At 72.9% G+C, this 230,686-nt stretch carries 182 protein-coding genes, 1 tRNA gene, 2 pseudogenes and 2 riboswitches (1 of these 187 running past the window's edge); of the genes and pseudogenes, 118 read left to right on the forward strand and 67 right to left on the reverse strand.

The window, feature by feature from the left end:
• Positions 1-217, forward strand: the 3' portion of a protein-coding gene (locus tag ACIQLL_RS04955; protein WP_402463944.1) for a LuxR C-terminal-related transcriptional regulator. It extends 17 nt beyond the left edge of the window; the window shows 217 of its 234 coding nt (coding positions 18-234); its start codon lies beyond the left edge, outside the window; it ends in the stop codon at positions 215-217.
• A 117-nt stretch (positions 218-334) separates the two neighbouring features.
• Positions 335-751 carry a (deoxy)nucleoside triphosphate pyrophosphohydrolase gene (locus ACIQLL_RS04960; protein WP_402463946.1) on the forward strand — a complete coding sequence of 139 codons (417 nt, stop codon included), beginning with the start codon at positions 335-337 and terminating at the stop codon, positions 749-751.
• Here ACIQLL_RS04960 and ACIQLL_RS04965 read toward each other — a convergent pair.
• Entirely contained in the window at positions 740-1,291 is a 552-nt protein-coding gene (locus ACIQLL_RS04965) for a P-loop NTPase family protein (protein ID WP_402463948.1), read from the reverse strand. The two genes, ACIQLL_RS04960 and ACIQLL_RS04965, sit on opposite strands and share 12 nt — an antisense overlap.
• A gap of 43 nt (positions 1,292-1,334) precedes the next feature.
• On the opposite strand from ACIQLL_RS04965, the gene ACIQLL_RS04970 reads away from it, so the two are divergent.
• From ACIQLL_RS04970 to ACIQLL_RS04980, 3 genes are all read left to right on the forward strand, one after another.
• The gene (locus ACIQLL_RS04970; protein ID WP_402463950.1) at positions 1,335-1,901 is read left to right on the forward strand and encodes an MOSC domain-containing protein; all 567 of its coding nucleotides are present in this window, start codon (positions 1,335-1,337) and stop codon (positions 1,899-1,901) included.
• A gap of 65 nt (positions 1,902-1,966) precedes the next feature.
• The gene (locus ACIQLL_RS04975; RefSeq protein WP_402463952.1) at positions 1,967-2,368 is read left to right on the forward strand and encodes a hypothetical protein; all 402 of its coding nucleotides are present in this window, start codon (positions 1,967-1,969) and stop codon (positions 2,366-2,368) included.
• A gap of 38 nt (positions 2,369-2,406) precedes the next feature.
• Positions 2,407-2,625, forward strand: coding sequence for a hypothetical protein (locus ACIQLL_RS04980; protein WP_402463953.1), 219 nt, complete (start codon positions 2,407-2,409; stop codon positions 2,623-2,625).
• 240 nt (positions 2,626-2,865) lie between these two features.
• On the opposite strand, the gene ACIQLL_RS04985 is transcribed toward ACIQLL_RS04980, so the two are convergent.
• The 6 genes from ACIQLL_RS04985 to ACIQLL_RS05010 all read right to left on the reverse strand — a co-directional run bounded on the left by ACIQLL_RS04985 (position 2,866) and on the right by ACIQLL_RS05010 (position 8,717).
• Entirely contained in the window at positions 2,866-3,285 is a 420-nt protein-coding gene (locus ACIQLL_RS04985) for an Hsp20/alpha crystallin family protein (protein ID WP_402463955.1), read from the reverse strand.
• A gap of 151 nt (positions 3,286-3,436) precedes the next feature.
• Positions 3,437-3,937 (reverse strand): FBP domain-containing protein, encoded by a 501-nt coding sequence (locus tag ACIQLL_RS04990; RefSeq protein ID WP_402463957.1) that lies wholly within the window; start codon positions 3,935-3,937, stop codon positions 3,437-3,439.
• Between the two features lie 405 nt (positions 3,938-4,342).
• Positions 4,343-6,799: a 5-methyltetrahydropteroyltriglutamate--homocysteine S-methyltransferase gene (gene metE / locus ACIQLL_RS04995; protein ID WP_402463959.1), complete on the reverse strand. Its 2,457-nt coding sequence runs from the start codon at positions 6,797-6,799 to the stop codon at positions 4,343-4,345.
• Positions 6,800-6,899: 100 nt separating this feature from the next.
• Positions 6,900-7,928, reverse strand: a complete 1,029-nt coding sequence (locus tag ACIQLL_RS05000) for a methylenetetrahydrofolate reductase (protein WP_402463961.1) — start codon at positions 7,926-7,928, stop codon at positions 6,900-6,902.
• A gap of 5 nt (positions 7,929-7,933) precedes the next feature.
• Positions 7,934-8,041: riboswitch (SAM riboswitch) on the reverse strand.
• Positions 8,042-8,183: 142 nt separating this feature from the next.
• A complete protein-coding gene (locus tag ACIQLL_RS05005; RefSeq protein ID WP_402463962.1) occupies positions 8,184-8,549 on the reverse strand; it encodes a hypothetical protein in 366 nt (121 codons plus the stop codon).
• A gap of 6 nt (positions 8,550-8,555) precedes the next feature.
• Positions 8,556-8,717, reverse strand: a complete 162-nt coding sequence (locus ACIQLL_RS05010; RefSeq protein ID WP_402463964.1) for a hypothetical protein — start codon at positions 8,715-8,717, stop codon at positions 8,556-8,558.
• A gap of 351 nt (positions 8,718-9,068) precedes the next feature.
• Here ACIQLL_RS05010 and ACIQLL_RS05015 point away from each other — a divergent pair, with 351 nt between their 5' ends.
• The 4 genes from ACIQLL_RS05015 to ACIQLL_RS05030 all read left to right on the forward strand — a co-directional run bounded on the left by ACIQLL_RS05015 (position 9,069) and on the right by ACIQLL_RS05030 (position 13,331).
• Complete coding sequence (locus ACIQLL_RS05015; protein WP_402463966.1) at positions 9,069-10,289, forward strand: NYN domain-containing protein; 1,221 nt, start codon at positions 9,069-9,071, stop codon at positions 10,287-10,289.
• 15 nt (positions 10,290-10,304) lie between these two features.
• Complete coding sequence (locus tag ACIQLL_RS05020; RefSeq protein ID WP_402463968.1) at positions 10,305-10,952, forward strand: lysophospholipid acyltransferase family protein; 648 nt, start codon at positions 10,305-10,307, stop codon at positions 10,950-10,952.
• Between the two features lie 81 nt (positions 10,953-11,033).
• Positions 11,034-12,161, forward strand: a complete 1,128-nt coding sequence (locus ACIQLL_RS05025) for a class I SAM-dependent methyltransferase (RefSeq protein ID WP_402463970.1) — start codon at positions 11,034-11,036, stop codon at positions 12,159-12,161.
• A gap of 114 nt (positions 12,162-12,275) precedes the next feature.
• Entirely contained in the window at positions 12,276-13,331 is a 1,056-nt protein-coding gene (locus ACIQLL_RS05030) for a magnesium and cobalt transport protein CorA (RefSeq protein ID WP_402463972.1), read from the forward strand.
• Between the two features lie 7 nt (positions 13,332-13,338).
• On the opposite strand, the gene ACIQLL_RS05035 is transcribed toward ACIQLL_RS05030, so the two are convergent.
• Both ACIQLL_RS05035 and ACIQLL_RS05040 read right to left on the reverse strand, forming a co-directional pair.
• Complete coding sequence (locus ACIQLL_RS05035; protein ID WP_402463974.1) at positions 13,339-14,472, reverse strand: App1 family protein; 1,134 nt, start codon at positions 14,470-14,472, stop codon at positions 13,339-13,341.
• A gap of 4 nt (positions 14,473-14,476) precedes the next feature.
• Positions 14,477-15,205, reverse strand: a complete 729-nt coding sequence (locus ACIQLL_RS05040; RefSeq protein ID WP_402463976.1) for a ZIP family metal transporter — start codon at positions 15,203-15,205, stop codon at positions 14,477-14,479.
• Positions 15,206-15,258: 53 nt separating this feature from the next.
• Here ACIQLL_RS05040 and ACIQLL_RS05045 point away from each other — a divergent pair, with 53 nt between their 5' ends.
• Entirely contained in the window at positions 15,259-15,702 is a 444-nt protein-coding gene (locus ACIQLL_RS05045) for a DoxX family protein (RefSeq protein ID WP_402463978.1), read from the forward strand.
• Between the two features lie 10 nt (positions 15,703-15,712).
• On the opposite strand, the gene ACIQLL_RS05050 is transcribed toward ACIQLL_RS05045, so the two are convergent.
• Positions 15,713-16,318 carry a DNA-3-methyladenine glycosylase I gene (locus ACIQLL_RS05050; protein WP_402463980.1) on the reverse strand — a complete coding sequence of 202 codons (606 nt, stop codon included), beginning with the start codon at positions 16,316-16,318 and terminating at the stop codon, positions 15,713-15,715.
• Between the two features lie 270 nt (positions 16,319-16,588).
• On the opposite strand from ACIQLL_RS05050, the gene ACIQLL_RS05055 reads away from it, so the two are divergent.
• From ACIQLL_RS05055 to ACIQLL_RS05085, 7 genes are all read left to right on the forward strand, one after another.
• Positions 16,589-17,611 (forward strand): LacI family DNA-binding transcriptional regulator, encoded by a 1,023-nt coding sequence (locus ACIQLL_RS05055; RefSeq protein WP_402463982.1) that lies wholly within the window; start codon positions 16,589-16,591, stop codon positions 17,609-17,611.
• A gap of 128 nt (positions 17,612-17,739) precedes the next feature.
• Positions 17,740-19,017 (forward strand): sugar ABC transporter substrate-binding protein, encoded by a 1,278-nt coding sequence (locus ACIQLL_RS05060; protein ID WP_402463984.1) that lies wholly within the window; start codon positions 17,740-17,742, stop codon positions 19,015-19,017.
• Positions 19,018-19,077: 60 nt separating this feature from the next.
• Entirely contained in the window at positions 19,078-20,061 is a 984-nt protein-coding gene (locus ACIQLL_RS05065) for a carbohydrate ABC transporter permease (RefSeq protein ID WP_402463986.1), read from the forward strand.
• Positions 20,058-20,876 carry a carbohydrate ABC transporter permease gene (locus tag ACIQLL_RS05070; protein ID WP_402463988.1) on the forward strand — a complete coding sequence of 273 codons (819 nt, stop codon included), beginning with the start codon at positions 20,058-20,060 and terminating at the stop codon, positions 20,874-20,876. The genes ACIQLL_RS05065 and ACIQLL_RS05070 overlap by 4 nt, the downstream gene beginning before the upstream one ends.
• 12 nt (positions 20,877-20,888) lie before the next feature.
• Positions 20,889-22,883 carry a glycoside hydrolase family 127 protein gene (locus ACIQLL_RS05075; protein WP_402463990.1) on the forward strand — a complete coding sequence of 665 codons (1,995 nt, stop codon included), beginning with the start codon at positions 20,889-20,891 and terminating at the stop codon, positions 22,881-22,883.
• 66 nt (positions 22,884-22,949) lie between these two features.
• On the forward strand, positions 22,950-25,025 hold the full coding sequence (locus tag ACIQLL_RS05080) for a glycoside hydrolase family 31 protein (RefSeq protein WP_402463992.1): 2,076 nt from the start codon (positions 22,950-22,952) through the stop codon (positions 25,023-25,025).
• A 179-nt stretch (positions 25,026-25,204) separates the two neighbouring features.
• Positions 25,205-29,362: a LamG-like jellyroll fold domain-containing protein gene (locus tag ACIQLL_RS05085; protein WP_402463994.1), complete on the forward strand. Its 4,158-nt coding sequence runs from the start codon at positions 25,205-25,207 to the stop codon at positions 29,360-29,362.
• 130 nt (positions 29,363-29,492) lie between these two features.
• Here the strand turns inward: ACIQLL_RS05085 and ACIQLL_RS05090 are convergent, their stop codons facing one another.
• Positions 29,493-30,698, reverse strand: a complete 1,206-nt coding sequence (locus tag ACIQLL_RS05090) for a beta-ketoacyl-[acyl-carrier-protein] synthase family protein (protein WP_402463996.1) — start codon at positions 30,696-30,698, stop codon at positions 29,493-29,495.
• A 215-nt stretch (positions 30,699-30,913) separates the two neighbouring features.
• On the opposite strand from ACIQLL_RS05090, the gene ACIQLL_RS05095 reads away from it, so the two are divergent.
• Positions 30,914-32,407 carry an APC family permease gene (locus ACIQLL_RS05095; protein ID WP_402463998.1) on the forward strand — a complete coding sequence of 498 codons (1,494 nt, stop codon included), beginning with the start codon at positions 30,914-30,916 and terminating at the stop codon, positions 32,405-32,407.
• 180 nt (positions 32,408-32,587) lie between these two features.
• On the opposite strand, the gene ACIQLL_RS05100 is transcribed toward ACIQLL_RS05095, so the two are convergent.
• Both ACIQLL_RS05100 and ACIQLL_RS05105 read right to left on the reverse strand, forming a co-directional pair.
• A complete protein-coding gene (locus ACIQLL_RS05100; RefSeq protein ID WP_402464000.1) occupies positions 32,588-33,109 on the reverse strand; it encodes an O-acetyl-ADP-ribose deacetylase in 522 nt (173 codons plus the stop codon).
• Positions 33,110-33,169: 60 nt separating this feature from the next.
• Complete coding sequence (locus ACIQLL_RS05105; RefSeq protein ID WP_402464002.1) at positions 33,170-34,312, reverse strand: substrate-binding domain-containing protein; 1,143 nt, start codon at positions 34,310-34,312, stop codon at positions 33,170-33,172.
• A 311-nt stretch (positions 34,313-34,623) separates the two neighbouring features.
• On the opposite strand from ACIQLL_RS05105, the gene ACIQLL_RS05110 reads away from it, so the two are divergent.
• A complete protein-coding gene (locus ACIQLL_RS05110) occupies positions 34,624-39,726 on the forward strand; it encodes a carbohydrate-binding protein (protein ID WP_402464004.1) in 5,103 nt (1,700 codons plus the stop codon).
• A gap of 129 nt (positions 39,727-39,855) precedes the next feature.
• Here ACIQLL_RS05110 and ACIQLL_RS05115 read toward each other — a convergent pair whose 3' ends face one another.
• The gene (locus ACIQLL_RS05115; protein ID WP_402464006.1) at positions 39,856-41,307 is read right to left on the reverse strand and encodes a carboxylesterase family protein; all 1,452 of its coding nucleotides are present in this window, start codon (positions 41,305-41,307) and stop codon (positions 39,856-39,858) included.
• Between the two features lie 136 nt (positions 41,308-41,443).
• A complete protein-coding gene (locus ACIQLL_RS05120; RefSeq protein ID WP_402464007.1) occupies positions 41,444-43,570 on the reverse strand; it encodes a glycosyl hydrolase family 28-related protein in 2,127 nt (708 codons plus the stop codon).
• A gap of 256 nt (positions 43,571-43,826) precedes the next feature.
• Between ACIQLL_RS05120 and ACIQLL_RS05125 the strand changes: the two genes are divergently transcribed.
• The 8 genes from ACIQLL_RS05125 (at position 43,827) to ACIQLL_RS05160 (ending at position 53,752) form a co-directional block, all read left to right on the forward strand.
• On the forward strand, positions 43,827-44,843 hold the full coding sequence (locus tag ACIQLL_RS05125) for a LacI family DNA-binding transcriptional regulator (protein ID WP_402464009.1): 1,017 nt from the start codon (positions 43,827-43,829) through the stop codon (positions 44,841-44,843).
• Positions 44,844-44,890: 47 nt separating this feature from the next.
• Positions 44,891-45,037: a hypothetical protein gene (locus tag ACIQLL_RS05130; protein ID WP_402464011.1), complete on the forward strand. Its 147-nt coding sequence runs from the start codon at positions 44,891-44,893 to the stop codon at positions 45,035-45,037.
• The gene (locus ACIQLL_RS05135; RefSeq protein ID WP_402464626.1) at positions 45,037-46,863 is read left to right on the forward strand and encodes a glycoside hydrolase family 13 protein; all 1,827 of its coding nucleotides are present in this window, start codon (positions 45,037-45,039) and stop codon (positions 46,861-46,863) included. Before ACIQLL_RS05130 ends, ACIQLL_RS05135 begins: the two co-directional genes overlap by 1 nt.
• A 95-nt stretch (positions 46,864-46,958) precedes the next feature.
• Positions 46,959-48,359 (forward strand): ABC transporter substrate-binding protein, encoded by a 1,401-nt coding sequence (locus ACIQLL_RS05140; RefSeq protein WP_402464013.1) that lies wholly within the window; start codon positions 46,959-46,961, stop codon positions 48,357-48,359.
• A 6-nt stretch (positions 48,360-48,365) separates the two neighbouring features.
• Positions 48,366-49,379, forward strand: a complete 1,014-nt coding sequence (locus ACIQLL_RS05145) for a carbohydrate ABC transporter permease (protein WP_402464015.1) — start codon at positions 48,366-48,368, stop codon at positions 49,377-49,379.
• A 1-nt stretch (position 49,380) separates the two neighbouring features.
• A complete protein-coding gene (locus ACIQLL_RS05150; protein WP_402464017.1) occupies positions 49,381-50,301 on the forward strand; it encodes a carbohydrate ABC transporter permease in 921 nt (306 codons plus the stop codon).
• A 100-nt stretch (positions 50,302-50,401) separates the two neighbouring features.
• Complete coding sequence (locus tag ACIQLL_RS05155; RefSeq protein WP_402464018.1) at positions 50,402-51,946, forward strand: helix-turn-helix domain-containing protein; 1,545 nt, start codon at positions 50,402-50,404, stop codon at positions 51,944-51,946.
• 147 nt (positions 51,947-52,093) lie between these two features.
• Entirely contained in the window at positions 52,094-53,752 is a 1,659-nt protein-coding gene (locus ACIQLL_RS05160) for a glycoside hydrolase family 13 protein (RefSeq protein ID WP_402464020.1), read from the forward strand.
• A gap of 11 nt (positions 53,753-53,763) precedes the next feature.
• On the opposite strand, the gene ACIQLL_RS05165 is transcribed toward ACIQLL_RS05160, so the two are convergent.
• Genes ACIQLL_RS05165 through ACIQLL_RS05175 form a run of 3 tightly spaced genes read right to left on the reverse strand, consistent with a single transcriptional unit; the run spans position 53,764 to position 56,104 of the window.
• Positions 53,764-54,102, reverse strand: coding sequence for a DUF202 domain-containing protein (locus tag ACIQLL_RS05165; protein ID WP_402464022.1), 339 nt, complete (start codon positions 54,100-54,102; stop codon positions 53,764-53,766).
• On the reverse strand, positions 54,099-54,461 hold the full coding sequence (locus tag ACIQLL_RS05170) for a YidH family protein (protein WP_402464023.1): 363 nt from the start codon (positions 54,459-54,461) through the stop codon (positions 54,099-54,101). The genes ACIQLL_RS05165 and ACIQLL_RS05170 overlap by 4 nt, the downstream gene beginning before the upstream one ends.
• On the reverse strand, positions 54,458-56,104 hold the full coding sequence (locus ACIQLL_RS05175) for a fucose isomerase (protein ID WP_402464025.1): 1,647 nt from the start codon (positions 56,102-56,104) through the stop codon (positions 54,458-54,460). The genes ACIQLL_RS05170 and ACIQLL_RS05175 overlap by 4 nt, the downstream gene beginning before the upstream one ends.
• Positions 56,105-56,318: 214 nt before the next feature.
• Between ACIQLL_RS05175 and ACIQLL_RS05180 the strand changes: the two genes are divergently transcribed.
• Positions 56,319-57,152 (forward strand): formylglycine-generating enzyme family protein, encoded by an 834-nt coding sequence (locus ACIQLL_RS05180; protein WP_402464628.1) that lies wholly within the window; start codon positions 56,319-56,321, stop codon positions 57,150-57,152.
• 22 nt (positions 57,153-57,174) lie between these two features.
• Here ACIQLL_RS05180 and ACIQLL_RS05185 read toward each other — a convergent pair whose 3' ends face one another.
• Positions 57,175-58,632 (reverse strand): sulfatase family protein, encoded by a 1,458-nt coding sequence (locus ACIQLL_RS05185; RefSeq protein ID WP_402464027.1) that lies wholly within the window; start codon positions 58,630-58,632, stop codon positions 57,175-57,177.
• Positions 58,629-59,726 (reverse strand): hypothetical protein, encoded by a 1,098-nt coding sequence (locus ACIQLL_RS05190; protein WP_402464029.1) that lies wholly within the window; start codon positions 59,724-59,726, stop codon positions 58,629-58,631. Before ACIQLL_RS05190 ends, ACIQLL_RS05185 begins: the two co-directional genes overlap by 4 nt.
• Positions 59,727-59,860: 134 nt before the next feature.
• On the opposite strand from ACIQLL_RS05190, the gene ACIQLL_RS05195 reads away from it, so the two are divergent.
• Positions 59,861-60,790: a dihydrodipicolinate synthase family protein gene (locus ACIQLL_RS05195; protein ID WP_402464031.1), complete on the forward strand. Its 930-nt coding sequence runs from the start codon at positions 59,861-59,863 to the stop codon at positions 60,788-60,790.
• A gap of 81 nt (positions 60,791-60,871) precedes the next feature.
• On the opposite strand, the gene ACIQLL_RS05200 is transcribed toward ACIQLL_RS05195, so the two are convergent.
• Both ACIQLL_RS05200 and ACIQLL_RS05205 read right to left on the reverse strand, forming a co-directional pair.
• Entirely contained in the window at positions 60,872-61,579 is a 708-nt protein-coding gene (locus tag ACIQLL_RS05200; protein ID WP_402464032.1) for a GntR family transcriptional regulator, read from the reverse strand.
• A gap of 38 nt (positions 61,580-61,617) precedes the next feature.
• Positions 61,618-63,081, reverse strand: a complete 1,464-nt coding sequence (locus tag ACIQLL_RS05205; RefSeq protein WP_402464034.1) for a sulfatase family protein — start codon at positions 63,079-63,081, stop codon at positions 61,618-61,620.
• Positions 63,082-63,281: 200 nt separating this feature from the next.
• Here ACIQLL_RS05205 and ACIQLL_RS05210 point away from each other — a divergent pair, with 200 nt between their 5' ends.
• Genes ACIQLL_RS05210 through ACIQLL_RS05220 form a run of 3 tightly spaced genes read left to right on the forward strand, consistent with a single transcriptional unit; the run spans position 63,282 to position 66,540 of the window.
• Positions 63,282-64,646, forward strand: a complete 1,365-nt coding sequence (locus ACIQLL_RS05210) for an ABC transporter substrate-binding protein (RefSeq protein ID WP_402464036.1) — start codon at positions 63,282-63,284, stop codon at positions 64,644-64,646.
• Positions 64,643-65,599, forward strand: coding sequence for a carbohydrate ABC transporter permease (locus ACIQLL_RS05215; RefSeq protein WP_402464038.1), 957 nt, complete (start codon positions 64,643-64,645; stop codon positions 65,597-65,599). The genes ACIQLL_RS05210 and ACIQLL_RS05215 overlap by 4 nt, the downstream gene beginning before the upstream one ends.
• Positions 65,596-66,540 (forward strand): carbohydrate ABC transporter permease, encoded by a 945-nt coding sequence (locus ACIQLL_RS05220; RefSeq protein WP_402464040.1) that lies wholly within the window; start codon positions 65,596-65,598, stop codon positions 66,538-66,540. Before ACIQLL_RS05215 ends, ACIQLL_RS05220 begins: the two co-directional genes overlap by 4 nt.
• Positions 66,541-66,579: 39 nt before the next feature.
• Here the strand turns inward: ACIQLL_RS05220 and ACIQLL_RS05225 are convergent, their stop codons facing one another.
• The gene (locus ACIQLL_RS05225; protein WP_402464042.1) at positions 66,580-67,569 is read right to left on the reverse strand and encodes an acetylxylan esterase; all 990 of its coding nucleotides are present in this window, start codon (positions 67,567-67,569) and stop codon (positions 66,580-66,582) included.
• On the reverse strand, positions 67,566-69,068 hold the full coding sequence (locus tag ACIQLL_RS05230) for a sulfatase family protein (RefSeq protein WP_402464044.1): 1,503 nt from the start codon (positions 69,066-69,068) through the stop codon (positions 67,566-67,568). Before ACIQLL_RS05230 ends, ACIQLL_RS05225 begins: the two co-directional genes overlap by 4 nt.
• 155 nt (positions 69,069-69,223) lie before the next feature.
• Here ACIQLL_RS05230 and ACIQLL_RS05235 point away from each other — a divergent pair, with 155 nt between their 5' ends.
• Positions 69,224-71,122, forward strand: coding sequence for a right-handed parallel beta-helix repeat-containing protein (locus ACIQLL_RS05235; protein WP_402464045.1), 1,899 nt, complete (start codon positions 69,224-69,226; stop codon positions 71,120-71,122).
• Positions 71,123-71,210: 88 nt separating this feature from the next.
• A complete protein-coding gene (locus ACIQLL_RS05240; protein WP_402464047.1) occupies positions 71,211-72,533 on the forward strand; it encodes a sulfatase family protein in 1,323 nt (440 codons plus the stop codon).
• Between the two features lie 70 nt (positions 72,534-72,603).
• On the opposite strand, the gene arfA (ACIQLL_RS05245) is transcribed toward ACIQLL_RS05240, so the two are convergent.
• The gene (gene arfA, locus ACIQLL_RS05245) at positions 72,604-74,133 is read right to left on the reverse strand and encodes an arabinosylfuranosidase ArfA (protein ID WP_402464049.1); all 1,530 of its coding nucleotides are present in this window, start codon (positions 74,131-74,133) and stop codon (positions 72,604-72,606) included.
• 140 nt (positions 74,134-74,273) lie between these two features.
• Here arfA (ACIQLL_RS05245) and ACIQLL_RS05250 point away from each other — a divergent pair, with 140 nt between their 5' ends.
• The 10 genes from ACIQLL_RS05250 (at position 74,274) to ACIQLL_RS05295 (ending at position 86,701) form a co-directional block, all read left to right on the forward strand.
• Positions 74,274-75,290: a LacI family DNA-binding transcriptional regulator gene (locus tag ACIQLL_RS05250; RefSeq protein WP_402464051.1), complete on the forward strand. Its 1,017-nt coding sequence runs from the start codon at positions 74,274-74,276 to the stop codon at positions 75,288-75,290.
• 178 nt (positions 75,291-75,468) lie between these two features.
• Positions 75,469-76,845, forward strand: coding sequence for an ABC transporter substrate-binding protein (locus ACIQLL_RS05255; RefSeq protein ID WP_402464053.1), 1,377 nt, complete (start codon positions 75,469-75,471; stop codon positions 76,843-76,845).
• A 74-nt stretch (positions 76,846-76,919) separates the two neighbouring features.
• Complete coding sequence (locus ACIQLL_RS05260) at positions 76,920-77,897, forward strand: carbohydrate ABC transporter permease (RefSeq protein WP_402464055.1); 978 nt, start codon at positions 76,920-76,922, stop codon at positions 77,895-77,897.
• Entirely contained in the window at positions 77,894-78,805 is a 912-nt protein-coding gene (locus ACIQLL_RS05265) for a carbohydrate ABC transporter permease (protein ID WP_402464057.1), read from the forward strand. Before ACIQLL_RS05260 ends, ACIQLL_RS05265 begins: the two co-directional genes overlap by 4 nt.
• A gap of 80 nt (positions 78,806-78,885) precedes the next feature.
• Positions 78,886-80,400, forward strand: a complete 1,515-nt coding sequence (gene arfA / locus ACIQLL_RS05270; protein WP_402464059.1) for an arabinosylfuranosidase ArfA — start codon at positions 78,886-78,888, stop codon at positions 80,398-80,400.
• The gene (locus ACIQLL_RS05275) at positions 80,397-81,443 is read left to right on the forward strand and encodes an arabinan endo-1,5-alpha-L-arabinosidase (RefSeq protein ID WP_402464061.1); all 1,047 of its coding nucleotides are present in this window, start codon (positions 80,397-80,399) and stop codon (positions 81,441-81,443) included. The genes arfA (ACIQLL_RS05270) and ACIQLL_RS05275 overlap by 4 nt, the downstream gene beginning before the upstream one ends.
• Positions 81,444-81,692: 249 nt before the next feature.
• Entirely contained in the window at positions 81,693-83,774 is a 2,082-nt protein-coding gene (locus ACIQLL_RS05280; protein ID WP_402464063.1) for a carbohydrate-binding module family 20 domain-containing protein, read from the forward strand.
• 87 nt (positions 83,775-83,861) lie between these two features.
• A riboswitch (ZMP/ZTP riboswitch) is annotated at positions 83,862-83,949 on the forward strand.
• A gap of 43 nt (positions 83,950-83,992) precedes the next feature.
• A complete protein-coding gene (glyA, locus tag ACIQLL_RS05285) occupies positions 83,993-85,276 on the forward strand; it encodes a serine hydroxymethyltransferase (RefSeq protein ID WP_402464065.1) in 1,284 nt (427 codons plus the stop codon).
• Entirely contained in the window at positions 85,273-86,130 is an 858-nt protein-coding gene (locus ACIQLL_RS05290) for a bifunctional 5,10-methylenetetrahydrofolate dehydrogenase/5,10-methenyltetrahydrofolate cyclohydrolase (protein WP_402464067.1), read from the forward strand. The genes glyA and ACIQLL_RS05290 overlap by 4 nt, the downstream gene beginning before the upstream one ends.
• A gap of 88 nt (positions 86,131-86,218) precedes the next feature.
• A complete protein-coding gene (locus ACIQLL_RS05295; protein ID WP_402464069.1) occupies positions 86,219-86,701 on the forward strand; it encodes a VOC family protein in 483 nt (160 codons plus the stop codon).
• 4 nt (positions 86,702-86,705) lie between these two features.
• On the opposite strand, the gene ACIQLL_RS05300 is transcribed toward ACIQLL_RS05295, so the two are convergent.
• On the reverse strand, positions 86,706-87,749 hold the full coding sequence (locus ACIQLL_RS05300; protein WP_402464071.1) for a YdcF family protein: 1,044 nt from the start codon (positions 87,747-87,749) through the stop codon (positions 86,706-86,708).
• 58 nt (positions 87,750-87,807) lie between these two features.
• Here ACIQLL_RS05300 and ACIQLL_RS05305 point away from each other — a divergent pair, with 58 nt between their 5' ends.
• The 3 genes from ACIQLL_RS05305 (at position 87,808) to ACIQLL_RS05315 (ending at position 90,318) form a co-directional block, all read left to right on the forward strand.
• The gene (locus tag ACIQLL_RS05305) at positions 87,808-88,629 is read left to right on the forward strand and encodes an exodeoxyribonuclease III (protein WP_402464073.1); all 822 of its coding nucleotides are present in this window, start codon (positions 87,808-87,810) and stop codon (positions 88,627-88,629) included.
• 160 nt (positions 88,630-88,789) lie between these two features.
• On the forward strand, positions 88,790-90,028 hold the full coding sequence (locus ACIQLL_RS05310) for a Na/Pi symporter (RefSeq protein WP_402464075.1): 1,239 nt from the start codon (positions 88,790-88,792) through the stop codon (positions 90,026-90,028).
• A 26-nt stretch (positions 90,029-90,054) separates the two neighbouring features.
• Positions 90,055-90,318 (forward strand): hypothetical protein, encoded by a 264-nt coding sequence (locus ACIQLL_RS05315; RefSeq protein ID WP_402464077.1) that lies wholly within the window; start codon positions 90,055-90,057, stop codon positions 90,316-90,318.
• A 172-nt stretch (positions 90,319-90,490) separates the two neighbouring features.
• Here the strand turns inward: ACIQLL_RS05315 and galK are convergent, their stop codons facing one another.
• The gene (gene galK, locus ACIQLL_RS05320) at positions 90,491-91,720 is read right to left on the reverse strand and encodes a galactokinase (RefSeq protein ID WP_402464079.1); all 1,230 of its coding nucleotides are present in this window, start codon (positions 91,718-91,720) and stop codon (positions 90,491-90,493) included.
• A 46-nt stretch (positions 91,721-91,766) separates the two neighbouring features.
• The gene (locus tag ACIQLL_RS05325; RefSeq protein ID WP_402464081.1) at positions 91,767-92,924 is read right to left on the reverse strand and encodes a P-loop NTPase; all 1,158 of its coding nucleotides are present in this window, start codon (positions 92,922-92,924) and stop codon (positions 91,767-91,769) included.
• A gap of 61 nt (positions 92,925-92,985) precedes the next feature.
• On the opposite strand from ACIQLL_RS05325, the gene ACIQLL_RS05330 reads away from it, so the two are divergent.
• Together ACIQLL_RS05330 and ACIQLL_RS05335 are read left to right on the forward strand one after the other, a co-directional pair.
• On the forward strand, positions 92,986-93,822 hold the full coding sequence (locus ACIQLL_RS05330; protein WP_402464083.1) for a general stress protein: 837 nt from the start codon (positions 92,986-92,988) through the stop codon (positions 93,820-93,822).
• Between the two features lie 174 nt (positions 93,823-93,996).
• A complete protein-coding gene (locus tag ACIQLL_RS05335; protein WP_402464085.1) occupies positions 93,997-94,941 on the forward strand; it encodes a hypothetical protein in 945 nt (314 codons plus the stop codon).
• Positions 94,942-95,022: 81 nt separating this feature from the next.
• Here ACIQLL_RS05335 and ACIQLL_RS05340 read toward each other — a convergent pair whose 3' ends face one another.
• Entirely contained in the window at positions 95,023-96,549 is a 1,527-nt protein-coding gene (locus ACIQLL_RS05340) for an aminopeptidase P family protein (RefSeq protein WP_402464087.1), read from the reverse strand.
• 45 nt (positions 96,550-96,594) lie between these two features.
• Positions 96,595-97,371 carry an alpha/beta fold hydrolase gene (locus tag ACIQLL_RS05345; RefSeq protein WP_402464089.1) on the reverse strand — a complete coding sequence of 259 codons (777 nt, stop codon included), beginning with the start codon at positions 97,369-97,371 and terminating at the stop codon, positions 96,595-96,597.
• 103 nt (positions 97,372-97,474) lie between these two features.
• On the opposite strand from ACIQLL_RS05345, the gene ACIQLL_RS05350 reads away from it, so the two are divergent.
• Together ACIQLL_RS05350 and ACIQLL_RS05355 are read left to right on the forward strand one after the other, a co-directional pair.
• Positions 97,475-98,326, forward strand: coding sequence for a PHP domain-containing protein (locus tag ACIQLL_RS05350; RefSeq protein ID WP_402464091.1), 852 nt, complete (start codon positions 97,475-97,477; stop codon positions 98,324-98,326).
• The gene (locus tag ACIQLL_RS05355; RefSeq protein ID WP_402464092.1) at positions 98,323-98,958 is read left to right on the forward strand and encodes a MarC family protein; all 636 of its coding nucleotides are present in this window, start codon (positions 98,323-98,325) and stop codon (positions 98,956-98,958) included. Before ACIQLL_RS05350 ends, ACIQLL_RS05355 begins: the two co-directional genes overlap by 4 nt.
• A gap of 7 nt (positions 98,959-98,965) precedes the next feature.
• Here the strand turns inward: ACIQLL_RS05355 and ACIQLL_RS05360 are convergent, their stop codons facing one another.
• Together ACIQLL_RS05360 and ACIQLL_RS05365 are read right to left on the reverse strand one after the other, a co-directional pair.
• Complete coding sequence (locus ACIQLL_RS05360) at positions 98,966-99,265, reverse strand: DUF1905 domain-containing protein (protein ID WP_402464094.1); 300 nt, start codon at positions 99,263-99,265, stop codon at positions 98,966-98,968.
• Positions 99,266-99,355: 90 nt separating this feature from the next.
• Entirely contained in the window at positions 99,356-101,047 is a 1,692-nt protein-coding gene (locus ACIQLL_RS05365) for a DEAD/DEAH box helicase (RefSeq protein WP_402464096.1), read from the reverse strand.
• Between the two features lie 227 nt (positions 101,048-101,274).
• On the opposite strand from ACIQLL_RS05365, the gene ACIQLL_RS05370 reads away from it, so the two are divergent.
• Positions 101,275-102,012 carry a ferritin-like fold-containing protein gene (locus ACIQLL_RS05370; protein WP_402464098.1) on the forward strand — a complete coding sequence of 246 codons (738 nt, stop codon included), beginning with the start codon at positions 101,275-101,277 and terminating at the stop codon, positions 102,010-102,012.
• A gap of 36 nt (positions 102,013-102,048) precedes the next feature.
• Here the strand turns inward: ACIQLL_RS05370 and ACIQLL_RS05375 are convergent, their stop codons facing one another.
• A complete protein-coding gene (locus tag ACIQLL_RS05375; RefSeq protein ID WP_402464099.1) occupies positions 102,049-102,273 on the reverse strand; it encodes a DUF3107 domain-containing protein in 225 nt (74 codons plus the stop codon).
• Positions 102,274-102,433: 160 nt separating this feature from the next.
• Here ACIQLL_RS05375 and ACIQLL_RS05380 point away from each other — a divergent pair, with 160 nt between their 5' ends.
• Together ACIQLL_RS05380 and ACIQLL_RS05385 are read left to right on the forward strand one after the other, a co-directional pair.
• Entirely contained in the window at positions 102,434-105,820 is a 3,387-nt protein-coding gene (locus tag ACIQLL_RS05380) for an ATP-dependent helicase (RefSeq protein WP_402464101.1), read from the forward strand.
• Positions 105,817-109,404, forward strand: coding sequence for a UvrD-helicase domain-containing protein (locus tag ACIQLL_RS05385; protein ID WP_402464103.1), 3,588 nt, complete (start codon positions 105,817-105,819; stop codon positions 109,402-109,404). Before ACIQLL_RS05380 ends, ACIQLL_RS05385 begins: the two co-directional genes overlap by 4 nt.
• A 50-nt stretch (positions 109,405-109,454) precedes the next feature.
• On the opposite strand, the gene ACIQLL_RS05390 is transcribed toward ACIQLL_RS05385, so the two are convergent.
• On the reverse strand, positions 109,455-110,378 hold the full coding sequence (locus ACIQLL_RS05390; RefSeq protein ID WP_402464105.1) for a phosphotransferase: 924 nt from the start codon (positions 110,376-110,378) through the stop codon (positions 109,455-109,457).
• Between the two features lie 115 nt (positions 110,379-110,493).
• Between ACIQLL_RS05390 and nudC the strand changes: the two genes are divergently transcribed.
• Positions 110,494-111,459: an NAD(+) diphosphatase gene (gene nudC, locus ACIQLL_RS05395; RefSeq protein WP_402464107.1), complete on the forward strand. Its 966-nt coding sequence runs from the start codon at positions 110,494-110,496 to the stop codon at positions 111,457-111,459.
• A 29-nt stretch (positions 111,460-111,488) separates the two neighbouring features.
• Here the strand turns inward: nudC and ACIQLL_RS05400 are convergent, their stop codons facing one another.
• The gene (locus ACIQLL_RS05400) at positions 111,489-111,752 is read right to left on the reverse strand and encodes a mycoredoxin (protein WP_402464109.1); all 264 of its coding nucleotides are present in this window, start codon (positions 111,750-111,752) and stop codon (positions 111,489-111,491) included.
• A 61-nt stretch (positions 111,753-111,813) separates the two neighbouring features.
• Here ACIQLL_RS05400 and ACIQLL_RS05405 point away from each other — a divergent pair, with 61 nt between their 5' ends.
• Positions 111,814-113,862 carry an ATP-dependent helicase gene (locus ACIQLL_RS05405; RefSeq protein WP_402464111.1) on the forward strand — a complete coding sequence of 683 codons (2,049 nt, stop codon included), beginning with the start codon at positions 111,814-111,816 and terminating at the stop codon, positions 113,860-113,862.
• A 475-nt stretch (positions 113,863-114,337) separates the two neighbouring features.
• Positions 114,338-114,709, forward strand: a complete 372-nt coding sequence (locus tag ACIQLL_RS05410) for a WhiB family transcriptional regulator (RefSeq protein WP_402464113.1) — start codon at positions 114,338-114,340, stop codon at positions 114,707-114,709.
• A gap of 89 nt (positions 114,710-114,798) precedes the next feature.
• On the opposite strand, the gene ACIQLL_RS05415 is transcribed toward ACIQLL_RS05410, so the two are convergent.
• Complete coding sequence (locus ACIQLL_RS05415; RefSeq protein WP_402464115.1) at positions 114,799-115,896, reverse strand: ThiF family adenylyltransferase; 1,098 nt, start codon at positions 115,894-115,896, stop codon at positions 114,799-114,801.
• Positions 115,897-116,015: 119 nt separating this feature from the next.
• On the opposite strand from ACIQLL_RS05415, the gene ACIQLL_RS05420 reads away from it, so the two are divergent.
• Positions 116,016-116,564, forward strand: coding sequence for a M48 metallopeptidase family protein (locus ACIQLL_RS05420; protein WP_402464117.1), 549 nt, complete (start codon positions 116,016-116,018; stop codon positions 116,562-116,564).
• A 7-nt stretch (positions 116,565-116,571) separates the two neighbouring features.
• On the opposite strand, the gene ACIQLL_RS05425 is transcribed toward ACIQLL_RS05420, so the two are convergent.
• Complete coding sequence (locus tag ACIQLL_RS05425) at positions 116,572-117,987, reverse strand: zinc-dependent metalloprotease (protein ID WP_402464119.1); 1,416 nt, start codon at positions 117,985-117,987, stop codon at positions 116,572-116,574.
• A 136-nt stretch (positions 117,988-118,123) separates the two neighbouring features.
• On the opposite strand from ACIQLL_RS05425, the gene ACIQLL_RS05430 reads away from it, so the two are divergent.
• From ACIQLL_RS05430 to ACIQLL_RS05440, 3 genes are all read left to right on the forward strand, one after another.
• Complete coding sequence (locus ACIQLL_RS05430; RefSeq protein ID WP_402464121.1) at positions 118,124-119,299, forward strand: YlbL family protein; 1,176 nt, start codon at positions 118,124-118,126, stop codon at positions 119,297-119,299.
• 148 nt (positions 119,300-119,447) lie between these two features.
• Positions 119,448-122,492, forward strand: coding sequence for a UPF0182 family membrane protein (locus ACIQLL_RS05435; RefSeq protein ID WP_402464123.1), 3,045 nt, complete (start codon positions 119,448-119,450; stop codon positions 122,490-122,492).
• Between the two features lie 101 nt (positions 122,493-122,593).
• Positions 122,594-122,667 (forward strand) — tRNA-Met (locus ACIQLL_RS05440).
• A 110-nt stretch (positions 122,668-122,777) separates the two neighbouring features.
• Here ACIQLL_RS05440 and ACIQLL_RS05445 read toward each other — a convergent pair.
• Positions 122,778-123,788 (reverse strand): endonuclease/exonuclease/phosphatase family protein, encoded by a 1,011-nt coding sequence (locus tag ACIQLL_RS05445; RefSeq protein WP_402464125.1) that lies wholly within the window; start codon positions 123,786-123,788, stop codon positions 122,778-122,780.
• 187 nt (positions 123,789-123,975) lie between these two features.
• Between ACIQLL_RS05445 and ACIQLL_RS05450 the strand changes: the two genes are divergently transcribed.
• The 6 genes from ACIQLL_RS05450 (at position 123,976) to ACIQLL_RS05475 (ending at position 128,762) form a co-directional block, all read left to right on the forward strand.
• Positions 123,976-124,245, forward strand: coding sequence for a DUF7218 family protein (locus ACIQLL_RS05450; RefSeq protein WP_402464127.1), 270 nt, complete (start codon positions 123,976-123,978; stop codon positions 124,243-124,245).
• A 149-nt stretch (positions 124,246-124,394) separates the two neighbouring features.
• Positions 124,395-124,892 (forward strand): dsRBD fold-containing protein, encoded by a 498-nt coding sequence (locus tag ACIQLL_RS05455; protein ID WP_402464128.1) that lies wholly within the window; start codon positions 124,395-124,397, stop codon positions 124,890-124,892.
• A gap of 116 nt (positions 124,893-125,008) precedes the next feature.
• Positions 125,009-125,875 carry an ABC transporter substrate-binding protein gene (locus tag ACIQLL_RS05460; protein WP_402464130.1) on the forward strand — a complete coding sequence of 289 codons (867 nt, stop codon included), beginning with the start codon at positions 125,009-125,011 and terminating at the stop codon, positions 125,873-125,875.
• Positions 125,876-125,888: 13 nt separating this feature from the next.
• Positions 125,889-126,770, forward strand: coding sequence for an ABC transporter permease subunit (locus ACIQLL_RS05465; RefSeq protein WP_402464132.1), 882 nt, complete (start codon positions 125,889-125,891; stop codon positions 126,768-126,770).
• Positions 126,767-127,546, forward strand: a complete 780-nt coding sequence (locus ACIQLL_RS05470) for an amino acid ABC transporter ATP-binding protein (RefSeq protein WP_402464134.1) — start codon at positions 126,767-126,769, stop codon at positions 127,544-127,546. Before ACIQLL_RS05465 ends, ACIQLL_RS05470 begins: the two co-directional genes overlap by 4 nt.
• A 61-nt stretch (positions 127,547-127,607) precedes the next feature.
• Complete coding sequence (locus ACIQLL_RS05475; RefSeq protein WP_402464136.1) at positions 127,608-128,762, forward strand: DUF2235 domain-containing protein; 1,155 nt, start codon at positions 127,608-127,610, stop codon at positions 128,760-128,762.
• A gap of 3 nt (positions 128,763-128,765) precedes the next feature.
• Here ACIQLL_RS05475 and ACIQLL_RS05480 read toward each other — a convergent pair whose 3' ends face one another.
• The 4 genes from ACIQLL_RS05480 to ACIQLL_RS05495 all read right to left on the reverse strand — a co-directional run bounded on the left by ACIQLL_RS05480 (position 128,766) and on the right by ACIQLL_RS05495 (position 131,902).
• Positions 128,766-129,179 carry a universal stress protein gene (locus ACIQLL_RS05480; RefSeq protein ID WP_402464138.1) on the reverse strand — a complete coding sequence of 138 codons (414 nt, stop codon included), beginning with the start codon at positions 129,177-129,179 and terminating at the stop codon, positions 128,766-128,768.
• A 13-nt stretch (positions 129,180-129,192) separates the two neighbouring features.
• Complete coding sequence (locus ACIQLL_RS05485; protein WP_402464140.1) at positions 129,193-130,317, reverse strand: calcium/sodium antiporter; 1,125 nt, start codon at positions 130,315-130,317, stop codon at positions 129,193-129,195.
• Between the two features lie 43 nt (positions 130,318-130,360).
• Positions 130,361-130,810, reverse strand: a complete 450-nt coding sequence (locus tag ACIQLL_RS05490) for a SufE family protein (RefSeq protein ID WP_402464141.1) — start codon at positions 130,808-130,810, stop codon at positions 130,361-130,363.
• 186 nt (positions 130,811-130,996) lie between these two features.
• Positions 130,997-131,902 carry a sulfurtransferase gene (locus tag ACIQLL_RS05495; protein WP_402464143.1) on the reverse strand — a complete coding sequence of 302 codons (906 nt, stop codon included), beginning with the start codon at positions 131,900-131,902 and terminating at the stop codon, positions 130,997-130,999.
• Between the two features lie 177 nt (positions 131,903-132,079).
• Here ACIQLL_RS05495 and ACIQLL_RS05500 point away from each other — a divergent pair, with 177 nt between their 5' ends.
• From ACIQLL_RS05500 to ACIQLL_RS05515, 4 genes are all read left to right on the forward strand, one after another.
• Positions 132,080-133,387, forward strand: a complete 1,308-nt coding sequence (locus ACIQLL_RS05500) for a GAF domain-containing protein (RefSeq protein WP_402464145.1) — start codon at positions 132,080-132,082, stop codon at positions 133,385-133,387.
• A gap of 137 nt (positions 133,388-133,524) precedes the next feature.
• Complete coding sequence (gene exaC / locus ACIQLL_RS05505; RefSeq protein ID WP_402464147.1) at positions 133,525-135,048, forward strand: acetaldehyde dehydrogenase ExaC; 1,524 nt, start codon at positions 133,525-133,527, stop codon at positions 135,046-135,048.
• A 12-nt stretch (positions 135,049-135,060) separates the two neighbouring features.
• A complete protein-coding gene (locus ACIQLL_RS05510; protein WP_402464149.1) occupies positions 135,061-135,492 on the forward strand; it encodes a DUF779 domain-containing protein in 432 nt (143 codons plus the stop codon).
• Between the two features lie 124 nt (positions 135,493-135,616).
• Positions 135,617-136,663 (forward strand): hypothetical protein, encoded by a 1,047-nt coding sequence (locus ACIQLL_RS05515; RefSeq protein ID WP_402464151.1) that lies wholly within the window; start codon positions 135,617-135,619, stop codon positions 136,661-136,663.
• Positions 136,664-136,767: 104 nt separating this feature from the next.
• On the opposite strand, the gene ACIQLL_RS05520 is transcribed toward ACIQLL_RS05515, so the two are convergent.
• A complete protein-coding gene (locus ACIQLL_RS05520; RefSeq protein WP_402464153.1) occupies positions 136,768-137,244 on the reverse strand; it encodes an HNH endonuclease in 477 nt (158 codons plus the stop codon).
• 327 nt (positions 137,245-137,571) lie between these two features.
• On the opposite strand from ACIQLL_RS05520, the gene ACIQLL_RS05525 reads away from it, so the two are divergent.
• Entirely contained in the window at positions 137,572-138,660 is a 1,089-nt protein-coding gene (locus ACIQLL_RS05525; RefSeq protein ID WP_402464155.1) for an FUSC family protein, read from the forward strand.
• A 22-nt stretch (positions 138,661-138,682) separates the two neighbouring features.
• Here the strand turns inward: ACIQLL_RS05525 and ACIQLL_RS05530 are convergent, their stop codons facing one another.
• The gene (locus ACIQLL_RS05530; protein ID WP_402464157.1) at positions 138,683-139,594 is read right to left on the reverse strand and encodes a CHAD domain-containing protein; all 912 of its coding nucleotides are present in this window, start codon (positions 139,592-139,594) and stop codon (positions 138,683-138,685) included.
• A gap of 31 nt (positions 139,595-139,625) precedes the next feature.
• Complete coding sequence (locus ACIQLL_RS05535; protein ID WP_402464159.1) at positions 139,626-140,060, reverse strand: hypothetical protein; 435 nt, start codon at positions 140,058-140,060, stop codon at positions 139,626-139,628.
• 181 nt (positions 140,061-140,241) lie between these two features.
• On the opposite strand from ACIQLL_RS05535, the gene ACIQLL_RS05540 reads away from it, so the two are divergent.
• Positions 140,242-141,417: a glycosyltransferase gene (locus ACIQLL_RS05540; RefSeq protein ID WP_402464161.1), complete on the forward strand. Its 1,176-nt coding sequence runs from the start codon at positions 140,242-140,244 to the stop codon at positions 141,415-141,417.
• A gap of 107 nt (positions 141,418-141,524) precedes the next feature.
• Here ACIQLL_RS05540 and ACIQLL_RS05545 read toward each other — a convergent pair whose 3' ends face one another.
• Together ACIQLL_RS05545 and ACIQLL_RS05550 are read right to left on the reverse strand one after the other, a co-directional pair.
• A complete protein-coding gene (locus tag ACIQLL_RS05545) occupies positions 141,525-142,364 on the reverse strand; it encodes a DUF4190 domain-containing protein (protein ID WP_402464163.1) in 840 nt (279 codons plus the stop codon).
• Positions 142,365-142,390: 26 nt separating this feature from the next.
• Positions 142,391-142,999 carry a hypothetical protein gene (locus tag ACIQLL_RS05550; RefSeq protein WP_402464165.1) on the reverse strand — a complete coding sequence of 203 codons (609 nt, stop codon included), beginning with the start codon at positions 142,997-142,999 and terminating at the stop codon, positions 142,391-142,393.
• 293 nt (positions 143,000-143,292) lie between these two features.
• Here ACIQLL_RS05550 and ACIQLL_RS05555 point away from each other — a divergent pair, with 293 nt between their 5' ends.
• The 6 genes and pseudogenes from ACIQLL_RS05555 (at position 143,293) to ACIQLL_RS05580 (ending at position 150,754) form a co-directional block, all read left to right on the forward strand.
• Entirely contained in the window at positions 143,293-145,383 is a 2,091-nt protein-coding gene (locus ACIQLL_RS05555; protein WP_402464167.1) for a hypothetical protein, read from the forward strand.
• A gap of 65 nt (positions 145,384-145,448) precedes the next feature.
• Positions 145,449-147,017 (forward strand): class I SAM-dependent DNA methyltransferase, encoded by a 1,569-nt coding sequence (locus ACIQLL_RS05560; RefSeq protein ID WP_449768904.1) that lies wholly within the window; start codon positions 145,449-145,451, stop codon positions 147,015-147,017.
• A complete protein-coding gene (locus ACIQLL_RS05565) occupies positions 147,010-148,188 on the forward strand; it encodes a restriction endonuclease subunit S (protein ID WP_402464171.1) in 1,179 nt (392 codons plus the stop codon). Before ACIQLL_RS05560 ends, ACIQLL_RS05565 begins: the two co-directional genes overlap by 8 nt.
• Positions 148,189-148,444: 256 nt before the next feature.
• Positions 148,445-148,558 (forward strand): annotated as a pseudogene (locus ACIQLL_RS05570) (Abi family protein); the annotation flags it as partial.
• 58 nt (positions 148,559-148,616) lie between these two features.
• On the forward strand, positions 148,617-149,300 hold the full coding sequence (locus ACIQLL_RS05575) for an Abi family protein (RefSeq protein WP_402464173.1): 684 nt from the start codon (positions 148,617-148,619) through the stop codon (positions 149,298-149,300).
• Between the two features lie 263 nt (positions 149,301-149,563).
• Positions 149,564-150,754 carry a Fic family protein gene (locus ACIQLL_RS05580; RefSeq protein ID WP_402464175.1) on the forward strand — a complete coding sequence of 397 codons (1,191 nt, stop codon included), beginning with the start codon at positions 149,564-149,566 and terminating at the stop codon, positions 150,752-150,754.
• Between the two features lie 4 nt (positions 150,755-150,758).
• On the opposite strand, the gene ACIQLL_RS05585 is transcribed toward ACIQLL_RS05580, so the two are convergent.
• From ACIQLL_RS05585 to ACIQLL_RS05595, 3 genes are all read right to left on the reverse strand, one after another.
• On the reverse strand, positions 150,759-152,375 hold the full coding sequence (locus ACIQLL_RS05585) for an exonuclease domain-containing protein (RefSeq protein ID WP_402464177.1): 1,617 nt from the start codon (positions 152,373-152,375) through the stop codon (positions 150,759-150,761).
• A 193-nt stretch (positions 152,376-152,568) separates the two neighbouring features.
• A complete protein-coding gene (locus ACIQLL_RS05590) occupies positions 152,569-153,969 on the reverse strand; it encodes an HNH endonuclease signature motif containing protein (RefSeq protein WP_402464179.1) in 1,401 nt (466 codons plus the stop codon).
• 94 nt (positions 153,970-154,063) lie between these two features.
• Positions 154,064-154,882 carry an HNH endonuclease gene (locus ACIQLL_RS05595; RefSeq protein ID WP_402464181.1) on the reverse strand — a complete coding sequence of 273 codons (819 nt, stop codon included), beginning with the start codon at positions 154,880-154,882 and terminating at the stop codon, positions 154,064-154,066.
• A 268-nt stretch (positions 154,883-155,150) separates the two neighbouring features.
• Between ACIQLL_RS05595 and ACIQLL_RS05600 the strand changes: the two genes are divergently transcribed.
• Both ACIQLL_RS05600 and ACIQLL_RS05605 read left to right on the forward strand, forming a co-directional pair.
• Positions 155,151-155,885, forward strand: a complete 735-nt coding sequence (locus tag ACIQLL_RS05600; RefSeq protein ID WP_402464183.1) for a DUF4230 domain-containing protein — start codon at positions 155,151-155,153, stop codon at positions 155,883-155,885.
• Positions 155,886-156,012: 127 nt separating this feature from the next.
• Positions 156,013-159,306 (forward strand): type I restriction endonuclease subunit R, encoded by a 3,294-nt coding sequence (locus ACIQLL_RS05605; RefSeq protein ID WP_402464185.1) that lies wholly within the window; start codon positions 156,013-156,015, stop codon positions 159,304-159,306.
• Between the two features lie 106 nt (positions 159,307-159,412).
• Here the strand turns inward: ACIQLL_RS05605 and aceB are convergent, their stop codons facing one another.
• Positions 159,413-161,152, reverse strand: a complete 1,740-nt coding sequence (gene aceB, locus ACIQLL_RS05610) for a malate synthase A (RefSeq protein ID WP_402464187.1) — start codon at positions 161,150-161,152, stop codon at positions 159,413-159,415.
• A gap of 55 nt (positions 161,153-161,207) precedes the next feature.
• Positions 161,208-162,548, reverse strand: a complete 1,341-nt coding sequence (gene aceA / locus ACIQLL_RS05615; RefSeq protein ID WP_402464189.1) for an isocitrate lyase — start codon at positions 162,546-162,548, stop codon at positions 161,208-161,210.
• Between the two features lie 206 nt (positions 162,549-162,754).
• Between aceA and ACIQLL_RS05620 the strand changes: the two genes are divergently transcribed.
• On the forward strand, positions 162,755-164,266 hold the full coding sequence (locus ACIQLL_RS05620; RefSeq protein WP_402464191.1) for a helix-turn-helix domain-containing protein: 1,512 nt from the start codon (positions 162,755-162,757) through the stop codon (positions 164,264-164,266).
• 98 nt (positions 164,267-164,364) lie between these two features.
• Positions 164,365-169,140, forward strand: coding sequence for an NAD-glutamate dehydrogenase (locus ACIQLL_RS05625; protein ID WP_402464193.1), 4,776 nt, complete (start codon positions 164,365-164,367; stop codon positions 169,138-169,140).
• A 98-nt stretch (positions 169,141-169,238) separates the two neighbouring features.
• Here the strand turns inward: ACIQLL_RS05625 and ACIQLL_RS05630 are convergent, their stop codons facing one another.
• The 5 genes and pseudogenes from ACIQLL_RS05630 to ACIQLL_RS05650 form a co-directional block, all read right to left on the reverse strand.
• On the reverse strand, positions 169,239-170,459 hold the full coding sequence (locus tag ACIQLL_RS05630) for an acetyl-CoA C-acetyltransferase (protein ID WP_402464195.1): 1,221 nt from the start codon (positions 170,457-170,459) through the stop codon (positions 169,239-169,241).
• Entirely contained in the window at positions 170,456-171,097 is a 642-nt protein-coding gene (locus ACIQLL_RS05635; protein WP_402464630.1) for a 3-oxoacid CoA-transferase subunit B, read from the reverse strand. Before ACIQLL_RS05635 ends, ACIQLL_RS05630 begins: the two co-directional genes overlap by 4 nt.
• 84 nt (positions 171,098-171,181) lie before the next feature.
• Positions 171,182-171,982 (reverse strand): annotated as a pseudogene (locus ACIQLL_RS05640) (CoA transferase subunit A); the annotation flags it as partial.
• Between the two features lie 137 nt (positions 171,983-172,119).
• Positions 172,120-173,304: a Na+/H+ antiporter NhaA gene (nhaA, locus tag ACIQLL_RS05645; protein WP_402464197.1), complete on the reverse strand. Its 1,185-nt coding sequence runs from the start codon at positions 173,302-173,304 to the stop codon at positions 172,120-172,122.
• 218 nt (positions 173,305-173,522) lie between these two features.
• Positions 173,523-174,080: a DUF1697 domain-containing protein gene (locus ACIQLL_RS05650; RefSeq protein ID WP_402464198.1), complete on the reverse strand. Its 558-nt coding sequence runs from the start codon at positions 174,078-174,080 to the stop codon at positions 173,523-173,525.
• 264 nt (positions 174,081-174,344) lie between these two features.
• Between ACIQLL_RS05650 and ACIQLL_RS05655 the strand changes: the two genes are divergently transcribed.
• On the forward strand, positions 174,345-175,688 hold the full coding sequence (locus ACIQLL_RS05655) for a PhoH family protein (RefSeq protein WP_402464632.1): 1,344 nt from the start codon (positions 174,345-174,347) through the stop codon (positions 175,686-175,688).
• Here the strand turns inward: ACIQLL_RS05655 and ACIQLL_RS05660 are convergent.
• Entirely contained in the window at positions 175,657-177,060 is a 1,404-nt protein-coding gene (locus ACIQLL_RS05660) for an FUSC family protein (protein ID WP_402464200.1), read from the reverse strand. The two genes, ACIQLL_RS05655 and ACIQLL_RS05660, sit on opposite strands and share 32 nt — an antisense overlap.
• Positions 177,061-177,129: 69 nt before the next feature.
• On the opposite strand from ACIQLL_RS05660, the gene ACIQLL_RS05665 reads away from it, so the two are divergent.
• Positions 177,130-177,618, forward strand: a complete 489-nt coding sequence (locus ACIQLL_RS05665; RefSeq protein WP_402464202.1) for a MarR family winged helix-turn-helix transcriptional regulator — start codon at positions 177,130-177,132, stop codon at positions 177,616-177,618.
• Between the two features lie 292 nt (positions 177,619-177,910).
• Here ACIQLL_RS05665 and ACIQLL_RS05670 read toward each other — a convergent pair whose 3' ends face one another.
• From ACIQLL_RS05670 to ACIQLL_RS05685, 4 genes are all read right to left on the reverse strand, one after another.
• Complete coding sequence (locus ACIQLL_RS05670) at positions 177,911-179,344, reverse strand: class II fumarate hydratase (RefSeq protein WP_402464204.1); 1,434 nt, start codon at positions 179,342-179,344, stop codon at positions 177,911-177,913.
• A 103-nt stretch (positions 179,345-179,447) separates the two neighbouring features.
• On the reverse strand, positions 179,448-180,098 hold the full coding sequence (locus tag ACIQLL_RS05675) for a carbonic anhydrase (RefSeq protein ID WP_402464206.1): 651 nt from the start codon (positions 180,096-180,098) through the stop codon (positions 179,448-179,450).
• Positions 180,095-181,018: a carbohydrate kinase family protein gene (locus ACIQLL_RS05680; protein ID WP_402464208.1), complete on the reverse strand. Its 924-nt coding sequence runs from the start codon at positions 181,016-181,018 to the stop codon at positions 180,095-180,097. The genes ACIQLL_RS05675 and ACIQLL_RS05680 overlap by 4 nt, the downstream gene beginning before the upstream one ends.
• Positions 181,018-181,272 (reverse strand): exodeoxyribonuclease VII small subunit, encoded by a 255-nt coding sequence (locus tag ACIQLL_RS05685; RefSeq protein ID WP_402464210.1) that lies wholly within the window; start codon positions 181,270-181,272, stop codon positions 181,018-181,020. The genes ACIQLL_RS05680 and ACIQLL_RS05685 overlap by 1 nt, the downstream gene beginning before the upstream one ends.
• Before the next feature lie 119 nt (positions 181,273-181,391).
• Between ACIQLL_RS05685 and ACIQLL_RS05690 the strand changes: the two genes are divergently transcribed.
• Positions 181,392-183,032 carry an ABC-F family ATP-binding cassette domain-containing protein gene (locus ACIQLL_RS05690; RefSeq protein ID WP_402464212.1) on the forward strand — a complete coding sequence of 547 codons (1,641 nt, stop codon included), beginning with the start codon at positions 181,392-181,394 and terminating at the stop codon, positions 183,030-183,032.
• A gap of 27 nt (positions 183,033-183,059) precedes the next feature.
• On the opposite strand, the gene xseA is transcribed toward ACIQLL_RS05690, so the two are convergent.
• Complete coding sequence (gene xseA, locus ACIQLL_RS05695; RefSeq protein ID WP_402464634.1) at positions 183,060-184,337, reverse strand: exodeoxyribonuclease VII large subunit; 1,278 nt, start codon at positions 184,335-184,337, stop codon at positions 183,060-183,062.
• A 60-nt stretch (positions 184,338-184,397) separates the two neighbouring features.
• Here xseA and ACIQLL_RS05700 point away from each other — a divergent pair, with 60 nt between their 5' ends.
• Complete coding sequence (locus ACIQLL_RS05700; RefSeq protein WP_402464214.1) at positions 184,398-185,399, forward strand: 4-hydroxy-3-methylbut-2-enyl diphosphate reductase; 1,002 nt, start codon at positions 184,398-184,400, stop codon at positions 185,397-185,399.
• A gap of 116 nt (positions 185,400-185,515) precedes the next feature.
• Here ACIQLL_RS05700 and rmuC read toward each other — a convergent pair whose 3' ends face one another.
• Entirely contained in the window at positions 185,516-187,060 is a 1,545-nt protein-coding gene (gene rmuC / locus ACIQLL_RS05705; RefSeq protein ID WP_402464216.1) for a DNA recombination protein RmuC, read from the reverse strand.
• Between the two features lie 83 nt (positions 187,061-187,143).
• Between rmuC and ACIQLL_RS05710 the strand changes: the two genes are divergently transcribed.
• From ACIQLL_RS05710 to ACIQLL_RS05825, 24 genes are all read left to right on the forward strand, one after another.
• Positions 187,144-187,983 carry an ABC transporter ATP-binding protein gene (locus tag ACIQLL_RS05710; RefSeq protein WP_402464218.1) on the forward strand — a complete coding sequence of 280 codons (840 nt, stop codon included), beginning with the start codon at positions 187,144-187,146 and terminating at the stop codon, positions 187,981-187,983.
• Positions 187,953-189,560, forward strand: coding sequence for a hypothetical protein (locus ACIQLL_RS05715; protein WP_402464219.1), 1,608 nt, complete (start codon positions 187,953-187,955; stop codon positions 189,558-189,560). Before ACIQLL_RS05710 ends, ACIQLL_RS05715 begins: the two co-directional genes overlap by 31 nt.
• A gap of 47 nt (positions 189,561-189,607) precedes the next feature.
• The gene (locus ACIQLL_RS05720) at positions 189,608-190,663 is read left to right on the forward strand and encodes a GNAT family N-acetyltransferase (RefSeq protein WP_402464221.1); all 1,056 of its coding nucleotides are present in this window, start codon (positions 189,608-189,610) and stop codon (positions 190,661-190,663) included.
• A gap of 11 nt (positions 190,664-190,674) precedes the next feature.
• Positions 190,675-191,760, forward strand: coding sequence for a redox-regulated ATPase YchF (gene ychF / locus ACIQLL_RS05725; protein WP_402464223.1), 1,086 nt, complete (start codon positions 190,675-190,677; stop codon positions 191,758-191,760).
• Between the two features lie 374 nt (positions 191,761-192,134).
• Complete coding sequence (locus ACIQLL_RS05730) at positions 192,135-193,964, forward strand: ABC transporter substrate-binding protein (RefSeq protein WP_402464225.1); 1,830 nt, start codon at positions 192,135-192,137, stop codon at positions 193,962-193,964.
• Between the two features lie 87 nt (positions 193,965-194,051).
• On the forward strand, positions 194,052-195,572 hold the full coding sequence (locus ACIQLL_RS05735; protein WP_402464227.1) for an ABC transporter permease: 1,521 nt from the start codon (positions 194,052-194,054) through the stop codon (positions 195,570-195,572).
• Positions 195,573-195,620: 48 nt separating this feature from the next.
• Positions 195,621-196,529: an ABC transporter permease gene (locus ACIQLL_RS05740; RefSeq protein ID WP_402464229.1), complete on the forward strand. Its 909-nt coding sequence runs from the start codon at positions 195,621-195,623 to the stop codon at positions 196,527-196,529.
• Complete coding sequence (locus ACIQLL_RS05745) at positions 196,529-198,352, forward strand: ABC transporter ATP-binding protein (RefSeq protein WP_402464231.1); 1,824 nt, start codon at positions 196,529-196,531, stop codon at positions 198,350-198,352. The genes ACIQLL_RS05740 and ACIQLL_RS05745 overlap by 1 nt, the downstream gene beginning before the upstream one ends.
• A 3-nt stretch (positions 198,353-198,355) precedes the next feature.
• The gene (locus ACIQLL_RS05750; RefSeq protein ID WP_402464233.1) at positions 198,356-201,169 is read left to right on the forward strand and encodes an ABC transporter permease family protein; all 2,814 of its coding nucleotides are present in this window, start codon (positions 198,356-198,358) and stop codon (positions 201,167-201,169) included.
• Entirely contained in the window at positions 201,166-203,982 is a 2,817-nt protein-coding gene (locus ACIQLL_RS05755) for an FtsX-like permease family protein (RefSeq protein ID WP_402464235.1), read from the forward strand. Before ACIQLL_RS05750 ends, ACIQLL_RS05755 begins: the two co-directional genes overlap by 4 nt.
• Before the next feature lie 15 nt (positions 203,983-203,997).
• Positions 203,998-204,876, forward strand: coding sequence for an ABC transporter ATP-binding protein (locus ACIQLL_RS05760; protein WP_402464237.1), 879 nt, complete (start codon positions 203,998-204,000; stop codon positions 204,874-204,876).
• Positions 204,876-205,607: an ABC transporter ATP-binding protein gene (locus ACIQLL_RS05765; RefSeq protein WP_402464239.1), complete on the forward strand. Its 732-nt coding sequence runs from the start codon at positions 204,876-204,878 to the stop codon at positions 205,605-205,607. The genes ACIQLL_RS05760 and ACIQLL_RS05765 overlap by 1 nt, the downstream gene beginning before the upstream one ends.
• 229 nt (positions 205,608-205,836) lie before the next feature.
• Complete coding sequence (locus tag ACIQLL_RS05770) at positions 205,837-207,459, forward strand: peptide ABC transporter substrate-binding protein (protein ID WP_402464241.1); 1,623 nt, start codon at positions 205,837-205,839, stop codon at positions 207,457-207,459.
• A gap of 232 nt (positions 207,460-207,691) precedes the next feature.
• A complete protein-coding gene (locus ACIQLL_RS05775; protein ID WP_402464243.1) occupies positions 207,692-208,618 on the forward strand; it encodes an ABC transporter permease in 927 nt (308 codons plus the stop codon).
• A complete protein-coding gene (locus ACIQLL_RS05780) occupies positions 208,611-209,585 on the forward strand; it encodes an ABC transporter permease (RefSeq protein ID WP_402464245.1) in 975 nt (324 codons plus the stop codon). Before ACIQLL_RS05775 ends, ACIQLL_RS05780 begins: the two co-directional genes overlap by 8 nt.
• Positions 209,582-211,333, forward strand: a complete 1,752-nt coding sequence (locus tag ACIQLL_RS05785) for a dipeptide ABC transporter ATP-binding protein (RefSeq protein ID WP_402464247.1) — start codon at positions 209,582-209,584, stop codon at positions 211,331-211,333. Before ACIQLL_RS05780 ends, ACIQLL_RS05785 begins: the two co-directional genes overlap by 4 nt.
• A gap of 111 nt (positions 211,334-211,444) precedes the next feature.
• On the forward strand, positions 211,445-213,121 hold the full coding sequence (locus ACIQLL_RS05790; protein ID WP_402464249.1) for a BCCT family transporter: 1,677 nt from the start codon (positions 211,445-211,447) through the stop codon (positions 213,119-213,121).
• 57 nt (positions 213,122-213,178) lie between these two features.
• Positions 213,179-215,089: a translational GTPase TypA gene (gene typA, locus ACIQLL_RS05795; RefSeq protein WP_402464251.1), complete on the forward strand. Its 1,911-nt coding sequence runs from the start codon at positions 213,179-213,181 to the stop codon at positions 215,087-215,089.
• A 16-nt stretch (positions 215,090-215,105) separates the two neighbouring features.
• Entirely contained in the window at positions 215,106-216,149 is a 1,044-nt protein-coding gene (locus ACIQLL_RS05800) for a PIG-L family deacetylase (RefSeq protein ID WP_402464253.1), read from the forward strand.
• A gap of 10 nt (positions 216,150-216,159) precedes the next feature.
• Positions 216,160-216,585, forward strand: coding sequence for a DUF6113 family protein (locus ACIQLL_RS05805; RefSeq protein ID WP_402464255.1), 426 nt, complete (start codon positions 216,160-216,162; stop codon positions 216,583-216,585).
• A gap of 100 nt (positions 216,586-216,685) precedes the next feature.
• The gene (locus tag ACIQLL_RS05810; RefSeq protein WP_402464257.1) at positions 216,686-218,809 is read left to right on the forward strand and encodes a VanW family protein; all 2,124 of its coding nucleotides are present in this window, start codon (positions 216,686-216,688) and stop codon (positions 218,807-218,809) included.
• A complete protein-coding gene (locus ACIQLL_RS05815) occupies positions 218,809-219,702 on the forward strand; it encodes an ACT domain-containing protein (RefSeq protein ID WP_402464259.1) in 894 nt (297 codons plus the stop codon). The genes ACIQLL_RS05810 and ACIQLL_RS05815 overlap by 1 nt, the downstream gene beginning before the upstream one ends.
• Positions 219,699-220,643, forward strand: a complete 945-nt coding sequence (locus ACIQLL_RS05820; RefSeq protein WP_402464261.1) for a prephenate dehydratase — start codon at positions 219,699-219,701, stop codon at positions 220,641-220,643. The genes ACIQLL_RS05815 and ACIQLL_RS05820 overlap by 4 nt, the downstream gene beginning before the upstream one ends.
• Entirely contained in the window at positions 220,640-221,749 is a 1,110-nt protein-coding gene (locus ACIQLL_RS05825) for a prephenate dehydrogenase (protein WP_402464263.1), read from the forward strand. The genes ACIQLL_RS05820 and ACIQLL_RS05825 overlap by 4 nt, the downstream gene beginning before the upstream one ends.
• Positions 221,750-221,848: 99 nt before the next feature.
• On the opposite strand, the gene ACIQLL_RS05830 is transcribed toward ACIQLL_RS05825, so the two are convergent.
• Positions 221,849-222,133 carry a DUF6725 family protein gene (locus tag ACIQLL_RS05830; protein ID WP_402464265.1) on the reverse strand — a complete coding sequence of 95 codons (285 nt, stop codon included), beginning with the start codon at positions 222,131-222,133 and terminating at the stop codon, positions 221,849-221,851.
• Positions 222,134-222,208: 75 nt separating this feature from the next.
• Between ACIQLL_RS05830 and fdxA the strand changes: the two genes are divergently transcribed.
• The 3 genes from fdxA (at position 222,209) to ACIQLL_RS05845 (ending at position 225,179) form a co-directional block, all read left to right on the forward strand.
• Positions 222,209-222,526, forward strand: a complete 318-nt coding sequence (gene fdxA / locus ACIQLL_RS05835; RefSeq protein WP_402464266.1) for a ferredoxin — start codon at positions 222,209-222,211, stop codon at positions 222,524-222,526.
• Between the two features lie 12 nt (positions 222,527-222,538).
• Entirely contained in the window at positions 222,539-223,708 is a 1,170-nt protein-coding gene (gene dapC / locus ACIQLL_RS05840; protein WP_402464269.1) for a succinyldiaminopimelate transaminase, read from the forward strand.
• Positions 223,709-223,877: 169 nt separating this feature from the next.
• Complete coding sequence (locus ACIQLL_RS05845; protein ID WP_402464271.1) at positions 223,878-225,179, forward strand: citrate synthase; 1,302 nt, start codon at positions 223,878-223,880, stop codon at positions 225,177-225,179.
• A gap of 199 nt (positions 225,180-225,378) precedes the next feature.
• Here the strand turns inward: ACIQLL_RS05845 and ACIQLL_RS05850 are convergent, their stop codons facing one another.
• Positions 225,379-226,296 (reverse strand): hypothetical protein, encoded by a 918-nt coding sequence (locus tag ACIQLL_RS05850; protein ID WP_402464272.1) that lies wholly within the window; start codon positions 226,294-226,296, stop codon positions 225,379-225,381.
• Positions 226,296-227,264 (reverse strand): 2,3,4,5-tetrahydropyridine-2,6-dicarboxylate N-succinyltransferase, encoded by a 969-nt coding sequence (dapD, locus tag ACIQLL_RS05855; RefSeq protein WP_402464274.1) that lies wholly within the window; start codon positions 227,262-227,264, stop codon positions 226,296-226,298. Before dapD ends, ACIQLL_RS05850 begins: the two co-directional genes overlap by 1 nt.
• 47 nt (positions 227,265-227,311) lie before the next feature.
• Between dapD and dapE the strand changes: the two genes are divergently transcribed.
• From dapE to ACIQLL_RS05875, 4 genes are all read left to right on the forward strand, one after another.
• Positions 227,312-228,457, forward strand: a complete 1,146-nt coding sequence (dapE, locus tag ACIQLL_RS05860; protein WP_402464636.1) for a succinyl-diaminopimelate desuccinylase — start codon at positions 227,312-227,314, stop codon at positions 228,455-228,457.
• A gap of 9 nt (positions 228,458-228,466) precedes the next feature.
• Positions 228,467-229,246: an LOG family protein gene (locus ACIQLL_RS05865; RefSeq protein WP_402464275.1), complete on the forward strand. Its 780-nt coding sequence runs from the start codon at positions 228,467-228,469 to the stop codon at positions 229,244-229,246.
• On the forward strand, positions 229,243-230,205 hold the full coding sequence (gene folP, locus ACIQLL_RS05870) for a dihydropteroate synthase (protein ID WP_402464277.1): 963 nt from the start codon (positions 229,243-229,245) through the stop codon (positions 230,203-230,205). The genes ACIQLL_RS05865 and folP overlap by 4 nt, the downstream gene beginning before the upstream one ends.
• Positions 230,206-230,345: 140 nt before the next feature.
• Positions 230,346-230,513 carry a DUF3117 domain-containing protein gene (locus ACIQLL_RS05875; RefSeq protein WP_191827694.1) on the forward strand — a complete coding sequence of 56 codons (168 nt, stop codon included), beginning with the start codon at positions 230,346-230,348 and terminating at the stop codon, positions 230,511-230,513.
• The last annotated feature ends 173 nt before the right edge of the window (positions 230,514-230,686 follow it).

Below are 230,686 nucleotides of genomic sequence, written 5' to 3' on the forward strand. Positions count from 1 at the left end.
GGACCGGCCGATGGTCAGTGCGAGCCTGACGCGTCGTGAGCAGGTGGTGCTGTCGAACCTGACCGAGGAGATCACCCTCGAGCAGATCGCCACCAAGCTGTTCGTCACCCGCAACACGGTCAAGTCGCAGGTGCGCAGCGTCTACCGCAAGCTCGGGGTCTCGACCCGTGCAGACGCGGTGGCGTGGGCGCAGACCGCAGGCCTGCGGAGCAGCTGAGCACGTCCTGACGCCGGCCCTGCCACCTCTCGGGGGATGACGGTGGCAGGGCACAGCGTCAGGGACGAGCCGCAGGGCCCGGATGGGCACGGCTCGGCAGGATGGCAAGATCGCGGCATGACACGTCGCCTCGTCGTCGCCGCAGCGATCGTCGACTCTCTGGAACGACCCGGTCGGCTGCTCGCAGCCCGCCGCTCCCGACCCGCACCGATCGCCGGGCGGTGGGAGTTCCCCGGTGGCAAGGCCGAACCGGGGGAGGCGCCCGCCGAGGCGCTGCACCGGGAGCTCGACGAGGAGCTCGGCGTCGCCGTCACGCTCGGCCACGAGCTGGCCGGACCCGACGACGGGGCCTGGATCATCACCGACCGCCACGTGCTGCGGCTCTGGTTCGCGACGTTGCGCACGGGGGAGCCCCGGCCGCTGGTCGAGCACGACGAGCTGCGCTGGCTCGACGCCGCCACGTTGTGGGACGTCGACTGGTTGGACGGCGACGTCCGGATCGTCGAGGAGCTCGCGCCGCTGCTAGAACGCTGAGACGGACCGCTCCAGACCCGCGACCCAGTCGCGGATCTGCGAACGGCTGCGCAGGCGCACCACCTCGACGTGCGGCGCCTCCTGCGCGAGGTGGCGGTCCAGCCCGTCGAGCTTCCGTCGCGTCCGCCAGGCCCACCGCACGATGTGGTCGCGATCGGTGAGGAACGTGCGCAACGGCGGTTCGACGTTGCCGTTCCACAGCACCGTCCGGCGCAGACGGCGGTCCACGGTGCGGCGCACCACCTGGTTCATCACCACGCCGACCGGCAGGTCGAGCCACACCAGCATCTCCGCGCGCTCCAGCAGGATCGGGCGCGCCCGGCGGTACTGCCACTCGCACACCCAGGTCTCACCCGCGGCGAGGGCGCGGACGTCGTCGAGGAACTCCGGGCGCGGCGTCCAGTGCGGACCGTGGTGCAGGGCGTCCGTCTCGGTGTGGGGGACGCCGAGGGTCGCGCCGATCCGGGCGGCGAGCGTCGTCTTGCCCGCGCCGGAGGTGCCCGCGACGAGGATGCGGCGGGGGAGGGGCGGCGTCGGCACCGGCACATCCTACGGACCGGGTGCTGGGTGCCAGACTCGGCGCATGGCCACCTTCGAGTACCCGGTCCGGATCGAGCACCTGCTCGTCTCGCCCGAGCACGCGTACTTCGGACGTCCGCGCGACGGCGCCGCGGACGTGCCGACGTCGGACCTCGCCGAGGCGCAGGTCGTGGCCGGCAAGGGGATCGTGGGGGACCGGTTCTTCGGCAAGGCCGCGCACCTGGACGCGGCCGTGACGCTGTTCGCCGCCGAGGCGCTCGAGGCGATCGCCGACGAGCTCGGCACCGGGCCGCTGGACCCGCTGCTGACCCGACGCAACGTGGTGCTGCGTGGCGCCGAGCTGGCGCCGCTGGTCGGCTCGGAGTTCACGATCCGTTCCCGGGCGGGGGAGGTGACGTTGCGGGCCGGACGCGCGGCGAACCCGTGCGCGTGGATGGACCGCGTCCTGGCGCCGGGGGTGCATGCGGCGATGCGGGGTGGCCGGGGCGGCGTGCGGTGCGTGCCCGTCACGGACGGCGTGCTGCACCGGGGGCCGGCCGTGCTGGTCAGCCCGGTCGAGCTGGACCCGGCGCGCGCCGGGCTGGCCGTCCGGCGTCCGCGGCTGCCGTAGGTCTGCTGGTCGATGGGACGTCTGGTATCGTCCGGCGGCAACGTGCCCCCCATGGTGGAGAGACGATGCCTGACCGGCTCCGACGATCGACGGCCGCGGCCGCGCTCGTCCTGATCCCGGCGGGACTCGCCGGGTGCACCACGACCGACACCCCGTCGGGGGCAGCGGTCGACCAGCGAAGCGACCTCGTCGGGACGTTCGAGCCGGCCGACGGCGGTTTCCAGGTGGTCCTCGACGCGGAGGAGTTCACCGCCACCGACGTCCCTGCCGAGCTGCTGGGCCACGGCGACCCGCAGGACGTCTCCGGTACGTGGAGCATGCCGGACGGGGTAGGGATCTTCCTCGAGATGAAGGATCCGGGGTCGGACGAGCTGCTGCAGCAGATCCCCGTCGACGTCGTCGACGCCGACGAGCTGGTGATCGACGGCGGTACGGAGGACGCGGTGACGCTGGAGCGCGTGGACTGACGGGGGAGAGCGGCGCGGGACCGGGCTACGCTGGTCCCATGAGCGACTTCCAGGTGAACCGGCCCCCGCAGAACGACGCCCCCGGGGCGATGCTCGGGCGGGTCATCGTCTCGTTCGTGCTCTTCGCGGCCGGGCTCGCCCTCATCGGCATCGGCGCCACGGGCGGCAGCGACCTCTCCCCGTACCTGTTCACCGGCGGCATCCTGGCCGTGTGCCTGGGCTTCGGGCTCCCCATGATCGGCGCCTCCGAGCGCTGACCTGGAGCGAAGCGGAGCGTGAGGGCCGAGGGACGAGGCACTCGCGCGTAGCGCAGTGCAAGGTCGGCGCGACCGATAGCGCTGTGCGAAAGCCCGGAGCGAGCTGGCGAGTGCAGGGGTGTCGCGACCGAGGGTTCTGGCGGTAGCCCGGAGCGAGCCGGCGAGAGCAGGTCCGTGCGCGACCGCGCCGGGGACCGGCCGACGTCGCGGCGGTCCCCGGCGAGGTCGCGCACGCGCCGCTCAGGCCTCGATGGTGGTCGGTTCGCTGCTCGCGCGCGCGACCTCGATCTTGCGCGGCTTGGCGTCCTCGGCCACGGGGATGGTGAGGATCAGCACGCCCTCGGCGTAGGAGGCGCTGATCCGGTCGAGCGCCAGCCCCCGACCGAGGGTGAGCTGCCGTGCGACCGTGCCGGACGGGCGTTCGCGCAGCAGCCACTGGTCCTCGCCGGAGCGGGGTGTGCGTTCGGCGCGGATCGTGAGGGTGCGGTCCTCGCACGAGACGTCGATGCTGCCGGGATCGATCCCCGGCAGGTCGGCGGCGAGGACGTAGTGGTCACCCTCGCGGAACAGGTCCATCGGCATGCCCGGCGCGTTCCTGGACGTGGCGAGCGAGCCGAACAGTCGGTCCATCTCCTGGAACGGGTCCCAGTAGGTAGCCATCGCGCATCACCTCCTCGACGGGGGCCACGATCCGCGGCCCCGACCGCGATCAGCGCGCCGGTCCGTCCGGCGTCGCCTGGCTACACCTCATGATTTAGCACTCTCGACCCGAGAGTGCCAGATCCCGGCTCTTCGCTCACAGCGAACAGCCTCATGCGGTGCTGCGGACCTCCTCGACGAACCGTCGGACCCGCTCCTGGAGCCCGGCGATGCGGCGCTCGACGACGGCGGCACGCGCCTCGTCGTCGTCCGTCCCGGTCTCGGCGAGCGTCGGCCGGCGTCGCACGTGCCGGGAGCAGCGGAAGTCCGAGCAGACGAGCGTGCCGATGGTGTTGCCCTTGCGGCCGACGGCGCCGGCCCGGCGGGCGACGAGCAGGGACGTGTCGCTGCCGTCGCCCACCTCCTCGCACCAGGCGCACATCGCGGCGCGGCGGCTGCTCGTCTCGGGGGCGCGCAGGATGATGCCGACCGGTGCGGCGTCGATCTCGACGACGGCGTAGGCGGCCAGCGGCTGCTTGCGGTCGCGCCAGCCGAGGTACTCGAGGCGGTCCCACCGGATCGCGTCGAGGTCGGGGACGATCATGCGCTGTCGCTCGCTGCGGGTGGTGTTGACGAGGGCGGCGCGGAGCTGTGCTTCGGTGAGGGGGCTCATGGTGCGGCTTTCGTGAGCGGGGGCGCCACGGCGCCCGACGCGCGGCGGTGCGCGGCGTCGTCGGCGGGTGGCTGAGGGCAGGGGAGAACCGGGCCCCTGCTCGCTCCGCGTCGTGGGACGGCGGTCAGCGGCGGGTGCCTCGGGGGCCGGGGGTGCCTGAGCAGGCCTCCACGGCCACCCCGCTCCCCGCGACGACGCCCTGCATCCTTCGCTCCTCGATCCGATCCGGTGGGCCCGCGCCGACGGCGGGGCCGAGACCATGGTGACACACGACGGTTGCCTCGATCGATGACCTGGGTCACCCGCCACCCACCGTCCCGCGAGCACGCCCTCCGGGCGGTCGACGGTGCCGTGGGGCCCGCCCGCGCCTGCGGACGGGCCCCACGGCATGCTCGGCGACGAGGGTCAGAGGGTGGCGCGCACCGTCCGGGCCGCCTCGACGAGGTGCCGCAGCGACGGCTCCACCTCGGCGTACCCGCGGGTCTTGAGCCCGCAGTCAGGGTTGACCCACACCACGGCCGGGTCGATCGACGTCACGGCGAGCTCCAGCAGCTCGGTGACCTCCTGGGCCGAGGGCACCCGCGGCGAGTGGATGTCGTACACGCCCGGCCCGACGCCGCGCGCGTACCCGGCGGCGTGCAGCTCCGGCACGACCTCCATGCGCGAGCGCGCCGCCTCGATCGAGGTCACGTCCGCGTCGAGGCCGTCGATCGCCCCGATGACCTCCCCGAACTCCGAGTAGCACAGGTGCGTGTGCACCTGGGTCGACGCCGCGGCGCCGGCGGTGGCCAGGCGGAAGGACCCGACCGACCACTCCAGGTACGTCTCCTGATCGGCACGCCGCAGCGGCAGCAGCTCCCGCAGCGCCGGCTCGTCCACCTGGACGACGGCGGTGCCGGCGGCCTCCAGGTCGGCCACCTCGTCGCGCAGGGCGAGCGCCACCTGGTTCGCGGTGTCCGCGAGCGGCTGGTCGTCCCGCACGAACGACCACGCCAGGATCGTCACCGGCCCGGTGAGCATCCCCTTGACCGGCTTCTCGGTGAGCGACGCCGCGTACGTGGTCCACCCGACCGTCATCGGGGCCGGCCGCGTCACGTCACCCCACAGGATCGGCGGGCGCACGCAGCGCGACCCGTAGGACTGCACCCAGCCGAGGTCCGTCGTCGCGAACCCGTCCAGCAGCTCCGCGAAGTACTGCACCATGTCGTTGCGCTCGGGCTCGCCGTGCACCAGCACGTCCAGGCCGATCTCCTCCTGGAGGGCGACCACGCGCGCGATCTCCGCCTGCATTGCCGCGGTGTACGCGTCGTCGGGCAGCTCGCCCTTCGCCCAGGCGGACCGGGCCCTGCGGATCTCCGCCGTCTGCGGGAACGACCCGATCGTGGTGGTCGGCAGCGGCGGCAGCCCGAGACCCTCGCGCTGGGCGGCGACGCGCTCCGCGTGCGCCCCGCGCTCGAAGTCGGCGGGCGTCAGGGCCGCGAGGCGCTCGCGGACGGCCGGGTCGACGACGCCCCGTGCGGCCGCACGCTCGGCCAGGGCGGCGCTCGCCTCGTCGAGGGCGGCACGCACCGCGTCCGGCCCGTCGGCGTGGGCCCGGGCCAGCACCGAGACCTCCCGGACCTTCTGGTCGGCGAACGCGAGCCACCGCCGCAGTCCGGGAGTCCGGCCGGCCCGCTCGGCCGCGGGTCCCTCCCACGTCTCGTCGTCGACGTCGTGGGGCACGTGCAGCAGCGACGTCGAGGTGCCGACCGTGATCGAGCCGGCACCCAGCGGGCGCAGCGCGGCGAGCACGTCGAGCCGCGCGGCGAGGTCGGCGCGCCAGACGTTGTGCCCGTCGACGACGCCGGCCACCAGGGTCTTCGTGGCCAGGCCCGGCACGGTCCCGTCGGGACCCGACCCGGTGGGCACGGCGCCCTTGACCAGGTCGATCGCGATCGCGTCCACGTCGGTCGCGGCCAGCAGGGCGAGCCCGTCCCGGGCCGGTGCGGCCTCGGTGCCCGCGGTGGCCAGCCCGCCGAAGGGGGCGGCGACGAGGATCCGCGGTCGCTCCGGGGTGACGTCGAGGGCGTCGTCCGCCGAGGCTGGCGCGAGGTCCGTCGCCAGGGCCAGGTAGGCCGACGTGATCGCGGCGTCGGTCCGCCCGGCGTCCACGTCCATCGTGTCGGAGACCAGGACGGGCTCGTCGAGCTGCACCCACGGCACGCCGACGGCGGCGAACGCGCGCAGCAGCTCGGCGTACGCGGCGACCACGTCGTCGAGCCGGTCGAGCGGGTGGAACCCGTCCGCGGCGTCGTCGGCAGCCTTGGACAGCGCCAGGAACGTCACCGGGCCCACGAGCACCGGGCGGGTGGTGACGCCCGCCTCCTTGGCCTCGGCGTACTCGCGCACGACGCGGTGGTCCGCGAAGGAGATCGGCGTGGTCTCGCTGATCTCCGGCACGAGGTAGTGGTAGTTGGTGTCGAACCACTTGGTCATCTCCAGCGGCGCGTCCTCGCCGCGGCCGCGGGCGACGGTGAAGTAGCCGTCCAGGTCGAGGGAGCCGTCCTCGTCGTCGATCAGGTCGCGGAACCGGGCCGGCACGGCGCCCAGCAGCGCGACGACGTCGAGCACCTGGTCGTAGTAGGAGAACGAACCGGGCACGGACCCGTCGTCGGGGTCGAGGCCGAGCGCGACGAGACGCTGGACGGTCTCGCGTCGCAGCGCGCCGGCCGTGACCTCGAGGTCGACGGCGTCGGTGCGGCCGGCCCAGCGCGACTCGACGGCGCGCTTGAGCTCGCGCCGCCGTCCGATGCGCGGGTAGCCGAGGATCGTGCCGCCCGGGAACGCGGCGGCGGGGTTCGGGTCAGGTGTGGTCATGAGCATTCCTTCGGGTTCGGGCCCCCACGGGGACGACGGCGGCACCCGTGCCGCGTGCGGAGCGGCAGGGCGTGCGGGTCGCGCGCGGGCTCGCCGGGACGAGCGGTCAGGCGACCGTGGGGACGTCGGTCGGGATGCCCGGTACCAGCGGCCTTCTGGCCAGGTCGGGGACGACGGACGCCTCGGAGGGCGACGCCGTCCGACCGCCGAGGTGGACACCCTCGAGCAGGTCCAGAGCGGGACGTGACGTGTTGAACGTGTACACGTGCAGGCCGGGTGCGCCGGCGTCGAGCACGCGCTGGGCGACGTCGACGGCGTACGCGGTCCCGTAGGCGTGCTGCGCCTCGGGGTCCGGCTGGGCGTCCAGCGCGTCCAGCAGGTGCTGGGGCGCGGGCACACCCGTGAGGTCCTCGACACGGCGGAGCCGTCGTGGCTCGGTCGTGGGCATCAGCCCGGCGAGGATCGGGATCGTCACCCCGGCCGCACGGGCCTCGGCGACGAAGTCGGTGTAGCTGTCCGCGGCGTAGAACAGCTGGGTGATGGCGAACGAGGCGCCGGCCTGCTGCTTCTCCAGCAGGCGCCGCACCTCCTGGGTGCGCGTGGTGCCCGCCTGGCGGTTGCCGTCGGGGAACGTGGCCACGGCGACGGTCAGCGGCCGGGCGGCACCGCGCACGGCGGCGGCCGGGTCGGTGGCGCAGCGACGGGCCTCGACCTCGCGCAGCAGGTGCACGAGCTCGACGGAGGAGTGCACGCCGTCGTCCGGGGGCCGCCAGTCGGGCTGGTCCTTCGGGGGGTCGCCGCGCAGGGCGAGGAACGAGCGGACCCCCGCCTCGAGGAACTCGTCGACGACCTGCGACACGTCCTCGCGGGGCGCGCCCACACAGGTCAGGTGCGCGATGGGCAGCACCGGGGTGCCGGCCAGGAGCGTCGAGACGACCTGCCGTGCGGTGGCGCGGTCGCCGCCGCCGGCGCCGTAGGTGACCGAGACGAAGTCGGGCCGGGCCGCCACGAGGTCGCGCGCCGTCGCCCAGAACTTGGGCGCGGCGTCGGGCCGCCGCGGCGGCATGAGCTCGAAGCTCACCGTCGGGCGGGCGGGCACGGCACGTGCCGGGTCAGAAATTGCCTCTGCGACCATGCGTCACTCCATCGAACCTGGTGTTGAGCACCTTCGTCCTCGGGAGGCTTCCGTCGGAGAACGGGTTGCTGCGGCGTCGTCGAGCCAGGACTCTCGGCCGCTCTGGATGGCTTGGACCCCGACTCTAGGCGTGGCCCATCCAGCGGACAACCCTGACCGCATCGTGAGACGTTGCCGTCCGGCCCGCATCGCAAGCGTGGGAGAGTTCCGCACGTGCGGCCGACCGGCAGGGGTACGCGCTGAACTCGAGGGCGGTCATCCGCTCGCGTCGCGCAGGAACTCGGGGCGGAGCAGGTGGGACACCTCGGACCGCACAGAGTTCCGGACCTGGTCGGCCAGCAGCGTGCTCAGGATCTCGACGGCCTGGGGGTCCGGGACCTCGATGCTGCCCAGCCCCCGCACGATGAGCATGCGCGCCAACGTCGAGACCGGGGTACCCATGCGGTCGGCCTGCGCGGACAGGTCGGCGAACACCTCGGCGTCCAGCCGCACCGACAACACCCGCGGCGAGGTGACGCCCGGGGAACGGCGGGTGCCCACCGCGTCGGCCGGCAGCGGGTCATGCCTCGATTCCTCGGAGGCCTCCGCCTCGGCGGCGATCAGGTCTCGTACGTCGGACATCGGTCGTCACTCCTTCCCGTCCTCGTTGGTGTAGCGGCGTTGGTCGCTGGTGCTGGACCTCCACGCGTTGACGCCCCACAGGTGACCGTCGTCCTCCACGGTGATCACCGTGATGAGGAAGCCCGCAGCATCCGACCAGCCGATGGTCCGCACGCTCTTGCCGCTCACACTGGCCAGATCGGGCCGCAGCTCGACCGCATAGGGGTCCGCGTACGCCTCGTCAGCCCACGACGGTTCGATGTTCTGTTCACCTGACCCGTACCGGTCGGTGCGCGTGCGGATGTACTCCCCGCGGTGCTGTCAGTCCGGTCGAGCCATGCACTACAGAATACTACGCGAGGGCTCCTCGACCACTACCGCACCGACGAGGTTCTTGGCAAAGATCCTGCGGGACCGGCGCGCGGTCCAGGAACCACAGGGGTCCCGGGACCGGACTCTCCAGCCTGCTCGGCGTCCCGGGCGTCGGTCTCGGCTGGTCACCGGTCGGTGTCGGGGGTGCGTCAGCCGTAGGGTGACGGCATGGATACCGAAGAGCGCCTCGCCGTCTTTCTCGACTACGAGAACCTGGCGCTCGGCGCGCGGGAGCACCTGGGCGGGATGACGTTCGACTTCCAGCCGATCGCGGACGCCCTCGCGGTGCGGGGCCGGGTGGTCACCCGACGCGCCTACGCGGACTGGTCGTACTTCGACGAGGACCGGCGGATGTTGACGCGCCACCAGGTCGAGCTGATCGAGATGCCGCAGCGCATGGGTGCCTCCCGCAAGAACGCCGCGGACATCAAGATGGTGGTCGACGCCATCGAGATGGCGTTCGAGCGCGAGTACATCTCGACGTTCGTCATGTGTACAGGGGATTCCGACTTCTCCCCCCTGGTCAGCAAGCTGCGCGAGCTGGACAAGCGCGTCATCGGCGTCGGCGTGGAGAAGTCCACCTCCAGGCTGCTGCCCGGCGCCTGTGACGAGTTCCTCTTCTACGACCGCCTCGAGGGCGTCGACGTCCCCGACGAGTCCGAGCGTGCGCCCCAGCGCAAGAAGCCCGCCACCCGGCGCAGCGGCACGAGCTCCCGGTCGTCCGCCGGGTCCGCGAGCAGCACGTCCGGCGGCCGGGCCAAGGCCACCGCCACGGCCGAGGACAAGGCCGCCGCGCCGTCGTCGGGCCCGAAGGGTGGCCGCAAGAAGGCCGGGCTCTCGACACCCGAACCCGTCGACGTGCCCGACACCGCCCCCGAGCCCGACCACGACGAGGACGACGACGCGCCCGCCGGCGAGCCGCCGACCATGGAGGTCAAGGTCGCCCAGACCCTCGCCGGGCTGCAGGCCTCGTCCTCCGGCTCCGTGACGGCGTCGCAGCTCAAGCGCACGCTGGTGCGCAAGGAGCCGACGTTCAGCGAGTCCGACTACGGCTTCCGCACCTTCGGGGAGTTCCTGCGCTACCTCGCCGACCGGGAGGTCATCGTGCTCTCCGACGGGCCGTCGTCGGGCGACCCCGTCCTCGAGCTGCCCGAGCAGCCCGACAGCGCCAAGGCGTTCGACCTGCTGCGCGACGTCGTGCAGGAGGCGGGCGGCACCGCGGCGCTCTCCGGCCTCAAGAACCATGTGCGCAAGCGTCGCCCCGACTTCTCCGAGAAGGCCCTGGGCTACGGCGGTTTCCTGCAGTTCTGCAAGGCGGCCGCGGCCGCCGACGCCGTCCGGCTCGCGTGGGACGAGGAGGCGGACGACTACCTCGTCACCCTGGGCTGAGGGCACAATGGGTCGGTGACGTACCGGATCCTCAAGCTCGTGTGCTCGCTCCTGGTGTACGTGTTCCTGCGTCCCCAGGTGCTCGGGCTGCACCACGTGCCACGGCGGGGACCGGTCATCATCGCCAGCAACCACCTGTCGTTCATCGACTCGATCATCCTGCCGCTCGTGGTCCCGCGGCACGTCACCTTCATCGCGAAGTCGGAGTACTGGACGGGCCGCGGCCTCAAGGGCCGGATCTCGCGATGGTTCTTCACCACCATGGGTCACATCCCGGTGGACCGCGACGACCCGCGGGCCGGGCAGCGTTCCCTGCAGGACGCGCTGGCGGTGCTGCAGGGCGGTGACGCGTTCGGGATCTACCCCGAGGGGACCCGCTCGCGCGACGGGCGGCTGCACAAGGGTCACACCGGCGTCGCATGGCTGGCCCTGGCCGGCACGACGCCGGTGGTCCCGGTGGCGCTGCGCGGCACCGACAAGGTGCAGCCCGTCGGCCGGCGGCTGCCCCGCCCCACCCGCGGCATCCGGGTCGAGTTCGGCGTCCCGATCGACCCGTCGCGACAGATCGCGGCCGGTACCCGCCCCGCGCAGGCGCGCCGTGAGCTGACCGACCAGGTCATGGCCTCGATCCACTCCATGAGCGGCCAGGAGCTCGTGCCCTGAGCGGCGCCGCCGGCCAGAGTTCACCCCCCGTGCCGGCGCCGATCCCGCGACATCCGCGCCGGGTCGTCGCACCCTCGAAGGATGAGCGACCCGAGCACATCGGCGGGTGCCCCTGCCGCCGACGACGAGCAGCCCCGTCCTGACGCCCCGCTCGCGGAGCGCGTCTTCTCCACCGGCGTCGCCATGATGGAGGGGCTGTCGATCTACCTCGGCGACACGCTCGGCTGGTACCGCGCCCTCGCCGACGCCGGCGCGCTGACCCCGGCAGAGCTCGCCGAGCGCACCAGCACCCGGACCCGGTACGCCCGCGAGTGGTGCGAGCAGCAGGCCGCGGCCGGCTACCTGACCGTCGCCGAGGACGCTGCCGACGGTGCTCCCGACGGCTCTGCCGCCGAGCGCCGGTTCGGGCTCGACGCCGAGGCCGTGACCGTGTTCACCGACCCGCACAGCACCGACTTCCTGGCCCCCTACATCCGGCTCGTCGCCGCCACGGCGGTCCAGCTGCCGGCCCTCGCCGAGGCCTACCGCAACGGGGGCGGCGTGTCGTGGGAGCTGCTGGGCGACGACGCGCGCAGCGGCCAGGCGGACATGAACAGGCCCTGGTTCGAGCAGGAGCTGCCGGCCGCGCTCGCCGGCGTCCCGGCGCTGCACGAGGACCTCGCACGGCCCGGGACCACGATCGCCGACGTCGGCTGCGGGTACGGCTGGTCGACCGTGGCCCTGGCCCGCACCTACCCCGAGGCGACCGTCGTCGGCATCGACATCGACGGGCCGTCGATCGAGCGGGCCCGCGCCCACGCCGCCGCGGCCGGCGTCGACGTGACGTTCGTCCACAGCGCGGGGGAGGACTTCGCAGGCGGCGGGTACGACGCCGCGTTCCTCTTCGAGTGCCTGCACGACATGCCCTACCCGGTCGACGTGCTGACCGCCGTCCGGGCCGCCCTGAGGCCCGGGGGCCGGGTCGTCGTCATGGACGAGGCGGCCGAAGACACGTTCGCCGCGCCCGCCGACGAGGTGCAGCGGGCGCTGTACGGGTTCAGCATCCTGTGCTGCCTGCCGGACAGCCTCAGCCACCCGGGCAGCGTCGGCACCGGGACGCTGATCCGCCGCGACACCGTGGCGCGCTACGCGCACGAGGCCGGGTTCACGTCCGTCGCCGACCTGCCGATCGCCGACTTCGGGTTCTGGCGCTTCTACGAGCTGCGCTGACCTGCCCGGACGGGCTCCGCTGCGTATGCTGCCCGCGAGGGAAGGGGCGTGCGGATGGTGGATCGGAACGGCCCGGGAGCGCCGTCGCGACGCCGGGACAGGCTGCGGCGACGGGTGCAGGTCACGACCGTGTCCGAGCCGGCGGAGGTCGCGCACGTCACCCGCTACGTCGAGGACGGCCGTCCGCAGCCCGCGCCGGCGGACGCGAGCGTGGCCGACGGCCTGCGGTTCGCCGAGGCCGCGCCGGGACGCATGACGATGTCCCTCTACCCCCGGCCGTCGGCGCAGGACGTCCGGGAGCTGGCGCAGGCCTGGCAGCTGCACCCGCTGCTCGTCGAGGACCTCCTGCACGCGGGCCAGCGCCCCAAGCTCGAACGCTACGGCGACGTCCTCTTCCTCGTGGTGCGTTCCGCCTGGTACGTCGACGAGGCGGAGGACGTGGTCCTCGCGGAGTTCCACCTGCTGGTGCGTCCGGGCGCGGTGGCCGTGCTGTGCCAGGACGGCCGCTGGATCGACGGCGAGCCGGCCACCGGGCTGGACGAGGAGTCGGACCGGTTCGTCGGCAGGGGCGGCACGCTGCTCTCCGACGAGCACCTGCTCCGTCTCGGCCCCGAGGCGGTCGTCTATCGGCTGCTGGACGCCGTCGTGGACGGGTACGCGCCCGTGCTGCAGGGGCTCGCCGTCGACAAGGAGCAGATCGAGCGGCAGGTCTTCAGCGGGGACGCGGCGGTGGCCGAACGGATCTACCGGCTCAGCCAGGAGGTCATCGACATGCAGCACGCGACGGCGTCGCTGACCGAGGTGCTGGAGGCGTTGCGGGCGGGGTTCGCGAAGTACACCATCGCGACCGAGCTGCAGACCTACCTGCAGGACGTCTCGGACCACCTCAGGCGCGCCGACGCGCGGGTGGCCGAGCTCCGCGAGGCGCTCGGCCAGATCCTCGAGGTGAACTCGACGCTGGTGGCCCAGCGTCAGAACGAGGACATGAAGAAGATCTCCGGCTGGGCGGCGATCCTGTTCGCACCGACCCTGATCGCCGCCGTCTACGGGATGAACTTCGACGTCATGCCCGAGCTGCACTGGGCGTTCGGCTACCCGCTGGCCGTGGCGCTCATGATCGCGTTCGCCGCGATCCTGTACTGGGTGTTCAAGCGCAGCCGGTGGATGTAGCCGGCCGTCACCGGTCCGTCCCGCGGTCCCCGTCGGGTGGTGCGGCCCCCGGCCCCGGCAGCACCCCGGGAAGCTCCCGCAGCCGCCGCGCGAGCTCGAACCCGTCCGCCCCCGTGACCACGGGGACGACCCGGCCGGAGCCCCGCGGACCGGATGCCTCCTGCGCGGCGTCCGCCCCGCCGTCGGGCAGGTTGCCGGCCAGCACCTGCTCGGAGGACGTGAGCCTGCGGATCGCCACGGCCGCCACCTGGCCCGGCCACCGCTCGACGGCGCGCGCGTAGATCTCCGCGTCGTGCTGCCCGTCGTCGCCCACCAGCAGCCAGCGCACGTGCGGGAACCACGTCATGAGCATCTCGAGGCTGGCGTTCTTGTGCGCCTGCCCGCTGCGGAACCAGCCCGTCAGCGTCGGCCCCCAGTCGGTGAGCAGCAGCGGACCGGGCGGGTAGACGTGGCGGGCGAGGAACGCGCGCAGCGTCGCGGCCGTGTTCCAGGCACCCGTGGAGACGTAGAGGAACGGGGCGTCGGGGTGGGCCTGCCGCAGGGTGCGGTACAGCTCGGGCATCCCCGGGACGGCCCGGCGCTTGCTCGAGTGGCGCACGAACGTGTTCCAGGTGGCCAGCAGCGGCCGGGGCACGGAGGTGACCATGGTGGTGTCGTCGATGTCGCTGACCACCCCGAACGTCGTGCCGGCGTCGATCACCAGCAGCGGCGCGTCGACCGAGCTCTCCTCCGGCCCGCCCGGGCCGGTCAGGCGCGCGTGCTGCCACCCGGCCGGCAGCCCGCCGCCGTCGGGCAGCTCCACCTGGACGTCGACGTAGCCCGCGCGGTCGGTGCGCACGACGACGTCCCGCCCGCCGACGTCGACGTGCACCGGGCGCAAGGGCTCGGGCACCGTCAGGTAGTGGCGGAACCCGCGGCGCCCCGAGCGGTGCGGGTCGTCGGCCGCGAGTCGGCCGGGGGGCGCGAGCAGCAGCCGGGCCAGCACCCGTACGCGGCCCGGCGTCCCGTAGCCCGTGTACGCCTCCAGCCGGGGGCGCCAGCCGAGCCGGCGCAGCAGCCGCCCGGCAGCGGCGTAGAACCGGTCCTCGACGACGGCGGCGAGGTGGGGCCGCTGCGACGGGTGCGGTGTCGTGGTGGCCATGCGCTCAGCCCCCGATCGCCGAGAGGCCGAAGGCCGAGGCGAACCCGAGCACGGTGACCAGACCCGTCACCGGACCGCCGAACTCCGTCGCCTCCGGGATCATCGTGTCGATCAGCATCGTCAGCAGGGCGCCGGCGGCGAAGGCCTGCACGACGGCGAGCACACCGGGAGCAGCACCGCCCAGCGCCGCGTAGCCGACCCCCGCCGCGACGGCGGAGACCAGCGTGGTGCTGCCCCACAGCACGAACAGGCGGACCGTCGACGTGCCGGCCTGGCGCAGCCCGACCGTCGCGGCCATCGCCTCGGGCAGGTTGGAGACGAACACGGCGGCGAGCACCGCGACGCTGATCCCGCCGCCACCGACCAGCGTGGACCCGAGCACCACGGACTCCGGGATGCCGTCGAGCACCGTGCCGAGGGCGATCGCCCCACCGGTGCCCTGGGACTGTGCCCCGGTGGAGCGTTTGCGGTCGTCGCCCCCGTACCGGTCGATCAGCAGGTCACCCCCGAAGAACGTCAGCGCACCGGCGGACAGCCCGGCCAACAGCACCCAGCCGCTCGCGTCTTGCGACGCGTCCTCCACCAGGTCGTAGGCCACGGCGCTGATCAGCACACCGGCTCCGAACGCCATGATCAGACCCGTGACGCGTCTGCTGGGGGTGCGCCACAGCACCAGCAGCGCGCCGATGATCAGCGACGAGCTGCCGAGCAGTCCCCACCAGAAGCCTTCCACGGGGACATCAGACCAGGTCGCACCCGTGAGCGCACGGTGCGACGATCGCAGGCATGGATCTGCACGAGCTCACCCGTCCCACCCCCACGTCGCTGCCGCGGACGCTCTCCCGGATCGGTCTGGGCCTGGCGCTCGCGGGTGCCGGCATCACGCACCTGACGGTGGCCCGCGAGGAGTTCCGGGCCCAGGTGCCGGGCTGGTTCCCGGTCGACGAGGACGTGACGGTGCTCGCCTCGGGCGTGGTCGAGATCGCGATCGGGTCCTCGCTGGTCGTGCTGTCCCGGTGGAAGGTCGCGGTCGGCCTCGTCGCCGCGGCGTTCTTCGTGGTGATCTTCCCCGGCAACGTCGGCCAGTGGCTGGAGCACACCGACGGGTTCGGGCTGGACACCGACGCCAAGCGGTTCGGCAGGCTGTTCTTCCAGCCGGTGCTCGTGGCGCTCGCCCTGTGGTCCACGGGTGCGTGGGCGGCCGCGCGCCGCGCGGTGCGGGAGGACTGAGAACTCCTCGTCACCCCGTGACGGCGCGGCAGGTGGCGGGGTGGTCGTCGACGAGCCCGCACGCCTGCATCGCCGCGTAGGCCGTCGTCGGGCCGAAGAACCGGAAACCCTCTGTCTTCAGGGCCTTGGCCAGGGCCCTCGACTCGTCGGTGCTGGCGGGGACGTCCTCCCAGGTGGCGGGGCGTTCGCCGCGAGGCGGGGGAGCGAAGGACCAGAAGAGCTCGTCGAGCGTGCGGCCGGCGTCGTGCAGCGCCAGGACGGCGCGACCGTTGGCGATCGTGGCCTCGATCTTGGCGCGGTTGCGCACGATGCGGGCGTCCGCGAGCAGACGCTCGACGTCGTCGGGCGTCATCGCGGCGACGCGCTCGGGATCGAAGCCGTGGAAGACCTCGCGGAACGCGTCGCGCTTGCGCAGGATCGTCAGCCACGACAGCCCGGACTGGAACCCCTCCAGGGCGATCCGCTCGAGCAGCGCGCCCTCGCCGTGCACCGGGACGCCCCACTCGGTGTCGTGGTACTCGGCGTAGAGCGGGTCGCCGTCGCCGAAGCATCGAGCGGCCGGTGCGGAGGTGTCCGGGAGTGTCGGGGCGTCGGCGGGGTCGGCGGTCGGCGTCATGGACCCAGCGTGCCGCACGGGGCCGACAGCCCGCAGCGTTCTCCACAGGCGCGGGTGCACCCCTCGTCGAGCGTCTCTGTCCCGTGCTCATCCGGCGCCGACTCCACCGGAACGGAGACGCTCGACGCGACCGGGTCGGATGTGAATCGGTTCGATGATTGCCACGGGGAACGGCTAGATCACGGGTCTGTCACGACTCTTGCGTGACCCAGAGCACGTGCGTTACTGTCGAACCGGTTCGCAAGGACGAGAGCAGATCAAGGAGGCACGGTGGCCACCATCGGGGACGTCGCCCGCATCGCGGGTGTGTCGCGCAGCACGGCGTCGTACGCGCTGTCCGGCAAGCGTGCCATCTCCGCCGACGTCCGCCGTCGTGTCGAGGACGCCGTCCGCGAGCTGGGCTACACCCCCAACGCCGGCGCGCGCGCCCTGGCCACGTCGCAGACCCGCGTCATCGGGCTGCTCGCGCAGTTCCTCGAGGACGAGTTCGCGCCCGCCATGCTCCAGTACATGCTCGGCGTGTCGAACACGGCGCGCGAGCTGGGCTACGACATCCTCCTCGCCACGGAGGAGGACGGGCGCAACGCCCTGCGCCGGATGACCGACTCGCGCATGGTCGACGGGATCGTGCTGCTGAACGTCGCCGAGGACGACGACCGCCTGCCGATCCTGCGCGCGGCGACCCAGCCCGGCGCGCTCGTGGGCCTCCCGGCCGACTGCTCCGGCGTCGACGTGTTCGACCTCGACTTCGAGGAGGCCGGCCGGCTCATGGTCGACCACCTCCACCGCCTCGGGCACCGCGAGCTGGTGCTCGTCTCGCAGCCCGAGCACGTCGTCGAACGCGGCGGCGCGTACGTGTGGCGCCTGCAGAACGCGGCGCTCGCCGAGGCCCGGGCGCGCGGCGTCACGCTGCACCCGGTCTTCGGGTCGTCGCACCAGCCCGACGTCGGACGGGACCTGCACGCCCTGCTCGACGCCCACCCGAACGCCACCGGGCTGCTCATCAACAACGAGGCGGCGGCCGCCGCGCTGCCCACCGTCCTGCACGAGCGCGGGCTCTCCGCGCCGTCGGACCTCTCCGTCGTCGGGCGCTACTCGAACGAGTTCGCCCGCACGTTCTCCCTGCCGTACTCCTCGATCGAGAGCGCCCCGGACCGCCTGGGGCGCATGGCCGTGCGCGAGCTCGTGCGGCGGATCGAGGGTCAGGTGGGTCCCGACGAGCCGCACGTCGTGCGGTTCGTCTCGCCCGAGCTGGTCGACCGGGGCAGCACCGCCGCCCCCCGGGGGGACTGATACCGCACCACACCGCGTCGTCGTCTCCGCACCAGCGTCAGCGAACCGGTTCGACGATCCATCCACGCAGCAGAAGAAGCACCAGCAGGCCGCCGGCGCCGTCGTCGGCCGACGTTCAAGGAGGAACCATGCAGCACATCAGGCGCAACCCCCGGACTCTCGCCGCAGCAGCCGCCCTCGCCGTCGCCGGCGTCGGCGTGCTCGGCGCGTGCTCCTCGTCCGACGACGCCGGCACGGACGACGCGTCCGGCGACACCGCGGCGGGCGGGACCTACACGTGGTGGGACCCGTACCCCCAGCACGACGGCTCCTCCGACTGGGAGGCCCGCGTGCAGGCGTGCGGCGAGGACGCCGGCGTCACCATCGAGCGCACCGCCTACGACACCACCGCCCTGACCAACCAGGCGCTGCTGTCGGCTCAGGAGGGCACGTCGCCCGACGTCATCCTCATCGACAACCCGGCCGTGTCCACGCTCGCCGACACCGGCATGCTCACCACGGTCGACGACCTCGGCCTCGACACCTCGGCCCTCGACCAGAACCTGCTCGACGCGGGCGTCGTCGACGGCGCCGCCTACGGCGTCCCGATCGGCGCCAACACGCTCTCGCTCTACTACAACGCGGACGTCCTGTCCGACGCCGGCGTCGACCCGGCGTCGATCACCGACTGGGACTCCCTGACCGCCGCCCTGGAGCAGGTCACCGGGGCCGGGCACAAGGGCATCACGTTCGCCGGGATCGGCACCGAGGAGGGCTCCTTCCAGTTCCTGCCCTGGTTCTGGGGCGCGGGCGCCGACCTGACCGACCTGTCCTCGCCCGAGGCCGTCGAGGCCCTCGAACTGTGGAAGGGCTGGCTGGACGACGGTTACGCCCCCAACACCGTCATCAACAACTCCCAGAACACCGTCTGGGAGGAGTTCCTCACCGGTGACTTCGCGTTCGCCGAGAACGGCACCTGGCAGGTCAACAGCGCCGCCGAGGCGGACTTCGAGACCGGCATCGTCCAGCTCCCCGGCAAGGACGGCGGCGTGGCCCCGGCCCCGACCGGCGGCGAGTTCATCGTGGCTCCCGTCCAGGAGGACACCGCGCGCTACGACGTGACCCGCCAGATCGTCGAGTGCATGACGACGCCGGAGGGCTTCGTCGAGACGGCGAACACCTTCGCGTACTACATCCCGCCGACGGCCGAGGGCCAGGAGCAGCTGGTCGAGGAGAACGCGGACCTCGAGCCGTGGGTCGAGGCCGTGCAGAACGCCAAGGGCCGCACCAGCGACGGCCTGGGCACCGACTACCCGCTGATCTCCGAGGCGCTGTGGACCGCCGTGCAGAACGCGCTGTCCGGTGCGGCCAGCCCGGCCGACGCCCTGGAGACCGCACAGGCCGACGCCGAGGCCGCCACGAGCTGACGCTCGCGGCCCCGGACCGCACCGCGCCCCGCGGGGCGCACCCATCGAGAAGGACCTGTCATGACCAGCACCCCGGCAGCGGTCGGGTCGCGCGGAGGGCCGCGCGGCGCGGCGGGCACCACGCCCGCCGCGCCGCCCGCCCGGCGGCGCCGACGGACGCTGAACCCGAGCCAGTGGGCCGCGATCGGCTTCGCCGCGCCGCTCCTGGTGTACCTCGTGCTCTTCTACGCGTACCCCCTGTGGCGCAACATCGACCTGTCGGTGCACGACTACACGATCCGCGCCTTCGTGCAGGGGGACGCCGAGTTCGTCGGCTTCCAGAACTACCTGGACGTCTTCAGCTCCTCGACGTTCCCGACGGCGCTGTGGAACACGGCCGTGTTCACGTTCGGGTCCATCGCGTTCCAGTTCACGATCGGTCTGGCGCTGGCCGTGTTCTTCCGGTCGAGCTTCCGGCTGTCCGGCACGCTGCGCGCGATGTTCCTCGTGCCGTGGCTGCTGCCGCTGATCGTGTCGGCGTCCACCTGGGCGTGGATGCTCAACAGCGAGAACGGCATCGTCAACTCGGTGATCACGGCGTTCGGCGGCGAGCAGATCAACTGGCTCACCTCGCCGGACACCGCGCTGCTGTCGGTGACGATCGCCAACATCTGGCTGGGCATCCCGTTCAACCTGGTCATCCTCTACTCGGGGCTGCAGAACATCCCCGGCGAGGTCTACGAGGCCGCGTCCCTCGACGGCGCCGGCCCGTGGCGGCAGTTCTGGTCCATCACGTTCCCGCTGCTGCGGCCCGTCTCGGCGATCACCATCCTGCTGGGCCTGATCTACACCCTCAAGGTGGTCGACGTGATCTGGGTGATGACCACCGGTGGCCCGGGCGACGCGTCCACGACGCTCGCCATCTGGTCCTACCGCGAGGCCTTCGGCACCGGGCAGCCCGACTTCTCCCCGGCCGCCGCCGTCGGCAACCTGCTCATCGTCATCGCGCTGGTGTTCGGGTTCCTGCACCTGCGGCTCCAGCACCGACAGGAGGTGACGTCATGACCGGCACCCGGCCCTGGTGGAAGACCGCGCTCGGCGTGCTCTTCACGCTCGTCATGCTGTTCCCCGTCTACTGGATGGTGAACGTCTCGTTCACGCAGACCAAGGACCTGCGGGCCGACCCGCCCCACTGGTTCCCCTGGGACCCCACGTTCGAGGGGTACCAGGCGGTGTTCGACCAGCAGATCGGCGCGCTGGGCACCAGCCTGCTGATCGGCCTCGGGTCGGTGGTGCTGACCGTCGTCATCGCCGCGCCGGCCGGGTACGCCCTGGCGCTGCTGCACCTGCGTGGCGGCCGGACCCTGAACTTCCTGCTGCTCGTGGCGCAGATGATCCCCGCCGTGGTGATGGCGATGGGCTTCTACGCCGTCTACAACAACCTCGGCCTGCTCAACACCGTGGGCGGCCTCATCGTCGCGGACTCGACGATCGCGGTGCCGTTCGGCGTGCTGCTGTTCACCGCCTTCATGGCAGGCATCCCGCGTGAGCTGCTGCAGGCGGCCCGGGTCGACGGCGCCGGCCCGTGGCGCACCTTCTGGGAGATCGTGCTGCCGGTGAGCCGCAACTCGGTGCTGACGGTGTCGCTGTTCGCGTTCCTGTGGGCGTGGTCGGACTTCATCTTCGCCTCCACGCTCAACCGCAACGGCGACCTCATCCCGATCACGCTGAGCATCTACAACTACATCGGCAACAACACCACGCAGTGGAACGCGATCATGGCCACCGCCGTCGTCGCGTCCGTGCCGGCCGCGATCCTGCTCGTGGTGGCCCAGCGCTACGTGGCGGCCGGTGTCACCGCCGGCGCCGTCAAGGACTGAAGGGCTCTCGACGTGACAGACACCATCTCCGGCGCGCTCCGCGCCCGGCCCGTCGTCCCCGCGGGACCCCGGCGCGGGGTCGGTATCGGCGAGGTCCGGCTGGACGGCGGCTTCTGGGGCACGCTCCAGGAGACCAACGCCCGCGCCACGCTGCAGCACTGCCTGGACTGGATGGAGCGGCTCGGCTGGATCGCCAACTTCGACCGGGTCGCGGACGGTACCGTCGGCACCACCGGGGAGCCCCGGCCGGGCTGGCAGTTCTCCGACTCGGAGGTCTACAAGCTGCTCGAGGCCGCGGCCTGGGAGCTCGGGCGCACCGGCGACCCGGCCACCGAGGCCCTGTGGACGAAGGTCGTGGACCGGGTCGCCGCGGCCCAGGACGACGACGGCTACCTCAACACCTGCTACGGCCACGCCGGTCAGCCGGGCCGCTACACCGACCTCTCGGCCGGCCACGAGCTGTACTGCACCGGGCACCTGCTGCAGGCCGCCGTCGCGCGGCTGCGCACCCACGGCCCGGACCTGCTCGTCGAGGTGGCGCGACGGGCCGCGGACCAGGTGTGCCGGGAGTTCGGCCCCGGCGGCCGCGACGGGTTGTGCGGCCACCCGGAGATCGAGCTGGGGCTGGCCGAGCTGGGCCGGGCGCTGGGCGAGCCGCGCTACACCGAGCAGGCACGGGTGTTCGTCGAGCGTCGCGGGCACGGCACCCTGCCCCCGATCGCCCTGCTCGGTCCCGCGTACTTCCAGGACGACGTCCCGGTGCGCGACGCCGACGTGTGGCGCGGGCACGCCGTGCGCGCGCTCTACCTGGCGGCGGGAGCCGTGGACGTCGCGGTCGACACCGACGACGACGACCTGCGGGCCGCCGTCGAGCGGCAGTGGACGCGCTCGGTGGAACGTCGCACGTACCTGACCGGCGGCATGGGCTCGCGCCACCAGGACGAGGGGTTCGGCGAGGACTTCGAGCTGCCGCCGGACCGCGCGTACTGCGAGACCTGTGCCGGGATCGCCTCGGTGATGGTGTCCTGGCGACTGCTGCTCGCCACCGACGACGTCCGGTACGCGGACCTGATCGAGCGCACCCTGTACAACGTGGTCGCCACCTCCCCGCGCACGGACGGGCGGGCGTTCTTCTACGCCAACCCGTTGCAGCAGCGTGAGCAGGGTGCGCCGATGCGGCCGGACGCGGTGAACCCCCGTGCGGAGGGCGGCGCCCGCGCCCCGTGGTTCGACGTCTCCTGCTGCCCCACCAACGTGGCGCGCACGCTGGCCTCGTGGCACACGTACGCCGCGGTCGTCGAGGAGGGCGCCGGTCCGGACGCGACGGCGGTCGTGACGCTGGCCCAGTACGCCTCCGGTGACGTGCGCGTCGCCTTCGGGGACGGTGAGCTCGCCCTGCGCGTGGACACCACCTACCCCGAGTCGGGGACCGTCCGGGTCGAGGTCGTCGCGGCGCCGGTCGCGCCGGTCGCGCTGCGCCTGCGGGTGCCGCACTGGGCCGATGGCGCCACGCTGACGTCGGCCGTGGCCGCCGGCGGGGCGGACGGTGCCGTGAAGGACGCCGCGCCGGGGTGGGTGGAGGTGCCGGGGGCGCTCGCCGCGGGCGACGTCGTCGTGCTCGAGCTGCCCGTGGCGCCCCGCCTGACCTGGCCGGACCCGCGCGTGGACGCCGCGCGCGGAACGGTCGCCGTCGAACGCGGACCGGTCGTGCTGTGCCTGGAGTCCGTCGACCTGCCCGACGGCGTCGCCCTGGAGTCGGTACGCCTCGACGTCGCGGCCGGGGTGGACGCCCACGACGACGGCGCGCTCGTGCGGGTGCGCGCGGTCGGCCTGCCCGACGGCGGCACGGGGCTGCCGCCGTTCGCCTCCGCGCCGCCGGCGTCGTCCGCGCCGCCGGCGTCGGCGCTCGACGTGGCGTCGGGGACGTTCGAGGTCACGCTGGTGCCCTACCACCGGTGGGCCGAGCGCGGTCCGTCCACGATGCGCGTGTTCGTCCCGACCACCTGATCCACCGCCCGGGGCGCACGCCCCGGGCGGTGCACCACCCATCCGCCACTCGTCGAAGGAGACCTGGTGACCGCAGCGAACGACCTGCCCGTCCACGCCGACGGACATCGCCTGATCTGGCGCGGCGCCGGCGAGACGCTCGTCGTCGAGCCGTGGGGACGGGACAGCGTGCGCGTGCGCGCGTCGCTGGGCGACGTCGTCGACGCCGACTGGGCGCTGCTGCCGCCGGACCCGGCGGCGCACGCCGACGTGCGCACCGAGGTGCGCCCCGACGGCGCGACGCTCGTCAACGGCGGGCTCCGCGTCGAGCTGGCGGCGTCGTCGTGGCACCACGACCCGGTGGGCTACGAGGTGTTCCGCTGCGACCTGGCCTTCTACGACGCCGACGGCCGGTTGCTCTTCCGCGAGCTGGACCGGGGCGGGTCGCTGGACCTGCGGGCGCGGCACCTGCGCCCGCGGACCGGCGACGACGGCGTGACCCTGACGGCGTCGTTCGAGGCGGACCCCGACGAGCACCTGGCCGGCATGGGGCAGTACCAGCAGCACGTGCTGGATCTCAAGGGGTCGACGTTCGAGCTCGCGCACCGCAACTCCCAGGCGTCGGTGCCGTTCGTCGTCTCCAGCGCGGGGTACGGGTTCCTCTGGCACGACCCGGCGATCGGGCGGGCCACGTTCGCCCGCAACCGCACCGAGTGGTTCGCGGAGTCGACCCGTCAGCTCGACTACTGGGTGACGGCAGGCCGGACGCCGGCCGCGATCGCGCGGAGCTACGCCGCGGCGACCGGCCACGCCCCGATGATGCCGGAGCGCGGCCTCGGGTTCTGGCAGTGCAAGCTGCGGTACTCCTCGCAGGAGGAGCTGCTGGAGGTCGCCCGCGAGCACCGGCGTCGCGGGCTGCCGCTGGACGTGATCGTCGCGGACTTCTTCCACTGGCCGCACATGGGCGACTACCGGTTCGAGGACGAGTTCTGGCCGGACCCGGCGGCGATGGTCGCCGAGCTGGACGAGCTCGGCGTCGAGCTCATGGTCTCGGTCTGGCCCCAGGTGGCGCTCGCGTCGGAGAACTACGTCCACCTGCGCCGGAACAACCTGCTGGTCCGTGCCGACCGCGGGCTCGATGTGCAGATGTCGTTCGAGGGGCCGAGCGCGTTCCTCGACGTGCTGAACCCTGCGGCCCGGGAGTGGCTGTGGGAGACGTGCCGCCGCAACTACGGCCGCCACGGCATCCGCACGTTCTGGCTCGACGAGGCCGAGCCCGAGCTCGGCGTCTACGACTACGACGCCTACCGCACCCACCTGGGCCCCTACCAGCGGGTCGGCAACCTCTACCCGCAGGCGTTCGCGCGGGCGTTCTTCGAGGGGCAGCGGTCCGACGGCGAGACCGAGGTGGTGAACCTGCTGCGGTGCGCGTGGGCCGGGAGCCAGCGGTACGGCGCGCTGGTGTGGTCGGGGGACATCTCCTCGACGTGGACGGACCTGGCCCGGCAGATCACCGCCGGCATCCACATGGGCGTGGCGGGCATCCCGTGGTTCACCACGGACATCGGCGGCTTCCACGCGGGGGACGTCGGCGACCCCGGGTTCCACGAGCTGCTGGTGCGATGGTTCCAGTTCGGGACGTTCTGCCCGGTGATGCGGCTGCACGGCGACCGGCTGCCGTACGAGGAGATCAGCGCAGCCGACGGTTCGCGGCGGCTGCGCTCGGGCGGGCCGAACGAGCTGTGGAGCTTCGGCGACGAGGTGTACGCCGTGCTGGAGCGCTATGTACATCTCCGGGAGGACCTGCGCGGTTACGTGCGTGACGTGATGCGCGCCGCGCACACCGACGGCCAGCCGGCGATGCGCGGGCTGTTCCACGACTTCCCGGCCGACCCGCGAGCGTGGGAGATCGACGACCAGTTCCTGCTCGGCCCGGACGTGCTCGTGGCGCCGGTCCTGGAGCCGGGCGCTCGCGAGCGCGAGGTGTACCTGCCGGCCGGGGCGCGCTGGACCGATGCGGCGAGCGGCACGGTGCACGACGGCGGGACCTCCGTCGTCGTGCCCGCTCCGCTGGACGTGGTGCCGGTGTTCCTGCGGGACGGCGCGCTGGACGGGCTCGTCGGGCGCACCGCGGGCCGGGACGCGGGGGAGCCGGTGGGCTGACCGGTGCCGGGGCGCGCCGTCGTCGGCCGGTCATCGAACCGGTTCGACGCGGCGGGCCCCGTCGGCACGACGACGTGACGGAGAGGAGGCGCACGACCCCGCAGCGCTGCGGGGAGCTCGTACGACGAGGTTCGAGACGCGCACGACGAGGCGCGCGACGACGAAAGGTACTCATGGTCATGAGGACGACACCACCGCGGCGTTCGCCGCGACGCACGACCGCGGCGTTGACCGCGGCCACGGTGCTCGGTGCCGGCGTGTTCGGCGGGGCCGTCGCGGCCCCCGCGGCCGCCGCCGTACCCGAGCCCGACCTGCACTACTCGATGGACGACGTCGACGGCTCGACCCTGCCGGACTCCTCCGGCAACGGGCTCGACGGGACGATCGCCGGGAACACCGCCGTCATCGACGGCGCCGGCGACACCGCGGCCCTGGACCTCCTGGGTGGCCACGTCGTCATCCCGCGCGGCGCCATCGAGGGCGCCGACGACCTGACGGTGTCCACCCAGGTGCGCTGGGACGGCGACGGCGGCCCCTGGCAGCGGGTCTTCGACCTCGGCACGGACACGAGCCGCTACCTGTTCACCACGCCGTCGAACGGCGGGGACCTGCGCACCGCCGTCACCAGCGGCGGCGCCGGCGGAGAGTCGCAGGTCACCGGCTACGGCCCGCTGGAGGCCGGGGACTGGGTCACGCTGACCGTCACCCTCGACTCCGCTGCCGGCCGGGTCACCACCTACCTCGACGGGGTGGCCGTCGGTGCCGCCGACACGTCCGTGGCGGGGACCGACCTGCTCACCGACGCCGCCGCGCAGGCCGGGTTCATCGGCCGCTCCTTCTACCCCGACCCCGCGCTCGACGGGGCCGTGGACGACTTCCGGATCTACCGCTCGGCCCTCGACGCCGCCCAGGTGGCCGAGCTGACCGAGGAGCTCGGTGGGACCGTCCCGACGCTCGAGGCGCTGCGCACCGACGTCGTCGAGGTCCGCACCTCGGCCGGGTCCGCACCCGACCTGCCGGCCGCCGTCCGGGCGTCCTGGTCCGACGGCTACGATCGGGACGTGCCGGTCACCTGGGACGACGTCGACCCCGCCGACTACGAGACCTCCGGGACCTTCACCGTCGCCGGGGACGCCGCCGGCACCCCGGTGACCGCCGAGGTCACCGTCACCCGCGGCGAGCTCAAGGTCGACCTCGGCACCGACACCGGCGCCTTCCACGGCGGTGCCTCCGGGACGCTCTACGGCCTCTACGGCGACGGGCTGCCGAGCGACAACCTCATCGAGGGCATGGGGGTGCGGACCGTCTCCACCAAGGCGCAGGACGGCCCGCAGCACCCGGGCGCCGACGCGCTGGAAGTGGTGCGACCGCTGGCCGACGCCACCGACGGCGACGTCTACGTGTACATGACCGACATCCATCGCGGGTTCCCGTACCAGTGGCCCGGGGACACCCCCCAGGAGAAGCTCGACACGTTCGTCGAGAAGATCGCCACGCAGGTCGACCAGGTGCTCCGGATGCCGCAGGAGTACCAGGACAACGTCGTCTTCGTGCCCTTCAACGAGCCCGAGGGCAACATGTTCGGCACCGGCGAGTGGAGCTACGACGGAACCTCGTGGCTGGACGACCCGACCGACTACTTCGCCGCCTGGGACCGGGTCAACGCCGTGATCAAGGACCGGATGCCCGACGCGCGCATCGCCGGGCCGAACACGAGCATCCTGTACGACCAGGTCAAGGGTTTCATGGAGCACACGGTGGAGGCCGGCACGGTGCCGGAGGTCGTCACCTGGCACGAGCTGTCGCACCCCCAGGCCATCCGCGAGTCCGTGGCGACGTACCGGGACTGGGAGGCCGACGTCTTCGCCGGCACGGAGCACGAGGGCACCGAGCTCCCGATCAACATCAACGAGTACGCGTTCAACTACCACACCTCGGTCCCCGGGCAGATGATCCAGTGGATCTCCGCCATCGAGGACTCGAAGGTCGACGCCGACATCGCCTACTGGAACATCGACGGAAACCTCTCCGACTCCGCCGTCGAGTCCAACCGGGGCAACGGCCAGTGGTGGCTGTACAACGCCTACAGCCGCATGACCGGCCACACCGTAGAGGTCACCCCGCCCTACCCGGGCCAGAACTACAGCCTGCAGGGGGTGGCCACGCTCGACGAGCAGCAGCGCCAGGCACGCGTCATCCTCGGCGGGCAGGACGGCACCGCCCCGGTCGACCTGGTGAACGTGCCCTCCGACGTCTTCGGGGACCAGGTGCGCGTCACCGCCCGGGAGATCCCCTGGACCGGCCAGCTCGGCGACTCCGCCCAGCCGCGGCACCTGGCCGACCTCGTCGTCCCGGTCGACGACGGCACCGCGACGGTGACCTTCGACGGCTCGCAGCTGCCGGAGCTCGACGAGTCCAGCGCCTACGAGCTGATCATCACGCCCGTCGGTGCGGGGGAGACCACGGCGTCGACCCCGACGCTCTGGCAGGGCAGCTACGAGGCCGAGGACGCCGAGTACTCCGGGGGCGGATACTCGCGCAACGGCCCGGAGGGCTCGCCGCAGGACGTCGGAAAGTTCTACACCTCCGGCGGCTACAACGTCGGGGGTCTGCGGACCGGGTCGGACGGCGTCCTCGACTTCGAGGTCACGGTGCCCGAGGACGGCACCTACGACCTGTCGGTGTTCGCCAGCACGCTCAACACCTTCGACCGGGTGGCCGAGCAGGGCCCGACCAACGTGTTCGTCCGGGTCGACGGCGGGGCCGAGCAGGAGATCTTCCTGCCGCTGGCCTACAAATGGGTCGTGTGGGACCACGCCGACACCACGGTCGAGCTGACCGCCGGCACGCACACCGTCTCGCTGGCCGCGCAGAGCCTCGACGGCTCCGGCGCCACGCAGGGGGACGCGATCATCGACCGCATCACTCTCGCCCTGCCGAACCCGGAGGCCGCGACGTCGGTGTACGAGGCCGAGACCGCCGTGCTCGACGGCGCGACCGCCACCTACGAGGTGTCCGACGCCTCCGGGCCGGGCGCCGTCGAGCTCGCCGAGGGTGACTCCGCGACGTTCTGGGTGTACTCGCCGGTCGACGGCGAGGCGCACCTCGGGGCGGACGTCCTCGGCACGGTCGGCGGCGGGACGCTGAGCGTCAACGACGAGGACGTGCTCGACCTCGCCGACGCTCAGCAGGTCGCGGCGCACCTGGCCGGCGGCGTCAACAAGATCGTCGTCACCGGTGGTGCCGGCGGACTCACCCTGGACCGCCTCGCGGTGGCCCCGGGCGACGGCACGCTAGAGGCCACCGAGTACCAGGCCGAGGACGCCGAGCTCGCCGGCGACGCGTCCGTGGCCGAGTACTCCCTGGCCGAGGGCGGCGCCGCCGTCACCGGCGTCGGGGGAGAGCCCGGCAACGACAACACGCTCACGTTCCACGTGGACGCCGCCGAGACGGGCCAGCACGCCGTCGTCGTGCGGTACTCCAACCCGGAGCAGTCGCCGGCGTCGCACTACAACCCCGACCCGATCGCTCGGTTCGCCGACCTGTCGGTCAACGGCGGCGAGCCGTTCTCCGTCGCGTTCCCCCACTCGTTCCACGCGAACAACTTCTGGGAGAAGACCGTCGTGGTCGACCTCGTCGCCGGGCAGAACGAGCTCACCCTGCGTTCCGAGGAGGCGACGAACTTCGACGGCGAGACCTACGCCTCGGACGACTGGCCGGACTTCCCGCTGCGCTCGCGGTGGGCCCCGATCGTCGACCGGATCACCGTCTCGCGGTTGGCGCAGCCGATCAACAGCGAGCCGGAGCTCATCGAGGTGACGCCGGTGGCGCCGACCTGGACCGACGAGTGTGGTCCGGGGAACGTCACGGGTGCTCCGCTGCCGGTGGTCGAGGGCGTGGAGTATGTCGAGTCCCGCAAGAAGGACGGTGGGGTGAAGGTGGTGGCGACGCCGCTGCCGGGTTATGTCTTGTCGGACAAGCCGTCGGTGACGAAGAACCCGGAGTCGTGGACGTGGACGAAGGGTGACTCGAACGAGGCGTGCTGGCCGGTCTGGGACGCTTCGACGGTGTACACCGCGGGTGACCGGGTGGTCTTCGAGGGGTCGGTGTTCGAGGCGACCTGGTGGACGAAGGACCAGACGCCGGGTGCTTCGCCGTACTCGTCGTGGCAGGAGATCGCCGAGACCGATGGTGTGGCGATCTGGACGGCGTCGCGGATCTTCACCGCGGGTGACGTCGTCTCCCATGACGGGGTGACGTACACGGCCCAGTGGTGGACGCGGAACCAGGAGCCGGGCACCTCGTCGTGGGGTCCGTGGCAGGTGAGCGCCGGCTGACCTCCTGACATCCCACCCCTGACGTTGTGGGTATGAAATTGACGGCCTTCCACCACTGGAGGGCCGTCAATTTCATACCCACAACGTCGGGGGGGACGGCGCGGCGGTCGGGCGCGACGAAGGACGCGGGTCAGGAGCGCGAGACCACCAGGGACGCGCTGTGCCCGCCGAACCCGAAGGCGTCGACCAGCGCGTGCTGCGCCGTCGTCGGCCTCGGGGCGGTGACGACGTCGAGGTCGACCGCCGGGTCCGGCGAGTCCAGGTTGATGGTGGGCGGGACGACGCCGTCACGCAGGGCGAGCAGGGCCGCGAGCGTGCCGAGAGCCCCGGCGGCCCCCATGAGATGACCCGTCGAGGCCTTGGTCGCCGTCACGGGTGGTGGTGTGCCGAAGACCGACCGCAGGGCGTCCGCCTCGTTGACGTCCCCGGCGGGTGTCGAGGTGGCGTGCGCGTGCACGAGGCCCACGTCCGCCGGCTCCAGGCCCGCCGAGCGCAGCGCCAGGCCGATCGTGCGCGCCTGGTTCTCCGGCTCGCCGCCCACGATGTCATGGGCGTCCGAGGTCAGGGCCCCGCCGTCGACGGCGCCCAGCACCGTGGCGCCCCGCGCCCGGGCGTGCTCCTCGGCCTCGAGCACGAGCAGGACCGAACCCTCGCCCATGACGAAGCCGTCACGGTCGACGTCGAAGGGTCGCGACGCCGCCGGCGGGTCGTCGTTGCGCGTGGACATGGCCCGCGCCCGGGCGAACCCGGACAGGCACAGGTCGACCAGGCTGGCCTCGGCGCCCCCGCACACGACGACGTCGGCCTGGTCGTCGCGGATCATCGAGCGGGCCGCGAGGATCGCCTCGACGCCCGCGGCGCAGGCGCTGACCGGTGCCCGCGCGCCCGCCTTGGCACCGAGGTCGATGGACAGCCACGCGGCCGGGCCGTTCGGCATCACCATGGTCACCGCGTGCGGGCTGACGCGACGGTGACCGCCGGCACGGAACTGGTCGGCCTGAGCGACCGTGGTGCCGAACCCGCCGTTGGCGGTGCCGACGGCGACCCCGAGCCGCTCCGGATCGACGGCGGGAGCACCGGCGTCGGCCCAGGCCTGACGCCCGGCCGCGAGAGCGAGCTGCTCGCTGCGGTCGAGCCGCCTCTGCTCCCGCGGTGAGATGCCGTCGGCGAACGCGTCGTCGACGCGTGCGGCGATGCGGACCGGGAGCTCGGCCGCCCAGGCGTCGCGGAGCGCCACGACGCCGGACCTCCCGGCCAGCAGGGCCCGCCAGGTGTCGTCCGCGGTCAGTCCGAGGGGCGTGACCGCCCCGATCCCCGTGACCACCGTCCGTCGCACCGAGCAGACCTCCGACCTCGCCGCGGCGCGCCGGCCGGCGCGCCGTACTGCCTACGATGCCGTATCGAACCAGGTCAGGCGCGATGAACGCGCAGGTGGAAGCGCTTGAACGGCTTCCGGACGAGGGTTCGGCGAGCGCTCCCGGCGCCCCGGGGTTCTCATGGGGTGAGCGCGCCCCCTCGTGGGACACGCCTTGCGACGCGAGGAGGCACGTGGTGAGTCCGACGGAACCCGCCGCCCCGGCCCCGGAGGCCGGCGACCCACCGGGCCTGCGCCGGGTGATGGGACGCAAGCTGCTGCTGTTGTTCATCGTCGGGGACATCCTCGGCACCGGGGTGTACGCCCTGACCGGCGAGGTGGCCGGGGAGGTCGGTGGTGCCGCGTGGGCGCCGTTCCTCCTGGCGTTCGCGGTCGCGACGCTCACCGCGTTCTCCTACCTGGAGCTGGTGACCAAGTACCCGCAGGCGGCCGGCGCGGCGCTCTACACCCACAAGGCGTTCGGCATCCACCTGCTGACCTTCGTCATCGCGTTCATGGTCATGAGCTCGGGCATCACGTCCGCGTCGACCGCCTCCAACGCGTTCGCCGGATTCCTCAACGACGGGTTCGGCCTGGGGCTGCAGGACGGCGGCGGGGGACTGCTCGCGATCGCGCTCGGGTTCATGACGCTGGTGGCCCTGGTGAACTTCCGCGGCGTGTCCGAGAGCGTCCGGGCGAACGTGGTGCTCACGCTCGTCGAGCTGTCGGGCCTGCTGCTGGTCATCTTCGTGGGGCTGTGGGGGATGACCCAGGGCCGTGCCGACTTCTCCCGGGTGGTCGTCTTCGAGTCCGCCGACGACAAGGGCGTGTTCGTCGCGGTCACGGCCGCCACCACCCTGGCCTTCTTCGCGATGGTGGGGTTCGAGGACTCGGTGAACATGGCCGAGGAGTGCCAGGACCCGGTCAAGGACTTCCCCCGCATGATGATCACCGGTCTGTCCCTGACCGGTCTCATCTACGTCCTCGTCGCCGTCACGGCCGTGGCGCTGGTGCCCGTCGGGGACCTGACCGATCCCGAACGGGCGTCGGCGCTGACGCAGGTGGTCGCGGCGGGCGTGCCCGACCTGCCGTTCGACGTCCTCTTCCCGTTCATCGGCATGTTCGCCGTGGCGAACTCGGCCCTCATCAACATGCTCATGGCCTCCCGGCTGCTGTACGGCCTGGCGAACCAGGGCACGCTGCCGCGCGCGTTCGGGCGGGTCCACCCCCGACGGCGCACCCCCTGGGTCGCCATCGTGGTGACCACGGCCATCTCCTACGGGCTCATCGTCTACGTGGTGCGCGCCAGCGGCAGTGCGTCCGGCGCCGACGCCGTCAGCCTGCTGGGTGGCACCACCTCGCTGCTGCTGCTGTGCGTGTTCACCGTCGTCAACGTCGCGCTGCTGGTGCTGCGCCGTCGTCCCGTGGAGCATCGGCACTTCCGGACCTGGTCGCCGCTCGCGGTGCTGGGTGCGCTGACCTGTGCGTTCCTCGCCGGGCCCTGGGCACGCAGCGCGGAGCAGCAGGAGCAGTACGTCATCGCGGCAGGGCTCCTGGTCGTCGGACTCACGCTGTCCTTCCTGACCTGGCTCTACAACCGGCGCGTGCGGCACCGCAGGACGGAGTTCGGCGACGTCACCACCCTCGACGCGGACCGGCCGAGCAGCGCCGCGCCGAGGAAGCGGCGCTGAGCCCGCGCGCACCGATCGTCTCCCGGGTGCATCCGCGGGCCACCTCGTGGCGGAAGGAGGGGCAGGACGCCGAGCAGCCGGACGGCGAGCGCAGCCGCCGGGCGCTCTGCTGGACGTCGCCCCGGTCCCGCTCCCGGGAGCGACGGCGCCCGGCACGCCCTGCTCCGGGCGTGCCGGGCGTCACCCCTCGAGCGCCCGCTCGAACGCCCCCAGCACGCCCGCGCTGAACAGCACGAACCGCACCGCGTCGATCGCGGCGGGGTTCTCGTCGTCCCAGGCGCGGACGGCCTCGAGGGCGATCCGCGCGACGTCGTCGGCGTCCCAGCCGTAGGCCCCCGCGCTGACCGCGGGGAACGCGACCGTGCGCGACTTGGCGTCCGCCGCCACCCCGAGGGACTGTCGGAAGCAGGAGGTCAGCAGGTCGGGGTCGGTCTCGCCCCGGTGCCGGTTCGGCCCGACGGTGTGCACCACCCACGCGGCCGGCAGGTCGAAGCCGGGCGTCACGACGGCGTCGCCCACCCCGAGCCCGTCCGGCAGGGTGGTGCGCCGCAGCTCCTCGCAGGCCTCGAGCAGCCGGGGGCCGGCCGCGGTGTGGATCGCGCCGTCGACCCCGCCACCCCCGAGCAGCGTGGAGTTGGCGGCGTTGACGACGGCGTCGACCTGCGCGGTGGTGATGTCGCCCTGCTCGGCGGTGATCTGCACGGTGCCTCCGGGTCAGCTCGGTCTGGACCGTTCGACGGTACCCCGGGCAACCACCTCGGGTCAGGAGGGTGCCGGACCGGTCGACTCGCGGATCATGAGGCGTGGGCTGATCGCGATGCGGTGCACGGGCCGTGCCGGGTCGTCGAGCCGCTTGACCAGCAGGTCGACGGCGGCCCGGCCGACGGCGTCGCGCGGCGGGCGCACGGCGGTCATGGCGGGGCTGAACAGGCCGGCCACCTCGTCGTCGTAGGCGATGACGGACAGGTCCCCCGGCACGGACAGCCCGCGGTCCATGACACGCTGCGCGACGGCGGACGCCTCGGGGTCGGAGTGCACGAGCAGTGCCGTGGTGCCCGAGGCCAGCGCCGTGGCGACGACCTCGTCGACGAGCCCCGGGAACTCGGGGGTGTGACGGTCGGGAGCGAGCCGCTCGAAGTGCTCGTCCGTGGACAGTCCCAGCTCGGCACAGGCCGCACGCCAGCCGGCGGCGACCTTGCGCGACGTCGGGGACTCGCGGGACAGCACGAGCCCGACCCGGCGGTGGCCCAGGTCGGCGAGGTGGTGGACGGCCATCAGGGCTCCGAGGGCGTGGTCGGAGACCACGGACTCCACCGCCTCGCGGTGCGGGGCCAGGGCCGCCTCGCGCTCCACCAGGACGTGCGGGACGCCGGAGTCCACGAGCCGGCGGGCGAGCTCGCTGCCCTGCCGTCCGTCGACGCGCGGTGCCAGGATCAGGCCGCGCAGGTGCTCGGTCTGGGCGAGCCGCTCGATCGCCGGGCCCTCGTCGTCGGCGTCGTAGGAGGACCCGCGCAGCACCACGCGCAGGCCGTGCCGGCGGGCCTCGTCCTCCATGCCGCGCACGACGCCGGGCCAGTAGTAGTCGAGGGAGGGGACGAGCACGCCGATCGTGCCGGTGACGGGTCGCTCGGGGACTGCTCCGTCGGCCGTGCCGGTAGGGGGCGCCGACGGGCCCCCGACGGCGGGACCTGCCGGGGCGTCGACGGACACGGCCCCGCCGTGCACGCGGCGCAGCAGCCCTTCGCGCTCGAGCTGGACGATGTCGCGGCGCACCGTCACGGCGGTGACCCCGAGGTCCTCGGTCAGCTCGGCGACCCGCAGGACGCCGTCACGTCGCAGCGCCTCGAGCAGGTGGCCGCGGCGCTCCGCCGGCAGGGTGGAGCGGTGGTCGGTCCCGGAACTCACACGTCCTCCTCGATCGGTCGCCCCTGTCCGCGTCAGGGTCCCACGTCCCGGGTGCCGCCGACCACGGCGACGTCCGCCGTGGCACGGCCCGCGCCACGACTTTGTGCTGATCGTTTGTGATCATGCGCGTCGTTTCCATGGACACTCTCTGCGGCGTCCGCCTATCGTCACCGGTGAACGCGCTCGTTCTATCTCAAACGATCATAAACGATCACGGAGTGGGTGCGGGCAGAGCGATGCCGTGCACGGTCGAGGACGACCGTCGCGCCCGGGGCGCCGGCGTCGGCACTTCAACGGGGAAGGAACGACCCATGAGACGACCACGCGCTGCCGTGTCGGGACTGCTCACCGGCAGTCTCCTGGCGGCCTCGCTCGCCGCGACCGGCACGGCCTCGGCGGCCGAGCTGCCGGAGACCATCGCCGCCGCCGCCCACCTCGGCGCCGACTCCCGCGCCGGGACGTCGCTGCCCGCCACCCTGAACGACGGCACCGCGGACCACCCCGTCAGCTGGGACATCGACGCCGACACCTTCGCCGTGCCGTACACGACCGTGCCCGTGACCGGAACCGTCGACGGGGGCACGGTCACCGCCCAGGTCGAGGTGCTCGCGCCCGCGGACAACCCCCTCGTCTACTTCGTGGATGCCGGCCGCAACGGCGACTCGCAGGACCGTCCCTACTCGACCGGCCTCACGCCGTCGAGCGCGTACGACGCCGCGGCGACGCTCGACGACGGCACGCTCGTCAACGACGTCCCCGACCAGGAGTACGTCGACGGCGAGACCGTCTGGGGCTGGACCTCCGACGCCGAGCACAACTACAAGATCTCCGTGCCCGGAGGCGACCCGGACCCGTACGACACCGACACCCTGGCCGCCTACGACAAGGACGAGCTGGGCGCGCGCACCAACGGTGACGCCATCACGTTCCGGCTCGACCTCGACCCGGGCACCTACACGCTGTCCAGCGGCTTCTTCGAGTTCTACAACGGCCAGGACCGGCTGCGCGGCATCACGCCCGTGGTGACCTACACGGTGGACGGCGCGCAGGAGAGCACCACGCTCGACGAGGCCACGCTGAGCACGGTCGGCGGGACCGAGAGCCGCCTGCTGGAGACCGACGCGTTCGACATCCCCGCCGGGGCGAGCGACGTCCGCCTCGCGTACACGCAGACCGCGGGCGAGGCGCCGTCGATCAGCTGGTTCGCGATCGCAGCCGGCGACGCCGAGGAAGCGATCGACGACGCCGCGGCCGCCGTGCCCGCCGACGCCACCGAGATCACGGTGGACGGCGACGACGTCGCCGCGGACAACGTGAACGGCCTGACCTTCAAGGGGTTCGGCGTGCTCAGCGCGAACTCCACGAGTGCCGTGCTCATGGACTACAAGTCCGAGCACCCCGAGGCGTACGCCGAGCTCCTGCAGGTCCTGTTCGGCGGCGACCACCCGATCATGGACCACGTCAAGATCGAGATGGGCGACGACCGCAACAACTCCACGGGCTCCGACGTCGCCACGATGCGGACCGCGGACGAGCCCGCGAACGTGCGCCGCCACCCGGGCTTCCAGCTCGCCGCGGACGCCACGAAGGTCAACCCCGACCTCCAGGTGTCGATCCTGCGCTGGAACGCGGTGCCCTGGGCGGACTCGGACGACGAGATCTACGACTGGTACAAGAACACGATCCTGGCCGCGTACCGCGAGTACGGCTACATGGTCGACTACGTGAACCCCGGCGTGAACGAGCACGCCGCGGATCTGGACTGGACCCAGGAGTACGCCGAGCGGGTCAGCACCGACACCACGGGATACGTCAGCGACGACCCGGCGCTCGCGGGATTCCGCGACGGCGAGGCGGACCTGTTCCACCAGATCAAGGTGGTCATCTCCGACGAGGTCGGCACCGGCACCTTCGGCGACGAGATGGTCGCGGACGCCGACCTGCGCGACGCCGTCGACGCCGCCGGGTTCCACTACAACACCAACGACGACGGTGGCGGGAACTTCACGCGGCTCGCGGACGAGCTCGACACCCAGATCTGGAACTCCGAGGCGCAGGCGACGTTCAGCAACTCCTCGTTCCGGCCGAACAACAACACCGCCGACCCCACCGTCGAGGGCACCGGCATCGGTGGCACCGGCAGCTCCCTGGAGATGGCCAACACCATCGTCAAGGGGTTCGTGAACTCGCGCCGCACGCACTTCATCTACCAGCCGGCGATCGGGTCGTTCTACGAGGGCGGGCAGTACTCCTTCAAGGAGCTCGTCAGCGCTCGCGACCCGTGGTCCGGCTGGATGCACTACGACGCCGGCCTGGCGATCCTGCAGCACTTCACGAGCTTCGCCGAGACCGGGTGGGAGAACGACGACAACACCGCCGGCATCTGGCGGGCCGTGCCGGAGGCCAGCACGACGACGGCGTCCGGCACCAACCCGGTGAGCGGCCGCAACGGTGGTCCGAACTACCTGACGCTCGCCGCGCCGGACCGCTCCGACTTCTCGACGGTGCTGGTCAACGACTCCGAGGAGCCGCACACCTACCGCATCACGCCGCAGCACCTCGACCTCGGCGACGACCCGCAGCTCGCGCTGTGGGAGACCCGCGCGGCCGAGGACGGCGAGGCGTTCGACGCGCAGTACAAGCAGCACGTCGCCGACGTCGCGGCGGACGCCCGCGGCGGGTACACCGTCACGGTGGAGCCGTTCTCCATCGCCACGGTCACCTCGCTGGACGTCTCCGACGACGCGTCGTGGGCCAGCCCGCTGCCGGTCGAGGGCGAGCGCACGGTGCTCGACGCCGGGTCGCAGTCCGACGACGGCGTGCTCTGGTCGGACGATTTCGACTACACCGACAAGACGGTGCCCGTGATCGGCGCCGACGGTGAGCCGACCGGCGCGACCGAGGACTTCACCGAGTCCCGCGGTGGCGACACCGGGGCGATCCCGCTGTACACCTGGGACCGCAACGGAACCTTCGAGGCCTACCTGGCCGACGACGGCGAACGCGTGCTGCGTCAGCAGGTCGACCGCGAGGGGACCGGCGTCGGCGGGGCGTGGAACGGCGGCGACCCGATCACCGCCGTCGGCGACCGCCGATGGACGAACTACCGGGCCACCGTGGACGTCCGGTTCGAGCGGGAGGCCGCCGGTGACAACTACGCCGCGCTCGGTGCCCGCTCGAGCGGTGGCGGCAGCTCGAACAACCTCAACGGCACGCCCTACGCGCTCAAGCTGGTCTCCGACGGCGGCTGGCAGCTCGTGCGGTTCGGGTCCGTCATCGACTCGGGCACCCTCGACGGGCTCGACCCCGCGGCGTGGCACGAGCTGTCCGTGCAGGTCGCGGGTGACGAGGTCACCGGCTGGGTCGACGGCGCCCAGGTGTTCGCCTGGACCGACCCGGAGCCCGTGCAGTCCGGCTGGGTGGACCTCGCCAGCGGGTTCCACTGGACGCAGTTCGACGACCTGACGGTGGAGCGGGTGGCCGACGAGGTGCCGTACTACGGTGCCTACCTCGACGACCTCGAGATGAACGACCTGGCCGACCCGCCGGCCACGCAGCTCGTCTACGACGGTGCGTGGAAGCACGCCAACGGCGGCTCGATGTACGAGTACATGCGGTCCACATCGGTCAGCCAGGCCGACGGCGCGTCGCTGACGTACACGTTCACCGGCTCCGGGCTGGAGATCCTCGGCGCGAACGACGGCTCTGCCCGCCTCGACGTTTCCGTCGACGGCGAGACCCTCGCCGCCAACCAGGCGACCCGCGACTCCGGCCAGTTCCAGCAGGCCTACGAGCTGCGCGGCCTGCCCTGGGGCGAGCACACCGTGACCCTCACGGTGATCTCCGGGACCCTGCTGGTGGACGCCGTCGGCGTGATCTCGACCCCGGCCTCCGTGGCGACGGACACGGCGGCCCTCGCCGCCGCGCTCGCCACCGCCGAGGACGTGGAGCGCACCGACGACTACACCGACGCCGACTGGACGCTGCTGCAGCGCACCATCGACGCCGCAGGTGACGCCGTCGCCGATCCGGAGGCCTACCGGCTCGACGGCGTCGGCGCGGTCCAGCTCGTGGACAGGCTCCGGGCGGCGTCCGCGCCGGTCGCCGGTCGGATCGTCACCCTGGAACCGGTCTCGACGGCGACCTACGTCGGCGAGACGCCCGACCTGCCGGCCACGCTCGAGGCCGAGCTCACCGACGGCACGACCCGCGAGGTCCCCGTCACGTGGGACACCGCGGCCGTGTCGTTCGACGGGGCCTGGGACACGGTCGTGGTGCCGGGCTCGTACGGCACCGCGGCCACGACGGCGCAGGTCGAGGTGGTGCCGGCGGGGACGGAGGCGTTCGCGGACGTCAACGGCACCGCGGGCGGGACGCTGGGCTTCGACTCGCCGGCGTACCTCGCCATCGACGACCTGGTGGGTGGCCTCGTCAACGACGCCCCCGACCAGGTGGCCGAGGACGGGGCGGACTGGGGCCACTGGGCCCAGGACGCCGCGGGCAACCGGTCGATCAGCTACAAGGGGATCGTCGCGGGGGACTACTCCAAGACGACCACCACGGGCATGTACACGGCCAACCAGGTCGGGGCCGAGGTGTCCTACACCTTCACCCTGCCCGCCGGGGAGCACACCGTCGCCGCCGGGAGCTACTCCTGGTGGCCGGGCAACGCCCGCAGCGCGGACGTGCTGCTCGACTACGACGGCGAGACCCACGAGGTCGGGACCGTCACCCTCGACAACGGCAACCCCGGCGAGGTGCTGTCCTACGACGTCGAGCTCGCCGCGGACGGCCCTGTGACGATCCGGCTGCGGGCCACGAACTCACAGTCGCCGATGCTGTCCTGGGCGGCGGCGGTGGACCGTTCGGCGCCGGAGCCGGAGCTCATCGAGGTGACGCCGGTGCGTCCGACGTGGACCGATGAGTGTGGTCCGGCGAACGTCACCGCTGCTCCGCTTCCTGAGGTGGAGGGCGTGGAGTACGTCGAGACCCGCAAGAAGGACGGCGGGGTGAAGGTGGTGGCGACTCCGTTGCCTGGCTACATCCTGAGCGACAAGCCGTCGTCGACGAAGAACCCGGAGTCGTGGACGTGGACGAAGGGTGACTCGAACGAGGCCTGCTTGCCGGTCTGGGATGCGGGCACGGTGTACACCGCGGGTGACCGGGTGACGTTCGAGGGTGCGCTGTTCGAGGCGACCTGGTGGACGAAGAACCAGGCCCCGGGGGAGCCGTACGGTCCGTGGCAGGAGATCGCCGAGACCTCGGACGGGGTCGCGGTCTGGACGCCGTCGCGGATCTTCACCGCGGGTGACGTGGTGGTCCACGACGGGGTGACGTACACGGCCCAGTGGTGGACGCGGAACCAGGAGCCGGGCACCTCGTCGTGGGGTCCGTGGCAGGTGAGCGCCGGCTGACCTCCTGACGTCCCACCCCTGACGTTGTGGGTATGAAATTGACGGCCCTCCACCACTGGAGGGCCGTCAATTTCATACCCACAACGTCGAGGGGGACGGCGCAGCGGGTGGGCACGGCGGCGCGCCGGGTCAGGAGCGGCGGGTCACCCGGAGCCGGCCGGTCCACCCGGGACCGACGTCGGCCCGGTCGGCGGCGAGCCGCCCCGTGCGGGCGAACTCCGCCCAGGCAGCGCGCAGCTCCCGGCCCGCCTCGATGAGCGTGCGGGCGCCGTCGGGCCCGACGACCGGCGCCTCGGCCCACCGGCCGGTGTTCGGGAAGAGCAGGCCGAGCTCGACGGCGTGGGTGGCGCCCAGCGGGTTGCCCACGGGCCGGGTCGTGAGCTCCGCAGCGACCACCGCGGCCCCGGCGTCGGCCATGCCGCGGGCGAAGGCCTTCGATCCGCGGCGGAACAGGGTGTCGGTCACCCGCCGCGACACGAGGGCGAACAGCGCCCGTCCGACGACGCGCTTGTCCCGCAGCGCGCGGCCCTTCGGGTCGAGCTGGACGAACGCCCGGCCCTCCTGGGACGTCCACGTCACCAGCAGCTCGAGCCGCGGTGCCCGACGCCGCCACGCGGCCAGGAAGTCGGCCTCCGGGGGCAGCGGCGCCCGGCCGTACTCCGGGGCGAACGGCATCCCCGCACGATCGTTCATGCCGGCCACCGCCGCGGCCGCACCGAGCTGGGCGGCCAGGACCTCGTCGACCGGGCCGTCGGCCCGGAGCCCGTGCGTCTCGGTCACGAGCCGGTCGTGGATCTCCTCGCGCCCGCCGCGGACCCCGAACGGACCGGACTGCAGGATCATCCGGTGGACCAGGTCCTCGGTGCCGTCAGCGCCCAGGACGTGGGAGAGCAGGTCGGCGCCCGCGGACTGACCGAACGCGGTGATCCGGTCGGGGTCGCCGCCGAAGGCCGCGACGTGCTCGCGGACCCAGCGCAGCGCGCTGATCACGTCGAGCAGCCCGAGGTTGGCCGCGCGCGGTGCGGGACCGGCGTCGTCCGCGTCGGTGCGTCCGGCCGTTCCGCCGCCGGCCGTTCCGCCGTCGTCGGGCGCCCCCGTACCGAGGAACCCGAGCGCACCGAGCCGGTAGGTGACGGTGACGACCACGACGTCCTGCTCGCGGACCAGCGCGGCCGGGTCGTAGCCGCCGAGGTCCCCGGCGCCGGAGACGTAGGCGCCGCCGTGGACCCACACCATGACCGGCAGGGGTGCGGAGACCTCGACGGGCCGCGTGATGCTCAGCCGCAGGCAGTCCTCGGTGAAGGTGACGCCGTCCAGCTGGGGTCCGTAGACCTGGTCGGCCGGGCTGGGCGGCTGCGGGCAGGCATAGCGCACGTGCTGCCGACCGGCGGACTCGGACGCGTCGGGCGGGACCGGCGCCGGGGGAGCGAACCGTGCGGCGCGGGCGTACCTGATGTTGCGAAGGCGGACGAGGCCGTCCTCGACGACGGCGGGGAACGCCCCCAGCCGGGTGTCGAGGGTGTCCTCGGACACCGGGGGTCTCGGCGTGGCGTCCTGCGCGGTCCGTGCGGTGTCGGTCATCGGCGTCCTCCTTGACGGCGTGCGCCGAGCCTAGCAAACCGACCGGGCGGTTTGCGGGTGAGATCTGCGCGTCGCCCGACCCGCCCGGAGGCCGTCTCCCCGGCGGACCGACCCAGGTCCGCCGGGGAGACGCCGGTCACCAGGGGGCCGGTGCCGGGGGCTCGACCACGGGCGGGGCGTCCTGACAGCTGATCGTGTTCGGCGTGTACCGGCTCAGCCAGCTCGCGGGTCCGTCACCCCACGGCGTGACGGTCTCGCCGTCGTTGTCGCCCAGGTCGGTGAGCACGAACTCCGAGCCGTTCGCGAAGTCCCAGGTGAAGGCGCCGCAGTTGTTCACCCCGGCCCACCCGACGTGGCGCACGTCGACGTTCTCGAAGGACGCCGATCCGGCGGTGCGCGCGCTGACCACCGACGTCCCGGCGCCGTCGACCCGCACGTCCCGGAACGACACGCCGTCGATGGCGTACTCGTCCTTCACGCCGTACTCCGTGACCAGCATGATCGCGTTGTAGGTGCTGTCGAGGTAGTGGTCCCCGGACACCTGGACGTCGGCGTCGATGCCGCGGTCCAGCGCGTAGAACCAGATGGCCCCCAGCCCGATGTTCCAGTTCAGGTCGAGCCCACCGGCCCGCACCGTCGTGTTGTCGCGGAACGTCAGCGTCCCCTCGAACGGCAGCGCCCCGAACCGGGCGCCCGCGTGCAGCGCCGAGCCCTCGCGCACCGGGTCGGCGACCAGGTTGCCCACGACGGCGATGTCCCGGCCGCCGTAGATCGCGATGCCGTTGGCGAGCACGGGGGACTGCACGGTGTTGCGGGCGAACGTGTTGCCCACGTTCTGCTCGGCGTCGGCCCACATCGCCAGCGCGTCGTCGCCGGTGTTGCGGAAGAAGCTGTCCGTCACCGACGACCCGGTCACCCCCGTGTGGAAGTTGACGCCGTCGCCGATCTGGTCGGTGATCACGACGTCGGTCACGTGCGTGCCGTCCATGGGGCCGTCGAACCACACCCCCACCTTGGTGTGGTGGATGTACAGGTCGGTGAGCGTCGAGTCGCTCATCGCGCCGCCGACGCCGTTGACCTGGTCGGTGTCGATGCGCTCGCGGACGTCGCCCTCGATCGCGAACCCGGACAGGTGGACGTCGTGCGACCCGCCGTCGGCGGCCCAGCGCCCGTAGAACCCGACGCCGGTGTGCACCGAGCCGTCGTCGGTCGGCCCGTCGAGCGCCACCTCGTGGCCGCGCACGATCGAGTACCAGCTGCCGGCTCCCACGACGGTCACGTCGTCGACGACGACGTGCCGGTTCACCTGGAACGTGCCGCGCGGGATCCACAGGGTGCGGTCGTGGGCGGAGGCCCAGTCGACGGCGCGCTGGAACGCGGCGCCCGAGTCGCGCCGGCCGCTCGGGTCGGCCCCGAAGCGGACCACGCTGACCGATCCGCGGGGTCGCGGTGCGGGGCGGTCGACGAGCTCGGAGTCGAGCAGGTCGATGGTGGTGACGTCGGCCGTGGCCCCCGGCGGGACCTCGAGCCGGACGAGGGACCCCGCCGGGTAGGTGCGCCCGAGCAGCAGCCGCTGCTCGTCGTAGAAGTGGTGCGGGCGGAACGGCGTGGTCAACCACTCCGGGTCCGACTCCCCGGGGACGCAGGCACACTCGGTCAGCCACCAGTCCGGCTGGAGGAGGTCGGCCTGCGGGTCGTTCGTGAAGGGATAGGTGTTGTAGAGCCAGGAGTACTCGGAGGTCAGCTCCATGCGGTGCCGAGGCCCCGCCGGGGTCGTGAACCGGCCGTGGTCCCGCAGGACCCGGACGTCCAGGGGCGAGATGATGCCACCGCCGTCCGCGGCGTCGGGGATCGAGTAGCGCACGGTGACCGCGTTCGCGGCGGCCGGCAGGGTGAGCTGGACGTGCTCCCCGGGCCGGAGCTGGACGGCGGACCGTCCCGAGGCCTCCGAGGCGAGCGTGTACGGGGTCCGGTCGGGTGGGAGCACCGTGCCGGTCGTGGCGGCGTGCTCCGCCTCCTGCTCGACGAAGCCGACGTCGGCTCCCCGTCCGGCGACCAGCCCGGGGTCCAGGGCCGCCCGGGTCACCACGGCCGTGTCGTGGCGGTCCGGCCGGTGGTGGGCGACGGCGGAGGGGGCGCCGGCGAGCGTCGCGGTCAGGGCGAGCGTGGTCGCGAGGGCGACGGCCGCTCGGCGGCGCCCGGCCGTGCGGCGGCCGCCGGGTCCGGGGATCGGGGCGGTGCGTGGAGGTAGCTGGAACGTCATCGTGCAGTCCTCTCGGGCATGCCGGCTGCCGCCGGCAGCGGCGACGGTGCCGCTGACTCGAAACTAGCGGTGTGATGCCAGATTCTCAACACACTGTCATTTTCCGTCGTGACGCTGTTGAGTTCTTGCGCGCACGGACCGGGAAGTTCTGCGGTCCGGCCGAGTCGCGGGAGGTCGGGACGTGCGTTGCGCCGTCGAACGCCTCGGGCGACGCAAGGTGCGCAAGATCCTTGCGGTGCCCGTGTAGCCTCGGAACATGTCGAGGCGACTGGCCGACGTGGCCGCGAAGGTGGGTGTCAGCGAGGCGACCGTGAGCCGCGTGCTCAACGGCAAGCCCGGGGTCTCCCAGGCGACGCGCGACGCCGTGCTCACCGCGCTCGACGTGCTCGGCTACGAACGGCCCACGAAGCTCCGCGGCGACCGCAACCGGCTGGTCGGCCTCGTCCTGCCCGAGCTGGCCAACCCGATCTTCCCGGCGTTCGCCGAGGTCGTCGGCGGTGCGCTGGCGCAGCAGGGGTTCACCCCGGTGCTGTGCACGCGGACGGCGGGCGGTATCAGCGAGGCCGAGTACATCGACCTGCTGCTCGGCCAGCAGGTCTCCGGCGTCATCTTCGCCGGCGGCTTCTACGCCGAGCGGGAGGCGGACCACACCCACTACGAGCGCCTCGACGCGCTCAACCTGCCCGTGGTGCTCATCAACGCCTCGATCGAGACCCTGGACTTCCCGCACGTCTCCTGCGACGACCTCGTGGCCACGCACCAGGCGCTGGAGCACCTGGTGTCCATGGGGCACGAGCGCATCGGGCTGCTGCTCGGGCCGGAGGACCACGTGCCCTCGGAGCGCAAGCTGGCCGCGGCCCGCGGGTTCGCGCAGCGGCACGGCCTCGACCTGCCCGACCCGCTCGTGGTGCACAGCCAGTACTCCCTGGAGAGCGGCCAGGCGGCGACCAACCGCCTGCTCGATGCCGGCGCCACGGCGATCCTGTGCGCCTCGGACCCCCTGGCCCTCGGGGCGATCCGGGCCGTGCGCCGGGCCGGGCTCGAGGTGCCGGGCGACGTCTCCGTCGTCGGCTACGACGACTCCGCCCTGATGAACTCCACCGATCCGGCGCTCACGACGGTCCGCCAGCCCATCGACGCGATGGGACGTGCTGCGGTGGACCTGCTGGCCAGCATGATCGCCGGCGCCGAGGTCTCGCGCGACGAGCTGCTCTTCGAGCCCGAGCTCGTGGTGCGCCGTTCCACGGCCGCCGCGCCGCGCGCCACCGCCTGAGCCCTCCTCGGGGCCCACCGGGGCCCCGAGGCCTTCCGCGGCGCGGCGTGGCCGCCGCCGTCGCCGCCGCCGTCGTCGCCGCCGCCGTCGTCGTCGCCGCCGCCGTCGTCGCCGCCGCCGTCGTCGCCGTGGTCGTGGTCGTGCCCTCGGTGCTCGCGCCCACCGCTCCCGGTCGCGCGCCTCCCGCCCCATGATGCGCCCCCGGCGCCGTCATCACCGAATCGTTTCGGTCCAATGTCGCGGTTCGATAACGGCACTGTCGAGTTCTTGCGTAGAACCTGTCGCATGGTTACTGTCATGCGCAGCGAGAACGGCAGCGACGACGTTTCGACAGAGAGGCTCACCGGTGAGCGACGAGCAAGCACGCCCGTGGTGGCGGGACGCGGTGATCTACCAGGTCTACCCGCGGTCCTTCGCCGACGGCGACGGCGACGGCACGGGCGACCTCGCCGGCGTCCGGGAGCACCTGACCTACCTGCGCGACCTCGGGGTCGACGCCGTCTGGTTCACGCCCTGGTACGCCTCACCTCTCGCGGACGGCGGGTACGACGTCGCCGACTACCGGGCCATCGACCCCGCGTTCGGCACGCTGGCGCAGGCCGAGACGCTCATCGCCGAGGCCCGCGAGCTGGGCATCCGGACGATCATCGACGTCGTCCCCAACCACGTCTCCGACCAGCACGCCTGGTTCCGCGAGGCGCTCGCGGCCGGTCCGGGCTCGCCGGAGCGCGAACGGTTCTGGTTCCGCGAGGGCCGGGGCCCCGACGGCGACCGGATGCCCACCGACTGGGTGTCCAGCTTCCAGGGCACCACGTGGACGCGCACCACGAACCCCGACGGCACACCCGGGCAGTGGTACCTGCACCTCTTCACGCCCGAGCAGCCGGACCTCAACTGGAACCACCCCGACGTGCGCCGCGAGCACACCGAGATCCTGCGCTTCTGGTTCGACCGCGGGGCCGCGGGCATCCGCATCGACTCCGCCGCGATGCCGGTCAAGGACCCGGCGTTCCCCGAGGTCCCGGGCACCTGGGGGGCGGGGGAGCACCCGCACCTGGACCGCGACGAGCTGCACGACATCTACCGTTCGTGGCGCGCGGTCGCGGACTCCTACGGTGACGAGCGCGTGCTGGTCGGCGAGATCTGGCTCCCGGACCCCGCCAGGTTCGCGCTCTACCTGCGCCCCGACGAGATGCACACGGCCTTCAACTTCGACTTCATGACCCGGCCCTGGGACGCCAAGGAGCTGCGCGAGGCGATCCGCACCACGCTCGAGGCCCACGCGCCGGTCGGTGCGCCGCCCACCTGGGTGCTGTCCAACCACGACATCACCCGGCCGGTGACCCGGTACGGCCGCGAGGACACGTCGTTCGACTTCTCGACCAAGCGGTTCGGCACGCCCACGGACCTCACCCTCGGCGCGCGCCGGGCCCGGGCCGCGGCGCTCCTGACGGGGGCGCTGCCCGGGAGCCTGTACGTCTACCAGGGTGACGAGCTCGGGCTGCCGGAGGTCGAGGTCCCGCGCGAGGCCATCCAGGACCCGATGCACTTCCGCTCCGAGGGGGTCGACCCCGGCCGCGACGGGTGCCGGGTCCCGATCCCGTGGACCCGCGCGGGGCGCTCCGCCGGCTTCTCGCCCGAGGACGCCGCGGCCGACCCGTGGCTCCCGCTGCCCGAGGGCTGGGGTGAGCTCTCGGTCGAGGCTCAGGAGGCCGACCCCGGCTCGATGCTCACCCTCTACCGGCGCATGCTCGCCACCCGCCGCGCCGAACCGGCGCTGTCCGGCGACCGGCTGACCTGGGTGAGCCTGCCGGGGGCCGGCGAGGACGTGCTGGCGTTCGCGCGCAGCGCCCCGGATCCGCGTCCGGGCGGCACCGACGACGACGGCTCGCTGGTCTGCGCCGTCAACCTCGGCGCCGCAGCGCTCCCGCTGCCCGCGGGTGCCGACGTCGTGCTCGCCTCCGGACCCCTGCACGACGGCACGCTCCCGCCCGACACCGCCGTCTGGTACCGGCCGTGAGCACCGGACCCGGCACGACCGGCCGGTGCGACCGGACGTCCACCGACCGACCCGAAGACTCCGCACGCCGCGTGCGGACCAACCAAGGAGTGACGATGAAGTCATCGCGACGCAAGACCGCGCTCACCCTCGTGGGTGTGCTGACCCTGGGCGCCACGCTGGCGGCGTGCAGCTCGGACGACGGCGACGCCCCGGCGGACGCCGAACAGACCGCGGAAGAGACGGCCGACGAACCCGTGACGATCCAGGTCGCGATCGACGAGGGCCTCGAGGAGGGGGCTGTCGAGGCGATCAACACCCGCGTCGACGAGTTCAAGACCGAGTACCCGGACATCACCGTGGAGACCCAGGAGTACACCTGGGTGGGCACCACGTTCGCCGCGGACCTCGCCGGCGGCACCCTCCCTGACGTCTTCACCGTGCCGTTCACCGACGGCCGGGGGCTCATCGAGCGCGAGCAGATCGCCGACGTCTCGGGCCTGGTGGCCGAGCTGCCGTACGCCGGTGAGTTCAACGAGAACGTCGCCGCGGCCGGCCAGGCACCGGACGGCGGGATGTGGGCGGTCCCGATCGCCGCCTACGGCCAGGGCCTGCACTACAACCGTGCGCTGTTCACCGAGGCGGGTCTGGACCCGGACGACCCGCCCAGCACCTGGGACGAGGTCCGTGACGCCGCGGCCGCGATCTCCGAGAAGACGGGCGCCACGGGCTACGCCCAGATGACGGCGTCGAACACCGGCGGGTGGATCCTGACCACGATGGTCTACGCCATGGGGGGACGCGGCGAGTCCGTCGACGGGGAGACCGTCTCGGCCACCGTGGACACCCCGGAGTACGCCGAGGCGCTGGAGTACCTGCAGTCGATGCGCTGGGACGACGACTCGATGGGTGACGAGTTCCTCTACGACTGGGGCACCAGCCACGCCGACTTCGGCGCCGGCAAGATCGGCATGTTCATCTCCGGCGGCGGCGACTACGGCAACCTGGTGACGCAGAACGCCATGAACCCCGACGACTACGGCGTCACCGTGCTCCCGCTCGAGGGCGACGACGCCGCGGCGCTCGGTGGCGGTACGCTCGCCGCGGTCAACGCCAAGGCCTCCGACGCCGAGCAGGCCGCGGCGGTGAAGTGGATCGACTTCTTCTACATGTCCAAGCTGACCGACCCGGACGCCGCCGTCGCGGACGCCCAGGCCGTCGCCGACCAGGGGCAGCCCGTCGGCGCGCCGATCCTGCCGGTGTTCGACCAGGCGACGTACGACGAGTCGCAGGAGTGGATCGCCGACTACATCAACGTCCCGCTCGAGCAGTTCGCGCCGTACAGCGACAACATCTACGACCAGCCGCTGGAGCCGGAGCCGCCGGTCGCCACCCAGGACCTGTACGCCGCCCTCGACCCCGTCGTGCAGGCCGTCCTGACCGACGAGGACGCCGACATCGCGGCGCTGCTCGCCGACGCCGAGGCGAACGTCCAGACCCTCATCGACCGAGGCTGATCGACGATGGCCTTCTCCGCCACGAGCACCCCGTCGTCGGGCACCACCACGGTGCCCGACGGCGGGGCGCCCGCCCCGGGCACGTCGGCCGAGGCCGTGGTCCCGCCCTCCGTGCCGCACCGCCGCCGTCGCGCGGGCACCCCGTCGACCTGGGTGCGCGGCGGTGGGCTGAGCACGCTCGTGATCGCCCTGCCGCTGATCGTCGTCTTCGGCTTGTTCTCCTGGTACCCGATCGTGCGCGCGGTCGTCATGAGCTTCCAGCACACCAACCTCGTCCAGCCTGCCGAGTGGGTCGGGCTGGACAACTTCACCTACGTGCTCGGCGACCCGATGCTGGCCACCGCGGTGACCAACACCCTGTACTTCGCCGTCCTGGCGCTGCTGTTCGGGTACCCGGTGCCGCTGGTCGCCGCCGTGCTCATGAGCGAGGTGCGCCGCGCCAAGGGGCTGTACTCCGCGCTGGCCTACCTGCCCGTCGTGGTGCCGCCCGTCGTGGCGGTGCTGCTGTGGAAGACCTTCTACGACGCCTCCGACTCCGGTCTGTTCAACACCATCCTCGGCTGGGTCGGGCTCGGGCCGTTCCCGTGGCTGCAGGACCCGTCCACCGCGATGCCCTCGCTCGTGCTCGTGGCCACCTGGTCCGCCGCCGGTGGGACCGTCATCATCTACCTGGCCGCGCTGACCGGCGTCGCCCCCGAGCTGTACGACGCCGCCGAGGTCGACGGCGCCGGGGTGTGGGGCAAGATCTGGCACGTCACGCTGCCGCAGCTGCGCGGGATCCTGTTCATCACGTTCATCCTGCAGATCATCGGGACCGCCCAGGTGTTCACCGAGCCCTACCTGCTCACCGGCGGGGGACCGGCAAGCTCCACCACCACGATCCTGCTCATGATCTACAACTACGCGTTCGGGGGGCGCGGCGACTACGGGGCCGCCACCGCGCTGAGCCTGATGCTCGCCGTCGTGCTCGCCGTCCTGTCCGCCGTGTACTTCAAGCTGACCGCGAAGTGGAGCGACTGACATGGCCACCACCGCACCTCCGCGCCGCCGGGGGGCCACGCCGCCCACCGACCGCGGCCTCGTGTCCGTCTCGGACCGACGACGCCGCAGCGTCCGCACGACCTGGCGCACCGCGCACGTCGGCCTCCTCGTCGGCCTCGTCGTCGTGGGGCTCGGGCCGATCCTCTGGCTCGCCAAGTCCGCGGTCACCCCCACCCAGGACACGTTGCGCACGCCCATGGCGCTCTTCCCGCACGGCGTCGACTGGGCCAACCTGTCCGAGGCGTGGGTGCGCTTCGAGATCGACCACTACTTCTTCAACACCCTGTGGCTCGCCCTCGGCTCGTGGTTCATGCAGCTCCTCGTGGCCGCCACCGGCGGTTACGTGCTCTCCGTGCTGCGCCCGCGCTACGCCAAGGTGCTCACGGCGCTGGTCCTGTCCACCCTGTTCGTGCCCGCCGTCGTGCTGCTCGTCCCGCTCTACCTGACGGTGCTCGACGTGCCGCTGGCGAACGTGTCGCTGATCAACTCCTTCTGGGCGGTGTGGCTGCCCGCCGGTGCCAACGCCTTCAACGTGCTGCTGGTCAAGCGGTTCTTCGACAACCTGCCCGGCGAGATCTTCGAGGCGGCGCGCGTGGACGGTGCGGGCCCGTTCCGCGTCGGCTGGTCGATCGTGCTGCCCATGTCCCGACCGATCCTGGGCGTGGTGTCGGTGTTCGCGTTCATCCTGGCCTGGAAGGACTTCCTGTGGCCGCTGCTGGTGCTGCGCGACGTCGACAAGCAGCCGCTGTCCGTGCGGCTGCCGGCCCTGGAGAACTACGTCGAGCTCGACGTCTTCCTCGCGGCGCTGGCCATCTCCACGGTGATCCCGATCGTCATCTTCCTGATCTTCCAGAAGGCGTTCCTCTCGGGCGCCGGGATGAGCGGGGCGGTCAAGGGGTGAACGGCGGGTCACGATCGGCTTCCGATGCCGGTCAGGGCGTTGACTTCACGACGCCCGACCTGTTGATATATGGCGTCATCACCATATTTCGGAGGAATACGTGACTCAGCAGGACGCGCCGGCCCCCACCGCGGGCGACGGCCCACCGCGGCCCCGCTACCGAGGCCGGCACCTGCCCATGGTGGCCGTGGTCGTCGCCGCCTTCATCGCCACCGCACTGGCCTACAGCGGCATGGTCCTGTTCGGCCTCGAGGTCGCGAACATGGAGCCGCTGGAGGCGTACGCCCTGGCAGGGTTCCTGGAGGTCAGCCTCGTCGCCGTCGCGCTCATGGCGCGCAACGCGGCGCTCGAGGGCCGCCCCTACGGCGTGCTGCTCACGCTGACCTGGATCCTGTCCGGGACCTCGGGGGTGTTCGCGGCGCTGCACGAGGTCGCGGTGCCGACCGCCAGCACCCCGTACATGGTGGTCTTCCGGTTCGTGCCGCCGCTGGTGGCCGCCCTGATGTGGCACCTGGCGCTGGTGGGGGAGCGGCACCTGGTCACGGGGCACACCCTGGACGAGCGCCGGCGCGAGCACCGTGTGCACCAGTACGTCACCGCCCTGGAGGTGTGGCGTGATGCCCGGCTCGACAGCACCGGCGACCGGCGCGGCACGGGCAAGGTCCGCGCGGCGCACGAGGCGCAGCGCGCCGCCCGGGACCGTGCCCTGAAGCTCCTGACGGTCGAGGACTTCGAGCGGCGCATGCAGGTCTGGGTCGAACGGCTCGAGGCCGCCGAGCGCCACGGCAACCGGCTCGACCTGATCGGCGCCGACTCGGTCAAGCGAGGCACCGCGCGCGGGACCGCCTCGCCGGCCGTGGCGGCGCGGCCGCCCGCGGCCACGGCCGCGGTGACGGCACCCGGGTCGGAGGCCCGCGAACCCCTGCCCGTGCGTCGGCCTGCCCCGCCGCAGGAGCGCGCCGGGACCGAGCCGTTCGGCGAGGCCTTCGGTGCCGCCCTGACCGCCGGCCTCCCGGAGCGGTCCGCGGAGCGCCCCCACCCGGCGGCGACCGCGACGTCGTCCGCCGGGTCGGCGCAGCAGGAAGGGCAGGAGGCCACCGCTCCGGCCGCCGACGCCACTCCCGAGCCGACGGCACCTACCGCACCCGCACCCGCCGCCGCCCCGCCCGCGAGGCCCGCGGTGACGGCGTCGGCCCCCGCGGCCGACTCGCCCGCCGACGCTCCGCGCAAGCCGCTGCTCGAGCCGCTGCCGGAGACGGGGCACACCCGCCGGGTCGAGGTGTTCGACCTGGTCCGCGAGGAGGCGGCGGAGCCCGCCGCCGACCGCCCGGCGTGGCACGCCACGTCGGCGGAGACCGGGACCGCCGTCGAGCAGCAGCAGTCGGACGCGGACGACGCGCAGCACGCCGAGGAGCCGTCCGCCCCGGCGGTCGCCGAGGAGCAGGCGGCGGATCCGGCCGCCTCCGAGATGCCGGCCAACGAGCGCGACCGTCGCATCGTCGAGCTGGCCCGCGAGGGTCTGACGCAGCGTGAGATCGCCGAGCACGTCGAGGCCTCGCGGTCCACGGTGAGCCGCGTGGTGCGCCGCTACGAGGACCAGAAGCCGCAGGCTGCCGACGCCGACCTGGAGCTCGCCCCGGCCTGACGCATCGCCCGACCGTTCCCGGCGTCCCGGCCGCGTGGTGTCCCCGCTGAGACCACGAGGCCGGGACGCCGCGCGCGTCTGGTGAGGACTCGAAGTTCCGCAACACACCCGATAAGGTCGACAGTGCACTGTTAACCAAGGAGCGTCGTGGAGCGTGGTGTTCAGGACCGGGCGTGGTGGCGGGACGCGGTGATCTACCAGGTCTACCCGCGGTCCTTCGCGGACGGGAACGGGGACGGCACGGGTGACCTGGCGGGGGTGCGGGCGCACCTGGGCTATCTGCGGGACCTCGGCGTCGACGCGATCTGGTATACGCCCTGGTACGCCTCGCCGTTGGCCGACGGCGGCTACGACATGGCGGACTACCGCGCGATCGACCCGGCGTTCGGTGACCTCGCGGAGGCCGAGGCGCTCATCGCGGAGGCGCGCGGGCTCGGGATCCGCACCATCGTCGACGTGGTCCCCAACCACGTCTCGGACCAGCACGACTGGTTCCGCCGGGCGCTGGCCGCGGGCCCGGGCTCGCCGGAGCGCGAGCGCTTCTGGTTCCGGGACGGTCGTGGCGAGCGCGGGGACGAGAGTCCGACGCGGTGGACCTCGGAGTTCCAGGGCGGCACGTGGACGCGCACGACGGGCTCGGACGGCTCTCCGGGGCAGTGGTACCTGCACCTGTTCACCCCGCAGCAGCCGGACCTCAACTGGGACCACCCCGACGTGCGGCGCGAGCACGAGGAGGTGCTGCGCTTCTGGTTCGACCGCGGCGCGGCCGGCATCCGGATCGACTCGGCCGCGCTGCCCGTCAAGGACCCGCGGCTCCCCGACATCCCCGAGACGTGGGAGGCAGGGGAGCATCCCTACCTGGACCGCGACGAGCTGCACGGCGTCTACCGGTCCTGGCGGGCCGTCGCCGACTCCTACGGGGACGAGCGGGTGCTCGTCGGCGAGATCTGGCTGCCCGACCCGGCCCGGTTCGCCCTCTACCTGCGACCGGACGAGATGCACACGGCGTTCAACTTCGACTTCATGACCCGTCCGTGGGACGCGAAGCAGCTGCGGGAGTCGATCCGGACGACGCTGGAGGCGCACGCGCCGGTGGGCGCTCCGGCGACGTGGGTGCTGTCGAACCACGACATCACCCGGCCGGTGACGCGTTACGGCCGGGAGGACTCGTCGTTCGACTTCGCGGCCAAGCGGTTCGGCACGCCGAGCGACCTCGCCCTCGGCACCCGCCGCGCCCGCGCGGCCGCGCTGCTCACCGGGGCGCTGCCGGGCAGCCTGTACGTCTACCAGGGCGACGAGCTGGGACTGCCGGAGGTCGAGGTTCCTCGCGAGGCGATCCAGGACCCGATGCACTTCCGCTCCGGCGGCGTCGACCCGGGCCGCGACGGCTGCCGGGTCCCGATCCCGTGGACCCGGTCCGGGCCGACGGCCGGGTTCAGCCCGGAGGACGCCCCGGCCGAGCCCTGGCTCCCGTTGCCGGACGGCTGGGGCGAGCTCTCGGTCGAGGCCCAGCAGGACGACCCCGTCTCGATGCTCAGCCTCTACCGCACGATGCTCGCCACCCGGCGGGCCGAGCCCGCTCTGCGCGGCGACGGCCTGACGTGGGTGACGCTGCCGGGGGCCGGTGAGGACGTCGTGGCCTTCGCCCGCACCGGCGCCCGTCCCGGCGACGGCACGCTCGTGTGCGCGGTCAATCTCGGGGCCGGTGCGGTCGCCCTGCCGTCGAAGGCCGAGGTCGTGCTCTCCTCCGCCCCGCTCGTCGACGGCGTCCTGTCCCCGGACACCGCCGCCTGGTACCGGCCCTAGACCGAGGCCGCTCAGGGCAGCACGACGACGAGGACCAGCGCGGTGACGCCGAGCAAGCTGGTCGCGGCGGCCACGGCGGCGAGCATCCGGCCGTGACGCAGCTCGTGCGCCGTGCGGAACCTGTCGGCGGTCCGACGCGCGTGCCGACGGACCAGCGAGCCCAGCGGCAGCAGGACCAGCAGCACGGCCATGGCGCCCAGGGCCAGCTCGTGATGGTCGGCGAGCATCGGGGCCGTGCGCAGGACGAGCAGGAGCACGGCAGCCAGGGCGAGCATCGTGCGCCGCCACGCCAGGGCTGTCCGCTCGGGCTGGAGGCCAGGGTCGGACGGGCCTGGTCGAGGCTGGCTCATCGGGACAGCAGCCCGAGCAGCACGAGCGCGCCCACGACGCCGACGGTTGCGGCGAGCACGATCCCGGCGGCCCCGCCGGGCAGGGCCGCGCCCCGGCGCATCGCCCGCTCGGTCCGGGCCCAGTCGACCCCGGCGGTGACCGGGAGCAGTGCACCGCCACCCAGCAGGGTCAGCGCCGCGACCAGCCGGAACGTCGGCTCCATCGGGACGTCGAGCGCCTCGAGCGCGGTACCGCCGGCGATCAGGCCCAGCGCCGTCCGCAGCCAGGCGAGCAGGGTGCGCTCGTTGGCCAAGGAGAAACGAGGGTCCGGTTCGATGCCGGGGCCGTAGACCCACCGCGGGAAGCGCGACCGGGTCACGGTGCCGCGACGTCGACGTCCCCGCACAGGTGCACGGTCACTCCGAGGGCGTCGAAGAACGCCGCCTTGGCCACGAGCGCCCGGTCGGCGGTCGCGGCGTCGGGTGCGTAGACGACGTTGAGATGGTTGGCCTTGTGCCGCGCCATGAACTGGTCGCGCGAGACGCCGTGCAGCACGGCGTGCATGATCGGCCACTCGGGGTTCGTGGCCTGCTTGCGCCGCGCGGTCTCGGCCGCGGGGAGCTCGACGGCGGACCCGCGTCCGAGGTCGACCTGCAGGGCGCCGTCGGCGATGTAGACGCGCGACCACACGATCTCGCCGGGGCGGGAGACACCGTTGATCGTCGATCCGCCCGCCGGGAAGAACACGGGGTCCTGGCGCCAGCCCTCGGCGCCGGCGTACCCGTCGACCAGGTGCGAGGCCGGCACCGACCCCGAGATCTCGAAGACCCAGACGAACCGGCCGCCGTGCGCCTCGCCCCAGCGCACGTCGTGCAGGGTCGTGGCCGGGTCGAGCCCGAGGGCGGTCCACAGGCGGTTGGTGACCAGCGCGTCGACGGCGACCCCCTCGTCGGCCTCGTTGAAGTGCGGCAGGGCGCGGTCCTCCCACAGCACGCGGGAACCGTCCCGGGAGGTGACCGGCGGGCGCCGGACGTTGTTGAGCAGCCCCTCGGCCAGGTCCGACGCGGGGGAGAGGTCCTTGAGGCCCTGCTGGTACTGGATGCCGACGGCGTCCAGCCCGAAGTCGTCCGCGATCCGCAGGGCGGCGATGTACATCTTGTGCTGCCAGCGGAGCTGGTCGGGCGTCAGCTCGGTGGCCTCGTCGACCCCGAGCCGGAAGGTCATGCCGGCTGCCTCGAGCCACGCCTGCACGGCGTCGGCCTCGTCGTCCTCGACCGTCTGCATCTCGGCCCACAGGGCCGACTGGGACAGTCGTTCCTTGTAGATCCCGATGCCGTTGAGCAGCTCGTCGTCGAAGATCGCGTTGTACATCCCCATGCAGCCCTCGTCGAAGACGCCGATGATCGCCTTCTCGCCCAGGAGCTGCTCGGCGAGCGCCTGGCCCAGCTCCCGCTCGTCCGAGGGCGGGAGCGCGGGCAGCGGGCGCACGTGCGACGTGTCGTGCTCGATCACCCCGCGCTCGACCCACGCGCGGATGCCGTCGCGGAACCAGTCGTCCGTGCCGTCGACGGTCCAGATCGTCGAGTAGGGCCGGCCCATCTTGGTCATCCCGGCGTTGAGGCCGAGCAGGCCGACCAGCCCTGGCCAGTCACCGGCGAAGTTGGCCACCGTGAGCACGGGTCCCCGATGGGTTCGCAGGCCCGCCAGGACGTGGTGGCTGTACTGCCAGACGGCCTCGGCCACGACCAGCGGCGCGTCGGGCGGGATCGTCCGGAACACGTCGAGGCCCATGCGCTGGCTGGAGACGAATCCGTGGCCGGTGGTCGGGTCGACGTCGTGGGCACGGACGACCTCCCAGCCGACCGCGTCGAGCGCCTCGGTGACGACGCGCTCGAGCTCGACCTGCGTCGGCCACCCGGCGACGTTCGCCGACTCGCGCAGGTCACCGCTGGCGACGAGCCACGCGGTGCGCGGGGGAGCGTCGAGGGTGTCCGGGCGGGGCGGCAGGGCGTAGCGGTTCATGGTTTCTCCTTCGGGCGTCGTCGGCCGTCGACATCAGGTCGGGAAGCCAGGATACCGTCAACCGTCGACATGGATCGGTCGACGGTGTGCGGGACCTATCCTGGTGGGTGCGGGAGGCCGGTGCCACGTGCCCGGCTGCGTCGACGAGGATCGGAGGACAGGCGTGACGACCGACGTCACCGAGACGGTGACCCTGCCCGGAGGGGAGTTCTCGATGGGGTGGGAAGGCTTCTACCCCGAGGAGGGTCCGGTGCACCGCCGCTCCGTCGAGCCGTTCGAGCTCGACGTGCATCCGGTCACCAATGCCCAGTTCGCCGCGTTCGTCGACGACACCGGGTACGTGAGCGTGGCGGAACGCCCGCTCGAGGGGCCTGAGTTCGTGGCGCTCAGCGAGGAGGAGCGCGCACCCGGCGCACTCGTCTTCACCCCGACGTCCGGCCCTGTGGACCTGCGGGACTGGCGGCAGTGGTGGAGCTGGCAGCCAGGGGCGTCCTGGCGCGCTCCCCACGGACCGGGGTCGTCCATCGAGGGGCGGGGCGACCACCCGGTCGTCCAGGTCGCCCTCGAGGACGCCCGCGCCTACGCGACATGGGTCGGCAAGAGGCTCCCGACCGAGGCGGAGCACGAGTACGCCTCCCGCGGCGGGCGGACGGGCACGCCCTACGCCTGGGGCGACGAGGCCCGTCCCGGCGGGCGTCTCATGGCGAACACCTGGCAGGGCGACTTCCCCTACCGGAACACCGGTGCCGCGGGTTGGACCGGGACGTCTCCGGTGGGGACCTTCCCGGCCAACGCCTACGGTCTGGTCGACCTGATCGGCAACGTGTGGGAGTGGACCACGACGCCGTACGGGCCGCGGCACCAGGTGCCGGCATCGTCGTGCTGCGCCCCGTCGCGGCCGTCTCCGTCCGGTGCGGCACAGCTGGTGCTCAAGGGAGGATCGCACCTGTGCGCACCGGAATACTGCCTGCGCTACCGGCCCGCCGCACGTTCGCCGCAGACGCCCGACACGTCCACGACCCATATCGGGTTCCGCTGCGCCCGATGACCCGGGCGCCGGGCGACGCGGCCTACAGGTCCCACGTCGGCACCTCGACGGTGCCGGACGTCGGCCACGGGTAGTCGCGCCGGCCCGCGTCGGGATGGCGCGGCCCGTCCGGCAGCGACGCGGAGTAGGCGGTCACGGAGTCCGTGAGGCGCGCCACGACCTCGGGCTCGCGGTCGGCGTGGTCGGTCAGCTCCCAGGGGTCCCGGGGGACGTCGTAGAGCTCGACGCGCGATCCGTCCGGGTTGCGCAGCAGCTTCCAGTCGCCGTCGCGCACGGCGGTCATCGGGCTGCGGTGGACCTGGTGGCTGCCGTTCGGGAACCGGTGCTCCCACAGCAGCGGGCGATCGCGGCGGTGGGTCGTGCCCTGCCAGGCGTCGCCGACGTCCTCGCCGTCGGTGCCGGGCACGTCGAACCCGGCCACGGCGCCGAGGGTGGCGAACAGGTCGACGCTGGAGAGGACCGAGTCGTCGTCGACGGCGAACGCCGGGGTGCGGCCGGGCCAGCGGACGATCAGCGGCATCCGCACGCCGCCCTCGTAGAGGCTGCGCTTGCGGCCGCGGAACGGGCCGGCGCTCCCGGCGGCGCTGTGGGAGTTGTTGACGACGAACTGCTCCTCGGGGCCGTTGTCCCCGGTGAACACCACGATGGTGTCCTCGGTCAGGCCCAGCCGGTCCAGGGCCTCGAGCACCCGGCCCACCTGCCGGTCGGCCTCGGTGAGCGTCGCGTAGTAGTTGACCAGGGAACCGTGGTCCGAGGTGTGCTCCGGCTCGAGGTGCGCGTAGCGCTCGAGGTGCTCCGGCGCCGGGTCCAGGGTCGAGTGCATGTCGAGGAGCCACAGCTGCAGGAAGAACGGCTCGTCGGGTGCCGTGTCCCGGTGGTGCTCGAGCCAGTCCACCGCCTCGTCGGCGATGGTCTCCGACGAGTACGGGCGGAACGTGGCGAAGGCCTCGTCGGCGTCCTCCGGCACCGGCAGTCCGCGGCGCGCGAAGTACCGGCCCACCAGCGAGGGGTCGGAGCTGAGCGTCGAGTGGTGCTGGTCGAAGCCGTACGCACCCGGTGTCGGCGCGTCGGCCGTGTGGCCGAGGTGCCACTTGCCCAGGTGGCAGGTGCGGTAGCCCGTCGCCTGAAGGTGCCGCGGGAGCATCGGCAGCTCGGTGTCGAGCCAGTCCGGCACCCCTCGCTCGCGGTTGAAGGCGGGGGAGCAGACGTGGTGGAACCCCACACGCCCCGGGAAGAGTCCGGTGAGGAACGACGCCCGGCTGGGCGAGCAGAGCGGGGACGCGACGTAGAACTGGGTGTAGCGCGTGCCCTCCGCGGCCAGGCGGTCGAGGTGCGGGGTCCGCGCCCGCTGGTGGCCGAAGCACCCCAGGTCGCCCCAGCCCCAGTCGTCGCCGAGGACGAAGAGCACGTTGGGGCGGCGCCCTCCGGCGGCCGCCGAGGTGGGGGACGGGTCGGTCACGGTGCTCTCCGGGGTGTTCATCGGGCGTTCTCCCGGAAGCGTGGCACACGGTGGAACGTCAGGTAGTTGGTGTCGTGGAAGCTCTTCGCCCCGCCGTCGTCGTCGTCGAACGCGGTCCGGGAGACGAAGAGGATGTCGTCGCCGTCGACCACCCAGTCGACGTACTGGAAGGCGTGCACCTGGTCGTCGTCGTGGTGCAGCAGCACGGGCCCCAGGTCCCACCGGCGCAGGTCCGGTGACGACACGAGCTGGACCGTGTTGCGCGACCGGAGCCCGACGGAGGTCGTGGCCGGGTCCGGCACATGGTTCACCAGCGACCAGTACCGCTCGCTGGGTGCGTCCCAGCGGACGGTGAACTTCGTGATCGCCCCGGGCATCGGCAGGAACCCGGCGTCGGGGTCGAAGCTGATCGCGGTGCCGTCGGCGCTGACGTGGGCCAGAGCCGCGTAGCAGGGGTCCGGGGTGGGGACGTCGACCCGCAGGAGATCGACCATCTCGCCCTCGCGGGTGACGACGGCGTTGCCCTCGAGCCAGCCGACGACGGTGCCGTCGAGCCACTCCGGATCGCTGGCGACGAATCCGGTGTCGGTCCAGGACGAGGCGTCGAGCAGGTCGGCGTCGACCGGTGCCGAGAGCATCCCGGCGCGGAAGCTGCGGCCCCACTGCCCTTCGCCCGGCAGGCCCTCGTAGTCCTCGAACGCCCGCCAGATCCGGCCGGCGTGCTCGACGACCGGGGTCGGCGCGCCGTGGTACCTGCCTCGCCGCAGGAGCCCGGTGCGCTCGTCGCGGGGCGTGGTCCACGTCCGTCCGTCGTCGTCGGTGCGGCGGATGACGACGTCGCCGTTCTTGCGGGCCGTGCCCAGCAGGTAGACCGCACCGCCGTGAGCGAACAGGGTGCTCCAGAACTGCCCCACCAGCGTGGCGACGTGGTGCCAGGTCGCCCCGTCGTCCTCGGACCGGTGCACGCGCGCGGTGTCGAAATCGGTCCCGGGGCCGAAGAGGTCGTGGACGGCCAGCAGCTCTCGCTCACCGATCCGCAGCAGCGTCGGTGACCCCACGTACTGCTCGCCCGCTGCGGGGACGTGGGCCACGACGGTTCCCGGGACTCGTTCCACGGTGGTGTGCCTCCTTCGGCGTTGCTCGTCCGCCTCGAACGTACTTGGACAACCGGCGACGGAATCCCGTCACCAGTGACGATTGACGGATAACCGTCATCCGTTACAGTAGCAGCACGACCGAAGGAGATCCTGTGAGCGCAACCGCTCGACGACGCCCCGCACTGAGCGGCGTCTTCTGCCCGATGATCACCCCGTTCGACGATGCCGGGGGTCTGGACGAGAGCGGCGCGCGGCGGCTCGTCGACCGGTTGGTGGAGGCCGGTGACCACGTGATGGTCCTGGGGACGAGCGGGGAGCTGCCGATCCTCCCGACGGCGGTGGCCGACCGGATGGTGGACCTGGTCGCCGAGCAGCTCGCGGGGCGGGGCACCTTCGTGTGCGGCGTCGGTGACGTGGGTACCGAGCGGGCGGTGGCGAACGCGGAGCGGGCGGCGCGTGCCGGAGCCGACCTCGTCGCGGTGACGACGCCGTACTACTACCCGGTCGACGAGGCGTCGATCCGGCGGCACTATCTCGAGATCGCCGAGCGGTCCGAGGTCCCGGTCGCCCTCTACAACATCCCGGTCAACACCCACACGCCCCTGACGCGAGACCTGGTCGCCAGGCTGGCGGACCATCCCAACATCGTCGCCATCAAGGACTCCGGCGGTGACCGCGACTTCTTCTCCTGGTTGCTGGAGCAGAAGGACGCACACGGGCTCGCGGTGCTGCAGGGCACCGACGAGGCGAACGCGACCGACTACTGGTCGGCGGGCGCCGACGGCTACGTCTCCGGGCTCGAGAACGTCGTGCCTGGCGCGATGAACGCTCTCGCCGCAGCGGTCCGCACCGGTGACGGCGCCGCCGCGGCGGCCGCGCAGGCGCAGCTCGACGCCGTCGCCGGGCTCACCACGCGGGCGTTCTGGCTCTCGGTGCTCAAGTCGGGGGCCGCGCTGCAGGGCATCGGTTCGGGGCGGGTGTCGGCGCCGCTGCCCCAGCTCCCGGCCGAGCTGGAGTCGGAGCTGCGCAGCGAGCTCGTGGCGATGGGTCGGCTGCCCCGGATGGCCGGCGCGACGGTCTGACCTGGCGGCAGGGCGCCACGCGCAGCACGAGGCCGGGCCGGACGCGACGTCCGGCCCGGCCTCGTGCGTCGGCGCCGGAGGTCAGTCCGCCGTGCCGGCCAGCTCGCGGCGGGCCTCGCGCATCCGGCGGCTGGAGCCGTCGAGGTGGTCGGCGAGCTCGCCCAGCGCCTGCTCGATCTGCCCGGACTCCAGCAGGCGCAGGATCTCGGCGTGCGACTCGGCCGACGGGTGCAGGTCGACGTCGCGCGCCGTCGTGATCTGGACCAGCGAGCGGAACGTCGGCTCGTGGTCCCGCCAGATCGCCATGAGGCGACGGTGCCCGGCGAGCTCGTAGAACTGGGAGTGGAACGCCAGGTCGGCGATCGCGAACTCCGTGGCGTCCCCGGCGTCGGCAGCGGAGCGCATCGTGTCCAGCGCGTCGTGCAGGATCGTCCAGTCGGGGTCCTCCTGATCGGCGCACAGCCGCAGGGCGAAGGACTCGAGCGTCGCGCGCAGCGAGAACAGCTCGCTGATGTCGCTCTCGGTCAGGCCGACCACGTACGTGCCTCGGCTGCGCGTCTCCACGAGCCCCTCGGCCTCGAGGCGTCGCAGGGCGTCGCGGATCGGTCCGCGGCTCACGCCGAAGTCCGAGGAGAGCTGCGCCTCGACCAGGTGGGTGTCCACGGCGAGCTGACCGCGCACGATCAGGCGACGCAGCTCTTGCGCGACGCGCTCACCGAGTGCCGTCTGCTTCAGGGGTGTCACGTCCAGGCTCATCACGCGCTCCGTCCTTGGGGTCAGCATGGTCATCCGTCAACTAAAGACACTGTAGCGAAGTCGAGGGCGTCTCAGGCCATCGACACCGTCGGTCGGCTCTCGCCGCCGCGGGGTCCGGCACGCCACTGGTCGTGCACCGTCCAGTCGAGCAGGGACCGCAGCATCCGGTCCCGGCGGTCGCGGTGCTCCGGATCGTCCCACAGATCGTGTCGTTCGTCGGGATCCTCGGTCAGGTCGAAGAGCTGGCCGGAGTCCGGGTCGGTCACGTCGTGGTACGCGATCAGCTTGTAGCGGTCGTCGCGGAGCATGGTGGCCAGCAGGGGCGGGTCGAAGTACTGGCCTCCGGAGCCGACGGCGAGCCCGCCGTTGCGGTAGGCGCTCACCGCGTACGGACGTGCCGGCGCCCCGCCGCGTGCCAGGTCGACCAGGTCGTACGAGTCGGCGCCCGGGCCGAGCGCCGAGGGCGGAACGCCTGCCGCCGCCAGCGCCGTGGCGGCGACGTCGCTCAGCTGGACGGGAGCGGCGACGCGGCGCCCGGCGGGGACGCGCCCCGGCCAGCGCAGCACCAGGGGGACCCGGGCACACGCCTCGGTGAAGAAGGCGCCCTTGGTCATCAGGCCGCGGTCGCCGAGCTCGTCGCCGTGGTCGGAGGTGAAGACGACGAGGGTGTCGTCGGCGCACCCGAGCCGTTCGAGCTCGGCGAGCACGCGGCCGATCTCGTGGTCGGCGAACGCCACGGCCGCGTGATATCCGCGCCGCGCCGTGTCGAGGTCGGAGCCGGTGTGCGCCGCCACCGTCTTCGAGTCCGTCTCCCGCCGCAGGCCGCGGGGGCCGGACGGCTCCCACGGCGGGAGCGTGGGGGGCAGCGGGCCGACCCGCTCCGCCCAGCCCGGCGGCGCGTTCTCGTAGGGGTTGTGGGGGTCGAACAGGCTCATCACGGCGAAGAAGGGGACCTGGTCCGCGACGGCTCCCGCCATGAGGTCGATCGTGCGCTCGGCGGCCCAGCGGGACATGTGCAGGTGCTCGGGGTAGTGGACGACGCGACGACCCTCGGTGACGAGTCGGTGGTGGAACTCCGGGTCCCGCTCGGCCACCCACCGCGAGTACGCGTGCCAGGGCGAGTCCAGGTCGACGGTCATCTCGTTGCACAGCTCGTAGACGTCGAACCCGTCGTGCGGGTGCCGCCGGCGTGCCTCGTCGACGCGGCTGCTGACGTGCAGCTTGCCGACCAGCCCGGTCCGGTAGCCGTCCTCGCGCAGGTGCTCGGGCACGAGAACCTCGTCCTGGGGCAACGAGTCGTACAGTCGCGAGACGCCGTGCCCCGCGAGGTGCTTGCCGGTCAGGATGCTCGCCCGGCTCGGCGTGCACAGCGGGGAGGTGCAGTATGCGGCGTCGAAGGTGGCGCCCTCGGCGGCGAGCCGGTCCAGGTGCGGCGTCGGTGCCGGCGCGGCGCCGTAGGCGCCGATCGAGTCGGCGCGCTGCTGGTCGGTCATGATGAGCAGCACGTTGGACCGGCTGGTGGACGTGGTGGGCACGGTACCTCTTCCCTCGACCTCGTTGGCGTCACTCGCTGACGGTCAACGATACACCGTCACCAGATATCCGGTGTCCGAGTGTTGACAGTGTGGCTCCAGGTCGCTTTACTGAGTGACGGATAACCAAAAACCGGCGACAGAGAACCGAACTCCATGGCGGAGGCGGCGCCGGCGTGACCATCAACGGTGAAGGGAACGACATGAGTCCATCAGTCAAGGTCGTCGGAGCGATCGGCGCCGTGAGCGTGCTCCTCGCGACGGCCGCCTGCTCGAACGACGACGGTGGCGAGGCCGCGGACGGCAGCGTCACGATCTCCGTGATGGGTCTGCCGCCCGACAGCAAGCCGGAGGAGCGTCAAGCCTTTCTGGACGCGGTCGACGCGTTCGAGGCGCAGAACCCGGGCACGACCGTCGAGCCCTCGGAGTACGAGTTCGACGCCCAGACCTTCTCCGCGCGGCTCGCGGGCGGCGACGTCGACACGGTCCTGCGGGTGCCCTTCACCGAGGCGCAGGCCCTCATCCAGCGTGGGCAGGTGTCCGACATCACCGCGGAGGTCGCCGAGCTGGAGGCTGGTGCGGCACTCGAGCCGCGGATCCTCGACCTGATGTCGGACGCCGACGGCAACGTCTTCGGCCTGCCGGAGCGCGCCTACGCCATCGGGCTGCTGTACAACCGGGACCTGTTCGAGCAGGCCGGCCTCGACCCGGACGCCCCGCCGACCACCTGGGACGAGCTGCAGGAGGACGCCGTCGCGCTGAAGGAGGTGGCCGAGACCCCGTACGCCGAGCTCACGACGGACAACCAGGGCGGGTGGCACGTCACGATGGAGACGTACTCGTACGGGGGGACGATCCAGGAGCAGCAGGGCGACGAGTACGTCGCGACGTTCGACAACCCCCAGACCGTGGCTGCGCTCGAGAACCTGCGCGAGCTGCGCTGGCAGGACGACGCGATGGGAGCCCAGCAGCTGCGTAACCAGGCCGACACCCTGCGGGACTTCGCGGCGGGCAAGGTCGGCATGTGGCTCGGGTCGCCGGACACCTTCAACGGCTACGTCAACAACTTCGACGGTGACCCGGCGACGTACGGGGTCGGTCCGATGCCGCAGGCGGGCGGCGACGGGACGCTCACCGGCGGCTGGGTCACCATGGTCAGCGCCGGTGCCGACGACGCCCAGCGTGCCGCGGCCGTGCAGTGGATGGACTTCAAGAACCTCCGGCAACGCTACGACCCCGAGTCGGCGGCCGCGCAGGCGGAGTCCGACCAGTCGGCCGGCGTCGCCGTCGGCATCCCCGAGGTCCCGCTGTTCGACGAGGCCACGACCGAGGCCGTCGACGCGGCGATCGAGCCGTTCGTGACCTTTCCCCAGGGCAACGCCGACGCCTACGTCGAGGGGACGGCCGCCCTGGACTACGTGCCCGAGCCGGCCGTGGCCGGACAGGAGATCTACTCGGCACTGGACGCCGTGATCCAGAGCGTGCTGGCCGAGGAGGACGCCGACGTCGAGGCGCTCCTCGGGGAGGCCAAGGAGCAGGCGACCGCGGCCATCCGGAGGAAGGGATGACCTCGGTCGTGTCCGAGGACCGCTCGGCGGCGGCGACGGTGTCGGCTCCGGCCGCGCCGCGCCGCCGCCGGCGGCGGTCCGCCAGCCGCGCGGGTCATGCCTGGCAGACCCTGGCGTTCTTCGTGCCCGGCCTGCTGATCTTCGGCTACTTCGCCTGGTGGCCCATGGTCCGCAGCGTCTCGCTGAGCTTCCAGGACACCAACCTGGTGACCGACCCGACGTGGGTCGGGCTGGAGAACTTCCAGAACATCCTCGCCGACCCGCTGCTGTGGCAGGCGGTGGGCAACACGGCGCTCTTCGCGGTCGTCTCGATCGCCATCGGGTTCCCGCTGCCGCTGTTCCTCGCCACCGTGATGAACGAGCTGCGCCGGTACGGCGGGGTGTTCCGGGTGCTCGTCTACGTCCCGGCCGCCGTCCCACCCGTCGTGGCGGTGCTGCTGTGGAAGTGGTTCTACGAGCCCGGCCCGGACGGCGTCTTCAACCGCATCGCCGGCTTCGTCGGACTCGGTCCCTTCCCATGGCTCGAGGACACCACCTGGGCCATCCCGAGCCTGGTGCTGGCCGCGACGTGGAGCGCCGCCGGCGGCACCGTGCTCATCTACCTCGCCTCGCTGACGGCGATCCCCACCGAGCTGTACGACGCCGCGGAGGTGGACGGCGCGTCCATCTGGCGCCGCGTCTGGCACGTCACCCTGCCGCAGATGCGGGGCGTGATGCTGATCCTGCTGCTCGTCCAGATCATCGCCACGATGCAGACGTTCATCGAGCCCTACGTCATGACCGACGGCGGGCCGCAGAACTCGACGGTGACGGTGCTGCTGCTGATCTTCCGCTACGCCTTCGTCTACGGCGACTACGGCGGTGCCGCCGCCCTGAGCGTGATGCTCGCCGCCGTCCTGGCCGTGATCTCGGCGATCTACCTGCGCGTCACCCGGACTTGGAGCCAGTCATGACCCTCGACACCCAGGAGCCGCGGCCCGTGCCCACGGCGGCGCGCGGCCGTCGTCAGGCCGCGCCCGACGACAAGCGCGGTCTGCTCTCCAGCGCCGACCACCAGCGCCCCCTCGTGCGTGGGGTCATGACCCCGCTGCAGATCGTGATGTTCCTGGCCGTGTTCGCGCTGTCCATCCTGCCGCTGCTGTGGCTGGCGAAGTCGGCGATCTCGCCGACCCAGGAGATCCTGCGCGAGCCCTTCCGGCTCTGGCCCAGCGACGCTCAGTGGGGCAACTTCGCCGAGGCGTGGACCGGCCTGGGCGTGGGCCGCTACCTGTGGAACACCGTGGTGCTCACGGGTGGGTCCGTGTTCTTCCAGATGCTCGTGGCGACCACGCTGGGCTTCGGCATCGCCGTGCTGCGCCCCCGCTACGGCAAGGTCGTCTACGCGGGCGTGCTCGGCACGCTCCTGCTGCCGCCCACGGTGCTGCTCATCGGGCTGTACCTGACGATCCTCGACGTCCCGCTGGTCGGGGTGAACCTCCAGAGCACCGTGTGGGCGGTGTGGCTGCCCGCCGGCGTGCACGGGTTCAGCGTGCTGCTCTGCGTGCGGTTCTTCGAGGGGATCCCCCGCGACCTCTTCGAGGCGGCGCAGCTCGACGGGGCCGGCCCCTGGTCGATCTTCCGGCGCATCGTGCTGCCGATGTCCAAGCCGATCCTCACCGTGATCGGTCTGCTGGGGATCATGGCGTCGTGGAAGGACTTCCTGTGGCCGCTCATCGCGATCCCGGACACCGGGGCACAACCCATCAGCGTGGCGCTGGCCCGCATCGCGCCGTTCGTCCAGGAGAACCTGCTGTTCGCGGCCCTCTTCATCGCTGCGCTTCCGCCGGTCGCGCTGTTCGTCGTGTTCCAGAAGCACATTGTCGCCGGTGCAGGGTTCTCCGGCCTGAAGGGATGACCCGGGCCGGGTGAGGCCGACCGTCACCGGCGGACCGCCTCATCCGGCCGTGGCGCGCACGTGGGCCCGTGTCGCGGCCGCGGCAGCGGCCTCGTCCTGGGAGAGCCCGGGGTACCAGGCGTGGCCCGCCGGGTAGATCTCGAGGTCCAGCAGGTGCGCCGGGACGGCGTTGGCGATCGCGAACTGTCCGGGTGGCGGCACGTGCGTGTCCCACAGGACCGTCTCGACCCGTGCCGGTACCCGCAGGTACCGGGCGGCGGCCGACGCGTCGGACCAGCGCAGGGTCCGGCGCGCCTCCGGGTGACGGGCGACGTGGTGCCGCACCGCCTCGCCGCTGCCGAGGCACGGCATCGTCAGGCGCAGGTCGTGGCCGCCGAAGCTCGGGACCACGAGCGTGGTGCCGACCACGCGGTCGTCCCACGGTGCGGCCAGCGCGCCGACGCCGCCGCCGAAGCTCTTGCCGACGACATACAGGGGCAGGGCACCGTCCGGGGCGTCGACGATCTCGCACAGCGCGGAGCCGGCGTGCCACAGGTCGACGGCGGAGCGCGCGACGGCGTACGTCCGGACCGACCCGATGCCGTGCAGCACGTGCTCGACGTTGACGGACGGAGCTCCCCGCCCGCTGCTCAGCGCGGGCAGACCACGCGCGACCGGGAAGATCGCCGCGGCGTCGTCGGGCACCCGCGCGAGGTCGGGGAACTCCCGGCCGCCGTAGCCGTGACTGTGCACCACCCCCGCGCGGGCCGCGCCCCCGAGCGGCAGCGCGACCCAGCCGCCCAGCCGCAGCCCGTCCGCGGCCGTGAACTCCACCCGGGAGATCTCGTGCGCGCCGTCGTCACCCAGGGGGACCAGCACAGGGTCGGCGGGCGTCGCGCGCGCCCGATCGAACTCGTCGCGCCAGAACGCGGCGAAGCCGTCGGGGACGTCGGCAGGCACGACGTCGAGCAGGGCTCGGCGGTCGTACCCGTACGTGCCGTCCACGGGAGCGTCCGGATACCACCGGTCGAACGGTGCAGGAGCGGTCACGCGGCGTCTCCTCGTCGTCCGTCCGCGGCACGGGAGTCCCGGTGCTCCGCCGGCTTCTCCTCGGACCTGCGCCACTCCGCACGGACCTGCCGGTCGAGCAGGGCGGCGGTCAGGCGCTCGCGGACGTCCAGGTGGTCCGGGCTCCGCCACAGGTCCGTCGACTCCTCCGGGTCGACCCGGAGGTCGAAGAGCTGCCCCGCGGGAGCCGTGCCGTCGTGGTAGCGGACGAGCTTGTAACGATCGTCGCGGATCATCGTGGCCAGCACGGGCGGGTCGAAGTAGGTCGTCGGCTCGCCGACGGCGACGCCACCGTTGCGGTAGGACGACACCACGAAGGGGCGGGAGATCGCGGTGCCGGCCGCCACGGCGCGCAGGTCGCGCGGCGCGTCGAGCTCCTCGGCGGCGTCGCCGCCCCGTGGTCGCCCGGCGCCGGCGTCCGCTCCCGCGGCCGCCAGGACGGTGGCGGTGACGTCGGTGAGATCGACCGGCCCGTCGACGCGTGTCCCGGGCGGCACGACGCCGGGCGCTCGCAGGAGCAGGGGGACGCGGACGCAGGGCTCGTAGAAGAAGGCGCCCTTGGTCATCAGGCCGCGGTCGCCGAGCATCTCGCCGTGGTCGCTGGTGAAGACGACGAGCGTCTCGTCGCGCAGCCCGAGCTCGTCGATCCGGTCGAGGACGCGTCCCAGCTCCGCGTCGACCAGCGCGACGGAGGCGTGGTATCCGCGGCGCGCGGACTCGAGGTCGCCGTCGATGTGCGCGTCGACCGTCTTGGACGCGAGCTCGCGTCGCAGGCCCTCGGGGACCTCGCGCGGCTCCGGCCGGACGGGCGGGAGGTCACCGATCAGCTCCGTGAGCTCGAGGGGATGGTCGTCGTAAGGGTTGTGGGGGTCGAAGAACCCGAGGTAGGCGAAGAACGGCACGTCGTCGCGCACTGCCTCGTCGACGAAGGCCACGGCACGCTCGGCGATCCAGTGGGAGAGGTGCAGCTCGCGCGGGTGGTGCTTGACACCGCGGCCCTCGCGCCGCAGCCGGTCCCGGAAATCGGGATCTTGTTCGCCGAGCCATGCGTCGTAGGCCTGCAGCGGCGACTCCATGTCGAGGCTGGCTTCGTTGCACCACTCGTACACGTCGAAGCCGTCGTGCGGATGGCGGCCCGACGCCTCCCGGACGTGGCTGGACACGTGGAGCTTGCCGAACAGGCCGGTCCGGTAGCCGTGCTCGCGGAGCAGCTCGGGGAACAGGCGCTCGTCGTCGTCGAGGTCGTCGTGCAGCCGCTGCACCCCGTGCTCCGTCACCGGCTTGCCGGTGAAAAGGCTCGCGCGGGACGGCGTGCACAACGGGGAGGAGCAGTATGCGGCGTCGAAGACTGCGCCGTCGTCCGCGAGGCGGTCGAGATGCGGTGTGTGGCCGCCGGAGAACCCGTAGGACCGCAGCGTGTCGAAGCGTTGCTGGTCGGTGACGACCAGCAGCACGTTGGGTCGCAGGGGCGGTGCGTCCACGGAGACTCCTTCGTTGACGGTCGACGACGCGTCGAGGATAGCGCAGGGCCGACCGTTGACGAACGACGTAGACGGTTGACAGTCGGCGGTCATCGGGTAGTGTTCTTGGCGCAGGACTCAGTGACGAGCACTCCAACGACGGAGGGAGCACCACCATGTCCACCGACCAGAACGTGCCCATCGACGCGACCCGACGGCGGATCCTCGGCCTCGGGCTGACGGGAGCGGCCGCAGGAGCGTTGGCCCTGACGGGCAGCTCGGCGGCCTCGGCTCTCGAAAGGGAACCGGGCCACGGCTCCGGCCCGGGCCACGGCTCCGACCCGGGCCGGACCGGAGAGATCTTCTCGTCCCCGGTCGTCAGCTGGATCGACATCCATGAGTACTCGGGGCTCGTGCCGAACGCCGACGCCGACGTGGCGGACTGGGACTGGACCGCAGCCGTCCAGGCCGCTATCGACGAGAACCAGGGCCGGGTGATCTACTTCCCGGACACCGCGCCGCGCTACCTGATCAGCGACTACATCGCCCTGCGTGAGCGGACGACGCTCGTGGGGGACGGTGACTCGACCATCTACTTCACCATCCCGATCGAGGACACCGACGACATCCACGTTCGCGGCGGGTTCTTCCGGCTCCGCGAACAGAAGGTGATCGACGATCCGACCGGTGCGTTCTCGTACGACATCACCGTGCGAGGGTTGACGTTCGAGTCGCTCGAGCAGCAGCGCAACGGGGTGTTCAAGCTCGTCAACGCGCGCCGGGTCAGGATCACCGGATGCACGTTCGTCAACTGCGGTGCCGCCTTCGTCTGCCACGAGCTGGAGATGAACGGTGCCTACGACCGCGGCAATCCCGGGACGAGCGGCGACCCTGCTGTCCAGGCGGGTTTCTCCCCGGACACGACCGACGACCTCTGCGAGGACGTCTGGTTCCAGGACAACCGGGTCGACGGGACGACGTACTTCGTGATGGCGCTCCGGCTGAACTTCGTCAAGAGGGCGGTGGTGACCGGCAACATCTGTCGCTTCGCCCAGGTCTCGTGGTGGGGCGGGGGTGCCCGCAAGGGGGAGGGCGGCGAGAAGCACTTCCTGCGGCGCTGCGTGCAGCTCACCATCGCGAACAACTACCTGCACCAGAACAACGGGGCCATCTACGGCAACAACGGTTCCGAGATCGCAGTCACGGGCAACACGTGCGAGTACTCGATCGACACGGCGATCGACATGGAGGGTTGTCAGAACTTCACCGTCGACGGCAACACCGTCAAGTACGCCGGAAACTTCTGCTACAGCGTGTTCTACGGTTGCCGCAACGGTGTCTTCAGCAACAACGTCGCGGTCCAGGGGCCCGCAGCAGCCGACATGGGGCCGGTCGGGCAGCAGCACGGTCGGGAAGTGTTCCGGCAGATCGCCAGCTTCGACGACGATGGCGTGCCCGAGCAGTACGCCCTGCGCGGCAACACGTTCCGGTGGGACGGCGACGAGGGCTTCGGCGTCCTCCGGCTCGACAACTACGGAGACGTGTCCATCACCGACAACTTTTTCGAGAACGTCGTGGTCGACGGTGTGGCCGGCCACAGCAAGAGCAGCCAGAGCCTGGTGGGCAACGAGTTCCGGTTCACCAACTCCACCGCCGCGAACGAGGTCTATGTCGCCGTCGGGCGCCAGAACGGTCGCGGCCGGTCCTGCACGGTGCGGGACAACCGGCTGCAGATCGAGAACGCGGACGCCGCTGCCATCCCGCTCCTGGTCGTCCAGCACCGGGCCGACGCACAGTCGATGTCCACCATCGACCGCAACGTGATCGACGCCGACACCGACGTCGCGATCGCCTACGGAGACCTGCGCCAGGGTAGCCGCGCCACCGGCCAGACCTTCACCGTCCGGGAGAACACCGTCCACTCAGGAGCCCTGGCCAACCTCTCGCGGGGTGGACGCACGGATGTCCTCCAGCGCGAGAACGTCGACTGGGACCTGCAGGAGATGACGTGGACGGAGGAGCCGGACATCGCCCGCTACCCGAACCTCGCCGTCGGTCTCGGTGTGTCGCCGTGATCCGACGGTCCTGACGATGCCGGCGGACCTCGGTAGGGCACCCGCACCGGGGTCCGCCGGCACCGTCCCGACAGACAGGAGACCGAGCGTGCCCGCAGCACGACGCCCGAACATCGTCTACATCCACTCGCACGACACGGGTCGCTACGTCAGCCCGTACGGGTACGAGGCACCCACACCACACCTCCAGCGGCTGGCCGAGGGCGGTGTGGTCTTCCGTGACGCGTACTCGGTGGCTCCGACGTGCTCTCCGTCGCGTGCTGCGCTGACCACGGGACGCTACCCCCACGAGGTGGGCATGCTCGGACTGGCGAACCGCGGCTTCTCGCTGCACGACTACGGCCTGCACCTGGCACCGGTCCTCGGCACGGCTGGGTACACGACGGCGCTCGCCGGCGTGCAGCACGTCACGACGGACTGGGCGGAGATCGGGTACACCGAGGTGCTGCCGATCGCCTCGCGCGACGCTCCGGACGTGAGCGCTGCCGCCGTCGAGTTCCTGGCCCGGCGCGCCGGGTCCGACGACGGGCCGTTCTTCCTCGACGTCGGCTTCCGGGAGACGCACCGACACTTCGACGAGGCCGACGAGCGCGACGACCCCCGGTGGCAGCGCCCGCCGGACCCGCTGCCGGACATTCCCGAGGTCCGCGACGAGATGGCGCAGTTCCGAGCGAGTCTGCGCCGCCTCGACGACGGGATCGGCACCGTCCTCGAGGCGCTCGACGAGCACGGCCTCGCCGAGGACACGCTCGTCGTCTGCACGACGGACCATGGTCTTCCGTTCCCGTCGATGAAGGGGCAGCTCACGACCCACGGCCTCGGAGTGATGCTGCTGGTCCGGGGGCCGGGTTTCACCGGTGGTCGCGTGGTGGATGCGATGGTCTCGCAGCTCGACGTCTATCCGACGATCTGCGTTGCCGCGGGCCTTCCTGCTCCGGACGGTCTGCGCGGGTGCGCGCTGCAGCCGCTGGCGGCGGGAGAAGTCGACCGGTTGCACGACGCGGTGTACGGCGAGACGACCTTCCACGTCGCCTACACGCCGCAGCGCGCGCTCCGCACCGAGCGGTGGGTGTACGTCCGCCGGTTCGAGGAGCGGGGCAGCAGGCCGATCCTCAACGAGGCGGAGTCGCCCACGCTCGACGCGATGGTCGCGCACGGGTGGTCGGACCTGCCGCGGGAGCGTGAGCTGCTCTACGACCGGTTCCTCGACCCGAACGAGTCGGCGAATCTGGCTTCCGACGAGCGTGTACGGACGGTGCTCGAGGACCTGCGAGGTCGGCTGGACGCATGGATGGCCGACACGGACGACCCGTTGTGCCACGGGCCCGTGGCACCGCCCCCCGGCGCCCGGGTCGACGACCCCGGACCGAACCCCGTGGCCCGGCAGGCCAACGTGGTCCCGCGGGGCTGATCGATCCGTCACAGCGCGGGCCGGCCGTCCCACTGTCCCGGGCGGCCGGCCCCACCGCGCGGCGCGTTGCTCAGGACCGGGCGAACGTCCCGGCGAAGGCCGTCCAGGACTCCGGGGCGAGGCGGACCGTCGTCGTGCCGTCGGCCGACCTGACCACGGAACCCGCCACGTCCACCGCCGTCCAGCAGGACTCGGCGACCTTCGCCGCGTGCTCGGGACCGTGCACGGCGACCTCCCGGTCGGCCACCATGCGGTGCCCCTCGGTCAGCGTCAGGGCCGCACCGACGTGTGCCAGGTCCACCTCCACCGTGGCGTCGGAGCGGTTGGTGAGGAACAGGCCGAGCGCGCCGTCGTCGTCCACGGTGGCGGCCGCCGTGACGACGGGTGCCTCGCCGTGGCGCGACGTGGTGTAGGTCGGTGCGTCCACGCGGACGTCGAGGGCGGTCCCGCGGGCGAGCCGCGACGTCGTCGCGAACGGGTGGAACGTCGGCTGGCGCCAGGCCTCTCCGCCCGGCTCGGTCATGATGGGGGCGATGACGTTGACGAGCTGGGCCAGCGCGGCCACCGGCACCCGGTCGGCGTGGTTGAGCAGGGTGACCAGGAGGTCGCCGACGACGACGGCGTCGAGCGCGGAGTAGACGTCCTCGATGATCCGCGGGGCGTCGCGCTGGATCGGCAGGTTGGACTCGCCCGGGAAGCGGGTCTCGAGGTACCAGACGTTCCACTCGTCGAAGCTGATGGTGATCTTCTTGTCGGAACGGCGTTCGGCGCCGACGGCGTCGGCAGAGGCGACGACGCGGTCGATGAACCGGTCCATCGCGGTGCCGGAGGCCAGGAACGAGCCGCGGTCGCCGTCGTGCTCCTCGTAGTAGGCGTGCATCGACACGTGGTCGACCAGGTCGTACGTGTACGACAGGACGGTGCGCTCCCACTCGCCGAACGTGGGCATCTGCATGGACGACGAGCCGCACACGACCAGCTCGATCGAGGGGTCGACGAGCTTCATGGCCTTGCCGGCCTCGGCGGCGAGCTTGCCGTACTCGTGGGCGTCCTTGTGGCCGATCTGCCAGGGGCCGTCCATCTCGTTGCCGAGGCACCAGAGCGTCACGCCGTAGGGCTCGGTGCGGCCGTTCGCGATGCGCAGGTCGGCCCAGCGGGTCCCGGCCTCGCCGTTGCAGTACTCGACCAGGGCTGCCGCGGCCGCGACGCCGCGGGTGCCGAGGTTGACGGCCATCATCGGCTCGATGCCCTCGCGCTCGGCCCACTGCAGGAACTCGTCGGTGCCCACGAGGTTGGGCTCGACGGTGCGCCAGGCGAGGTCGAGGAACGGCTTGCGGTCCTCGACGGGGCCGACGGCGTCCTCCCAGACATAGTTGGACACGAAGTTGCCGCCGGGGTAGCGGACCATCGGCACGCCGAGCTCGGCGACGAGGTCGGCGACGTCGCGGCGGAAGCCGTGGGAGTCCGCCTGCGGGTGGCCCGGCTCGTAGATGCCGGTGTACACGGCCCGGCCGAGGTGTTCGACGAACGACCCGAACAGCCGCCGGTCGACGGTGCCGCGGCGGAAGTCGGGGTGCAGGGTGATGCGGGCGTCAGCCATGGTTCTCGGTGTTCCTCTGTGAACGGAGCGGGGGTGCCGCCGGTGGTTACAACGATGTAGAGTGAATCACGACACACGCTGCGAGCACCAGTCGGGCCGTGTCGCCTACGCTGTGGCGCGTCGACCAGGAGGAGGGTCACATGGCAGTGACCATGCACGACGTGGCCCACCGGGCCGGCGTCTCGATCAAGACCGTCTCGAACGTGGTGAACGGCTACCCGCACATCCGGCCCACCACCCGGCGTCGTGTGCAGGACGCGATCGACGATCTCGGCTACCGGCTGAACACGACGGCGCGCAACCTGCGCCAGGGGCGCACCGGGATGATCGGGCTCGCCCTGCCCGAGCTGTCGTTGCCGTACTTCGCCGAGCTGGCGGACTCCGTGATGCGCGCGGCCGAGGCCCGCGGGGTCGTCGTCCTCCTGGAGCAGACGGGCGCGCAGCGGGAGCGCGAGCTGCAGGCGCTGGACTCGCCGCAGCGCCGGCTCACGGACGGACTGCTGTTCTCCCCGCTGGCCCTCGAGCCCGAGGAGACGGACCAGCTCGAGGTCGACTACCCGATGGTGCTCCTCGGGGAGCGGATGTTCGGGCCGGTCGACCACGTCACGATGGCCAACGTCGAGGCCTCGCGTGCCGCGACGCTGCACCTGGCCGCCCGCGGGTGCCGCCGCATCGCCGTCATCGGGGCGCACCCGGGCGAGACGATGGGCTCGGCGCGGTTGCGGTACGACGGCTACCGTCAGGCACTGACCGAGGCGGACCTGCCGTTCGATCCCGACCTGGTGGCCGACGCCGGGCTGTGGCACCGCTCGACCGGCGCCGAGGCCATGGGGCGGATGCTGGACGCCGGGATCAGGTTCGACGGCGTGTTCGCCATGAACGACGCGCTGGCTCTGGGCGCCCTGCACGTGCTGCACACCCGGGGGATCGACGTCCCGGGCGACGTCGCCGTGATGGGGTTCGACGACATCGACGACGCGCGGTACTCCGAGCCGCTGCTGAGCACGGTGGACCCGGGGCGCGAGCAGATCGCCCGGACCGCCGTCGACATGCTGCTGGAGCGGATCGGGGGGTCCACCGAGGCCCCGCGCCGCGTCGTCGCCGACTTCGAGATCGTCACGCGCGAGTCGTGCCGGCTGGGGTCGTCCACGTCCTGAGCGTCCGGTCCGGTTCGGTGACGATGTGGTCACGACCGCGATGAGGGGTTGCACGGTCCGTCTACAACGGTGTAAAAATGGTTCTACTCCGATCTACAACGTTGGAGAGAGGGCGCCACGGTCGGTGTCTCTCGCTGGAGGCCAAGGCGGCCCCCGCGCACATCAAGGAGGAGTTCGAATGCGCATCTCACAGCGCCGTGGAGCAGCAGCCATCGCGGCCACCATCGCGGCGGGTGCCGTCCTGACCGCCTGCTCCGGCGGGTCCGACGAGGGTCAGTCCGACTCGGGGACCGCGGCGGCCGGCGAGGACGGGACCTGCACCAACGAGATCGTCAACGCCGATGCCACGCAGGTCAGCGTCTGGGCGTGGTACCCCGCCTTCGAGTCGGTCGTCGACCACTTCAACGAGAGCCACGACGACGTGCAGGTCTGCTGGACCAACGCCGGTCAGGGCGCCGACGAGTACAACAAGTTCTCGACGACCATCGAGGCCGGTTCCGGTGCTCCGGACGTCATCATGCTCGAGTCGGAGATCCTGCCGACCTACACGATCCTCAACTCGCTCGCCGACCTCTCGGAGTTCGGCGCCGCCGACCTCGAGGACCAGTTCACCACCGGTGCCTGGTCGGACGTCACCAGCGGCGACTCCGTCTACGCGATCCCCGTCGACGGCGGACCCATGGGCATGCTCTACCGCGCCGACATCTTCGAGAAGTACGACGTCGAGCCGCCGACGACCTGGGACGACTTCGCCCAGGCCGCCCAGGACCTGCGCGACGCCGGGTACGAGGGCTACATCACCAACTACCCGACCAACGGCAACGCGCTGAACTACGCGCTGTTCGCCCAGAACGGCTGGACCCCGTTCGAGTACGACGCCGCGAACCCGCAGGAGATCGGCATCGACGTGGCCACCCCGGAGTCCGAGGAGGTCCTGGACTACTGGAACGACCTCATCGGCAAGGACCTGGTGTCCACCGACGACGCGTTCACCTCGGACTACAACACGAGCCTGGTCGACGGCACCTACGCCGTCTACCTCGCCGCCGCCTGGGGCCCCGGCTACCTCCAGGGGCTGTCCGACGCCGACGCGGACGCCGAGTGGAAGGCCGCACCGCTGCCGCAGTGGGACGCCTCCAGCCCGACGCAGGTCAACTGGGGCGGTTCCACCTTCGCCGTGACCGAGCAGGCCGACGACAAGGAGGCCGCCTACACGGTGGCCAGCGAGCTGTTCGGCGACATGGACGCCTGGAAGCTCGGCATCGACGAGGCCGCCCTGTTCCCGCAGTGGAACGAGGCGCTGGAGTCCGACTTCTTCGTGAACAAGGAGTACGAGTTCTTCGGCGGCCAGCAGATCAACAAGGACGTCTTCCTCGACGCCGCCAACGGCTACGAGGGCTTCACGTTCAGCCCGTTCCAGGTCTACGCCTACGACCAGCAGACGCAGGCGCTGTACGACATGGTGGAGAACGGCGGAGACGCCGCCACCGCGCTGCAGACCATCCAGGACGCCCTGGTGTCCTACGCCCAGCAGCAGGGCTTCACCGTCAAGTGATGGAACGGCCGCCGGCCCGGCACCGCCGGGCCGGCGGCCCTCCTTCCACGCAGGATCGCGCAGGGAGATCAACCATGACAACGACGTCGACGGCAGTCGACCGGGCGAGCGGGCCCCGCACGGGCCGCCGGGACACGAGGTCCCGCCGCCGCTCCTCGACCAGCACCATCGACAGCAAGCGGCAGTGGTGGGGGTGGTTGTTCGTCACCCCGTTCACGGTCGTGTTCCTGCTGTTCCTCATCGTCCCGCTCGCCTACGCGTTCTGGATGAGCCTGCACAACAAGGGGCTCGCCACGGGCGGCGAGTCCGTGTTCGTCGGGATCGACAACTACGTCCGCGCCTTCACCGACCCGGTCTTCCTCGAGGGGCTGCTCCGCGTCGCGAAGTTCGTGATCGTCATGGTGCCGGTCCAGATCGGTCTCGCGCTGCTGTGCGCCCTCGTGCTCGACACGCTCGCCACCCGGCTGTCCAAGGCCTCGCGCCTGCTCATCTTCGTGCCGTACGCCGTCCCCGCCGTGATCGGGGCCCTCATGTGGGGGTTCCTCTACAGCCCGCGGTTCGGCCCGGCGAGCGACATCTTCGGCCTCTTCGGGGCCACGGCGCCGGACTTCCTCAGCTCGTCGATGATCTTCACCTCGCTGGTCAACATCGTGACCTGGCAGTGGGTGGGCTACTACATGATCATCATCTACGCCGCGCTGCGCACGATCGACCCCTCGATCTACGAGGCGGCCCGCATCGACGGCGCGAACGGGGCGCAGACGGCGCTGCGCATCAAGGTGCCGATGGTCTCGTCGTCGATGGTGATGGTCGTCGTCTTCTCGCTGATCGGCACGCTGCAGTTCTTCACCGAGCCCACGGTGCTGCGGTCCGTCGCGCAGGGTGCGATCCCGCCGGACTACACCCCCAACATGTACGCCTACTCCCTGGCGTTCTCGTACAGCCAGTTCAACTACGCGTCCACGATCGCCTTCGCGCTCGGCATCTTCGTGTTCATCGGGTCGTACATCTTCCTCTACGCCACCCGCAAGCAGAGCGGACTCAAGTCATGACTACCGAGACCCAGACCCCGGACACCCCGGCACGCACCCGGCGGACCGGCCACGGTGTGAACGGCGGCCGCCGTATCGGTTCGCACGCCTTCCTGCTGCTCATGGCGCTGTACTTCGTGGTCCCGCTGTGGTTCCTCATCGTGGGGTCCACCAAGTCGAACAGCGGCCTGTTCGTCGGCTCCGGCGGCGCACTGTGGTTCAACGACAACTTCAACCTCGTCGAGAACATCCGCGGGCTCTTCGAGCACCAGGGCGGCATCTACTGGATCTGGCTGCGCAACTCGTTCATCTATGCCTTCGCCGGGGGAGTCGGCGCGACGGTCCTGGCCGTCTTCGCCGGCTACGGCCTGGCGAAGTACCACTTCAGGGGCCGCACCGCCTACTTCACCGTCCTGCTCGGGTCGGTGATGGTCCCGCTGACGGCCCTGACGATCCCGACGTTCGTGCTGCTCAGCGACATCGGGCTCATCAACACGATGTGGGCCGTCATCCTGCCCTCCCTGCTGAGCCCGATCGGCGTGTACCTCATCCGCGTCTACTCCCAGGACGCCATCCCGTCCGAGATGCTCGACGCCGGTCGCGTCGACGGCGCCGGGGAGCTGCGACTGTTCTTCCAGGTGGCTCTGCCGCTGCTGCGGCCGGCCATCGTGACCGTGCTCCTGCTCACGACGGTGTTCAGCTGGAACAACTTCTTCCTGCCGCTCGCCGTGCTGCGCGACACCGACCTGCTGCCGGTGACGGTGGGCCTGAACCAGTGGCAGGCGCTGTCGAACGCCGGAGCCGGCGGTGAGCAGGTCTGGAACCTCATCGTCACCGGCGCCATGGTGTCGATCATCCCGCTGATCGCCGCCTTCCTCGGCCTGCAGAAGTACTGGCAGGGCGGGCTCGCCCTCGGGTCGGTCAAGTAGCCGACCCGCACCCCTCTCCCGGTGGGCACCGCACGCGGTGCCCACCGGGCTCCATCGTCGACCCCACCCGGGGAGGACCCATGCTGCCCGCCTCCGTCTCGATCGACCCGGCCTTCGTGGTCGGGCCGGTGCGCCGCCGCACCTTCGGCTCGTTCGTGGAGCACCTCGGCCGGTGCGTCTACACCGGGATCCACGACCCCGACCATCCCAGCGCCGACGCGGACGGCTTCCGCGGCGACGTCGTGGAGCTCACCCGCGAGCTCGGGATCTCCACCGTGCGCTACCCCGGGGGCAACTTCCTGTCCGGCTACCGCTGGGAGGACGGCATCGGCCCCGCCGCGGACCGTCCCCGCCGGCTCGACCTGGCGTGGCACTCCACGGAGCCGAACCTGGTCGGTGTCGACGAGTTCATGCGGTGGGCGACCCGGGCCGGCGTCGAACCGATGATGGCCGTCAACCTCGGTACCCGCGGCATCGCCGAGGCGCTCGAGCTGCTCGAGTACTGCAACGTGTCCGGCGGCACGGAGTGGAGCGACCGGCGTCGGGCGAACGGGGCCGAGGACCCGTACCGCGTGAAGATGTGGTGCCTGGGCAACGAGATGGACGGCCCCTGGCAGATCGGCCACAAGACGGCGGCCGAGTACGGGCGCCTCGCCACCGAGACGGCGCGTGCCATGCGCATGATCGACCCGGACCTCGAGCTGGTGGTGTGCGGCTCGTCGAACTCCCAGATGCCCACGTTCGGCGCCTGGGAGCACACCGTGCTGACCGAGGCGTACGAGCACGTCGACCACGTCTCGGCCCACGCCTACTACTACGAGGACGACGGCGACCTCGCCTCGTTCCTGGCCTCCGCCGTCGACATGGACCACTTCATCGAGTCGGTGGCCGCCACCGCCGACGCCGTGCGCGCGGCCGGGAAGCACAGCAAGCGCATCAACATCTCCTTCGACGAGTGGAACGTCTGGTACCAGCGGCGTGCCGAGTCGCGACCGCCGTCCGGCGACGACTGGCCGGTGGCGCCCGTGCTGCTGGAGGACCGCTACAACGTGGCCGACGCCGTCGTGGTCGGCAACCTGCTCATCTCGCTGCTGCGGCGCACCGACCGGGTGCACGCGGCGTCGCTCGCCCAGCTCGTCAACGTCATCGCGCCGATCATGACCGATCCGGGCGGGAGGATCTGGAAGCAGACGATCTTCCACCCGTTCGCCCTGACCTCCCGGCACGCCGTGGGGGACGTGCTGCGGCTGGCGATCGACAGCCCGACCTCCGACACGGCGCGGTTCGGCGAGGTGCCGGTGCTCGACGCCGTCGCCACGCACGACGCCGCGACGGGAGAGGTCGCCGTCTTCGTGGTCAACCGGTCCCTCGCCGACGACGTCGCCCTCGACGTCGACCTGCGGGCCCTGCCCGGACTGCGGGTGATCGAGGCGCTGACGTTGGCGAACCCGGACCACACCTGGGCGGCCACCGCCGACGACGACACCTCGGTGGTCCCTCGCCCGAACACCACGGCCCGGGTGGCCGACGGCCGGTTGCGGGCCACGTTGGCGCCCGTGTCCTGGAGCGTCCTGCGGCTCGGCCCGACCGCATGAGCCGTCCGCGCGCCCTGGTCGGGCTGGTCCTCGTCGTCGTGCTGGCGGCCGGGGTCGCGCTGGCGCTGCTGCGGCCGTGGGCGGAGCAGATCGACCCGGAGGCGCTCGCGCTGGACGGCGACCTCGCCACGCACGACCCGGCGCTCGTGGTGGGCGACGAGGGCGAGCCCTGGTTCGTCTACTCCACGGGCTCGCCGGGGAAGTCCCGCGGGGCGCCGCTGGTGCACCGGTCCGACGACGGCGGCCTCACCTGGGAGGCCGTGGGGACGGCCTGGTCCACCGACGAGGACCCGGGCTGGGTCCGTGACCCCGACGACGGAATCGACGGCGTCGAGCACTACTGGGCGCCCGAGCTGGTGCAGCACGACGGCACCTGGTACCTGTACTTCTCGGCCTCGACGTTCGGCTCCAACACCTCGGCGATCGGGCTGGCGACCGGCACCACGCTCGACCCCGACGACCCGGACTACGGCTGGACGCAGCAGGGTGCCGTGTGGCGCTCGCACGCCGGCGACCCGTACAACGCGATCGACCCGGGTGTGGTCACCGACGACGACGGGCAGCCCTGGATGTTCTTCGGGTCGTTCTGGGACGGCATCCACGTGGTCCCGCTCGAGTGGCCCACCGGGATGCCTGCCGCCGACGCCGAGCCGGCGCTGGTCGCGACCCGGCCCGGGGTGCCGCAGAACCCGATCGAGGCGCCCTACGTCGTCGAGCGCGACGGGTGGTACTACCTGTTCGTGTCCTGGGGGAAGTGCTGCTCGGGCGTGAGCTCGACGTACTCGATCCACGTCGGACGCTCGAGGGACGTCACCGGGCCGTACCTCGACGCCGACGGCGTGGACATGGCCGAGGGCGGCGGCACGCTCGTGCTCGGGACCGCGGGGTCGATGATCGGGCCCGGCGGCCAGTCCGTGTCCGAGGGCTACCTCGGCTACCACTTCTACGACGGCGACGCCGCCGGGGCGTTCCGGTTGGCGATCCAGCGGCTCGGGTGGGACGGCGGCTGGCCGGTGGCCACCGCCGAGGTGCCGGAGCCCTGACAGGTCCTGCGCCGGTCGCCGCCCGCCGCAGACACTCCACGCACCGGCCCGCACACCTCTCCACGGTGTGCGGGCCGTTGCTGCGTGTGCGGGCAGCCTGTACGCGTGCTGCAAATTTGCAGTAACGTTGCGCACGGCATCGACCCTGGTGCTGTGCTCGAAGCGGCCCACCGGCCGCAGCACCGCCCGGCAACGTCGCCGGGTCACGCACGGGTCCGACGACGGACCCGCCGACGAAGGAGCAGAGCAATGCCGCTCGCACACCGACACCACGCGACCCGCCGGCCTCGGCGCCGTCGCCCCACGGCCGCCCTCGCGGCGGCAGCCGTGGCCGGAGCCGCCCTCCTGGCCGCACCTGCCCCCGCCCTCGCGGACGTCCCTCCGCCCGAGCCCGTCGTCGACTCGCCGCAGGGGCGGGGCGACGTCATCGTCCAGATGTTCCAGTGGACCTGGGACTCCGTCGCCACCGAGTGCACCTCGACGCTCGGACCCGCCGGCTACGGGTACGTGCAGGTCTCCCCGCCGCAGGAGCACGTCCGAGGGACGCAGTGGTGGTCCTCCTACCAGCCCGTCAGCTACCGCATCGAGTCCAAGCTGGGCACGCGGGCCGAGTTCGCGCACATGGTCGAGACCTGCGCCGACGCCGGCGTGGGGATCGTCGCGGACGCGGTGATCAACCACACCACGGGGGCGGACCAGGGGTCCGGCACGGGCGTCGCCGGCAGCTCGTTCGGCGTCGACTCGTTCCCCGGCATCTACTCCGGTGCCGACTTCAACGACTGCCGCAGCGACATCACCGACTACGGCGACCGCTACCAGGTGCAGCACTGCCGCCTGGTCTCCCTGCAGGACCTCCGTACCGGGTCGGAGCACGTGCGCGACACCCTCGCCGCCTACCTGAACGACCTCATCGACCTCGGCGTCGCCGGGTTCCGCATCGACGCCGCCAAGCACATGCCGGCGGCCGACCTGGAGGCGATCCGCTCCCGGCTCTCGGACCAGGACGTGTTCTGGATCCACGAGGTCATCGGAGCCGCCGGTGAGCCGATCCAGCCCGCGGAGTACCTGGGCAGCGGCGACTCCCACGAGTTCGACTACGCCCGCGAGCTCAAGAGCCGGTTCGACGGCAGCATCGCGGGGCTGCGCTCCATCGGTGACGGCAAGCTGCCGTCCGACCGTGCCGGCGTGTTCGTGGACAACCACGACACCGAGCGCAACGGCGAGACCATGACCGCGCAGTGGGGCGCCAAGTACCTCCTGGCGAACACCTTCATGCTGTCCTGGCCCTACGGGTCGCCGACGGTCTACTCGGGCTACGCCTTCACCGACAAGGACGCAGGGGCGCCCGGTGCCACGCAGACGTCCGTGCCCGACGCCGACTGCGGCTCGGCCGCCTGGACGTGTACCCACCGTGCCACCGAGGTCCGCGGCATGGTGGGCTTCCACAACGCCGTCGACGGCACCCCGGTGACGAACTGGTGGGACGACGGGAACAACCACATCGCCTACGGGCGGGGCTCCGTGGGATATGTGACGCTCAACAACTCGGGCTCCTCGGTGACGCGGACGTACACGACGTCGCTGCCCGCGGGCACCTACTGCGACGTGGTGGCCGCCGACGACTGCTCGGTCACCTACGACGTCTCCGCCTCCGGGACCTTCTCCGCGACGGTGCCGGCCTACGGTGCCCTCGCACTGCTGGCGGGTGAGCCGACCGAGCCGCCCACGGGTGAGGCCACCACGGTCCACTACGCGACCCACGCCGGCTGGTTGGCGCACCGCATCCACTACCGCGTGGGGACCGGGTCCTGGACCGACGTCCCGGGCGAACCGATGGCGCCGGCCTGCGACGGCTGGGTCTCTCGGGAGATCGCGGCCGACGGGGCCACGATCACCGCCGCCTTCACCGACGGTGCGGGCGCCTGGGACAACAACGGAGGGCAGGACTACACGCTGACCGGGGCCGACGTCGTCGTCTCCGGTGGCGAGGTCACGGCCGGCGACCCGTGCGCCGAGCCCGAGCCCGAGCCCGACCCCGAGGCCGGCGACGTCGAGGTCTCGGTGGACGCCACCACCACGTGGGGGCAGACCGTCCACCTGGTGGGCTCGCTGCCGGAGCTCGGCTCGTGGGTGCCGCGCGACGCGCCGGCGCTCGACGCCGGCACCTACCCGACGTGGACGGGAGTTGTGGAGCTGCCCGCCGGGGCATCCTTCGAGTACAAGTACGTGAAGGTCGACGACGCCGGGAACGTCGTGTGGGAGAGCGGCGCGAACCGCTCCGCGACGGTAGGCCCGGACGGCGGGCTGGAGCTCGACGACAGCTGGCGCTGAACCGGGCGGCGGGACGGGGGAGCCGGCGTGCGACCCCGTCCCGTCGGCGTCGTCCGCCCCGCCCCGGCCGGTCCGACGCTGCTAGGATCGGAGCGTCGCGACTGGCGTACAGGTGGATCACCACCGGGGAGCGACGCGCTGTGCTGACGACGGGTCGGTCGCCTGGGCCCGGTCGTTCAACGACACCAGACCGTCCGACACAGCAGGAGACGCCGCCCATGAGCACTTCCGACCCCACGTTCGACGCGCCCCTGTCCGAGGTCGACCCGGAGATCGCCGCCGTCCTGGACGGCGAGCTGGCCCGGCAGCGCGACACCCTCGAGATGATCGCCTCGGAGAACTTCGTCCCCCGCGCCGTCCTGCAGGCGCAGGGCTCGGTGCTGACGAACAAGTACGCCGAGGGCTACCCGGGGCGCCGCTACTACGGCGGCTGCGAGCAGGTCGACATCGCCGAAAACCTCGCGATCGCGCGCGCCCAGGAGCTCTTCGGCGCCGAGTACGCCAACGTCCAGCCGCACTCCGGCGCGCAGGCCAACGCGGCCGTGCTGCACGCGCTCATCAACCCCGGCGACAAGATCCTCGGCCTCGAGCTGGCGCACGGCGGCCACCTCACGCACGGGATGAAGATCAACTTCTCCGGCAAGCTGTACGACGTCGCGGGCTACGGCGTCGACCCCGAGTCGTACCGCATCGAGATGGACGAGGTGCGCAAGCGGGCCCTTGAGCACCGTCCCGACGTCATCATCGCCGGCTGGTCCGCGTATCCCCGTGAGCTGGACTTCGCGGCCTTCCGCGAGATCGCCGATGAGGTCGGGGCCAAGCTGTGGGTGGACATGGCGCACTTCGCGGGTCTCGTGGCCGCCGGCCTGCACCCGTCCCCGGTGCCGCACGCCGACGTCGTCTCCTCCACGGTGCACAAGACCATCGGCGGCCCGCGCTCCGGCTTCCTGCTCGCCAAGGACGAGTACGCCAAGAAGCTGAACTCGGCCGTCTTCCCGGGGCAGCAGGGTGGCCCGCTCATGCACGTCATCGCCGGCAAGGCCGTGGCGTTCAAGATCGCCGGCTCCGAGGCGTTCCGCGAGCGCCAGGAGCGCACCCGGCGCGGTGCGCAGATCATCGCCGACCGGCTGACCCGGCCCGACGTGACCGGCACGGGCGTCTCGGTGCTGACGGGCGGCACGGACGTGCACCTCGTGCTCGTGGACCTGCGGAACTCCGCGATGGACGGCCAGCAGGCCGAGGACCTGCTGCACTCGGTGGGCATCACCGTGAACCGCAACGCGGTGCCGTTCGACCCGCGGCCCCCGCGCGTCACCTCCGGCCTGCGGATCGGCACCCCGGCGCTCGCCACCCGCGGGTTCGGCGACACCGAGTTCACCGAGGTCGCGGACATCATCGCCACGGCGCTGCGCGACGGCGCGTCCGCCGACGCCGAGGCGCTGACGGCCCGGGTCGCCACGCTCACCGGCGAGTTCCCCCTGTACCCGGGGCTGTCGCAGTGAGCGCGCGGATGCTGCCGGGCAAGCCGGTCGCCGAGGCGGTGTTCGCCGAGATCGCGCCCCGCATCGACGCGCTCGTCGCCGCCGGTCACCGGCCGGGTCTGGGCACGATCCTCGTCGGGGACGACTCGGCGAGCGCCGGTTACATCCGCATGAAGATGGACAAGGCGACCGAGCTCGGGTTCACCTCCCCGCACATCCACCTGCCGCAGGACGCCTCGCAGGCGGACGTGCTGGCAGCGGTGCGGGAGATGAACGACGCCGACGACGTCGACTCCGTGCTCATCCAGCACCCGACCCCGCCGCAGATCGACTTCGACGCGGCGCTGCTGGCGCTCGACCCGGACAAGGACGTCGACGCGCTGCACCCGGTCAACATGGGGCGCCTCGCCCTCGGGATGCCGGGCCCGGTCCCGGCGACGCCGGCGGGCATCGAGACGCTGCTGGCGTACTACGAGATCCCCGTGGCCGGTCGCGAGGTGTGCATCCTCGGGCGCGGCACCACGCTCGGACGGCCGCTGGCGCTGCTGCTCTCGCAGAAGCGCCCGACGGCGAACGCCGCCGTGACCGTGGTGCACACGGGCGTGCCGGACTGGCCGGAGTACACGCGGCGGGCGGATATCGTCATCGCTGCAGCCGGGGTGCCGGGCATCCTGCAGCCGGAGCACCTCACGCCGGGCGTGACCGTGATCGGCGGCGGTGTCCGCTACGAGGGGCGCAAGCTCCTGCCGGACGTCGACGAGTCCTGCGAGGAGGTCGCCGGTGCGATCACGCCGCGGATCGGCGGCGTGGGACCGACCACGATCGCGATGCTGTTCCGCAGCGCGGTCGAGGCGGCGGAGCGTTCGGTCGCCTGAGACGCGTTCGTCCGGGCGATGAGTTCGTCCGTCCGCGGCCGTCGTACCTCCGAGGCCCCGACCGACGGGGCCGACGAAGGAGACGACGATGGTCACCGTCCGACCGCACCTGTGGTTCGCCGACAACGACGCGCACGACGCCGCGGCCTTCTACGCCGAGCACGTCCCGGACTCGCACGTCGACAGCACGCTCGTCGCACCCGACGGTGTGCCCGGGGCCGAGGCCGGGAAGCCGTTCATCGTCGAGGCGACGGTCTGCGGCATGCCCGTCGTGATGCTCAACGCCGGTCCCAGCCTCCGCCTGGACGAGTCGTTCAGCTTCTACCTGCTGTGCGACGGCCAGGAGGAGGTCGACCGCTACTGGGACCTGTTCACCGCCGACGGCGGGTCCGAGGGCCCCTGCGGATGGTGCAAGGACCCCTTCGGCGTGAGCTGGCAGGTGATCCCTCGTCAGCTCGAGGAGCTGTGCGGGGACTACACGACGCCGGCCAACCGCCGCGCCATGGAGGCGATGCTGCAGATGGGCAAGATCGACGTGGCCGCGCTGGAGGCCGCCCACCGCGGCGCGTGAGACATCAGGCCGCGGCCAGCCCGGCCAGCAGCACCAGACCGGAGAGCGCGAGGATGCCCGCACCCGCGAGCACGTGCACCCCGCGCCGTCGCTGCAGGACGGCGGCGAACTCGCGCAGGAAGGCGCTCGGCCGGTAGTAGCGGGCGGTGGCGCCGCCGACGGCGTGCACGTCGAGCCCCAGTTCCATCGCCTCGAGGGCCGCGCGGGGCGCGTGGTAGTCGTTGGTCGCGACCAGGTAGGGGCCGCCGATCCCTCGGGCCTCGAGCAGCTCGGTCGAGAACGTCAGGTTCTGCCGTGTCGTGCGTGCCCGGTCCTCGACGAGGACCGACGTGCCGGGCACGCCCTCGTCGCGGAGCCACGTGGCCATGGCCGCACCCTCGGGCCGCGTCTCGTCCGGACCCTGGCCGCCGGAGGGGACGATCGGCACGGGTTCCTCGGGCGTGCCGAGCCGCCGGGCGTGCGCGACGGCGGTGCGCAGCCGGGCGGCCAGCAGCGGTGGCACGCGGCCGTCGACCACGCGCGACCCGAGGACGATCACGGCCGTGGCGTCGACCCGGCGCACCACCCTGCGGTAGAGCAGCGCCTGCGCGAGGAACCCGAGGAAGCAGAACCCGAGCCAGCACGTCACGAGCACGAGCGTGACGGCGAGGGCGGTCCCGGCGGGCGAGTCGTCGCGGGCCAGCGTCCAGGCCACGACGGGCAGCGCGAGGAGCCCCAGCCCGAGGCCGAAGGACAGCAGGTTGGCCGGCGTGCGGCGTTCCCGACGCACCATGGTGATCCCGTTGCCCACCAGGAGCAGCGGGAGCGCGAGGAGCCCGGCGCCCAGCACCACCAGCAGCGCGAGCTGGACCCACGCGGCGACCGCCGCGCCGTCGGGCAGCGTCCTCAGGAGGGTGTTCGCCAGCAACCCCAGGCCGTACACGAGGGCCATCAGCAGGAAGCCGTTGCGCAGCCTGCGGGTATCGCGGTGCATCGACCAGGCGAGCCATCCGGACCACAGCAGGCACCATGCGCCCGCCCACAGCACCGACCACCAGCTCTCGACCACGACGGCCAGCCTACGGCGGTGACCCACGCCGCTGACGGTGTCGGCACCGTGTGGTGGGATGTCCCGCGTGCTGACCCTCGCCACCGCCAACGTCAACGGGATCCGTGCCGCCGTCCGTCGCGGCATCGACGACTGGATCTCCCACCGCACCCCCGACGTGCTGCTCCTGCAGGAGGTCCGTGCCCCGGACGACCTGGTGCGCGAGCACTTCGACGGGTGGCACGTGGCCCACCAGGCGAGCGCACTCAAGGGCCGCGCGGGCGTCGCCGTCGTGTCCCGGCTGCCGCTGGCCGCGGTGCGCGCCGGGCTGCCGGCCGCCGACGGCGGTGCGGAGGCCGACGTCGACTCCGGCCGCTGGCTCGAGGCGGACCTGACGCTGCCCGACGGCGGTGCGCTCACCGTGGTCTCGGCCTACCTGCACTCCGGGTCGGCCGCACCGGGCCAGGAGCACACCCTGCGTGCCAAGTACGCCCACCTGGACCGGGTGACCGACCGCTTGGCCGAGCTCGCCACCGGGGGACCCGCCGTCGTCGCGGGCGACGTCAACGTCGCGCACCGCGAGGTCGACATCGCCAACTGGAAGGGCAACCTCAAGAGCTCGGGCTTCCTGCCGGCCGAGCGGGCCTACCTCGACCGGTGGTTCGACGAGCTGGGCTGGACGGACCTGGGCAGGGCGCACGGCGGGGACGGGCCCGGCCCGTACACGTGGTGGACGTGGCGCGGACAGGCGTTCGACAACGACAAGGGCTGGCGGATCGACTACCAGCTCGCCAACCCTGCGCTCGCGGACCGGGCCGTCAAGGTGGAGGTGGACCGGGCGCCGTCGTACGCCGCACGGTGGAGCGACCACGCACCGGTGATCGCGACCTACGACGTCTGAGCGGCGCCGTCGGGTGAACGTGTGAGGTACGGAACGGTGGGTGTTCATCTTCCGTTCACCTTCGGGCCGGGATGCCGTCACCCGGTGCTGGTTGTCTCGGGGGTGCCATGACCTGAAGTGACCGCCCCCCGGTGGCCACCTCACCCTGACGGGAGCCTCCATGACCGACGTTCTGCCGCAGACGTCCGTTGTCACCACCGTGCCGGACGTCGCCGAGCGCGAGACACGGCGGCTCGTGGGCCCGTTCGAGCGGTTCGGCCTGACGGGCCGTGCGCTGCGGACGGCGAACTGGCTCGGTGTCGTCGCCGGCGTCTACGTCCTCATCACCGCGGTGGAGCTCATCGGCACCGGCTTCAAGGCCGCGACCGGCGACTCGGCCACGGCGCTCTTCGAGTTCGCGTCCAACCCGTTCGTGGCCCTGATGGTCGGGGTGCTGTTCACCGCAGCCACCCAGTCCAGCTCGACGACGACGTCCGTCACCGTGGGTCTGGTGGCCGGCGGGATGCCGATCAGCATCGCGATCCCCATGCTCATGGGGGCCAACATCGGCACCACGCTCACCAACACGCTGGTCAGCCTCGGCATGGCCCGCGACCGGGAGAGCTTCCGCCGGGCGTTCTCCGCGGCGACCGTCCACGACTTCTTCAACCTGATCGCCGTGGCGCTCTTCCTGCCGCTGGAGCTCGCGACCGGGTTCCTCGAGAAGTCCTCGGCATGGTTGGCGGGGGCGGCCTCCGGGTCCGACGGCGGCATCGTGCCGACGATCTTCGCCGGCATCGGTACCGTGGTCGACACGCTGACCGAGCCCCTCGCCGCCGGACTGGAGTCGGCCACGTCGTTCTTGCCGGGCGCCTGGCACGGGGTCGTCATGATCCTGCTCGGCATCGGGCTGATCCTGGCCGTCATCAACTGGCTCGGCAAGCTGCTCAAGGTCCTCATGGTGGGCCGGGCGGCCGAGGCCCTGCACCGTTCGGTGGGCCGGGGGCCGATCAGCGGTGTCGCCAGCGGCGCCCTGGTGACGATGATGGTGCAGTCCTCGTCGACGACGACGAGCCTGATGATCCCGCTGGCCGGGTCGGGCACGTTCTCGCTCCGGCAGGTCTACCCGTTCACGGTGGGTGCGAACATCGGCACCACGATCACCGCACTCATCGCCGCGTTCGCCTTCACCGGGGCCGAGGGCGAGCTCGCCCTGCAGGCGGCGTTCGTGCACGTGCTGTTCAACGTCTTCGCCGCTCTGGTTGTCTTCGGGCTGCCGATCCTGCGCCAGCTCCCGCTGCGGGGCGCCACCTGGCTGGGTGACGTCGCCGCCACCAACAAGCTGTGGGCCGCAGCCTGGGTGCTCGGGGTGTTCGTGGGCGTGCCGTTGGCACTCATCGGCGTCACCGTCGCGCTGTGAGCCTGTCCCGACGGAGAGGGGACCCCATGACCAGCGGGACGCCGGAGGACGCCGCCGCTGTCGAGCGTGAGCTCGAACGGATCGTGGCGGAGGCGGAGGCCCGGCTGGCGCAGGTGCGGCGCGAGCTGGACGAGCGCCGGCGCCAGGACGCCCAGCACGCCGAGATCGACCGGCTCGCGGAGCACCTCGCCGACGCGACGGTCCGGTGGGACGAGGTCCGGGCCTTCTTCGACGACGTGCTCCACCAGCTCCGTGGGACGGACACCCCGGACTCGCGGCCGCGCCCCTGACCCGAACCCCACCGCCTCGTCTGACCCGGACCCCCGCCCCGTCCGACCCGAACCCCACCGCCCCGTTGTGGGTATGAAATCGACGACCCTGGACGGCTCCGCAGCCGTAGATTTCATACCCACAACGGCCGGCCGGCAGGGGGGCGTCAGGGGGCGTGCCGGGGGCGAGGCTTCAGTGGGCGGGCGCCGACGGCGGCGCGAGCAGGAAGCCCGGCGCCGTGAGCGACGCGGCGTCGAACGCCGCCTGGACCGCCTCCACCACGCCGTCGACGTCCGCGTCGCGCACCAGCGCGATCGCCGATCCGCCGAACCCCCCACCGGTCATGCGGGCCCCGAGGGCACCCGCGGCGCGGGCGGAGTCCACCACCAGGTCGAGCTCGCGCGCCGAGACCTCGTAGTCGTCCCGCAAGGAGGCGTGCGAGGCATCCATCAGGTCGCCGACGTCGGCCACCCTGCCGGCGCGCACCGTGGCGGCGAACTGCTCGGTCCGGGCGATCTCGGTGACGACGTGGCGGACCCGGCGGCGCAGCACGTCCGCCTCCGGACCGTCGCCCAGGGCCGTCAGAGCGTCGTCGAGGCGGTCGGGGTCGATGTCCCGCAACGACGGCAGCCCCAGGATCTCGGCCGCCCGCTCGCACGACGCGCGGCGCTCGGCGTACTGACCGTCCACCAGGGCGTGCTCGGCACGGGTGTCGACCACGAGCAGCGTGAGGCCCACCGCCGCCAGGTCGAACGGCACGCGACCGGCCGACTCCAGGGCCGAGAGCCCGGGTCGGCAGTCCAGCAGCAGCGCGTGCCCGACCGAGCACCGCAGCGACGCCGCCTGGTCCATGCCGCCCGTCGGTGCGCCCGCGATCTCGTTCTCCGCCCGGACGCAGGCCGTCACCAGCGCCGCCCGACCGGCGTCGTCGGCCGCGAGACCGAGGCCGTGCACCGCGTCCAGGGCGACGGCGACGGCGCACTCCAGCGCGGCGGAGGACGACAGCCCTGCACCGAACGGCACGCACGAGTCGACGACGGCGTCGAAGCCGGAGACCTCGTGGCCCGCCTGCCGCAGCGCCCAGGCGACGCCGGCGACGTAGGCTCCCCAGCCCTGCGTCCCGCCGGGCGCGACGTCGGCCAGGTCCGTCTCCCAGGTCCTGCCCGGCGCCTGCGCCGAGGTGAGGCGCACGACGTCGTCGTCCCGGGACCGCAGCGCGACGTACGTGCGGTGGGGGAGCGCGACGGGCAGCGCAAGGCCGGCGTTGTAGTCGGTGTGCTCCCCGATGAGGTTGACGCGCCCCGGCGCCGACCAGACGCCGTCCGGGACGCCGTCCGACCCGAACGCCTCGGCGAACAGGGCGCGAACGCGCGCCGCGCCGTCGTCGTCGGACCAGTGCTCGAGCCATGTGGGAGACGTCATGGCCCCCAGTATGGACGACCTGTGCGCGGTCCCGGACCGGCGTCCGTCAGCTGACCGGCGTCACGTCGAGACGGCGTCCGGCCAGGCCGCGACGACGGCCGGCGAGCCCGCGGGCCACGTCGCGCAGGACGCGCGCGCCCGGTGCCTCCGGGTCGGTCAGCACCACGGGCGTGCCGCTGTCGCCACCCTCGCGGACCGCCACGTCCAGCGGCACCTGGCCCAGGAGCGGCACGTCCGTGCCCACGGCATCGGTCAGCCGTGCGGCGACCTGCTCGCCGCCGCCGGACCCGAAGAGCTCCAGGCGCGAACCGTCCGGCTGGGTCAGCCAGGACATGTTCTCCACGACGCCGACGACGCCCTGCGAGGTCTGGGTCGCCACCGATCCCGCCCGCTCGGCGACCTCGGCCGCCGCGGCCTGCGGGGTGGTGACCACCAGGATCTCGCTGGAGGGCAGCAGCTGCGCAACGGAGATGGCGATGTCCCCGGTGCCGGGCGGGAGGTCGAGCAGCAGCACGTCCAGGTCGCCCCAGAAGACGTCGGCCAGGAACTGCTCGAGCGCGCGGTGCAGCATCGGGCCGCGCCACACCACGGGCTGACCGCTCGGCACGAACATCCCGATCGAGACCACCTTCACGCCGTGGGCGATCGGCGGGAGCAGCATCGAGTCCACCCGGGTGGGCTGGCGGTCCACGCCGAGCATCCGGGGGATCGAGAACCCGTAGATGTCGGCGTCCACGACACCGACGCTCAGTCCGTCGGCGGCCATCGCGGCGGCGAGGTTCGCGGTCACCGACGACTTGCCGACGCCGCCCTTGCCGGAGGCCACCGCGAAGACCTTGGTCAGCGACCCCGGCTGGGCGAAGGGGATCACCGGGTCCCCGGCGCCGCCGCGGAGCTTGGACCGCAGCCCCTGCCGCTGCTCCGCGGTCATGACACCGAGCTCGACGGCGGCGCTCGCCACGCCCTCCACCGCCTCGGTGGCGGTGGTGACGTCTCGCACCAGCGTCGACTTCATCGGGCACCCGGCCACGGTCAGGTCCACCCCGACGGTGACGTGCGCGCCGTCGGGACCGGCGCCGTCGCCCGCGGCGGCCACGGTGACGGAGCGGATCATGTCCAGCTCGGTCAGGGGTCGGCGGATCTCGGGGTCGAGGACCCCGGACAGGGCGTCGCGGACGCGGGCCTCCAGCTCGGTGGTGCTCATGACCCGATCCTAGGTCCCCGTGGATGTGGCCCCCCGGCGCACAGTGCGAAATACTGGGCGAATGAGCATGAGCCGCCCGAACCCAGTGCCCCGGGTCCCGACCCTGCCCCAGGGGGACGAGGTCGCCGCCTACGAGTCCTACCTCGAGGCGCAGAAGGCCGTGGACTACCTCTCCGACGAGAAGTTCCCCGTCCAGCACGTCACCATCGTCGGTACCGACCTGCGGATGGTCGAGCGCGTGACCGGCCGGTTGACCTACGGGCGCGTGGCACTGGCGGGCGCTCTGTCCGGAGCCTGGTTCGGGTTCTTCGTGGGTCTGCTGCTGATGTTCTTCGCCGGCGGCGACACCAGCGTGCTGCTCGTCGCCCTCGCGCTCGGCGCGGGCTTCGGGCTGATGTTCTCCGTGCTGTCCTACGCGTTCACCGGCGGGCGCCGGGACTTCACGTCCCAGTCGCAGATCGTGGCGGCGTCCTACGCGTTGCTGTGCGCCACGGAGCAGGCCGCGGAGGCGCGCCGGATGCTGGCGGACTCCCCGAGCGGCCTGGGCCGGCGCAAGGAGCCGGAGCGTCCGGCAGCCCCGGCGCCGTCGGCCCCCGACCCCCGGTGGACCACCCCCGACGGCGCCCCCCGCTACGGCGCGATGCGTCCCGGCGGCGGCACCCCGGGCGGTCAGCCTCCGGCGGGTGACCCGGTGGCCGCGGGGTCGTCCACCACCTCGGTGGCCGGTGGCGAGGGCCCGTCGCACCCGCAGGCCACCGGGCCGGGCTCCGGTGAGTCGCAGCCGCCCGCACCGCCCACCCAGGGCCAGCAGCCGCCGTCGGGCGCCTCGACGCCGGCGGCACCGCCGTCGGGTGGCGACCCGGACGACCCGTACGCCCCGCCGCCCCCGGGACGCTGACCGCGGTTCGGCACTGTGTTCCCGGTTCGGCAACTCATGGTGCCGAACCGGGAACACAGTGCCGAACCGACAGCCGGGTCTCCGGCACCCACAGACGGTCCGTTGCTGCTGTCGGTCCACAGGCTGCGAAGGCCGAGCCTCTCCGGACGGCCGCCGTGGTCCAACCTCGGGGACATGCCCCGCCCCGACGACCTGATCCTGGCCCGTGAGGTCCAGCCCTCCGAGCTCGCCCGTTCCGCCGCGCGAGGAGAGCTCCGGCGGATCCGCACCGGTGCTTACACGGGCGATCGGGACACCGCGCGAACACCGCAGGAACGGGCGCGCCGTCGTCGGGTCCTGCTGGCCCACGCGGTGCATCGCCAGCTCCGTGCCGGTCACACCTTCAGCCACGTGACAGCGGCTGCCCTCTGGGGATGCGCGCTCTGGCGCGCGCCGGACCGCACGCACCTGGTTCAGGCGTACCGACCTTCGAGCCGTGCGGCCCCCGACCTGGCCCGCCACATCGGGGTGGTGCCGACGCAGGAGCAGGTGGAGATCGATGGACTGCCGGTGACGGACCTCGGCCGGACTCTCGTCGATTGCGCCGTCACGATCCACCCGCTCGATGCGCTGGTGATCGCCGACTCCGCGCTGGGCCGGTGGCCGAGCCTCGACCTGGACCGGGCCAGGAGCCTGCTCGACGCGCGGGGGCGCGTCAACGGGAGCCGGCGGGCCCGATGGGTGCTCGACCACGTGGACGGTGGTGCCGACTCGCCCGGGGAGTCGTGGGTGCGGTACATCTGCCTCCGAGCAGGTCTGCCGAGACCCCGGACCCAGGCTCCGGTCGTGACGGCGGGGCGGACGTACCACTGCGACCTCGGTTGGCAGGAGCACGGGGTCTATGTCGAGTTCGACGGCAGGGTCAAGTACACCGACGGTGGTGTGCGTCCTGGCCACGACGCCACGCAGGAGCTGCTGCGCGAGAAGCGCCGCGCCGACGCGCTCCACGAGGCGGGAGTCCTGCCCGTGCGGGTCATGTCGGGAGAGTCCGTCACCGGGGTGGGGGAGAAAGTGCTCTCCCGGTTCCCCGCCGGCGTGCGGCGGCAGGTTCGGCCGCTGCGGTTCCTGCCGGCGCCGTGATCCCGTGGAATCGGCACGTCGTTCCCGGTTCGGCAGATCAACCTGCCGAACCGGGAACGATGTGCCGCATCGGGCAGCAGGTCAGCCGCGCAGGCCGGCCATCCACGCCTCGACGTCCTCGGGGCGACGGGGGAGCGCCGCCGAGAGGTTCTCGTTGCCGTCCGCGGTGACCAGCACGTCGTCCTCGATCCGGACACCGATGCCGCGGTACTCCTCCGGGACGGCCAGGTCGTCGGCCTTGAAGTACAGGCCCGGCTCGATCGTGAACACCATGCCCGGCTCCAGCACGCCGTCGAGGTACATCTCCCGGCGGGCCTGGGCGCAGTCGTGCACGTCCAGACCGAGATGGTGCGAGGTGCCGTGCACCATCCAGCGGCGGTGCTGCTGGCCCTCCGGGGAGAGGGACTCCTCGGCGGTGACGGGCAGCAGGCCCCACTCCTCGAGCCGCGCCGCGATGACCTCCATGGCCGCGGCGTGCACGTCGCGGAACCTCGCACCGGGCTTCGCCACGGCGAACGCCGCGTCGGCGGCGTCGAGCACCGCGGTGTAGATGCGGCGCTGGACGTCGGTGAAGGTGCCGTCCACGGGCAGGGTGCGGGTCACGTCCGCCGTGTACAGCTCGTCGACCTCCACGCCGCCGTCGAGCAGCACCATCTCGCCGGACCGGACGACGCCGTCGTTGGTGATCCAGTGCAGCGTGGTGGCGTGCTCCCCGGCGGCCGCGATGGTCTCGTAGCCGACGGTGTTGCCCTCGAGCCGGGCGTTCGCGTCGAAGACCGTCTCGATGACCCGTTCGCCGCGGCGGTGGGCGACGGCGCGGGGGAGCGCGAGCACCACGGCCTCGAAGCCGTCGATGCTGCGGGCGACGGCGGTGCGCAGGTGCTCGATCTCGAGCTCGTCCTTGACGAGCCGCAGCTCGCTGGTCGCCTCGGCGAGCGAGTCGTCCGACTGCTCCTCGGCGCCGGACTCCAGCCCGGCCTCGGCGCGGATCGACTCGACGAGGGCGGCGATCTCCTCGTCGGCCTCGGCGATCACCAGCACCCGCACGCCGTCGGAGCCCACGTCCTTGGCCAGCGCCTCGGCCAGCTCGTCGACGTGGCGTGCCTCGATGCCGGTCAGGGTGGTGACGTCGTCGAGCGACGGCCGGGCGCCGACCCAGAACTCGCCGTAGCGGGCGTCGGCGTAGAACTCCTCGGTGTTGCGGGGCGCCAGGGGGCGGACGTAGAGCCGCGCGTGGTGGTTGGACCCGTCGTCACCGCCGCCGGGCTCGGTGGGGTCCAGGACGAGCACGGCGTCGGGCTCCTGGTCGGTGCCCAGGCCGGTGAGGTGCGCGAACGCCGAGTGCGGGCGGAACCGGTAGTCGGTGTCGTTGGACCGCTGCTTGAGCGGACCGGCGGGCAGCACGAGGCGCGTGCCGGCGAAGCGCTCGGAGAGCCGTGCACGCCGGGCCGCCGTGAACGGCACGGAGCGGTCCGGGCGCACGCCGAGATCGGGCCGCGGTCCCCACTGGGAGGTGATGAAGTTCTTGAAGGCGTCCGACCGGGGGCGCTGGGACCTGTTGTCCCCGCGTTCGGTGACGTCCTGGTCGACGGAGGTGGTGTCGCTCATGCCCTCAGTCTCGCACCACGCCGGACCGGTGCGGGCGGCGAGCCGTCAGCGGTGGGCGAAGTCCGACAGCGCCCGGGTCAGGACCCGGTTGTACACGTCGGGGGCCTCCAGGTGGACGTCGTGCCCGACGCGGGGGACGACGACGAGGGCGCCGCTGGCGGCGGAGCGCAGGAACCGCTGCTCCTGCCAGCGCAGATGGCACCGGGCACCGTTGAGGAGCCAGACGGGCGACCGCACCGCGGCCACGTCGCTCAGCACCGAGCGCCCGGCGAGCTGGCCCAGCGCGTCGGTGACGAGGTCCCAGCCCGGACGGGCGGGGCCCTTCCCCGACTCCGCGCCGTCGGCACGCCGCCGCACGGCGCCACCGGCGCGGGCGATGCCCGCCGCGACGCCGCGGTAGAGGGCCACCGGCTTGCCGAGCGGGTCGGTGCTGCAGCCCGACGCGACGACGCCGGCCAGCCGGGCGCCGCCGTCGCGGCCCGCCGTGGCGTGACGCGCCGCCCAGCCGAGCGACACGTAGCCCCCGAGCGACTGGCCCACGAGCACGACCGGGGTGCCCTCGGGAAGATCGGCGACGGCGTCGTCGATGTGCGCCCAGGCTCGTTCCAGGGTGAACTGCTCCGCCAGGCGTGTGCCGTGACCGGGCAGGTCGAGCGGCACGGCGTGGTGGCCGCCGGCCTCCAGGTGGGCCACCTGCGCCTCCCAGGCCGAGGCGTCCTGCCGCATGCCGTGCACCAGGACGACGCCGAGGGGCGGCGCGGCGGCCTCCCCGCCGGGCAGGGAGTCGGCGGGCGGGGCGATGTCGGCCAGCAGTGAGCTCATCCGGTCCATCGTGCCCTCGTCGTCCGCGCCGTCGGCGTGCGGAACCCGACGGAGTCGTGGAGACCGTGCGGAGACTCCGTCCGCGGGTCCCTAGACTGACCGGGTGATCGACCTCCACACCCACTCGCGCGAGTCCGACGGGACGGACACGCCCCGCCAGGTGCTGGAGGCGGCGGCCGCGGCCGGCCTGACCGCCGTGGCGCTGACCGACCACGACACGACGGCGGGCTGGGCCGATGCCGCTGCGGCCGTGGCGCGGACCGGGGTGGCACTGGTCCGCGGCGTCGAGATCTCCACGCGCGCCGCCACGCCGGCCGGCGGGATCAGCGTGCACCTGCTGGCCTACCTGCACGACCCGGAGCACCCCGCGCTGCTGGACGAGCTGGGCCGCACCCGCGGCGACCGGATGGACCGGGCCCGGCGCATGACCGCGCTGCTCGCCCAGGACTTCCCGCTGACCTGGGACGACGTCGTCGCGCAGACGCACGACGGCGCCACGGTCGGCAGGCCGCACCTCGCGGACGCGTTGGTGGCCGCCGGCGTGGTGGCGAGCCGGGACGAGGCGTTCGCCACGATGCTGCATCCCGGCGCGCCCTACTACGTCCCGCACTACGCCCCGGACACCGCCGACGCGGTCCGCGCCGTGCTGGCCGCCGGTGGCGTGCCGGTCATGGCGCACCCTCGCGCGGGTGCGCGCGGGCGGGTCGTCACCGAGGCGACGATCGAGGAGCTGGCGGCGGCAGGTCTGGCCGGTCTCGAGGTGGACCACCGCGACCACGGCGACGCGGACCGCGACCGGCTGCGCGAGCTCGCCGCCGAGCTCGACCTGCTGGTGACGGGATCGAGCGACTACCACGGCACGGGCAAGCTGAACCGGATCGGGGAGCACACCACCGACGCCGACGTCCTGGCCGAGATCGAGCGTCGTGGACGCCTGGAGGTGCTGCGCCCGTGAGCCACGTGATCGACCTGACGCTCTTCACGCAGGCCTTCGTGACCCTGTGGGTCATCATGGACCCGCCCGGTACCATCCCCGTCTTCCTCGCGCTGACGTCCACGATGGGTGCCAAGCAGCGCAGCCGGGCCGCGCTGCAGGCCGTGGCGGTGGCGTTCGGCGTGATCGTGACGTTCGCCCTGTTCGGCCAGCAGCTCCTGGCCTACATGGGCATCTCGCTCGCGGCGCTGCAGGCCTCCGGTGGTCTGCTGCTGCTCATCGTGGCGATGCAGCTGCTCACCGGGCACTTCGAGAACGGGGAGGCTACGGCCGCCTCCCCGGGGGCGAACGTCGCCCTGGTCCCCCTGGGCACGCCGTTGCTGGCCGGACCGGGCGCGATCGTCGCGACCATGGTGTTCGTCCAGCAGGCCCAGGCCCAGGACGAGGGTCTGCCGGCCGTCGTCGCGATCGCCGCGGCGATCGTGCTGGTGCACGTCTCGCTGTACCTGGCGATGCGGTTCGCCGAGGTGCTCCACCGGGTGCTCAAGGACTCCGGCGTCACGCTCATCACCCGGATCGCCGGCATCCTGCTCGCCGCGATCGCCGTGCAGCAGATCGCCGACGCCGTCATCGAGTTCGTCCAGACGGCGTAGCAGCGGCTCAGACGTCGACCGTCTCCAGCGTGACGCGCACGGGAGCGCCGGGCTCCAGCCCCTCCGCGCGGCGCACCGACCTCTTCATCGGCAGCACGTAGCACTGCTGCTCCTTGGAGGGGAACACCGAGGTCTGCCACGTGGTCGCGCCGACCGTGACGCGCACGCGGATCGAGCCGAACCCCCGCGGTGGGAGCGGCAGGTCGTCCATCAGGTCGGACTCGTCGGGCGGCACGGTGACGAACCACCAGGCGTCGTCCTGCCGGGCCTGCCACTGCCACAGCGGTGCCGAGAAGCTGAGCTGCACGGTTCCACGGTACGGCCGGGGTACGACACAGGGCGGGCCGCCGGGAGTACCCGGCGGCCCGCCCTCGGTGCGACGCGACGTCGCGGCGGGTCAGCTCTCGGACGACGACGGCGAGCCGCCGGCCTGCGGGCCGGAACCTCCGCTGCGGCGGCGACGCCGCCGACGGCGCTGGCCCGCGCCCGCCTCGCCGGACGCGCTCCGCTCGCCGGACGCGCTCCGCTCGCCGGAGCGCGAACCGCCGTCGGACCGCGGGGCGGAGCGTCGGCCCTCGTCGGCGCGGCCCTGGCCGCCACCCGAGCCGCCGCGACCCTGGCCACCGCGGCCGCGGCCGCCGTCCCGGCCCCGGCCGGAGCCGCCGCGCTGCTGACCACCGGGACGGCCGCCGTCGCGCCCGCCGCCCGTGCGCTTGCCGGTCTCGCCGAGGTCCTCGAGCTCCTCGGCGTCCAGACCGCCGAGCTGCTGCTTCGAGCGGGGCAGGCGGCCCGTGGTGCCCTCGGGGATGCCGAGGTCGGTGAACAGGTGCGGTGAGGAGGAGTAGGTCTCGACCGGCTCGGGGAAGCCGAGGTCGAGCGCCTTGTTGATGAGCTGCCAGCGGGGGACGTCGTCCCAGTCCACGAACGTGATGGCCGTGCCCTTGTTGCCCGCGCGACCGGTGCGGCCGATGCGGTGCAGGTAGGTGCGCTCGTCCTCGGGGCACTGGTAGTTGATCACGTGCGTCACGTCGGTGACGTCGATGCCGCGGGCGGCGACGTCGGTGGCGACCAGCACGTCGATGTTGCCGTGGCGCAGGGCACGCAACGCCTGCTCGCGAGCGCCCTGGCCGAGGTCGCCGTGGATGGCGCCGGCGGCGAAGCCGCGGGTGCGCAGCTCGTCGGAGACCTTCGCGGCGGTGCGCTTGGTGCGGGCGAACACGATGGTGCGGCCGCGGCCCTCGGACTGCAGGATCCGGGCCAGCACCTCCACCTTGTCGAGCGCGTGGGCACGGTAGACCACCTGGCGCGTGTTCTTGACGGTGGCGCCGTCGTCGTCCGGGTCGGCCGCGCGGATGTGCGTGGGCTGCGACATGTAGCGGCGGGCCATCGACACGACGGGACCGGGCATGGTGGCCGAGAAGAGCATGGTGTGCCGGACGGCGGGAGTGCGCGACAGGATCCGCTCGACGTCGGGCAGGAACCCGAGGTCGAGCATCTCGTCGGCCTCGTCGAGCACGACCGTCGCGGCGCGCGCCAGGCTGAGGTGTCCCTGGTTGAGCAGGTCGACCATGCGGCCGGGGGTGCCCACGACGACCTCGACGCCGGTGTTCAGCGCCTCGATCTGCGGCTCGTAGGCGCGGCCGCCGTAGATCTGCAGGATCCGGACGGCGCGGTGCTTCGAGGCGGTCTCCAGGTCGCGGGCCACCTGCGAGGCGAGCTCGCGGGTCGGGGCCACGACGACGGCCTGCGGCTTGCCCGGGGCGGGCAGCCGGTCGAACTCGGGCTCGCCCGGGGCGACGACGCGGTGCAGCAGCGGGACGCCGAAGCCGAGGGTCTTGCCCGTGCCGGTCTTCGCCTGGCCGATGATGTCGTGGCCCTGCAGGGCGACCGGCAGCGTCATCGCCTGGATCGGGAAGGGGTGGGTGATGCCCGCGTCGGCGAGCGCCCGGACGATCTCCGTGCGGACGCCGAAGTCCGCGAAGCTGACGTCCTGGGCCTGGATGGCCGCCGCGGACGAGTAGTCGGCGGCGCTGGTGGAGCCGGTCGGCGCCTGGGCGGCGTCGTCGGCGGTGAGGTCGGTGGTGGTCACTGGTGCCTTCACATGTCGTCGGCGCGACGGACCACAGGGTCAGGCCGCGGATCTCACGCCGCGCCGAGGTGGTCGGCAGCCGATCGCGAATTATCGTCGCGCAGGTGCGCGTCAGGTCAGCATCGAGACGACCGGGCAACCGAGGTACAGGGTCATGGTATAGGACCATGCCGCGATCGGGCGGGAGGCGTGCGTCACGCGATCGTGTCCGCCCCTATCCTGGAGCGGTGAGCAGCCACCCCGTGCCCGACGTCGTCGTCGACCCGTCCGTGCCCCCCGCGGTCCTGGAGGTGGTCGGCATCGCGGCCTACACCGAGCTGGCGGAGTTCGGGCTGCTGGCCGCCCGGTCGGTGGACGCCCCGGACCTGGCCACGCGGCAGGCGCTCGCCGACGGCGCCGAGCGGGCGCTGGAACGCCAGCACGACCTGGTGGAGCTGGTCGTCCCCGGCGGGGGTGTCGCGGGTGCGGCGCTCGTGATGGGTCCGTTCGAGCACGCGCTGGTGGAGTTCGACACGCGCACCGCCACGGAGGACTGGGCCGAGGGACTGCTCAAGGGCGTGGTCGGGCACGGGGTGGCGCAGGACCTGTGCCGCACCCTCGCGGCAGGGGCGACCGGCGGGCCGGCCCGGCGGCTGCGGGAGGTCCTGGACCGGCCGGCGCCCGGTCCGGTCGGAGCCGCAGGGGCGGACGCCGAGGCGCTGGCCGTGCTGGTCCGGCTGGGTGCGGCCGACGACGTCCTGGCGTCCCGGCTGGCGCTGTGGGGCCGCCGCGTGGTCGGGGAGTCGCTCAACCTGGTGACGTCCCTGCTGGACGATCACCCGGCGCTGACCGACCTGAGCGAGCCCGCCGCCCGGGCGCTCGACGCCGACGGCGTGGTGGGCCGCGACGCCGCGCGGCACTGGCTGGTCGCACGGCTCACCGCCGAGCACACGCGGCGGATGGACCGGCTGCGGCTGGCCGCCTGAGCCGCGGGGCCGCGCCGACCGGCGCGGCCCTCCGGGTCAGAGGGAGCCGAAGCCGACGGGACGCTGGTCGCCGCTGCCGATCTCGACGTAGCCGAGGGTCGCCGTCGGGACGATGATCTGGCGGCCCTTGGAGTCGTTGAGCTCCAGCACGCCGCCGCCGTCGAGAGCCTTGCGGACCGCCTTGGCGACGTCCTCCGCGCTCTGGTCGGTCTCGACCACGAGCTCGCGGTTCAGGTTCTGCACACCGATCGTGATCTCCACGTTGACTCCTTGAGCGAGGCGCCGCGTGGCGACGCCGGGTGATACGGACTGCCCCGATCCTATGCACGACGGCGCCACGTCAGTCGCCCCGTCCGCGCAGGGTGAACGCGGCACGGGGCGTGCAGGCGGCGTGTCGGTGGCCCGTGGTCGAATCTCCTCGATGTCAGCCACCGCCACCGACCGACCGACGGTCCGCCTCGTGCCACCGGCCCCCGTCCCGGACGGCGGGGTCACCCGGACCCTGGACAGCACGCAGGTCGCCGCCGTCGAGAGCGGCCTGTCCGCGCCGGCCACGCTCGTGGTGGGAGCGCCGGGCACCGGTAAGACGACGGTCGCGCGGGAGGTGGCCGTCCGGGCGGTCGCCGCGGGGTACGACCCGTCGCGCGTGCTGGTGCTGTCGGCGTCGCGGCGGGGAGCGGCACGGCTCCGCGACGAGGTGGCCGCCGCGGCGGGGCGCACGATCGGGGCCCCTATGGTCCGCACCGCCGCCTCCGCGGCCTTCTCGGTGCTGCGCACGTGCGCGGGTGCGCTCGGCGAGCCGCCGCCCACGCTGGTCTCGGGCCCGGAGCAGGACCTGGTGCTCACCGAGCTGCTGGAGGGACATCTCGCGGGGGAGGGCGGCCCCCTGCCGCTCCCGGACGGGCTCCCGGAGGACTCGCTGGGCCTGCGCGGGCTGCGGCAGGAGCTGCGCGACCTGCTGATGCGCGCCGCCGAGCGCGGCCTGGCCCCGGTCGACCTGGCCGAGCTGGGGCGGCGTCACGAGCGGGCGGAGTGGGAGCTCGCCGCGCGCCTGTACGAGGAGTACCTCGACGTCACGGCGCTGCGCACGGGGACCCCGGACGCCGGCGCGCGCTACGACCCGGCCGTCGTCGTCGACGAGGCCGCGCGGACCCTGGCCGAGTGGGAGGACGTGGTGCCCGGCGTCCCGGCGCCGACGTGGGACCTGGTGGTCGTGGACGACCACCAGGAGTCCACGGTCGCGACCGCCCGCCTGCTCGGGGTGCTGCACGACGCCGGCGCGCGGCTGGTGCTGCTGGCCGACCCGGACGCGGCGGTGCAGGGCTTCCGCGGCGCCGCGCCGGGGCTCGTCGGGCGTGCCGCGGCGCGGCCCGGCGAGGTGGGCGCCTTCGACGCCCGCACGGTCGTCCTCGGCACCTCGTGGCGGCAGCCCGAGGCGCTGCGCGCGGTCACCCGCGCCGTCACCGCGCGCGTCGCCACCGTCTCCGGGGCGCTCCACCGTGGCGCGGCGGCGCGCCCGGAGCAGAGCCCCGAGGAGGAGGACGGGGCGGTGGGCGGCGACGAGGCCGCGCCCCGGGTCGACGTCGCGGTGCTGGCCGGGACCGCGCAGGAAGCGGCGTACGTCGCCCGCGAGCTGCGCGCCGAGCACCTGCTGCACGGCACCCCCTGGGAACGCATGGCCGTGGTGGCCCGCAGCGGCGACCGGCTGGCCTCGTTGCGCCGCGACCTCGTGGCGGCCTCCGTGCCGGTGGCGCTGCTCGGGTCGGACGTCCCGCTGCGCGACGAGCCCGCCGTCGTCCCGCTGCTCGCCGCGCTGCGCGTGTGCGCGGGGCCGGCCGGCGTCGACCGGATGCTCGCCGAGCTGCGGCCGCCGGCGCCGGAAGCGGGATCCGAGGACGCCGGCGGGCCCGCACCCGAGCCGCTGCCCGCGCTGGACGCCGAGACGGCCGCGCTGCTGCTGACGTCCCCGGTCGGCGGGCTGGACGCGGTCTCGCTGCGCCGGTTACGCCGGGCCCTGCGCGCCGAGGAGCTCTCCGGCGGGGGCGGGCGGTCCTCCGACGCGCTGCTCGTCGAGGTGCTCGCGGACCCCGACCGCGCCGCCACGCTGCCGTCGGCCGTGCGGCGGGGGCCGGTGGCGGTGGCTCGCGTGCTCGCCGCCGGTCGGGCCGGTGCCGGCGTCGAGGGGGCCACCGCCCAGACGGTGCTGTGGGCCGTCTGGGCGGCGACGGGGCTGGCGGAGCGCTGGCGGGACCTGGCGCTGGCCGGCGGTCCCGCGGGCGTGCGCGCGGACCGGGACCTCGACGCCGTGCTGGCCCTGTTCCGCGCGGCCGAGACGTACGTGGAGCGTATGCCGGGGGCGCCGGTCGCCGCGTTCGTCGACTATCTCGCCTCGCAGGACCTGCCGGCGGACTCCCTCGCGGCTGCCGCCACCGGTGCCCGTGCCGTCGAGGCGCTGACGCCGGCGGGCGCCGCCGGCCGGCAGTGGGACGTCGTGGTCGTGGCCGGGGTGCAGGACGGAGTCTGGCCGGACCTGCGGCTGCGGGACTCGCTGCTGGGGTCGCAGGCCCTGGTGGAGCTGCTCGCCGGCCGGGCCCGGGACGCCCACGGCGTCGGCAAGGAGGCGCGCGCCCAGGTGCTCGCCGACGAGCTGCGCGCCTTCGCGGTGGCGACCTCCCGGGCGCGGCGGCGCCTGCTCGTGACGGCGGTCGAGGACGCCGAGGACTCCCCGTCGGTGTTCTGCGACCTCGTCGCTCCGCGCGGGGACGGCGACCCCGAGGGTCCCGACCCGCGGCGTGTCCCGGTCGGCCCGCCGCTGGACCTGCGCGGCGTGGTCGCCGCCGCCCGGGCCGAGCTGGTGCGCGAGGCGACGGCGCGTCTCGCCGACGGCGCGGCGGAGCGGGGCCCGGCCGGCCCGGCGGCGGTCGACGACCCGCGTGCCGACGTCGCGGCGTCCCTGCTGGTCCACCTCGCCGAGGCAGGGGTGGCGGAGGCCGATCCTCGCACCTGGTACGGCGTCGAGCCCGCGTCCAGCGACGGCCCGCTGTGGGGGCGGGACGACGAGGTGACGGTCTCGCCGTCGAAGGTGGACACGGTGACGACCTGCGCGCTGCGCTGGGCGTTCGAGTCCGCCGGTGGCACCGCCCCGGACGCGACCCACCAGACGCTCGGCACGCTGGTGCACAGCATCGCCGAGGAGCACCCGGCGGCCCCGCTGACGGTGCTGCGCGCGGAGCTGGACCGGCGCTGGCCGGAGCTCGCGCTCCCCGAGGGCTGGCCCACGCGGCAGCTGCGGCGGCGGGCCGAGGCGATGGTCGAGCGGCTCGCCGTCTACACGGCCGACGCCGGCGAGCCGCTGCTGATCGAGCCCGCGTTCGACCTCGAGGTCGGCCGCGCCCGGTTGCGGGGCAAGATCGACCGGGTCGAGCGCGACGGGGAGGACGCCGTCTCCGTGGCCGACCTCAAGACCGGACGGTCGGCCCCCTCGAAGGACAAGGCCGCGGAGAACCCCCAGCTCGGCGCCTACCAGCTCGCCGTCACCGAGGGCGCGCTCGACCTTCCCCCCGGGACCCGCACCACCGGGGCGCGGCTGGTGTTCGTCGGCACCGACACCAAGGGGCCGTCGCTGCGCACCCAACCCTCGCTCGACCCGGCGCCCGACGGGTCGAGCTGGGCGCGCGCGCTGGTGGAGCAGGCCGCCGACACGATGGCGGCCTCCGCGTTCACGGCCCGGGAGAACGACTTGTGCAGCATGTGCCCGGTGCGCCGCAGCTGCCCCGTGCAGCCCGAAGGACGGAGCGTGATCTCGTGACGACGCCGCAGCACCCCGAGCCCCGGCGGGAGGAGGAGCAGCCGCTCGACGGCGTCGACTGGGCGGCGCTCGGCGCGCCGGGGCGCAGCGCGCAGCTCGGGTTTCCCGCGCTCGACGTGCCCGAGCCGACGGCGGACGCGGCACCGTCGGCAGGGCTGTCCGCGCTGGACATCGCCGCGCTGCTGCGGCGTCCCGCGCCCACCCCGGAGCAGGTCGCGGTCATCGAGGCGCCGCTGGACCCGGTGCTGGTCGTGGCCGGGGCCGGGTCCGGGAAGACCGAGACGATGGCGGCACGCGTGGTCTGGCTCATCGCCAACGGCAGGGTGGAACCGGAGGAGGTCCTCGGGCTGACGTTCACCCGCAAGGCCGCCGGCGAGCTGTCCACGCGCGTGCAGTCGCGCCTGGCCCAGCTCGCGCGGGCACGAGGACGGTCGGCCGCCGACCTCGACCTGCTCGCCCGTCCCACGATCGCGACGTACAACGCCTACGCCGCCTCGCTCGTCGCCGACCACGGGCTGCGCCTGGGCGTCGAGCCCGGGTCGCGGCTGCTCGGCGAGGCGAACCAGTGGCAGCTCGCCGCCGAGGTGGTGGAGTCCTGGGACGGTGACCTGGGCACCGACAAGGCGGTCAGCACGGTGGTCAAGGCGGTCCTGTCCCTGTCGGGTGCGCTCGGTGAGCACCTGCTCGACGTGGCCACGGCGCGTGAGGCGCTGGTCGCTCTGGTCGACCGCCTCGAGGCCCTGCCGCTCGGTCCGCGGCAGCGGCAGCGCACCCGCGAGGTCGAGAAGCTCGTCGCGTCGGTGGCCGAGCGTGCCCGCCTGCTGGACGTGGTGGCCGAGTACCGCCGCCGCAAGCGGAACTCCGACTCGCTCGACTTCGGCGACCAGGTCGCGTTCGCGGCCGAGCTCGCCCGGGCCGTGCCGGCCGTCGGGGCGGCCGAGCGTTCCCGCTTCCGCGTGGTGCTGCTCGACGAGTACCAGGACACCAGCTACGCCCAGGTGGAGCTGCTCGCCGGCCTGTACGGCGGCGGGCACGCGGTGACGGCGGTGGGCGACCCGCACCAGTCGATCTACGGGTGGCGCGGTGCCTCGGCGTCGGGGCTCGCGAGGTTCCCCGACCGGTTCCGGCACGTCGACGGCGGGGCGGCCGCGGTGCGCTACCTGAGCACCTCGTGGCGCAACGACGCCGCGGTCCTGACCGCGGCGAACGTCGCGGCCGGACCGCTGCGCGAGACGGCGGGTTCGACGGCAGTGCGGGTCCCGCCGCTCGACCTGCGTCGTGATGCCGGTCCGGGGGCCGTGGCCGCCCACGTCGCGGCGACGCTGGAGGAGGAGGCGGAGGCCGTCGCGGACTTCGTGGCGGCCCGCTGGCGCCGGGCCGCACGGCCGGACTCCTCCGACCGCGTCACGGCCGCCGTGCTGTGCCGCGTCCGGTCCCAGTTCCCGGCGATCGAGACGGCGTTGCGCCGCCGCGGGCTGCCGGTGGAGGTCGTGGGGCTGGGCGGGCTCCTGACCACCCCCGAGGTCGTGGACGTCGTCGCGCTGCTGGAGGCGGTGCACGACCCGTCGCGGGGGGACTCGTTGCTGCGGCTCCTGACCGGGCCCCGGGTGAATCTCGGGGCTGCCGACCTGCACGCCCTCGGCTCCCGGGCCGCCGACCTGGCGCGGCGGGACGCGCCCCGCCGCCGGTCGCCCGGCGCCGGCCCGGACGGTACGGACGCCCCCCGCGCTGACGACGACGCCGGGGAGGCGACCGTCGTCGAGGGGGACGTGGTCGACCACCGATCCATCGTCGACGCGCTGGACGACCTGCCGGAACCCGGCCGTCCCGCCCACGACGGCCGGGTCCTCTCGGCGGACGGTCACACCCGCCTCACCGCGCTCGCACGCCTCCTGCGCGAGCTGCGCTCCCTGACCTACCTGTCGCTGCCCGAGCTGGTCGTCACCGCAGAGCGTGCCCTGGGCCTCGACGTCGAGGTCGCCACGGCCGAGCTGCTCGCCGACGCCCTGGTGGCCTCCGGCGGCGCGACGGCCGCGGAGGGCGTCAGCCGGCGTGGTCGGGAGCACCTGGACGCCTTCAGGGACGTCGCGGCGAGCTTCGCGCAGTCGGCCGACGTCGCCACGCTGGGCGCGTTCCTCGCCTGGTTGGGGGTCGCCGACGACCAGGAGCGCGGCCTGGACATGCCCGTGCGTGAACCCGACCCGGACGCCGTGCAGATCATCACCGCCCACGCCGCCAAGGGGCTCGAGTGGGACGTCGTCGCCGTCCCGGGCCTGGTCGACGGGATCTTCCCGACGAGTGCCGAGTCGTCCCGGGGACGGACCGACAGCGCCTGGCTGTCCGACCTCGGGGCGCTGCCGTACCACCTGCGCGGCGACGCCGACGACCTGCCGGCGTTCACTGTCGACGCCGCGGTGGACACCAAGGACCTGATGGCCCGGCGCGAGGAGTTCGTCCTGGACGCCGGCGCGCACCAGCTCCGCGAGGAACGACGTCTCGCCTACGTCGCGTTCACCCGTGCCCGCCGCGAGCTGCTGTGCACCGCCCACTGGTGGGGGACGGGCTCCCGGCCCCGCAGGATCTCCCCGTTCCTGGTCGAGCTGGCCGAGGCCGGCCTCGTCGACGCCGCCGGCTGGGAGCCCGCCCCGGACGCCGAGACGTCGAACCCGCGGGGCGAGACCGAGCGCACCGGTGTCTGGCCGGCTCCCGACGCAGCGGCGGGCGCCGAGGTCGCCGACGGTGCCGCGACCCCCCCGGTCGCGGACGGTCTGCCGGGGGCGGGTCATGCCGGCGGCGGCTCCGCCCGGGACGTCCTGCGCGCCACCGCGGACCGGGTCGCCGTGACCGCGCACGAGGGCACCGAGCCGCCGGAGGGCGTGCTGACGGACGACGCCGGCCACGACCTCGTCGAGCTCACCCGGATCCTGCTGGCGGAGCGTGCCGAGCACGAGGGCCCCTCCGTCGAGATGCCCGCCCACCTCTCGGCGTCGGGTCTGGTGCGCCTGGCCCACGACCGCGACGAGTTCGCCCGCCAGCTCCGCCGGCCCGTGCCCAGCGAGCCGACCGTGCACGCCCGCCGCGGGACCCTCTTCCACGCCTGGATCGAGCAGTACTACTCCGAGGCCTCCCTGATGGACGTCGACGACCTGCCCGGTGCCGACGACCCGGCCGATGGGACCGACCTCGCCCTGGAGGACCTGCGTGCCGGGTTCGAACGGACGCCGTGGGCCGCGCTCACACCCGTCGCCGTCGAGCAGGACGTCGAGACGCCCGTCGCCGGTGTCATGGTGCGCTCACGCATGGACGCGGTGTTCGTCGACCCCGACGCACCCGAGCCTGCTCCCGGCGAGCCGCCCGCCGTCGTCGTCGTGGACTGGAAGACCGGCCGCGAACCCCGCGACCCCGACGAGCGGGCGCAGCGGGAGGTGCAGCTCGCCGCCTACCGGCTCGCCTGGTCACGATGGTCCGGGCTGCCGGTCGAGAAGGTCGGCGCAGCGTTCGTCTACGTGTCCTCGGGCACCACGGTCCGTCCGACCGAGCTGCTCGACGAGGCCGGCCTGGAGGCGCTGGTCCGGGGCGCCTAGCACGGTGGCCGTCGCCGGAGGCTGCGGTTGCGCTGCGCTGCACCTGCGCCTCAGGCGGTGCTGTCCTCGCGGGTGGCCTCGTCCAGGTCCGCCAGCATCGACTCCGCGTCCGCGACGACGTCGGGCAGGCGCCGCCGCACCCCGTGCAGCAGCCAGCGCGCCAGCGCCAGCTCGCCGACCAGCAGCGCCCGGTCCACCAGCCGGGGGTCGGTGATCTCGGTCCGCCGCAGCTGGTAGGCCTCCATGATGGCGTCCACGCAGTCCGGAGGGGCCGCCGCGAGCAGCCAGGCCAGGTCGTCGGCGGGGTCGGCCACCCGCGCCTCGGACCAGCCGGCCAGGCTGGTGACCCGCTGGCCCGTGACGAGCACCTGGTCGGGCGCGAGGTCGCCGTGGACCACCACCGGCTGGAACCGCCACAGCCCGACGTCCTCCAGCGCGGTCTCCCAGCGGCGCAGCAGGGTGGCGGGCACCCGGCGCGTCGCGGCGGCCTCGTCGAGCTCGACCAGGCGGCGCTCGCGGTACTCGGCCGCGGTGTAGGACGGCAGCCCGCAGGCCTCGACCACCGCGACGGGCAGCTCGTGCACCGCCGCGAGGGTGCGGCCCAGGTCGGCGGCGAGCCCCGGACCGGGGCGCAGGGCGGACACGTCCAGCGGTGATCCGGTCAGCCGCCGGTGGACGACGGCGCGGCCGCCCTCGGGCAGCAGCGCCGACCCGGCCATCCGTGGCACCGAGAACGGCAGCACACCGGCCTCGACGTAGAGGTGCAGCGACTCGAGCAGCTCGATCTCCGCCTCGAGGGCGGCACCGGCCAGCGCCGTCGCCGGGGCACGCACCATCCACTCCTCGCCCTCGCCGGTGGTGACGATCGCGACGTCGTAGTCGCCCGGCAGGTCCTCGGGGTGCACGGATCGCGCATCGAGGCCGGGTACGGCGGCCGTCGACAGTGCGGCGAGGGCGAGCGGGCTGCGGGGCACAGGCTCACCGTAGTCCGGCGACGCCGCGGCGCAGCGCTGCGTCCCAGGGCGTGTCCGCGGCGGCGTCCCGTCCGCGGCGGAGCCTGTGCCGCAGAGGTGCCGTACGGTCGCAGACGTGCACCCGCTCGAGCTGCCCTTCTCCCGTACCCGGCACGACCGCGCCGCGCACCGCCGCGCCGATCCCGATCTGATCGGCACGTCGCTGGCCGTACCCACCACCCGGGTGCTGGTCCTGCACCGCGGGCGCCTCGCCGTCGTCGACCCGCAGGCTCCGCATGCGGCCCTTATGCCGCCCGCCGGTCTGCCGGACGGGCTGTGGCTGCATCTCGGTGAGGACGACGACGCCACCTACCTGGGCCTCGTGCTTCCCGACGCGTCCGCGCCGGGCGGGTCCGGCGAGCCCGCGCCGCCCGCCGGGACCGACGGCTGGGCGGGGCTGCGGGAGATCACCCGGGCGCAGGCGGCGGCGCTCGACGCCGACGACGACCGCACGGTGCTGGTGCACGGGCTGGCCGTCGAGGCCGTCGCGCTGGCCGGGTGGCACACGACCCACCCGTTGTGCGCGGTGTGCGGTACGCCGACGCAGGTGGGCCAGGCCGGGTGGGAGCGCCGGTGCCCGGTGGACGACCGGCGCACCTACCCGCGGACCGACCCGGCCGTGATCATGGCGGTCGTCGACGATGCGGACCGGCTGCTGCTGGGCCACGCCGCCCGCTGGCCCGAGGGTCGCTACTCCACGCTGGCGGGTTTCGTCGAGGCGGGGGAGTCGCTGGAGGACACGGTGCGGCGCGAGGTCGCGGAGGAGTCCGGCGTCGTGGTCGGGACCGGGCCGGGCGACGTCGTCTACCGCGGCTCGCAGGCGTGGCCGTTCCCGGCCTCGCTGATGCTGGGTTTCCGCGCCCGCGCGGTGGGCACCGCGGTGACGACCGACGACGAGGAGGTCACCGACGCGCGCTGGTTCACCCGGGACGAGCTGCACGCGGCCGCCGCATCGGGGGAGGTCGGGCTGCCCGGCCGGCACTCGATCGCGCGGTCGCTCATCGAGGAGTGGTTCGGCGGTGAGCTGCCGGGCGCCTGGTGACGCCGGGCGCCCGGTGACGACGGGGCCGTTCAGGCCAGGGCGGCCTTGACGTCCGCCAGGGACGGGTTGGTCGCGGCGGAGCCGTCCGGGTAGACGACGGTCGGGACCGTGCGGTTGCCGCCGTTGACCTGCTCGACGAACTCGGCGGTGGCCGGGTCGTCCTCGATGTCGATCACCGTGTAGCCGATGCCCTCCGAGTCGAGCTGCGTGCGCAGCCGACGGCAGTACCCGCACCAGGTCGTCGAGTACATGGTGATGGTGCCGCGGTCGGGCAGGGTCGGCGTGGCGGTCATCTCGGGGCCTCCTGTGGATACCGGGGGTCGGTGTCGGTCTCGGCTGCGACAATCGCAGACGATGTCTCTTGCGACCAACTCCCCGGACGCCCCGGTTCATCCCGACGCCATCCTCGACGCGCTGGACCCGGACCAGCGCGACGTCGCCCTGGCCCTGGCGGGACCCGTCTGCGTGCTCGCCGGCGCGGGCACCGGCAAGACGCGGGCGATCACGCACCGGATCGCCTACGGGGTGCGCACGGGGGCGTACCCGCCCACGTCGGTGCTGGCGGTGACGTTCACCGCGCGCGCCGCCGGGGAGATGCGGACCCGGTTGCGCGCGCTCGGGGTCGCGGGCGTCCAGGCGCGCACGTTCCACGCCGCGGCCCTGCGCCAGCTCGGGTACTTCTGGCCACGGATCGTCGGCGGCGCGCCCCCGCAGATCCTCGAGCACAAGGCCCCCGCCGTGGCCGAGGCCGCGCGGCGGATCGGCGCGAGCGTCGACCGGGTGGCGGTGCGCGACCTGTCCAGCGAGGTCGAGTGGGCCAAGGTCTCCCTGGTCACGGCCGAGGACTACGTCGCCGCGGCCGCCGCGGACGACCGCCCCGCGCCGTCGGGCTACGACCACCAGACGGTCGCCCGCCTCGTCACCGCCTACGAGGAGGTCAAGACCGAGCGGGGGGTCATCGACTTCGAGGACGTGCTGCTGATGCTGGCCGACATGCTCGGTTCGCACCCGCACGTGGGCGACCAGGTGCGCTCGCAGTACCGGCACTTCGTGGTGGACGAGTACCAGGACGTCTCCCCGCTGCAGCAGTTCCTGCTCGACCAGTGGCTGGGCGGGCGGCGCGAGCTCTGCGTCGTCGGCGACCCGTCCCAGACCATCTACTCGTTCACCGGCGCGACGCCGCACTACCTGCTGGACTTCACGCGCACGTACGCCGACGCCCAGGTGATCCGGCTGGTGCGGGACTACCGTTCGACGCCGCAGGTGGTGCACCTGGCCAACGACCTGCTGCGCCGGGGCCGGGTCGCCGGCGCGCTGGAGCTGGTCGCCCAGCGTCCGGCCGGGCCGCCGGTGTCCTTCACCACGTACGACGACGACGAGGCGGAGGCTGCCGGCGTCGCCGCCCGTGCCGCACGGCTCGTCGCGGACGGGGTGCGGCCCAGCGAGATCGCCGTGCTGTACCGGACCAACGCCCAGTCCGCGTCGTTCGAGTCGGCCCTCTCGGACGCCGGGGTGAGCTATCAGGTGCGTGGCGGCGAGCGCTTCTTCACGCGGCGGGACGTGCGTGACGCCGTCGTGCTGCTGCGCGGCGCCGCCCGGTCCGCCGACCCCGACCAGCCGATGCCGGAGCAGGTGCGCGACGTGCTCGTCTCTGCCGGCTGGTCCACCGAGCCCCCGGCCGCCCGAGGGGCGGCACGGGAGCGGTGGGAGGCGATGCGGGCGCTGGTCGGGCTCGCGGACGACCTGGCGGCCGCCGCGCCGCCGGACGCACCGGCCACGCTCCAGACGGTCGTGGACGAGCTGGCCGAACGCGCCGCGGCCCAGCACGCCCCGACGGTCGAGGGCGTCACCCTGGCCTCGTTGCACGCCGCGAAGGGCCTGGAGTGGGACGCGGTCTTCCTGGCGGGCATGAACGAAGGACTGATGCCGATCTCGCTGGTGGAGACGGACGAGGGCGTGGCCGAGGAACGGCGCCTGCTCTACGTGGGCATCACCCGGGCACGGGAGCACCTCGAGCTGTCCTACGCGCGCTCGCGCAACCCCGGCGGGCGCGCGAGCCGCAAGCGCACCCGGTTCCTGGACGGCCTGTGGCCCGACGACGGACGGGGCCGGGGGCGTTCCGGCGGCGGGCGGGCCCCCCGCGGTCAGGCCCGCGCCCAGCTGACCGGCGAGGCCGACGTCGCGTTGTTCGACGCGCTGCGCGAGTGGCGCACGTCGGTGGCGCGGGAGACGGACAAGCCGGCGTACACGGTCCTGGGGGACGCGACGCTGGCGGCGATCGCCGAGCTGCGGCCGGCGTCGACGGCGCAGCTGGCCCAGATCAACGGCATCGGACCGGCGAAGATCGACCGGTACGGTGAGACGCTGCTGGCCCTCGTGGCGGGCTCGGTGGAGGGTGCGTGAGCCTCCCGACGAAGATCGCGAAGAAAATCTCGAAAAAAGATGTGGCGTGCCGCCCGGCCCGGTCTATGCTCGTGGTGACCGAGTTCGTTGCGGCGCCCACCGAGAGGTGCGGGGCCCGAGACAGATGAGGAGGTGGGAAGAGATGGACATCATGAAGCGGAACATCGGCGCGACCGGTATCGCGACGGGGGAGAACTCTGCCCTGCGTGGCTTCGAGCCGGCTGTGCGCCTTCGCACGCGCCACGGAGCAGGCACTGCTCTCGTCGATCTCGCATCCCGCTCCGCATCCTGGAGATGTCCGGTCAGCTGACCGATCCAGGCCGCGGAGTCCACTCGGGACCCGCGGCCTTCGTCATTCCTCACCGGGAACTCGGCCCTCACCGGCCGGACGATCCGGCCCCCTGACAGCAGGGGGTCGTCCGCAGGTCCTGAACAACGACGTTCACCACACCCCAGGACCTGACGGAGGACCATCGTGCGTCTCGCACAGCTGTTGGACGAGCGGCTGCTCGACGCGACCCCCGCCGGTGGCGCGAGCCGCTGGACACCGCACCAACCCGTGGCACAGACCCCGGCCGAGGCGGCCGAGATCGATCGGCAGCTCACCGAGCTGCTGCCCTGCCGCACCCACGACCCCGAGCTCTGGTTCGCCGAGCACACGACGCAGGTGGAGCAGGCCAAGGCCCTGTGCCGCTCGTGCCCGCTGCAGGCCGGTTGCCTGGCCGGAGCGCTGGACCGCTCCGAGCCGTGGGGCGTGTGGGGCGGAGAGGTCTTCGTCGACGGGGTGGTCGTGGCACGCAAGCGGGGTCGTGGCCGCCCTCGCAAGTCGGAGCAGCAGGCGGCCTGACCGCCTCCCCGCACGCCGACCGACCAGCCGACCATGTCATCACCCCCGGCCGCCGGGCGGATCGCACGTCGATCCGCCCGGCGGCCTCCTCATGTCCCCGGCGGCACGTCGGCACGGCTGCGGCGGGACGACGGCGGGGCCGCGGCCGTGCAGCCGCACCCCGGGTGCGGCCCGGTCGGCAGCACGCGAGGCAGCGTGTCCGGCAGGCGCACCTCGAGCAGGGCGTTCGCCGCGGCGGGCCGGACCCCGTCGAGATGGGCCAGCACCTGACCGGCCGCGAGCGCCGCGGTCGTCGCGGCGAGGACGGTCTCCTGGGACGCCGGGCCGGGCCATCGCGCGAGCTGTCCGACGAGCCGGGGCCATCGGTCGTCGGCGTCGACGGCGTGGCGGTGCCGGCAGGACACGCACGCCGTCCGGCCGGGCAGCACGAACGGACCGAGAACCACGTCCGCCTCGCCGACGACCACCGGGAGGTGCGCGACGCCGGTGCTCATGAGCCGGGCGAACGTCTCCGGCCGGGCGACCCGGTCGCAGATCTTCACCACGACGTCCGGCGGCGTCTCCTCGCGCCACGTGAGGCCGACGCGCGTGCGCGGGTACCGGCGGGCGAACAGGTCCTGCAGCCGGTGGGAGCGCCGGTGCCCGACGTCGGTCTCCTCGTAGGTGCCCGCGCCCAGGTCGGTCACCTGGACGGGGGTGTCGTCGTCGAGCAGGACCGTCCCGACGCCGGCGGTGGCGAGGTGCGCCGCCGTGGCCGCGCCGATCCTGCCGAGCCCGCTGAGGGCGACCGTGCGCAGGACCCGCCGGGCCAGCGTCACGGTGCCGGCGCCGTCGGGCCGCAGCGCGCCCACCGCCGGGGCGTCGGCGCCGCCGCCCGCCGTGGCCAGGACCTCGGCCCGGGTGCGGGGCGTCGGCACCAGGAAGCCGCAGTCGGCGAGCTGCCGGACGATCTGGTCGCGGCGGTCGTCGGGGACACGGTGCCGCGCGGCGGTGCCCGGCAGCGTGGCGTGCCGGCGGGAGGCGGCCTCGTGGAGCCACGACGCCTCGTGGTCCGCCAGCCCGGCCAGGACCAGCGCCCAGCGCTCGTCGGTGCCGAGCTGGACCTCGCCGCCACCGCGGTCGAGGACGGGGGTGCCCGGTCGCAGGCGGAGCGTGGAGGACGGGGGCGGGACGTCGACGGACACCATGACGGCACCCTGGCAGGGCGGCCGCGCGGCGCGCCCGGCCGGTCCACAGCCCTGTGGACAGCTGCCGTCCCGGTGTGGCTCGTCACACACCGGACACGTGGTCCCGGTATGGTCGAGGCGTGGCCCGGGACACGGTGGCGTCCGTCGAGGTCCGGCGGAGCCGCCGTCGGACCGCGACCGTCAGTGCGTACCGCGACGGCGATCGCACCGTCGTGGCCATCCCGGCGCGCTTCTCGCAGGCCCAGGAACGCGAGTGGGTGGCCAAGATGGTGGCCCGGCTCGAGGACAAGGAACGCCGTCGGCGGCCGTCCGACGCCGAGCTCGTCGAGCGGGCCCGTGAGCTGTCGGTCAAGTACCTGGACGGGCTGGCCCGGCCCACGAGCGTGCGGTGGGCGGCCAACCAGGAACGCCGGTGGGGCTCGTGCACGCTGGTCGACGGCTCGATCCGGGTCTCCACCCGTCTGCAGGGCATGCCCGAGTGGGTGATCGACTACGTGCTGCTGCACGAGCTCGCCCACCTGCTGCACGCCGGGCACGGGCCGGACTTCTGGAAGCTGCTCGAGTCCTACCCGCGCACCGAGCGGGCCCGCGGGTTCCTCGAGGGGGTCGCGTTCACGGCCGACGGGTCCCGCGACGACGACGCGGACTCGGGTTCCTCGGCGTCCTGACCACGGCTCAGCCGGCCGACCCCTCCTCGTCCGTCGACTCGGAGAAGATCTGCGCGAGCGCCGCGTCGACGTCGGACTGCTCGGCCGCCTGGGCGGTGCGGCGGTCGGCGTACCCGGACGGGTCGTCGAGGTCCTCGGTGCCCGGGAGCAGGTCGGGGTGGTCCCACACCGCGTCCCGCGCCTCGGGACCGCCCGTGGCGAGCAGGTGCGCGAACAGCGCGGACGCGTCGCGGGACCGCCGTGGCCGCAGCTCGAGGCCGACCAGCGACCTGAACGTGTGCTCGGCAGGGCCGCCCGCGGCCCGGCGACGACGGATCATCTCGCGCAGCGGCACCGAGTGCGGCAGGTGTGCCAGCACCGCCATGGCGGAGACCTCGGACACCCAGCCCTCGACCAGCGCGAGCGCCGTCTCCAGCCGCAGCAGGGTCGCCTGCTGCTCGGGGGTGTTGTGCAGCCCGAACACGTCGCCGCTCAGGGCGCCGCGCAACGCCTCCGGGTCGGACATGTCGATGTCGCGCACCTGCGACTCGAGCGTGTCGAGGTCGATCGTGATGCCGCGGGCGTACTGCTCCACGAGCCCGTGCAGGTGCGAACGCAGCCAGGGCACGTGGACGAAGAGGCGCGCGTGCGCGGCCTCGCGCACGGCCATGTAGAGCTGCACCTCCTCGTACGGCGAGTCGAGCCCCTCGGCGAAGGCCGCGACGTTGGTGGGCAGCAGCACGGTGGCGGCGTCCGGCAGCAGCGGGACGCCGACGTCGGTGGCACCGAAGACCTCGCGCGAGAGCGTGCCGGCGGCCTGGCCGACCTGCATGCCGTACACGGCGGACCCGAGCGAGCGCATCATCGTCGCGGGGTCGAGGTTGCCCAGCCCGCCGCCGGGGAAGACCGGCATGCCCGGGACCTCGATGCCGCCGAGGTCGTCGTCGCCGACCTGGCCGCGCAGCACGGTGCCGAGCGCGTCCGCCGCCGACGACGCCACCGGGGCGACGAGCTTCTGCCACGCGGGCAACGTCGCCTCGACCCACTCGCTGCGGCTCCACGCGTGCACGGGCCCGCCCGACGGCGGCAGGTCGGTCACGGCGTCGAGCCACAGCTCGGCCACGCGCAGCGCCTCGGTGGCCGAGCGCGCCTGGGCGCCGCTCAGCGACGGGTCGCCCTCGGCGACGGCGACCTGCCGGGCGAGGTCGTGCGCGACCTGGGCGTTGACCGGTCCGGAGTCGGAGGTGAACAGCTGCTGCAGCTGCGCCATGAGGCGCTGCATGGTGGCCGGGTCGGGCGTGGCGCCGCCGAGCAGCGCGGCAGGGTCCAGCCCCTGCGAGCGCATCTGGGCCAGCACCTCGTCCGTCCGGTCGCCGAAGATGCCGCGCAGCGCGTCGCGCAACGCACGGTCGCGCTCGTCGGGGTCGTCGGGCAGGTCGCTCATGACAGTCCTCGGCTCCTTCCGCTGCGGCGATCGCCGCACGCTCACGGTACCCATGCACGACGACGGCGGGCGGTGGTGCGTTCCGGCTTTCGCTCTGGGCGCACGGGCACCACCGGGCATCGGCGATGATGGACCGGTGAGCTTCGACCGCAGTCACCCACCGTTCGAGTCGTTCGGGCAGGCCCTGGCGGCTCCCCGCCCCGACGACGACGATCCGCGCGCGCGTCCTGCGTCCCGGCGTCGACCCGCGAACCCGCGTTCGGTGACCCTGGTGGTCTCGCTGCTGGTCACCGCGGCCCTGGCGGCGGTGCTCATGGTCACCCCGACGCCGTACGCGGTGCGGACGCCGGGGCCCACCGAGGACACGTTGGGAACCCAGGACCAGGGCGCCGGGCAGAGCGCCTCCGAGGTGCCGCTCATCCAGATCTCCGGTGCCGAGACCTTTCCCGCCTCCGGGCAGCTGCGCCTGACGACGGTGTCCGTGTACGGCGGGCCGGGCGGCGACGTCCTCCTCGGTGACGTGCTGTGGGGCTGGGCGTCCCAGGAGCGGTCCGTGCAGCCGGTCGAGGCGATCTTCCCGGAGGCCATCACCTCCGAGGAGCAGCAGGAGCAGGGCCAGGCCCAGATGCTCAGCTCGCAGGAGTCCGCCACCGTCGCGGCGCTGACCGAGCTGGGGTACGAGGTGCCCACGACCATGACGGTCGTCAGCGCGGCCGCCGGGACGGGCGCCGAGGGCGTCGTCGCCGAGGGTGACGTCATCGTCTCCCTGGACGGCGAGCCGCTCGACACCTACCCGGAGCTCCTCGCGGCGCTCGACGACGTCACCCCGGGCGACGACGTCGTGCTCGGCGTGGAGCGGGACGGCGAACCGACGGACCTCACGGTCACGACCGGCGAGGGCGACGACCGCGCGTTGCTCGGGGTGCTCATCGACCCGCAGTACGACTTCCCGGTGGACGTGTCCTACGGGATCGAGGACATCGGCGGCCCGAGCGCCGGGACCATGTTCGCGCTGGGGACCATCGATCTGCTGACACCGGAGGACGAGCTGAACGGGGCCGTCGTCGCCGGGACGGGGACGATGGACGTGGACGGCTCGGTGGGCCCGATCGGCGGCATCGAGCAGAAGATGTACGGCGCGCTGCGCGACGGCGCGCAGTGGTTCCTCGCGCCGTCGGACAACTGCGGCGAGGTCGTGGGGCACGAGCCGGACGGGCTGGAGGTCGTCTCGGTCTCCACGTTGGCCGAGGCGAGGGCCGCGATGGAGGCGATCGGAGCGGGTGACGGGGGGTCGTTGCCCCGCTGCGGCTGAGCCGGCGCCGATCGTGACCGACTCGTGAGCGTCCTGGTGGCCGCCGGTGTCGGAATCGTGGGAACCTGATGGAACGCCGGGGCGTTGACCTGACGTCCCCGCGTGCCCGCACGTGAACCGTTCCGCGCACGAATGAGGTGCCCGCTCCGTGTCCTTCGCCCCGCCCCGTCGTCAGGACGGCCCACCACCGGCGAGACGCCGCAGTCCGCTGCTCATCACCGTGGTGGTCCTGGCAGTCCTGGTGGTCGCCCTGCTGTTCCTGACGAACTTCTGGACCGAGGTCCTCTGGTTCACCCAGGTCGGCTTCTCCAACGTCATCTGGACCCAGTGGACCACCCGCGCCGTGCTGTTCGTCGTCGCGTTCCTGGTGATGGGCGCCGCCGTGTACAGCTCGTTCGCGATCGGCTACCGGTCGCGGCCGGTGTACGCGCCGTCGACGCCGGAGCAGGCCACGCTCGACCAGTACCGCGAGGCGGTCGAGCCGCTGCGCAAGATCGTCACCTACGCCGGGCCGGTGCTCATCGGGATCTTCGCCGGGGTGGCCGCCTCCTCCCAGTGGGAGACGGTGCTGCTGGCCCTCAACGGGCAGTCGTTCGGCCAGTCCGACCCCGAGTTCGGGCTCGACGTCGGCTTCTTCGTCTTCACCCTGCCGGTGCTGCGGTTCGTGGTCAGCTTCCTCATGGCGGTCGTGGTCATCTCGGCGATCGCCGCGGTGGTGACGCACTACCTGTACGGGGGCCTGCGGATCGGTCAGATCCCCGCGGGGTCGTCGCGCACGACGACGGCGGCGCGGATCCACCTGGCCGTGCTGGGCACGGTGCTGATGCTCCTCATCGGAGCCAACTACTGGATGGACCGGTACTCGATCCTGACCAACCAGCACGAGCGCTACGACGGCGCCTCCTACACCGACGTGCACGCCGTCATCCCCTCCAAGGAGATCCTCACCGGTGTGGCCGTGCTCGTCGCGATCCTCTTCGTCGTGGCGGCGTTCCGGGACACGTGGCGGCTGCCGGCGATCGGCGTCGGGCTCATGGTGGTCTCCGCGATCGCGATCGGCGGCATCTACCCGGCCGTCGTGCAGCGCTTCCAGGTGGACCCGAACGCGCAGTCGCTCGAGGCGCCCTACATCCAGCGCAACATCGACGCCACCCTGAGCGCGTTCGACATCGACGACATCGAGTCCCAGCAGTACGACGCGGTCACGGAGGCGGAGGCGGGCCAGCTGCGCGACGACGCGGACACCACCGCCTCGGTGCGTCTGCTCGACCCCCAGGTCGTCAGCCCCTCGTTCCGCCAGCTGCAGCAGAACAAGCAGTACTACAACTTCACCGACAACCTGGCGGTGGACCGGTACGACATCGACGGGGAGTCCAAGGACACCGTCATCGCGGTGCGCGAGCTCAACCTGGACGGCCTGACGGACCGGAACTGGACGAACGACACCACGGTGTTCACGCACGGGTTCGGCGTCGTGGCGGCCTACGGCAACCAGCCGGGCCCGGACGGCCAGCCCGCGTTCTTCGAGGGGGGCATCCCGACCCAGGGCGCCCTGACCGACATGTTCTCCGACGGCTACGAGCCGCGCATCTACTTCAGCCCGGAGGCACCGGCGTACTCCATCGTCGGCGCCCCGGAGGGCACCGAGCCCTGGGAGCTCGACTACCAGGCGGACGCCGAGGGCGGGCAGCAGCAGCTGTACCAGTTCCCCACGGACGAGGTGGAGGCCGGGCCGGAGATCGGCTCGTTCCTGCACAAGCTGCTCTACGCGCTGAAGTTCGGCGACGAGCAGATCTTCTTCTCCGACCGGGTCACCGACGCCTCGCAGATCCTCTACGACCGTGACCCCCAGGAACGCATCGCGAAGGTCGCGCCCTGGCTGACGCTCGACAACAAGGTGTACCCGGCGGTCGTCGACGGACGCGTGAAGTGGGTCGTGGACGCCTACACGACGTCGGACGCCTACCCGTACTCGACGAGCACCCAGATGCAGGAGGCGACGACGGACTCGCTCACGCTCGGCGCCCAGGGGGTGCCGATCGAGCTGCCGCCCGAGGTGAACTACATCCGCAACTCGGTCAAGGCCACCGTGGACGCCTACGACGGCAGCGTCACGCTGTACGCGTGGGACGCCGAGGACCCCCTGCTGCAGGCGTGGAGCCAGGTGTTCCCCGACTCGTTGCACTCGATCGACGAGATCTCCGGCGACCTGATGTCGCACGTGCGGTACCCGGAGGACCTGTTCAAGGTCCAGCGCACCCTGCTCGAGCGCTACCACGTCACCGACGCGGTCCAGCTGTTCGCCGGCTCCGACGAGTGGGAGACCCCCGACGACCCGGTCGGCAGCGACGACCCGGTCTCCTCCAAGCAGCCTCCGTACTACCTGACGCTGCAGATGCCGGGGCAGGACGAACCCGCCTTCTCCCTGACCAGCACGTTCATCCCCGGCGGCATCACCGACCGCGAGATCCTCACCGGGTACCTCGCGGTGGACGCCGACGCCGGGGACCAGGACGGCGAGGTCGCCGAGGGGTACGGCAGCCTGAGACTGCTCGAGCTGCCGCGTGACTCGACGGTGCCCGGCCCCGGTCAGGTACAGAACAACTTCAACTCCAACCCGACGATCTCCGAGCAGCTCAACATCCTGGGGCGCGGGGACTCCGAGGTGGTCCGCGGCAACCAGCTGACGCTGCCCGTCGGTGGCGGCCTGCTGTACGTGCAGCCGGTGTACATCCAGTCGGGCTCCGGGACGCAGTTCCCGCTGCTGCGCCGCGTGCTCGTGGCCTTCGGTGACCAGACCGGGTATGCCGAGACCCTCGACGAGGCGCTCGACCAGGTGTTCGGCGGCGACTCGGGTGCCCAGGCCGGCGACGCCAGCGAGGCCGATTCGGAGGTGCCGACCGACGAGGTGGACCCGGAGACGGGCGAGACCGTCGAACCCACGCCGGAGCCCACGGCGTCGGAGACCACCGAGCCGACTCCGGAGCCCACCGCGACGCAGGACACCGGTGACGCCACGGACGGGTCGCCGCAGGCCCGCCTCGACGCGGCGCTGCAGGACGCCAACCAGGCCCTGACGGACAGCAACCAGGCGCTGCAGGACGGCGACTGGACCGCGTACGGGCAGGCCCAGGAGCGTCTGCAGGCGGCGCTCGAGGAGGCGCTGGCGGCGGAGGGTGAGCTGAACCAGTGATCCGGCCGATCCGGGCAGATGGGCGTGCTGTGACGTGCGTCCCATCTGCCCGGATCGATTGGACTTCGCTCGATTCGGTGTCCTAGAGTTAAGGACATCGCCGCGGGGTGGAGCAGTTCGGTAGCTCGCTGGGCTCATAACCCAGAGGTCGCAGGTTCAAATCCTGCCCCCGCTACTCAGGGAAAGCCCCCGACCGGATCTCCGGTCGGGGGCTTTCGTCATGTCCGGGTCGGCGGCAAGGACGTGGGAGTCAGCGGCATCGCGCCCCGGACCCACGTGCGGCCGTCAGGCCGGGTCGGTCTCGGTGAGGACGGCGGTGACCGGGAAGTGGTCCGAGAACCCGTCCCGGTCGACCGGCTTGCCCATCCCGCCGAACGCGACGGGCTTCGGGTAGTCACCGTCGTCGACCATGGCGGGGTGCTTGTGGATCCGCGCCGACCCGGCGTCCACGTGCCACGGCGCCCCGGGTTCGATCAGCGGCTCGTTGACGAGGATCTGGTCGAGCACGTTCGGCTCGTTGTCGAAGTAGAACGTCCCGTCCGGGATCCCGCCCGCCGGCCACATGAGGTTCCACAGCAGCGGCCTGCCCCGGGCGTTGAGCACCTTGGCGGACTGCCGCGTGCTGAGCGCGTGCTGGACCAGCGAGGTGTCGGACGGCTCGTCGTTGAAGTCGCCCATCACCAGCACGGGCGTCCCGGCGCCGAGGATGTCGACGACCCGCTGGTGGAAGTAGCCCAGGGTCTCGCCGGCGATCGCCCGGTAGCCGGCGGACTCGAGCCGGCCGCCGCTCCGGCTGGGCCAGTGGTTGCCGAGCACGACCAGCCGGCGACCGCCCGCCGCGGTCACGAACGTGACCTGGACGATCTCGCGGGTGGCGTTGCGACGCATCACCACGTGGAAGAACACGGACTCCTCCCGCGGGTCCGGGACGGTGAACAGCTCGGCGTCGTAGAGGAACGCCACGTCGATCCCGCGCGCGTCGTCGGTGTCCGCGTGCACGATCTCGTAGCGGCGCGGTGCGGGCAGCGTGGCGTTGACCTGGTCCCGGAGCCGTTCGACGACGAACCGGTTCTCCACCTCGCACACACCGAGGAGGTCGGGACCGGCGCCGTCGTTCATGCCGGCCACGACCGTCGCGAGCTGGGCGATCTTGCGGTCGCGCAGCTCCGGCGTCCAGCCGGAGACGCTGTTGCCGAGCGCGCGGGCGACCTTCTCCGGCCGGCGGCCGAGCGCCTCGGCGTCCTCCTCGTCGAAGAGGTTCTCCAGGTTCCACCACGCCACGAAGTAGGTAGGCATCGGTCCCCCTCGGACCCGGGGTCCGGTGCGGACCCGGCTACCCGTGGAGAGCGCGCGACGCCGTCCGGTGATACCGGTTCGCCCGCGGCGGTGGCCGCGCACCCCCGCGCGGACCGATGGCCGTCGAGGTGCGCACGGACCGGTCCCGACCCACGATGAAGAGGTCCGCCGAGGAGAGGAGAGATCAGTGCCGCAGCGTGAACCGGGCCCGAGCGTGCAGGACGACGAGCTGTACGAGAAGCTCCGCGACGAGGGCAACAGCAAGGAGAAGTCGGCCCGCATCGCCAACGCCGCCGCGAACCGCGGACGCAGCGAGGTGGGCCGGAAGGGCGGCAGCTCGCCGGCCTACGAGGACTGGACCGTCGAGGACCTGCGGTCCCGCGCCGCCGAGCTCGACATCGAGGGGCGGTCCGGCATGCGCAAGGACGAGCTCATCGAGGCGTTGCGCTCGCACTGACGGCGGCTGCGCCCCGCGCCGGTCCGGGCGCACCCGTCGGCGCGCCCCGCCGGAGCCCGTCGGCGTCGTGCCCGCCCCTGGCGAGCCCCCGCCGCGAGGCGCACCATGGAGGGACAGGACCGCTCGAGGGCGAGACGGAGGTGGACGTCATGAGGGCCTCGGTCGGGGACCGGATCGTGACGGCGTCGGGCGTGGTGGGAGGCGCCGTCCGGGACGGCACCGTCGTCGGGTGTCCGCACGAGGACGGTTCGCCCCCCTACCAGGTGCGCTGGTCGGACACGGGGGAGGAGTCGCTGGTGTTCCCGGGTCCGGACTCGCTGGTGCGCAGCGCCGACGACGCCGAGGACGCCGACGCGGAGCGGCAGCGGGCGCGTTCGGTCACGTGGCACATCCAGCTCTCGCTGGTGGAGTCCGCGGGCAGCACGACGGCGGAGGCCGTCCTGGTGGCCGGTCCGGGCGAGCACGACGCCGGCACCCTGCGCTCGGTGGGGCACGCCCGCCGGGACCCGCAGGACGAGGAGATCCCGGTGATCGGCGACGAGGTCGCGGCCGGCCGTGCCCTGCGCCGGCTCGCCGACGCGCTGCTCGGCCAGGCCGAGCACGACATCACGGCCTCGACCGGCGACCCGGCGCACGTCCATCCCTGAGGACGTGACCGGACCCACACGCCCGGACGGTGTGCGCCGCCGGGGCGCGGGCCTAGGCTCGGTGACGGCCCGCGACGGTGAACCGCGCCGTCGTCCCTGACCTGGAGGAACCGCCCGTGCGATCCCGCCCCGCCCTCGCCGCAGCCCTGGCCCCCGTCGTCCTGCTCGGTCTGGCGGCCTGCTCGGCCGACGGCGACGACGGCACGGACGACGCCGGCACGACGGCGTCCGCGTCGCCCACGGAGTGTGCCGCGGGGGACCTGCCGACGCTGACCGACGGGACGCTCACCGTCGGCGCGGGCGAACCCTACGAGCCCTGGTACGTGGGCGAACCCACCAGCGGCGAGGGTTTCGAGTCGGCGCTCGTCTACGCCGTCGCGCAGGAGCTGGGCTACGCGGCCGAGGACGTCGCCTGGGAGACGGTGACGTTCGAGCAGATCATCTCCCCGGCGATCAAGCCGTTCGACCTGGCGGCCTACCAGACCACCATCACCGACGAGCGGTCCGAGGCCGTCGACTTCTCCAGCCCGTACCTGACGAGCCGTCAGGGCGTGATCGTGGCCGACGAGGGCGACTACGCGGACGCGGCGTCCCTGGCCGACCTGGACGGGGCCACGATCGGCGTGACGGCGGCGCAGACCTCGCTCGACGCCGCGGAGTCCGCCTGGGGCGACGCCGTCGAGGTGACGCCGTTCAACGCGGCGGGCGACGGCATGACCGCGCTGAGCTCGGGCACGATCGACGCCATGGTGATGGACGTCGACCAGGGTGTGGCCGCCTCGACCGTCTACTTCCCCGACACGCACGTCATCGGCACCCTGCCGCCCGTGGGGGAGCCGGAGCAGCTCGGTCTGGTCCTGGACAAGGACTCGGCGCTCACGGCGTGCGTCTCCGCGGCCGTGGACGCCCTGGAGGCGGACGGCACGCTCGACGAGCTGCGCACGCAGTGGCTGAAGTCGGACGACATCGCCGAGCTCTCCTGAGCCGGTCGGGCACATGAGCAGCGCGACAGGCGGGTGGGTGCCCTCCGAGCGCGCGCGGGCACGCGAGGCGTTCCGCCGCGCGCAGCACCGCCGAGCGCTGCTCGTCGCGGCCGTCGCCACCGCGCTCGTGGTGGTCGCCGTGGCGGTGGTGGTGACCACGGCACCGGGCTGGGACCGTGCCCGCGAGGCGTTCTTCTCCCCCCAGCGCGCCTGGGAGGTGCTCCCGGAGGTCGCCGCAGGGCTGTGGCTCAACCTGCGCGTCTGGATCGTGGCCTCCGTGGTGGGGCTCGTCGTGGGGCTGCTGCTGGCCGTGGTGCGGACCTCCCGGCTGCCCGCGCTGTTTCCCGCCCGCGTGCTCACGGTGCTGTACGTCGACGTGTTCCGGGGCGTGCCCGTGCTGCTGGTGCTGCTCCTGGTCGGGTTCGGGCTGCCCGCCCTGCGCCTGGAGTGGCTGCCGGTCGGCGCGGCGTTCCTGGGCGGTCTGGCGATCGTCCTGACCTACACCGCCTATCTGGCGGAGATCTTCCGCTCGGGCATCGAGTCGGTGCACCCTTCGCAGGTGGCCGCCGCACGGTCCCTCGGCCTGACCCGCGGCCAGGCGGTGCGCAAGGTCGTGCTGCCGCAGGCGGTCCGCAACGTCACGGCCCCGGTGGCGAGCGTGCTGGTGTCCCTGCAGAAGGACTCGGGGCTGATCTCGATCCTCGGTGCCGTCGACGCGATCCGCGCCGCGCAGATCGCCACCACCGGGGACTACAACTTCACGCCCTACGTCGTGGCGGGCGTGCTGTTCCTGCTGGTGTCCATCCCGCTGACGCGGCTCGTGGACGCCTGGTCGGCCCGACAGGGGTGGCGCGGGTCGCTGCGCGGCGTGGCCGGTGCGGGGGTCGTGCGGTGAGCGCCGCGACCGTCCCGCCGTCGTCGGCGCTGCTGAGCCTGCGCGACGTGCACAAGTCCTTCCCCACGGGCCGCGGCCGCCGGGCCGGGCGGACGGTGGTGCTCGACGGCGTGGACCTCGACGTGCGCGAGCACGCCTGCGTCGTCCTGGTGGGCGCCTCCGGGTCGGGCAAGTCCACGTTGCTGCGCGTCGTCGACCTGCTCGAGGACGTCGACGACGGCCAGGTGCTGCTCGACGGCGTCGACGTGGCCGACCCGTGGGTCGACGCCGACGCCGTGCGGGCGCGGCTGGCGATGGTGTTCCAGGCCTACAACCTCTTCCCGCACCTGAGCGTGCTCGACAACGTGACCCTCGCGCCACGGGTCGTGCACCGCCGCCCCCGCGAGGAGGCGGAGGCCGCCGGACGGGCGACGCTGGACAAGGTCGGGCTCGGGCACAAGGTGGGGGCTTTCCCCGACCAGCTCTCCGGCGGCGAGCAGCAGCGGGCCGCCATCGCGCGGGCCCTGGTCGGCGGCCCCGAGCTGCTGCTGCTCGACGAGGTCACCTCGGCCCTGGACCCCGAGCTCGTCGGCGAGGTGCTGGACCTGCTGCGCACGCTGCGCGACGAGGGCACCACGATGCTGGTGGCCACCCACGAGATGGATTTCGCGCGGCAGGTCGCCGACGAGGTGGTGTTCCTGCACGACGGGCGCGTCCACGAGCGCGGCACGCCCGCCCAGGTGCTGGACGATCCGCAGCGTGAGCGCACCCGGGAGTTCCTGCGCCGGTTGGGCTGAGCCGGCCACGTATCTGCGCGCCCGTGGCGCCCTCCCTGACGGTGAGAGGGGCGTGAGGGCGATGAAGCGACTCGTGCTGTGCTGCGACGGCACCTGGAACCACGCGGTCAGCGCACAGGTCACGAACGTCGAGAAGCTGGTCCGGTGCGTCGTGCCCGGCCGCGTCGAGGGAACCGACGACGTGCAGGTGGTCGGCTACGTGGGCGGCGTCGGCGCGCACGGGTACCTGGTCGACCGGCTGCTGGGCGGAGCCTTCGGGTACGGGCTGACGAGGAACGTCGTCGACGGCTACCGCTTCCTGGCGGCCAACTACGTGCCCGGCGACGAGATCCACGTCGTGGGGTACTCGCGCGGGGCGTACACCGCCCGCAGCGTCGTCGGCATGATCGCGCAGGTCGGGCTGCTGACCCCCGAGTCGGTCGACGCGGGCCTGCTCGACGACGCCGAGCGCACCTACCGGCTGCGGGACGCGGCCGGACGGACCGCTGCCCGCGAGGCCAAGGCCGCGTTCCGCGCGGCGCACTCCTACGACGTCCGGGTGCGGTTCCTCGGTGTCTACGACACCGTCGGCGCGCTCGGCGTCCCGGGCCTGACCCGCAGGCGCAGCAAGTTCCACGACGTCACGCTGTCCTCCATCGTCGACGTCGCCCGGCAGGGCCTGGCCATCGACGAGCGCCGCATCACGTTCGCCCCGTGCCTGTGGACCGTGCCCGACGACGACGACGCACCGGACCGGGTGCAGCAGGTCTGGTTCCCCGGCGGGCACAGCGACGTCGGCGGCGGGTCCCCGCGGGCGGGGCTGTCCGACGTCGCGCTCGCCTGGATGGCCCACGAGCTGTCCGCGTGCGGCGTCGTGCTCGACGAGGTGCGCCTCGCCCGGCAGATGGGCGACGACCCGTGGGTCGTCGACACCCGTCCGTCGCTGCCGTTCCGCCTGATCAACCTGGTGCGCCGTGCGCGGCCCCGCTACGGCGTCGTCGACGGCCGGCGCGTGTTCCGCCGGGGGCTGCGGGTGCTGGCGCTCCCGGCCGACGGCGGTGGCTGGCGCGATCACGTGGCGCTCGCGGACACCGCCGTCCAGCACGTGGTGCGCGACCGGTACGGCGAGCAGGCCCGCAACCTCGGGTGGTGGCTCGAGGCGGCCGGTGGCGTGGAGAGCGTGCCCACCGTCAGCGTCGGCGCCGCGCCGGAGGACGCCCACCCGCTGCGGTCGTGAGGGTCAGGAGTCGTACGCGTCCTTGACCACGAGCACGGGCACGGAGGCGTCCAGCAGGACCCGCTGGGTGGTGGTGCCCATGAGGAAGGTGCCCTGGCTGGACCGCTTGCGCGACCCGACGACGACGAGCGTCGCGCCGGCGGCCTCGGCCTCGTCGAGGATCGCGTCCGCGGGCTCGGTGCCCTCGGGGCGGTAGGCGACGGTGGGTGACCCGTCGGCCTGCTCACCCGTCGCCCGGCCGGCGCCGTCGGAGGCGGCCAGCAGCGACGCGAGCGCTTCGGGGGTGGCGGCGTCGGCGGGCTGCGGGTCGAGGACCAGCACGTGCAGCGGCAGGGCGCGCCGGCGCGCCTCCTCCACCGCGGTCCGGACTGCCGCCTCGCCGTGGGGAGAGGCGTGGTAGGCCACGAGCACCGTCATGGCACCAACTCTGTCACACCTGACGCCGTCCTCGCCGCAGCCCGAGCTCGTAGGCGGCCAGGGCCACGAGCCAGACCCCGGTCACGGGCAGCACGAACCCGAAGAACGCCGCGCTGAACGGTTGCAGGGCCTCGTGGTCGGTGGCCGCCAGCAGGACGAACGCGAGGTAGGCGACGTAGAGCCCGACGAACAGCGCACCCTCCCAGCGCACGATCGCCTGTCCGGTCAGGGCCACGGGCACCAGGGCCACGGCGACGGCCACCATGAGCGGCAGGTCGAAGCGCACGGCGGCCGGGTCCACGCCGACGCCACCCGGCGCGACGATCGCGGTGAGCCCGAGCACGGCTCCGATGTTGAAGATGTTGCTGCCGACGATGTTGCCCACGGCCAGGTCTCGCTCGCCCCGGGTGACGGCGATGATGCTCGTGGCCAGCTCCGGCAGGGAGGTGCCGACGGCGACGACGGTCAGGCCGATCACCAGGTCGCTGACCCCGAACGCCGTCGCGATCTGCGTGGCGCCGTCGACCAGGAGCTGTGCGCCGGTCACCAGCAGCGCCACGCCCGCGGCGACGAGGGCGATGTCCAGGGCGATCGACCGGGCGCGGGTAGCCCGGCGGCGACTCCGCGGTGCCGAGGTGCCGGGCGCTCCCGTCCTGGACTCCGGCGGGTGCGACCGGGACGGGGCGGCCCGTCGCGCCCGGACCGTGACGACCACGAGATAGGTGACCAGGACGCCGAGCAGCAGGACGCCGTCGAGCGTGCTGAGGGTCCCGTCGAGCGCGAGGAGGAGGGCGAGGACGGACATCCCCACCATCACGGGGATGTCGGTGCGGACCAGGCGTGACGTCACGGCGAGGGGGACGACGAGCGCCGAGATCCCGAGGACCAGCAGGATGTTGGCGATGTTGCTGCCGACGACGTTGCCGACGGCCAGCCCGGCCGAACCCGACAGGGCGGCCCCGGCGCTGACGGCGAGCTCGGGGCTGGAGGTCGCGAAGGACACGACGGTCAGACCGACCACCAGCGCCGACATCCCCACCGCCCGCGCCAGGGAGGCCGCCCCCCGGACCAGGGCCTCGCCACCGGCGACCAGCAGCACGAACCCGCCGAGCAGGAGCAGGACGCTGGTGAGGCTCACGCGCCCAGGCTACGGAAGCGCGCGGCGCGCGCGATCGGGACCGTCAGGAGGCGGCGAGCTGCTCGACGACCTGGCGCTTGGCCCGCGTGAGCATGCCCGCCATCCCGTTGAGCCGCAGGGCGCTGACCGCGCGGGTCAGGCCGAGCTGCAGCGGGAACTCCTCGGGGACGTCGAGGACCTGCTGCGGGCTGAGCCCGGACAGCCCCTGGGCGAGGATCGAGGCGAACCCCCGGGTCGTGGGCGCCTCCTGCGGGGCGGAGGCGTAGAAGTGCACGACCTCGCCGTCGACCTCGGCGAACGCGCGCACGGGCGACTGGCACTCCTCGACCTTCTCGAGCAGTCCCGGGGCCAGGGCGTAGCGCTCCGGCAGCTCCGGCAGCTCGCGGGAGAACTCCAGCAGGAGCTGCAGCCGGTCGGGCTCGGACAGGGCGAGGAAGTCCTCGCGGATCTCGGCGAGCGAATCGGGCAGCTCGGCGGTCACGGCGTCGGTCATGGCTCCAGTTTCTCCTAGATCCGCGCGGGGTAGGCAACTTCCCCTCGGGGTAGGCAACCTTCCTTCGGGGTAGGCAACCTTCCCTCGAGGTAGGCACCTACCCCGCGGTGAGGTTGCCTACCTCGCGCTGGGGTTGCCTACCTCGCGGTGGGGTTGCCTACCCCGCGAGGTCGGGGGGCTTCGTGGTCAGGCGGCCGGGGCCTCGCCGCGCTCCGCGCCCGCGACGATCGGCACGCGCACGGCGTTGCCCCACTCGGTCCACGAGCCGTCGTAGTTGCGCACGTCCGGGATGCCGAGCAGGAAGTGCAGGGCGAACCAGGTGTGGCTGGAACGCTCGCCGATGCGGCAGTAGGTGATGACCTTGTCGTCGGCCTGGATCCCCAGCCCGCCGTCGAGGTAGATCGCCTCGAGCTCGGCACGCGGCTTGTAGGTGCCGTCCTCGGCCACGGCGGTGGCCCACGGCACGTTGGCGGCCGTGGGGATGTGGCCGCCGCGCAGCACGCCCTCCTCGGGGTAGTCGGGGATGTGCAGGCGCTCCCCGGTGAACTCCTGCGGGGAGCGGATGTCCACCAGCGGCCCGGAGCCCAGGTGGGCGAGCACGTCCTCCTTGAAGGCGCGGAAGGTGGTGTCGTCGCGGTCGACGGCGGGGTACTCGGCGGGCGCGGGCGCCGGGACGTCCGTGGTGAGCTCCCGGCCCTCGGCGACCCAGAGGTTGCGGCCGCCGTCGAGCAGACGCACGTCCGCGTGGCCGAACAGCGTGAAGACCCAGGCGGTGTAGGCGGCCCACCAGTTGTTCTTGTCGCCGTAGAGCACGATGGTGGTGTCGCGGCCGATGCCCTTGGAGCCGAGCAGCTCGGCGAAGCCGGGGCCGTCGAGGTAGTCGCGTTCGACCGGCAGCAGCAGGTCGGTGTGCCAGTCGATCTTCACCGCGCCGGGGAGGTGCCCGGTCTCGTAGAGCAGCACGTCCTCGTCGGACTCCACGACGACGAGGTCCTGGTCGTCGAGGTGCTCGGCGAGCCACTCGGTGGTCACGAGGCGCTCGGGGTGCGCGTACTCCTGCAGACGGGGGTTCGGGTCGAGCGGTGCGGGCATGGTGGTCCTCCATCGGGGCACGTGCGGGCTGGTCCGAGCACACCCTAGGCAGGCACCGGTCCGCCACGACACCTTCCGTCCACGATATGGGACCAGCATTTGAGATGCGTGGGGCCGGGTCGTGCGCCGTCAGGTCCTAGACTGGCCACACCACCGCACGACGACGTCGGAGGCGCCATGCTGGACCGCCCCGCACCCCGGGAGACCACGGACGACGGCGTGCGCCCCCGGACCGCCCGTGGCGCCGTCCGCCGCGACCGGCGCTGGGTGCTCTCCGCCTACGACTCGTTCCTCGGCAGCGGGTCCCTCCCCGCCGGTATCGACCCCCTCGTCGCCGCGTCCTGGCGGCGCAGCCTGCGCTCCGGCGTCGACCCGGAGCACCCCCGTGGCGCCGGTGGGCTGGACCCGGCCGAGCTCGAGGAGTACCGCTCGTCGCACCCGCTGCGACCACTCATGCCGCTCGTGCGCGAGCTCGTCGTCGAGCCCGCCCGCGACGACGGCCTCGTGGTCGCCGTGTCCGACGACGTCGGCCGCCTCCTGTGGGTCGAGGGCGACGCCCGCACCCGCACCTCGGCCGAACGCCTGGGCTTCGCAGCCGGTGCCGTCTGGCGCGAGGAGGACGTCGGCACGAACGCCCCCGGCACGGCGCTCGCCACCCGGCGCGCGGTGCAGGTCCTCGGGGCCGAGCACTACTCCCGCTCCGTGCAGTCCCTCAACTGCGCCGCCGCCCCGATCCGGGCCGCCGACGGCCGGGTGCTCGGCGTGCTGGACGTCACCGGGGGTCGTGCCGCGGGCTCGCACGTCGCGCTCTCCCTGGTGCGCGCCACCGTCGCCAGCCTGGAGCGGGAGATCGCCGCCCGGACGGCTGCGGGCACGGCAGCGCCCACCCCGACGACGGCCCCCCGGCCCGCCACCAGCGAGCTCACGCTGCTCGGGCCACCCGCGCTGCGACGGCCCGACGGTCTGCACCGGCTCTCCGGCAGGCACGCCGAGATCCTCGCGCTGCTCGGCGAGCACCCCCGGGGCCTGGCCGCCGACGAGCTCGCCGTCCTGCTGCACCCCGGAGACCTGTCCGAGGTCACCGTGCGCGCCGAGATCTCCCGCCTGCGCCGCGTCGCCCGGGACCTGGTGACGGGATCGCGCCCCTACCGGCTGGCCCCGCACGTGCGCGCCGACGTCGACGTCGTGCGCGCCCACCTCGCCGCCGGGGACGTGCCCGCCGCCCTGGCCGCCTACACCGGACCGCTGCTGCCGCGCTCGGTGGCCCCCGGCGTCGAGCGGGTGCGCGCCGAGCTCGCCGCCGAGGTGCGCACCGCCGTCCTGGCCGGTGGCGACGCCGAGACGCTCGACGCGTGGACCCGCACCGACGACGGCGCCGACGACGTCGAGGCGTGGCGTCTCCTGGTCCGGCGCGCCCCGCAGGGCGGACCCCGGTGGAGCCGCGCGCGGGCTCACCTGGCCGTCGTGGACGCCGCCCTGCGCTGAGCCGCCACCGGTGCAACGGTGCTGCAACGCCCGCGCCCTAACGTCAGGAGCACGGCGCGACGAGGCGCCGTCGTCGACGCCCGCCGGCCCGAGGACCCGGCACGGCCGCGGCGAGGTGAGCACTGCGAGGAGGCAGCATGTCCGTCTACACGCCCCCGGGGCAGCCCGGGTCGATCGTCGAGTTCCGCAGCCGTTACGACCACTGGATCGGCGGCGAGTACGTCCCGCCGTCGAGCGGCGAGTACTTCGAGAACCCGAGCCCCGTCACCGGGCAGACCTTCTGCGAGGTCGCGCGCGGCAACGCCGACGACATCGAGCGGGCGCTCGACGCCGCCCACGGCGCCGCACCGGCCTGGGGCCGCACGTCGGCCACCGAACGGGCCAACGTCCTGAACCGGATCGCGGACCGCATCGAGGCGAACCTGGAGAAGATCGCCGTCGCCGAGTGCTGGGAGAACGGCAAGGCGGTCCGCGAGACCCTCGGCGCCGACATCCCGCTCGCCGTGGACCACTTCCGCTACTTCGCCGGCGCCATCCGCGCCCAGGAGGGGTCGGTCTCCGAGATCGACGGCGACACCATCGCCTACCACTTCCACGAGCCGCTCGGCGTCGTCGGGCAGATCATCCCGTGGAACTTCCCGATCCTCATGGCCACCTGGAAGCTGGCGCCGGCGCTCGCGGCGGGCAACGCCGTCGTGCTCAAGCCGGCCGAGCAGACCCCGGCCTCGATCCTCTACCTGATGGACATCATCGGGGACCTGCTGCCGCCCGGCGTGGTCAACGTGGTCAACGGGTTCGGCGCGGAGGCGGGCAAGCCGCTCGCGTCGTCGTCGCGCGTGCGCAAGATCGCGTTCACCGGGGAGACCACCACGGGCCGGCTCATCATGCAGTACGCCTCGCAGAACATCATCCCGGTGACCCTGGAGCTGGGTGGCAAGAGCCCGAACGTGTTCTTCTCCGACGTCGCGGCGGAACGGGACGACTTCTACGACAAGGCGCTCGAGGGCTTCACCATGTTCGCCTTCAACCAGGGCGAGGTGTGCACCTGCCCGTCGCGGGCGCTCATCCAGTCCGACATCTACGACCAGTTCCTCGGCGACGCCCTGCAGCGCACCGAGGCCGCCGTCCAGGGCAACCCCCTGGACACCGACACGATGGTCGGGGCGCAGGCCTCCAACGACCAGCTCGAGAAGATCCTGTCGTACATCGACATCGGCAAGGCCGAGGGTGCCAAGGTCCTCACCGGAGGGGAGCGGGCCGACCTCGGTGGCGACCTGTCCGGCGGGTACTACGTGACGCCCACGATCTTCGAGGGCAAGAACTCCATGCGGATCTTCCAGGAGGAGATCTTCGGGCCGGTCGTGTCGGTCACCGACTTCGCCGACTTCGACGACGCGATCAAGACGGCCAACGACACGCTGTACGGCCTCGGGGCCGGCGTGTGGACCCGCAACGGGACGACGGCGTACAAGGCCGGTCGGGCCATCGAGGCCGGTCGCGTGTGGACCAACTGCTACCACGCCTACCCGGCGGCCGCGGCATTCGGCGGCTACAAGGGGTCCGGTGTGGGCCGCGAGAACCACAAGATGATGCTCGACCACTACCAGCAGACCAAGAACCTGCTCGTCAGCTACTCCGGCGTGCGCGACGGGTTCTTCTAGGCCGGGGGAGAGATGACGACGCACGACGACGGCACGGTCGACGCCCGGCCGCGCCCCGCCCGCGTCGCCGTCACCGACGCCGCGGCCGAGCTGCTCGCTCGGCTGCGGCGCCGGCACGGCGACCTGATGTTCCACCAGTCCGGCGGATGCTGCGACGGGTCCAGCCCCATGTGCTTCCCGGCGGGCGACTTCCTCACGGGCGACGCGGACGTGCACCTCGGCGACCTGACGGTGGCCGACGGCGGCACGGACGATCCCGGGACCTTCACCGTCCCGGTGTGGATGAGCCGGGCGCAGTTCGAGTACTGGAGTCACACCCACCTGACCATCGACGTGGTCCCCGGCCGGGGGGCGGGGTTCAGCGTCGAGGCGCCCGAGGGAGTGCGGTTCCTCATCAGGTCGCGACTGTTCACCGACGCCGAGGCGGACGCGCTGCGGGGCTGACCGCCGCCGTCGTGCGGTGCCGTGCCGCGCCCGGCCGCCGGGGCCCCCGGAGCGGCCCCGGCGGTGCCGGTCCGATCGGTGCCGGGGGTGTCGCCAGGGGCACCGACCGGCTATGTTGCCCTTCGTGAGCACCGAAGCAGAGGCCTTCCCGTCCGTGTCGTCGCTGCCGGCCTGGCTCGTGCCGTCCGTGTACCTGAACTGGTCCACCGACTGGCTGCGCGAGTCCATCGCCATCGCGACCAACTCCCGTGAGCACGCCCTGCCGGGCGGTCCCGACGGCCCCAAGCGGGGCGACGTCGTGGTGACCGTGCTGGGTGACGCCGGCGTGGTCGCGTCCGTGGAGCTGATGGGCGCCTCGGACGGCGACTCCTGGATCACCGACGAGCTGTTCGGGCCCGACCGGCCGATCGTCTGGGCCGACCTCTTCGACGGGGCGGACGCCTACCTCGGCTCCTCCGGCTGGCTCCCCGCCGAGCACGCCCGCGCGGTGCTGGACGGCATCGCCAACCAGTTCCACGACGGCCCGGTCCACACCATCGACCCCGGCGACTGCGGTGCCGGCGAGGCGGCCTCCGACGTGCACGTCCTGCGCATCATCGGTCACCGCGCCGTGAGCGGGTGGGCGATGCGCCGCGAGGAGCGCTGCGCGACGTGCGAGCGGTTCGTGGACGTCCACGAGCTGCAGGTGCACGACGACGGCGCGGTACGCCTCGGCACGACCACCGCGGGCGGGCGCACGCTCGAGCAGGTCGTGCGCGACGTGCACCTGATGTGCCGCCCGTGCCACGACCTCATGCACGCCCACTCCGTCTCCGCCCAGCGGTCCCGCCTGCGGCCCCAGTGCCCGGGCTGCGGCGTGCGGGGTCGGACCAAGCGCATCGTGTGGGGCATGACGTTCCACGACGACGTCGTCAGCGCCGAGCCCGACGTGGTCTACGGCGGGTTCGAGGTCCCCGTCCCGGCACCCGAGTGGTACTGCACCGAGTGCCACGCCAACTTCGGCAGCACCGTGGTCGCGTCCCGGGTGCTCGACGCGCAGGGTCCCGCCGTCCCGCAGCCCGTGACGGGCGCGATCCGCGTCGACCTGGAGCCCGCTGTGGCGGGGTCGGCGTCCGACGCGCCGGTCGTCGAGGACGAGCAGTCGCGGTGGGAGCCCACGGGCGGGATCTGAGCCCGCGTCCGTCCCGGACCGCGTCCCGAGGTGGGCAGCCTGCCGATCTCGGGACGCGGTGGCGTGCCGGTGCGGTGGATCCGTGCAGGCTGGTGCCGCCGGACTCAGGCAGCCAGTGATCTGGCCCGACGACGACGCCGCGCCAGACCGTGGTCGACCGGCGGCACGTACGGCGTCAGGTGCAACGGCATGCCGGCCTCGACCGGCGTGCGGTCCGCCTTGCGGTGGTTGCACACGGTGCACGCCGCGACGAGGTTGAGCCACGAGCTGTCGCCACCGCGGGAGCGGGGCACGACGTGGTCGACCGTCTGTGCGGGGCCGCCGCAGTAGGCGCACTCGCCGTCCCGGCGCTTGACACCCTCCTTGGTGACGGGTGGGCGCCCGCCGCCGCGGTACAGCCACCGCATCGTGACGTAGCGGACCAGGCGCAGGACGCGGGGGAGGGGGAAGGGGCCGAACTGGACGCCCTCGACCGATTCCTCGACGACGGCCACCTCACGCACCAGCATCGTGATGGCGTGCTTCATCGACACACGGTGCAGCGGCTCGTAGCCGGCGTTGAGGACCAGCACGTCGGCCACGGTCCTGCTCCCTTCCTGGTGCGGTGCCCACGGGCCTGGCGGCCGGTGAGCGCTCGGCGGCTCCTCGATGGGTCGGCGTCTCGTGCGGCGGCGGTCCGGGCAGGACCGCCGGACGGGCGTGCTGTGGCGTCCGTCACGACGAAAGTAGGGGCGCGGAGGCGGGTTGTCCAGCATTTTCGCCCCCGGCAGGGCCTCCGCAGCCCCCGGGGCGCCCGCTATGGCTGTTTTCGCGGGTTTTGGCCCGGCGTCCCCCGAGATCCACGACGCCGGGCCGGCGCACCCTGTCCGTCCCGAGCGCGGCGGCGCGTGGTCGAGTTGACTGGGAGCATGCCGAACCAGCAGAACAGCGTGCTCGACCGTGTCGGAGCGTGGTGGTCCTCCCCGACGAACCAGACCGACCTGCTGCAGACCACCAAGTCCGTGGTGGCCGCCACGGTCGCCTGGGGTCTGGCCGAGATGGTGCTCGGCCTCGAGCAGGCGTTCCTCGCGCCCTGGGTCGCGCTGCTGACGGTCCACGCCTCGGTGTACCGCACGTTCTGGCGCGGGGCGCAGACGGTGCTCGCGGTCGCGACCGGCGTCCTGCTGTCGCTGGTCGTGGTCCAGGTGCTCGGGTCCTCGGTGTGGTCGTTCGGGCTGGCGCTGCTGGTCGGTATGGTCCTGGCCCGCGTCCCGGTGTACCGCGACGAGGGTGTCACCGTGGCGACCACCGCGTTGTTCGTCATCACCACCGGCTACCACGCCTCGACCGAGCACACGATCGAGCTCCTGCCCGACCGGCTGCTCGCCACCGCCATCGGCGTCGTCGTCGCGCTGATCGTCAACCTCGCCGTCCTGCCTCCGCTCAACGACCGCAGCGCCCAGCAGCAGATCGACGCGATCGACCGGAAGCTGGGTGCCCTGCTCGGCGACATGGCCGTCCAGCTGCGTCGGCCCCAGGAGGAGCAGGAGGAGGACGACTGGATCGAACGCACCCGGGGGATCACCGCGGACATCAACCACGCCTGGCGGCTCGTGGGCACCGCGCTGGAGAGCGGCTCGTGGAACCCGCGGCGGCGACGTCACCCCGCCGAGCAGATCCAGGACTACCCCCAGGTGCTCGTCCGTCTCGAGGAAGGGGTGTCCCAGACGCAGAGCATCGCGCGCCTCGTCCGGGAGTCCGACCGCGACGCCCAGACGTGGGACGCGCGATTCCACGAGCGGTACACGGACCTGCTCGCCGAGGCGGGGCGCCGCGTGGCCGACCCCGAGCCGGAGCTCGCCGCCCTGCGGCGCGACCTGCGCTCCCTGGCGGACGACCTCTCGACCGAGGACCTCTCCGGCAAGCTGTGGCCGCTGTACGGGGCTCTGATCGCGAACCTGCAGATGATCGTCGACGTCGTCGACGACGTCGCGACCGCCCGGCCCGTCCGGACCTGAGCGCGTCGTCCGGCCGGGGGCCTTACCCGACGGCGGACCGCAGGCGCGCGACGGCCTCGTCCGCGGCGTCGAGCCGTGCGGCCCCGCGGCGGGCCGCAGCGCGGGCGAGCCGGTCGTACGGCCGCCGGTCCCCGCCGTCGTCGGCCACCGACTCGGCGACGGCGGTGACGAAGGCGGCGAGCAGGAGCCCGTCGCGGTGGTCGCCGAGGCTCGACTGCAGCTCCTTGCCGGCGGCCCCGAGCTCGCGTGCCCCGCTCCCGAGGATCTTGGCCGGCCCGCGGGTCACGGCGCGGGCGGCGTGCGACACCCGACGGCCCGCCTTGCGCAGCCGGTGCGCCTGGGCCAGCAGGTGGTCGCGCTCGTCGCCGTCGGCGTCGCGCCAGCGGCTCAGGTCGACGTCGTCCGCGGCACGCAGCGCCCTCCGCGCCGCCTTGCGCAGGCGCTTCCGGGCCAGCTTCCGGGCGGGCTCAGCGGCCTTCGGGCCCGCCGGCGGGCCGGCGGCCCATCGGACGAGGTCGGCCGTCAGCCGCGTCATCTCGGGACCGGTGCACCACGCGACGAGCTCGCGGTGCGCCAGGGCATGGCGCTCGTCGAGGGCCTCGAGCAGGTGGCGGCGCGCTGCCAGCGGGACGCGCGCCGACCGGCCGACGGACTCGACGTCCTCCCGACGCACCTCCAGGTCCCGGACGGCGCCCAGGACGGCACCGAGCTCGGCCAGCCTGCTGCGCAGCATGGCCGCCTCGTCGCGGTCGAACACCGGTCGGTAGACGGCCAGCACGGTGCGCAGCCGCCGGACGGCCGTGCGCAGACGGTGCACGCCGTCGGGCTCGTCGGCCAGGGCGGCCGGGACCCGCTGCTCGATGCGGCGGACGTGCTCGGCGACGACCACGGCGAAGACCTCGCCCGCGGGATCGCCCTTCGAGATGCTCGACATGGCCCGACGCTACGTCCGGCCGTCGGCGCCGTCATCCCGTGAGGGCGTCGTCCATCGTCAGCGGTCGCACCGTGCCGCCCGCGGCCACGAACAGGCCGTGGAGGCGGAAGCCGTGCGTCGCGGACTGCTCGCGCAGCGCGAGGTTCCAGGCGCGGTCGCCGTCGCCGATGGTGGTCTCGCCCGGCCGGCACAGGACGGCGACGACGCTGCCGCCGGCCGCCGACTGCTCGGTCACCGAGGCGATCACCATGCCGAGACGGGCCGCGTCTTCGGTGCTCGGGATCTCGGGGACGCCGCGCACGGGGACGGCGACCCCCGACGCGCGGTCGCGGTCGTCGATCCAGGTCAGGCCGAGGGTGCGGCTGCGGGGCAGGGCCGCCCGGGCGAGCGTGGTGGCCAGTGCGAGGCGGTCGGCGTCGGTGACGACGAGGTCGCCGGGGCTGACGGGTGCAGGAGTGAGGTCCATGCCGACACCCTCGCGCCGATGGCACCGTCTCCGCAGGCGTCGTCCACAGGCTCCCGGCCTGGGGGTGGCCGTCCCGCCGCGCGGCGCCGTGCGGCCGGTCCGTGCGCGGCCCGCGCGACTGGTCCGTGCGCGCGGCCGGTGCGCACGGCGAGCCGCGGGCGGTCGACCTAGCGTGGAGAACGTGCGGGTGCTGTTCGCGACCACCGGGAACCTCGGGCACTTCCTGCCCCAGGTGCCCCTCGCTCGCGCCCTGGCGGAGGCCGGGCACGAGGTGCGCGTGTCGGCGCCACGGAGCTTCGCCGAACAGGTCACCGCGGCGGGCCTGGACCCCGTGCCGTTCGGGGAGCCCTCGCGGGCGGCCGTGGGTCGGGTGTTCGCCGAGATGGCAGGGCTCTCGGTGCAGGAGGCCGACCGGAGGGTCCTGCGAGACGTCTTCGGGCACCTCGACGGGGGCGCGGCGCTGTCAGGTGTCGTCGACGCGGTCCGCACGTGGCGCCCCCAGCTGGTGGTCCGCGACCCGGCCGAGCTCGCCTCGCTCGCCGCGGCCGAGGCCGAGGGCGTGCCGCACGCCGTCGCCGCCATCGCGCTCGACACGTTCGTCGACGAGGTGGCGCCCGACGTCGCCGAGCCGCTGGACGTGCTCGCCGACCGCGTCGGACTCGCCGGCGCCTCCCTCCTCGAAGCCCTGCGCACCGCGCCCTCCTTCACGACCCTGCCGGCGTCGTTCGACCCGGTGGCGGTACCGGCACCGCGCGCCGTCGAGCGCTACCGGGCCGTCGCGGCGCCTGCGGCACCGGCTGCCGGGACGCAGCTGCCGCCCTGGGGGCGGCCGGACGACCCGCTCGTCTACGTCAGCCTCGGGTCGGTCGCCGGGACGATGCCCGGCACCGCGGACACCTTCGCTGCAATGCTGGGCGCGCTGGCACCCCTGGAGGTGCGTGTCCTGCTGACGGTCGGGCGCGGCGTCGACCCCGACGGGCTGCGTCCCTGGCCGGCCAACGCCCGGGTGGTGCGGTGGTGGGACCAGGCCGCCGTCATGCCGCACGCGGCGGTCGTCGTCGGGCACGGCGGCTTCGGCACGACGACGGCGGCGCTCGCCGCGGGCGTGCCCCAGGTCGCGGTGCCCCTGTTCTCCACGGACCAGTGGGCCAACGCCCGGCGTCTGGCCGAGATCGGCGCCGGGGTACTGGTCACCACCGACGACACCTTCCGCGAGCAGCTCGCAGCAGGGGTGCGTCGGGTCCTGTCCGATCCGGCGTTGCGCGCCGTGGCGCGGGGGCTCGCTGCGGACATGGCCGCCCTGCCGCCGGCCTCCGCGATGGTGGGGCGGCTGGAGGCGCTCGCGTCGGCGGCCTGACTCGGCGCCGACCATGCCGTCCGGACGGACGACGAGATCGTGGACACGAGGCCGGGCGCGCCGGACCCTCGGGGGTCGGTCCGGCGCGCCCGGTCAGAAGGAGCCCGTCAGCCCGTGGTGCGGAAGAACACCGGGTCGGAGAACCAGCCGGCGGTCAGCGTCCAGGAGCCCTCGGCGCCGGCCGGGACGACCACGCAGACGTTGCCCTTCCCGGTGCCGCCCTCGTAGAGCTCGTCGACCTCGTCGAGGTCGTCCGGAATCACCCCGCAGTAGTCGCTGTACGTGACGTTGTCGTCACCGACGAACTCGACCGTCAGGTCGACCCACGGGGTACCGGTCTCACTGCCGGTGTACGTGGCCTCGACGGGCACGATCCAGTACTCCATGCCGTCAGCGGGAGCGTCGTTGAACTCGTTCTCGGCACGGATCTCGCCCCACGCCTCGTGCGGCTTGCCCAGGTCGACCGTCCACTCCTCGTTCCCGACGGTCTCGGAGAACCCGTAGGGGTTGTCACGGGTGCCCGCCTCGGCTGCGGGCTCGGGCTCCTCCGCAGCCGACTGCGCGTCGGTGTCGGCGTCATCGTCCGAGGACTGCCCTTCGGCGCTCGCTGCGGCACCGTCCGAGGTCGGGGTGTCGTCCAGGGACTCGGAGACGTCGTCGAGCACCGAGCTGTAGAACGCCTGCGAGGCCAGGACGCCGATGCCGGCGAGCACGGACAGGACGATCCCGGCGATCGCCAGACCCCGGCGGGGCGCACCGCGACGTGTCTTGACGAGGCCGACGATCGCGAGCACCAGGCCGACCAGCGCGGTGAGGAACACCAGGTTGTTCAGGATCGGCACCAGGCACAGGACCAGGGACACGAGCCCGGTGACGAACCCGGCGACGGCCAGCCCGTTGGAGCGGGCCGGGGCAGGCGCAGGCGCCTGCGGGAAGGGGGTGGACATGAGGGGTCCTCTCTCGATCGGTGGTGTTACTGCTTGTCCCAGGTGCCGCACCGGCTGGACTCGAAGTCCTGGCCGTCGCGGAGGGTGACGGTGGGGAACCCGCCGGAGACGATGTCGTTGGCGACGATGTCGTCCTTGTTCGTGCCGGAGCGGTAGACGGCCCAGTAGCAGTCGCCCGTCACCGCCTCGGTGATGCGGTAGGTGCCGGGCTCGACGTCGTCACCCACGGTCCAGGTGCCGTCGGAGATCCGGTTCGCGGCGATGCGCTTCTCGGTCTTCGCCACGGCGTCCTCGCGGTCGGAGACGTCCTGCTCGCGCCGGTCGAGCGCTGCGGTGCGCTCGTCCAGTTCGGACTGCCGTTCCTCGGCGGCCTCGGTCAGCTCGGCGTTCGCCGCCTCGGCCTCCTCGGCCCGTTCGACGGCGGTGGCCTCGCCGTCCTCGGCCTCGGCCAGCGCAGCGGTCAGGTCGGCGCGGTCGGACTCGAGCTCGTCGGCGCGGTCCGCCCACCGGGCGTTGGCGACGCCGGCGCTGATGCCGTAACCGAGTGCGGCGACGAGCAGCACGGCGAGCGTGATCGTCGTGATGCGCCGACGGCGGTGCACGCCGGCACCGGACGGCTCGGGGTTCTCGGACATGGTCGTTCCTTTCAGAGAGTCGCTCGGCCACGCGGGCGGGGAGCCGGAGCCGGTCGGTCAGAGCGGGGTGCTCCGGGGACCTGCTGCCCGCAGGTTCCGGGTGCGGGAGCGGACGGGGGTGCCGGCGGGGCCGGCGGCCGGCTGCGGGGCGATGGCGGTCATCGCTGCTCCTTCGTTCGGGGATGCCGAAACCGTCGCAGCGACATGGGCGCGGTCGGGAACTAGAACGCGATAAGGGGCCATATCGCGGCCTTGAGCGCGGGATGTCCATGACCCCGGCTAGGCTCACCCGCATGCACACCGAGCCCACGCCGCCCGAGGTCGGCACCCCGGCCGTGATGGACCAGCTCGTGGTCTCCATGCCCGACGTCGCCGAGATCGCACAGGTCGAGCGGCCCGTCGTCTCGACGTGGCGCCGCCGCTACGCCGCGGCGGACCGGCCGTTCCCCGCACCCGTGGCCGAGGGTCCCGACGGCTCGCTGCGCTTCCGCGCGGTCGACGTCGCCGACTGGGTCGAGGCGACCGGGCGGGGCAACAACCCGCACTTCCGCGCCGACGTCGCGCTGCGGGCGTCGTTCGCCGTGACCGACCCGGACCGTGCGCGCCGGTTGCAGGACGGTCTGGCCGCCATGTTCTGCCTCAAGGACCTGGCCGAGCGTCCGCTCGGGGACCTCGACGCCGACGACCTGCTCGACCTCGCGGACGAGCTGGACCCCGAGGACGCCTTCCTCTACACCGAGACCGCGGACCTGGGCCGGGACCTGCGCACCGCGGCCGAGCTGGCCGACCTCGCGGCCGATGCCGCGTACACGCCTGGGCGCGCCGCCGACGCCCTGGCCGACGGCCACCACCGCGCACGACGTCAGGTGCCGGCGTCGGCCCTCGTTCCGACGGCGCTGCGCCTGGCGGCACGCGTGGCGGCACAGATCCACGAGGACGGCCCGGTCGCCGACCCGTACCCCGGCGCCGGCGACCTCCTGCGTGCGGTGCTGGCAGCCCACGACGGCATCGACGTCCCGACGGCGCTCCTCCCGCGGGGGCACCGGGCCGCGAGGCGGCGGCTGGTGGCGCACGGCTGGGACGTCGGGACGCTCACCGCCGACGGCGCCACGCCGCTCCCGCCGGGCGACGCCCTCGTCGTCTCGCAGCTTCCTCCGACGGGCTCGCCCGAGCAGCCCGTCCTGGAGGTCCTGGCCCAGCTCGAGGAGCTCGTCCTCGGGCTGGGCGAGCATCAGCGGGCCGTCGTCGTCGGCCCCGCGAACGCACTCACCGACGCCCTGGACGGTGCCGCCGAGTCGGTCCGCTCCGGGTTGCTGCGGACCGAGAAGCTGCGTGCCGTGGTCCTGCTGCCGCCGGGCATGATCGTGGACCGCTCGCGGCAACGACTCGCGCTGTGGGTCCTGGGCGCCCCGCCCTCCGGCGTCGCCATCGCCGAGCGGTGGACGATGGTCGCCGATCTGTCCGACCGCTCCGTACCCGAGCTCCTCGACGCGACCATCGTGGAGGACCTGCTCACCGACGTCGCCGCATCACTCGGCGGGCCGCGGGACGTGGCCTCGCACGCCTTCCGGTTCGCTCGGTTCGTCCGGATGGCACCGCTGCTCGCCGCAGGCGGCAGCATCGTCGCGGCCGGGCGCCGGCCGATCTCCGGCATCCGGGAGGACGACGGCGCGACGGCCCTGCGGATCCGCGAGCTCGGCGCGGCGCTCGACGGCGGTCCGCGGCCACCGCTCGGCCTCGCGGTCCGGCGCAGTGCGGCCACCGGGGTGCGCAGGGCGCCGCTGTGGGCCCTCACCGAGCAACGCCGCCTGAAGCAGCTCGCCGGCAACCGGGTCGACCCGGACCTGGTGGTGGACGCGCCCTCGCGGGACGCCGCGCTGCTCCGGGTGGTCGGTGTCCCTGAGCTCACCGGGCAGCGGGAGTGGGGGACGCGCGGCGTCGACCGGCTCCGCCTGGTCGCGTCCAACCCGTCCGGGCGCCTCACCGAGCCGGGCGACGTGGTTTTCACCGTGGCCCCCTACCCGGTCGCCGTCGTCGACCACGACGGGTTCTCCGTCGTCGAGTACCCCGCGCAGATCCTGCGGGTCCTGCCCCCGGCGCCGACGGCCGACGGCGTGACCCCCGACGCCGTCGTCGTGCCGGCGGTCCTGGCCCGGGACGTCACCGCCCAGCCCTCCGGCGCCAAGTGGTGGCGGGCCTGGGAGACGCGGCTGGTGCCGGCCGACCAGGCCGACGAGGTCGCACGCGTCCTGCGCACGGTGAGCGAGCGCGCCGCGGCGGCACGCCGCGAGCTCCTCGCGTTGGACGAGCTCGCCGGGACCCTGGCCGACGGCGTGACCGCGGGTGTCGTCGGCATGCGCTTGGATGGGGGCGACCCCCTGTGAGGAAGGAACTGCGAGTGCCACCGAGGACGAAGGCCCCCACACCGTCGGTCGCCACGGCGACCACCATGAAGGAGCTGAAGGACACGCTCTGGAAGGCGGCCGACAAGCTGCGCGGGTCGATGGACGCCAGCCAGTACAAGGACGTGATCCTGGGGCTGGTGTTCCTCAAGTACGTCTCGGACGCCTTCGCCGAGCGGCGCGAGGCGATCCTCGCCGAGTGCCTCGCCGACGGTCTGAGCGCCGAGGACGCCGAGCCGCTGCTCGAGGACGTCGACGAGTACCGCAGCGCCGGCGTGTTCTGGGTGCCGGAGCGGTCGCGGTGGGGCTATCTGGCTCAGCACGCCAAGGGGCGGGTGGCGACGCTCGACGAGCACGAGGCCTCGATCGGCCAGCTCGTCGACGACGCGATGAGCCACGTCATGGGGGCGAACCCGTCGCTCGCAGGCACCCTGCCGACGCTCTTCAACAAGGACAACGTCGACCAGCGGCGGCTCGGCGAGCTCGTCGACCTGTTCTCCTCGGCGCGGTTCACCGGCGTCGGCGTCGACGGCGAGAAGGTCTCCCGGGCGCGCGACGTGCTCGGCGAGGTGTACGAGTACTTCCTCGGCAAGTTCGCCGCCGCCGAGGGCAAGCGCGGTGGCGAGTTCTACACGCCGCCGGGCGTGGTGCGTGTGCTCGTGGAGATGCTCGAGCCGTACGCCGGGCGCGTGTACGACCCGGCGTGCGGGTCGGGCGGCATGTTCGTGCAGGCCGAGAAGTTTCTCGAGCGGCACGGCGCGAATCCGCAGGCGATCAGCGTCGTCGGGCAGGAGCTCAACGAGCGCACCTGGCGCATGGCCAAGATGAACCTGGCCGTGCACGGGCTGACGGGGGACCTCGGGCCGCGCTGGGGCGACACGTTCGCCCGCGACCTGCACCCCGACCTGCGGGCCGACTACGTCATGGCCAACCCGCCGTTCAACATCAAGGACTGGGCGCGGGCCACCGACGACGCGCGCTGGAAGTACGGCGTGCCGCCCGCGGGCAACGCGAACTACGCGTGGATCCAGCACATCCTGTCCAAGCTGGCGCCGGGCGGGTCCGCGGGCGTGGTGATGGCCAACGGCTCGATGTCCTCGAACTCCGGGGGAGAGGGCGAGATCCGGGCCCAGCTCGTCGAGGCGGACCTCGTCTCGTGCATGGTCGCGCTGCCGACCCAGCTCTTCCGGTCCACGGGGATCCCGGTGTGCGTGTGGTTCTTCGCCAAGGCCAAGGGAGCCCGGGCCGGCGAGGTGCTCTTCATCGACGCCCGGAACCTCGGGCACATGGTCGACCGCGCCGAGCGGGCGCTGTCCGAGGAGGACATCGCCAAGATCGCGGGGACGTACCACGCGTGGCTCGGCACCGAGTCCGCTGGTGGGGCCGAGTACGCCGACGAGGCCGGGTTCTGTTACTCGGCGACGCTGGGCGAGATCAAGGACGCCGGCTACGCCCTGACGCCCGGCCGCTACGTGGGCGTACCCGAGGTCGAGGACGACGGCGAGCCCATCGAGGACAAGATCGAGCGGCTGACGGGTGAGCTGTTCGCGCAGTTCGACGAGTCGGCGCGGCTCGAGAAGGTCGTCCGCGAACAGCTCGGGAGGGTTCGTGGCTGAGGCGACGATCGGCAGCCTCGCCAAGCGGGGCGTTCTGTCGATGGGAGACGGCTATCGAACAAAGCGTTCCGAGCACGGCACACCTGGCTACCGGATCATTCGGGTCGCTGATGTTCGCGACGGCGCGGTCTACCTGGATGGCGACGACTTCGTGTCAGTCGACTACGAAGTCCAGATGGGTGCCAAGGTCGCGGTGGCGGGGGACGTGCTGCTGACGACCAAGGGAACAGTCGGTCGCGTTGCGGTGATGCCTGGCGCCGACGAGCCTGCGGTCTATTCGCCCCAGCTCTGCTACTTCCGTGTGCACCAGCAGGATGTGCTTGACCCCCGGTTCCTGCGCTACTGGCTGCAGTCGACGGAGTTCTTGAGTCAAGCCGCATACCTGCAGGGCAACACCGACATGGCCCCCTACATCAGCCTCGCGGACCTCCGTGCGGCACGGATCACTGTTCCGCCCGTGACTGAGCAGCGCGCGATCGCCGACGTCCTGGGCGCCCTCGACGACAAGATCGCGGCCAACACCCAGCTCGCCACCACCGCCGACGAGCTGACGCTGGCACTTCTCGCCCCGGAGAGCTCGGCGATCCCGCTGGGGTCGATCGCTGACATCTCGCGCCAGAGCGTCGATCCGGCCCTGCTCGACGACCCGGTCGTCGCCCACTACTCGCTACCTGCGTTCGATGCGAACGGACGCCCCGAGGAGGTCGCACCGGCGACGATCAAGAGTTCGAAGTTCCTCGTTGATGCGCCGTCAGTGCTCTTCTCCAAGCTGAACCCACGATTCCCCCGCATCTGGAACCTCGCCGAGCTGTCCGACATACCGGCGCTCGCTTCGACGGAGTTCGTCGTTCTCATGCCCCGGTACGGTTCACCGAGCCTGCTGTGGGCCTTGGTCGCTCAGCCGCGGGTCGGCAAGTTGCTCGAGGGGATGGTGGCCGGCACATCGGGAAGTCACCAGCGTGTGAAGCCCACCGAGATGCTGGAGGTCCTCGTCCCGGACCCGCGCGACCTGCCTGAGGTGCTGGTCAATCAGGTGGAAGCTCTGGCTGCCGCTGCTCGGGCTGCCCGTGGAGAGCTCCCACGTCTCGAGGCGCTGCGCGACAGTCTCCTGCCCGCCCTCATGTCCGGCAGGCTCCGCGTCGAGGAGGCCGCAGAGGTGGCCGGGCTGTGATCGATCGCGCGGAGCTTGTCGGGTCGCTGGGTCCAGAGACCGAGTTCACCCGACGGGCCCGCGCGCGCTCTTGCCACCTGGTCGCCCCCACGCGTAGATTCGAACCACTAGATCCCCCACGCCTCTCCACGATGCGCAAATCGGGGGATTTTCTCTGCCCGGAGAGTGGTCGATGACGACGGCCCCGCCCGTGCGCCCGCGAGGCACCCGGCGCTACACGAAGCCGGCGCTCGACCACGAGGACCTGGTCGACCGGATGATCGACCGTGGTCTGGTCGTGCCCGATCGCGATCGCGCGCTGCGCTACCTGAGGCATGTCGGCTACTACCGGTTCTCGCCATACCTCATCCCCTTCCGCGTCACGCCGTCCACCGAACAGTTGCGCGACGGCACGTCGTTCGACCAGGTCCTCGGCCTCTACGTCTTCCATGTCGCTGCAGCACGGTGGCCCCTTCTGGTACACGGAGGCACAGCACTTCCGCGACGGGGAGAAGCACAGGACGTTGCTCGCCATCGTCCGCAAAGCGTGTCGGGACCAGCTCCGAGGCCGCGAGGACTCCCTGGTCGATGACCTCTCCCACCGGTCGGCGATGGAGCACTACCTCACCACCTACGGCGAGCCGGAGCTGCCGCCGTCGTGGCTGATGGTGGAGAGCCTCACCCTGGGGCAGCTGACGAGCCTCGTCCAGAACCTCGCGAGGATCTCAAACGTGAAGCGCATCGCCCGTCCGCTCGGCCTCGCGGCCCCGGTACTGAGCTCCTGGCTGCGGACCTACGTGCGGGTGCGCAACATCTGCGCCCATCACGGCCGGCTGTGGAACGTCGGGCTCGGCGTCTACCCGGCGATCCCCAAGCCGTCGACCATCAAGTGGCTCGGCGACACGGAGGTCCTCACCGCTGTCCCGGACCGCCGGAAGAGGCTGTACCCGGTCCTCGCGTCCCTGCAGAGCGTCCTCGTGGTCGTCTCCCCGCGGTCGTCCTGGGCTCAGCGGCTCAGCGACCTCCTCGACAAGCATCCTGACGTGCCGCTGCGGGGCATGGGCATTCCCGCCGACTGGCGCGACGACACCTTCTGGGCCTCCCGCCTGACACCGACGGCGAAAGGACAGTGACGACCGTGCAGATCGATACCTCGTTCGACGTCCGGACCGACTCGGGCGGTCGCGACCCCGACACGCACAGTCCGACCCTGCGGAGCCACCACCAGTACCCCTGTACGCCGAGTTCCTCCGTCGCTCCACCGACTTCGTCGAGGCGCGGAACCGGCGGATCGCCGGGTGGGCGTCCTCACCCGCACGCGGCCCGGGGGCCACATCCGGTAGTCCGACGGTCCGTTAACATCGTTTCCTGGTGTTTCCGATGTTAACGTGAGGTCGTGTCATCGGATGCGAGCTGGCCGTCGTTCGGGACCGAGCTCCTCGACTGGGAGTCCTCGGACAGCGAGTACGGTCCACGTGCGGGCAGGAGCCGCCGTCGTGGGCCGTACGAAGCAGCCGTCCCAGCCCGTATCGCCCGCGCCGAGCTCATGCTCGACGGTCCGACGGCCGCGCTGGTCGCCGAAGCGAGCGCCGAGGTCGCCCGACTGGACGGCGAGTCCCTCGGATCGCTGATGTCGTTCGCTTCCTTGCTGCTCAGGACGGAAGCTGCCAGCTCGTCGCAGATCGAGAACCTGACCTCGTCGCCGAAGGCCATCGCGCTGGCAGAGCTGGGTCGTCGCGGACGAGCCAACGCCGACGAGATCGTCGCCAACGTCAGCGCCATGACACGGGCGCTCGACGTCGCCGACCGGCTCGACGCTGACGCGATCCTGACGATGCACCACGTCCTGATGCGTGACCACATGCCCGGCGCCTCCGGAGCGTGGAGGGACGCCGCCGTGTGGATCGGCGGCTCGGCTCGCAGCCCTCACGGGGCGGACTACGTGGCGCCGCGAAGCGATCTGGTTCCGGGCGCGATGGACGATCTCGCCTCCTTCATCGCACGCGACGACCTGCCGGCGCTCGCCCAGGCGGCCCTCACGCACGCGCAGTTCGAGAACATCCACCCCTTCCCGGACGGCAACGGGCGGACCGGACGAGCGCTGATGCACGCCCAGCTCCGCCACGCCGGTCTGACGCGGCATGTTGTCGTGCCGATCTCGGCCGGGCTCCTCGCCGAGACCGAGCGGTACTTCGCAGCGCTGACCGCCTTTCGCTCCGGGAATCCTGTACCGATCGTCACCGAGCTGTGCGAGGCGGTCTTCCCTGCGCTGCAGAACGCGCGCCAGCTGATGAGCGACGTCTCCGACGCGCGCGGACGATGGACGGACGCCGTCCGGGCGCGTCGCGGCGCGGCCGCCTGGCGTCTTGCAGACGTCCTCGTGGAGCGGCCGGTCGTCGACTCGCGCCTCGCGGCAGAGCTGCTCGGTGTCACGACGGCGAACGCCCAGGTGGCGATCGACCGGCTCGTCGAGGACGGTGTGCTCGACCAGATCGGCCGGGGTGCCCGCGACCGCGTCTGGCAGGCGGTCGAGGTGATCGAGGCGATGGAGCGGTTCGCCGACCGAGCGCACCACCGGGGCCTCTGAGGAGTCACCCCTCGCCGTGCTGAGCCCTCTCGTAGGCCTCGACCACGGCCCGGGGGAGCCGGCCGCGGCTGCTCACCTCATGCCCGTTCTCCCGGGCCCAACGGCGGACAGCCGCGGGGTGCGGAGCGGTGGATCCGGCCGATGCGGGCTGCGGCGTGGCACGAAGCGGGGCCTCGGCTGCCGCGGGCGGCACCGGTGATGCCTCGACCGCCGAGGCGGCCGGCTGGAGGTGGGCGAGCAGAATTTCGAAGTGGTCGGGGTGGACCGTCCGGAGACCGAGGTCGGCAGCCTTCGCCGCTTTGCCGCCGCTAAAGGAGCCATCGGTGACCAGCATCGCGGTCGTGCGCGAGACGCTGCTCATGACACGGACCCCGAGCTCCTCGGCACGCTGCTCCAGCCGAGCGCGCTGGGCGTCGTCGCACCCGGTGAAGACGACCTTGTCACCGACCCGCAGGGGTTCGCCGTGCGACCAGTCGACGGGCAGAGGACCGAGGCCGGCGCTCAGCCGTGCCGCGCGGGCCTCGTCGGCATGGCCGATGAGACGGCGAACGGTCGCCGGCTGCACCTGGAGGAGTTCCGCGATCGTCGAGAGCTCCGACCGCTCGTCACGGGAGACATGGCCGTCGTCGAGCGCCCGGTGGGCCAGTGCCGTGACGAACGCCTGGTGGGCCGCCGCGACCTCGTCGGGTGCGAGCCCGTACACCTCGATCAGGTCGGCGAGTGCACCGGCCTCCGACGCGGACACGACGCCGTCCTCCAGGACCTCCAGCAGCAGCTCGAGGTAGGGGGTCGTGCCCGCCGGGGCGCCGTCGTCGAGCAGCTCCGTCAGACCCAACGCGGTGAGCTGTTGGACCAGCGGCGCCTGCTTGGGTCGGGGCGGGGTCACCCTCCGCGGTCGGTTCCTGGGGGCCCCTGCCCCTCCGGGCAGCGTGGTGAGCGGCGCCCGCGACGGCCCCTCGGGCCAGGTGAACGCTCGGGTGTCGATCCGGGCGCGGTCAAGCTCTGCATGCACGGGGACGCGAGGCATCGTCAGGTATCGGTTCATCAGCCGCCCGGTCGCGCGGGCGTCGCCCAGGGCGGAATGCGCGTCCGTCAGCCGGACGTCTGCCGCAGCACAGCAGTCGGCGAGCCGCCGCCGCTCGAGGTGCGGCAGGTAGTGGTGGCTTCCCTGGAGCGTGCAGTACGCGGGCAGGAACGGCAGCTCCCATCCGCTGCGCAGGTACTCGGCACGCAGGAACGCGAGGTCGAACCGGGCGTTGTGCGCGACGACGGTGCTCCCACCGAGCAGGAGCGCCACGTCGCGCGACTGCTCCCGGAACAGCGGGGCCGAGGCCACGTCACCGTCGGTGATGCCGTGGATGTGCGTCGCGCCGACCGGGCCCTCCGGGTTGAAGCGCGTCGACCATTCGTCGATCACCGAGCCCTCGTGGTCGAGCCGCACGACGGCCAGCTCGAGGATGCGGTCCTGTCGAGGGCTCAGGCCGGTGGTCTCGACGTCGATGACGGAGTAGGCGGCTTCGGCCGGCTTCTTGTCAGCCGGATTCTTGTCGACCGGTTGCGGATTCGGCGCCTCCGGCCGCGCCGTCCTCCTCGTTCCGAAGAGTCGTCCGAGGATCCCCACTGCTGCACCAGCGCCTTCCGCTTCTCGGGGCCGCATTGACCAACCCCGCGAGGATGTCACGGACATCCGCCACGTGTGCCGGGCGCCCAGGGTGAATTCAGGCGCAGGCGTCGCACGATCCGGTCGCGGCCGGCGTCATGACGCAGCTTCGACGAGGGGTCGGCGCGGAGCCCGCCAACACCGGAGTTATTGGTCAGAACGGCGGGTCGCCGAGCGGATCCACCGGGTCGCGTGGCCGAGGAACGTCGGCGAGCTGCGGTCCGACGTCGGGTGGCGGCGCAGCCGGGATCGCGGCCGCCGAAGCCTCCACCGCCCAGGTGTCGAGCTGGGCGGCGGTGTGCTCGGCGGAACCGGGCCGGGTGAGGTAGGTGCGGCCTCGCGGAGAGGTCCAGGCCAGCACGCCGGCGTCGAGCTGCTCGACGCTCCAGCGCGACTCGTGCTTGAGGGTGTGGTGCGCGCGGCACAGGTGGGCGAGGTTGGCGGCGTCCGTGGTGCCGCCGTCGGCCCAGTCGATCGTGTGGTCGACGTCGCAGCGAGGGGCGGGGACCCGGCAGCCCGGGAAGCGGCACGTGACGTCCCGCTCGGTGAGGAACGCGCGCAGGTCGGCGGGCACGACGTAGCTGCGCCGGTCCACGGTCAGCAACGCGCCGTCGACCGGGTCGGTGAGGACCCGGCGCAGCGTGGGCGCACGGGCGGCGAGCCGCCGTGCGGTCTCCGGGTCGACGGGCGTGGAGCCGCCGATCGTGGCCGGATGCTCGCTGTGGCCGGCCAGCGTCAGGACCGGGACCGTGACGTGCACCGTGGGGCGGACGGCCCGCGCCACGGTCGAGAGCGGGTCGGCCGGTGCGTCGCCGGACTCCCTGCCAGGCGCGGCGTCGTCGAGGACCAACGCGGCCAGCGTGGCGGCGCGGAGCTGCCCCACGCGACGTGGGTCGCCGGAGGACTTGGCCGAGGCCGCCGTCCGCGACAGGCGGTCGTAGGCGGCGTGCGCCGCAGTCGACGGCAGGTGGGCCGTCAGCCACGACATGCCGTCCTTGCCGTCGTCGAGCCAGACGTCCGCGCGGAGCTCGGCGGCCTCGCGGCGCACCTCTGCCGGCACCGGGTGCAGCCGTTCGCGGGTCGCCCGCACCAGCGAGCCGAACCGCGCGGGTGTCATCGACGCCGCGCGGTCGAGGACGGCCTGCTCGACGTCCGCCGCGGCGCTCACAGGGAGGTCGGCGACGGCGTCGGCGAGCTTCCTCGCGTGCTGGTAGGAGATCCGACCGTCGCAGAGCGCGTCCAGCGTGCCGGGAGCCCTGTCGGCGAGGGTCTCGGCGTCGGCCAGCATCGCGCGTGCTGCGTGCTCGCCGACCCCGAGGGCGCAGGAGACCTCGGCGACCAGGGCGCGGCGCGCCACCTGCGACCGTCGCTCCGCCGTCGTCGCGAGCGTGCGCGGTGCGCCGAGGTCAAGCATCGAGGACTCCGACGCCGCGACCGTCCGGGCCAGGGCGACCGTGCGCCGACCGGCTGCCGCGTTCGCCGCCACCTGGGCGGCTGCGGCCTCGTCCAGGGCGGCGTCGAGCCCCGGCCCGCCGTCGTCCTGGTGCGTCGTCATGGTGATAGCCAACCACGAGCCACCGACATTCACTCGAACGGGTGTTCGATGACGAGGGGGTGGGCCATGTCGCCCGACGTGCAGCGGGACGAGCTCAGCGGAGCTGCCGGGCGGCCTCTTCGCGATGGCGCGCGAGGCGACGAGAGCTCGGCCGGTCGGCAGGATCGCGCGGCAACCGGAGCTTCGTGCCGTGGAGCTTGCGGTACTCGCTCTTGCGGATCTCGGGGTGGAGCGTGACCCGGGAGTCCGCCTCGATCCACAGCAGCCCGCTGTCGAACAGGTTGTGGATGTCGGCCCGCAGCAGCAGCCCGTTCTCGACGACGTTCGTCGACGTGCCGTCGTACCTGTCGATGTGCGCGGCCTGGAGGGTGGCGGGGACGTCCGACCCGGTGACGGCGCAGCGGCCGGCGTAGGCCGTGAGGAGGGTGGCGCGGAACAGCGACTGGCCCTGACGCGCGGTGACGAGCTGCTCGCGGCGGATCCTGCCCCGGCCGGCGGCGTCGTCCACCGCGTCGACGTCGACCCGCGACCGGAGCTGCTCAACCTCCTCCGGCGTCGCCTTGCGCATCGACTGGACCCGGGTGGTGGTGTCGATCGTGAGTGGGGCGGCGGCGAGGTTGCGCGACTCCTCGTTGTCGAAGTCGACCCCGAAGCGCAGGACGCCCTCCTCGTCCGGCTCGACCGACGACGTGACGACGCCGACGCCGACCACGGCGGCCACCGGCAGCGACTCCCGGACCCAGACGTGGTCACCGACCGCGAAGTCGGTGTAGCGGCGCGGCATGTGCCAGTACTGCTCGTCCTCGATCACTGCGCTGCGGAACAGGTCCCGAGGAGCGATGGTCCGGCCGTCGTCGGACTCGTAGCCCCAGGAGTCCGTGCGGGGGTTCACCGGGTAGAGCCAGTCGGTCATGAGTCTCCTTCGACGATCGAGCGCGAGGGGCCAGTCTCGTGCCCCGACGCGGCCGGACGGCGATGTGCTCCGGGTGAAGTTCGCGGGCACGTCGGCGACGTGAGGACAGGCGGCCACGCGCGGCACGTCGAGGGTGCACCCCTCACCAGTTTCACCCGGTCGGTAGTAGTTGCCTCATCGCGGAAAGTCTAGATTGTCCGAGACCGACGTAGGAGGACCCCCGGGGGCTTCTGGCACGCAGACGCCACTTCGCCAGGCAGGAGAACAGGTGCTCGAGAAGCCGCCAGCGGCCGAGACCGAGCCGGTCGTGGTGAACGCCCCGCGACGCTCTCGCGGTGGCGGCTTCGTCCGAGCCTTCCTGGGCGCTCTGCTCGGCATGGCCGCCGTCCTGGTGCTGCTGGGTGCCGTCGTGTGGGGCGCCGTCCGCTCGGAGGTGATCTCGCTCCCCGCGGTGTGGAATCCCTTTCAGACCGAAGAGGTCGACCGCTCCGAACGCCCGGTGCTGATCAGCATCCAGAACCTGGCGCGCTTCGTCGCGGCTCAGGGGAGCTATCAGGTGGTCCTCGATCTGGAGCAGGACACCAAGTACGTGCCGGACTGGCTCATGGGCGAGCGCACGATCTTCCTCGCGGAAGGCTCGGTCGAGGTCTACGTCGACTTCCGCGACCTCAGCGAGGACGCGGTCGTCGTGACCGAGGACGGCGCCACGGTGACGGTCACGCTGCCGCCGCCGGAGCTCGCGGAGCCCCGGATCGACCTCGAGGACAGCCGGGCGCTCTCGGAGTCGCGCGGGCTGATCAACCGTGCGGAGGACTTCTTCGCCGATGACCCGGGGAGCAGGCAGGAGACCCTGCTCAGGGCGGAGGGTCTGCTCACCGAAGCGGCCGAGGCGAGCGGCCTGGTGACCCGCGCCGAGGAGAACACGCGCAAGACGCTCGAGGGGCTGCTCGGCGGGCTGGGCTACGAAACGGTGGACGTCGACTACGACGACGGCGGGCCATGAGGCAGTGCGCGCTCGATCCTGATCCGGGTCGGTCGATACCCCCCTTATCGGCGTGCCCCGGGCACCGGACGCGGGCGTCCGCCACGATGGGACCCAGACGCTGACAAACGCCACCAGGGGAGACACCGTGCACCACCCGAACGAAGCCGACTGGGAGCTGCTCGCCCGCGACCATCTCGCCGAGTTCGGCTGGGCCCCGCTGGAAGGCAAGCAGATCGCACCCGGCGCGACCTCCGCCGTCGGGCACCCCGGGTACTCGGCGCTGGGGGAGCAGCCGCAGCGTGAGTCGTGGTCCGAGCTGGCGATCCCGTCCCGGATGAAGGCCGCTCTGCGGCGCCTCAACCCGGACGTGCCGCGCGAGCACCTCGACCAGGCCCTGGCCGAGATCCTGCGGCCCACGTCCCAGGACGCGATCACCGAGAACCAGCGCATCCACGGCTACCTCACCGGCGGCTACCGGATCACCTTCACGGTCGACGGCGCCGAGCACCACCCGACGCTGCGACTCGTCTCCGCCCACGAGCACGAGAACGACTGGCTTGCCGTCAACCAGGTGACCGTCATCGACGGCGACGTCGAACGGCGCTTCGACCTGGTGCTCTACCTCAACGGCATGCCCGTGGTCATCGTCGAGCTGAAGAACGCCGGCAGCCGCCAGGCCGACGTCGCGGCGGCCCACGCGCAGATCGCGACCTACGTGCGCGAGCTGCCCATGGCGTTCCGCTTCTGCGTCCTGACCCTCGCCAGCGACGGCGTCGTCGCCAAGTACGGCACCCCGTTCACCCCCCTGAACCACTACGCCCCGTGGAACGTGGACGACGACGGCCGCGTCGTCGGGCCCGACGGCCTCCCGCAGTCGGAGGGGAACCTGCACCTCGTCGACGACGCCGGACTGCCCGGCTACGTCGCACCCGCCACGCCGTTGGAGGTCACGCTCTCCGGGCTGTTCAACCCCGAACGGTTCGGTCAGCTGCTGCGTGGCTTCGTCGCGTTCGACTCCGACGAGGACGGCCTGGCCAAGCGCGTCGCCAAACCGCACCAGTACTTCGCCGTGACGAAGGCCGTCGGAGAAACCGTCCGGGCCGTCGACGGCGACGGGCGGGCCGGCGTCGTGTGGCACACGCAGGGGTCGGGCAAGTCGATGGAGATGGAGCTGTACGCCGCTGCCGTCGCCCGGCACCCCGCCCTGCTCAACCCGACGATCGTGGTCATCACCGACCGCACCGACCTGGACGACCAGCTCTACGAGACCTTCCGGCGTTCCGAGCTGCTGCCCGAGGAACCGCGCCGCGTGACGCGCCGCGCCGAGCTGCGCGACGAGCTCGCGAACCGCACCACCGGCGGTATCTACTTCACGACCCTGCAGAAGTTCGGCCTGACCAAGGCAGAGAAGGACGCCGGCGCCAAGCACCCGGTGCTGTCGGAGCGTCGCAACATCGTGCTGATCGTCGACGAGGCGCACCGCAGCCACTACGGCGACCTCGACGGGTACGCCTGGCACCTGAAGAACGCGCTGCCGCACGCCACCCTCATCGCCTTCACCGGCACGCCGATCGCCGAGCAGGACCGCGACACCGAGGCCGTCTTCGGCGACGTCATCGACGTCTACGACCTCACGCGCGCCGTGGCCGACGGCGCCACGGTGCCCGTGTACTTCGAGTCGCGCCTCGTCAAGGTCGGATTCCCCGACGACGTCGACCCCGATGCCATCGACGCCGCGGCCGACGAGGCGACGATCGGGCTCGACGACGCCGAACGCTCCCGCATCGAGAAGTCGGTCGCCGTCGTCAACGCCGTCTACGGGGCGCCCGCCCGGCTCAAGACACTCGCCGGAGACCTCCTCGCGCACTGGGACGCGCGCCGCGACGCCGTCGTCGAGAGCGTCCGTCCGACGTCGGCCGAGTCGGGACAGGACGCCGCGCCGGGCAAGGCCCTCGTGGTCTGCTCGACCCGCGAGATCTGCGCCCGGCTCTACGAGCAGATCACCGACCTGCGCCCTGGGTGGCACTCCGACGAGCTGTCGACCGGTCGGGTCAAGGTGCTGTACTCCGGGACCCCGCAGGACCCGCAGCACATCGCGCAGCACGTGCGCCGGCCGAGCGAGAACGCTGCCCTGAAGAAGCGCCTGAAGGACCCCGACGACGAGCTCGAGATCGTCATCGTCAACGACATGCTGCTCACGGGCTACGACTCGCCGTCCCTGCACACGCTGTACCTCGACCGTCCGTTGCGGGGCGCCCTGCTCATGCAGACCCTGGCCCGCGTGAACCGAACCTTCCGCGGCAAGGACTCGGGGCTGCTCGTCGCCTACGCGCCGGTGGCCGAGAACCTCAAGGCCGCGCTGGCCGAGTACACGGTGCGCGACCAGGCGGAGAAGCCCGTCGGGCAGGACCTCGACGACGCCGCCGAGGTCGCTCGCACGCACATCGAGCAGGTCGCCTCGCTGGTCGATCCGAGTGGATGGCGCGAGGTGTGGGTGCGACGTCGAGGTGAGCGACGCGCCGGCATCGACGCGGTGATGCGCGCCGTCAACTACCTGCGCAGCCCACGGACCCCGGGGAACCAGGTCGCCTCGGACGAGGAGTCGGTGGCCGATGCCTTCCGCCGGCTGGCGCCCGCGCTGCGGCGTTCGTGGGCGCTCGCGGGGCGCCATCCGTTACTGGCCGAGCAGGGCGACGACGTGCGCTTCTACGAGCAGGTCCGCACGTGGATGGGCAAGATGGACGCCCAGGACCGGCAGGCGTCCGGCGAGCCGATCCCCGACGAGGTCCAACGGCTGCTCAACCAGCTCACGGCGACAGCGGTCGACGCCGACGACGTCGTCGACATCTACGAGGCGGCAGGGCTGGCACGCCCGCGCCTCGACCAGATCGACGCGGACTTCCTCGCGAAGGCGAAGGACTCACCGAACCCGCAGGTCGCGATCGAGGCGTTGCGGGCGCTGATCACCGCCGAGGCACGCAGGTCGACCGAGGGGAACCTCGTGCGCCGGGAGGCGTTCTCCGAGCGGCTGGCGACCCTGATGCGCCGGTACACGAACTCCAACCTGACCTCGGCGGAGGTGATCACGGCCCTGGTCGAGATGGCGCACGAGGTGGCCGCCGAGGCCTCGCGCGGGGAACGGTTCGACCCGCCGCTCGGCCACGACGAGCTCGCCTTCTTCGACGCGGTCGCCTCGAACCCCTCGGCGGTGGAGCTCCAGGGCGACGCCAAGCTGGCCGAGATCGCCCGCGACCTGGTCTCCGTCATGCGGAAGAACGGCCAGGTGGACTGGACCGTCCGCGACGACGTGAAGGCCAAGATGCGCTCGTCGATCAAGCGTCTGCTCATCAAGCACAAGTACCCGCCCGACAAGCGGCTCGACGCCATCGTGCTGGTCATGAACCAGATGGAGGCGTTGGCGACGCGCCGGGCAGCCTGACTCGGCGCCGCGCCCGCCGGACGGACGGACGGTCGAACATGCCCTGGCGGCCCGTCACGGAGCGATGACGGGCCGCCAGGGCATGCTCGGCGACGAGAGGAGCCGGTCAGCCGAAGTACCTCGCGTAGGCGCTCGTGGTGAGGAACGGCGGGAACTCGTCACCGAGCGCGACCTCGCGGAAGATCGCCACGGCGTCGTCCAGCCGGTCGCCGGACGCACGGGGCGTTGACCGCAGGAACTCCCGCAGCATGCCCTCGCAGCGCTCCCGGGTCACGGGCGCGCCGTCGGTCGTGGCCGTCCCGGAGTGCATCCACTGCCACACCTGCGACCGCGAGATCTCCGCGGTGGCGGCGTCCTCCATGAGGCTGTCCAGCGCGGCCGCACCGGTGCCCCGCAGCCAGGAGGCGATGTACCGGACGCCCACGGAGATGTTGGTCCGCAGCCCGGCGTCGGTGATCGTGGCGCCCTCGCGCCGCGCGGAGGCGACGTCGAGCAGCTCGGCCTGGCCCACGGTGACGTCGTCGCGGAGCCGGTCCACCTGGTTCTCCCGCTCGCCCAGCACGGCGTCGAACGCCTCGCGGGCGATCGGGATCAGGTCCGGGTGCGCCACCCAGGAGCCGTCGAACCCGTCGCCGGCCTCGCGCTCCTTGTCGGCGCGGACCTTCGCGAAGGCCTGCTCCGTGACCTCCGGGTTGCGGCGGTCCGGGATGAAGGCGCTCATGCCGCCGATGGCGTGCGCCCCGCGCCGGTGGCACGTGGCGACGAGCAGCTCGGTGTAGGCCCGCATGAACGGGGCCGTCATGGTCACCTGCGCGCGGTCCGGCAGCACGTACGAGTCGCCGCGCTTCCGGAAGCACTTGATGACGCTGAACAGGTAGTCCCAGCGCCCGGCGTTGAGCCCGGCGCAGTGGTCACGCAGCTCGTAGAGGATCTCCTCCATCTCGAACGCGGCCGGCAGGGTCTCGACGAGCACGGTGGCGCGGATCGTGCCCTGGGGGATCCCCAGCGCGTGCTGCGCCAGCTCGAAGACCTCGTTCCAGAGCCGCGCCTCGCGGTGCGACTCCAGCTTGGGCAGGTAGAAGTACGGTCCGCGGCCGCGTTCGATCAGCTCGCGGGCGTTGTGGAAGAAGTACAGCCCGAAGTCGACCAGCGACCCGGAGGCCGGCTGCGTGGAGCCGTCCGTCCCGGTGTAGGCCAGGTGCGACTCGAACAGGTGCCAGCCACGCGGCCGGAACACGATCGTGGGCAGGTCCGTCAGCGTGGTCGAGCGCAGCGCGTAGTGCTTGCCGGGGGTGCGGCCGCCGTCGGGGGAGGGCCCGTCGAACGACAGCTCGCCGCGGATCGCGTCGCGCAGGGCCAGCTGACCTCCGACGACGTTGCCCCAGGTGGGGCTGGAGGCGTCCTCGGCGTCGGCGAGCCAGACCTTGGCACCGGAGTTCAGCGCGTTGATCGTCATCTTCGGGTCCGTGGGCCCGGTGATCTCGACGCGGCGGTCCGACAGGCCGGGGGCACCGGTGGCGCCGGCGACGCGCCAGGACGGGTCGTCGCGGACCGGCCGGGTCGCGGGCAGGAAGTCCGGGTCGGCGCCGTCGGCGATCTGCCCGGTGCGGCGCTGCCGGGTCAGCAGCAGCTCGCAGCGTGCGTCGGCGAACTGGTCGTGCAGCAGCGCGAGGAACTCCAGGGCGCCGGGCGTGAGGATCTCGGCGAACCGGGGCTCGAGCGGCCCCACGACGTCCATGGTGCCCTCGGCGACGGTGGCGGAGTCGGCCAGCGCGATGCCGCGGGGCGGCGTCGACGGCGAGGCGGCGGATCCGTAGGTGCGGGGCTGGTCGGTGATCGTGGTCATGGTGCATCCCTTCCGGGGCCGCCGCCCCGGGGCGGGGCGGCGGCGAGCGGGTGAGTCAGAACTGAGCGGCCTCGGTGGAGCCGGCGAGGGCGAGGGTGGCGGCGTCGGGGTTGAGCGCCGTCGACACGCGGTCGAAGTACCCGGTGCCCACCTCCCGCTGGTGCTTGGTGGCGGTGTAGCCGCGGGTCTCGGAGGCGAACTCGGCCTCCTGCAGCTGCACGTAGGCCGTCATCTGCTCACGGGCGTAACCGTGGGCCAGATCGAACATGGAGTGGTTGAGGGCGTGGAAGCCCGCCAGGGTGATGAACTGGAAGCTGAAGCCCATCGCGCCCAGCTCGCGCTGGAACTTCGCGATGGTGTCGTCGTCCAGGTGCTTCTTCCAGTTGAACGACGGCGAGCAGTTGTACGCCAGCATCTGGTCGGGGAACTCGGCCTTGACGGACTCGGCGAACCGGCGGGCCAGGTCGAGGTCCGGCGTGCCGGTCTCCATCCAGATGAGGTCGGCGTACGGGGCGTAGGCGTGGGCCCGGGCGATGCACGGCTCGATGCCGTTGGTCACCTTGTAGAAGCCCTCGGACGTGCGCTCGCCGGTGAGGAACGGGCGGTCGCGCTCGTCGACGTCGGAGGTCAGCAGGGTGGCGGCCTCGGCGTCCGTGCGGGCGATGACCACGCTCGGCACGTCGGAGACGTCGGCCGCGAGCCGCGCCGCGTTGAGGGTGCGCACGTGCTGCTTGGTGGGGATGAGCACCTTGCCGCCCAGGTGGCCGCATTTCTTCTCGCTGGCGAGCTGGTCCTCCCAGTGCACGCCGGAGGCGCCCGAGGCGATCATCGACTTCATGAGCTCGTAGGCGTTGAGCGGGCCACCGAACCCGGCCTCGGCGTCGGCCACGATCGGCGCGAGCCAGTTGCGGGTCGGGGCGCCGTTCTCCTCGATGTCGATCTGGTCGGCGCGCAGCAGCGCGTTGTTGATGCGGCGCACGACGGCCGGCACGGAGTTGGCGGGGTAGAGCGACTGGTCGGGGTAGGTCTGCCCGGACAGGTTCGCGTCGCCGGCCACCTGCCACCCGGACAGGTAGATCGCCTTGAGGCCGGCCTTGACCTGCTGCACGGCCTGGTTGCCGGTCAGCGCACCGAGGGCGTTGACGTAGTCCTCGGTGTGCAGGAGCTCCCAGAGCAGCTCGGACCCGCGGCGGGCCAGCGTGTGCTCCTCGCCGACCGAGCCCCGCAGCGCGACGACGTCCTCGGCCGTGAAGTCACGGGTGACGCCGGCCCAGCGCGGGTCGGTGGCCCACTGCTCGGCCAGGGCCGCGGCGGTGGTGACCTGGTCGCCGGGGCGGGTGCCCGTGGCGGTGCCGGTGGTCCCGTTCGTGGCTGCGGTCTCGAGGATCGTCGTCATGGTCGTCGCCTTTCGTCGTTCGGCCGGCGGATGCTCCGGCCTGCGTGGTGAGGGCCGACGGCGGCACGTCCGGCAGGGGAGTGCGGAAGCCTTCGTTACCGCCGTCGTCGTCCCTCGGTGTCGACTCTGCGGCCTGCGCAACCCGTGAGACCAGGTTTCTGATGAAGAAGTTTCGAGGTTCTTCTCCTTCACAGAAGCAGTGGTGCATGTCACGCTGGACCATGGCCTTCACGACGACGAACCGGCCCGGCCCGGCGCTCCCCCCGCCGCCGCCCGCCGGCGGCGAACCCGACGCCCTGACGATCGGGCGCCGGATCCGGCACCTGCGCACGCGACGGGGGATGACCCTCGGCGAGCTCGGAGACGCCATCTCACGTGCTCCGTCACAGGTCTCCATGCTGGAGAACGGCAAGCGCGAACCCACCATCGCGAGGCTGCAGGCCGTGGCCCGCGCGCTCGGCACCAGCGTCGACGACCTGCTCTCACCGGAGCCGCCGTCGCGTCGCGACGCCCTGGAGATCGAGCTGGAACGGGTGCAAAGGGGCCCGCTCTTCTCCGCGCTGGGCGTCAAGCCCGTCCGGGTCGGCAAGTCGCTGCCCACGGACGCCCTCGAGGCGATCGTCTCGCTGCAGGCGGAGCTGGAGCGCCTGCACTCCGAACGGGCGCTGACCCCGGAGGAGGCGCGCCGCGCCAACACCGAGCTGCGCGCCGACATGCGCGCGCAGGACAACTACTTCCCCGACCTGGAGATCGTCGCGCGGTCGCTGCTGGACGACGTCGGCCACAGCCGCGGCCCGGTGCCGCAGCGCGCCGCCGTCGACATCGCCAGCCACCTGGGCTTCTCGATCCACTACGAGTCGGACCTGCCGCACTCGACCCGAGCCGTCATCGACCAGCGCCACCACCGCGTCTACCTGCCCAGCAACGGCATCCGCGGCCGCTCCGACGCCCGGTCGGCCCTGCTGCAGGCGCTGGCCTCGCACGTGCTGGAGCACGCCGAACCCCGCGACTACGGGGAGTTCCTGCGCCAGCGCGTCGAGGCGAACTACCTGTGCGCGGCGCTGCTGCTGCCCGAGCGCGAGGCGGTCAAGCACCTGCGCGAGGCCAAGGACGCCCGAGCCATCTCCATCGAGGACCTGCGCGACGCGTTCGCCGTCTCCTACGAGACGGCGGCCCACCGGTTCACCAACCTGGCCACCCGGCACCTCGGCATCGGGGTGCACTTCATGAAGGTCCACGAGTCGGGGGCGATCCACAAGGCCTACGAGAACGACGGCGTGCGGTTCCCGGCCGACGCCCTCGGCACGGTGGAGGGGCAGCACGTGTGCCGGCAGTGGACGGCGCGGGTCGTGTTCGGCATCCACGACCGCCTCAGCCCGTACTACCAGTACACGGACACCTCGACGGGCACGTACTGGTGCACCTCGCGGGTGACGGACACGCCCGACGGCCGGTTCTCCCTGAGCGTCGGGGTGCCGTACGCCCAGGTCAAGTGGTTCCTGGGACGGGAGACGACGGCGCGGGCCACGTCGCGCTGCCCCGACGAGTCGTGCTGCAGCCGTCCCGCCGCCCCGCTCGCGCAGCGGTGGGACGGTCACGCGCTGCCGAGCGCCCGTCCGCACGCCTCCATGCTCGCAGCGATGCCCTCGGGGGCGTTCCCCGGCGTGGACACCACCGAGGTGTACGAGTTCCTGGACCGGCACGCGCCGGCGGGCTGACCGGCGCGGGCCGCGTCCTGCTGGCGCGGATGCGCGGCGGCGTTAGCATCGAGACGACCCGGCCACGGGTCAGGTCCCGACGTAGAACGAAGAGGTTCATGACCGACGACGCCGCCTCGAATCCGCAGGTCCTGGAGGCCGTCGAGGCCCTCGCGCCGGAGCACCGCAGCGGTGCCCGGCAGCTGCTGGGCTTCTACTCCGCAGAGGACCTCGCCGAGCGTGAACCACGCGACGTGGCGGGAGCCGCGGCGTCGACGTGGGCGTTCGCCGCACGCCGCAAGCCCGGCGAGACCCTGGTGCGGGTGTTCACCCCCACGGTGCGCGAGGACGGCTGGACGTCCCGCCGCACCGTCGTCGACGTCTGCACCGACGACGCGCCGTTCCTGGTCGACTCCGTGGACGCCGCCGTCGCCCGGCACGGTTGCACCGTCCACCTCCTGCAGCACCCGGTTCTCGGCGTGCGGCGCGGCGACGACGGCGAGCTGCTGGAGCTCGGACCCCGCGGCGGGCGGCCGGAGTCGTGGATCCACCTGGAGACCGACCGCATCACCAGCCAGGAGGAGCGGGACGCGCTCGTCGAGAGACTGCGCGCCGTCGTGGGCGACGTGCACAGCGCCGTGGACGACTGGCCCGCGATGCGCCGCGCGTGCCTCGACCTGTGCACCGACCTGCGGGTGGCGCCGCCGGCCACCGCCGACCCGGCGACGGTCGCCCCCACGGTCGACTTCCTCACCTGGTTGGCCGAGGACCACTTCACGTTCCTCGGCTACCGCGAGTACGCGCTGGAGACCTCCGACGGCGAGGACGTGCTGCGACCCCTGCCGCACACCGGGCTGGGCATCCTGCGTCAGGCGAGGACCGCCGTCGTGCACCTGCGGCCCGAGGCGCGGCGCACCGCCCGCGAGCCGCGGCTGCTGACCATCACCAAGGCCAACTCGCGGGCCACCGTGCACCGCGACGTGTACCTCGACTACGTCGGCGTGCGCTCCTTCGACGACGAGGGCAACGTCACCGGCGAGCGCCGCATCGTCGGCATGTTCACCTCCGCCGCCTACGCGTCGTCCGTGCTCACCCTGCCCATCGTCGCGCCGAAGGTGCGGGCGGTGCTGCGCGCCTCGGGGTTCGCCCCGACGTCGCACTCCGGCAAGGACCTGCAGCAGGTCCTCGAGCAGTACCCGCGCGACGAGCTCTTCCAGGACACCGCCGAGCACCTGGCCGAGGTGGCCGGTGAGGTGACGCGCCTGCGGGCGCGCCGCCGCAGCAGGATCTTCCTGCGGACCGACGAGTTCGGACGGTTCGTCTCGGCCCTGGTCTACCTCCCGCGGGACCGCTACAACACGACGGTGCGGCTGCGGATCGAGGCGTTGCTGCGCGACGCGTTCGACGCCGAGCGGGTCGAGCACACGACCCGGGTGGACGACTCGCCGCTGGCGCAGCTGCACTTCGTGGTGCGTGTGCCCCGGGACGCGACGATCCCCGACGTCGACCCCGCCGCGCTGCAGCGCCGGCTCGAGGACGCCATCCGCACCTGGGAGGCGGCGCTGGTCGACGAGCTGCACCACGTCCACGGCGAGGAGGGCGCCGCGGAGATCCTGGGGCGGTACGGCTCCGCGTTCCCGGAGGCGTACAAGGAGCAGATCACGCCGCGGGCGGCCGTCGGGGACATCGCCCGGATGGACGGGCTCACCGAGGCCGAGCCGCTCGCGGTCCACCTCTACGCACCGCGGGACGAGGACCCGAGCGTGCGCCGGCTGACCCTGGCCTCGCTGCGCGAGCTCCGGCTGACCCAGGTGCTGCCGCTGCTGACCGACCTCGGCGTCGACGTCCTGGACGAGCGGCCCTACACGATCGAGCTCCCGGACTCCGGGAGCCGTCACATCTCCGACTTCGGGCTCACCGCCCCCGACCCGGCGCTGTGGGGTGACGACGACACCGCCGCGGCGCTGGAGGAGACGTTCCGCGCGGTGTGGTCCGGCGCCGCGGAGAGCGACGCCCTCAACGCGCTCGTCCTGCACGCGGGGCTGTCGTGGCGCGACGTCGTCGTGCTGCGCGCGATCGGACGGTACCTGCGGCAGGCCGGGTCGGCGTTCTCGATGGAGTACATCGACTCCGCGCTGCTCGCCTCGCCGCGGCTGGCGGCCGACCTGGTGCGGCTGTTCGCGCTGCGGCTCGACCCGGACCTGGACGGCGACCGGGACGAGCTCGTCGCGCAGGCCACGGACGCGCTCGTGGAGGCCCTGGACGACGTCGCGAGCCTCGACCACGACCGCATCCTGCGGTCCTTCATCGGCATCGTCGGCGCCGTGCAGCGGACCAACTTCTACACGGTGGACGACGCCGGCGCCCCGAAGCCGTGGGTGTCGATGAAGCTCGACTCCGCGCGCGTGCCCGACCTGCCGCCCCCGCACCCCATGGCGGAGATCTGGGTGTACTCGCCGCGGGTCGAGGGCGTGCACCTGCGGTTCGGCAGGGTCGCGCGCGGGGGCCTGCGCTGGAGCGACCGCCGCGAGGACTTCCGCACCGAGGTGCTCGGCCTGGTCAAGGCGCAGACGGTCAAGAACTCCGTGATCGTGCCCACCGGGGCCAAGGGCGGGTTCGTGGCAAAGCAGCTGCCCGACGCCGGGGACCGGGCGGCGTGGATGGCGGAGGGCCGGTCGGCCTACCGCACGTTCGTGCGGGGCCTGCTGGACGTGACCGACAACCGGGTCGCCGGCGAGGTGGTCCCGCCGGAGCGGGTGGTGCGCCACGACGGCGACGACCCCTACCTCGTGGTCGCCGCCGACAAGGGCACGGCGACGTTCTCCGACATGGCCAACGAGATCTCCGCCGAGTACGGGTTCTGGCTCGACGACGCGTTCGCCTCGGGAGGATCGGCGGGCTACGACCACAAGGCGATGGGCATCACGGCGCGCGGCGCCTGGGAGTCGGTGAAGCGGCACTTCCGCGAGCTCGGTCACGACACCCAGACGCAGGACTTCACCGTGGTGGGCGTGGGGGACATGTCGGGTGACGTGTTCGGCAACGGCATGCTGCTGTCCGAGCACATCCGGCTGGTGGCCGCCTTCGACCACCGCCACGTCTTCCTCGACCCGGACCCGGACGCCGCGGCGTCGTACGCCGAGCGCCGTCGACTCTTCGAGCAGGCACGGTCCTCCTGGGCCGACTACGACCGGGACGTCGTGTCCGCGGGCGGCGGCGTGTGGCCGCTGTCGGCCAAGTCGGTGCCGATCAGCCCGCAGGTGGCGCAGGCGCTGGGCCTCGATGAGGCCGTCACCGCGCTCACCCCGGCAGAGCTGAAGCGTGCCGTGCTGCTGGCCCCCGTCGACCTGCTGTGGAACGGCGGCATCGGCACCTACGTCAAGGCGTCGACCGAGTCCGACGACGAGATCGGCGACCGGGCCAACGACGCCATCCGGGTGGACGGCGACGAGCTGCGGGTGCGCGTGGTCGGCGAGGGCGGCAACCTCGGCGTGAGCCAGCGGGGCCGGATCGAGGCGGCGCGCTCGGGCGTGCAGATCAACACCGACGCCATCGACAACTCGGCCGGGGTGGGCACCTCCGACCGCGAGGTGAACATCAAGATCCTGCTCCGAGCCGTGATGCAGGACGACCGGCTGGACCTGGCCGAGCGCGACGAGCTGCTGCAGTCGATGACCGGCGAGGTCGCCGCCCAGGTGCTGCGGGACAACTACGAGCAGAACGTGCTGCTGGGCAACTCCCGGGCGAACGCGGCGGTCATGCTGCCCGTGCACTCCCGCCTCATGGCGTGGCTGGAGGCGCGCGGCGAGCTGGACCGCACCCTGGAGTCCCTGCCCGACGGCGGCGAGATCGCCGAGCGGATCGAGCAGCAGCAGGGTCTGACCCGCCCCGAGTTCGCCGTGCTCATGGCGTACGCGAAGCTGGCCCTCAAGGCGGACCTGACCGAGACGGACCTGGTGGACGACCCGTGGTTCGAGCGCACCCTGGCCGCGTACTTCCCGGCCGCGGTCCGGGAGAAGTACGGCGACGACCTGTCGCAGCACCCCCTGCGGCGGGAGATCGTGGTCAACGCCGTGGTGAACTCGATGGTCAACCGGGGCGGCATCACGTTCGCCTTCCGTGCGTCCGACGAGACGGGCGCACCGACGGAGCAGGTCGCGCGGGCGTTCGTCGCCGCCCGGGAGATCCAGGACCTGCGCGGGTTCGTCGAGGCGGTGGAGGCGACCGACAACGTGGTGAGCACGGCCGTGCAGACCGACCTGTACCTGGAGTTCCGCCGGCTGCTCGACCGCACGGCCCGGTGGTTCCTGCAGCACCGTGCCGACCGGGTCGAGGTCGGCGCGGAGATCGACGCCTTCGCCGATCCCGTGCGCAGCTATGCACCCCGGATCGACGAGCTCCTCCAGGGCGACGAGCTCTCCGCGTTCACCGAGCGGGTGGCCGAGCTGGAGGCGGCCGGGTGCGACCGGGCGCTGGCGCGTCGTGGCGCCGGGCTGCTGGCCGCGCTGCCGCTGCTCGACGTCGCGGAGCTCGCCGCGGTGCGGGGCTGGGACCTGGACGAGGTGGCACGGACCTACTTCGCGCTCGCGAGCCGGGTCGGCGTCGCCGACCTGCTCACCCGCGTCTCCGCGCTGCCGCAGGACGACCGGTGGGACTCGATGGCGCGCGCTGCGCTGCGCGACGACCTGTACGCGGTGATGGTGGCCCTGACCGCGTCCGTGCTGGAGGGTACCGAGACGGGCGACGCCGGTGGGCGCATCGACGCCTGGATCGACGCCGGCGGTGCGACGGCGCGGCGTGCGCTGGACGCGCTGGAGACCGCCGACGCCGTGGAGCAGCCGGGCATCGCCACCCTGTCGGTCGCCCTGCGGCAGCTGCGTTCCCTCGCGGGCTGACGTGCCCTGACACCCCGCACGTTGTGGGTATGAAATCGACCGTTCTCCGCCGCTGAGAACGGTCGATTTCATACCCACAACGCTCGGGGGGGCGGGGGTCAGGCCTCCAGCAGGAGCGCCTCGCCCTGTCCGCCGCCACCGCACAGCGCGACGGCGGCGCGCACGCCGGCCTCGCCCCCGGCCCGTCGACGGGCGAGCTCGTGCACGGCGTGCACGGCGAGCCGAGCGCCCGACGCACCGATGGGGTGCCCGAGCGAGATGCCACCGCCGTGCGGGTTGACGATCTCCGGGTCCAGGCCCAGCACCCTCGTCGACACGGCCGCCACGACGGCGAACGCCTCGTTGATCTCGACGTGGTCGAGGTCCGCCACCGTCCACCCCTCGCGCCCCAGCGCCGCGGTGATCGCGTTCGCAGGCTGGGAGTGCAGGGAGGTGTCCGGCCCGGCGACCTGGCCCGCCGACCGCACCGTGGCCAGCACGTCGACCCCGGCGTCCGCCGCCCGTGACCGGGTGGTCAGCACCAGCGCCGCCGCGCCGTCGGAGATCTGCGAGGAGTTGCCCGCGGTCAACGTGCCCTCGCGCGAGAACGCCGGCCGCAGCCGGGCCAGGCCGTCGGCGCTGGTGTACGGCCGCACGCCCTCGTCGGAGGAGACGACGACCGGGTCCCCCTTGCGCTGCGGCACCTCCACGGGTGCCAGCTCGGCGGCGAGGAGCCCGTCCTTGGCGGCCCGCGCGGCGCGCTGGTGGGAGGCGGCGGCCACGGCGTCCTGCTCCTCGCGGGACACGAACACCTCGCCGGTGTTGTGCTCCTCGGTGCTGCGCCCCATCGCCTGCCCGTCGAACGCGTCGGACAGCCCGTCGCGGGCCACGGCGTCGAGCAGGGTGGCGTCGCCGTACCGGAACCCGGCCCGGGCGCCGGGCAGCAGGTGCGGGGCGTTGGTCATGGACTCCTGGCCGCCGACGAGCACCACCGACGCCTCGCCGGTCCGCAGCAGCCGTGCCCCGTCGACGACGGCGGTGAGCCCGGACAGGCACACCTTGTTGACGGTCACGGCGGGCACGTCCATGCCGACACCCGCGGCGACGGCGGTCTGGCGCGCAGGATTCTGCCCGGCGCCCGCCTGCAGCACCTGGCCGAAGATCACGGCGTCGACGTCGGCGGCCAGCGACCCCGCCTGCGACAGCGCGGCGCGGGCGGCCACGGCGCCGAGCTCGACGGCGGTCAGGGAGGCCAGCGCGCCGCCGAGGCGGCCCTGCGGCGTCCGGGCGGCGGAGACGACGACGACGTCGTCGGGTCGGGGTGCGGTGGTCGTGTTCATGAGCTCTTCTCGGTTTCTGTGATGGCGGGGTCGAGGTGCAGCGGCGCCCCCGTGGCGGCCACGACTTCCTCGGCCGTCACCCCCGGGGCGAGCTCGCGCAGCACCAGTCCGTCGTCGGTCACGTCGATCACGGCAAGGTCGGTGATGATGCGGTCCACCACCCCGCGGCCCGTGAGCGGGAGGCTGCACTCGGGCAGGATCTTCGGCGAACCGTCGCGGGCCGTGTGGTCCATGAGGACGATCAGTCGCCGTGCCCCGTTGACCAGGTCCATGGCGCCGCCCGGCCCCTTGACCATCTTGCCGGGGATCATCCAGTTGGCCAGGTCCCCGGTGGCCGAGACCTGCATGGCGCCCAGGATCGCCGCGTCGATCTTGCCGCCACGGATCATCCCGAAGCTGGTGGCGGCGTCGAAGACCGAGGCGCCGGGCAGCAGCGTGACGGTCTCCTTGCCGGCGTTGATGAGGTCCGCGTCGACCTCCTCCTCGGTGGGGTAGGGACCGACGCCCAGCAGGCCGTTCTCCGACTGCAGCACGAGGTGCCGGTCGGCCGGGACATGGTTGGGCACGAGGGTCGGCATCCCGATGCCGAGGTTCACCGAGGAACCCTCGGTCAGCTCGGCGGCGGCACGCGCCGCCATCTCGTCGCGGGTGCGTCCGTGGGGCGGTCCGTCCGCACCGGAGGCCGCGGTGGTCGCGGCGGGGGCCGGGGTGCCAGGTGTCGACGCCGCGAGCCCGGCGGGCCGCGTGGTGCGCTTCTCGATGCGCTTCTCGATCGAGGCGCCGACCTCGACGACCCGGTGCACGTACACCCCGGGCAGGTGGATCTCGTCGGGGTCGAGCTCGCCGGGCTCGACGAGCTCCTCGACCTGCGCCACGCAGACCCGGCCCGCCATCGCCGCCTGGGGGGAGAAGTTGCGGGCCGAGCGGTGGAAGACGAGGTTCCCGTGCCGGTCGCCCCGGGCGGCGTGCACGAGCGCGAAGTCGGTGCTGATCGCCTCCTCCAGGACGTACTCGGCCTCGACGCCGTCCGGCCCGGCGAAGGTCCGCACCTCCTTGGGCGGAGAGGCGAGCGCGACGCCGCCGCCGGCGTCGTACCGCTGGGGCAGGCCGCCGTCGGCCACCTGGGTGCCCACACCGGCACGCGTGAAGAACGCGGCGACGCCGGACCCGCCGGCGCGCAGCTTCTCTGCCAGGGTGCCCTGCGGGGTGAGCTCGAGCTGCAGCTCGCCGGCCAGGTAGCGACGGGCGAACTCCTTGTTCTCCCCGACGTAGGACGCCGTGATGCGCCGGATGCGGTCGGCGCCGAGCAGGACGCCCAGCCCCCAGCCGTCCACGCCGCAGTTGTTGCTCACGACCCACAGGTCGCGGGTGCCCTGGTCCAGCAGCGCCTCGATCAGGGCGATCGGGTTGCCGCAGAGCCCGAAGCCGCCGACGGCGATGCTCGCCCCGTCGGGGACGTCGGCCACGGCGTCGGCCGGTGACGGTACGACCTTGTCGGGGTCGTTCGTCGGTGAGGTGGTCATCGAAGGTCCTCCGTGTCCTCGTCGACACGGGAGCGGGGTGTGCTCCCACCCCGATCCTGCCACGCGCGACGGCCGCCGACCCACGAGGTCGGCGGCCGTCGGGTACCCGGACGACGTCCGGGGCGTGGGCGGTCCGCTCAGTGCTCCTTGCGGTCCTCCTCGTCGCCGATGAAGGTCGTGACGTCGTCCGGCAGGTCGTCCCGGTTCATGTCCGGTCCGCGCTCCTGGCGCACGTCCCAGCGCAGCGTGCCGGCACCGAGGACGGCGGCGATCACGGAGGCCATGAGGATCGCCGCCTTGGCACCGAGCGTGTGCTCGGAGTCGTGGCCGAACGACAGCTCCGAGATGAGCAGCGAGACGGTGAAGCCGATGCCGGCCAGGAAGGCGACGGGCAGCAGGTCGCGCACGCCGATCCCCGCGGGCAGCCGCAGGGGCGTGACCCGGGTGACGATCCAGGTGGTGCCGAGGACGCCGAGCAGCTTGCCGACGACGAGCCCACCGACGATCGCGAGCACGATCGGCTGGCCCAGGATCTCCGCGGGGCCGCCGCCGTCGACCAGGTTCACCCCGGCCGCGAAGAAGGCGAACAGCGGCAGGGCGAGCCCCTGGGACCACGGCTTGACCGCGTGCTCGTAGTGGTGGGTGCGCGTCTCGGTCTCGCCGTGGATCGGGCGCGCCGCGATGGTGAAGCCCATCAGCACGCCGGCGATCGTGGCGTGCACGCCCGAGGCGTGCATCATGGCCCACGCGACGGCGAACAGCGGCACGAGGATCCACCACTTCGGCGACCGGGAGCGCGCGTGCCAGCCGAACAGGACGACCACGACCAGCGAGGCGCCCAGCCACAGGAAGCTGATCGACTCGGTGTAGAAGACCGCGATGATGATGATCGCGAGCAGGTCGTCGACGACGGCGAGGGTCAGCAGGAAGGTGCGGATCGCGACCGGCAGCCCCTTGCCGAAGACGGCGAGCACGGCGAGCGCGAAGGCGATGTCCGTGGCCGTGGGGATCGCCCACCCGTGCAGGGCGCTCGAGTCGCCCAGGGTGAGGACCACGACGGTGTAGAAGATCGCCGGCAGGGCCATGCCCCCGACGGCGGCGAGCATCGGCACGCCGGCCTGCTTGGGGCTGCGCAGCGACCCGGCGACGAACTCGTGCTTGAGCTCGACCCCGACCGTGAAGAAGAAGACGGCCAGCAGGCCGTCGGCCGCCCACTGCGCCAGGCTCAGGTGCAGGTGGAGGGACTCGGGCCCGATCTCGGTCTCGGTGAGCGTGGTGTAGGCGTCGCGCCAGGGGGAGTTGGCGAAGATCAGCGCGATCACCGCCGCGCCGATGAGGAGGGCGCCGCCCGTCGTCTCCTTGGAGAGGAAGTGGTTCAGGCGGGCGCCGAAGGACTGGTGGGTGACGTCGGTGCTCAGGGTGGGACTCCTGTCCGGTGGTGGCGTGCAGCGGGGACCGGCGTCTCAGCCGGCGCCGCCGACCAGTCTTCCCGGCTCACCTTGCCACCACCCTACCGGCCGTGCACCGCGGGGACCGTCGGTCACGCCGTGTCCTGGCTCATCGCGAGCAGCCGCAGGGTCGTGCGCCAGTTGCGTGCCGTCGTCCAGGTCCCGGCGGCCCGGTCGATCGCGGTCGCGGTCAGCCGGGAGCGGCCGATGCCCGCGACGTAGTGCACGTAGAGCGCGCCCTCGGCCGTGGCGAGCACCTCGGGGCCGTCGTGCGTCGCGGCCAGGCGCGCCACGCCGTCGGCGTCCACCGGGTCGGGACCGAGGTGGAGCTGCAGGTGCGCGGGGTCGTCGGTGGCCGGGCCGGGCAGGGGGTTGGCGGCCACCAGCGCGGCGAGCCGCTGGGCCGGCAGGGCCACGGCGGGCACGTCGGCGCCGACGAGCCCGCCCAGCGCGGCCGCGACCTTCCGGGCTACCTGCGCCTCGCCGCCGTCGCTCGTCGTGCCCGACGTCGCGACGAGGTTGCCGCTCGTGGCGTACGTGCGCGCGTCGTGCAGGCCGGCGTCGGCGGCCGCGGACCGCAGGTCGGCGGCGGAGACCCGGCGGTTCCCGCCGACGTTGACCCCGCGCAGCAGCACCACGTACGTCGTCATGGCCCCATGGTGCCCGCAACCGGCGTCGGTCACACGGGTGTGAACTCTGGATGACGGTTTCGCGACGCGCCGCCGCTGTGACGTCGGCCACCGTCCGGCGGTCGTAGCGTGGCGACCAGGACACCCACCCAGGGTGTCCCCGGGAGGCCAACCGATGGAGTGCTCGCTCCGTGCTGGAGGGCCGGCCCCGGTCCTCGCGCACGAGGCGGCGCGTTCGACCGGTCGCCCGCCCCGCCCGCCGTTTCGCTCTGCGCGAGGGAGCACATCGTGGCCCACACCGAGAACCCCAGCACCGACACCCGGACGTTCGTCGTCGACACGTCCGTCCTGCTGTCCGACCCCCGGGCGATCTACCGCTTCGCCGAGCACGACGTCGTGCTCCCGGTCGTCGTCGTCACCGAGCTCGAGGCCAAGCGCCACCACGCCGAGCTCGGGTACTTCGCCCGCAGCGCGCTGCGGACGCTCGACGACCTGCGGATCCAGCACGGCCGGCTGGACGCGCCCGTGCCGATCGGGACCGACGGCGGGACGCTGCGGGTCGAGCTGAACCACACCGACCCCCAGGTGCTGCCCGCGGGCTTCCGGCTCGGGGACAACGACACGCGCATCCTGTCGGTCGCGGCGAACTTCGCCGCCGAAGGGCTCGACGTGACCGTCGTGTCCAAGGACCTGCCGATGCGTGTCAAGGCCTCGGCCGTGGGCCTGCGGGCCGAGGAGTACCGCCACGAGCTCGCGGTGGACTCCGGCTGGACGGGCATGCGGGAGATCACCATGACCGACGACCAGATGGCGTCGCTCTACGAGGGGTCGACCGTCGAGCTCGCCGAGCTCGACCCCGCCGTGCTCGCCGAGGCCGACCCGTTGCTGTGCCACACGGGGCTGGTGATCCACTCCGCGGGCGGCTCCGCCCTCGGACGCGTCACCGCGGACAAGCAGGTGCGGCTCGTGCGCGGCGACCAGGACGTCTTCGGGGTGCACGGCCGGTCGGCCGAGCAGCGCGTGGCGATCGAGCTGCTCTGCGACCCGGACATCGGCATCCTGTCGATGGGCGGCCGGGCGGGCACCGGCAAGTCGGCGCTGGCGCTGTGCGCCGGGCTGGAGGCCGTCCTGGAGCGTCGCCAGCACCGCAAGATCATCGTGTTCCGGCCCCTGTACGCCGTCGGTGGCCAGGAGCTCGGCTACCTGCCGGGCAGCGAGTCCGAGAAGATGAACCCGTGGGCGCAGGCCGTCTTCGACACCCTCGGCGCGCTGGTCTCGCCCGAGGTCGTCGAGGAGGTCATCGACCGCGAGATGCTCGAGGTGCTGCCGCTGACCCACATCCGCGGGCGTTCGTTGCACGACGCGTTCGTGATCGTCGACGAGGCCCAGTCGCTCGAGCGCAACGTGCTGCTGACGGTGCTGTCCCGGATCGGGCAGGGCTCCAAGGTGGTGCTCACCCACGACGTCGCCCAGCGGGACAACCTGCGCGTCGGCCGGCACGACGGCGTCGCGGCGGTCATCGAGGCGATGAAGGGGCACCCGTTGTTCGCCCACGTGACCCTGACCCGGTCGGAGCGTTCGCCCGTGGCGGCCCTGGTCACCGAGATGCTGGAGTCGCTCGAGATCTGACCCGGGGGTGCACGAGCACCACGGCGAGGACGCCGAACGCGGCCCCGACCACCGTGTCCACGGCGCGGGACAGAGCCATGCCGGTCGGGTCGGCCGGGGCCGCGAGCGACGTCATGAGCAGCGCCATCGGCGTGATGGTGAGCATGGCGAGCCCGTAGTGCCGGCCGACCACGATCTCGGTGACGACCTGCAGCGCCACCACGGCCACGCAGGTGGCGACGAACCCGAGGTGCGCCGCGAGCAGGGGCCAGGCGAGCAGGGCGCCGACGGCGGTGCCCGCGGCGCGCTGCAGGGCGCGGACCACGGCGTGGTGCGCCGTCGTGCCCTGCAGGGTGGCGGTCGCCCCCATCTGGGCCCAGGCGGGGTGTCCGACGCCGGACAGGGCGGCGACGGCGCCCGCGGCGACGGCCGAGGCGAGCACGCGCACGCCCGCCAGGCGCCAGCCGAACCCGGGCCAGGTGGCGCGTGCCCGGTCGGCGAGCCGGGTGCGTGCCGGCAGCCCGGCGGCAGGTGAGGCCGGCCACCCGGAGTGCTCGACGCCCGCCGGGCCGGGCGTGCCGGTCCTCGACGGCTGGTCGTGCGCGGGCAGTCGTCGCTCGATCGTGGCGAGCTCGGCGGCGAGCCGCAGGGCCGCCGGCCGGGTCCGGGCGTGCGAGGCGTCGTCGGCCAGGACCTCCCGGGCCGCGCGGATCGCGGCACGCGCGGCCGCGACGTCGGCGGCGGTGGTGCCTTCTGCGGTCGTGCCTTGTGCGTTGCTGTCGGTCACGGTGCCGGGCCCGACCCGCCGGGCGGCGTCGTCGGCCCGGCGCACGGCGAGCCGCGCGGGCGCGGTCGGGCGCAGCAGGTACCCGCTCATGACGACGAGCCAGGCGACGGCGGCGCCGGCCGCGCAGGCGAGGCCGCGCTCGGCGACGTCGGCCCAGGCGACCTGGCCGCCCATGCCGCCGGCCGCGGCGAAGACGACGATCGTGGCGCCGGGCGGACCGGTGCGGATCAGCACGCACAGGGCGGTCACGGCGGCGGCGACCCCGGCGACGGTGGTCAGGACGACCAGGTCGGCGGCCCCCGCGGCGGTGAGGGCCGCGGTGAGGACGACGGCGCCGGTCAGCACCCCGCCGAGCAGGGCGACGACGCCGGCGCGGCGCCGGTAGGGCTCGAAGCGCCCGTACAGCGAGGCCAGGGCGCCGAGCGCGACGAACCCGGCCAGGTCGGTGCGGCCGACCGCGGCGGCGAGCCCGAGGGCGAGCGCGACGGCGGTGCCGCAGCGCAGTGCCGCGGCGAGGGTGGCGTCGGCGGGGGAGAGGCGCAGAGCGGCCCGCAGGTGACGAGGGTCGGCGACGTCACGGGCGGTGGTGAGCACGGGAGAGGTCATCGCCACCATGATAGTTCACAGGTAAAACACTATGGAATGAGTTGCGTCACGCGCCCGTATCCTGGCCCCGTGGACTACATCGACCGGGTCCGGGTGCAGTGGGCCGAGGTGCTGCCCGACGTCGACACCTCGCCGGCGGACGTCGGCGCGCGGGTGCGGCGCATCGCGGCGCTGCTCGAGGCTGCGATGGCCGACGACCTGGCGGCCTCCGGGGTCAGCCGGGCCGAGGTGGACGTGCTCACGGCGCTGCGGCGTGCGGGGCGCCCCCTGCGCGCCGGTGAGATCACGACGATGACCGGATCTCCGGGCGCCTCCATCACCAAGCGGCTGGACCGGCTGGCGGGTGCGGGCCTCGTCGAGCGGGCGGTGCCCGAGCGGGACCGGCGGGGTGTCGTGGTCGCGTTGACGCCGGCGGGGGAGGACCTGGTGGACGACGTCTTCCCGCGGCAGGTGGAGCGCGAACGGGCGGCGACGGCCGACCTGTCCGCGGCCGAGCGGGCGGAGCTGGGCCGGCTGCTCGCCGTCGTGCTGCGCGGGCTGGACCCCCGCGACTACTGAGGTCTCTGCTCCGGGGGAGGCGCGCCGTCCCAGGTGGAACCCCCCAGCCCCGCGCACTCGGCGGCGCGCCTCCCGCGTGCTGCGACCCTAGCAGGTGAGGTAAGGCTTACCAAAGGTCCCATCCGCCCTCTGAGACACCATCGTCGTTGTGGGTATGAAAATGACGTCCCTCCATTGGTGGCGGGACGTCATTTTCATACCCACAACGCCGGCGGCCGCGGTCGAGCGCCGGCGGAGCGCGATGGTGTGCTGGCGGAGCGCTGGTGGAGTGCCGGCGGGTCGGTGGTGGTGCTCAGGCCCGGGGCGGACGCGTCATCGACAGCACGTCGAGCGCCTCGTCGAGCTGGGTCTCGGTGACCTCGCCGCGCTCGACGAACCCGAGCGCCACCACGGCCTCGCGGACGGTGATGCCCTCGGCCACGGCCTTCTTCGCGACCTTCGCGGCGGCCTCGTAGCCGATGACGCGGTTCAGCGGCGTGACGATGGACGGCGAGGACTCCGCGAACGCCCGGGCCCGCTCCACGTTCGCCGTCAGGCCGTCGACCGTCTTGTCCGCCAGGACGCGGGAGGCGTTCGACAGCAGGCGGACCGACTCGAGCACGCCCTGGGCGATGACCGGGATCTGGACGTTGAGCTCGAACGTGCCCGTCGCGCCCGCCCAGGCGACCGTCGCGTCGTTGCCGACCACGCGTGCGGCCACCATGAGCACGGCCTCGGGGATCACCGGGTTCACCTTGCCCGGCATGATCGACGACCCGGGCTGCAGGTCCGGGATCGCGATCTCGCCCAGGCCGGTGTTCGGGCCGGAGCCCATCCAGCGCAGGTCGTTGCAGATCTTCGTCAGGGACACCGCGATCGTGCGCAGGGCACCCGAGAGCTCCACCAGGCCGTCGCGGGCCGACTGCGCCTCGAAGTGGTCGCGCGCCTCGGTCAGCGGCAGGCCCGTGTCCTCGCGCAGCAGCTCGATGACCCGCTGGGGGAAGCCCGCCGGGGTGTTGATGCCGGTGCCCACCGCGGTGCCGCCGAGCGGGACCTCCGCGGCGCGGGGCAGCGCGGCCTCCAGGCGCTCGACGCCGTAGCGCACCGCCGCCGCGTAGCCGCCGAACTCCTGGCCCAGCGTCACCGGCGTGGCGTCCATCAGGTGCGTGCGGCCGGACTTCACGACGCCGGCGAACTCCTCCGCCTTCGCGGACAGCGAGGCGGCGAGGTGCTGCAGGGCGGGGACCAGGTCGCGCACGACGCCGGCGGTGGCGGCGACGTGCACCGAGGTGGGGAAGACGTCGTTCGAGGACTGCGAGGCATTGACGTGGTCGTTCGGGTGCACGTCGCTGCCCAGCGTCTGCGTGGCCAGGGTGGCCAGCACCTCGTTGGTGTTCATGTTCGACGACGTGCCCGAGCCCGTCTGGTAGACGTCGACGGGGAAGTGCCCGTCGAGCTCGCCCGACGCGACGCGGTCCGCGGCCGCCGCGATGGCGTCCGCGACGCCCCGGTCCAGCACGCCGAGCTCGGCGTTGGCCAGGGCGGCGGCCTTCTTCACCCGGGCCAGCGCCTCGATGTGCCCGCGCTCCAGCGTGGTGCCCGAGATCGGGAAGTTCTCGACCGCGCGCTGCGTCTGGGCGCGGTACAGGGCCTGGGCGGGAACGCGGACCTCGCCCATCGTGTCGTGCTCGATGCGGAACTCGGTCTCGGGCGCGCCTGCGCCGCCGGCCACGGTGTCGGAAGTCATGGTTCTATCGTGCCGCACCCGCGCCGTCGTCCGTGTGTGAGAGGTGTCACGCGGTGCGCACGGTCCGCGGCCGCGGACCGTGCGCACCGCAGGGGCAGCGACGTCAGCGCAGCGGTTCCTCGCCGACGTCGCCGGCCACCTCGATCAGGCGGGCCGATCCCTCGGCGAGGTCGTACTCGACACCGACGATCGCCACGCGACCCTCGGCCACCGCGGCGTCGAGAGCCCGGGAGTACCCCCGCAGCGTCGCCACGGTGTGCCGCACGTGCGCGGTGCGCAGCCGGTCGGCGTAGGCGGACTCGTCCTCGGCGGCCCCGGCGGCGGACGCCTCGGGTCCGGCCAGCTCGGCGATGGACGGGATGACCTTGTCCACCACGGACCGGACGAACCCCGGCGGCTGCTCGCCCGTCCGCAACGTGTGCGCCGTCGCCTTGACCGCGCCGCAGGAGTCGTGGCCCAGCACCACCACGAGCGGCGTGCCGAGGACCTCGACGCCGAACTCGATCGAGCCGAGCACCGTCGTGTCGACCACGTGGCCGGCGGTACGGACCACGAACACGTCGCCGAGTCCCTGGTCGAACACGATCTCCGCGGCCACCCGGGAGTCCGAGCAGCCGAAGACCACCGTGTGCGGGTGCTGGGCGGCGGTCAGCTCGGCGCGCCGCACCGACATCTGCGACCGCTCTGCGGGCGCGTCGTGGACGAATCGTTCGTTGCCGGACCGCAGCGCGGCCCATGCCTCGGTCGGGGTCATGCGTTCTCCAGCTCGTCGGACCACGGCGGGTTCGCACCCGCCCGGGACACCGTCACCGCGGCGACCGCGACGCAACGCGTCAGCAGGGACTCCACGGTGGCGTGGTCGATGGTACGCAGCGCCTCGCGCCGTTCCGCACCCAGCAGGTCCGCCGTCCACAGCCCGTCCAGCAGCGCCCCCATGAACGAGTCACCCGCCCCGACGGTGTCGACCACCGTGACCGGCCGCGAGGGCACGTGCACCTCGCCCGCCGCCGTCACCGCCGTCGCCCCCTCGCCGCCGAACGTCACGACCACCAGCGCAGCGCCCAGATCGTGCACCCACGAGCGGGCCACGTCCAGGGGCGCCGTGCCCGACGCCAGCCACTCGAGGTCCTCGTCGCTGACCTTCACCACGTCCGCGAGGCGCACCAACGACTCCACCGGCACGCGGGCGTCGGCGGGCTCGCCCATCAGCACCGGGCGCGCGTTCGGGTCGTACGTGATCGTGGAGGTGGCGCGCGCCGCCTCCACCAGGGCGTGCACGTCCGCCGCCCCCGGCTCCAGCACCGCCGCGATCGAGCCCGTGTGCACGGCGAGCGTCTCCGCCGTCGCCCCGGCACCGGCCGGCACCCGCCACTCCAGGTCGAACTCGTACGTCGCCGCGCCGGTGCCGTCCAGGGTCGCCTGCGCCACCGAGGTCCGGGCCGCGCCGTCGCTGCCGGGCGTCACGGTCACCCGGGAGCCGGCCAGCCAGGAACGCACCGCGTCCCCGCGCTCGTCCCGCCCGAGCCACGTCGCCAGCCGTGCGTCGCGCCCCAGCCGCCCCAGGGTCAGGGCGACGTTGGCCAGCGAGCCGCCGGGGTGCTCCGACACCGAGCCGTCCGGACGGCGCACCACGTCGACGAGGGCCTCGCCCACGGCGAGGACGTGCGGCGCCATCAGTCCTCCTCGGTCTCGGCGCTCGAGGCCGCCTGGGCCGCGGCCAGCCGCTCCCGGGCACCGTCGAGCCAGTCCTGGCACCGTGCGGCGAGCGCCTCACCGCGTTCCCACAGCGCGAGCGACATCTCCAGGGGCTCGCCCCCGGCCTCCAGCCGGGAGACGACCTGGACGAGCTCGTCCCGGGCCTGTTCGTAGCTGAGCGTCGCGACGTCGGGGACGTCGGCCGGAGCGGGGGTGGGATCTGCGTCGGTCACGGGGACAGTCAACCGCACCGCACCGACATCGCGCCGGGGCGTCTCGCCGGCAGGACGTATTCCGGGCCGCCGAGGTTTTCCGTTGCCGGGCGGGGGACACGTCGGGGAGCATCTCCCGCATGGGTCATCTGGAGGTGGCGCACGTCGAGCACGTGCTGCCGGACGGTCGCACACTGCTCGACGACGTCTCGTTCCGCGTCGGGGAGGGCAGCGTGACGGCGCTGGTGGGACCCAACGGCGCGGGCAAGACGACGCTCCTGCGGCTGGTCACGGGCGAGCTGCGGCCCGACGCCGGGAGCGTCGCCGTCAGCGGCGGGCTCGGGGTCATGCCGCAGTTCGTGGGCTCGGTCCGCGACGGGACCACCGTGCGCCAGCTCCTCGCCGGCGTGGCGCCGCCACGGGTCCGTGACGCCGCGCGGGCCGTGGAGGACGCCGAGGCCGCCGTGCTGGCGCTCGACGCCGGCGCCGACGACGCCGGCGCGACCGCGGTCCAGATGCGGTACGCCCAGGCGCTCGCCGACTGGGCCGAGGTCCAGGGTTACGAGGCCGAGACGCTCTGGGACGTGTGCACGACGGCGGCGCTCGGCCTGCCGTTCGAGGACGCGCAGGGGCGCGAGGTGCGCACGCTCTCCGGCGGCGAGCAGAAGCGGCTGGTCCTCGAGGCCCTCCTGCGCGGTCCGGACGAGGTGCTGCTGCTGGACGAGCCGGACAACTACCTGGACGTCCCGGGCAAGCGCTGGCTCGAGGAGCAGCTGGGTGCCACCCGCAAGACGGTGCTGTTCGTGTCCCACGACCGCGAGCTGCTCGCCCGGTCGGCCGACCGGATCGTCGCGCTCGAACCCGGGCCCGCGGGCTCGGACGCCTGGGTGCACGGCGGCGGCTTCGCCACCTTCCACGAGGCCCGGCGCGAGCGGTTCGCCCGGTTCGAGGAGCTGCGTCGTCGGTGGGACGAGAAGCACGCCCAGCTCAAGAAGCTCGTCCTCACCCTGCGGGCGCAGGCCGCGAGCAGCCCCGACATGGCGTCGCGGTACCGGGCTGCGCAGACCCGCCTGCGCAAGTACGAGGAGGCGGGCCCGCCGCCGGAGCCGCCCCGCGAGCAGGACATCACCATGCGGCTGCGCGGCGGTCGCACCGGCACCCGCGCGATCACGTGCGAGCAGCTGGAGCTCACCGGCCTGATGAAGCCGTTCGATCTGGAGGTGTTCTACGGCGAGCGTGTCGCGGTGCTCGGCTCCAACGGGTCCGGCAAGTCGCACTTCCTGCGGCTGCTCGCCGGGCAGGACGTCGCGCACACCGGGGAGGCGCGCCTGGGCGCGCGCGTCGTGGTGGGGCACTTCGCCCAGACCCACGCCCACCCGGAGCTGGTGGGCCGGACCCTGCTCGACATCCTCTGGGCCGACCACGCCAAGGACCGCAGCGCGGCGATGTCGGTGCTGCGCCGCTACGAGCTCCAGCAGGCCGCCGAGCGCCCCTTCGACCGGCTGTCGGGCGGCCAGCAGGCGCGCTTCCAGGTGCTGCTGCTGGAGATCTCCGGCTGCACGGCGCTGCTGCTCGACGAGCCCACGGACAACCTCGACCTCGAGAGCGCGGAGGCGCTGCAGGACGGCCTCGAGTCGTTCGAGGGCACGGTGCTCGCCGTGACGCACGACCGGTGGTTCGCCCGCGGCTTCGACCGGTTCCTGGTCTTCGGCCAGGACGGGACCGTGCGGGAGACGCCGGAGCCCGTCTGGGACGAGGGCCGGGTGGCGCGCACACGCTGAGTCGCACCGCGGCCGTGCTCCGACCGGTCAGGGGGTGGTCGCCGTGACCTGGGCGTCCAGGGAGCCGGCAGCCAGCCGGACGTGCACGGCGTCGCCCGCGGCGACGTCGTCGGACCTGCGCACCACGGCGCCGTCCGCCTGCTGCACGACGGCGTAGCCGCGTTCGAGGGTGGAGGCCGGTGACAGCGCGCGCACCTGCGCCGCGAGCCTGCCGACCTGCCCGGACGCGGTGAGCAGGGCGGCGTCGAGGCAGTGGCGGGCGTGGCGCAGCCGTTGCGTGACGTCGTCCTGGCGCGCCTCGACCATGGTGAGCGGACGCGCGAGCACCGGCCGGGACCGCACCGAGTCCAGGCCGTGCTGCTCGCGCGACAGCATTCCGGCCACGGCGCTCCGGATCTGCCGCCGGGCCTGCGTGACCCGCTGACGCTCCTCGGCGACGTCGGGCACGATCCGGCGCGCGGCGTCGGTCGGTGTGGAGGCCCGGTAGTCCGCCACGAGCTCCACCAGCGGAGTGTCGGTCTCGTGACCGATCGCGCTGACCAACGGCGTGGTGCACGCGGCCGCGGTGCGGACCAGCGCCTCGTTGCTGAACGGCAGGAGGTCCTCCACCGAGCCGCCGCCCCGCGCCACCACCAGGACGTCGACGTCGGGGCGGGCGTCCAGCTCGGTGATCGCCGCGCAGACCTCGCGGACCGCGTCCACGCCCTGCACGGCGACCTCGCGGATCTCGAACCGGACCTGGGGCCAGCGGGCCCGGGCGTTGACGACGACGTCGTGCTCGGCCTTGGACTCGCGGCCGCAGACCAGCCCGACGACGGACGGCAGGAACGGCAGCGGGCGCTTGCGGTCGGCGTCGAACAGGCCCTCGGCGGCCAGCACCCGGCGCAGCTGCTCGATGCGGGCGAGCAGCTCGCCCACCCCGACCTGCCTGATGTCCGAGGCGCGCAGGGACATCCGGCCGGCCTTGACCCAGAACTCCGGCTTGGCCTGCACCACGACGTGGTCGCCCACCTGGGGCTTCGCGGCCAGGCCGTCGTAGGCACGGGTCAGCATGTTCACCGGCAGCGACGCCTCGACGTCCGTGTCGCGCAGGGTCACGAACTGCATGCCGGACCCGCCGCGGTAGGTGTGCTCGACGATCTGGCCCTCGACCCACACCGGTGACATGCGGGCCACGTAGTCGCGGATCTTCGTCGACAACAGCCGCACGGGCCACGGTCGCTCCGCGGTGGTCTCCGCGGCGCGCTCGGGCAGCGGCTGCGGGGCGTCCGGGGTCGGGCTGGGGTCGATCACCCGGCCCAGCATGCCGTACGCCGCCCACACGGCCGTCACCGGCCCTCCACACCGGCCTCCTAGACTGGACCGGTGACTGCGACCGCCCCGGCCCCCGTCCGCTCCTCGACCAAGCGTGTGCTGCTCGCCGCGCCGCGCGGCTACTGCGCCGGCGTCGACCGCGCCGTGATCGCCGTGGAGAAGGCCCTGGAGAACTACGGCGCGCCCGTGTACGTGCGCAAGGAGATCGTGCACAACAAGCACGTGGTGGAGACGCTCCGCGAGCGCGGGGCCGTGTTCGTCGAGGAGGCGGACGAGGTGCCGCGCGGTGCCCGCCTCGTGTTCTCCGCGCACGGCGTCTCGCCGGCCGTCCGGGAGTCTGCGGCGTCCCGGGACCTCGAGACCATCGACGCGACCTGCCCCCTGGTCACGAAGGTCCACAAGGAGGCGGTGCGCTTCGCGAAGGCGGACCGCACTATCCTGCTCATCGGGCACGACGGCCACGAGGAGGTCGAGGGCACCGCGGGCGAGGCGCCGGAGCACACCATCGTCGTGAACTCCCCGGAGGAGGCCGACCGGGTCGAGGTCCCCGATCCCGAGAACGTGGTGTGGCTGTCGCAGACCACCCTGTCCGTCGACGAGACGATGGAGACGGTGCGCCGCCTGCGCGAGCGGTTTCCGCACCTGGCCGACCCGCCCAGCGACGACATCTGCTACGCCACGCAGAACCGGCAGGTCGCGGTGAAGAAGCTGGCCCCGGAGTGCGACCTCGTGATCGTCGTCGGGTCGGCGAACTCCTCGAACTCCGTCCGCCTCGTCGAGGTCGCCCTGCAGGCCGGTGCGCGTACGTCGTACCGCGTGGACCGCGCCGCGGAGATCGACGAGTCCTGGTTCGACGGCGTGACCACCGTGGGTGTCACCTCGGGCGCCTCGGTGCCCGAGATCCTCGTCGACGACGTGCTGCGCCTGCTCGCCGACCGCGGCTACGGCGAGGCCGAGGAGGTGCGCACCGCGACCGAGGACCTCGTCTTCTCGCTGCCGCGCGAGCTGCGTCCCCCGCGCGAGGCGCGACAGCTGCCGATCCAGCCCGCCTGACCCGTCGGTCGACGGGCCGGGCGGACGGTCGACCGCCCGCTCCGCGGGGTCGGCCTGCTCCCCGGGCCGCCCGGGCCGTCCGGCGCGCGACCTGCGGGTCGTGCCGCGGTCCGGGCTCAGCCGGCGGCGCTGCTGCTCGCGGAGTCCCCTCGACCGTCCCGCTCCGCTGCGGCGCGCTCGACCGCGCGGCGGTCCGACTCGACCAGCTCGTCGACGTCGTCGCGGGGCCCGTCCACGGCGATGGTGTCGATGGCGACGATCCCGCCCTCGTCCGCGGCGAGCAGCTCGGCCTTCGTGATCGGCCGGGTGGTCTCCTCGACGACCTTGAGGGGCTCGATCGCGTTGTTCGTGTCCACGACCTTGAGCTCGATCATGCGTCGCGCCTGCGGGAGCACGCGGGTCTCCAGCGATCCGACGAACTCGTTGTACCGCTTGGTCGCGGTCGTCATCGACTGGCCCAGCTTCGTGACCTTGTCGGTCATCGTCACGATGCGGCTGTAGAGCTCCTTGCCCACCTGCAGCACCTTCTGCGCGTCCTCGGCGATCGCCTCCTGCTGCCAGGCGTAGCCCACCGTGCGCAGCATCGCGATGAGCGTCATCGGCGTCGCGACGAGCACGTTCTTGCGTGCCGCGACCTCCAGCAGGTCCGGCTTGCGCTCGACGGCCGCGGCGAGGATCGGCTCGGCGGGCACGAACAGCACGACGAACTCCGGCGCGGCGTCGAACTGCGACCAGTAGGCCTTGCCCGCGAGCACCTCCACGTGCTTGAGCACGTCGCGCGCGTGGGCGTCGAGCTGGCGGTCGACCTCCGCCCGGTCGGTGACGGACTGGGCCTTGAGGTAGGCGCTCAGCGGCACCTTCGAGTCGACCACGACGTTCTTGCCGCCCGCCAGGTTCACCACGAGGTCGGGGATCAGGGCCTCACCCTCGGCGTTGCGGACGTGCACCTGGACGTCGAAGTCCACGTGGTCCAGCATCCCGGCCGCCTCGACCACCCGCTTGAGCTGCAGCTCGCCCCACATGCCGCGGGTCTGGTTGGAACGCAGGGCGGCCACCAGGTCGTTCGTCCCGGTGCGCAGCTCGCTGTTGACCGCCTCGAGGTGACGCAGCTGCTCGGTCAGGGTGCTCTGTCCGCGGGTCCGTGCCCGCTCGGCCTCGTCGACGCGGAGGTTGACCTTCTCCATCGTCTTGCTCAGCGGGTCGAGCAGGGCGCGGAACGACTGCTCCCGCTGGGCGAGCGTCTCGTCGTTCTTGACCGTGCTGGCCCGCAGCCGCTGCTCGGCCAGGGCCAGGAACTCCTTGTTGCTGGACGACAGCACCTCCCCGGCCAGGGACCGGAACTGCTGCGCCGCTCGCTCCTGGTCGCCCTTGACCTCGGCGACCTGGCGCTCCGCGTCCGCCCGCACCTGCTCCAGGCGCCGCTCCGACTCCTGCGCGGCCTGGGCCAGCCGCCGCTCGCCGTCGGCGCGCGCGGACTCCAGCTGCTCGTGCAGGGACGCCGCCTCCCGCCGCGCGGTGTCCAGCTCGGCGTGCAGGCGCACGGACTCCATCTCTGCGGACCGGCCCCGCGTCGAGGCGCGCAGCGCGTGCCACAGCCATCCGACCAGGACACCCACGGCGAGAGTCCCGGCAGCCACCAGCAGTGCGGTCGTCGTCTCCATGCCGGTCAGGTTGCCACGCGGCACCGACACGGCCGCGCCGACGCCCCGCTCCCGGGCCGATCAGGGCCCGATACGGTGAGTCCGTGACCTCGCCGCCACCTCAGTCGCCCCCTCCCGACCGGCCCGTCGGACAGCCCGCCGGACAGCCGCCGGACCTCGCCGCCGCGCTCAGCCTGCGTGGTCTGTGGAAGCGGTTCGGGGAGAAGATCGCGGTGTCCGGCGTCGATCTCGACGTCCCGAGCGGGTCGCTCTTCGGGCTGGTGGGCCCCAACGGCGCCGGCAAGACGACGACGCTGTCCATGGCGACCGGCCTCCTGCGGCCCGACTTCGGCAGCGCCCACGTGCACGGCACCGACCTGTGGGCGCGGCCGGACGAGGCCAAGGCGCGCCTCGGCATCCTGCCGGACGGGCTGCGGCTCTTCGACCGCCTCACGGGCGCCCAGCTCCTGACCTACGCCGGCCTGCTGCGCGGGCTGGACCGGCAGACGGTGACCGCACGCACCCAGGACCTGCTGGCCGCCATGGACCTGCTCGACGACCGCGACACCGTCGTCGTGGACTACTCGGCCGGCATGACCAAGAAGATCGCCCTGGCGAGCGCGATGATCCACGCGCCGCGCGTGCTGGTGCTCGACGAGCCCTTCGAGGCCGTCGACCCGGTCAGCGCCGCCAACATCCGGGGCATCCTGGACCGCTACGTGGCGGACGGCGGCACCGTCGTCGTCTCCAGCCACGTGATGGACCTGGTGCAGCGCATGTGCTCGCACGTGGCGATCATCGCGGGTGGCCACGTGCTCGACGTCGGCACCGTCGACGCCGTCCGCGGCCCGCAGAGCCTGGAGGACCGGTTCGTCGAGCTGGTCGGTGGACGTCGCGAGGCGGGAGGTCTGGAGTGGTTGCGCACTTCGTCCGACTCAAGCTGACGCTGCTCGGCAACACCTTGCGGCGCAGCGTCTGGCAGACCATCGGGCTGGCGGTCGCGACCCTGTACGGCCTGGGGGTGGTCGGCGTGCTGGTCGTCGGTGCGGTGGTCGGCGGGCAGGCCGACCCGGCGTTGACGGGCCGCGTGCTGACCGTGGGGGGCGCCGTCGTCGTGCTCGGCTGGTGGGTGGTGCCGCTGTTCGCCTACGGGCTCGACTCCACGCTCGACCCGCTGCGGTTCGTGCCGTTCGGGATCCCGCACCGCCGCCTGCTCGCGGGGCTCGCCGCTGCCGCGGTCGTGTCCGTCCCGGCGGTCGTCACCCTCCTGGCAGCGCTGGGCGCGTCGTTCGCGTGGGTCTCGGACCCGGTCGCGCTCCTGGCAGCGCTCGTCGGGGCGATCGCCGGCGTCGCCCTCTGCCTCCTCGGCGCGCGGGCGACGACGACGCTGCTCGCCCCGCTGCTGGAGTCACGGCGCTACCGCGAGGTCCTCATGATCGTGGCGATCGTCCCGATCCTGGGCGTCGGTCCGTTCTTCTCCTGGATGTCGAGCACGGCCGCGGGGGAGGGCGGGCTCACCCTGACCCTGTCCGCGGACTCGGCGTCCACCGCCCTCGACCAGGCGGCCGTCGTCCTCGGGTGGACGCCCTTCGGTGCGCCCTGGGCGCTCGCGGGCGCGGTGCACGACGGCGCCTGGGGCCTCGCCGCTGCCCGTGCGGGCGTCGTCGCGGTGACGACGGTGGCGGTCACGTGGGTGTGGTCGCGTGCCCTGGCGCGCGCACTGGTCTCGCCACGGGGCGGTGCCGAGGCCGGACGTGCCGCCGGCCTGGGCTGGTTCGGGCGCGTCCCGGCGTCGCCGGTCGGTGCCGTGGTCGCCCGGTGCGCCACCTACTGGACGCGCGACCCGCGCTATGCCGCGTCGCTGGCCATGATCCCGCTGCTGCCGCTCGTGGTCGTCGCCCTCGGTCTGACCTCCGGCGCGGGTGGGGGTCTGCTCCTGATGGCCGCGCCGGTGGCCGCGTTCGTCCTCGGCTTCTCGTTGTCCAACGATGTCGGTTACGACAACACCGCGTTCTGGCTGCACGTGGCCGTCGGCGTCCCCGGGCGTGCGGACCGGTGGGGCCGCACGGTCCCCGCCCTGGTGCTCGGCGTGCCGCTCGTCGTCGGGCTCACGCTGGCCGCCGTGGCCGTGGCCGGACGATGGGACGCCCTGCCGCCGCTGCTGGGTCTGTCCCTCGGGGTGCTGGGCGCCGGGCTCGGTACGTCGAGCGTGGCCTCGGCGCGGCTGGTGTATCCCGTCCCGAAGCCGGGGGAGAGCGCGTTCAAGTCCCCGCAGGGCGCGCAGATGGCGGCCTTCGTGGCGCAGATGGCCTCGTTCGGCGTCATCCTGGCGCTCATGGTCCCGACGCTCGCCGTCGGTCTCCCCGCGATCCTGGTGCCGAGCCCGCTGCTCGGGGCGATCACCCTGGGCGTCGGGCTGCTGACCGCCGCCGTGGCGCTCGTGGTCGGGACGAGGTGGGGCGCCCGGGTCTACGAGCGCCGGATGCCGGAGCTGTTGTCGCAGGTCACAGCCTTCGCGTGACGGTCCACGCACCCGGGCGTGTCGGTCGGACCTGACAGAATGAGGGCGTGAATCCCACGATCGATCGTCCGAACCTGAACCTGCCCGACGGTTGGACGGCGGTGGTTCCCGACCTTGCCGACGTCCCCCGTCTGGCCGGGCTGCGAGCACTCCAGGCGGCTCCGCACACCGGGTCCTCCCGGCCCGACGAGGCCGGTGTCGAGAACGAGATCGCGGGACCGGCGTCGTGGACGCGACGGCACGTCACGCTCCGGGACGACGACGGCGTGCTGCGGGCCTGGGCCCACGCCCACGACCGCGCCGCGGGCCGTGCCGTCATCGGGATCGAGATCGACCGGACGCTCGCCGACGCCGTGCAGGGCCAGGTGGCCGCGTGGTGCTACGAGTGGGCGGCCGAGGTGGGCCGCGAGTTCGCGCGGGTCCGCGGCGTGACCGCGCAGCAGCTCGACGCGGGGGCGTTCGCCGACGACGACGCGCTGCGCGGCTGGTTGGCGCAGGCCGGGTTCTCCCGGGCGCGCACCTGGTGGCAGATGTCCCGTCCGGTGACGCCGGCGGACGCCGGTCCGGGGGTGTTCCCCGCACCGAAGGACGGCGTGACCGTGCGCCGGGTGGCCCAGCACGACAACGGCCTGCCCGTGGCCGAGGACCTCACCGCGGTCCACCAGGTCCTCGAGACGGCGTTCACCGACCACTTCAACTCCTACCAGGAGTACTTCACGGAGTTCGTGCAGCGGTTGCGCGAGGACCCCGGGCACCGCTGGGACCACTGGTGGCTGGCCTGCGCCGACGACCCCGAGGACCCGGACGCCGACCCGGTGCCGGCCGGGGCGCTGGTGGGTTCCCAGCTGCCCGCCGACGCCGACGGGGTCGAGGGCACGTACATCGACTACATCGGCGCCCTGGCCGAGGCGCGCGGCCGCGGCGTCGCCACCGCGCTGCTGCACGCCGTGATCGCGGACGCGGCGGACCGTGGCCGCAACCGGGTGGGCCTGGAGGTCGACGCCGACAGCCCGACCGGGGCGGAGTCGCTGTACGAGCACCTGGGGTGGACCACCAAGTACGTCACGGAGTCCTGGCACCGGCAGACCGAGGTCGACGCGTAGACTCGGCCGACGTGGCTCTCACTATCGGCATCGTCGGGCTGCCCAACGTCGGCAAGTCCACGCTCTTCAACGCACTGACCCGCAACAGCGTGCTCGCGGCGAACTACCCGTTCGCCACGATCGAGCCGAACGTCGGCGTGGTCCCCCTGCCGGACGAGCGCCTCGGCACGCTCGCGGAGATCTTCGACTCCCAGCGGGTCCTGCCGGCCACGGTGTCCTTCGTGGACATCGCCGGCATCGTCAAGGGCGCCTCCGAGGGGGAGGGGCTGGGCAACAAGTTCCTCGCGAACATCCGCGAGGCCGACGCGATCTGCCAGGTCACCCGCGCGTTCGACGACGGTGACGTGATCCGCGTCGAGGGCTCGCAGGACGCCGCGGGCGACATCGAGACGATCTCCACCGAGCTCATCCTCGCCGACCTGCAGACGCTGGAGAAGGCGCTGCCGAGGATGGAGAAGGAGGTCAAGATCAAGAAGGGCGACCCGGTCCTGCTCGCCGCCGCGAAGCAGGCCCAGGAGATCCTCGAGGCGGGCACCACCCTCTTCCAGGGGGCCGCCGCCGCAGGTCTCGACCTCGCCGAGATCGCCTCCCTGCAGCTCATGACGGCCAAGCCGTTCATCTACGTCTTCAACACCGACGACGCCGGACTGGCCGACACCGCGATGCAGGACCGCATGCGCGAGCTCGTCGCCCCGGCCCAGGCGATCTTCCTGGACGCCAAGTTCGAGGCCGAGCTGGTCGAGCTCGAACCGGAGGAGGCCGCGGAGATGCTGGCCGAGAACGGCCAGGAGGAAGCAGGCCTGGACCAGCTCGCGCGGGTCGGGTTCGACACGCTGGGCATGCAGACCTACCTGACGGCGGGGCCCAAGGAGGCGCGGGCCTGGACGATCCGCAAGGGGTGGACCGCCCCGCAGGCGGCCGGCGTCATCCACACCGACTTCGAGCGCGGCTTCATCAAGGCGGAGGTCATCTCCTTCGAGGACCTGGTGGAGGCCGGTTCCGTGGCCGCCGTCAAGGCGGCGGGCAAGGCCCGCATCGAGGGCAAGGACTACGTCATGGCCGACGGCGACGTGGTGGAGTTCCGCTTCAACGTCTAGGCCCGAGGTTCACCCGGCGGGTGCCGACCGGTCGTCGTAGGGTGTCGGTCGACGACGATGTCTTTGCCGACCGGCCTCGGACGCGCATTCTCCAAAGAATGTTCCATAACATCGTCATAGGACACGCGTGTGATGGAACCGGAATGCGATGTTTCTCCGGAGTTTCGGTTCAACCGGCTCAATCGCATATCGTGCTTCTGACCAGTCTCAGATCGGTAACAATCAATCTCGAACGGCCCGCTGCGGCAATTTGTACCGCGGCGCGCTGGGTACGGTGTGGCGAACACCACGGACCCCCTGTGGTGATGCCGGCCGACCACGACCTGGGAGCCCGGCGGAACCGACCGGGGGCCCTTCCCCTGAGGAGGAATCCAGTGAAGATCAGGCGTGCAAGCGCAGCCGTCGCGGCCGTCGCCGCCGGCGCCCTGCTGTTCTCGGCGTGCTCCAGCCCGGCCTCGGACGACGAGCCCGAGTCCGAGGAGTCGATGGCGGAGGAGACCGCCGCCGTCGAGGAGATCAGCGACCCGTGCAAGGTCGACACCGGCACGACCGAGACCGCCGAGGGTGAGGTCAAGTACTCCGTCGGCGAGGACGAGTTCCTCGGCTACAACACCCTGACGCCGGAGACGTACTCCACGTACAACAGCGCGGTGACCGAGCGCATCCAGGGCGGTTTCTGGTACTTCGGCGTCGACGGCACCATCTGCCACGACGAGACGTTCGGCACCTACGAGGCCATCTCCGAGGACCCGCTGCAGGTCCAGTACACGATCGCCGACGACGCCACCTGGTCCGACGGCACCCCGATCACCTATGCCGACTTCCTGCTGGACTGGGCGAGCCAGGCGATCACCACCGACGGCAAGGTCACCGACGACGCGTCCGAGAAGCCGCTGTTCAACAGCGTCTCCGGGCTGACCCTCGGCGACTACGTCCCGGACGGCCCGCAGGCCGACTCGGCCGACGCCAAGTCGTTCCAGTACGACTACGAGCGCGTCTACGCCGACTGGGAGATCCAGATCGGTGCCCCGCTGCCGGCCCACGTGCTGGCCGAGCAGATCGGCATCAGCACCGACGAGCTCGTCACCGCCATCCAGGACCTCGACATGGGCGTCCTGAAGGACGCGGCCGAGTTCTGGAACACCGGCTGGCTCTCGGAGACCCCGGGCGAGCTGCCGGACCCGGCGCTCGTGCCGTCGTCCGGTCCGTACATGTTCAAGGAGGACGGCTGGGTCGCCGGTCAGTCCATCACGCTCACGGCCAACGAGAACTACTGGGGCGCCCCGGCGGCGACGCAGGACCTGACGTTCCGCTTCGCGGCGGCCGACACCCACGTCCAGGCGCTGCAGAACGGCGACCTCGACGTCATCGAGCCGCAGGCCACGGTCGACACCGTCGCCCAGCTCGAGCAGCTCGGTGACGCCGTGACGGTGACGACCGGTCAGACCCTGACCTGGGAGCACCTCGACTTCAACTTCAACAACGGTGTCTTCGCCGACAGCCTCGAGGCCCGTGAGGCGTTCGCCTACTGCGTGCCGCGCCAGAAGATCGTCGACGACCTGATCAAGCCGATCGACGAGTCGGCCGTTGTCATGAACGCGCGTGAGGTCTTCCCCTTCCAGGACAGCTACGAGGACATCACCTCCGCGTCCTACGACGGCCGCTACGACGAGGTCGACCTCGACACGGCCAAGGAGAAGTTCGCCGCGGCCGGTCTGAAGGAGGGCACCGAGGTCCGCATCGGCTACTCGGCGCCCAACCCGCGCCGTTCGGACGAGGTCGCCTCGATCAAGGCCTCGTGCGACCAGGTCGGCTTCAACATCGTCGACGCCGGTTCGGCCGAGTTCTTCGACAAGGACCTGCCCAACGGCGACTACGAGCTCGCCCTGTTCGCGTGGGCCGGCTCCGGGCAGATCGCCTCGGGTCAGAACATCTACGCGACCGGGTTCCCGCAGAACTACGGCGGCTACTCCGACGAGACCGTCGACGAGGCCTGGGACACCCTGGCCTCGACCGTCGACGAGTCGGTGCACCTGGAGCAGACGAAGATCATCGAGAAGCAGCTGTGGGACACTCTGTTCGGAATCCCGCTGTTCGCTCACCCCGGTGTCGGTGCGTACAGCTCCGACCTGGAGAACGTGCGTGACACGGCTGCGCAGTCGGGCATCGTGTGGAACGCCGAGCAGTGGGCTCGCGCGTCCTGACGTCCTGACCGCCTGAGAGGCGAGCGTTCGGGGGCAGGGGTGATCCCCCTGCCCCCGAACGCCTGCCCGACCGTAAAGGGGCACCTCGTGCTCAAGTTCATCCTTCGCCGCCTGGGTATCTCGGCCCTCGTGCTGCTGGCGGCGTCCTTCCTCATGTTCATCCTCACCGTCAACTCCGGTGACCCCCTGAAGGACCTGCGCGAGAGCAACGCGCCGAACAAGCAGCAGCTCATCGACTCCCGCGAGGCCCTGATGGGTCTCAACGAGTCGGACGTCTCCCGGTACTGGGACTGGCTCCAGGGCGTCGGGGGCTGTTTCACCGGCAACTGCGACCTCGGGACCAGCGTCACCGGGGCCAACGTGCTCGACCTGACCACGCAGGCAGCGGGCTCGACCCTGCGCCTGGTCACCGCGGCCACCCTGCTGGCCATCGTGGTCGGCGTCGCCGCCGGCATCATCTCCGCCATCCGCCAGTACTCCGGGTTCGACTACGCGGTGACGTTCCTCGCCTTCCTCTTCTTCTCGCTCCCCGTGTTCTGGGCGGCCGTCCTGCTCAAGGAGTACGGCGCGATCCGGTTCAACGACTGGATAGCCAGCGGCGACATGGAACCACCGATGATCCTCGGCATAGCCCTGGTGCTCGGGGTCGTGGTCGGCGCCGTGGTCGGGGGCTCCTGGCGCCGCATCCTGGGCACCGGCGCGGTGACCTTCGCCTTCGTCGCCGTCGTGCTGTGGGTGCTCAACGTCCTGGACTGGTACCGCAACCCGTTCTTCGGCCTCGGCATGGTGCTGCTGACCTCCCTGGGCGCGGCGGTGCTGGTCACCGCGATCGTCGCCGGGCTCGGCAACCGCAGGGTGCTGTACGGCGCGCTGACCACCGCCGTCGTCGGGACCCTCAGCTACCTGGTGTTCGCGGGTCCGCTGCTGGAGCCGTCGTCGTGGTGGGTGCTCATCGGGCTGTTCGTGCTCGCGGTGCTCGTCTCGGTCGGCATCGGTGCCGCCTGGGGCGGGTACGCCCGCAAGCAGGCGATGCTCATCTCTGCGATCACGGGTGTGCTCACCTCTCTGGCGATCGTGTTCGACATCCTGGTGGCGAACTGGACGAGCTTCCTGGCCCTCAAACCACGTCCGATCTCGACGATCGGTTCGGAGACCCCGAACTTCACGGGCGACTTCTGGGAGTCGGTGCTCGACGCCGGGATGCAGCTGATCCTGCCGACCATCGTGCTGACCCTCATCTCGGTCGCGTCGTACTCGCGGTACACGCGCTCCTCGATGCTCGAGGTGATGAACCAGGACTACGTGCGCACCGCGCGGTCCAAGGGCCTGTCGGAGCGGGCCGTGGTGACCAAGCACGCGTTCCGCAACGCGCTGATCCCGATCACCACGATCGTGGCGTTCGACTTCGCCGGCCTCATCGGCGGCGCGGTCATCACCGAGAACGTGTTCGGCTGGAAGGGCATGGGCGCGATGTTCCGCGAGGGTCTCGACCGGGTCGATCCCGCCCCGGTCATGGCGTTCTTCCTCGTGACCGGCACGGCGGCGATCCTGATGAACATGCTCGCCGACATCGCCTACGCCTACCTCGACCCACGGATCCGGCGGTGAGACCCATGACCGGAATCCTCACGTCCTTCAGAAACCGCGGAGCGAGCCATGACTGACCTGCAGACGCCTCCGGCCGAGGAGAAGTCCTACAGCCAGGGCCAGCTCGTGCGGATGCGCTTCTTCCGCCACAAGGGCGCGATCATCTCGATGATCGTGCTGGCCGTGATCATCGTCGTCGCCTTCACGTCGATCGGCTTCGGACCGATCCCGGGCTGGTGGGACAAGGTCCCCACCGCCCAGTACGAGAAGATCGGCACCGGCGCACCCACGTGGGAGCACCCGTTCGGGCAGGACACGATCGGCAAGGACTACTTCGCCCTCGTGATGCTCGGCACCCAGAAGTCGCTGATCATCGCCGTCGGCGTCGGGCTGATCTCGACGATCATCGGGACGGTGATCGGCGCCGTCGCCGGCTACTTCCGGGGCTGGCTCGAGTCGCTCCTGATGCGCATGACCGACCTGCTGCTGGTGATCCCGCTGCTGGTGCTGGCGGCCGTGCTCGGCAAGATGGCCAGCTCCTGGGGGATCTGGGGGCTGACCATCATGCTGGGCATCGTCACCTGGACCGGGCTGGCGCGTCTGGTGCGGGGCGAGATGCTGTCGCTGCGCGAGCGCGACTTCGTCGTGGCCGCCACGGCGGTCGGCACGAGCAGCGGCCGCATCATCACCAAGCACATCCTGCCCAACGCCATCGGCACCATCATCGTGTCGGCCACCCTGACGATCTCCAGCGCGATCCTGCTGGAGACGTCCTTGAGCTACCTCGGCTACGGCGTGCAGGCCCCGGACACCTCCCTGGGCCTGCTCATCTCCGACTACCAGACGGCGTTCACCACGCGTCCGTGGCTGTTCTGGTGGCCCGGCCTGATGATCCTCGCCATCGCCCTGTGCGTGAACTTCATCGGCGACGGTCTGCGCGACGCGTTCGACCCCCGCCAGAACAGGACCAAGGCCTGATGACCACCCTCGACATCACCTCGTCGGCCTCGCCCACCAGCCCGGGCGACGCCGTCCTGTCCTTCACCGACCTCGAGGTCACCTTCGGCACCGAGTTCGGTGACGTGCACGCCGTCAAGGGGGTCTCGCTGGAGGTCCACCCGGGAGAGGTCGTCGCCCTGGTGGGCGAGTCCGGCTCGGGCAAGTCCGTGACGTCGACGACGGCGCTCGGGCTGCTGCCGGGCAACGCCCGCGTCTCCGGCACGGTCCGGGTCGGTGACCAGATCGTCGGCGACCTCGACCAGGCCGGGCTGCGCAAGATGCGCGGCAACGACATCGCCATGGTGTTCCAGGAGCCGATGACGGCGCTCAACCCGGTGCTGACCATCGGGGACCAGCTCACCGAGGCGCTCCAGCTGCACGGGATCGCCTTCGGCAAGCTCGCCACCGCCCGCGCGGCCGAGCTGCTGCGCATGGTGGGCATCCCGGAGCCGGAGCGGCGGCTCAAGCAGTACCCGCACGAGCTCTCGGGCGGTCAGCGCCAGCGCGTCATCATCGCGATGGCGATCTCCTGCGACCCCAAGGTGATCATCGCGGACGAGCCGACCACAGCGCTCGACGTCACGGTGCAGGCCGAGATCCTCGACCTGCTGCGGTCGCTGAAGGACAAGCTCGACACCGGCATCCTCCTCATCACGCACAACATGGGCGTGGTCGCGGACATGGCCGACCGGGTCGCCGTGATGCTCCAGGGCGACCTGGTGGAGTCGGGGACGGCACAGCAGGTGCTGACGAACCCCCAGCACGAGTACACCAAGAAGCTGCTGAGCGCGGTGCCGCACCTCGGCGAGGGCGCGGGGCAGGGTGACGACGCGGTCGTGCATGCGGTCGAGGCCGAGCACGCCGACCCCACCACCCCGGCGCTCGAGCTGGACAACCTCGTCATCGAGTACCACCGGCTCGGCAAGCCGCCGTTCCGCGCGGTGGACGATGTCTCGTTCCAGGTCGGCCAGGGCGAGATCGTGGGCCTGGTGGGGGAGTCCGGCTCCGGCAAGTCGACGATCGCCAAGTGCGCGCTCGGCCTGATCCCCGCGGTCTCCGGGTCGGTGCGCATCCTCGGCGAGGACTTCGGCGCGCTGCGCAAGAAGGAGCTCAAGGCCCTGCGACGCCGCATCGGCGTCGTCTTCCAGGATCCTGCGGCCTCGATCAACCCCCGCTTCCCGGTGGGCGAGGCCATCGGCGAGCCGCTCGTGGTCCACCAGGTCGGCGACGCGACGTCCCGCGAGCGCCGGGTCATGGAGCTGCTCGACGCGGTCGAGCTCCCGCGGGCGTTCTACAACCGCTACCCCCACGAGCTCTCGGGCGGGCAGCGCCAGCGCGTCTCCATCGCGCGGGCCCTGACGCTGGAGCCGGAGCTGATGGTGGCGGACGAGCCGACGTCGGCGCTCGACGTCTCCGTGCAGGCCGCGGTGCTGGAGATGTTCATCTCGCTGCAGCGCGACTTCGGGTTCGCGTGCCTGTTCGTCAGCCACGACCTCGCCGTGATCGACCTGCTCGCTCACCACGTGGTGGTGATGCAGAACGGCCGGATCGTGGAGCACGGCACCCGTGACCGGGTGCTGCGCGACCCGAAGGAGGAGTACACCAAGCGCCTGCTGGCCGCGGCGCCGGTGCCCGACCCGGCCGAGCAGAAGCAGCGCCGCGAGGACCGGTACCGCCTCCTGGCCGAGCTCGGTGACGAGCGCGTCGAGCTGCAGCTGCAGGACGTCGCGCCCGCCGAGCGCATGGTGCCGGGATCCGAGGGGCAGAACGCCTCCCGCTTCGGTGGCTTCTTCGGCGGCTGAACCGTGGGCATCGCGCTGCGCCGGGCCTGGGCCCGGCGCGGTCTGCTGACCCTGGTCGCCCTGCTCGTGGCCGCCACGGCGGCCACGAGCACGCTGATGCTCGCGGGGGTCGCCGCCGCGACGACCGACGCCGCTCGCCGTGCCCTCGCGGAGCCGGCGCCGGCGAGCCTGACGGTCACCACCCGCCTGGCGGAGGATCCCGACGCCCAGGACGCGCGGGCCCGCGCGGTGGCCGACGACCTGTTCGACGGCGCTCCGATCGACGTGGTGCGGACGCAGGAACCCGACGGCGCCGACACGCCGTTCGTCGTGTGGACGGTCACGCCGCAGCTCGACGTCGTGACGCCGGCGGACCTCGGTCCGCTCGCGGCCGGCAGCGCCGCGTTGCGCCAGGCGCTGCGCGAGGACGACGTCGCCGTGAGCCGGGGGGTCACGGTCGAGGGGGACCTGGCCGAACGGGCCGCCGTCGAGCACACGGCGCAGTCCGCCGCCCGGGCCGCCGGCGCCGTCCCGCTGGCGCTCCTGATCCTGGTCGCGCTGGTCGCGCTCGTGCAGGTGGCGCGTCTGCTGGCCGGGGCACGGCAGGGCGAGGTCGAGATCCTCGTGGCCCGGGGTGCCTCCGTGCGTCACCTGACGGTGCCGGCGCTGACCGAGGCCGTGGCGGTGGCCGTGCTCGCCGCAGCGGCCGGGACCGCGGCCGTGGCCGCCGTGCCGGCGGTCTGGGAGACGCCGCCGTCGCCGCTGCTGGCGGCGGGCGTGGGGACGGTCGCGGCAGCCGTCGTGGTGCTGACCGCCGTGGCGGTCGTGCAGGCGCGTTCCGTGGCGGACCGGCAGGCGAGCGACCGGTCGGGACGCCTGCGGCAGGCCGCTGCCCTGGGCACCGTGACGACCGTGGTCGCGCTGGCCGCGGCAGGGATGCTGCGGTGGTACGACCTCGGGTCCCCGCTCGTCCGGTCGGCCGACGGCGTCGCGGCAGACCCGCTCGCCGCGGCGGGTCCCGCGCTGGCGCTCGCGGCGCTCGGCCTGCTCGCCGTCGCGTTGCTGGGACCGCTCGCCCGCGGGTGGGCCGCGCTGGCGGGCCGGGCACCCGGGGCGACGCCGGTGCTGGCGGCGCGGCAGGTCGCCCGCGGACTGCGTGTCGTCGTCGTGCCGCTGCTCCTGCTGGTCCTGGCGAGCGGGTCGGCCGTCCTGGCGGGCACCTTTGCCGGGACGGCGGCGCAGGCCAGGGCGGACCTGGCCGGGCAGCGCGTCGGTACCGACGTGCGCGCGCTGCTCCCGGCGTCGGGCAGCCTGTCCGCGCAGCGGCCGCCACCGCGGGCGGCCGGGTTGGCCGGCCTGGACGGAGCCGACGCGGCGGCACCGGCCCTGGTGGCCGAGGCCACCGTGCAGGGGGCGCCGCTGGGCCTGACGGCCCTTCCCGTCGCGAGCGCACCGCAGGTCGTGCGGGCGGACGACGCCGCGTCGCTCGTGGCGCCGCTGGGGGACCCCGACCCGTTCGGTGCGGCTCCAGCCCTGCCCGACGGCGCCACGTCGCTCGCGCTGGACGTCACGGGAGCCGCACGGCCGGCCGCCGGACCGCTCCCGGACGGTCGGGACCCGGGGGCGGTCGTCGCGGCGGTCACGGTGTGGCTGGCGGCGCAGGACGGCACGCTGACGGTCCTGGACGCCGGGACGGTCGAGCTCGACGGCGACCCCGGTGACGACCGCCTGACGGTGGACCTGCCGTCGGGAGTGCCGGGACTGCGCCTCGTGGGTCTCGACGTCGGGCTCGAGGGGGTGGAGTCCCCGATGGAGCTCACGCTCGCCGTGCAGGACGTGGTCGCGACGACGGCCGGCGGCGCGGTGCCCGTCGACGTCACCTCCGTCGGGTGGGAGCCGGCCGGTCCGGCGGCCGCAGCGGGTGCCGAGGGTGGTGCCGTGCTCGGCCTCGACGTGCTCCTCGACACCGGCCGGGCCTCCGCGCGGCTGGTCGCCGGGTCCGCGGCGGGGTCGGGAGCCCGGGCCGCTGCGGGTGCGGCGGGTCCGCCGGTCGCGGGGGTCCTCACACGGTCCGCCGCCGAACGGTGGGACGCGACGACCGGGGACACCCTGGAGCTCACGCTGTCCGGGGCCAGCGTCGTCGTCGAGGTGGCCGGTACGGCGGAGCAGGTGCCGGGACAGCCGGCGGCCGACGCCGTCCTCGTCGACCTGGGCGCGCTGGACGCGGCGCTGCTGCGCACCACCGAGGACCTGCCGCGACCGGCGGAGGTGTGGGTGGCCTCCGACGCACCGGACGACCCGGTCGCCGTGGCGCGGCTGGCCGACGCCGTGGCGACGGCGGTGCGTGCGCAGGCGCCCGACCCGGCTGCCGTCGAGGTGCGCACCGTGCAGGACGCGGCAGGGTCCGACGCCGGGTCCCCGGTGCGGTTCGCGTTCCTGCTCGCGGCGGTCGGCGCGACGGCGCTCGCCCTGGTGGGCCTGGCCGCCGTCGCGGTGTCCGGGATGGGCGGCCGACGGGCCGAGGTGGTGGTGCTGCGCTCGGTCGGTCTCGGCGCCCGGGCGCAGGGCGCCGGACGGGCGCTCGAGCTCGGTGCGGTGGGTGCCGCCGGGCTGGCGGGGGGTGTGATCGCCGGGTGGGCGGTGGCGGCCGTGACGGTGCCGGGCCTGGTCCGGGGCGTCGTCGACGGCACGGTGGTGCCGGACCTGGTGCTGGACCTGCCCGTCGCGGCGTTCCCGGTGGCGGTGGCGGCCCTGGCCGTGATCGTCACGGCGGGGCTCGTGGCCGCCCGGGTGGCCGATCAGGCCCGGGACACCGACTACCGTCCGGAGACGCGATGAGCATGCTGCTCCTGGTGCGCCGGCACCTGCGGACGTCTGTCGGCGCGACGCTGGTGCTCGCGACGATCACCCTGGGTGCCGCTGCCGTGTCGTCCGCGGTGCCGCGGGCGGTCGCGACGGTGCACGCCGACCAGCTCGCGTACGCCACGGGGCAGACGTCGGCGATCAGCAGGGACGTCGTGGCGACGGGCACGGTCTTCCCGGGGTACGGGTCCGACGACGGCACGCCTCCGGGGAGCGGGGGTGCGGCGTCGGACGCCGCGGTGGACCCGCCGCAGCCGGACCTCGACGGGTACCTGGACGCGCTGGGCGCCCTGGCGGCCGCGCAGCCGCCGCCGCTGTCCGACGTGCTGGGCGCGCCGGACCTGCTCGTCTCCGGCAGCCGCGTCGACGTCGACCGGGTGGCCGGCAACGACGTGGCCAGGCCGCGCGTGGTGCTGCGAGCCGGCCCCACGGCGCGCGACCAGATCGACCTGGTGGCCGGCCGTTGGCCCCGGCCGACGCCCGTACCCGCCGACCTGAGCACGCTGCTGCCCGGCGCCGACGGCGTGGTGGACGTCGAGCCCGTCCCCGCCGAGGTCGCGATGTCGTCGGAGGCCGCCGACGAGCTCGGCTGGTCGGTCGGTGCGGTGCACGCCACGCGCGACCCGCTGCTGCCGCCCCTGGAGCTGGTGGGCGTCTGGGAGCCGCGCGACGCCGCCGCCGACTACTGGGCGCACGGTCCGCTGGCCGTGTCCCCGGAGATCCTGGTGGACCCGAACGTCGGCAAGATCGTCACGGCGGCCGTGTTCGCCGACCCCGGCACGCTCGGCGCCTGGGAGGACGCGCCGTCGGTGCGGACCTGGTTCCCCGTCGACGCCACGGGGGTGAGCGCGCAGGACGCGCCCACGCTGCTCGCCCAGCTCCGGGGGCTCACGGCCACGACGTCCGTCGTCGTCGAGGGCGACCCGGCGGTGCTGGAGCCGGCCTCGGGGATGATCGACGTGCTCACCGACGCCCTCGGGCGCCGCCAGGGCGTGGACGCGATCGTCGCCGTGCTCGCCGTCGGCCCGCTCGGGGCGCTGGCCGTGGTCCTGACGTCGGCGGCCCGGCTGGTCGTGGACCGCCGCCGGGCCGCGCTGGCCCTCGTGCGGGCCCGGGGTGCGTCGTCGTGGTGGACCCGGGGCGTGGTCGGTCTCGAGGGGCTGGTCGTCGGTCTGCCCGCCGCCCTCGCGGGGCTGGGCCTGGGGCTCCTGGTGGTGCCCGGACCGGTCGGGGCCGGGGGAGCGGTCCTGGCCGCGGTCTGCGGGCTCGCACCCGCCGCAGCCCTGGCGGCGGTGGCGTCCCCGCGCGGGGTGCGCGCCCGCCGCGCGGACCTCGACGGCGCGCCGGTCCGGCGTCGCCGTGCCCGGCTCCTGCTCGAGGGGGCGGTCGTCCTGGCCGCCGTCGGGACCGCCTGGTCGGCGGTGGACCGGGGTGTGCTCACCGACCGGACGGTGGATCCCGGTGCCGGACCGGACCCGCTGGTCGTCCTCGCCCCGCTGCTCGTCGGCCTGGCCGTCGCGCTGCTCACGCTGCGGCTGGTCCCGCCCGCGGTCCGTGGGGCGGAGCGGGTGCTGGCGGCCCGGCGCGACCTGGTGCCGTTCCTCGGGGCCGCGCGGGTGCGCCGGGACCCGGCCGTCGGGGCGCTGCCCGCGGTGGCGCTGGTCCTGGCGGTCGGGGTCGCCGCGTCCTCGACGGTCCTCGCCGCCACGGTGCGGACCGCCATCGCGCAGGAGGCGTGGACCGCCGTCGGCGCGGACGTACGGGTGGCGGGGCCGGTCGTGGACGCCGGGACGGTCGACGCGCTGTCGGCCGTCGACGGCGTCGACGCCGTGGCCGCCGTCGCGGACTCGGGTCGCTACCTCCTGGGTACCGCCGCCGGCGGGGTCCCCGTGACCGTCTACACCACCGACGGCGACGCGCTCGCCCGCCTGCAGGACGGTGCGCCCGGTGCGCCGTCGGGACTGGACGCGCTCACCGCACCGGGTGCCGTGCTGCCGGCCGTGGCCACCGGCGACGTCGGGGAGGGGACGGTCCTGGCGGGCGCGGGCGGCGCCACGGTCGAGGTCCGCGTCGTCGACCACGTCGACGCCCTGCCGGGCCTGCCGCCGTCGTCCGCCGCGCTGCTGGTCGACGCCGGCCGGGCGGCCGAGATCGCCGGGATGGATCCGGGTACCTCGCGGCTCGCGCTGCTGGGCCTGGACGACGGCGCGACGGACGCCGACCGCACCCGGGTGGAGGTCGAGATCGGCGCGCTCGCTCCCACCGCCGTCGTCGACGACCCCGTGGCCTCCCGGCGCGAGCTGCTCGCCTCGCCGGCGACCTCGGGGCTGGCGACGGCGTTCGCCGTGGCCGTGGTCCTGTCGGGACTGCTCTGCGTCGCGGTGGTGGTGCTGGCCCTGGTGCTCGCCGCGCCGGCCCGGGCGCGGCTGCTCGCGGTGCTGCGCACCCTGGGCCTGCCGCGGGGTGCGGAGCGGGGCATCGTGGCGTGGGAGACCGGGCCGTGGGTCGCCGCCGCGCTGGTGGCCGGCGCCGTGCTGGGATGGCTGGTGCCGGCGCTGGTGCTCGCGGCGGTCGACCTGACCCCGCTCACCGGTGGGCACGCCGCGCCGCAGCTCGTGGCCGACCCGTGGTGGCTCGCCGCGCTCGCGACGGGGCTCGTCGGCCTGGTGGCGGCCTGCGCGGGGGTGGTCGGCGGTCTCGGGCGCCGCCGCGGGCCGGTCGCTCGGGGCCGGGGCGTGCGGGGCTGGGGCACGCGGGACGTGAGCCTGCGGGACCTGGGGACGGACTGACCGATGGGAGACGAGATGAGCGAGATCCTGTGCCGCGGGCTGGTGCGCATCTTCGCGACCGACGGGGTGGAGGTCCAGGCGTTGCAGGGCCTCGACCTGGTCGTCGAGCGGGGTGACCTGGTGGCCGTGGTCGGGGCCTCCGGCTCGGGCAAGTCCACGCTGCTCGGCATCCTGTCGGGTCTGGACACACCCACCGGTGGGTCGGCCGTGGTCGCGGGGTCCGACCTGGCGACGATGACGCGGCGCGAGCGCGTGGCCTACCAGCGCCACGCCGTCGGGTTCGTCTGGCAGCAGACCTCCCGCAACCTGCTGCCCTACCTCACGGCGGCCCAGAACGTGCGCCTCGTCCTGGACCTGGCCGGCGGTCGGCGTGACGGCCGCGAGGGGCGGACGCGGGAGCTGCTCGACCTGCTGGGCGTCGCCGGGCTCGCCGACCGGTTCCCGGCCGAGATGTCGGGCGGGCAGCAGCAGCGGGTCGCGATCGCGGTGGCGGTGGCCAACGCCCCCCGGGTGCTGCTGGCCGACGAGCCCACCGGGGAGCTCGACGAGGCCGCGAGCGTCGACGTGCTCGAGGCCCTGCGCGCGGTGAACGCCGCCACCGGCGTGACCACGCTCATCGTCACGCACGACCCGACGGTCTCCGAGCACGTGGCCCGGACGGTGCAGATCCGTGACGGCCGGACCTCCACCGAGGTGCTGCGCCGCCGCGCCACGGACGCCGACGGCACCGAGCGGCACGTGGCCGAGGAGTTCGCGGTGCTCGACCGGGTGGGGCGGTTGCAGCTGCCGCACGACGTCGTCGAGGCGCTCGACCTGCGCGACCGGGTGCGGCTCACGCTGCAGCCCGACCACGTGCAGGTCCGGCCCGACACCGAGCACGAGGAGGAGGGCTGATGACCACGACGCCGGGCAGCAGCACGGGAGCGGTGGCGGACGCCGGACAGGGCGCGACGGCGTTGCGCGCCGAGGACCTGCGGCGCACCTTCGGCCGCGGGGCGGGGCAGGTGCACGCGCTGCGCGGGGTCTCGCTGGCGGTCGCGCCGGGTGAGCTGGTGGTGGTCCGCGGACCGTCCGGGTCGGGCAAGACGACGTTGCTGCACGTGCTCGGCGGTCTGGACGCGCCGACGTCGGGCCGGGTGTGGCTGGGCGAGCGCGAGCTGACGGCGGCGGGTGACGACGAGCTGCTCGCGGCCCGGCGCGACGAGATCGGCTACGTCTTCCAGTCGTTCGGCCTGGTGCCGGTGCTCTCGGCCGCGGAGAACGTGGAGGTCCCGCTGCGCCTGCGGCGGGTGCCGACGGCGCAGCGGACGGCGCGGGTGGCCGACGTCCTGGAGCGGGTCGGGCTGGCCGACCACGCCGACCAGCGGCCCTACGAGCTCTCCGGCGGGCAGCAGCAGCGGGTGGGGATCGCGCGGGCGCTCGTGGCCGCGCCGCGGGTGCTGCTCGCCGACGAGCCCACGGGGCAGCTCGACTCGGCCACGGGCCGCCGCGTGATGGACCTGATCGCCGGGCTGGTGCGCACCGAGGGTGTCGCCGCCGTCGTGACGACCCACGACCCGGCGCTCGTGGCCCGCGCGGACCGCGTGCTGGACCTGCACGACGGCGCGCTCGGGCCGCCGTCGTGACCATGCCTCTCCGGGGCATTTCGGGCGAAAAGCGCTTTCACGCGACGTTCAGATGTCGAGGGTGTTCCAATCGGGTCACGATCGTGCCCAGGGGCGGCGAACTGGTGATCCAGGCCACCGTCGAGCGGTAACCTCCTTCGGCAACGTGCTGCAGGGGTGCATCCGCCCCCGCGACAGAACGCCCTCGGACATCACCCCGGCGGCGAGCACACCCAAACCAGGAGGACACGTGACACCTCGACGACGTCTGGCAGGCATCGGAGCCTTCACCCTCGCTTCCGCCCTGCTGCTCACTGCCTGCGGAGACTCCGGCAGCTCCGACGAGGGCGAGTCGACCGCGACCGGCGACGGCGCCAGCAGCGGCATCGTCTCCGTCAGCAGCGGCGAGCCGCAGAACCCGCTGACCCCCGGCATGACCAACGAGGTCTACGGCGGCCTGGTGGTCAAGAACATCTACTCCGGCCTCGTCTACTACGACGCGGACGGCGCGATCGAGAACGAGGTCGCCGAGTCCATCGAGTCCGACGACAACCAGACCTGGACCATCACGATCCAGGACGGCTGGACCTTCTCCGACGGCACCGACGTCACGGCCCAGAGCTTCGTGGACGCCTGGAACTACGTCGCCGACATCGAGAACGGCCAGAACGCCCAGTACTTCTTCAACGGGTTCAAGGGCTACGACACCGAGAAGTCGTCCGAGCTGGCCCTCGAGGTCGTCGACGACCTCACCTTCACGGCCGAGCTGAACGTGCCGTCCTCGGACTTCCCGCTCTGGCTGGGCTACTCCGCGTTCTTCCCGATGCCCCAGGCGTTCTTCGACGACCCCGACTCGTTCGCCGAGACCCCGATCGGCAACGGCCCCTACGAGATCGAGTCGTGGGAGCACGACAGCCTGATCTCGATGGTTCCCCGCGAGGGCTACGAGGGTCCCCGGGCCCCGGCGAACGGTGGCCTCGAGATGGTCGCCTACACCGAGGAGGACACGGCGTACAACGACATGCTCGACGGGGCGCTCGACGTCCTGCCGAACGTGCCGACGTCCGCCTTCGGCGTCTTCGAGGACGAGCTCGGCGACCGGGCCGTCAACCAGCCCGCGGCCGTCATCCAGGTCGTCAACGTCCCCGAGTGGCTGCCCGAGTTCCAGGGCGACGCCGGTGTCATGCGGCGCAAGGCCATCTCGATGGCGATCGACCGTGACACGATCACCGAGACGCTCTACAGCGGCTCGCGCACCCCCGCGCACGACTTCACCTCGCCCGTCATCGACGGGTACTCCGAGGACATCCCGGGCTCCGAGATCCTCGAGTACGACCCCGAGGGCGCCAAGGAGATGTGGGACGAGGCCGAGTCCATGGACCCGATCGGCGACTACACGCTGCAGATCGCCTCGAACGCCGACTCCGACCACCAGGACTGGATCGACGCGGTGTGCAACACCATCCGCGCCGACCTGGAGATCGGGTGCGAGTTCGCGCCGTACACCACCTTCGACGAGTTCCTCAACGCGCGTGACGACGAGTCCGTCGAGGGCATCTTCCGCGGTGGGTGGCAGGCCGACTGGCCGTCGATGAGCAACTTCCTCGGTCCGATCTACGGCACGGGTGCCGGCTCGAACGACATGAACTACTCGTCCGAGGAGTTCGACGCCAAGCTCGCCGAGGCCGCTGCGGCCTCGGACACCGAGACGGCGACCACCCTGTACAAGGAGGCGCAGGAGATCCTGTTCGCCGACGTCCCGGGTATCCCGCTGTGGTACCAGAACGCGACCGGCGGCTACGCCGAGACCGTCGAGAACGTCCAGTTCGGCTGGGACAGCGACCCGATCCTGTACCAGATCACCAAGGAGTGACGAACCCGTGAGACGGTCGCGGCCCCGGGTCTGCCGGGTGCCGCGGCCGTCTCCGGTTTCCGAGCGGTCGGGTCGGTCCGGTACGGTCTGACGTCGACCGCTCGTCGCGAGGGGGCGGGGGTGTCCACCACGGCACCCCCGCCCCACCGCTGTCCGCGGCCTCCTCGGGCCGCGGCGAGACGAGACCCGTAGCCTGGGGTGACCCTCCGGGCACACGAGGAGACTAATTCGCATGCTCTGGTATCTCGGACGCAGGCTCCTGCAGGTGATCCCTGTGTTCCTCGGGGCCACCCTCCTGCTCTACGCCATGGTCTTCCTACGACCCGGCGACCCGGTGGCCGCGCTCGGTGGTGAGCGCGGTCTGCCCGACGCCGTCCAGGACCAGATCCGGGCCGAGTACAACCTGGACAAGCCGTTCATCGTCCAGTACCTGCTCTTCCTGCGCGGTGTGGTGACCCTGGACTTCGGCGTCGACTTCCGGGGGCGCGAGATCACCGACGTGATCGCCGGCGCGTTCCCCGTCACCATCCAGCTCGCCCTGATGGCGCTGGCCATCGAGGCGATCTTCGGCATCGGGTTCGGCCTGATCGCCGGGATGCGCAAGGGCGGGATCTTCGACGCGTCCGCCCTGGTCGTCAGCCTCGTCTTCATCGCCGTGCCGACCTTCGTCGTCGGCTTCGTGATGCAGATCGTCGTGGGCGTCAAGCTCGGCTGGCTGCCCGTCACCGCCGGACGAGATCCCGACTTCTTCAGTCTGCTGATGCCCGCGATGGTGCTGGCAGCCGTCTCGTTCGCCTACGTGTTACGGCTGACGCGGACCTCCGTGGCGGAGAACATGTCCGCCGACTACGTGCGCACCGCCCGTGCCCGGGGCCTCAACCGCACCCAGGTGACCGGCCGCCACGTGCTGCGCAACTCCCTCATCCCCGTGGTCACGTTCCTCGGCGCCGACATCGGCGCCCTGATGAGCGGCGCGATCATCACCGAGGGCATCTTCAACATCAACGGTGTGGGCGGCACGCTCTACGACGCGATCCAACGCGGCGAGTCCGTGACCGTCGTGTCCATGACCACCGTGCTCGTCCTGGTCTACATCGCGGCGAACCTGCTGGTGGACCTGCTCTACGCCGCCCTCGACCCGAGGATCCGTTATGCCTGAGAACCGCTACGAGAGCTCACCGGGGTCCACGACGGCCCGGCCCGGGCAGGAGCACTACACCGCCACGTTCGACGAGGGCGGCCTCGGTGCCGTCGACGCCGTACGGACCGACGACGCGCCGACCAGCCTGTGGCGCGACGCGTGGCGCGAGATGCGGGCCCGGTGGCTCTTCTGGGTCTCGGCGGCCGTCATCGTCCTCGTCGTCCTCGTCGCGATCTTCCCGGGGCTGTTCACGTCCATCGACCCGCGGTCGTGCGACCTGACCAAGGCGCTCGAGGGGCCGCAGGCCGGTCACCCGTTCGGGTTCGACCGGCAGGGGTGCGACATCTACTCCCGCACGGTCTACGGCGCGCGCGCCTCGGTCGTGGTCGGCGTGCTGGCCACCACCATGGTGGTGATCATCGGGACCACGATCGGCGCGATCGCGGGCTACTACGGCAAGTGGTTCGACACGATCCTGAGCCGGATCACCGACATCTTCTTCGCGATCCCGCTGGTGCTGGCCGCCATCGTCATCATGTCGGTGACGACGAATCGCACGAGCTTCCTCGTCGCCTTCGTGCTGGCCCTCTTCGGCTGGACGCAGATCGCGCGCATCACGCGCGGCACCGTGATGTCGGTCAAGAACAACGAGTTCGTCACGGCGGCCCGGTCGCTCGGCATGAGCCGGGGGCAGATCCTGGTCCGCCACGTGCTGCCGAACTCCGCGGCCCCGATCATCGTCTACGCCACGGTGGCGCTGGGACAGTTCATCGTGGCCGAGGCCACCCTGAGCTTCCTGGGCATCGGGCTGCCTCCGTCGGTGGTCTCGTGGGGCGGTGACATCTCCGCGGCGCAGGGCGCGATCCGCACCAACCCGGAGATTCTCCTCTACCCGGCAGGAGGCCTGGCGCTGACCGTGCTCGGCTTCATGATGATGGGCGACGTCGTGCGCGACGCCCTCGACCCGAAGGCTCGCAAGCGATGACGACCCAGATCCCCGTGACCGACGGCGACGACGGGCCCCCCGCCGTCGACCCGAACACCGCCCTGCTCGAGATCACCGACCTCGAGATCGCGTTCTCGACCTCCGCCGGCGAGGTCCAGGCCGTCCGCGGCGCGAACCTCACCGTCTACCCGGGCCAGAGCGTCGCGATCGTCGGCGAGTCCGGCTCCGGCAAGTCCACGACCGCCGCGGCGATCATGGACCTCCTGCCCGGCACCGGGCGCGTCACCGGCGGGTCCATCCGCTTCGGCGGCCGTGAGCTCGTCGGCGCCCCGCGCAAGGAGAAGGAGGCGCTGCGCGGTCGCGAGATCGGCATGGTCCCGCAGGACCCGATGTCGAACCTCAACCCCGTGTGGCGCATCGGCACCCAGGTGACCGAGGCGCTCAAGGCCAACGGCTTCAAGGGGTCCAAGGCCGAGCTGCGCCAGCGGGTCGCCGAGGTCCTCGCCGAGGCCGGCCTGCCCGACGCCGAGCGGCGCGCCCGCCAGTACCCGCACGAGTTCTCCGGCGGCATGCGCCAGCGCGCCCTCATCGGCATCGGCCTCGCCTCCCGGCCGCAGCTGCTCATCGCCGACGAGCCGACGTCCGCGCTGGACGTGACGGTGCAGCGGCAGATCCTCGACCACCTCGGGGGCATGACCCGGGACCTCGGCACGGCCGTGCTGTTCATCACGCACGACCTCGGGCTGGCCGCCGAGCGCGCCGAGCACCTGGTGGTCATGTACAAGGGACGCATCGTCGAGTCCGGTCCGGCGCAGGAGATCCTCGCCCGGCCGCGGCACCCGTACACCCAGCGGCTGGTGTCCTCGGCCCCGTCGCTCGCCTCGCGGCGCATCCAGACGGCGCACGTCACCGGGCAGGACTCTCCCGAGCTGCACGCGCACCACGGCGAGACGGCCGACCCGGCCGCCGGACCGGCCGACGTCGTCGTGGCGAAGGACCTCACCAAGGTCTTCCAGATCCGGGGAGCGCGACCCGGAGCCTCGACCGACTTCACCGCGGTCGACGAGGTGTCCTTCCGGCTGAGGCGGGGGCGCACGCTCGCCCTCGTGGGGGAGTCCGGCTCGGGCAAGTCCACGGCGGCCAACATGGTGCTGGGTCTGCTGGAGCCGACGTCCGGCACGGTGGAGTTCGACGGCGTGGACGTCGCCACGCTGAGCCCCAAGGAGGCGTTCGCCTTCCGGCGTCGCATCCAGCCGGTCTTCCAGAACCCGTACGGCTCGCTCGACCCGATGTTCTCGATCTTCCGGTCGATCGAGGAACCGCTCAAGCTGCACGGCGTGGGCTCGGCCAAGCAGCGGGAGCAGCGGGTACGCGACCTGCTCGACATGGTCTCGTTGCCGCAGTCGGCCATGCGGCGGTTCCCGAACGAGCTCTCCGGCGGTCAGCGGCAGCGCATCGCCATCGCCCGGGCCCTCGCGCTCGAGCCCGAGGTCGTCGTCCTCGACGAGGCGGTCTCCGCCCTCGACGTGCTGGTCCAGGCCCAGATCCTGGAGCTGCTCGACCGGCTCCAGACCGACCTCGGCCTGAGCTACCTGTTCATCACCCACGACCTGGCGGTCGTGCGCCAGATCGCCGACGACGTCGTGGTGATGCAGTCCGGTCAGGTCGTCGAGCAGGCCACCACGGACGAGGTCTTCGACAACCCGCGCGAGCAGTACACGCGCGACCTGCTGGACGCCATCCCCGGCGCGCAGCTCGTCGGCGGTGGGGCGGCGGGACAGGTCTGAGGACCGCCGCCGGCGCTCGTCGCCGGTGGTCCCCGAGGCACCGGCGGGCTCACTGCCCGCCGGTGCCTCCTGCGTTTGCGCAGGTGACCGAAGCACGCCACTGTGAACGGCATGGCTCGCAGACCGTCCACGATCGCGCCCGCCGTCTTCTACCCGGCAGGGGGGCTGATCCTGCTCTTCGTCCTGCTCGGCTTCTTCGCCACCGACGCGGTGGAGGAGGTGATGAACACCCTCCAGGCCAAGACGATCAACGGGTTCGGCTGGTACTACATCGTCATCGTGGCGGCCTTCATGATCTTCGCGATCTGGATGGGGGTCAGCCGCTTCGGCGAGATCACCCTGGGCCCGGACGACGAGGAGCCGGACTTCAAGCTGCCCGTGTGGTTCGCCATGCTCTTCGCCACCGGGATGGGGATCGGGCTGGTCTACTACGGCGTGGCCGAGCCGCTGTCGCACTTCGAGTCGCCCAAGCCCGGTGTCACCGGGGACGCGCCCGCCCTGGCCCAGGCCGCGATGGGCCAGACCTACGTGCACTGGGGCTTCCACGCCTGGGGCATCTACGTGGTGATCGGCCTCGCCCTGGCCTACGCCATCCACCGCAAGGGCCGCCCGGCGTCCATCCGGTGGGCGCTCGAACCGCTCCTCGGGGAGGAGCGGGTCAAGGGCTGGCTGGGCAACGTCATCGACGTGCTGGCGATCTTCGGGACGGTCTTCGGGGTCGCGACCTCGCTCGGGCTCGGGGTGCAGCAGGTCGCGGCGGGCCTGGAGTACCTCGAGGTGGTCGACTCGACGCTCGCCCTGCAGATGGGCCTCATCGCCGCGATCACGGCCGTGGCCACGATCTCGGTGGCCTCCGGGTTGGAGAAGGGCATCAAGTGGCTCTCCAACGGCAACATGGTCCTGGCCGGGGCGCTCGTGCTGGCCGTCCTGATCATGGGGTCCTCGCTCTTCCTGGCGCGCGAGTGGGTGCAGTCCATCGGGTACTACTTCCAGAACGTCATGTTCCTGACGTTCGACACCCTGGCCTTCCAGGGCGAGGACGGGCTCGCGTGGGAGTCGGGCTGGACCATCTTCTACTGGGGCTGGTGGATGTCCTGGGCGCCCTTCGTGGGGCTCTTCATCGCGCGCATCTCCCGCGGCCGGACGGTCCGTGAGTTCGTCCTGGGCACGCTGCTCGTGCCCATGCTCGTGACGACGGTCTGGTTCAGCGTGTTCGGCGGGTCGGCGATCCACCAGGAGCGCAACGAGCCGGGCTCGATGCTCGACGCCACCGGGGCGGTCAACACGGACACCGCCATGTTCCAGCTGTTCGAGCACCTGCCCGGCGGCGGCGCCTGGATGGCGGTCGTCGCGATCGTCCTGGTCATCGTGTTCTTCGTGACGTCCTCGGACTCCGGGTCGTTCGTGGTGGACATGCTCGCCAACGGCGGCGACCCGAACCCGCCGCTGTGGTCCCGGCTGTTCTGGGCACTGCTGGAGGGCGGCGTCGCCGCGGCGCTGCTCTACGCGGGAGGACTCACCACGCTGCAGACGGCCGCGATCCTCACGGCGCTGCCGTTCTCGCTGGTGATGATCGGGTCGGCGATCTCCGTGTGGATGGCGTTGGACGGCGAGTACAAGCAGATCACCCGTGCCGAGCGGAGGCTCCGACGGCGCGAGCTCACCGAACACGTGACCGAGCACGTCACCGATCACGTGACGGAGCACTTCTCCGAGCTGACCGGTCAGACGTCCACCGTGACCAGGGGCACCCGGACACGCCGGAGATGGTGGCGCCGCTCCGGGTAGGATGGAGCGGCCCCGGGTTCCCGGGTGCCACCCCTCCCTACGGAAAGAGAACCGTCGATGTCTGTGCGCTCCGACCTGCGCAACGTGGCGATCGTCGCTCACGTCGACCACGGCAAGACCACCCTGGTCGACGCCATGCTCCGGCAGGCCGGCGCCTTCGCCGCGCACCAGCACGTGGACGACCGGGTGATGGACTCCGGCGACCTGGAGCGTGAGAAGGGCATCACGATCCTCGCCAAGAACACCGCGATCCGCTACGCCGGGCCGTCGGCCGCGGCAGCGGGCGCCCCTGACGGCATCACCATCAACGTCATCGACACCCCCGGCCACGCCGACTTCGGTGGTGAGGTCGAGCGCGGCCTGTCGATGGTGGACGGCGTCGTGCTGCTGGTGGACGCCTCCGAGGGTCCGCTGCCGCAGACCCGGTTCGTGCTGCGCAAGGCGCTCGCCGCCAAGCTGCCGGTGATCGTCGTCGTCAACAAGGTGGACCGCCCCGACTCGCGGATCACCGAGGTGGTCGCCGAGACCACCGACCTGCTCCTGGGCCTCGCCAGCGACCTGTCCGACGAGGTTCCCGACCTCGACGTCGACGCCGTGCTGGACGTGCCGGTCGTGTACGCGTCCGCGAAGGCGGGCCGGGCCTCGACCGAGCAGCCCGCCGACGGCGCGCTGCCCGCGAACGAGGACCTCGAGCCGCTGTTCTCGACCATCCTGGGCACCACGCCCGCGCCGACCTACGACGACGCGATGCCGCTGCAGGCGCACGTGACCAACCTCGACGCCTCGCCGTTCCTCGGCCGGCTCGCCCTGCTGCGCGTCTTCAACGGCACGCTGCGCAAGGGGCAGACGGTCGCCTGGGCCCGCCAGGACGGGACGCTCAGCCAGGTCAAGATCACCGAGCTCCTGCGCACCGAGGCGCTGACGCGCGTCCCGGCGGAGTCCGCCGGCCCCGGTGACATCGTCGCGGTGGCGGGCATCGCCGACATCATGATCGGCGAGACCCTGACCGATGCCGACGACCCGCGCCCGCTGCCGCGGATCACCGTCGACGACCCGGCGATCTCCATGACCATCGGCATCAACACCTCGCCGCTGGCGGGCAAGGGCGGCAAGGGCCACAAGGTCACCGCCCGCCAGGTCAAGGACCGACTCGACGCCGAGCTCATCGGCAACGTCTCGCTGCGGGTGCTGCCCACCGAGCGCCCGGACGCCTGGGAGGTGCAGGGCCGCGGTGAGCTGGCCCTGGCCATCCTGGTCGAGCAGATGCGCCGGGAGGGCTTCGAGCTCACCGTCGGCAAGCCGCAGGTCGTCACCAAGCAGATCGACGGCAAGACCTGCGAGCCGATGGAGCGCATGACGATCGACGTCCCCGAGGAGTACCTCGGTGCCGTCACCCAGCTCATGGCGGCGCGCAAGGGCCGCATGGAGACCATGGCGAACCACGGCACCGGCTGGGTCCGCATGGAGTTCGTCGTCCCCGCGCGCGGCCTCATCGGCTTCCGCACCCGCTTCCTCACCGAGACGCGGGGCACCGGCATCGCCTCCTCCTACGCCGAGGGCTACGAGCCGTGGCACGGGCCGATCGAGTCCCGCTCGACCGGGTCGCTCGTCGCGGACCGCGCCGGTTCCGTCACGCCGTTCGCCATGATCAACCTGCAGGAGCGCGGCTCGTTCTTCGTGGACCCCACCCAGGAGGTCTACGAGGGCATGATCGTCGGCGAGAACTCCCGCAACGAGGACATGGACGTCAACATCACCAAGGAGAAGAAGCTGACGAACATGCGGTCCGCCGCCGCCGACAGCTTCGAGAACCTGGTGCCGCCGCGCAAGCTGACCCTCGAGGAGTCCCTCGAGTTCACCGCCGAGGACGAGTGCGTCGAGGTCACGCCCGAGACGGTCCGCATCCGCAAGGTGAACCTGGACGCCACGTCGCGCGCCCGGGCGGCGTCGCGGGCCAAGCGCGGCTGACCCCCGGTCCGGTCGGGTGACCACCTCCGCAGCCGCCGCGCCGCCCCCGCCCCCCGGTGGGCGGCGCGGCGGGCTGCTGGCGGTCCATGCCCACCCCGACGACGAGACGTTGGCCACCGGGGCGCTGCTGGCGACCTGGACGGCCGCCGGCGGCCCGGCAACGGTGGTGACCTGCACGCGCGGCGAGCGCGGCGAGGTCATCGACACGCCGTCGCACCCGACGGGGCTGTCGCACCTGGAGGGTGACGGGCCCACGCTCGCGGCCAACCGGGAGCGCGAGCTCACCGGCGCGCTGTCGGCGCTGGGCGTGGCCGACCACCTCTTCCTCGACGCCTGGCGGGACCCTGCCGAGGCCTCCACGACAGCGCCGGACGCGGCTCCGCGCGGCCCGGGGGAGCGGTACGAGGACTCCGGCATGGCCTGGGTCGCACCAGGGATCGCCGGGCCCGCGGCGGACTCCGGCCCGACGGCGTTCGCCCGCGTCCCGCTCGACGACGCGGCCCGGCGGCTGGCCGGCATCCTGCGTGACCGCCGACCCGCCGTCGTCGTCACCTACGAGTCCGGCGGCGGCTACGGGCACCCCGACCACGTGCGGGCGTACCAGGTGACCGTCCGGGCGTTGGAGCTGGCGGCCGACCCGGGTGCCGCCGTCGTCGGTGCCGCGTGGGCCGTCCCCGAGCGGTGGGAGGTGGTGGCCCCGGCCGCCGACCTGCGGGCCGCGCAGGCCGCGCTGTGCCACCACCCCGACGCTGCCGCCTGGGTCCACGACGGTCTGACGCTGCCCGACCTCGATGCCGCCCTGCCACCCGTCGCCGTCGACGCCGCGGAGCCGGCGGACGCCGAGGTCGTCACGCTCCCGGTGGCACCGGTGCTCGGGCAGGTGATTGCTGCCCTGGCGGCGCACGCCACCCAGGTGCAGCACGCGGCCGCGCTCGACGTGCCCGGCGTCGCGGGGCGGTACGCCCTGAGCAACGGCGTGCTCGCGCCGCTGCTCGCCACCGCTCACCTCCGGGTCGTCCGCTCCAGGGCGCAGGGGCCTCGCGGGGAGGGCGACGGGTAGGCTCTGCCCGGTGAGCGCGACCGACCCCCACCCTCCCCACCACGCCCAGACCGAGCCCGCGCGGCCCGGCCCGGTCGCCGTCGTCGGGCGCCTCGTGCTGGCCTGCCTGCTCGGCGTCGCCGTCGGCGTGATCGGGACCGTCGCGCACCGGACCGAGTGGGCGGACCTCCCCTCGGGCCTGGTGCTGGCACTGCTGCTCACGACGGCGGCCGCGACGCTGTGCCGCGCCTGGTCGGGCGTCGGCGCCCTGCTCGCCTGCGGCGCGGGGTGGTTGGTGGCCGTCCAGGTGCTGGCCGCGACGGGACCGGGCGGCGACGTGCTGGTGCCCGCCCAGACCGTCGGGTACGTCTGGACCTACGGCGGACTCGTGCCCTTCGTGCTCGTGGCGTTCCTGCCGCGCCGCTGGTTCTCGGACCCCGACCCGGAACCGCTGTGACCCGCGGCTCCGAGTAGGATGCCTTCGCGCGTGGGAGTGCCACGCCGAGGACGTCCCCGGGGGTCGACGGGCCCCCACGAGACCAGCACGGAGCGTGTCGATGGGTCAGCGGCCGACGGAGGGTGACGGGAGCGTGCCCGCGCAGGGTGACGAGGTGCCGAACGGTGAGTCCTCGCCGGCGCCGGGTCCGCAGGCCCAGGAGCCGGCCGAGCCTGCGCCGGGCCCGGCACCCGAGCCCGGTCAGGCGGCCGAGCCTGGTCCAGCACCCGCGCCCGGTCCCGCACCCGAGCCCGTCGATCCGGCGCCGAACGCCACATCCGACGACGACGACGAGTCGCCGTACCAGCCGCGGGTGCGCGCCTACGAGCAGCGCCGCATCCTCGGGACCGTGGCCGCTCCGGGCGCCGCGTCGTCGACGGCCGCCACGCAGGCGATCCCGGCCGTCCCGGCCTCGGCCCCGGGGTCGCAGCCCGCTGCGGGAGCGCCGGCGCCGCCGGCCGGTGGTGCGGGCACACCGCTGGAGGGCCTGAGCGGTGACGGGGCACCGAGCCGCGCCCCGAAGGTGCTCCTGGGCGTGCTCGCCGGCGTCGTCGTGCTCGCCGGGCTCTACGTGGGAGCGCAGTGGCTCGTCGCGGACACCGTCCCGCCGGGGACGACGGTCGCCGGCGTCGACATCGGCGACCTCGGCACCCAGGAGGCGGAGGCTGCGCTCGACGCCGGCCTCGGGCCCCGGGCGGCCGAGCCGATCACGGTCCGCGCGGGGGACGCCACGAGCACGCTCGACCCGGCGGAGTCCGGGCTGAGCCTGGACTCCGCGGCGACGGTCGAGGGTCTGACGGGGTTCTCGCTGAGCCCGGCGCGGCTCATCGAGCACGTCGCGGGCGGCGGCGAGGTGGAGCCGGTCGTGGACACCGACCGGGCCGCGCTGACGGCCGCGGTGACCGAGGTGAGCGCCTCGCTGGCCACGGAACCGGTGGACGGGACGGTGCGGTTCGCCGACGGCGAGGCGGTCGCCACGAAGGCCGTCGACGGCTCCCAGGTCGTGACCGGGGACGCGGACGACGCCATCGTGGACGCATGGCTGGTCACCTCGGGCCCGGTCGACCTGCCCACCGAGCCGGTGCCGCCGGCGATCGACCAGGCGGACACCGACGCGGCGCTCGCCGAGGCCGAGACCGTCGTCTCCGCCGCGGTGACCGCCACGGTGGGCGGACAGAAGCCGGAGCTCCCGGCGCGCGTGCTGGCCCGGGCGACCTCGTTCTCCCCGGAGGACGGTGAGCTGACCGCGCGGTTCGACGGCGACCGGCTCACCAGCGCGATCGTCGACCGGACGAACGACCTGCTGCAGGAGCCCGACAACGCCCACTTCGAGTTCTCGGACGGCAAGCCCACGATCGTGGGCGGACAGACCGGCACCACCCTCGACCCGCAGCAGGTCGCCGACGCCGTCGGTCCGGCCGCGCTGTCCGCGGACGAGCGCACGGCGGACGTCAAGCTCGTCGAGGAGGACCCGGAGGACTCCCGGGCCTCGCTCGAGGAGCTGGGCGTCAAGGAGATCGTCTCGGAGTTCTCCACCCCGCTGACCAGCGAGCCGATCCGCACCAAGAACCTGGTGCGCGGTGCGGAGCTCGTCAACGGCACCCTGGTCAAGCCGGACGAGACGTTCTCCCTGGTCGACACGCTGTCGCCGATCGAGGTCTCGAACGGCTTCTTCGCGGCGGGTGTGGTCAACAACGGCATCCACAGCGACGCCGTCGGCGGCGGCCTGTCCCAGATGGCCACGACGTCGTACAACGCCGGGTTCTTCGCGGGCTTCGACGACGTCGCGCACCGCCAGCACAGCTACTGGTTCAGCCGGTACCCCGCCGGCCGGGAGTCGACGATCTACGTCGGCTCGATCGACATGAAGTTCCACAACGACACGCCCTACGGCGCCCTGATGCAGAGCTACGTCTCCGGTGGCCGGCTGTACGTGAAGATCTGGTCCACGAAGTACTACGAGGTCAAGGCCTCGGACTCCGGCAAGCAGGACGTCGTGCCCGTCAAGACGGTCGACAAGTCGAGCAGCCCGGACTGCGAGCCCTACCCGGGCGGCGAGGACGGGTTCGCGATCACGGTGTACCGGAAGGTCTACCACGACGGCGACCTGGTCAAGGACGAGTCGGACTTCTGGCGGTACAAGCCCGACGACGCCGTGAGCTGCTCCGGCAAGGGTGGTGACTGATGCTGGGACGCACGTCGCGCGAGTCTCCGGCGCACGCCGCGCTGGCCGCCCAGGGGGCGGGCTGGTCGGGCGTCGCCCCGGGCTCGCCGGTCGTCTCGGCCGTCCTGGACGAGTCGACGGAGCTGCTCGACCTCGGCACCACCGCGCAGGCCCTGGCGACGGTGGCGAGCATCGACGACCTGGCCGCCGTCGTGCACGTCGGCCATCCCGAGCAGCCGTCGCCGGCCCTCGAGCAGGCGCTGCTGGCGGGAGACCCGACGTTGCTGCTGACGGCCGCGGTGCCCGTGGAGCCGCAGTGGGTCTGGGTCGCGCCCCCCGGTGTGGTCGGGGGTCAGGTGGTCGTCGACGAGGCGGGGGTGCGGGACTGCGCGGACGTCCTGCGACCCATGGGTGTCTCCCCGCGACTCGTGCCGACCGCCACCTCGGTGGAGGAGCGGGCGGCGCTCGCCGGGGAGCAGGGGTCGCTCGTGGTCGAACGGTCCCGGGTGCCGGCGGGCTGGGTGGAGGTTCCCGGGAGCGAGCGCCTGGGCGCCGGCGGGCCGGTCTGGTACGGGCTGCTGGAGGCCCGCCGGGCGTGGCCGCGGTTCACGGCCCCGGCCCAGGTGTGGCTGGCGTTCGGCCCGTCGGACGACCACCGGGGCTCGCTGCTGCAGACGCTGGCGCTCCTGGCGGACGCCGGGGTGGACCTGCAGCACCTGCGCAGCCACCCGTCGGCGTCGGGCCCGCACGTCTTCTTCACCTCGTTCCGGTGCCCGGACGTGGCGGTGCTGGACGCCCTGGTGGACGAGCTCGACGGACGGTCGGTCGCGCACCGCACGCTCGCGGTGCTGCCCGGTGACGGCTTCGAGCCCGGGCCGGACCCCCTGGCACCCCGGTGGTGGCCCGCAGCATGAGGATCGCCTACCTCGGCCCGGAGGGGACGTTCACGCACCAGGCCGTGCGCGCCTGGTCGGACGCCGCCGCGCCGGAGCCGGCGGAGGCCGTCCCGTACGGCGACGTGACGGCCGTGCACGACGCGGTGTCGGCAGGCAGGGCCGAGGCCGGTGTGGTGGCCATCGAGAGCTCCGTGGAGGGCTACGTCGTGCCGTCCCTGGACGCCCTGCTGGCCAGCCCTGACGTGGTGGCCGTCGACGAGGTGGTGCTGGACGTGTCCTTCGACGCGTTCGTGCGGCCCGGGCACGGTGCGCTGTCCGAGGCCACCGCGCATCCGCACGGCCTGGCGCAGTGCCGGCGTTTCGTGGCCCGTCGCGGCCTGAAGCCGGTGCCGGCGCCGTCGAACGCCGCGGCGTGCCGGGACGTGGGCGACCACCAGGTCGCGTTCGGGCCGCGGCTGTGCGGGGAGCTCTACGGACTGCAGACCTACGCCGAGCGCGTGGAGGACTTCGCGGGGGCGCGCACGCGGTTCCTGGTGCTGGGTCGGCGTGCCGGTGCGCGGGAGCGCCTGGCCGCCCGGGAGGCGGCCGACGGCGGGGCCTCCTGGCGCACGATGCTGGCGATCACGCCGGTGGTCACCGGTCCGGGGGTGCTCGCCCGGGTGACCGACGCGTTCGGGGGGCGGGGCGTGAACATGTCGAGCCTGGTCACCCGGCCGCTCAAGGCCCGCGAGGGCCAGTACGTGTTCGTCGTGACCCTGGACGCGCCCCCGTGGTCGACGGCGGTGCGCGAGCTGTTCTCCGACCTGCTGGCGGCGGGTGACGCCCTCAAGGTGCTCGGCGCCTACGCCGCGGCGCCGGGGGAGGGCGGCCTCGACGGGGCGCTGGCCGACCACGCGCCCACGGGCAGCGTGCGGGCGTCGGACGCGGGCGACGCCCTGGACGCGGGGCTGCTGTGGTGAGCGCCGCCGAGCCGGGCTCCTCGACGCCGAGCTCCGCCACGCCGGGCTCCTCGACGCCGAGCTCCGCCACGCCGGGTGCCTCGACGCCGGGCCGGGTGGCCGTCGTCGGGCTGGGGCTCATCGGCGGGTCGCTGGTGCGGCTGCTGTCCGCGCGCGGCGTGGACGTCGTGGCCACGGACGTCTCCGCGGGCACGCGAGCCGCTGCGCGGCGGGAGCGGCTGACGGTCGCCGACGACGTCGCCGGATGCGTGACGGGCGCGGACCTCGTGGTGCTCGCCGCACCGCTGCGGGCGATGCCGTCGGTGGCCGAGCAGGTGGCTCGGCACGCGCCACCGGACGCCACGGTGACGGACGTGGGCAGCGTCAAGGGCCCGGTGCGGGCGGCGGCCGTCGCGGCGGGCCTGGGGCGCCGGTTCGTGGGTGCGCACCCGATGGCCGGCACCGAGCACAGCGGCTTCGACGCCTCCGACGCCGAGCTGCTCGACGGCGCCACGTGGGCGGTCACGGTGGACGCCGCGGTGGAGCCCGACCGTGACCGGCTCGCCACCGTGCTCGGGCTGGTGACGGGTCCCTGCGCGGGGCGCGCGGTGCTGCTGAGCGACGACGTGCACGACGAGGCGGCGGCGCTGGTCAGCCACGTGCCGCACGTCCTGGCGACCCAGCTGCTCAACGCGGTGGCGGGTGCGCCGGTACGCGACGTCGCCCTGCGCCTCGCGGCGGGCAGCTTCCGTGACGGGACGCGGGTGGCGTACACGGACCCGGCGCGGACCGAGGCGATGGTCACGGAGAACGGCGCCTGGGTGGCCCCCGTCCTGCGCAAGGTGGTGCGCGACCTGGAGCTGGTGGTCGCTGCCCTGGAGTCCAACGGGTCGGTGCACGGCTTCTTCCACGACGCCGACGACGTCCGCGGTCGGGGCCGACCGGGCCCCGTGGACGCGGGGGCGGCAGCGGGCCCCGTGGACGCGGCGCCGGGCACGGAGGGTGCCACCGACGTCGTGCCGCTGACCGGGGACTGGCCGGCCGTGCTGCTCGAGCGGTGCCGCGCCGGCGACGTCGTCGTCGGGCTGGACGTCGCGGCCGGCTCGGCCCGGCTCACCGCGAGGTAGAGCGACTCCCCGCGAGGTAGGCCGGATCGCCGCCAGGTAGGCCGCGCCGGCCCCGGCGACGAGGGCCGCCGATCGCCCCTGGTGGCCGTGAGCGATGTCTCAGCTCCGCCGGCGGCGCTCCGGCCGGGGCGGCAACGGCCGGGCCGCCTCGATCTCGGCGGCCGGGATGTGCACCTCGGTCCCGGCGTCGGAGGCGGACTCCCGCGCAGGGTCGCGGCGCAGCATCACCCCGTCCGCGGCGACGGCGAGCACGACGCCGATGACGTCGGTCCACCGCTTGCCGCTGCCGTCGCAGGGCGGAAGACGACGCCGCACCACGCAGCGCGTGCCCGCCGGCCAGTCTCGCCAGGCGGACGATCCGGGGTGCGGATGACTGGTTCCCACCTGAGCGATACTAGAGTGACCCCCCGATAGACCGGAGCCTCGCTCCACCCGCCCGTCCTGAGGAAGGTAACTGCAGTGACCTACGTGATCGCTCAGCCGTGCGTCGACGTCAAGGACCGGGCGTGCATCGAGGAGTGTCCCGTGGACTGCATCTACGAGGGCTCCCGCTCCCTGTACATCCACCCGGACGAGTGCGTCGACTGCGGCGCCTGCGAGCCGGTGTGCCCCGTCGAGGCCATCTACTACGAGGACGACGTCCCCGAGGAGTGGAAGGACTACTACCGGGCGAACGTCGAGTTCTTCGACGACCTGGGTTCCCCGGGCGGTGCCGCCAAGATGGGCGTCATCGAGAAGGACGACCCGATGATCGCCGGCCTGCCGCCGCAGGCCTGAGCGGTCCGCCGGATGGGTTTCGCCGACCTGCGTGACCTGCCCTATCCCTGGGACACGCTGACCGACGTCCGCGCGACGGCGGCCGCGCACCCGGGCGGCATGGTCGACCTGTCGGTCGGCACACCCGTGGACCCGACGCCGCGGGTCGTCCGCGAGGCGCTCGCCGCGGCGTCGGACGCCCCGGGGTATCCGCTCACGTACGGCACCGCAGCGCTGCGCGAACGCGTGGCCGACTGGTTCGCACGGCGCCGCGGCGTGCCGGACCTGGACCCGGCCGGGGTCATGCCCACCGTCGGGTCCAAGGAGCTCGTCGGGCTGCTGCCGAGCCTGCTGCGGCTCGGCGGCGGCGACGTCGTCGTCCACCCGGAGATCGCCTATCCCACCTACGACGTCGGTGCGCGGCTGGCGGGGGCCACCCCGCTGCCCGCCGACGACGTCGCCGCGTGGGCCGGGCGGTCGGACGTGCGTCTGGTGTGGGTCAACTCACCGTCCAACCCCACCGGAGCGGTCGCCGGCGTCGACCACCTGCGCTCCGTCGTCGCGGCGGCCCGTGAGATCGGTGCCGTCGTCGTGTCGGACGAGTGCTACGCCGAGCTGCCCTGGGACGCGCCGTGGGTGGGTGGCGGCGGCACCAGCCGGGTGCCGAGCCTGCTGGACCCGCGGGTGACGGGCGGGTCCACCGAGGGGCTGCTGGTCGCCTACTCGCTGTCCAAGCAGTCCAGCATCGCCGGGTACCGGGCGGCGTTCGTCGCGGGGGACCCGGCGCTCGTGGGCGACCTGGTGGCCACCCGCAAGCATCTGGGGATGATCGTGCCCGCGCCCGTGCAGGCCGCCATGATCGCGGCCCTGGGTGACGACGAGCACGTCGCGGCCCAGCGCGAGCGCTACCGCCGTCGTCGCGAGGCGCTGCTGCCGGCCCTGCGGTCGGCGGGCTACGCCGTCGACAGCAGCGAGGCGGGGCTCTACCTGTGGACGCGGCGCGCCGACGACGGCGCGGGCGAGCGTGCCGACGGGCGCGCCGGACCGACGTCGCGCGACCTCGCGCGGGAACTCGCCCACCGGGGCATCCTGGTGGGACCGGGGGAGTTCTACGGTGCTGCTGGTGCCCACCACGTCCGCATCGCCCTCACGGCGTCCGACGACGCCGTGACCGCTGCTGTGGGACGCATCACAGCGTCTTGACGCGGGGATTGGAACCGCATGGGATTGAGGGGTAGTTTCATCCGCAGGCCGAGGCTGCCCTGTGATTCCGCCCAGGCGGACCCGTCAGGTAGTCCGTGACATCGCCACGTGTTCACGTGCCCACCGCACCCCGACGCCGGGGTGCCGGGGCCCGTCAGGGAAGGAAGACATGACGTCCACCCAGCAGACCGCCACGGTCGAGCTCACCGTCGACGGCACCGGCCGCAAGCTGCCGGTGGTGCCGGCGACCGAGGGCAACGACGGCATCGTCGTCTCGTCCCTGCTCAAGGAGACCGGGATGGTGACGGTCGACCCCGGTTTCACCAACACGGCCTCCTGCGAGTCGACCATCACGTACATCGACGGCGACCAGGGCATCCTGCGCTACCGCGGGTACCCGATCGAGCAGCTCGCGGACAGCTCGTCGTTCCTCGAGGTCTCCTACCTGCTGATCCACGGCGAGCTGCCCTCGGCCGCCGAGCTGGAGGCCTTCACCGGCCGCATCAACCGGCACACGCTCGTGCCCGAGGCGTTCCGCACCTTCCTCGGCACGTTCCCGCGCGGCGGCCACCCGATGGCCATCATGGCCTCGGCCGTGAACGCGCTGGCCACGTACTACCCGGAGTCGCTGGACCCGCACGACGACGAGGCCGTCGAGCTCGCGACCGTGCTCATCCTGGCCAAGATCCGCACCATCACGTCCTACGTCCACCGCGCCATGCGTGACGAGCCGCTGCTCTACCCGGACGCGGCCCGCGGCTACGTGGACGACTTCCTGCGGATGACCTTCGCCCGGCCGTACGAGGAGTGGCAGGCCAACCCGACGCTGGTCTCGGCGATGGACAAGCTGCTCATCCTGCACGCCGACCACGAGCAGAACTGCTCCACCTCGACGGTGCGCATCGTGGGGTCGTCCAACGCGACGCTCTACGCCTCCCTCTCGGCCGGCATCAACGCGCTGTCGGGGCCGTCCCACGGCGGCGCCAACGAGGCCGTGCTGCTCATGCTCGAGAACATCCGGTCCGGCGACGACTCCGTGGAGACCTTCATGAAGAAGGTCAAGAACAAGGAGGACGGCGTCCGGCTCATGGGGTTCGGCCACCGCGTGTACAAGAGCTACGACCCGCGGGCCGCCATCGTCAAGAAGCACGCGGACGCCGTCCTGGACGAGCTCGGCGCCAAGGACGAGCTGCTGGAGATCGCCCGGGGCCTCGAGGAGATCGCGCTGAGCGACGACTACTTCGTGGAGCGCAAGCTCTACCCGAACGTCGACTTCTACACCGGACTGATCTACAAGGCGATGGGGTTCTCCCCGGCCATGTTCACGCCGCTGTTCACGCTCGGGCGCATGCCCGGCTGGATCGCCCAGTGGCGTGAGATGTCGAAGGACCCGCAGACGAAGATCGGCCGCCCGCGCCAGATCTACACCGGGCCGACCGCGCGCGACTACGTCCCGGTCGAGAACCGCTGACCCTGCCGAGGTAGGCCGCCTCCTGCCCCCGTAGGCCGGCTCCTGCCCACGTAGGCCGGCTCCTGCCGAGGTAGGCACGATGCTCGCCAGGTAGCAGGCGCGTCCTCCACGAAGACCCTTCCCGGTGTCCGGGGAGGGTCTTCGTCGTGTCGGTCGTGCCTACCCCGCGGGAGTGTTGCCTACCTCGCGGGAGTTTTGCCTACCCCGCGGCGCCGACCGTGACCTCGACTGTTCCGGGGGCGGGGACATCCCGCTCGTCGACCGAGGACCACTGCGCCGCCCGGCGGGTCCAGACCTGGTCGTCCGCCCGCACCTCGGTGACGCCCGTGGCCGCGGCCGTGGCGACCGCCCAGTGCGCCACCGCCCAGGTGGATCGGGTGACGTCGTCGTACGGCAGCGCGGTGGCGTCGATCCCGACCGTGACGCTGCCGTCGCCCGCCGGCGTGCCGATCGAGGCCGTCCTGCCCTGCGGGAGACCGAGATCGCGCACCAGGCGGTCGGTGAGGTCCGTGGCGCCGGCGGCCCCCGCCGGGTCACCCTCCGTCACGGAGGGCAGGTCGCACGTCACCGAACCGGGGGAGTGGCCCGTGAGCGACGACGCCCACGCGCGGGCCATCTCCTCGTGCTGGGCGTACGCCTGCGGGAACGCGGAGCGCTGCACGGCCTGCGCCGCGTCGGTGACCTCCAACGACTCCCAGCCGTCGACCTCGACCAGCCCGTCGTAGAACGCGCCGGTCGAGTACAGCGGGTCCATGATCTGCTCGACCGTGCCCCAGCCCTGGGACGGTCGCTGCTGGAACAGCCCGACCGAGTCGCGGTCGCCGTAGTCGATGTTGACGATCCGGGACTCCTGCATCGCCGTCGCCACCCCGATCGTCGCCGCACGCGCCGGCAGCCCGCGCCGGACCGACGTGCCGACGATCATCGCCGTGTTCTGTGCCTGGATCGGAGACAGGGCGTGCTCGGCGCCGTCGAGCCGCGCGGCGCACACCTCGCGGGCGGGCGCGGGGTCCCGGGAGGACAGGAACAGCACCACGCCCGCGACGGCGGTGACGCCGACCGCCAGGACGACGGCGACGGCACCCGCCGAGCGGGCCGCGCCGCGCCGTCGGGCCATCAGTTGGCGTGCAGGGCGGCGTTGAGCTCGATGCCGGTGCCGCGGCGGGCGAGCACCTCGACGGCGCCGGTGCGGGAGTTGCGCCGGAAGAGCAGACCGTCGCGGCCGGCGAGGTCGCGGGCCTTGACCGCGAGAGGCTCGCCGTCCTCGCCCATCTCGCCGAGCACGGTGACCTTGGTGCCCGCCGTGACGTACAGGCCGGCCTCGACGACGCAGTCGTCACCCAGCGGGATGCCCAGCCCGGCGTTCGCCCCCAGCAGGCAGCGCTCCCCGAGCGAGATGATCTCCTTGCCGCCGCCGGACAGGGTTCCCATGATCGAGGCCCCGCCGCCGACGTCCGAGCCGTCACCGACGACGACGCCGGCCGAGACCCGACCCTCGACCATCGAGGCGCCGAGCGTGCCCGCGTTGAAGTTGACGAAGCCCTCGTGCATGACGGTGGTGCCGGCGGCCAGGTGGGCGCCGAGCCGGACGCGGTCGGCGTCCGCGATGCGCACCCCGGAGGGCACCACGTAGTCGACCATGCGGGGGAACTTGTCGATGCCGTACACCGCCACGGGCTTGCCGGTGGAGGCGCGCAGGCGCAGGCGGGTGAGCTCGAAGCCCTCGACGGCGCAGGGGCCGTGGGTGGTCCACACGACGTTGGTGAGCGTGCCGAACAGGCCCTCGAGGTTGAGGCCGTGCGGCGCCACGAGCCGGTGCGAGAGCAGGTGCAGGCGCAGGTAGGCGTCGGCGGTGTCCGCGGGCGGGGCGTCGAGGTCGATCTCGGTGCGCACCACCGAGGCGTCCACGCGCCGGGCGTCGTCCCGCAGGGTGAGGGCGGCCAGGTCGGCGGGGACGTCGACGTCGTCGGGCGCCTCCCCGAGCCGCGGCTCGGGGTACCAGACGTCGAGCGTGGTGCCGTCGTCGGCCACGGTCGCGAGGCCGAGGCCCCACGCGGAACGGGTGGAGGGGGTGGGCGTCGTCATGGCACCAGCCTATCGGCGCCAGGTGGCACGATGAGCGGGTGACCAGCATGCCTCCGCCGCCCGTCAGGACCCTCGTCGACCTCGTCGACCCCGCTACGTTGGCGGGGTCCGATCTCGTGGACCTGCTCGCCGCGGTCTGCGACGTCGAGTCGGTCTCGGGGAACGAGACGGCGCTGGCCGACGCCGTCGAGGCGCTCCTGCGCGACCAGCCGCACCTGAGCCTCGACCGCGACGGCGACGCCCTCGTGGCGCGCACGCAGCTCGGCCGCGACCGGCGCGTGGTGCTCGCCGGGCACCTCGACACCGTGCCCCTGACCGACCCGCCCAACCTGCCCACGCGCCTGACTGGCGTCGGCGACGACCGGGAGCTGTGGGGCCGCGGCACCGTGGACATGAAGGCCGGGATCGCCGTCATGCTCGCGCTCGCCGTCGAGCTCGGGCGGCCCGGCAGCGAACCGACCGCGGACCTCACCTACGTCTTCTACGACCACGAGGAGGTGGAGGCCACCAAGAGCGGGCTAGGACGGCTGGTGCGTCACCGCCCCGAGCTGCTCGCCGGCGACTTCGCGGTCCTGGGCGAGCCCACGTCGGCGGGCATCGAGGGCGGCTGTCAGGGCACCCTGCGCGTCGACGTGCGCACCCGGGGCGTCGCGGCGCACTCGGCCCGGTCCTGGCGGGGCCGCAACGCCATCCACGGCGCCGCGCCGATCCTCGCGACCCTGGCCGGCTACGAGGCGGCCGAGGTCGAGGTCGACGGGTTGCTCTACCGCGAGGGCCTCAACGCCGTGGGGATCTCGGGCGGGATCGCGGGCAACGTGGTCCCCGACGCCTGCACCGTTACGGTCAACTACCGGTTCGCGCCCTCACGCACCCTCGCCGAGGCCGAGGCGCACCTGCGCGAGCTCTTCGACGGTTTCGAGATCACCGTCACCGACGCCTCGCCCGCCGCGCGGCCCGGGCTGGACGACCCCCTGGCCGCCGAGTTCGCCGCCGCCGTCCTCGCCCGCACCGGCGGGGAGCCGCGCCCCAAGTTCGGGTGGACCGACGTCGCCCGCTTCGCCGAGCTGGGCATCCCCGCGGTGAACTTCGCGCCCGGCGACCCGATGCTCGCCCACGCCGACGACGAACGCGTCCCGGTCGCCGAGCTCGCGGTGTGCCGCGACGCGCTGCGGTCCTGGCTGCTGGGCGCCTAGGCTCGCCCCATGAGCGAGCGCACCGACGACGGCGTCCAGCAGACGGGCCGTGGCTACCGCAAGGGACCCGTCCTGCTGCGAGGCACCGAGATCCCGGACACGACCACCGACCAGCGCCTCCTGGCCCCCGGTGACGGCAGCGACTGGGTGCACTCCGACCCGTGGCGGGTGATGCGCATCCAGGCGGAGTTCGTCGAGGGGTTCGGCGCGCTCGCGGAGGTCGGCCCGGCGGTCTCCGTGTTCGGCTCCGCCCGCACGCGCCCGGACCACCCGGACTACGAGCTGGCCATCGACGTGGGCAGCCGGCTGGTCGAGGCCGGGTACGCCGTGATCACCGGGGGCGGTCCGGGGATCATGGAGGCCGCGAACAAGGGCGCGCACGACGCCGGCGGCACGTCGATCGGGCTGGGCATCGAGCTGCCGTTCGAGCAGGGCATGAACGAGTACGTCAACCGCGGGGTGAGCTTCCGGTACTTCTTCGCGCGCAAGACCATGTTCGTCAAGTACGCCCAGGGCTTCATCGTGCTGCCGGGCGGGTTCGGCACGTTCGACGAGCTCTTCGAGGCGATCACCCTGGTGCAGACCCACAAGGTCACCGGGTTCCCGCTCGTCCTGGTCGGGACCGAGTACTGGAGCGGGCTGCTCGACTGGGTGCGCAGCGCCGTCGTCGACCGGGGCATGGTCAGCCCCACCGACCTCGACCTGCTCCACCTGACGGACTCCGCCGACGACGCCGTGGCGTACGTCGTCGAGCGCGGGCGGGCGCTCGCGGCCGAGTTCCGGGCGTGATCCCACCCGCCGGCGCACCGCTCGTGCTGCGGGGCCGCGAGGTCGGCCGTGACGCCGGTGGTGTCCTGCGGCCGGTGGTCATGGCGATCGTCAACCGCACCAGCGACTCCTTCTACGCCCCGGCCCGGCTCGTGGACGACGGCGCCGCGCTCACGGCGGCGCACGCGGCCTGGTCCGACGGCGCCGCGATCCTCGACGTCGGTGGCGTGCGCGCCGGGACGGGCCCGGAGGTGAGCGAGGCCGAGGAGGTCGACCGGGTGGTGCCGTTCGTCGCCGAGGTACGCCGCCAGGTCCCGGACCTGCTGCTGAGCGTGGACACCTGGCGCGCCGGGGTCGCCCGGGTGGCGATCGATGCCGGTGCGGACCTGATCAACGACACGTGGGCAGGCCACGACCCGGAGCTGGTCGAGGTGGCCGGCGCGGCGGGGGTCGGGGTGGTCTGCTCCCACACCGGCGGCGCGCAGCCCCGCACGGACCCCTACCGGGTGGCCTACGACCGTGACCCGGAGGAGCCGGTGGAGGTGGCCGACCCGGTCGAGGACCTCCTCGACGACCCGCGGGACGGTGTCACCCGGGACGTGGTGTCCACGCTGCGCCGCGGGGCCGCGCGGGCCGTCGCCGCCGGGGTGCCGCCGTCGTCGGTGCTGGTGGACCCCACCCACGACTTCGGCAAGAACACCTGGCACTCGCTGCACCTGTTGCGTCGCACCGAGGTGCTGGCCGGGCTGGGCCACCCGCTGCTGATGGCGCTGAGCCGCAAGGACTTCGTGGGCGAGACGCTCGACCTGCCACCGGACGCGCGCCTGCCGGGCACGTTGGCCGCGACCGCGTTGGCGGCCTGGCACGGGGCGCGGGTGTTCCGGGCACACGACGTCGCCGCGACCCGTCAGGTCCTGGAGATGGTCGCGGCCGTGCGGGACGAGACGCCGCCCCGCGCGGCGCTGCGAGGCCTGGGATGACCAGGCCAGTCCTGCGCCGACGGTAGAATGGTGAGTCGCACCTCACCCTGCGTGGCCGTGCCGGCGGCGCCGACCCGCTGCCGGGGCGACGGTGCGGGTGCTGGGGTCGAGGAACCGGACAACGGAATGGAGAGCCACACATGGCTGCGATGAAGCCGCGGACGGGCGACGGGCCGCTCGAGGTCACCAAGGAGGGACGCGGCATCGTCATGCGTGTCCCGCTCGAGGGCGGCGGTCGCCTGGTGGTCGAGCTGAACGCCACCGAGGCCGGCGAGCTGGGCGACGCCCTCCAGGCCGTCGTCGGCTGACGCCGCACGTCGAGCAGGTCCGGCACCGGCCGGACGGGCACGACGTCGCGGGCGTGGCGACCCCGACCGGACGGTCGACGGGCGCGGAGCGGGACCACCCGCTCCGCGCCCGTCGTGCGTCCGGAGGTCCGACGGGACGTGCCCGGGAGAGCCCCGGCAGTAAGGCTCCGAAG

This window comes from Isoptericola aurantiacus (assembly GCF_044769875.1).
In the GTDB taxonomy this organism is placed as follows: Bacteria; Actinomycetota; Actinomycetes; order Actinomycetales; family Cellulomonadaceae; genus Isoptericola; species Isoptericola aurantiacus.

Bases quoted from the DNA above. Each gene is read 5' to 3' on its own strand.
- ACIQLL_RS04960 (WP_402463946.1), top strand. From the start codon at position 335: ATGACACGTCGCCTCGTCGTCGCCGCAGCGATCGTCGACTCTCTGGAA.
- ACIQLL_RS04970 (WP_402463950.1), top strand. From the start codon at position 1,335: ATGGCCACCTTCGAGTACCCGGTCCGGATCGAGCACCTGCTCGTCTCG.
- ACIQLL_RS04975 (WP_402463952.1), top strand. From the start codon at position 1,967: ATGCCTGACCGGCTCCGACGATCGACGGCCGCGGCCGCGCTCGTCCTG.
- ACIQLL_RS04980 (WP_402463953.1), top strand. From the start codon at position 2,407: ATGAGCGACTTCCAGGTGAACCGGCCCCCGCAGAACGACGCCCCCGGG.
- ACIQLL_RS04985 (WP_402463955.1), bottom strand. From the start codon at position 3,285: ATGGCTACCTACTGGGACCCGTTCCAGGAGATGGACCGACTGTTCGGC.
- ACIQLL_RS04990 (WP_402463957.1), bottom strand. From the start codon at position 3,937: ATGAGCCCCCTCACCGAAGCACAGCTCCGCGCCGCCCTCGTCAACACC.
- metE (WP_402463959.1), bottom strand. From the start codon at position 6,799: ATGCTCATGACCACACCTGACCCGAACCCCGCCGCCGCGTTCCCGGGC.
- ACIQLL_RS05000 (WP_402463961.1), bottom strand. From the start codon at position 7,928: ATGGTCGCAGAGGCAATTTCTGACCCGGCACGTGCCGTGCCCGCCCGC.
- ACIQLL_RS05005 (WP_402463962.1), bottom strand. From the start codon at position 8,549: ATGTCCGACGTACGAGACCTGATCGCCGCCGAGGCGGAGGCCTCCGAG.
- ACIQLL_RS05015 (WP_402463966.1), top strand. From the start codon at position 9,069: ATGGATACCGAAGAGCGCCTCGCCGTCTTTCTCGACTACGAGAACCTG.
- ACIQLL_RS05025 (WP_402463970.1), top strand. From the start codon at position 11,034: ATGAGCGACCCGAGCACATCGGCGGGTGCCCCTGCCGCCGACGACGAG.
- ACIQLL_RS05035 (WP_402463974.1), bottom strand. From the start codon at position 14,472: ATGGCCACCACGACACCGCACCCGTCGCAGCGGCCCCACCTCGCCGCC.
- ACIQLL_RS05045 (WP_402463978.1), top strand. From the start codon at position 15,259: ATGGATCTGCACGAGCTCACCCGTCCCACCCCCACGTCGCTGCCGCGG.
- ACIQLL_RS05050 (WP_402463980.1), bottom strand. From the start codon at position 16,318: ATGACGCCGACCGCCGACCCCGCCGACGCCCCGACACTCCCGGACACC.
- ACIQLL_RS05060 (WP_402463984.1), top strand. From the start codon at position 17,740: ATGCAGCACATCAGGCGCAACCCCCGGACTCTCGCCGCAGCAGCCGCC.
- ACIQLL_RS05065 (WP_402463986.1), top strand. From the start codon at position 19,078: ATGACCAGCACCCCGGCAGCGGTCGGGTCGCGCGGAGGGCCGCGCGGC.
- ACIQLL_RS05070 (WP_402463988.1), top strand. From the start codon at position 20,058: ATGACCGGCACCCGGCCCTGGTGGAAGACCGCGCTCGGCGTGCTCTTC.
- ACIQLL_RS05085 (WP_402463994.1), top strand. From the start codon at position 25,205: ATGAGGACGACACCACCGCGGCGTTCGCCGCGACGCACGACCGCGGCG.
- ACIQLL_RS05110 (WP_402464004.1), top strand. From the start codon at position 34,624: ATGAGACGACCACGCGCTGCCGTGTCGGGACTGCTCACCGGCAGTCTC.
- ACIQLL_RS05115 (WP_402464006.1), bottom strand. From the start codon at position 41,307: ATGACCGACACCGCACGGACCGCGCAGGACGCCACGCCGAGACCCCCG.
- ACIQLL_RS05120 (WP_402464007.1), bottom strand. From the start codon at position 43,570: ATGACGTTCCAGCTACCTCCACGCACCGCCCCGATCCCCGGACCCGGC.
- ACIQLL_RS05125 (WP_402464009.1), top strand. From the start codon at position 43,827: ATGTCGAGGCGACTGGCCGACGTGGCCGCGAAGGTGGGTGTCAGCGAG.
- ACIQLL_RS05135 (WP_402464626.1), top strand. From the start codon at position 45,037: ATGCGCCCCCGGCGCCGTCATCACCGAATCGTTTCGGTCCAATGTCGC.
- ACIQLL_RS05140 (WP_402464013.1), top strand. From the start codon at position 46,959: ATGAAGTCATCGCGACGCAAGACCGCGCTCACCCTCGTGGGTGTGCTG.
- ACIQLL_RS05145 (WP_402464015.1), top strand. From the start codon at position 48,366: ATGGCCTTCTCCGCCACGAGCACCCCGTCGTCGGGCACCACCACGGTG.
- ACIQLL_RS05150 (WP_402464017.1), top strand. From the start codon at position 49,381: ATGGCCACCACCGCACCTCCGCGCCGCCGGGGGGCCACGCCGCCCACC.
- ACIQLL_RS05165 (WP_402464022.1), bottom strand. From the start codon at position 54,102: ATGAGCCAGCCTCGACCAGGCCCGTCCGACCCTGGCCTCCAGCCCGAG.
- ACIQLL_RS05175 (WP_402464025.1), bottom strand. From the start codon at position 56,104: ATGAACCGCTACGCCCTGCCGCCCCGCCCGGACACCCTCGACGCTCCC.
- ACIQLL_RS05180 (WP_402464628.1), top strand. From the start codon at position 56,319: ATGGGGTGGGAAGGCTTCTACCCCGAGGAGGGTCCGGTGCACCGCCGC.
- ACIQLL_RS05185 (WP_402464027.1), bottom strand. From the start codon at position 58,632: ATGAACACCCCGGAGAGCACCGTGACCGACCCGTCCCCCACCTCGGCG.
- ACIQLL_RS05200 (WP_402464032.1), bottom strand. From the start codon at position 61,579: ATGACCATGCTGACCCCAAGGACGGAGCGCGTGATGAGCCTGGACGTG.
- ACIQLL_RS05210 (WP_402464036.1), top strand. From the start codon at position 63,282: ATGAGTCCATCAGTCAAGGTCGTCGGAGCGATCGGCGCCGTGAGCGTG.
- ACIQLL_RS05215 (WP_402464038.1), top strand. From the start codon at position 64,643: ATGACCTCGGTCGTGTCCGAGGACCGCTCGGCGGCGGCGACGGTGTCG.
- ACIQLL_RS05220 (WP_402464040.1), top strand. From the start codon at position 65,596: ATGACCCTCGACACCCAGGAGCCGCGGCCCGTGCCCACGGCGGCGCGC.
- ACIQLL_RS05235 (WP_402464045.1), top strand. From the start codon at position 69,224: ATGTCCACCGACCAGAACGTGCCCATCGACGCGACCCGACGGCGGATC.
- arfA (WP_402464049.1), bottom strand. From the start codon at position 74,133: ATGGCTGACGCCCGCATCACCCTGCACCCCGACTTCCGCCGCGGCACC.
- ACIQLL_RS05250 (WP_402464051.1), top strand. From the start codon at position 74,274: ATGGCAGTGACCATGCACGACGTGGCCCACCGGGCCGGCGTCTCGATC.
- ACIQLL_RS05255 (WP_402464053.1), top strand. From the start codon at position 75,469: ATGCGCATCTCACAGCGCCGTGGAGCAGCAGCCATCGCGGCCACCATC.
- ACIQLL_RS05260 (WP_402464055.1), top strand. From the start codon at position 76,920: ATGACAACGACGTCGACGGCAGTCGACCGGGCGAGCGGGCCCCGCACG.
- ACIQLL_RS05265 (WP_402464057.1), top strand. From the start codon at position 77,894: ATGACTACCGAGACCCAGACCCCGGACACCCCGGCACGCACCCGGCGG.
- arfA (WP_402464059.1), top strand. From the start codon at position 78,886: ATGCTGCCCGCCTCCGTCTCGATCGACCCGGCCTTCGTGGTCGGGCCG.
- ACIQLL_RS05275 (WP_402464061.1), top strand. From the start codon at position 80,397: ATGAGCCGTCCGCGCGCCCTGGTCGGGCTGGTCCTCGTCGTCGTGCTG.
- ACIQLL_RS05280 (WP_402464063.1), top strand. From the start codon at position 81,693: ATGCCGCTCGCACACCGACACCACGCGACCCGCCGGCCTCGGCGCCGT.
- glyA (WP_402464065.1), top strand. From the start codon at position 83,993: ATGAGCACTTCCGACCCCACGTTCGACGCGCCCCTGTCCGAGGTCGAC.
- ACIQLL_RS05295 (WP_402464069.1), top strand. From the start codon at position 86,219: ATGGTCACCGTCCGACCGCACCTGTGGTTCGCCGACAACGACGCGCAC.
- ACIQLL_RS05305 (WP_402464073.1), top strand. From the start codon at position 87,808: ATGTCCCGCGTGCTGACCCTCGCCACCGCCAACGTCAACGGGATCCGT.
- ACIQLL_RS05310 (WP_402464075.1), top strand. From the start codon at position 88,790: ATGACCGACGTTCTGCCGCAGACGTCCGTTGTCACCACCGTGCCGGAC.
- ACIQLL_RS05315 (WP_402464077.1), top strand. From the start codon at position 90,055: ATGACCAGCGGGACGCCGGAGGACGCCGCCGCTGTCGAGCGTGAGCTC.
- galK (WP_402464079.1), bottom strand. From the start codon at position 91,720: ATGACGTCTCCCACATGGCTCGAGCACTGGTCCGACGACGACGGCGCG.
- ACIQLL_RS05325 (WP_402464081.1), bottom strand. From the start codon at position 92,924: ATGAGCACCACCGAGCTGGAGGCCCGCGTCCGCGACGCCCTGTCCGGG.
- ACIQLL_RS05330 (WP_402464083.1), top strand. From the start codon at position 92,986: ATGAGCATGAGCCGCCCGAACCCAGTGCCCCGGGTCCCGACCCTGCCC.
- ACIQLL_RS05335 (WP_402464085.1), top strand. From the start codon at position 93,997: ATGCCCCGCCCCGACGACCTGATCCTGGCCCGTGAGGTCCAGCCCTCC.
- ACIQLL_RS05340 (WP_402464087.1), bottom strand. From the start codon at position 96,549: ATGAGCGACACCACCTCCGTCGACCAGGACGTCACCGAACGCGGGGAC.
- ACIQLL_RS05345 (WP_402464089.1), bottom strand. From the start codon at position 97,371: ATGAGCTCACTGCTGGCCGACATCGCCCCGCCCGCCGACTCCCTGCCC.
- ACIQLL_RS05380 (WP_402464101.1), top strand. From the start codon at position 102,434: ATGTCAGCCACCGCCACCGACCGACCGACGGTCCGCCTCGTGCCACCG.
- ACIQLL_RS05400 (WP_402464109.1), bottom strand. From the start codon at position 111,752: ATGACCGCCACGCCGACCCTGCCCGACCGCGGCACCATCACCATGTAC.
- ACIQLL_RS05405 (WP_402464111.1), top strand. From the start codon at position 111,814: ATGTCTCTTGCGACCAACTCCCCGGACGCCCCGGTTCATCCCGACGCC.
- ACIQLL_RS05415 (WP_402464115.1), bottom strand. From the start codon at position 115,896: ATGGTGTCCGTCGACGTCCCGCCCCCGTCCTCCACGCTCCGCCTGCGA.
- ACIQLL_RS05425 (WP_402464119.1), bottom strand. From the start codon at position 117,987: ATGAGCGACCTGCCCGACGACCCCGACGAGCGCGACCGTGCGTTGCGC.
- ACIQLL_RS05445 (WP_402464125.1), bottom strand. From the start codon at position 123,788: ATGCCTACCTACTTCGTGGCGTGGTGGAACCTGGAGAACCTCTTCGAC.
- ACIQLL_RS05455 (WP_402464128.1), top strand. From the start codon at position 124,395: ATGAGGGCCTCGGTCGGGGACCGGATCGTGACGGCGTCGGGCGTGGTG.
- ACIQLL_RS05465 (WP_402464132.1), top strand. From the start codon at position 125,889: ATGAGCAGCGCGACAGGCGGGTGGGTGCCCTCCGAGCGCGCGCGGGCA.
- ACIQLL_RS05475 (WP_402464136.1), top strand. From the start codon at position 127,608: ATGAAGCGACTCGTGCTGTGCTGCGACGGCACCTGGAACCACGCGGTC.
- ACIQLL_RS05480 (WP_402464138.1), bottom strand. From the start codon at position 129,179: ATGACGGTGCTCGTGGCCTACCACGCCTCTCCCCACGGCGAGGCGGCA.
- ACIQLL_RS05490 (WP_402464141.1), bottom strand. From the start codon at position 130,810: ATGACCGACGCCGTGACCGCCGAGCTGCCCGATTCGCTCGCCGAGATC.
- ACIQLL_RS05495 (WP_402464143.1), bottom strand. From the start codon at position 131,902: ATGCCCGCACCGCTCGACCCGAACCCCCGTCTGCAGGAGTACGCGCAC.
- ACIQLL_RS05500 (WP_402464145.1), top strand. From the start codon at position 132,080: ATGCTGGACCGCCCCGCACCCCGGGAGACCACGGACGACGGCGTGCGC.
- exaC (WP_402464147.1), top strand. From the start codon at position 133,525: ATGTCCGTCTACACGCCCCCGGGGCAGCCCGGGTCGATCGTCGAGTTC.
- ACIQLL_RS05510 (WP_402464149.1), top strand. From the start codon at position 135,061: ATGACGACGCACGACGACGGCACGGTCGACGCCCGGCCGCGCCCCGCC.
- ACIQLL_RS05525 (WP_402464155.1), top strand. From the start codon at position 137,572: ATGCCGAACCAGCAGAACAGCGTGCTCGACCGTGTCGGAGCGTGGTGG.
- ACIQLL_RS05530 (WP_402464157.1), bottom strand. From the start codon at position 139,594: ATGTCGAGCATCTCGAAGGGCGATCCCGCGGGCGAGGTCTTCGCCGTG.
- ACIQLL_RS05535 (WP_402464159.1), bottom strand. From the start codon at position 140,060: ATGGACCTCACTCCTGCACCCGTCAGCCCCGGCGACCTCGTCGTCACC.
- ACIQLL_RS05545 (WP_402464163.1), bottom strand. From the start codon at position 142,364: ATGTCCACCCCCTTCCCGCAGGCGCCTGCGCCTGCCCCGGCCCGCTCC.
- ACIQLL_RS05550 (WP_402464165.1), bottom strand. From the start codon at position 142,999: ATGTCCGAGAACCCCGAGCCGTCCGGTGCCGGCGTGCACCGCCGTCGG.
- ACIQLL_RS05555 (WP_402464167.1), top strand. From the start codon at position 143,293: ATGCACACCGAGCCCACGCCGCCCGAGGTCGGCACCCCGGCCGTGATG.
- ACIQLL_RS05560 (WP_449768904.1), top strand. From the start codon at position 145,449: ATGAAGGAGCTGAAGGACACGCTCTGGAAGGCGGCCGACAAGCTGCGC.
- ACIQLL_RS05575 (WP_402464173.1), top strand. From the start codon at position 148,617: ATGTCGCTGCAGCACGGTGGCCCCTTCTGGTACACGGAGGCACAGCAC.
- ACIQLL_RS05590 (WP_402464179.1), bottom strand. From the start codon at position 153,969: ATGACGACGCACCAGGACGACGGCGGGCCGGGGCTCGACGCCGCCCTG.
- ACIQLL_RS05595 (WP_402464181.1), bottom strand. From the start codon at position 154,882: ATGACCGACTGGCTCTACCCGGTGAACCCCCGCACGGACTCCTGGGGC.
- aceB (WP_402464187.1), bottom strand. From the start codon at position 161,152: ATGACCACGATCACCGACCAGCCCCGCACCTACGGATCCGCCGCCTCG.
- aceA (WP_402464189.1), bottom strand. From the start codon at position 162,548: ATGACGACGATCCTCGAGACCGCAGCCACGAACGGGACCACCGGCACC.
- ACIQLL_RS05620 (WP_402464191.1), top strand. From the start codon at position 162,755: ATGTCACGCTGGACCATGGCCTTCACGACGACGAACCGGCCCGGCCCG.
- ACIQLL_RS05625 (WP_402464193.1), top strand. From the start codon at position 164,365: ATGACCGACGACGCCGCCTCGAATCCGCAGGTCCTGGAGGCCGTCGAG.
- ACIQLL_RS05630 (WP_402464195.1), bottom strand. From the start codon at position 170,459: ATGAACACGACCACCGCACCCCGACCCGACGACGTCGTCGTCGTCTCC.
- ACIQLL_RS05635 (WP_402464630.1), bottom strand. From the start codon at position 171,097: ATGGCGGCGCGTGCCGCCGCCGAGCTGACCGAGGGTTCCTCGGTGAAC.
- ACIQLL_RS05650 (WP_402464198.1), bottom strand. From the start codon at position 174,080: ATGACGACGTACGTGGTGCTGCTGCGCGGGGTCAACGTCGGCGGGAAC.
- ACIQLL_RS05660 (WP_402464200.1), bottom strand. From the start codon at position 177,060: ATGACCTCTCCCGTGCTCACCACCGCCCGTGACGTCGCCGACCCTCGT.
- ACIQLL_RS05670 (WP_402464204.1), bottom strand. From the start codon at position 179,344: ATGACTTCCGACACCGTGGCCGGCGGCGCAGGCGCGCCCGAGACCGAG.
- ACIQLL_RS05675 (WP_402464206.1), bottom strand. From the start codon at position 180,098: ATGACCCCGACCGAGGCATGGGCCGCGCTGCGGTCCGGCAACGAACGA.
- ACIQLL_RS05680 (WP_402464208.1), bottom strand. From the start codon at position 181,018: ATGGCGCCGCACGTCCTCGCCGTGGGCGAGGCCCTCGTCGACGTGGTG.
- ACIQLL_RS05690 (WP_402464212.1), top strand. From the start codon at position 181,392: ATGGGTCATCTGGAGGTGGCGCACGTCGAGCACGTGCTGCCGGACGGT.
- xseA (WP_402464634.1), bottom strand. From the start codon at position 184,337: ATGCTGGGCCGGGTGATCGACCCCAGCCCGACCCCGGACGCCCCGCAG.
- rmuC (WP_402464216.1), bottom strand. From the start codon at position 187,060: ATGGAGACGACGACCGCACTGCTGGTGGCTGCCGGGACTCTCGCCGTG.
- ACIQLL_RS05740 (WP_402464229.1), top strand. From the start codon at position 195,621: ATGACTGACCTGCAGACGCCTCCGGCCGAGGAGAAGTCCTACAGCCAG.
- ACIQLL_RS05745 (WP_402464231.1), top strand. From the start codon at position 196,529: ATGACCACCCTCGACATCACCTCGTCGGCCTCGCCCACCAGCCCGGGC.
- ACIQLL_RS05755 (WP_402464235.1), top strand. From the start codon at position 201,166: ATGAGCATGCTGCTCCTGGTGCGCCGGCACCTGCGGACGTCTGTCGGC.
- ACIQLL_RS05760 (WP_402464237.1), top strand. From the start codon at position 203,998: ATGAGCGAGATCCTGTGCCGCGGGCTGGTGCGCATCTTCGCGACCGAC.
- ACIQLL_RS05765 (WP_402464239.1), top strand. From the start codon at position 204,876: ATGACCACGACGCCGGGCAGCAGCACGGGAGCGGTGGCGGACGCCGGA.
- ACIQLL_RS05775 (WP_402464243.1), top strand. From the start codon at position 207,692: ATGCTCTGGTATCTCGGACGCAGGCTCCTGCAGGTGATCCCTGTGTTC.
- ACIQLL_RS05780 (WP_402464245.1), top strand. From the start codon at position 208,611: ATGCCTGAGAACCGCTACGAGAGCTCACCGGGGTCCACGACGGCCCGG.
- ACIQLL_RS05785 (WP_402464247.1), top strand. From the start codon at position 209,582: ATGACGACCCAGATCCCCGTGACCGACGGCGACGACGGGCCCCCCGCC.
- ACIQLL_RS05790 (WP_402464249.1), top strand. From the start codon at position 211,445: ATGGCTCGCAGACCGTCCACGATCGCGCCCGCCGTCTTCTACCCGGCA.
- typA (WP_402464251.1), top strand. From the start codon at position 213,179: ATGTCTGTGCGCTCCGACCTGCGCAACGTGGCGATCGTCGCTCACGTC.
- ACIQLL_RS05810 (WP_402464257.1), top strand. From the start codon at position 216,686: ATGGGTCAGCGGCCGACGGAGGGTGACGGGAGCGTGCCCGCGCAGGGT.
- ACIQLL_RS05815 (WP_402464259.1), top strand. From the start codon at position 218,809: ATGCTGGGACGCACGTCGCGCGAGTCTCCGGCGCACGCCGCGCTGGCC.
- ACIQLL_RS05820 (WP_402464261.1), top strand. From the start codon at position 219,699: ATGAGGATCGCCTACCTCGGCCCGGAGGGGACGTTCACGCACCAGGCC.
- dapC (WP_402464269.1), top strand. From the start codon at position 222,539: ATGGGTTTCGCCGACCTGCGTGACCTGCCCTATCCCTGGGACACGCTG.
- ACIQLL_RS05845 (WP_402464271.1), top strand. From the start codon at position 223,878: ATGACGTCCACCCAGCAGACCGCCACGGTCGAGCTCACCGTCGACGGC.
- ACIQLL_RS05850 (WP_402464272.1), bottom strand. From the start codon at position 226,296: ATGGCCCGACGGCGCGGCGCGGCCCGCTCGGCGGGTGCCGTCGCCGTC.
- dapD (WP_402464274.1), bottom strand. From the start codon at position 227,264: ATGACGACGCCCACCCCCTCCACCCGTTCCGCGTGGGGCCTCGGCCTC.
- dapE (WP_402464636.1), top strand. From the start codon at position 227,312: ATGCCTCCGCCGCCCGTCAGGACCCTCGTCGACCTCGTCGACCCCGCT.
- ACIQLL_RS05865 (WP_402464275.1), top strand. From the start codon at position 228,467: ATGAGCGAGCGCACCGACGACGGCGTCCAGCAGACGGGCCGTGGCTAC.
- ACIQLL_RS05875 (WP_191827694.1), top strand. From the start codon at position 230,346: ATGGCTGCGATGAAGCCGCGGACGGGCGACGGGCCGCTCGAGGTCACC.